Genomic DNA, 226,371 nt, shown 5'->3' on the forward strand with positions numbered 1-226,371 from the left:
CGCCTGCCCGGTGCTGGAACGTTAAGGGGACCTGTTAGCTCTTCGGGGCGAAGCGGAGAACTTAAGCGCCAGTAAACGGCGGTGGTAACTATAACCATCCTAAGGTAGCGAAATTCCTTGTCGGGTAAGTTCCGACCTGCACGAATGGCGTAACGACTTCCCCACTGTCTCAACCACAGGCCCGGCGAAATTGCATTACGAGTAAAGATGCTCGTTACGCGCGGCAGGACGGAAAGACCCCGGGACCTTTACTATAGCTTGACATTGGTATCTGAATTAGCTTGTGTAGGATAGGTGGGAGCCGGTGAAGTCTATACGCCAGTATAGGTGGAGGCAATCTTGAAATACCACTCTGGTTGATTTGGGTATCTAACTTCGGACCGTTATCCGGTTCAGGGACAGTGTCTGGTGGGTAGTTTAACTGGGGCGGTTGCCTCCTAAAGGGTAACGGAGGCGCCCAAAGGTTCCCTCAGCCTGGTTGGCAATCAGGTGTTGAGTGCAAGTGCACAAGGGAGCTTGACTGTGAGACTGACAGGTCGAGCAGGGACGAAAGTCGGGACTAGTGATCCGGCACTGGCATGTGGAAGCGGTGTCGCTCAACGGATAAAAGGTACCCCGGGGATAACAGGCTGATCTTCCCCAAGAGTCCATATCGACGGGATGGTTTGGCACCTCGATGTCGGCTCGTCGCATCCTGGGGCTGTAGCAGGTCCCAAGGGTTGGGCTGTTCGCCCATTAAAGCGGTACGCGAGCTGGGTTTAGAACGTCGTGAGACAGTTCGGTCCCTATCCGCCGTGCGCGTAGGATACTTGAGAAGGGCTGTCCCTAGTACGAGAGGACCGGGACGGACGAACCTCTGGTGTGCCAGTTGTCCCGCCAGGGGCACGGCTGGTTAGCTACGTTCGGAAGGGATAACCGCTGAAAGCATCTAAGCGGGAAGCTCGCTTCAAGATGAGGTATCCCACCCACTTTGTGGGGTAAGGCCCCCAGCTAGACGACTGGGTTGATAGGCCGGAAATGTAAGCCCGGTAACGGGTTCAGTTGACCGGTACTAATAGGCCGAGGACTTGACTACCAAGCTGCTACGCGTCCACTGTGCAACTCTGAACAAACACCACCCGCCAGGGGTTGGTTGACATGTTCATAGAGTTACGGCGGTCATGGCGGAGGGGAAACGCCCGGTAACATTCCGAACCCGGAAGCTAAGCCCTCCAGCGCCGATGGTACTGCACTCGGGAGGGTGTGGGAGAGTAGGACACCGCCGGACAAACCTTCAGTTCAGGGCCACCCCCACGGGGTGGCCCTGAACTGCGTTTCCGGCCGCTCACGAACGGCGCTGGACGCCCTCGCGGATCTCGCGGAACAGTGTCGCCGCCTCGGTGAGCGGGCGTCCCGGGAGCATGCCCATCGCCACACTGCCGTGATCCGCCCAGCCGCACACCGCGAAGTCGCCGCCGTCGCCGGTCGTCGTGCCGCACTTCATCACGCCACCGAGCCGGCCGGCGTCGACCTCGCGCACGCCGGCCACCTTGCCGGTCTCGTCGGCCATCAGGTCGAAGAGCGTGTCCAGGTCCCGTTCCGGCTGCCAGAGCAGGGTGGTCCCGCCGAACAGCAGCACCGACCGTTTCGCGTCCGCCGGGTCCGCGTAGACCGTACCGATGCTGTGGTCCAGCTCGATGTCGGCGGCGAAGCCGTCGCGCAGGTATTCGGCGGTGCTGCGGGCCCGTTCGCTGTCGTCACGGGTGAGTCCGGCCACGGCGTCCGGTTGGGTGAGCTGGGCGTCCTTCTCCTTCAGGACCCCCCAGCCGGCCAGGCCCAGTGCGCCGGCGCCGGCGACGCCGACCGCCAGCGCGGCGGCCAGCACGATCTTCCGGCGCCGGGAGGTGGGTTTGCGTTCGGGCTCCAGCGCGGGGTCGCGGCGGCTCAGCCGGATCGGCTCGTCGGTCAGCTCGACCGGACCGTTACCCCCGTCGACCGGCCGCTCGGTGAGATGCGCGTCGGACATGTCCGCCACCGTACGCGAATCACAGGTGGCGCACGTCGGGTCCCGGAAAGCCCTCCGTAGACTTTCAGGGTGACCGAGAGACTGGACGCCCGACGCCCCGACGCCCCGACCCTTGCCGGCCAGTACCAGCCCGGCGAGGTAGAGCAGCGACGGTACGAGCAGTGGGTAGCCGGCGGGCACTTCCGGGCGTCGGCGGACAGTGACAAGCCGCCGTTCACCATCGTCATCCCGCCGCCCAACGTCACCGGCTCGCTGCACATGGGCCACGCGTTCGAGCACACGCTGATGGACGCGCTCACCAGGCGCAAGCGGATGCAGGGTTACGAGGCCCTCTGGCTGCCCGGCATGGACCACGCCGGCATCGCCACCCAGAACCTGGTCGAGCGGCAGCTCGCCGGCGAGGGGTTGTCCCGGCACGACCTCGGCCGGGAAAAGTTCGTCGAGCGGGTGTGGCAGTGGAAGGCCGAGTCCGGCGGCGCGATCCTCGGCCAGATGCGCCGGCTCGGCGACGCGGTCGACTGGGACCGCGAACGCTTCACCATGGACGAGGGCCTCTCCCGGGCCGTGCAGACCATGTTCAAGAAGCTCTTCGACGACGGCTTGATCTACCGCGCCAACCGGATCATCAACTGGTGTCCGCGCTGCCTCACCGCGCTCTCCGACATCGAGGTGGAGCACACCGACGACGAGGGCGAGCTGGTCTCGATCCGCTACGGCGACGAGGTCGTCGTGGCCACCACCCGGGCCGAGACCATGCTCGGTGACACCGCGGTCGCGGTGCACCCGGACGACGAGCGCTACCGGCACCTGATCGGCACCGAGGTGGCGCTGCCGCTCACCGACCGGCGGATCCCGATCGTCGCGGACGAGCACGTCGACCCGGCCTTCGGCACCGGCATGGTCAAGGTGACGCCGGCGCACGACCCGAACGACTTCGAGATCGGCCAGCGGCACGACCTGCCCGCCCTGACGATCATGGACGAGCGCGGCGTCATCACCGCGCCCGGTCCGTTCCAGGGCCTGGACCGGTACGAGGCCCGCCCGGCGATCGTGGCGGCGCTGCGTGAGCAGGGCCGGATCGTGGCCGAGAAGCGGCCGTACCTGCACGCGGTGGGGCACTGCTCGCGGTGCAAGACGACCGTCGAGCCGCGGCTGTCCCTCCAGTGGTTCGTCAACACCGGCCCGCTGGCGAAGGCGGCCGGCGACGCGGTGCGCGACGGCCGGGTGAAGATCGAGCCGGCGGAGCTGGCCAAGCGCTACTTCGCCTGGGTCGACAACATGCACGACTGGTGCATCTCCCGCCAGTTGTGGTGGGGGCACCGCATCCCGGTCTGGTACGGCCCGGCCGGCGAGATCGTCTGCGTCGGCCCGGACGAGGCGCCGCCGACCGGCGACGGCTGGCGGCAGGACGAGGACGTGCTCGACACCTGGTTCTCCAGCGGCCTGTGGCCGTTCTCCACCCTCGGCTGGCCGGAGCAGACCCCCGACCTGGCGAAGTTCTATCCGACGAGCGTCCTGGTCACCGGCTACGACATCCTGTTCTTCTGGGTCGCCCGGATGATGATGTTCGGCCTGTACGCGATGGACGGCGTCCAGCCGTTCGACGTGGTGGCGCTGCACGGCATGGTGCGCGACGAGCACGGCAAGAAGATGTCGAAGTCGTTCGGCAACGTGGTCGACCCGCTCGACTGGATCGACCGGTTCGGCGCCGACGCCACCCGGTTCACGCTGGCCCGGGGCGCCAACCCGGGCCAGGACGTGCCGGTGAGCGAGGAGTGGTGCCAGGGCTCCCGCAACTTCTGCAACAAGCTCTGGAACGCCACCCGGTTCGCGCTGCTCAACGGCGCGCACACCGAGGGTCCGCTGCCCGTGGCCGGCGACCTGTCGACGGTCGACAGGTGGATCCTGTCCCGGCTGGCGCACGTCACCGCGGAGGTGGACGAGCAGTTCGAGGCGTACGAGTTCGCGAAGGTCTGTGATCTGCTCTACCACTTCGCCTGGGACGACGTCTGCGACTGGTACGTGGAGTTGAGCAAGCCGGTGCTCGCCGAGGGCGGGCCGGCGGCGGACGCCACCCGGCGGGTGCTGGGCCACGTGCTGGACCAGCTCCTGCGGCTGCTGCATCCGGTGATCCCGTTCGTCACCGACGAGCTGTGGACCGCGCTGACCGGCGCGGAGACGCTGCTGCGGACGGACTGGCCGGTGGCCGACCGTACCGGCATCGACGACGCCGCGGAGGTGGAGGTCGCCACGTTGCAGCGGGTGGTGACCGAGGTCCGGCGGTTCCGTTCGGACCAGGGGCTGCGGCCGACGCAGCGGGTCGCCGCCCGGCTCGACGGCCTGGCCGGCGCGGGCATCGCGGCGCACGAGCCGCTGGTCCGGTCGCTGGCCCGGCTCGACGCGCCCGGCGACGACTTCCAGGCCGCCGCCACGCTCGCCATGCCCGGCGAGGTCAGTGTCGCGCTCGACACCCGCGGCGCGATCGACGTGGCCGCCGAGCGGGCCCGGCTCACCAAGGACCGGGCGGCGGCGGAGAAGGAGGCCACCCAGGCGCGGGCGAAGCTGGACAATCCGGCGTTCGTCGGCAAGGCGCCGGAGCCGGTGGTCGCGAAGATCCGTGAGCGGCTGGCGGTGGCCGAGACGGACCTGGTCCGGATCGACGCCGCGTTGCAGGCGTTGCCCTCATGAGCGCGAGGAGTGAGCCGGGGTTGCGAGCCCCGCAGTCGCGAACAAAGGATGGCTCCGCGTGAGTGACCGTAGCGATCACGCCGCGTTCGCCGAGGTGGAGGCCGCGCTCAATGCGCGCGGCTTCACCCGGATGCGGTTCGAGCTGGAGAAGATCGAGAGTCTGCTGGACCTGCTGGGCAGCCCGCAGCGGGCGTACCCGTCGATCCACCTGACCGGCACCAACGGCAAGACCTCGACGGCCCGGATGATCGACTCGCTGTTGCGGGCGTTCGGGCTGCACACCGGGCGTTACACCAGCCCGCACCTGGAGACCGTGCGGGAGCGGATCAGCCTGGACGGCGAGCCGGTGAGCGAGGAACGGTTCGTGGCGACGTACCGCGAGATCGCGCCCTTGGCCGAGCTGGTCGACCAGCGGGTGGCCGAACCGCTGACGTACTTCGACCTGACCACGGCGCTGGCGTTCGCCACGTTCGCCGACGCCCCGGTCGACGTCGCGGTGGTGGAGGTGGGGCTGGGCGGCGCGGAGGACGCGACGAACGTGATCCAGGCCGGCGTCGCCGTGATCACCCCGATCGGCCTGGACCACACCGAGTGGCTGGGCGACACGATCGAGGACATCGCCCTGCACAAGGCGGGCATCATCCACCCCGGCGCCACCGTGATCGCGGCGGCGCAGGAGGACGAGGCGGCCCGGCCGATCCTGGAACGCTGCGCCGAGGTCAACGCCACCGTCGCCCGGGAGGGCGCCGAGTTCGGGGTGCTGCGCCGGGCGGTCGCCGTCGGCGGCCAGGTGTTGAACATCCAGGGCCTGGGCGGGGTGTACGAGGAGGTCTTCCTCCCGTTGCACGGCGCGCACCAGGCCCAGAACGCGGCCGTGGCGCTGGCCGCGGTGGAGGCGTTCCTGGGCGCCGGCGCGCGGCGGCAGCTCGACATCGAGGCGGTCCGGGAGGGCTTCGCCGCGGCCAGCTCCCCGGGCCGGCTGGAGCGGGTACGCAACGCCCCCACGGTGCTGCTCGACGGCGCGCACAACCCGCACGGGATGGCCGCCACGGTCACCGCGTTGCAGGAGGAGTTCGCGTTCAGCAAGCTCGTCGGCGTGCTGGCCGTGCTCGGCGACAAGGACGCCGCAAGCCTGCTCGAACTGCTCGAACCGGTGCTCGACACGGTCGTGGTCGCGGCGAACAGCTCCCCCCGGGCCATGCCCGTCGACGAGCTGGCCGAGCTGGCCCGGGAGGTCTTCGGCCCGGACCGGGTGCAGGTGGCCCGGGACATGCCGGACGCCATCGAGGCGGCCGTGGCCGAGGCCGAGTCCGACGTGCCGGGTGAGCTGGCCGGCGTGGGCGTCCTGATCACCGGTTCGGTGGTGACCGTGGCCGACGCCCGCCGGCTGTTCAAGCGATGACCGGCCCGGAGCCGCGCCCGGACACGCAGCCGGGTCCGGGCGGCGAGGCGGGTCCAGGCGGCGAGGCGGGTCCAGGCGGCGAGCCGGGTCCAGGCGGCGAGGCGGGTCCAGGCGCGGAGCAGCGCCCGGAGCGGCCGGGTGGCGCGGGTCCGGGCGGCGTCCGCCGGTCCGGGCTGCGCAACCCCGACAAGGCGGTACGCGGCCTGGGCGCCGGCACGCTCTCGCTGGAGGCGCTGGTGCTGTTGCTGGCCATCCAGCCGATCCGGGTGGTCGGCGGTGACCTGGGCGGCGCCGCGGTCGGCGCGATCGTCGCGCTGGCGGTGGCCTGCGTGGTGTTGGCCGGGATGATGCGCCGCGGCTGGGCGTGGCACGCCGGCACCGTGGTGCAGGGCCTGCTGCTGCTTTCCGGTCTGCTGCACTGGTCGCTGCTCGTGCTCGGGGTGATCTTCGCGCTGGTGTGGGCGTACGCGTGGCACGTGCGGCGGGTCATCCTCGGCTGAGCGCTGTTTCTCGGTTAAGCGGGGCCCCTTCCTATACCGCAGGCGTTAAGAAGGGGCCCCGCCTTGCATCTCAGGCGTCGGCGAGGGACCGCCACTGGGTGAGCGCGACGCCGTGACCGTCGGGGTCGCGGAAGGCAGCGGCCCACACCTCCAGCTTGGTGCCCCGGTTGACCACGCGCGGGGCGTACGTGAAACGCACGCCGCCCTCGCGCAGCCGCTCGTACGCCGCCTGGATGTCGTCGACCTCCAGGTTGACGTGCACCAGCCGGCGGCTGATCGGGGCGGCCCCGGTGACCCGGCGCAGCACCAGCCGGGTCGGCCCGGAACCGAGCACGGCGTTGCCCTCGCCCCGGTCCAGCTCGTCGAAGCCCAGCTCCCGGTAGAAGTCGAGGGACCGGTCCAGGTCGGTGACGAGCAGGGTGATGCCGACGCCGCTGATCGGGCTGGCCAGCTCGTCCGGCTCGGCGGCGCCGGTCGGGCCGAAGATCGCCTCGTCCAGCTCCCGCGGGGTGGGCGGCGCGTCCGGCTCCGGGGTGTCGAGCGGCACGTCGATCGACTCCACCGGCACGGTGTCCGGGGCCTGCTCCTCGGCCGGCGGACGGGGCGACGGCGCGCGTCGGGGGAGCCGGCCGAGCGGGAGCGGCTCGACCAGTTGCCCCTCCAGCACGACCGGGCCGCCGGGGCGCTGCGGGCGCATCACCACCGGCTCACGTTCCTCGGGCCGGGCCGGGACGTCGGCCGGCAGCGGGTCCGGCGCGGGCGGGTAGTCGTCGCGGAAGTCGTCCTCCGGGGCGCGTCCGGCCCACGGCGGGGCCTCCTGCCCGATGAGCGTCTCGTCGGGCGGGTCCGCCTCGGCGTACTCGGGGGGCAGGTCGGCGGGCGTGCCGACGCTCTCGGCGTGGGTGGGCACCTCGTCCCAGAGCACCCGGACGTGGCGCTGGTCGTCGAGGGCCACCCGCACGGGCAGCGCCTGGCCGAGCGAGGGCCACTTGGCGACCGGCACCCGAGGCTCGATGATCTTCTTGGATCGGGGCGGCAGCCCCGGGGCGTCGATCACCAGTTGCAGCTCGCAGCGGCCGAACGCGTACTGGCTCGGTGGTTCGGAGGCGCTGTGCACGTGCCCCAGGCCGACCACCCAGGTGCGCCCGCCGCCGCGCACCATGGCCAGGGCGACCGCCAGCACCAGCAACGCGACGCCGAGCGCCACGATCGCCCAACTGGTCATGCCGAGCCCGAACAGGGTCACGAAGGTGGCCACGGTGCCCAGCACCGCGCCGATCAGTTTGCGTACCGGCGCGATGGTGCGGTTCCCGCCATTCGCCACAGTGGACCTCCCAGGGGTTCCAGGGCCAGGCTAGGCCGCCACGGCGGGCCAGGGAAGATGCAGCCGCCGCGCCGGAGCCGGGACCGGGTCGCTACGCTGACCGTACCCAGCCCAGCCGGTTTGAGCGCACAGGAGGCAACAGCGTGTCCAGCAGCAGCCCGGACGAGCGGACGCTCGTACTGATCAAGCCCGACGCGGTGCGCCGTGGTCTGGTGGGCGAGATCCTGTCCCGGTTCGAGCGCAAGGGCCTGCGGATCGACGCGCTGGTGAACCGGACCATGGACGGCGACTTCGCCGACCAGCACTACGCCGAGCACGTCGACAAGCCGTTCTACCCGCCGCTGAAGACGTTCATGACCGGCGGCCCGCTGGTGGCGCTGGTGCTCTCCGGCGACCAGGTGATCGACGTGGTCCGCGGGATGATCGGCAGCACCGACGGCCGTAAGGCCGCCGCCGGCACCATCCGCGGCGACCTGTCCCTGTCGAACCGGGAGAACCTGGTGCACGCCTCCGACTCGGTGGACAGCGCCAAGCGCGAGATCGCCCTCTGGTTCCCCGAGCTGGACTGACGTCCTTCCGACGGCCCCGGTCCCCGCACGGGACCGGGGCCGCCGCGTGCGCTCAGCCGCCGATCCGGGTCAGTTTGTCGGGGTTGCCGACCAGGTAGAGGTCGGTGATCCGGCCGTCGGCGGCGGCGACGCCGAGGGTGTACCGGAGGCCGCCCGGCCAGCTCAGCACCAGCGCGGGCGCACCGTTGAGCTCCACCGGCGTGGCCCGCACCCCGGGGCGGCGGCGGCCGTACACGCCGGCGAAGAACCGGGCGATCCGGTCCGCGCCGTACACCGGGTTGCGGGCCGCGCGGATCCGTCCGCCGCCGTCGGACCAGGCGGTGGCGTCGGCCGCGACCAGGCCGGTCAGCCGGGCCAGGTCGCCGTCGCGGGCGGCGGCGAGGAACGCGTCGAGCAGCCGCCGCTGCTCGGCCGGGCCCGCGGTGAAGCGCCGCCGTTCCCCGGCGAGCCGGGACGCCGCGCGGTGGTGCAGCTGGCGGCAGTCCGCCGCCGACCGGTCCAGGATGTCGCCGATCTCCGCGTACGGCATGGCGAACGCGGTGTGCAGCACGTACACCGCCCGTTCCGGCGGGGTGAGTCGCTCCAGCAGGTGCAGCAGGGCGGTGGAGACCGACTCCCGCAGCTCGACGGTCTCCAGCGGCCCGAACGGCGACGGGTCGGTGCGGACCGGTTCGGGCAGCCACGGGCCGACGTACGTCTCCCGGGCGGCCTGGCGGGCGCGGAGCCGGTCCAGCGCCAGCCGGGTCACCACCCGGGACAGGTACCGGCGTGGCTCGGCGACCGTCTCCCGGTCGACGTCGAGCCAGCGCAGGTACGTCTCCTGGAGCACGTCCTCGGCGTCGTGCAGGCTGCCCAGCAACCGGTACGCCAGCCCGAGCAGCATCGGCCGGTGCGCGGTGAGCGCACCGGCCGCCTCCGCCGCGCCGATCGCGGTCACACCTCGCGCGGCGGCTCGGTCCGGCTGCTGATCACGATCCGGTTCCACACGTTGATTGTGGCGATCGCGATGACCAGGTCGGCCAGCTCCCGCTCCGACCAGACCTTCGCGCCGGCGTCCCACACCTCGTCCGGCACGCCGTGCTCACCGAGCCGGGTGACCGCGTCGGTCAGGGCCAGCGCGGTCCGCTCCCGCTCGTCGAAGAACGACGGGGCCTCCCGCCAGGCGGACAGGACGAAGAGCCGCCGGTCGTCCTCCCCGTTGGCAAGCGCCGCCCGGGTGTGCATGTCCACGCAGAACGCGCAGCCGTTGAGCATCGACGCCCGCACCTTCACCAGCTCCAGCACGGTGTGGTCCAGGTTGCCCCGGATGTACGTCTCCAGCCCGCGCACCGCCGCGTACGCCTCCGGCGCCACCGCCGCCACGTTGATCCGGCTCACTGTTGCCTCCCTCGTGTCGTCCGTACGTGGGCACGACGGACTCCGGCCCGGCCGGCGTGACGACCCGGCGGTGTGACGGTCGTCATGGCGAGGTCTGGACAGCCGTCGTTGAGGCGCCGGCCACCTCGGTCGGCGTCTCCGGTCATGTCCGGCCGGTAGACCGGGCTGGCGAGATCGTCGAACCGGGGAGGACCCATGACGCACATCGACCGACGTACGCTGCTCGGCGCCGGCCTGGTCGCCGGCGCGGGAGCCGCCGGCGGCGCGCTTCTCGGCGCGCCCGGCGCGTTCGCCGCCCCCGGATGGCGGCGCAGCGGCCGGCCGCTGCTCACCCACGGCGTGCAGAGCGGCGACGTGACAGCCGACTCGGCGCTGGTCTGGACCCGGGCGGACCGGCCCGGCCGGATGCTGGTCGAGGTGGGTCGCCGGCCCGACCTGCGCGCCGCGCGGCTGGTGCGCGGCCCGGTGGTCGACCCGACCGGTGACTTCACCGGCAGGGTCCGGCTGCGTGGCCTGCCGTCCGGCGAGCGGCTGCACTACCGGGTACGGGTGGAGAGCCTCGACCGGCACGGGGTGGACAGCGCGCCGCTGACCGGTTCGTTCACCACCGCGCCGGTTCGGCACCAGCGGCGGGACGTGCGGTTCGTCTGGACCGGCGACATCGTCGGGCAGGGCTGGGGGATCAGCCCGGACTTCGACGGCCTGGCCATCTTCCGGGCCATGCGCGAGCGCCGCCCGGACTTCTTCCTGTGCAGCGGCGACACCGTGTACGCGGACGGCCCGCTGACCGAGCGGGTCACGCTGCCCGACGGCCGGACCTGGCGCAACCTGGTGACCGCGGAAAAGAGCAAGGTCGCCGAGACGCTTGCCGAGTACCGGGGGCAGTTCGCGTACAACCTGCTCGACGAGCACCTGCGGGCCTTCGCCGCGCGGGTGCCGCAGGTCAACCAGTGGGACGACCACGAGGTGCTGAACAACTGGTACCCGGGGGAGATCCTGGTCGACGACCGCTACACCGAGAAGCGGGTGGACGTGTTGGCGGCCCGGGCCCGGCAGGCGTTCCACGAGTGGCTGCCGGTGCCGGACGGCGGACCGCTGTACCGCCGGCTGTCGTACGGGCCGCTGCTCGACGTCTTCGTGCTCGACATGCGGACCTACAAGGACCCGAACGACGGCAACACGTACGCCGACCCGGCGCGCGGCCTGCTCGGCCGGGCGCAGCGGGATTGGCTGGTCCGGGAGCTGAAGGCGTCCCGGGCCACCTGGAAGGTGATCGCCAACGACCTGCCGATCGGCGTGGTGGTGCCGGACGGCCCGGGCGCCCAGGAGGGCGTGGCGCAGGGCGACTCGGGCGTGCCGGCCGGCCGCGAGCTGGAGTTCGCCGAGGTGCTGCGCTCGGCGCACCGGGCCGGCGTGACAGGCCTGGTCTTCCTCACCGCCGACGTGCACTACACGGCCGCCCACCACTACGACCCGGCGCGCGCCGCGGTGGGGGACTTCAGCCCGTTCTGGGAGTTCGTCTCCGGCCCGGCGCACGCCGGCGCGTTCGGGCCGAACGCGCTCGACGGCACGTTCGGCCCGCGGGCCGTCTTCGTGCACGCGCCGCCGGTCGCGAACACCTCCCCGGCCGAGGGCTTCCAGCACTTCGGCGAGGTGGAGATCGACGCCGAGACGGCGGCTCTCACGGTGCACCTCCGCGACCGCACCGGCGCGTCCCTCTGGACCACCACGCTCCCGGCGCCCACCCGCCGCTGAGGTGTTAAGCGGGGCCCCTTCCTCTACCGAATGCGTTAAGAAGGGGCCCCTCCTTACTCGGAGGCGGAGCGGGTGAGGGAGCGGGTAGGCTTGGGCGCACAGGCGACGACCCGGCCATCACCGGCGAGCCTCCGGAAGAACAGCCGGGCAACCGGCCCAGTAGAACCGGACGGGACGGCCCGTCACAGCCGACCAATGAGCGGGCGGTCGCACCTTGACCGCCAAGCGGGGTGGTACCGCGGGCCAGCCCGGGGGCGTCGCACGGCGTACCCGGAGAGGTTCGTCCTCGCAGACCCACCGACGAGTGAGCTGCGCGAGGAGAGCGACCCCCGATGGCCTATCCGTTGCACGACCCGAGCGGCGCCGGCGTCCCGGCGAGCCCGGACCTCCCCGCGGTCGAGCGCCGGGTGCTGGAGCACTGGACCGCCGACAAGACCTTCGAGGCCAGCGTCGAGGCCCGTCCGGCCGGCGACGACGGCAAGAACGAGTACGTCTTCTACGACGGCCCGCCGTTCGCCAACGGCCTGCCGCACTACGGCCACCTCTTCACCGGGTACGTGAAGGACGTGGTGCCGCGCTACCAGACCATGCGCGGGCGGCACGTGGAGCGCCGGTTCGGCTGGGACTGCCACGGCCTGCCGGCGGAGGTGGTGGCCGAGAAGCAGCTCGGCATCACCACCAAGGCGGAGATCCTCGACCTCGGCGTGGCCCGGTTCAACGACGCCTGCCGGGCCAGCGTGCTGGAGTTCACCCAGGACTGGGAGCGGTACGTCACCCGGCAGGCCCGCTGGGTCGACTTCGACAACGACTACAAGACGCTCGACCTGGACTACATGGAAAGCGTCATGTGGGCCTTCAAGACCCTGCACGACAAGGGTCTGGTCTACGAGGGCTTCCGGGTGCTGGCGTACTGCTGGCGGTGCGAGACCCCGCTGTCGAACACCGAGACCCGGATGGACGACGTCTACCGGGACCGGCACGACCCGACGCTGACCGTGTGGTTCGAGCTGACCCCCGACGAGACCGCGCCGGAGCTCGTCCGGGGCCCGGTGAAGCTGGGCGTCTGGACCACCACGCCGTGGACGCTGCCGTCGAACCTGGCGCTCGCTGTCGGCCCCGACATCCGGTACGCGGTGCTGGAGCGCGACGGGCAGCGCCACCTGGTCGGGGAGTCCCGCCTCGGCGCGTACGCCAAGGAGCTGGAGGGGTACGAGCAGGTCGGCTGGGTGACCGGCAAGGCCCTCGTCGGGCGCCGCTACACGCCGCTCTACGACTTCCTGGTCGAACCGGCCGGGCCGAACGCCTACCAGGTGCTCGGCGCGGAGTTCGTCACCACCGAGGACGGCACCGGGATCGTGCACCTGGCGCCCGCGTTCGGCGAGGACGACCAGAACACCTGCAACGCGGCCGGCATCCCGACCGTGGTCACGGTGGACGACCACACCCGGTTCACCGCGCTCGTCCCGCCGTACCAGGGCGAGCAGGTCTTCGACGTGAACAAGCCGGTGATCCGGGAGCTGAAGGAGCGGGGGGTGGTGCTGCGGCAGGACGTCTACACCCACTCGTACCCGCACTGCTGGCGCTGCGACACCCCGCTCGTCTACAAGGCGGTGTCGTCGTGGTTCGTCGCGGTGACGCGGTTCCGGGACCGGATGGTCGAGCTGAACCAGCAGATCAACTGGACGCCGGGGCACATCAAGGACGGCTCGTTCGGCAAGTGGCTGGCCAACGCCCGGGACTGGTCGATCAGCCGGAACCGGTTCTGGGGCTCGCCGATCCCGGTGTGGCGCTCGGACGACCCGAACCACCCGCGCGTCGACGTGTACGGCTCGCTCGACGAGATCGAGCGGGACTTCGGCGTACGCCTGACCGACCTGCACCGGCCGGCGGTGGACGACCTGGTCCGCCCCAACCCGGACGACCCGACGGGCCAGGCGATGATGCGCCGGGTGCCGGAGGTGCTGGACTGCTGGTTCGAGTCCGGCTCGATGCCGTTCGCCCAGGTGCACTACCCGTTCGAGAACCGCGACTGGTTCGAGCACCACTACCCGGGTGACTTCATCGTCGAGTACATCGGGCAGACCCGCGGCTGGTTCTACACCATGCACGTGCTGGCCACCGCGCTGTTCGACCGGCCGGCGTTCCGCAACTGCCTCAGCCACGGCATCCTGCTCGGCTCGGACGGGCGCAAGATGTCCAAGAGCCTGAAGAACTATCCGGACGTCTACCACGTGTTCGACTCCTACGGGTCGGACGCGATGCGGTGGATGCTGATGTCGTCGCCGGTGTTGCGCGGCGGGGACATGGCGGTCACCGAGACGCTGATCCGGGACGCGGTGCGCCAGGTGCTGCTGCCGCTGTGGAACGTCTGGTACTTCTTCTCGCTGTACGCCAACGCGGACGGCTACCAGGCCCGTCGGCGAACCGACTCGACGAACGTGCTCGACCGGTACGTGCTGGCCAAGACGAACGAGCTGGTGGCGACCGTCGGCGCGCAGATGGACGCGTACGACATCTCCGGCGCGTGCGCGACCGTCCGGTCCTACCTGGACGCGCTGACCAACTGGTACGTGCGTCGCTCGCGGGACCGGTTCTGGGCCGGCGACGCGGACGCGTTCGACACGCTCTGGACCGTGCTGGAGACGCTCTGCCGGGTGGTGGCGCCGCTGGCGCCGCTGACCGTCGAGGAGATCTGGCGCGGCCTGACCGGCGAGCGGTCGGTGCACCTGACCGACTGGCCGTCGGCCGACGAGTTCCCGGCCGACCACGAGCTGGTCTCCGCGATGGACAACGTCCGGGCGGTCGCCTCGGCCGCGCTGTCGCTGCGCAAGGCGAAGGGCCTGCGGGTCCGGCTGCCGCTGGCGACGCTGACCGTGGCGTCGCCGGTCGCCGACCAGCTCCGGCCCTTCGCCGACCTGGTCGCCGACGAGGTCAACGTGAAGGAGGTCGTGCTCACCGGCGAGGTGGCGGCGTACTGCCAGCAGGTGCTGACCGTGGTGCCGCGGGCGCTCGGCCCGCGCGTCGGCAAGAAGGTCCAGCAGGTGATCAAGGCGGTCAAGGCGGGGGAGTGGGAGCTGCGCGACGGCGCCCCGGTCGCCGCCGGGGTCACCCTGGCCGAGGGCGAGTACGAGCTGCGCCTGGTCGCCGCCGACGCGGAGCACTCCGCGCCGCTGCCCGGTGGTGAGGGCGTGGTGGTGCTGGACACCGAGGTCACGCCGGAACTGGCCGCCGAAGGGCTGGCCCGGGACGTGGTCCGGGTGGTCCAGCAGGCCCGCCGCGACGCCGACCTGGACATCTCCGACCGGATCACGGCGACGGTCTCCGCGTCCGAGGAGGTGCGCGCGGCGGTGGCCGCGTTCCGCGACTTCGTGGCGCGGGAGGTGCTGGCCGAGAGCGTCGACGTCGCTTCCGGCTCCGCCGACCTCGACGGCTTCGCTGGCGAGGTCGGCGACGGCGAGCGGGTGGTGGTCACCGTCCGCCGGGTGTAAGGAGGGGCCCCTGCTTAACGCTTTCGGTATAGGAGGGGCCCCCGCTTAACCGGGCGCACCGAGCGGGTGGACTGCGGGCCACCCGCTCGGCCGAGGGTGACGGCGTCGGCTACCGTGACAGCGCCTGTTTCGCGTACGACCGCCGGAGGACCCGTGCCCCTGCTCTACACCATCGGCAAGCTCACCGTGGCGCCCGCGCTCCGGTTGGCCTTCCGGCCGCACGCGGAGGGGTTGGAGCACATCCCGGCGACCGGCGGCGCGATCTTCGCGGGCAACCACCTCTCCGTCGCCGACGAACTGCTGCTCGGCACCGTGGTGCCCCGGCACCTGGCGTTCTGGGCCAAGTCGGAATACTTCAGCGGCACCGGGCTCAAGGGCGGCTTCTCCAAGTTCGTCCTCACCGGGCTGGGCGCGATCCCGGTCGAGCGGGGCGGCGGGCGGGCGGCGCTCTCCGCGTTCGACGCCGCGATCCCGGTGCTCCAGGCCGGTGACCTGGTCGCCGTCTACCCGGAGGGCACCCGCTCCCCGGACGGCCGGCTCTACCGCGGTCGCACCGGCGCGACCCGGCTGGCGGTGGCCGCCGGGGTGCCGATCATCCCGGTCGGCGTGACCGGCACCGACAAGGCCCAGCCGATCGGGACCCGGGTGCCCCGCCCCGGCCGCGCCAAGATCACCATCAAGTTCGGCAAGCCGATCGACTTCACCGGCCGACCCGACGACCGCGCGTCGCTGCGGACCATGACCGACGAGCTGATGGCCGAGATCCAGAAGCTCACCGGCCAGGAGTACGTGCCGCGCTACGCACCGAAGCGCAGCGAGCAGCCGCCGGCCTGACCCGCCCGGTCAGGACTGCTTCGGGACCACCACCTGCTGGCGCAGGTCGTTCAGCAGCCGGCCGCTGTCATCCACGGACAGCCGGGTGAACACACCTGTGGTCAGGCTGCCGTGGTCCACCGAGGTGCACACCACCACCGTGTCCCCGTCCGCCCGGCCGACCGCGCAGCGCTCGTAACGGCCCCGGACACCGGTGTCCACGGTCACCGAGGGTTGCAGCTCGTAGTCGCCGGCCAGGCGCTTCAGCTCGGCCTCGGCGTCGGACTCCGGGCTGAACCGCAGGCCGGTGCTGCCGAAGAGGGTCACCCGCTTGCCGTCGTTCGTGGCGTAGATGCCGGCGAACGTGTCCTCGGCGAGCAGGTGCGCCTGGCGTACCTGGCCCTTCAGCTTCTCGGCGTCGGCCTGGCTGCGTTCGTCCTGACGCAGCCGCATCGAGTCGAGCTGGTCGGGGAGGCTGGCGCTGGCCGGATACTGGCTGGACAGCGGCTGGACCCACCAGAGCGGGACGCCGCAGCAGCACGCCACGGTGAGCAGCAGCACCCAGGGCCAGCGGCGTCGTCGGCGTACCGGCACCGGCACGTACCCCTTGGGGGCCTGCCACCCGGGCGGCGGCGCGGCCGGCGGCGCGGTCTTCCCCCGGCGCTGCTTCGGCGGCCGGGCCGGCTGGGGCGGCCGGGACGGGACGACCGGGCCCGGCGGCGGGGTGTGCGCCGGCGGTGACACCGGCCGGGCGGCCGGCAGACCCGGGTACGGCGGGTGGCGCGCGGGCGGTGCTGCCGGCGGACCCGGGTACGGCGGGGTGTGCGCGGGCGGCGACACCGGGTGGGCCGGATGCGGCGCCGGTGGGGCCGGCACCGGCCAGGGCATGGTGTACGGCGTCGTCGCCGGCAGCTCCGGCAGCTCGGCGGAGGGAAGGTTCCACCCGGTGGTGTCCACCCCGGCCCACGGGTCGACCGGGGTGGCGTGCTCGGGCGAGTCGATCGGCGGCACCGGCGTGGGCTCGGCGGACTCGCCCCAGCCGCGGCGGCGTGCCGGCGGGGGCGGGACCGGGGCGGAGCCGCTCCACCTGGGTACCTGCGGTTCCACGCGGGTGGGCGATGGGCCGTCCTCGACCCGGGTGGGCGGTGGCGCGTCCTCGACGCGGGTGGGGTCGACGACGGGCGGAGCCGGTGCGACGGGGGCGGGCACGCTCGCGGAGCCACGGGCACGACCCGCCCGGCCGGCCGGCTCGGTTCCGGGGCCGTCGGTCGTCGCAGCGCCGGTCGTCGCCGCAGCCGTCTCCGCCGTCGCTGGCTGCCCGGGCTCGTCGGCGTCCTTCGTCGCGGTCGGCGCGCCCTCCGTCGTCGGCGGCGCGTCGGGTGCCGACGGCGCGGCGGTCGCTGGCGGCGCGTCCGTCGTCGACGGCCCGTCGGCTGCCGGCGGCGCGTCGGTCGCTGGCAGCGCGTCGGGTGCCGACGGCGCGGTGGCGTCCTCGGCGTCGGCCGGTGTCGGTACGGCGGTCGGCGGCTCGGTGACGGTCGGCTCCTCAGCCCCGTCGGCCGGCCGGCCCGCCCCCGGCTGCGGCTGCGGCATCGCGGCAATCTCCTCTCGCGCCCGTTGCGAGGTTAGTACCGCCCCGCCACCCAGCACGAATTCCGCCCCGCCCCGGCCTCCTGCTCGGGCGATCAGGAGTTCGGAGCGTCGGACAGCGCGCAACTCCGTGATCAACGCGGCGGACGCGGTCGCGGCCGTGGGCGTGGGCGGGGTGGAGGGCGGGGGCACCGCGTACGCTTGGGCATCATGAGTGCCCTGTCCACGACCCCACGTCCGCCGGCCGCCAACTCGGTGTGGCCCCGCCTGGAGCCGTTGCTGCCGCAGGTGACCAAACCCATCCAGTACGTGGGTGGCGAGCTGGGCGCGGTGGTCAAGGACTGGGACGCGGCGACCGTCCGCTGGGCGCTGATGTATCCGGACGCGTACGAGGTGGGCCTGCCCAACCAGGGTGTGCAGATCCTCTACGAGGTGCTCAACGAGCTGCCCGACGTGCTCGCCGAGCGCACCTACGCGGTCTGGCCGGACCTGGAGGGGCTGATGCGCGCCCACGGCGTGCCGCAGTTCACCGTCGACGCGCACCGCCCGGTGCGTGACTTCGACGTGTTCGGTGTCTCGTTCTCCACCGAGCTGGGCTACACCAACCTGCTCGCCGCGATCGACCTGGCCGGCATCCCGCTGCTCGCCGCCGACCGCACCGACGCCGACCCGGTGATCGTGGCCGGCGGGCACGCCGCGTTCAACCCGGAGCCGATCGCCGACTTCATCGACGCCGCGGTGCTCGGCGACGGCGAGGAGGCGGTGCTGGAGATCACCGCGATCGTCCGGGAGTGGAAGGCCGAGGGCGCGCCCGGCGGCCGGGACGAGCTGCTGCTGCGGCTGGCCCGCACCGAGAGCGTCTACGTGCCGCGTTTCTACGACGTCGACTACCTGCCCGACGGGCGGATCCAGCGGGTCGTGCCGAACCGCCCGGACGTGCCGTTCCGGGTGCACAAGCGCACGACGATGGACCTGGACGCCTGGCCGTACCCGAAGAAGCCCCTGGTCCCGCTCGCCGAGACGGTCCACGAGCGGTACGCGGTGGAGATCTTCCGGGGCTGCACCCGGGGTTGCCGGTTCTGCCAGGCCGGCATGATCACCCGCCCGGTGCGCGAGCGTTCGATCACCACGGTCGGCCAGATGGTGCAGCAGGGGCTGGAGTTCTCCGGTTTCCACGAGGTGGGCCTGCTGTCGCTGTCGTCGGCGGACCACTCCGAGATCGGCGACATGTGCTCCGGCCTGGCCGAGCAGTACGAGGGCACGAACGTCTCGCTCTCGCTGCCGTCGACCCGGGTGGACGCGTTCAACATCGACCTCGCGCAGGAGTTGTCCCGCAACGGGCGGCGGACCGGCCTGACCTTCGCCCCGGAGGGCGGGTCGGAGCGGATCCGCAAGGTCATCAACAAGATGGTGTCGAAGGACGACCTGATCCGCACCGTGGTCACCGCGTACACCAACGGCTGGCGGCAGGTGAAGCTCTACTTCATGTGCGGCCTGCCGACGGAGACCGACGAGGACGTGCTCGAGATCGCCGACATGGCGCACGAGGTGATCCGGGCCGGGCGCGCGGCGACCGGTTCGAAGGACATCCGCTGCACGGTCTCCATCGGTGGCTTCGTGCCGAAGCCGCACACCCCGTTCCAGTGGGCGTCGATGTCGACGCCGGAGGTCATCGACGGTCGGCTCAAGCTGCTCAAGCAGGCGATCAACAGCGACCGTTCGCTGGGTCGGGCGATCGGTTTCCGCTACCACGACGGCGAGCCGTCGCTGATCGAGGGCCTGCTGTCCCGGGGCGACCGCCGGGTCGGTGCGGTGATCCGCCGGGTCTGGGAGAACGGCGGCCGGTTCGACGGCTGGAGCGAGCACTTCTCCTACCGGCGCTGGGTGGACGCCGCGGCCGAGGTGCTGCCGGCGTTCGGCGTCGACCTCGACTGGTACACCACCCGCGAGCGTACGGAGCTGGAGGTCCTGCCCTGGGACCACCTCGACTCCGGCCTGGACAAGGACTGGCTCTGGCAGGACTGGCAGGACTCGCTGTCGGAGTACGAGCAGGACGACTGCCGCTGGACGCCCTGCTTCGACTGCGGCGTCTGCCCGTCCATGGACACCGAGATCCAGATCGGCCCGACCGGCCGGAAGCTGCTGCCGCTGACGCCGGTCGGTGGTCTGCGGCAGCCCGCCGCCGCGGGCTGAGCGCGCCACGTCTGCCGGAGCGCGGACGCCCCGAGGGGCGTCCGCGCTCCGTCGCGTTTCGGGCGGGTCGCCCGCCCGCCGGGGCGGGGCTGCCCGCAGTGGTGGTTCCTCGATACGCTGCGTCCGTATTGGACCGGCCCCGGGCCGGTAGCGGGGAGGACAGCAGCATGGGCATCACGCCACCGGACACCGGCGACCTGCATGTCAGCGTCGAGGACCTGGACGCCGCGGCCGACTACGTCGAGCGCCTCAAGCAGTACGTCGACGACACCATCGGTTACGAGATGGAACGCATCAAGGAGCGGATGAAGGGCGACGGCAGCGCGCAGACGGTGCCGAACGGCACCCCGTTCGGCGGGTACGAGGACGCCCGGATGCAGTGGGCGGCGTTGACCAGGTCCACGGCCAACATGGAGGCCCACCTCAAGGCCATCTCCACCAAGCTGGCCGGTCTGAAGAAGGGCACCGAGGACATCGCGAAGGCGTTCCGCGACGCGGAGGCCCGCAACGCCGCCAACGGCAAGCAGATCGAGCGCCTGCTGGAGTCCGCGGCGCCGCCGCCGGAGGCCGGGCAGCAGCCCACGTACCCGTACACGGCCTGAGGGGGAGACGGTCATGGCTGGAGGCACCTGGGAGCGCGCCGTGCGCGAGGTGACGCTGTCGGCGGACCCGGAGACCGTCGGGTCGGTGGGAGCGGGTTGGAGCAACCTGTCCACGGCGCTCGGCTACCTGCGGGACTCGCTTGTCGGGCGTTCGTTCGTCGGCCCGATCGCGCCCGGCCAGGAACGTCCGCACAGCGGCGGCCTGCCCGGGCTGCTGGCCGGGTGGAAGGGCAGCGGCGGTGACGCCTACCGCGAGCACCTGAGCGGCATCGGCAAGGACATCGAGGAGCTGATCACGCATGCCAGCGGGGTCAGTGGCGCGTTGACGCGGATCGAGGGCGACATCCGCACGGCGGTCGCGAGCATCCCGATCCCGCTGATGGACGACTTCGGGTGGAACGAGTGGAGCCTGCCCGGCGGCACCGAGCTGGACGACGCCCGCGACGGCGAGAGCCAGTCCGGCTTCCTCGCCTCCCTGCGCCAGGACTACGGGGGCAACCCGGCGCTCTACGCCGACGGGGCGTTCCGCGACAAGGCCGACGACCTGGAAGCCACCATGAAGGTCGACGGCAACGCCGAGGACCACAAGCGCGGCGGCTGGTGGGACACCAAGTCGCATCTGGACAACTGGTACCGGGACAACCAGGAGGCGGCCAACAGGGCGATGTCGCCGTTGCCCACCGCGGTGCAGACCGAGCGCCCCAAGCTGACCGTTCCCGAGCCCCAGGGTGCGTACGACGACGGCTACCGCCCGGACACCCGGGTTCCGCCGTCCGGCGTACCCGACACCGGTCTGCCCGGTGGCGGTGGCGGTGGTGGTGGCGGCGGTGGCGGCGGCAAGATGCCCTCGCTCGGCAGCACCGGGATCGGCGGTGGTGGCGGTGGTGGCGGCGGCTCGTTCACGCCCCCGCCGACCATCGGTGGCGCCGACGTCGGCGGCGGCTCCGGCGGCACCGGCTCGTACGTCCCGCCGGTCACCGGCGGCCTGCCCGGCTCCGGCGGCTACCCGGGCGCCGGTGACCACGACTACGGCACCGGCCTGGCCGGCGCGGGCGGCCCGGGCTCGATCACGGCCGGCGGTCCGGGCAGCGGCTTCGGTGGCGGTGGCGGGTTGAGCACGGTCGGCGGTGGCGGTGGCGGTGGCGGCTTCGGTGGCGCCGGCGCCGGTCTCGGCTCCGCCGGTGGCATCGGTGGCGGCGGCCTCGGCGCGGCCGGCGGGATGGGCGTGGGCGCGCTGCCCGGCATGGTGGGCGGCGGTAACGGCAAGGTCCCGCCGCTGACCAGCGCGGCCAACGCGTTGCGCGGTGCCACCGGCGCGGGCGCGGGCGGCCCGCGTGGCGGCCCGGCCGGCGCCGGGATGGTGGGCGGCGGGATGATGGGCGGCCACGGTGGCGCCGGGCACGGCGGCGGCGGGGGCGAGCACTCGTCGTGGTTGACTGAGGATGACGATCCGTGGGGTGCCGGTGACGGTGGGTCCCCGGGCATCCTGCGATGAGGGCGGACCGATGAGGGTTGACATCGGCGCGCTCCGGCCGGTGGGGGCCGGCTTGCTGGCCGGTCTGATGCTGCTGGGGGCCGCCCAACCGGCGATCGCCGCGCCGCGCCGGTCCGAGCAGTGGTACCTGGACGAGTTGCGGATCGACCGGGCGCACCAGATCTCCACCGGTCGGGGTGTCGTGGTCGGCGTGGTGGACACCGGCGTCGACGCCGGTCACCCGGACCTGCGAGGCCGGCTTCTCGCCGGTGGCAGCACCTCCGGCGACGGCGACGGCCGGCGCGACCCGAAGGGTCACGGCACCCACATGGCCGGGATCATCGCGGCCAACGGCACCGGGGTGGTGGGCGTCGCCCCGGACGCCCGCATCCTGCCCATCCGCGTGCCGCCGGCCGAGGTGGGCGCCCCCGGGCCGTCCGCGACCGGGATCCGGATGGCGGTCGACGGTGGCGCCACGGTGCTCAACCTGTCCTACGGTCACGCCGGGCTCTCCGACGACGAGGAGCAGGCCGCGGTCCGGTACGCGCTGGAGCACGACGTGGTCGTCGTCTCCGCGGTGGGCAACGCCCGGCAGTCCGGCCCGGACGTCAGCGCGCCGGCCCGGTACCCCGGGGTGATCGCGGTGACCGGCACGGTCCGGGGTGGTGGCTTCTGGTCCGGCTCGGCCCACGGTCCGGAGGCGGTGATCGCCGCGCCGGGAGACGAGGTCTACAACATCGGCCCGGAGCAGGGTTACGGCTGGGGTGACGGCACCTCCGACTCCAGCGCCATCGTGGCCGGCGTCGCGGCGCTGATCCGGTCGAAGTACCCGAAGCTCTCCGCGCCCGACGTGATCAACCGGATCATCCGTACCGCCCGGGAGGCCGGCCCGCCCGGCCGCGACCCGCGGTTCGGGTTCGGCCGGATCGACCCGGTGGCGGCGCTCACCGCCGACGTGCCGTCGGTCTCGGCGAACCCGCTGCTCGGCCCGACCTCGCCCGCCGCGAGCCCGCCGCCGGCCGCCGCCGCCGAGGACGACGACTTCGACGTGACCAGGTACGGCGACCGGGGCGGCCCGACCGACCAGCAGGTCATGGTGGTCGGCATCGGGATCGCCGTGGCGCTCGTGGTGCTGGTGGCGCTCGTGGTGTTCCTGATCTGGAACCGCCGTCGGCACCGGCGTGAGGTGGCCCGGGCCGGGCAGATCCCGGACGACGTGCTCGACCGGATGAACGCCCCCTGACGGCCCGCGGTGCGGGCCGGTGCCGGGCCGCCGGCGTGCCCGCGGCCCCGGTCGCGGGGTGCGGCGGCGGCTGCGCCAGGATGGGGCGGACACGCAGGCACAGCCGAGGAGTTCACGATCGCCAGAAAGCCTCAACCCGAGGGCGGGCAGGCGCCCGTCGTCCAGCGGGTCCGCATCCGGTACGCCAAGCGTGGACCGCTGCGCTTCACCTCGCACCGGGACTTCGCCCGGGCGTTCGAGCGCGCGCTGCGCCGGGCCGGCGTGCCGATCGCCTTCTCCCAGGGCTTCACCCCGCACCCCAAGATCTCGTACGCCTCGGCGGCGCCGACCGGTGTCGCGAGCGAGGCCGAGTACCTGGAGATCGGCCTGCGTGAGCCGGTCGACCCGGAGCGTCTCCGCGCCGCGCTGGACGCCGCGCTCTCGCCCGGGCTGGACGTGCTCGACGCGGTCCAGGCCACCGGCGGCAGTCTGGCCGACCGGATCGAGGCGTCCCGCTGGCGCATCGAGCTGCCCGAGATCGACCCGGACGTGCTCCGTGCGGCGGTGGCCGCCTTCACCGCCGCCGAGGAGATCCAGGTCGAGCGGATGACCAAGCAGGGCCGGCGCGTCTTCGACGCCCGCAGTGCGGTGATAACCATCGATGCGCTGCCCTCGGGTGAGACGCCTTCCGGAGCGCCGGCCGTACCGTGTGCGATACTCGAACTGGTCGTGCGGCAGGTCACCCCGTCCGTACGACCCGATGACGTCCTTTCCGGCCTCCGCGTGGTGGCCGACCTGGAGCCGCCGGTCACTCCGAAGGTGATCCGGCTGGCGCAGGGCACGCTGACCGCGCAGGGCGAGATCGTCGATCCGTTGGACGCGGATCGCGACGGGGCAGCCATCGGAGAGCACTGACCGTCGGTCAGCGCTCTGGCAGGCAGACTTCGGCGGTCGCGCTTCCGCGCGCCCGGCGGAAACACCTTTGCGGCGACCCTGCGTGGCAGCGCTCACCCGCGCCCGGGGCAGCCAGAACTGGAGAACGTCCATGCTCGAGAACGAGCCCGAGGGCGGCGAGCGGACCGGCGCGGAGCCGGCCGTCACCGACAACACCAGCGGCGCCGGTGGCGCTGCCGACAGCGCCGCCGCCGAGGCGAAGCCACCGGCCCGCAAGCGGGCCAGTCGCCGTAAGGCGGCGCCGCTCAACCAGCCGGAGCAGACCGACGCGCCGGTCGAGGCGTCCGCCGCGGCCAGCGGCAGCGGCGAGTCACCGCAGGCCGAGGTGTTCGCGCCGGTGGCCGGTGAGTTGGAGGCCGCGCCGAAGACCACCCGACGGCGCCGCAAGGCGACCCCGGCGAAGGCGGTCGAGGAGCCGGTGGCCGCCGCCGGGGTGGAGGCCACCTCGGACGAGGTGGTGCCGCCGGTCAAGGTGACCCGGACGCGCCGCCGCAAGGCCACCCCGCCCGCCGCTGAGCCGGCCTTGGTCGCCGAGTCGCCGACCGAGGCCCCCGCCGAGGCCGCCGAGCCGGCGGTGGCGCCGCCCGCAGCGGCCGAACCGCAGGTCGATGCCGTGATCGACGGGCCGGTCTCGGTCCCCGGTGGGGCGGGCGAGATCGCCGAGGGCCGTGCGCCGCTCGACGCCGACGAGGACGCGGACGGCGCGGACGCCGTGGCCGAGCCGACCCCGGCCGAGAGCGCCGTCGCCGAGCAGCCCGCTCCGGCCGAGCCCACCCCGGCCGAGGGCGCCGTGCGGCGTACCCGCCGGGGGCGTGGCGCGGCCGGGACCACGCCGCGCCGCACCGACGAGACCGAGCTGGCGCGGGCCGGCGGGCCGGCCGACGACACCGGCGCGGTGTCGACGGGCGCCGCGGTGCCGGGCGCCGCGGAGGAGCCGGCCGAGGAACGCCCGACCGCTGGCCGCCGGCGGCGGGCCGCGCTGTCCGCGCCGACCGTCCTGTTCATGCCTCCGCAGCCCGAGGAGGCCCCCGCCGTCCAGGTCAGCTACCCGGCCGCCGAGGAGCCCGTGGCGGAGCCGGTCGAGACCGGCCGGCGTCGCCGCCGTGGCCGGCGGGAGGCCGAGCCGGTGGAGGCCGAGGTCGAGGCCGAGCCCGCCGCGGAGGAGCCGGCCGCCGCCGAGGCCGAGGAGGCCGTCGAGGCCGAGGACGACGACGACACGGCCGAGGGCCGGCGCCGGCGTCGTCGCGGCCGTCGCGGCCGTGGGCGCGGCAAGGGCGGCGCCGACGAGGCCGAGGACGAGGAGTCCGGTACGGCGGAGACCGCCGAAGCCGGGGCCGAGGAGACCGACGAGGACGCCGAGGGCGAGGGGATGACCCGTCGTCGTCGCCGTCGTCGCCGCCGGGGCGCGGGGGAGGCGGACAGCGCCACCGAGGACGGTGTGCCCACCGTCGTCAAGATCCGGGAGCCGCGCAAGGCGGTCGACGAGGTGCAGGGCGTCTCCGGGTCGACCCGGCTGGAGGCCAAGCGGCAGCGCCGCCGGGACGGTCGCGAGCAGCGGCGGACCCGGCCGCCGATCCTGAGCGAGTCGGAGTTCCTGGCCCGCCGCGAGGCGGTCGACCGGACGATGGTGGTCCGCCAGCGTGGCGACCGCACTCAGATCGCGGTGCTCGAGGACGGCGTGCTCGTCGAGCACTACGTGACCCGCAACTCCTCCGGCACCATGGCCGGCAACGTCTACCTGGGCAAGGTGCAGAACGTCCTGCCCAGCATGGAGGCGGCCTTCGTCGACATCGGGCGCGGGCGCAACGCCGTGCTCTACGCCGGCGAGGTCAACTGGGACTCCACCGGGCTGGAGGGCCGGGCCCGTTCGATCGAGCAGGCGCTGCGGTCCGGCGACCCGGTGCTGGTGCAGGTCACCAAGGACCCGATCGGGCACAAGGGCGCGCGGCTGACCAGCCACGTCGCGCTCTCCGGCCGGCACCTGGTCTACGTGCCCAACGGCAACGCCTCCGGGATCAGCCGCAAGCTGCCCGACACCGAGCGCAAGCGGCTGCGGGACATCCTCAAGAAGCTGGTGCCGGACGGCGCGGGCGTGATCGTCCGGACCGCGGCCGAGGGCGCCAGCGAGGACGAGCTGGCCCGGGACGTCAAGCGGCTCCAGGCGCAGTGGGAGGAGATCCAGGCCAAGGCGGCCTCCGGTGGCGCGCCGGTGCTGCTCTACGAGGAGCCGGACCTGGTCATCCGGGTGGTCCGGGACCTCTTCAACGAGGACTTCCGCGAGCTGGTCATCGAGGGCGAGTCGGCGTACGACGTGGTCGAGTCGTACCTGTCGCACGTCTCGCCGGACCTGGTGGCGCGGCTGCGCCGGCACGCCGGCGTCGCCGACGTGTTCGCCGAGTACCGGATCGACGAGCAGATCCTCAAGGGGCTGGACCGCAAGGTCTTCCTCCCCTCCGGCGGCTCGCTGGTGATCGACCGGACCGAGGCGATGACAGTCGTCGACGTGAACACCGGCAAGTACACCGGCTCCGGCGGCAACCTGGAGGAGACGGTCACCCGCAACAACCTGGAGGCGGCCGAGGAGATCGTCCGTCAGCTCCGGCTGCGCGACCTCGGCGGCATCGTGGTGATCGACTTCATCGACATGGTGCTGGAGTCGAACCGGGAGCTGGTGCTGCGCCGGCTCACCGAGTGCCTCGGCCGGGACCGCACCAAGCACCAGGTCACCGAGATCACCTCGCTCGGCCTGGTGCAGATGACCCGCAAGCGGATCGGCGCGGGCCTGCTGGAGGCGTTCAGCGAGACCTGCGAGTGCTGCAAGGGCCGGGGTGTGATCATCCACCCGGAGCCGGTGCCGGAGAAGCCGCGTGCCGGCGGTGCGGGGGAGAAGGTCAAGGCGGTCGCCTCGGCGGTCGCGCCGGTCGAGGAGAAGGGCCGACGCCGGGGCCGCAAGGCCGCCGCGGAGAAGCCCGCCGTGGAGGCCGCGCCGGAGCCACCGGCCGTCGCCGAGCCGGAGCGGACCGTCGCCGAGGTGGTCGAGTCCCCGGACGACTACTACGACACCCAGGGCTACGACCTGTCCCGGTTCGAGACCGACACACCGGCCGCGCCGGCGGTGGCGGACAGCCAGGAGGGCGACTCGGCCCGGCTGGCCGCCGCCGACGACCCGGACGCGATCGACGGCGAGAGCGACGACGAGGGCACCCCGCGGCGGCGGTCCCGGCGTGGCGGCGCCCGGCGGCGTACCCGGCCGTGAGCCGCTGACCTGCGTGGCGTTTGACAGGGCCCCGGCTCCGGCAACAGAGTGCCGGGCAGGGGCCCTGCCGTTCCCGTCGACCCCCGGTCGGGTCGGCGCGCCCCGGAGGGAGGAGACATGCGTCGGGTGCTCGCGGTCAGCGTGCTGACCGGACTGCTGCTGGCCGGTGCGGGCTGCGCCGACCGGAACGACGACCCGTTCGCGGTGGGCTTCGCCTCGCCGGCCCCGGCCGCCACGTCGCCCGCGCCGGCTCCGACCGCCACCGGGGACGCGGGCGTCTGCGCCCGGGCGAAGCAGGCCGGCTCCGCCGCCGTGCAGACGTACGTGTTCAAGCTGGCGGAGATGGTGCGGGCCGGCGGCACCGGGGACAGGAGCACCGCGAAGGCCGCCGAACGGGACGCGGAGGCCGCGCTGGCGGGCTGGCGGGACGTGCTGCGGGAGCAGGCCGGGAAGGCCAGCGACCCGCCGCTGCGGACGCTCCTGGCGGACCTGGCCACCGAGGTGGGCGGGCTCGGCACCGACGTGCGGTCGATCGACGAGACGGAGTTCGATCGGCTCCAGCAGCGTCTCGACGAGCTCTGCCCGGCCTGACCGGCGGCCCGGTTTGGGGGGCGGGCCGGGTATGGCGTACTCTTGCCTGCGGCGCACTTTGGTGTGCCTAGTTCCCGCGCGCCCGCGCCGCCGGTGTCACGGCTCCCGGCGAGACGCCGTGGGAACGACCGGCCGGTGACGGTCGGAAAGACGCCAGCAGCCTCAACGACAGGGAGTGCGCCTCCGATGTACGCGATCGTCAAGACCGGCGGCAAGCAGTACAAGGTCGCCGAGGGCGACGTGATCGAGGTCGAGAAGCTCGCCGGTGCTCCCGGCGACGCGGTGAAGCTCACCGCGGTGCTCCTCGTCGACGGTGACGACCTGGTGACCGACGCGGCGAAGCTCGCCGAGGTCGCGGTGTCCGGCGAGATCGCCGCGCACACCAAGGGCCCGAAGATCCGGATCCACAAGTTCAAGAACAAGACCGGCTACCACAAGCGTCAGGGTCACCGGCAGCCGCTGACCCAGATCAAGGTGACCGGCATCTCCAACAGCGGGAAGTAGGTCGTCGGACAATGGCTCACAAAAAGGGTGCGTCCAGCTCGCGTAACGGTCGCGACTCCGCGGCCCAGCGGCTCGGCGTGAAGCGCTTCGGTGGTCAGGTCGTCAGCGCGGGTGAGATCCTCATCCGTCAGCGTGGCACCAAGTTCCACCCCGGTGACCTGGTCGGCCGTGGCGGCGACGACACGCTGTTCGCGCTGTCCGCCGGCTCGGTCCAGTTCGGCACCAAGCGCGGTCGCAAGACCGTCAGCATCGTTCCGCAGCAGTAGTTCGAAGGCGAAGCGGGCCGCGGACCTCGGGTCCCGGCCCGCTTCGCCTTTCCCCGCGCGGGGCGGAACCCCGCTGGAAGGATTGGCGTCGTGACGACGTTCGTTGACCGGGTCGTCCTGCACATGCAGGCCGGCGACGGCGGGCACGGCTGTGTCTCGATCCACCGGGAGAAGTTCAAGCCCTTCGGTGGCCCGGACGGTGGCAACGGGGGCCACGGCGGCAGCGTGTCGCTGGTGGTCGACCCGCAGGTCACCACGCTGCTCGACTTCCACTTCCGGCCGCACCTGAAGGCCGACAACGGCAAGGGCGGCGCCGGCTCGAACCGGGACGGCGCCAACGGCCGCGACCTGGTGATCAAGGTGCCGAACGGCACCGTGGTGCAGAGCCTCGACGGCGAGGTGCTGGCCGACCTGGTGGGCGTCGGCACCACCTTCGAGGCGGCCCGCGGCGGTCGGGGCGGGCGGGGCAACGCCTCGCTGGCGAACGCCCGCCGCAAGGCCCCGGGCTTCGCGGAGCTGGGTGAGCCCGGCGACAAGCTCGACGTGGTGCTGGAGCTCAAGAGCGTCGCCGACGTCGGCCTGGTCGGCTTCCCGTCCGCCGGGAAGTCCTCGCTGATCTCGGTGATCTCCGCGGCCAAGCCGAAGATCGCCGACTACCCGTTCACCACGTTGGTGCCCAACCTGGGCGTGGTCCGGGTGGACAACCACACCTTCACCGTCGCCGACGTGCCCGGCCTGATCCCGGGCGCGGCCACCGGCAAGGGCCTGGGCCTGGAGTTCCTCCGCCACGTCGAGCGGTGCGCCGTGCTGGTGCACGTGGTCGACACCGCGACGCTGGAGCCCGGCCGGGACCCGCTCGCCGACATCGACGCCATCGAGTCGGAGCTCACCCAGTACGGCGGGCTCGCCGACCGGCCCCGGCTGGTCGCGCTCAACAAGGTCGACGTGCCGGACGGGAAGGACCTCGCCGACATCGTCCGCCCCGACCTGGAGGCCCGTGGCTTCCGCGTCTTCGACGTCTCCAGCGCCACCCGGGAGGGCCTGCGCGAGCTGACGTACGCGATGGCCCAGCTGGTCGACGAGGGCCGCCGCGCCGCCCCGCCGGCCGAGCCGACCCGGGTCGTGATCCGCCCGAAGGCGGTCGACGACGCCGGCTTCACCGTCGAGGCCGAGCCGGACGGCTCCTACACGGTGCGCGGCGGCCGGCCGGAGCGCTGGGTGAAGCAGACCAACTTCGACAACGACGAGGCCGTCGGCTTCCTGGCCGACCGGCTGGCCCGCCTCGGCGTCGAGGAGAAGCTGGCGAAGGCCGGCGCGCAGGCCGGCGACCTGGTGCGGATCGGCGAGCGGGAGTTCGACTGGCAGCCGACGCTCTACGCCGGCGTCGACTTCGTCCCCGGCAACCGGGGCACCGACGTGCGGCTGGAGGACAAGTCGACGCGTCCCTCGGCCGCCGACCGGCTGGAGGCCCGCAAGGCCCGCCGGCGGCGCCCGGAGGACGAGATCGAGGGAACGCCGGAGACCGCGGCGGACGACCCGGACGACCTGGACGACGAATAGTTCGGCTCCGTCCGTGTTCGGGACGTTGGCCGGAAACCTCCGCGAAATCCGGTCGACCTACCGTGACCGGATGCTGATCGAATCCCGGCCCGGCACCGATCCGGAGATCGCCACGCTCGTCGTCGCCCAGCAACGTGAGCTGCGGGAGGCCGACGGCGGTCTGGAAGGCCAGGTCACCGTGACGCACACCGACATCCGCTACCTGGCGGCCGTGGTCGGCGGCCGGGCGGTCGGCTGCGGTGGGCTCCAGACGCTCGACCCCGACACCGGCGAGCTGAAGCGGATGTACGTCCGGCCGGCGTACCGGGGTCGGGGCATCGCCCGGCAGTTGCTGCTCGCGCTGGAGGAGTTGGCCTTCCGGCAGGGGCACCGGACGGTGTGCCTGGAGACCGGCGTGTACCTCCCGGCCGCGATCGCGCTCTACCGCTCCGCCGGCTACCAACCCGTCCCGGTGTACGGCGAGTACGTCGACAACCCGCACAGCGTCTGCTTCGCCAAGCACCTGCCGGTGGCGGCCTGAGCTGGCGGGTCGGTCGCGCGTCCGCGCTCAGGGCCGGTCGATCGGGGTGTCCGGCCGACTTCCGGTGCCCACCTCGTTGTTCAGCAGCAGACCCGTGGCCAGCATGCCGAAGCCGAGGAACAGGTGCAGCCAGTTGTCGGCGTCGTTGAGCGGCACGAAGTTCGCCGCGCTCTCCCGGTCGACGGCGAAGCCGTACAGCCACAGCACCAGGTAGAGCGCGCCGCCGCCGGCCAGGAACACCCGCGCGCCGGCCAGCCGTCGGGCCGCCACCAGGCCGACCAGCCCGAAGAGCAGGTGCACCAGGTTGTGCAGCACCGACACCTGGAACAGCCCAAACAGTTTCGCCCCGGAGTGGTGCCCGGCGAATGCCATCCGGCCGTAGTGCGCGGTGATGCCGGGGACGAAGCCGAGCACGCCGATCAGCACGAACACGACGGCCACCGCCAGGGCGACCTTCTGCACGGCCGGTCGGGCCGACGTGCGACCGCGCACGTGGCGTGCCATCGCGGTCACCTCCCGTGGAGCGTCTCGCCGTCCGTGCGGCCGGCATTCCATTGTGTGACCGACGCCTGTCGCTTCCGCAGAGAAATCACGAATCAGGCATGGACCCGGAGACCAGGGGTAGGGCACTTGTCACGCGGAAAGCAATACGCGTGCCCCCCGAACACATACCGCTGCACCACTTGAGCGGAAGGGAAACCATGACTCAGGATCTTTCACCCACGTCCGCCACGTACGAGTCCACCACGTACGAGTCGACGAACGGCGGCGGCGTGCGCGATCAGGCCCGCCAGGTCGGCTCGGACGCCGCAAGCGCCGGCGGAGCGGTCGCCCAGACCGCCAAGGAGCAGGGCCACGAGGTGGTGGGCGAGGCCAAGCGGCAGGCCCGCGACCTGTACGGCGAGGCCCGTACCCAGGTCACCTCCCAGGCCGGTCAGCAGCAGCAGCGTGCCGCCAGCGGCCTGCGCTCGCTGGCCGACGAGATGCGGTCCATGGCGCAGCAGGGTGGCGGCTCCGGCCCGGTCACCGAGCTGGCCCACCAGGCGGCCGAGCGGGTGCACGGCGTGGCCGGCTGGCTGGAGCAGCGTGAGCCGGGCGACCTGCTCAACGAGGTGAAGGGTTACGCCCGCCGTAACCCCGGCACGTTCCTGGTCGGCGCCGCCCTGCTGGGCGTGGTCGCCGGTCGACTCACCCGGAACATCGCCGCCGTGGGCAACGACAGCGGCGCGACCCGGCCGGCCTACGACCCGGACCGGACCGCTCCCATCCCGACCGCGCGTGCGGTGCCGGACCAGGTGCCGTCGGGCGGCTACCTCGACCCGACCCCGGGCACCTACGCCGAGCCGGACCCGGGCTACTCGGCGCCGGGCGTGACCTACCCCGGCGGCGGCGCCCCGAACACCTGGGCCGACCCGGCCGGTGGCACCGGCCAGCCGCTGCCGCCGCCGGAGCGGACCGACCCGTTGCCGGGTGTCCCGTCGACCGGCGCTCCCCGCCCGTGAACCGCCGGACCGGCAGAAGGGAGGCGGCGGCATGACCGTGCCGACGCAGGACCCGGGCTACCAGGCGGCGGGCGCGCCGCAGCATCAGGCCGACGAGGTGCGCGGCAACTCGCTCGGCGAGCTGATGCGCCAGGTCACCGGTGACCTCTCCACGCTGATGCGGCAGGAGGTGGAGCTGGCCAAGGCCGAGATCCGCCAGGAGGGCAAGAAGGCGGGCAAGGCCGCCGGTCTCTTCGGCGGCGCCGGCTTCGGCGGCTACATGGTGGCGCTCTTCGTCTCCATCGCGGTGTGGCAGTTCCTCGACAACGTCATGGACTCCGGGCTGGCCGCGCTGATCGTGGCCGTGATCTGGGCCGCGGTCGCCGCCGTCCTCTACTCGATGGGGAAGAAGAACGCCGAGCGGGTCCGTGGCCTGAAGCAGACCAACGACAGCGTGCAGCGCATCCCCGACGCGCTCAAGCCGCACCCGGAGGGAGTCACCCGATGAGCACCGATCCCGACCAGATCCGCCGGGAGATCGAAGCCACCCGCAACAACCTCAGCTCGGACGTGGACGCCCTGGCGTACAAGGTGAGCCCGGGCCGCATCGTCGACGACCGCAAGCAGCGCGTCCGCAGCGCGCTGACGAACGTGAAGGACAAGGTGATGGGAAGCGCTTCCGATCTCGGCCACAGCACCGGCCACGCGGCCCACTCGGTGGGTGACCACGCCTCCTCGGCGGCCTCCACCGTGGGCGACCGGGCACACTCCGCCGCATCCACGGTCAGCGACGCCGCGCACCGGGCGCCGCGGGTGGTGCGGCAGAAGTCCGAGGGCAACCCGATCGCCGCCGGCGTGATCGCCTTCGGCGTCGGCATGCTGGTCTCCTCGCTGATCCCGGCCACCCGTCGCGAGCAGGAACTCGCCGCGCAGGTCAAGGAGAAGGCGACCGAGCACGGCGGCGTGGTGAAGGAGAAGCTCGGCGAGGTCGCCGGGGAGCTCCGGGACGAGCTGCGCGAGCCGGCCCAGCAGGCCGCCGAGTCGGTGCGGTCCACCGCGCAGGACGCCGCGCACGCCGTACGGGACGACGGCCGCAGCGCCGCGCACGACGTCCGGCACAGCGCCGAGCAGGCGCGTTCCTGACCGTTGCGCTCGCGCGTGAGGAGGGGCCCCTTTTTATCGCCCTGGCGATAGAAAGGGGCCCCTCCTCACCTCTCGGCGTGCACCCAGAGGGTCAACTCGTCGGGGCGGCGTCGGGGCATCCGCCGCCGCAGCGTCCGGGTGGGGTGCGCGGCCACCCGCAGCCGGTGGCCCGCGTAGGGCACCCCGCCGCGCAGCCGCCGGCCCACCGCCAGCCACGCGCACACCCCGCGCTCCAGCAGCCACACCGGGGCGGCGAGCGAGGTGTGCGCGGGGAAGACGCGGGCCCCGCCGGCCCGCCGCCGCCCCAGTTCCGCCACCGCGACCGTGACCAGCCCGGCCCGCAGCAGCAGCCCCGGGCGGCGGGCGGCGAGCGCGACCGCCGCGGCCGGCAGCACCGCCAGCGCGGCCAACAGCCACCCCGGTCGGGCCGTCTCGTCGTACGCCTGGCGGACCCGCTGCCCGAGGAAGTGCGCGGTGGTGGGCGGGAGCCGCCGCACGTACAGCCACGCCGGGGTGGCCGTGCTGCCGCCGTACGCGCGGACGGTCCGGTGCAGCTCCAGGTTCTCGAAGAGCACGTCCGGGTCGTAGCCGCCCATGGCCAGGAAGGTGCTCCGGCGCACCGCGAGTGTGCCCGGCCAGTCTCCGCCGAGCGCCCGGTTCAGCAGCGTCCGGCCGGTGTCCCACCAGGCGTGCCAGGGCAGCGGGTCGAAGTGGTTCTGCGGCCGGACCAGGTCCACCCGGTCGAGCAGCTCGTGCACGGCGCGCAGCGCCGGCAGGTCGTACCGGACGTCGTCGTCGGCGATCACCACGTGCTCGTGGCGGGCCAGCGCGACGCCGGTGAGCACCCCGAGCACCTTGCCGTTGCGTCCCCGCAGCGCCGGGTCCGGCGGCACGTGCCGGACCAGGTCCCGCCAGGCGGTCGCGTGCCTGGCGAACGGGTCCGGCGGCGAGCTGTCGACCACCACCACGTCGACCCACCGGCGCAGGTCGCGCAGGTAGCCGGTCAGCTCGTCGAGGTCACGGTCGTCGGCGGCGCGCAGCGGCAGGACGTACGCCATCGGGAGCCGGACCGGCGCGGACGCCGCGGCGGTCCGGCCGGGGTTCCGCAGCTGGGGGACTGTCGCTCGGGTCACGTCGCCTCCGGTCGGCTCGGGTCACGCGACTTGCCCGGAATGCGGTAGCTGAAACCGTTTCGGCGGTCCGGCGCCGCTACTCGCGCGCGGCCGGTCGGCTCAGGCGGTCCGCCGCACCCCGTCGACGACCAGGCCACTGGGCGGCAACGTCGGCATCATGCCGAGGTCGAGCGCGAGATCCTGCGGCGGCACCCGGTAGCTCATCGCGCCGGTCAGGTTGGCCACCGCCCGCTTCATCAACTCGATCGTGATCCACTCGCCGGCGCACCGGTGGCCCGCCTGGTGGTCGCCGCCGCCCTGCGGGACGAAGCCGAACGGGTCGTCCCGCCAGCCGGCGAAGCGTTCCGGGCGGAACCGCTCCGGCTCCGGCCAGAGCCGCGGGTGGTGGTTCGTGCCGTACAGGTCGAGCAGCACCCGGCGGCCCTGCGGGAACGCGTACCCCTGCCACTCGAACGAGCGGCGCACCCGGGCCGCGGTGACGGCGAAGAACGGGTAGTGGCGGCGTACCTCCTGCACGAACTGTTCGGTCGCGGCGTCGTCGCCGCGTACCCGGTCGTGCCAGTGCGGGTGGTCGTGCAGCGCCAGCGCGGCGAAGACCACGTAACGGTCCACCGCGACCGTGGGGCGGAGCACGTTGAGCAGCTCCACCGCGGCGATCCGGCGGGGCAGCGGCCGGCCCCACTCGTCCCGGTGCCCGGCGACGACCCGCAGCGCGCTGCCCGAGGGCGCGGGCACCGCGCCGGCGCGTACCTCCTCGATCAGCTCGCCGGCCCACCGTTCGGCCCGGCGCCGGGCGACCAGGCCGCGCCAGTGCGTCGGGCCCAGCGCGGCCGGTCCCTCGATCATGGCGTGCATCTCGGCGGTCCGGCGGCGCACGTCAGTCCCGGCCAACGGCACGCCGGCCCAGGCCCAGATCGCCCGGGTCAGCATCCGGCCCACCTCGTCGTAGAGCACGACCGGGCCGTGCTCCGCCCAGGCCGATATCCGCGCCTGCCACTCGTCGTCGAAGAGGTCCCCGAGCCGTCGGACGGCGGCCGGTGTCATGATCGACATGAACATCGCCTTGCGGACGCGGTGCGCCGGCCCGTCGAGGCCCTGCACGCCGCCGACCCCGGTCAGCGTGCGCTGCCCGCGCTTCGGCATGGCGCCACGCCGGACGAACCGTTCCTCGTCGTAGAACAGCTCGGCGGCCTCCCGGCCGCGTAGGCAGATCGTCGGCTCCAGCAGCAGCCGGGCCTGCACGATGTCGGTGCCGAACCGGTCGCAGCGGGTGCCGACGAAGCGGTAGCCCTCCCGGCGGAACGCCAGCGTGCTGTCCGGGCTCCGGTCGCTCGGCATGGTGCTCATCTCGGCTGCTCCTGACCCGGGTCGACGCGCGGTGCGACGTGTGCGCTGCCTACCCGGGGCGACGCGGCCGAATCCTCCATTTCACCAGCTCCACCCGGCCGGGGGAGGGGCCAGCCGGGACGGGCGCTGGCCCCTCCCCGGGCGCGGAAAAGCTGGTTTCCTCGGTGTGCGGATCGGCGGTGACCGGTCCGGCGCTCCGCCGGCGCGACTCCGGCGAGGGCCACCGACGACGGGGAGGGCACGGATGCGTGACGATCGGGCGACACGACGGCGGCACCGCGACGCGGTGGCCGGGCTGCGCGGCGGCGGTCGCGGGGAGCCGCTGATCGCCGCGCCCCGCCGGGCCGCGGTCCGGCCACCGCGGTTCTTCACCGTGCACCTCGGCTTCGCGGCTGCCGACGCCACCGTCGCGCGGGAGCTGGCGGTGTCGTACGCGGAAGCGCTCGGCCTGCTCCGTCCGGAGCTGGCACTCGGCGCGGCGGCGTTGTCCCCGGCCGACGCCTGGCACCGCGCCGAGCGGCTGTTCTGCGGCGCGGTCGGCCCCGACGGCGAGCGGTGCGCCGACGTGGCCGACCATCCCGGTTTCCACCACGCGCCCGGGCCGGGCGGGCTCGGCTGGGGCGACGGTGACTGACCTCCGGCGCTCAGTCCAGGTCGAACTCGCCGTCCTGGGCGCCCGCCACGAACGCGTCCCACTCGGCCTGGGTGAAGACCAGGACGGGTCCGTCCGGCTCGGCCGAGTTGCGCATGCCGATCAGGTCGTCGACGAAGGCCACCTCGACCGCGCCCTCGGACGTGTCGCCCTCCGCCCGCTGCCAGACCGCCCGAGAAAGGTCGAAATCGCCCTTGGGGTGCTGACCCATCGTTGTTCCTCCATCGCCACGCGTCACGGGAAGGTCCGAGCGGACCTCATCGGGCAGGATAAGCGGATGCCGAGCCTGACCCGTGCAGAGGCGACCGCGCGTGGCGCGTCGGTCACGGTCGAGTCCTACCACGTGGACCTCGACCTGACCGGCGACGCCGAGCGGTTCCGCTCCACCACCACCATCCGGTTCCGGGCCACCCCCGGCGCCGAGACCTTCGTCGACGTCAAGCCCGTCCGACTCCTGCGGGCCCGCCTCAACGACCGTGACCTCGACCCGGCCCTGCTGGCGGGCGGTCGGTTGCCGGTCACCGGGCTGGCCGCGACGAACACGCTCACCGTCGAGGCCGAGATGGCCTACTCCAACACCGGCGAGGGGCTGCACCGCTTCGTCGACCCGGCCGACGGCGAGACCTACCTCTACGCGATGTCCTTCCTGGACGACGGTCCGCGCATCTTCGCCGCGTTCGACCAGCCCGACCTGAAGGCCCCGGTGACGCTTGCGGTCACCGCCCCGCCGCAGTGGACGGTGGCGGCCAACGGCCCGCTCGCCGACCGGCCGGCGCCGGGGCGCTGGGAGTTCGCCGCCACCGCGCCGCTTGCCACCTACTTCGTCTCGCTCGTCGCCGGGCCCTGGCACGTGCGGCGCGCCGAGCACGACGGCATCCCGCTCGGCCTCTACTGCCGGCGTTCGCTCGCCGCGCACCTCGACGCCGACGCCGACGAGATCTTCACGATCACCGGGCAGTGCCTCGACCGTTTCCACGAGCTCTTCGCCGAGCGCTACCCGTTCGGCAAGTACGACCAGGCGTTCGTGCCCGAGTTCAACGCCGGCGCGATGGAGAACCCCGGCCTGGTGACGTTGCGCGACGACTTCGTCTTCCGCTCCGCGGTCACCGACACCCAGCGCGAGCAGCGCGCCACCACCATCGCGCACGAGATGGCGCACATGTGGTTCGGTGACCTGGTCACCATGCGCTGGTGGGACGACCTGTGGTTGAACGAGTCGTTCGCGGAATACCTGGGCACCCGGGTCACCGCCGAGGCGACCCGCTTCGACCGCGCGTGGACGACGTTCGCCAGCCGTCGCAAGGGCTGGGGCTACACCGCCGACCAGCGCCCGTCCACCCACCCGGTGGCGCCCGACGCGGTCGCAGACGCCGCGCAGGCCCTGCTCAACTTCGACGGCATCTCGTACGCCAAGGGCGCCAGCGTGCTCCGCCAGCTCGTCGCGTGGCTCGGCGACGACGCCTTCCTCGCCGGGCTGAACGCCCACTTCGCCGCGCACCGGTTCGGCAACGCCACGCTCGCCGACCTGCTGGCGAGCCTCGGCGCGGCCAGCGGTCGTGACCTGGCCGACTGGGCCGAGCGCTGGTTGCGCCGCGCGCAGGTGAACACGCTGCGGATGGAGACCGCGGTGGGCGCCGACGGCCGGTGGACCGACGTCGCCGTGGTGCAGACCGCGCCGGCGAGTCACCCGGTGCTCCGGCCGCACCGCATCGGCGTGGCCCACCACACCGCCGAGGGTCCGGCGCGCCGGTTCGAGGTCGCCCTCGACCCGGACGCCGACGGTGGCCGCACCCGGGTGCCCGAGTTGGTCGGTCAGCCCGCCACCGGCCTGCTGCTGCCGAACGCCGGCGACCTCACGTTCGCCAAGATCCGGCTCGATCCGCGCTCCGCCGACGCGGTGCCGACGCTGCTCGCCGGGCTCGACGACCCGCTGGCCCGGGCGCTGCTCTGGGGCGAGGCGCTGGACGCGGTCACCGACGGGGAACGGCCCGCCGCCGCGCTGGCCGGGCTGATCGCCGCGGCGCTACCGGCCGAGACCGAGGTGACGATCGTCGAGGACGTGCTGCTGCTCAGTCGGCGTCTCATCGACCGCTACCTCGACCCGCTCGCCCGCGACGCCGCGCTGCTGCGGGTGGCGGGCGCCTGCGAGGCGTTGCTCGCCGACCGGGCCGCCGGTGGGTCGTTGCAGCTCGCTGCCGCGCGGGGGCTGATCGCCGCCTCCACCGACACCGGGCTGCTGGCCGGTTGGCTGGCCGGCAAGGACGTGCCGCCGGGGCTCGCCGTCGACACCGACCTGCGCTGGGCGGTGCTCCGCCGGCTCGTGGTGCTCGGCGCGGCCGGCACGGCGGAGATCGACGCCGAGGCCGCCGCCGACCGCAGCGCCACCGGCGCCGAGCGGGCCGCCGGCTGCCGGGCCGCGCTGCCCGACCCGGACGCGAAACGGGCCGCCTGGGAGATCATCACCCGCAACACCGAGCTGTCGAACCGGCTGGTCGAGGCGACCGCCGAGGGCTTCTGGCAGCCCGAGCAGGCGGAGCTGACCGCCGGTTACGTCGCGCGTTACTTCACTGACATGCCGGAGGCGGCGCGGCTGCGTACCGCCTGGGTGGCCGACTCGGTCACGGTCGGGGCATACCCGCGGTTCGCCGTGGCACAACTCACCCGGGAGTTGGCCGCGGCGCTGCTGGCCCGCGACGACCTCACGCCCGGCCTGCGCCGCTGGGTCACCGACCTGGACGACGACATGCGTCGGGCGCTCGTGGCCCGGACGGCGGTGGCCGCCGCGGCGGCCTGATCGGGAGTCTGCCGGGCGGGTCAGGCGTCCGCCCGGCAGACTCCCCGGTGCCTCCGGCCGGCGTGGGCGCGGCCTAGGATCTACGGAGTGGAGGACGACATTCGGCGGATCGGCATCATGGGCGGCACGTTCGACCCGATCCACCACGGCCACCTGGTGGCGGCGAGCGAGGTGGCCGACCGGTTCGGCTTGGACGAGGTGGTCTTCGTGCCGACCGGGCAGCCGTGGCAGAAGGCGGACGAACCGGTCAGTCCGCCCGAGGACCGCTACCTGATGACCGTGATCGCCACCGCCTCCAACCCCCGCTTCCAGGTGAGCCGCGTCGACATCGACCGCGGCGGTCCCACCTACACCGTCGACACGCTGCGCGATCTGCACGCGGAATTCGGCGCGAAGGCGCAGCTCTTCTTCATCACCGGCGCGGACGCGCTGGAGCGGATCCTCTCCTGGAAGGATCTGGGCGAGGCGCTCGAGTTGGCCCACTTCATCGGGGTGACCCGGCCCGGGTTCGAGTTGTCCGACAAGCACCTCCCGGCGGACTCGGTCAGCCTGGTGCAGGTGCCCGCGATGGCCATCTCCTCCACCGACTGCCGCGCCCGCGTCGGTCGGGGCGAGCCGGTGTGGTACCTGGTGCCCGACGGTGTGGTGCAGTACATCGCCAAACGGCGGCTCTACCAGCGCTGATCTCGTCCGTTACGTCCCCGTTCATGCCTGAAACCGACCAGAACTGGCAAGTCGCCGCATCGGATGGTGTGAGAGGCTTGGTGGGTCGCACGGTTGATCGAAGGAGAACGGTGACCACCATTCCGGAACGCGCCCACGAGCTGGCGACGGCCGCTGCCCAGGCCGCGGCCGACAAGAAGGCACAGGACATCGTCATCATCGACGTGGGCGACCAGCTCGCGATCACCGACGCGTTCCTGGTGGCCTCCGCTCCGAACGAGCGGCAGGTCCTCGCCATCGTCGACGCCATCGAGGAGCGCCTGCTGGAGCTGCCGGAGAAGGCCAAGCCGGTCCGCCGCGAGGGCGAGCGGGGCGGCCGTTGGGTGCTGCTCGACTACGTCGACATCGTGGTGCACGTGCAGCACACCGAGGAGCGCGAGTTCTACGCGCTCGACCGGCTCTGGAAGGACTGCCCGCAGATCCCGTTCGTGGACCGCGACCTGGCCGACTCGGCCGCCGGCACCGCCACCGCCGAATGACCCGCCTGATCATCTGGCGGCACGGCAACACCGACTGGAACGCGCAGAGCCGGGTCCAGGGCCAGACCGACGTGCCGCTCAACGATCTCGGCCGCGAGCAGGCCCGCGCCGCCGCGCCGGTGCTGGCCGCGCTGCGCCCCGACGCCATCGTCGCCAGCGACCTGCGCCGGGCCGCCGACACGGCCGCCGCGCTCGCGGCGCTGACCGGACTGCCGGTCCGCTCCGACCCCCGGCTGCGCGAGCGGCACTTCGGCCAGTGGCAGGGATCGGCCCTCACCGAGGTCGCCGAACGGTTCCCCGACGAGTACGCCCGCTGGCGGGCCGGCGACCCCGACCCCGGCGCCGGCGTCGAGAACCTCGACGACCTCGGCAGACGGCTCGGTGCCGCGTTCCGCGACGCGGCCGGCCTGGCCGCCGGCGGCACCGTGGTGGTGACCACCCACGGCGGCGGCGCCCGGCAGGGCATCGGTCAGCTCCTCGGCTGGGATCACACCGTGCTGCGCAGCGTCGGCTCGCTCGCCAACTGCCACTGGACCGAGCTGCGCGAGGACGACGTCCGCGGCTGGCACCTGCGGGCACACAATGTCGGGCTGATCACTCAGCCGGCGCTCACCGACGCGGTCTGAGCCCACCGGCCCCGGCACGCCGCCGCGACATCGGCTAGCGTGCCCGTCATGCCCGTAGCGGTCGTCACCGACTCCACCGCCTACCTGCCCCCCGAACTGGTCCGCGCGCACCGGCTCACCGTCGTCCCGCTCACCGTCGTGCTCAACGGCGCCGAAGGGCTGGAGGGCATCGAAACGTTCCCGGCCGACGCCACCCGCGCGTTGAGCGCCAGGCGCGTCTCGGTGAGCACCTCCCGGCCCGCCCCGGAGCAGTTCGCGCGGGTCTACCGCGCGCTGCTCGCCGACGGCGCCGACGGGGTGGTCTCGGTGCACCTGTCCGCCGAACTCTCCGGCACCGTCGAGGCGGCCCGGCTGGCCGCCGCCGAGGTCGGCGACGACCGGGTCACGGTGGTCGACAGCCGGTCCACAGGCATGGGCCTGGGGTTCCCGGCGCTCGCCGCCGCCTCGGCCGCCGCCGAGGGCGCGGACCTGACCGGGGTACGCGCGGCGGCGCTGGACGCGATCGGGCGGACCACCATCTTCTTCTACGTCGACACGCTTGAGTTCCTGCGTCGGGGCGGCCGGATCAACGCGGCCGAGGCGCTGCTCGGCACCGCCCTCTCGGTCAAGCCGATCATGCACATGCCGGACGGCGCGATCGTGGTGCGGGACAAGGTCCGCACCGCCGGCCGGGGCGTGGCACGCCTGGTCGACCTGGCCGTCGAGACGGCCGGTGACGCCGACGTCGACCTCGCGGTGCACCACCTCGCCGTCCCGCAACGCGCTGACGAACTGTTGACGGCGCTGACCGAGCGGCTGGGTGACCGGCTGCACGACACGTACGTCAGCGAAGCCGGCGCGGTGGTCGCCGCGCACGCCGGCCCCGGACTGGCAAGCGTGGTCGTCCACCGCCGCCCATGAGCAACGCGCCAACGCGGTCGCGCTCGGCTCGATCCACACCGAGCGGCACGCCGCCTACCTCGCCGGACTCGATCCGGCCGGGGTGGAGCACGTCGAGTCGGAGCTGGCCCGGCTGCATCCGGTGGGTCGGATCGGGCGTACCGGAGAAGTGGCCGACGTGGTCGCGTTCCTGCTGTCGGCGGCGGCCTCGTTCGTCACCGGGGTGACGCTGCCGGTCGACGGAGGTCGGGCCGCGCTCGGGCTGGACCCGGAGGCACGCTGACCGGCGCACGTTCGCCGACATCACGAACAGTTCCCGGCTCGCCATCGCCGGCGCACCGCCCACACCTCGGTGAGGCGGACGAAGAGGCGTAGCGGCAGGGAGTTTCCGAGATCGGTCATCTGCATTCCGTGACCCGCCGGAGATCTTGGTACGAAAGTGCCCCTGGAGGGGCCATTTCGTACCAAGATCTCGCTTTGCTTCATAAGCGAGCATGGCGCGGCACTGCCTACGAACTTGATAGCGTAGACGAGTCGCGACCTGAATTTTTCGTAACCGCGCGGGCATCTCGCCCGAGCCGGCGCGGAGCGCATCGATAGCACATCGTCGGCATGATCAGGGCGTTGTCCACAACCGCAGCCTGTCCACAGGCGAGGAGTCGCGGACCGGCGCTGGGCGCTGCTGTCGTCGTAGCGTCCGGAGCCGTGCCAGACGACGAGGAAGCGGCGGTACGGCGGCGGCTCGCCCGGCTGTTCACGCCGGTCGGTCAGACGACTGCCGTCGCGGTGGCTCCGGCTGGCAGTGCGCGGGGTCCCGTCCGGGCCGAGCCGTCACCCACGAACCCTTCCATCGAGCCGTGGGGTCTCCCGGATTCCGAACGCCACCTCGGAGATGGAACCGACCACCTGGGCGGAGTTCCTCGGCTCGGCGAGCTGGACCGCTTCGGGCCGCTACGCGGCCACCCGGAGCGCGACAGCGGGTCGGATCATCCGTTCGGGGCGCACCCGGCGTCCATCGTGGGCGATGCCGATGGACCTGCGGACGATTCGCCGGAGGCGTCCCCGGAGCCCGCGCGGGGGCTGGCGTCCCGACTGCCCGGCCCCGGCGCGTTCGACCCGGGTCGGCGCGGCGTCCGCGCCCTCGCCGCCGTGGCCGCGATCGTCGTCCTGGTGGCCGCCGGGTGGACGTGGCGGTCCCGGCCGAGCCCGGAACCCGTCCGCCCGGCCGCGCCGACCGGCGCGCCGTCGACCGGGGAGGTGTCGGCCGACGCCGCGACCGATGTGGCCGCGCCCGCCGGGTCGTCCGCCCAGGTGGTCGTTGCGGTGGCCGGCAAGGTCCGTCGCCCCGGGCTGGTGCGGCTGCCGGCCGGCGCCCGGCTGGCCGACGCCGTGGAGGCGGCCGGCGGCGCGCTGCCCGGCGTCGACGTGGCGCTGCTCAACCCCGCCCGCAAGGTCACCGACGGCGAGCTGATCCTGGTCGGCGTCACCGCCCCACCGGGGCAGGCCGCACCCGGTCCGGCGGCCGGCGGCGGCGCGCCAGGTGGTCCGGCCGCCGGGCCGGTCAACCTGAACACCGCGACGCTCGCCCAGCTCGACACGTTGCCCGGCGTCGGTCCGGTGCTCGCCCAGCGGATCCTCGACCACCGGGAACAGCATGGCCCGTTCCGGTCCGTCTCCGACCTGCGGCAGGTCGACGGCATCGGCGACGCCCGGTACGAGCAGCTCAAGGAACTGGTGACGGTGTGAGCGCCGACGGTGGGGACGCCGCCGGGCCGGACCTGCGGCTGGCCGGGTTCGCGGTGGCGGCCTGGCTCGCCGCGCTCGCCGGGCTGCATTCCTCGGTCCGCGCGACCGTCTGGCTGGCCGCCGTCGCCGCCGCGCTCGCGCTGGTCGCCGGCCTGCGCCTGCGTCGCGAGCGTCCCGCCGGGTGGGTCCGCCGATACGGCTGGGTCGCCGTCGCCATCCTCCTCGGCGTGCTCTGCGGAGCGGCGACCACCGGGGCCCGGCTCGCGGTCCGCGACGCCGCCCCGATCCGCGCGCTCACCGCCGAGCGCGCGCTGGTCACCGCCGACCTCGTGATCCGGGACGACCCCCGCCGGGTACGCGGCGCGCCCGGCCGCCTGGCCACGCTGCTGGTGCGGGCCGACCTGGTACGCCTCACCGACCCCGGCGGAGGTCAGGTCAGCGGTCCGGTACGCGGGCTGGTGCTCGCCACCGATCCCGGCTGGCAGGGGCTGCTGCCGGGGCAGCGGGTCACCACCCGAGGGCGGCTCTCCCCGCCACGGGGTGGCGACCTGACCGCGGCGGTGCTCTCGACCACCGGCCCGCCCACCCGGCACGGAGCGGCGTCGTGGCCACAGCGGGCGGCCGGCGCGCTGCGGTCCGGCCTGCAACGGGCGTGCGAACCGCTGCCGGACGCGCCGGGCGGGCTGCTGCCCGGCCTGGTGGTGGGGGACACCAGCCGGCTGCTGCCCGAGGTGGAGGAGGACTTCCGGGCCACCGGAATGACCCATCTCAACGCGGTGTCCGGTTCCAACGTGGCGATCATCGTGGGGGCGGTGCTGCTGCTGGCCCGCTGGGCGCGCGCCGGCCCGCGTACCGCCGTGGCGCTCTGCGGTCTCGCCCTGGTCGGCTTCGTCATCCTGGTGCGACCCTCGCCCAGCGTGGTGCGGGCCGCGGCGATGGGCGCGATCGGGCTCGCCGCGCTTGCCACCGGGCGGTCCCGGGCCGCGCTGCCCGCGTTGGCCGCCGCGGTCGCCGGGCTGGTGCTGCTGGACCCGGACCTCGCAGGTGACCCGGGTTTCGCGTTGTCGGTCTGTGCCACCGGCGGGTTGCTGTTGCTCGCGCCGGGGTGGCGAGACGCGTTGCGTCGCCGGGGCGTACCGCCGGGGTTGGCGGAGGCGCTTGCGGTGCCGGCCGCCGCGCAGCTCGCCTGCGGTCCGGTGATCGCCGGGCTGTCCGCGACCGTCAGTCTGGTGGCGGTCCCGGCGAATCTGTTGGTCGTGCCCGCCGTCGCGCCGGCCACCGTGCTGGGCGTGCTCGCCGCGGTGCTGTCGCCGGTGTGGCCGGCCGGGGCGGAGTTCCTCGCCTGGCTGGCGAGTTGGCCGGCGCGCTGGTTGGTGGCGGTGGCGGCCCACGGTGCGGGATTACCGGCCGGCAATCTGCCGTGGCTGGGCGGGGTGGCCGGCGCGCTGCTGCTGGCCGCCGTGAGCGTTGCCCTGCTGCTCGCCGCCCGGCGGCGGCGGGCCCGGCGGCTGGTCGCGGTGGTCGTGGTCGCCGTGGTGCTGGGCGCGCTGCCGATCCGCCTGCTCGCCTCCGGGTGGCCGCCGCGCGACTGGGTGGTGGTGGCGTGCGCGGTGGGGCAGGGAGACGCGGTGGTGCTGCCGGTCGCCGCCGGCCGGGCCGTGGTGGTCGACGCCGGCCCGGACCCGTCCGGCGTGGACGGCTGCCTGCGCCGCCTTCGCGTACGCGAGGTGTCGTTGCTGGTGGTCAGTCACTTCCACGCGGACCACGTGGGTGGGGTGGCCGGGGTGTTCCGGGGCCGGCGGGTCGGCGCGGTGGTGAGCCCGCCCTGGCCCGAGCCGCCCTTCGGGGTCACCCAGGTACGCGAGGCGGCCCACCGGGGCGGCGCCACGTTGACGCCGGCGCCGGCGGGTTGGCGGTGGCGGGCCGGAGCGGTGGAGCTGGCCGCGATCGGGCCGCCGTACCCGCTGCGCGGCAGCCGCTCCGACCCGAACAACAACTCGTTGGTGCTGACCGCCACCGTGGCCGGGGTACGGATCCTGCTGGCCGGGGACGCCGAGACCGAGGAGCAGCGGGCGTTACGGGAGACGATGCCGGCCGGCGCGTTCCGGGCGGACGTGTTGAAGGTGGCGCACCACGGGTCCGCGTACCAGGATCCGGAGTTCCTCGCCGCGGTCCGTCCGGCGGTCGCGCTCGTGTGCGTCGGCGTCGACAACGACTACGGGCACCCCAATGCGGGCTTGCTGGGCCGGTTGACCAGGGGAGGGGCGCGGGTGATGCGTACCGACACCGACGGCGACGTGGCCGCCGTCCGGACCGGTGCCGGCCTGGCGGTGGTGGCGCGTGGCGCAGATCGGGGGCGGTCACGGTGAACGTGCCGGTGGGAGCGCGGATCTTGATGGCAAAGATTGCGGATCGAGGCAAATGTCTGGATTTGCGTTGAGTGCGGGCTGCGCCGTCACAGTCCCCGATGAGCAGGCACGATCCGGTCGTGGGGCGTGCGAGTATGTGCGACGTGAGCCCCGCCAGCCTGCCTCCTATTCTGCTCGTCCTCGGCGACGAGGAACTGCTCGCCACGCGCGCGGTCTCCGAAACCGTGGCCCGGGCCCGCGCGGTGGATCCCGACGTGGACGTGCGGGAATACCAAGCCGGTTCGCTGGCGGTCGGCGAGATCGACGAGATGCTGAGCCCGTCGCTGTTCGGCGGCCGTCGAGTGCTGGTGCTCCGCTCCGCTCAGGACGCCCGCAAGGACCTGTCCGCCGCGCTGCTGGCATACGCGAAGAATCCCGACCCGGACGTGCAACTCGTGGTGCTGCACCTGGGCGGCGCCAAGGGCAAGGCGTTCGCCGACGGGTTGCGGGCGGCGGGCGCCACAGTGGTGCCGGCGGGCAAGCTCAAGGGGCACCGCGACCGGGTCGCGTTCGTGCGGGACGAGATCCGCCGCAGCGGCGGCAGATGCGCCGACGACGCGGCCGAGGCGCTCATCGCGGCGGTCGGCAACGACCTGCGTGAGCTGGCCGCCGCCTGTTCGCAGCTCGTCGCCGACACCGACGGGCGGATCGACGCCGACACCGTCTCCCGCTACTACCGGGGTCGGGTCGAGGTGACCGGCTTCACCGTGGCCGACGCGACGATGGTCGGCGACGTCCCCGGCGCGCTGGAGGCGCTGCGGTGGGCGCTGCACGTCGGGGTGGACCCGGTGCCCATCGCCGACGCGCTCGCCGACGGCGTACGGACCGTGGCGCGGGTGGCCTCGGCCGGACGGGGCAGCGCCTACCAGCTCGCCAGCAGCCTGGGCATGCCGTCGTGGAAGATCGAGCGCGCCCAACGCCAGGGTCGGGGCTGGACGCCGGAGGGCCTGGTCGAGGCGATGCGGGCAGCCGCCGAGTGCAACGCGGCGGTCAAGGGAGGCGCCGACGACCGCGCGTACGCGCTGGAGCGGGCCGTCTTCTCGGTGGCCGCGGCCCGTCAGGGGGGCGCCCGGTGACCCGAGCATGGTCGACCGTGCCGACGGACGAGGAGCGATACCGGCCCCTCTACGCCCGGGTGCTCGGCCTGCGCTTCGTCAACCCGGGCGGGGTGCTCTGCTTCGTCTTCTTCGAGGGCGCGGTGGCGCTGGCCGTGCTGCTCGCGCTCGCCGAGCTGGTGAGCTGGTGGGCGGTGCTCGTGCTGCCCACCGCGGTGGCGGCGATGGTCAAACTCAACGACGTCGTGGCCGAGGTGGTGATCCGCACCGCGGCGCAGGTGCCCGAGCAGGAGCGGGATCGCTTTCGCCGGCAGATGGAGCCGGTCGTCGGCCGGGCGCGGGTGCCGACCACGGCCCGGGCGCTGCCCGGCGGTCTGACCCTGGCCGGTGAGCCACGGCGTGCGGCCGTCTCCTACCACCAGCCGGGGCGTGCCGTGCTGCCCTTCGACCGGCCCGACGAGGGTGGCCGCCGAACCGATCCGGGCATCACCTGGCCCGATTCCATCCGCTGACCGCCGCCCGCTAGACCCCGATCCGCCCGGTTCGCGCCCCTGCGCGCCCCCCGACGAGACCGGGTAATTCGGAATAGGGTGCCCCGAGGGCCACTGCCCTCCAAGATCTCGGACGGGCGACCGCCTGCCGAAAGGCGAGCCTGTGATCATGAGGTTTGCGGTTCGATTCGCCCTTTTCGTTCCCGTCAACCTCATGATCACCCTGGTGTCCGGCGCTCGGGCGGTCGCAGGGGTGCCCTCCTTGGCTGATAAGGGAGGTTTGCGTCGGCGGTGAGGGGTGGGGGGTGGGGGTGGGGGGTGCGACTACGTGAACCCCTTTGATCAACCGCTCAACCCGCCGCTCGGCACTCAGTCCGCCGGTACGTCAGCCTGCCGGCACTCAGCCCGCCAGCACTTCAGGGCAGGAAACGCGGACAGCCGGAAGCCCCGGGGTGGTGCCCCGGGGCTTCCGGTCGGGTCTGCGGTCTCGTCAGGCCGAGAACGAGGCGACGCGCTTGGCGATCGCCGACTTCCGGTTGGCCGCCTGGTTGGCGTGGATGACACCCTTGCTGGCAGCCTTGTCGAGCTTCCGGGTGGCCTCCTGCATGAGGACGGCGGCCTTCTCGGTGTCGCCAGCCTCGGCAGCCTCGTGGAACTTGCGGATGGCGGTCTTCAGCGACGACTTGACCGACTTGTTGCGCAGCCGGCGCTTCTCGTTCTGCCGGTTGCGCTTGATCTGGGACTTGATGTTCGCCACGCGACAGCCTCGTCTTGATAGCTCGGGTTGGTCAGCTTCCGCGCGCGACGAGCATGCGTCATCGCCGCGCGAATGGCCAGGCTACCAGGTTGCCCCCGACCGAGCCAAAACGCCTCCCGAACCCCCGCCTGCTTGTTAGGCGGGGCCCCCGCTTAACAGCTCCGAGTCAAGCGGGGGGCCCGCCTCTACCGGAGGCGTTAAGCGGGGCCCCCTCCTAACAAGCAACAGCGGGAGGAGCAGCGGGTCAGGTCCAGTTCTGTCGGGTGGTCAGCCAGGCCAGCGCCTGCTCGCCGCTCCATCGCTGGTGGGACCGCAGGTGCGGGGAGGAGTTGGACGGTCCGGCGGCGGCAGCGGTGAGGAAGTAGCCGGCGAGTGCGGCGAGGCTCACGTCGAGCGCGTCGGCGGGCGCCGTGGTGGTCGCCGGGTGGCGGGCGAAGGCGGTGTCCGCGTCGAGGCCGCTCGCGTACCCGGTGAGCAGCAGGCCGGCCAGGTCGAACCAGGCCGGCCCGTGGCAGAGCCAGGTCCAGTCGCAGAGCCAGGCGCGGCCTCCGGCGTCGAGCAGGAGGTTGTCCACCCGCAGGTCGCCGTGGGCCAGCCCGGGGGCGGCCTCGGCATACCCGGGGAGGCGGGACTCCAACGCGACCAGGTCCGCCAGCGGGGCGCCGGCCGCCGGCTCGGGCAGCGGTTCGCGGCCGGCGGCCACCTCGCCCCACCACAGGATGTCGTCTCGGGCCAGGTCGGCGAGGCGGGGGAGGCCGAGCGCGACGAGCTGCGCGGGCGGCTCGGCGAGCGCGGCGGCCACCTCGGCGTACGTGGTGAGGGACGCCTCCAGCTCGGCGGGGTCCCAGGGCAGCCGGGGGGTGCGCCCGTCGATCGCGTCGAGGGCGAGCGCGTACCAGCCGGCTTCGGTGAGCGACCAGCGCGGCCGGGGCACCGGCAGGCCGGCGGGGAGCCGGGCCAGGATCGCGGCCTCGTGGGCGTACCAGTCGACCAGGTGCCGCTGCCCGTCCAGCGGGGCCGCCTTGACGAACACCCGCGCGCCGGTCGGGCCGGTCAGCACGGCGGTGAAGCCGCGGGTGAAGCCGCCGCCGGCCACCTCGACCGCCGCCGGTGGGCCGCCGAGCCGGGCCGCCACCGCCGCGCGCAGCCCGTCCGGCAGGTCGCCCCAGCCGGGCCGCACGGCCGTCGACCCGTACGGCACAGGCGGTAGCGAGACCTGACGCACGACACCATGCTGCCGCACCGCCGTCATGGCCGCACTGCCCGTGCGTCGGCGTGCCGCTGCGTCGGCGGGCGTCGGTGGGTGCCGGCGGGCGTCGGTGGGCGTCGGTGGGCTCTGCGAGACTGCCGGCCATGAGGACCGAGGACTTCTGGCAATTGATCGACCAGGCCCGGGCCGGGGCCGGGGAAGAGGCCGACGCGGTCGCCGCCCGGGCGGTCGCGCTGTTGGCCGAGCGCGACCCCGAGGAGATCATCGGGTACGCCGAGCACCAGCGGCGGGTGATCGCCGCCTCCTACCGGGTGGACCTGTGGGGTGCGGCGTACCTGATCAACGGGGGTGCCTCGGATGACGGTTTCGAGTATTTCCGGGGTTGGCTGATGACGCAGGGGCGGGCGGTGTTCGCCCGGGCGGTGGCTGATCCCGACTCCCTCGCCGAGCTGCCCCGGGTCCGGGCCGCCGCGCTCAGCGGCGAGGAGTTCGAGTGCGAGGACATGCTGGCGGCGCCGTGGGACGCGTACCGGAAGGCGACCGCGGCCGAGCTGCCGGCGGGCCGTGAGCGGGCACCCGAGCCGGACCTGAACGACTTCTGGGACTTCGACGACGAGGACGAGGCGCGGCGGCGCCTGCCGAAGCTGGCCGCGCTCTTCGTCGAGCCGCCAGAGGAGTGACACCGGCAGTGACGCCCGCGGCAGTGACGCCCGCGGCGGTGACGCCGGCAGGAGCGACGCCGCAGGCGCCGCGGGAGTGACGGGGGGAGCGAGGCCGCGGGAGTGACGGGGGAGCCCGGGCGCGCCCCGGCCGGCGTGGGAGCATAGAGGGGGCCGGCGCCGCGCCGGCCCGCTCACGTCAGCCGACCAGAACGGACCGCTGTGCCACCGACGCTCGATCCCGGCGCGAACGCTCCTGGTGCCACCGACCCGGCGCGCATCCGGAACTTCTGCATCATCGCCCACATCGACCACGGGAAGTCGACCCTGGCCGACCGGATGTTGCAGCTCACCGGCGTGGTCGACCCCCGGCAGATGCGCGCGCAGTATCTGGACCGGATGGACATCGAGCGCGAGCGCGGCATCACCATCAAGAGCCAGGCCGTCCGGATGCCGTGGACGATCCGGGAGGGTGACCGGTCCGGCGAGACCGCCGTGCTGAACATGATCGACACCCCGGGCCACGTCGACTTCACCTACGAGGTGTCCCGCTCGCTGGCGGCCTGCGAGGGTGCGATCCTGCTTGTGGACGCCGCGCAGGGCATCGAGGCGCAGACGCTTGCGAACCTTTACCTGGCGCTCGAGAACGACCTGCACATCATCCCGGTGCTCAACAAGATCGACCTGCCGGCCGCCCAGCCGGAGAAGTACGCCGAGGAGTTGGCGCACCTGATCGGCGGCGACCCGGCGGACTGCATCCGGGTCTCGGGCAAGACCGGCGAGGGCGTGCCCTACCTGCTCGACGAGATCGTCCGGCAGTTCGTGCCGCCGGTGGGCGCGGCCGACGACCCGGCCCGCGCGATGATCTTCGACTCGGTGTACGACGTCTACCGGGGCGTGGTCACGTACGTGCGGGTGATCGACGGCCGGATCTCGGCCCGGGACCGGATCAAGATGATGTCCACCGGCGCGGTCCACGAGCTGCTGGAGATCGGCGTCATCTCGCCCGAGATGGTGAAGGCCGACGCGCTCGGCGTCGGTGAGGTGGGCTACCTGATCACCGGTGTGAAGGACGTGCGTCAGTCCCGGGTCGGCGACACCGTCACCATCAACGGCAACCAGGCCAAGGAGGCGCTCGGCGGCTACAAGGACCCGAAGCCGATGGTCTACTCGGGCCTCTATCCGATCGACGGCTCGGACTACCCGAACCTGCGCGAGGCGCTCGACAAGCTCAAGCTCAACGACGCGGCGCTCACCTACGAGCCGGAGACCTCCGGCGCGTTGGGCTTCGGCTTCCGCTGCGGCTTCCTCGGCCTGCTGCACCTGGAGATCATCCGGGAGCGGCTGGAGCGGGAGTTCAACCTCGACCTGATCTCGACCGCGCCGAACGTGGTCTACCGCGCGATCACGGAGGACGGCGAGGAGATCGTGGTGACCAACCCGAGCGAGTACCCGTCCGGCAAGATCGCCGAGGTGTACGAGCCGACGGTGCGGGCCACGGTGCTCACCCCGAACGACTACGTCGGCGCGGTGATGGAGCTGTGCCAGGGCCGCCGGGGCAGCCTGCTGGGCATGGACTACCTCTCCGCCGACCGGGTGGAGTTGCGCTACACACTGCCGCTGGCCGAGATCATCTTCGACTTCTTCGACCAGCTCAAGAGCCGCACCAAGGGTTACGCCTCGCTTGACTACGAGCCCTCCGGCGAGCAGGCGTCCGACCTGGTGAAGGTCGACATCCTGCTGCACGGCGAGCCGGTGGACGCGTTCAGCGCCATCGTGCACAAGGACAAGGCCTACACGTACGGCACGACGATCGCGGCGAAGCTGCGCTCGCTGATCCCGCGCCAGCAGTTCGAGGTGCCGATCCAGGCGGCCATCGGCTCCCGGGTGATCGCCCGGGAGACGATCCGCGCGATCCGTAAGGACGTGCTCGCCAAGTGCTACGGCGGTGACATCAGCCGTAAGCGCAAGCTGCTGGAGAAGCAGAAGGAGGGCAAGAAGCGGATGAAGATGGTGGGCCGGGTGGAGGTCCCCCAGGAGGCGTTCATCGCCGCGCTCTCCTCCGACTCCGACGGCAAGTCCACGGGCAAGAAGTAGCCGCAGGCCCTTCCGGCCGGCCGGTCCCTCCTCGGCGGAGGGGCCGGCCGGTTCGCGTACCCAGGAATTTTTCAGCTTCCCGCAGCGCCCTCACCTGCGGATTCGGGCGGTCGAGGCGGTCGGGGCCGGTCCGCGGCGGATCTGGCCGGTTTCGATTTTTGGCGAGTCGGGAACTTACCGGTCACGACAGCAACCGCACAGAACGTGCGAAACCGCTCATAGGAGGACGACCGTGGAGTTCACCGTCTGGGGCATCATCACCGCCCTGATCGTCGGTCTGATCGTCGGCGCGCTGGGCCGTCTGGTCGTGCCGGGCCGGCAGAACATGCCGATCTGGCTGCACATGCTGATCGGTGTCGGCGCCGCGCTGCTGGGCACGATCGTCGCTCGGGCCTCCGGCTTCGCCGAGACCGCCGGCATCGACTGGCGTGAGCTGATGCTGCAGGTGCTGTTCGCCGCCATCGGGGTGGCCCTGGTGGCCGGTGTGGGCCGTCGCCGCGGCGTCACCCACCACTGACCGCGCACCACACGCGCCTCGACGGGCGCCCGGCCACTCGGCCGGGCGCCCGTCGGCGTTTCCGCATTGAAGCCGGTCGGTCCGCTGCCGGGCCGGGCATCGGCATCCCGCACGGAAGTTTTGACGAGAAACCCCAGCTCACCACCGGTCTGAACAAATCGTCACCGAAGTCGGTTTGGATTTTTGGCCGGTCGGGAATTCAGCTGTCACGACAGTTTGCACACGAAATCGTGTGACCCGATCCGAAGGAGGAGGGCGACCATGGAGTTCACCGTCTGGGGAATCATCACCGCGCTGGTCGTTGGTCTGATCGTCGGCGCGCTGGGCCGTCTGGTCGTGCCGGGCCGGCAGAACATGCCGATGTGGCTGCACATGCTGATCGGTGTCGGCGCCGCGCTGCTGGGCACGATCGTCGCTCGGGCCTCCGGCTTCGCCGAGACGGCCGGCATCGACTGGCGTGAGCTGATGCTGCAGGTGCTGTTCGCCGCCATCGGTGTGGCCCTGGTGGCCGGCGTCGGCGGTCGCCGCGGCGTCTCGCGCTACTGACCTCCGCACCACAGCCTCGACGGGCGCCCGGCCAATGGCCGGGCGCCCGTCCGCGTACCCCCGCTTTGACCTGCCCGGACGGTGCCTCTGCCGGCCGGGCTTCCGGCTGCGATACCGTCGCCTCGGCCGGCCGCCGCGACCGCCCCCTGTTGTAAAGGAAATTTTCCTACTAAGGTGCGGCGCAGAAGGTTAGTGCCAAACGGCCCTGAGGGAGATATGGCGTGAACAGGTGGAAGCGGCTGGCCCCGGTCACCGCCATCGTGGCGTCGGCCGCGCTGGCGCTGACCGGATGCGGTGGCTCCGGCGACGACGACGAGGCCGGCGACACCAGCAAGCTGACGGTCTGGATGATGGGCGAGGGCGGCGACGCCCAGACCGCGTTCCTCGACACGGTCGAGACGGAGTTCAAGAAGAAGCACCCCGAGACCGACGTCGTGGTGCAGTACATTCCCTGGCTCGAGGCGCCGAAGAAGTTCCAGGCCGCGCTCGCCGGGGGAGAAGGCCCCGACGTCACCGAACTGGGCAACACCGAGACCCAGGGCTGGGCGGCACAGGAAGCCCTCGCCGACGTCACCGACAAGCTCGACGGCTGGTCCGAGGGCAAGGACATCCTGCCCGACCTGGTCAAGAACGCCCAGCTCGACGGCAAGCAGTACGGGGTGCCGTGGTACGCCGGCGTGCGCGCCGTCTACTACCGCACCGACTGGTTCGCCGAGGCCGGCGTGAAGCCGCCGACGAACTGGGACGAGATGGTCGCCGCCGCGAAGGCCGTCCAGGCCAAGAAGCCCGGCACCTACGGCATCGCCCTGCCCGGCAACTCCGAGCTGCCGTTCTACTCCTTCCTCTGGGGCGCCGGCGGTGAGATCGCCACCAGGGACGGTGACACCTGGAAGTCCGGCTACACCACGCCCGAGGCACAGCGGGCGGTGAAGTTCTGGACCGACCTGGTGACCGTGCACAAGGTCGCCCCGCCGGCCGCCGCCGGCTGGAACGAGGTCGACGCCCGTACCCAGTTCGCCACCGGCAAGGCCGCCATGGCGTTCGCCGGCAGCTGGCAGGGCGGCGCGATGAAGGAGGCCAACCCGGACATCGAGAAGGTCTGGGGCACCTTCCCGATCCCCGGCCCGGACGGCCGGGCCGCCCCGGCGTTCGCCGGCGGCTCCGACATCGCCATCTGGAAGGACAGCGAGCGGCAGTCCCTGGCGTGGGACTACATGACCGTGCTGCTGGCCAAGCAGAAGGACAAGGAGTTCGCCGACAGCCTGGGCTTCTTCCCGGTCTACCAGGACCTGCTCAACGGCGGCAGCTACGCCGACGACAAGGTCATGGCCGCGTTCGCCACCGCCATGCAGAACACCAAGCTGACCCCGCTCACCCCGAAGTGGGTCGAGGTCAGCCGGACCAAGACGGTGACCCAGGCGATGAACAGCTCGGTCATGAAGGGCCAGAAGACGGTCGAGAAGGCAACCGCCGACGCGGCCACCGAGATGGAAAGCATCTTGAACAGCAAGTGAGCTTACTGACGAAGAGCACCGACGAGGCCGCCGCGCGGGACACCCCCGCGCGGCGGCGCCGCCGGCCGGACAAACTCCCGTACCTGCTGCTCCTGCCCTGCCTGGCGATCATCGCCGTGCTCCTGCTCTGGCCGCTCGGCCAGGTCGTGGCGATGTCCTTCTTCAAACTGGACAACGTCCGCCAGCTCCGCGGGGACCGCGAGTGGCCGTGGGTCGGCCTGGCCAACTACGCGCAGATCCTCGGCGACCCGTTCTTCCGTACGGTGCTGCGCAACACCGTGCTCTTCGCGGTCGCCAACGTGGCGCTCACCATGGTCCTCGGCACGCTCGTCGGTCTGCTGCTCAACCGGCTGGGCCGGAAGATGGCCACGTTCGTGGCGAGCTGCGTGATGCTCGCCTGGGCCACCCCGGCGCTCACCGGCACCATCGTCTGGAAGTGGATCTTCGACGATACGAGCGGCCTGGTCACCTGGCTGTTCAACAAGCTCCCGGACGGGCTCTCCACGACGGTGTTCGGGCGCAGCGACTGGACCGGGTACGGCTGGTTCAACGACCCGCTGCTCTTCTTCGGCATCCTGACGCTCGTGGTGGTCTGGCACTCGTTCCCGTTCATCGCGGTGAGCGTGCTGGCCGGGCTCAAGAGCGTGCCGAGCGAGTTGCAGGAGGCGGCCCGCGTCGACGGCGCCGGGCCGTGGCGGGTCTTCTGGTCCGTCACCTTCCCGATCCTGCGGCCCGTCTTCGGCATCCTCGTGGTGCTCTCCACGATCTGGGACTTCAAGGTCTTCACCCAGCAGTTCGTGCTGGCCGGCGGCACCCAGGACCGGTCGACGTTCATGCTGTCGATCTACTCGTACGCGGAAGCGTTCTCGCCGCCGCCCAAGTACGGCCTCGGCTCCGCGATCGCCGTTATCCTCACCGTCATCCTGCTCGTGGTGACCTCCCTGTACGTCCGCATGGTGCTCCGGCAGGAGGACGAGTCGTGAAGAAGCTCGCGCTCAACGGGGCCGGCCTGCTGGTCGCCCTGTTCGCCGCGTTCCCCGTCTACTGGATGATCGCGACCTCGCTCAAGCCCAACCGGGAGATCTTCTCCGCCACGCCCCGCCCGGTGCCGGCGAAGCCCACCCTGGAGCACTACCGGGAGATCCTCGGCGGCAACCTGATCCCCGGCGTGACGTTCCTCGACTTCTTCCTCAACAGCGTCCTCGTCGCGGTGGCCACCGTGCTGCTGAGCGGGCTGGTCGCGCTGCTCGCCGCCACCGCGGTCGCCCGGTTCCGGTTCACACTGCGCACCAGCTTCCTGATCCTGCTGCTGGTGGTGCAGATGATCCCGCTGGAGGCGCTGGTCATCCCGCTGTTCCTGATGATCCAGCGGCTCGGCCTCTACAACACGCTGCCCAGCCTCATCCTCACGTACCTCGGCTTCTCGCTGCCGTTCGCGGTCTGGATGCTGCGCGGCTTCGTCGCGGCGGTGCCGAAGGAACTGGAGGAGGCGGCGGCGATCGACGGCGCCAGCCGGGCGCAGACCTTCCGCAAGGTGCTCTTCCCGCTCGTCGCGCCCGGTCTGGTGGCCACCAGCATCTTCTCCTTCATCACCGCCTGGAACGAGTTGATCTTCGCGTTGACCTTCATCAACGACCAGCAGAAGTACACGCTGCCGGTGGCGATGACGTTCTTCTTCGGCCGGGACGACACCGCCTGGGGCTCGGTGATGGCCGCGTCCACCCTGTTCACCCTGCCGGTCATCGTCTTCTTCCTGCTGGTCCAGCGCCGGATGGTCTCCGGGCTGGTCGCCGGCGCGGTGAAGGGCTGAGTGCACCTAGGGTGGTCGCCATGACGGGCAGGGTGGTGGCGGTGAACCTCGGCGAGATCACCGAGGCGGCGTGGGCCGGCGACGCGAGCGGTCGCAGCGGCATCGACAAGCGGCCCGCCGGTGGCCGGGTGGAGATCCGGCCCGGCGGGGTGACAGGCGACTTCATCGGCGAGCGGGCCCACCACGGCGGCCCCGACCAGGCGGTCTACGCGTACGCCGAGGAGGACGCCGACTGGTGGGCCGGCGAGCTCGGTCGGCAGCTGCGGCCCGGCGTCTTCGGCGAGAACCTCACCACCTCGGCGGTCGACGTGACCGGCGCGGTGGTCGGCGAGCGCTGGGCAGTCGGCTCCGCGCTGCTCCAGGTGACCAAGCCGCGCACCCCGTGCCGCACCTTCGCCGGCTTCTGGGGCGTACCCGATCTGATCAAGCGCTTCACCGCGCGCGGCGCGCCGGGGGCCTACCTGCGGGTGCTGCGTCCCGGCGACGTCGGCACCGGCGACCCGGTCGAGGTGGTCGACCGGCCGGCCCACGGGGTGACCGTCGGCGAGGTGTTCCGGGCCGTCACGCTGGAGCCGGCGCTGCTGCCCCGGCTGCTCGACGTGCCGGAGCTGCCCGGGTCGCTGCGGGAGAAGGCCCGCCGCCGCCTCGGCTGACGGGTTGCGGTCTCGGCTGGCGGCCCGGTCAGGGCGCGGCGAAGACCTCGGCCAACACCTGCGTCGCCGGGTCGCCCTTCACCCGGGTCCAGGTGCCCTGCTCGGCCGTCCACTCCAGGTTGGCGAAGCGGACCCGTTTCACGCCCCGGTCGTCGGCGTGCGAGACCAGCCAGTGCGCGTACCGCCAGCCGTTGCGATTGTCGCTGGCCGGCACCGTGAGCCCGGTCAGGTCGGACCCGGCGGTCAACCCGGGCAGCCCCCAGTCGAGGGCCAGGCCCTCCAGCACCGCGCTGGCCGCGGCCGGTCCGCGCATCGTCGGCGTCGGCCCGACCGTGCAGGCCACCGCGCCGGTCGCCGGGCCGAGCAACGCGCGGGTGAGGACCTCCGACTCGTCCGCCCACTTCTGGTACGCCTCGGGGTAGGCCGACCGCTGCACCCGCTGGGCGGCCTCGGTGATCCGCATCCGTTCCCAACCCTTGATCTTCTTCAGCGCGGCATAGAACTTCTTCGCCGCGTAGCGCGGGTCCTGGATCTCCTCCGGCGTGCCCCAGCCCTGGCTCGGGCGCTGCTGGAACAGGCCGAGCGAGTCCCGGTCGCCGTGCGCGATGTTGCGCAGGTGTGACTCCTGGTAGGCGGTGGCGAGCGCCACCACGACCGCCCGCTCGGGCATCCGACGCTGCACGCCGATGGCGGCGATGGTGGCCGCGTTGGCCATCTGGTCCGCGCCGAGCACCACCTCGCCGTCGGCCTGCACGGTGCAGGTCCGGCTGGCGGTCGGCAGTCGCAGGTGATGACCGAACTGCTTGGTCACGAACCAGACCGCGAGCAGGGCCAGCACGCACACGGCCACCCCGGCTGCCATGATCGGCACTCGCGTCCGCACCCGCACCCCCTGCCCTTCCGGCCCCGCCCAGCGTACGTCGAGATCGCCGCCGGCCCGGCGTGGCCGTTAAGCGGGGGCCCCGCCTATACCGGAGACGTTAAGCGGGGGCCCCTCCTTACACCACCCAGGCGGCGGGGCGCTTCTCGCGGAGTGCCTGCACGCCCTCGCGGCCCTCGGGGGAGAGGAAGTAGCCGGTGGAGAGCGCCGACAACTCGGCGATCTCCACCCGCAGGTCGGTGGCGGAAGGGCGGCGCAGCAGCTCCTTCGCGCCGGCCAGCGCCCCCGGCGCGCCCCGCACCAGCGACGCGCGGTAGCGCTCGACGGCGGCGTCCAGCCCGTCCGCCGGCACCGCGGCGGTGACCAGGCCGATCTCGGCGGCCCGCCGGCCGTCGAACGTGTCGCCGGTCAGGTAGAGCTCGGCGGCGGCCCGGGGGCTCAGCCGGGGCAGCACGGTCGCCGAGATGACCGCCGGGATCACCCCGATCCGCACCTCGGTGAACGCGAACGTGGCCTCCTCGGCGCAGACCGCCAGGTCGGCGGCGGCGATCAGGCCCAGCCCACCGGCCCGCGCCGCCCCGGCCACCTTCGCCAGCACCGGCTTCGGGCACTCCCGCACGGCGACCAGCACGTCGCCGAGCATCCCGGCCGGCACGGTCCCGCTGGCGTACGCCGCGGCGGTCTCCTTCAGGTCGGCGCCGGAGCAGAAGACCGGACCGGTGTGGTCGAGCACGACCGCCCGGACCGCGTCGTCGGCGACCGCCGCGGCCAGCCCGGCCAGCAGCTCTGTCATCAGCGGGGTGGAGAGCGCGTTGCGGTTGTGCGGGCTGTCCAGGGTGAGCGTGGTCACGCCACGGGCCGTGGCGACCCGCACGAGAGCGTCCGGAGAGGTCATGCCGGGCACACTAGTGGCCATGCCCGGCGTCCTTCCAGAAGGCGAACCCGTCCCGCGCGACGGGTCGCTGCCCGCCGCCGCCCGCCGCGCCGTCGGCGCCCGCGGTTTCGGCGTGTACGTGCACGTCCCGTTCTGCGCCAGCCGGTGCGGTTACTGCGACTTCAACACGTACACCGCCGCCGAGCTGGGCGGCGGGGCGAGCCGGGAAACGTACGCCGACAGCGTGCTGGCCGAGCTGGCGCTCGCCGCCCGGGTGCTTGGTGACGCCCCGCCGCCGCGGGTGGACACCGTCTTCGTCGGCGGCGGCACCCCCACTCTGCTGCCCGCCGACGACCTGGCCCGGATCCTCGACGGCATCGACCGCACCTGGGGGCTGGCCGCCGACGCCGAGGTGACCACCGAGGCCAACCCCGAGTCGGTCACCCCGGAGTCGCTGAAGACGCTGCGGGCGGCCGGCTACACCCGGATCTCGCTCGGCATGCAGTCCGCCGCGCCGGGCGTGCTGGCGGTGCTCGACCGGCGGCACAGCGCGGGCCGGGCCACCGCCGCCGCGGCGGAGGCACGCGACGCCGGGTTCGACCACGTGAACCTGGACCTGATCTACGGCACGCCGGGGGAGACGGCGGACGACTTCGCCGCCTCGCTGGCCCGGGTGGTGGAGGCGGGGGTGGACCACGTCAGCGCGTACGCCCTGATCGTGGAGGACGGCACCCGGCTGGCCGCGCGGATGCGTCGCGGCGAGCTGCCGTACCCCTCCGACGACGTGGCGGCGGACCGTTACCTGGCGGCGGAGACGGCGCTGCGCGCGGCCGGCTTCTCCTGGTACGAGGTGTCCAACTGGGCCCGCTCGGCGGCCGGGGCGTGCCGGCACAACCTGCTCTACTGGACCGGCGCCGACTGGTGGGGCCTGGGCCCGGGGGCGCACAGCCACGTCGGCGGGGTGCGCTGGTGGAACGTCAAGCACCCGAGCGCGTACGCGGCGCGGCTGGCCGACGGCGTGTCGCCGGCGCTGGCCCGGGAGCGGCTCACCGCCGAGGAGCAGCACATGGAGGACGTGATGCTGCGGCTGCGGCTCGCCTCGGGGCTGCCGCTCGACGTGCTGGACGAGACCGGCCGGGCGGGCGCGGAGCGGGCCCGGGCCGGCGGGTTGCTCGACGCCGAGGCGTACGCCGGGGGCCGGGCCGTGCTCACCCTGCGGGGCCGGCTGCTCGCCGACGCGGTCGTCCGCGACCTGCTGCCCTGACCGGAGCCGGCCGGTCCCGCCGCGCGGGACCGGCCGGAGCGGGTCACTTGATCAGGCTGGCCGACATCGGATAGCGGTAGAGCTGGCCCTCGTTGGCCTTCACCCCGGCCAGGATGCCGAAGATGATGCCGACGATCATGGCGCCGAAGCCGATCACCAGGCCGATCAGGATGCAGGTGAGGATCCAGCCGACGAGCGCGATGACCGACCAGATGAGCTGGAAGTTGAGCGCGGCGACCGCGTGCGCCCGGACGGTCGGGGACTGGTTGCCCCGTGCCAGCAGGGCCACCAGCGGCGCGACCCAGCCCAGTACGCCGCCGCCGATCAGCATCCCGGCCGCGCCACCGAAGTGCGCCACCAGGGCCCAGGTCTTGTCGTCGTTGTTGGCGTAGCCGGCCGGCGGCCCGTACGCGCCGCCGCCGGGGTAACCGGCGCCGGGCGGGCCGTAACCGGGCGCGCCGCCACCCGGCGGGGGATAGCCACCCGGCGGCGGGTAACCCCCGGGCGGCGGATAGCCACCCGGCGGGGGATAGCCGCCGGCCGGAGGTTGGCCGCCCGGGGGCGGATAGTCACCGGGCGGGGGATAGCCGCCCCCGCCCGGTGCCCCGGACAGTGGTGCGGTGGGGGGCTCGTCGGCCGGCGACGAGCCGTAGGGCGCCGACGGCGGGGTCGGGTCGGGCTGGGGGCCGGGGTCCCCCGCTCCGGGCGGGCGAGGAGGTTCAGTCATGCACGTCACCGTAGGTCCCACGGGCAAGCGACACCAGTGCTGCCCGGACCCGTGGCGGCGGAATGTGCGGCAGGCCGCACCCGAGGTCCGTCGGGCGATCATCGCGTCGGTGGGACTGCCGACGTAGACTGGCACTCGCTACAGTCGAGTGCCAGCCGCCCGGCGGATGCCGCGCGTGGTCCGGCCGAGGTGCGTCAGGAGGTGGGGAGATGGGTCTCGACGACCGCAAGCTCGCCGTGCTGCGCGCCATCGTCGAGGACTACGTCCACACGCAGGAGCCGGTGGGCAGCAAGGCCCTGGTCGAACGGCACCAGCTCGGCGTCTCGCCGGCGACCGTGCGCAACGACATGGCGGTGCTCGAGGAGGAGGGCTACATCCGGCAGCCGCACACGAGTGCCGGCCGGGTGCCCACCGACCGCGGCTACCGACTCTTCGTCGACCGGCTCTCCCGGGTCAAGCCGCTCAGCCCGGCCGAGCGCCGGGCGATCGAGCGGTTCCTGGTCGGCGCGGTCGACCTCGACGACGTGGTGCACCGCACGGTCCGGCTGCTGGCCCAGCTCACCCGGCAGGTCGCCGTGGTGCAATATCCCAGCCTGGCCCGGTCCAAGGTGCGCCACCTGGAGCTGGTGCCGATCTCCACCACCCGGCTGATGGTCGTCATGATCGCCGACACCGGGCGGGTCGAGCAGCGGCTGGTCGAGTTGCCCGCCCCGATCCCCGCCGAGGACGTCACCGACCTGCGCCGGCTGGTCAACGAGAAGCTCGTCGGCAGCCAACTCGCCGAGACGCCGCCGCTGGTGCAGGCGCTCGTCGAGGAGTCCCCGCCGAAGCTGCGCCCGGCCATGACCACGCTCTCCACCGTGCTGCTGGAGACACTCGTCGAGCGGCACGAGGAGCGCATCGCGCTTGCCGGCACCGCCAACCTCACCCGGGGTGGCCTGCTCGACTTCCAGGGCTCGCTGCGCCCCATCCTGGAGGCGCTCGAGGAGGAGGTCGTGCTGCTCAAGCTGATCGGCGAGACCGAACCGAGCACCACCCGGGTGCTCATCGGCGACGAGAACGAGGTCGACAACCTGCGGGCCGCCTCCGTGGTCAGCACCGGCTACGGCCCGGGTGCGACCATCGTCGGTGGGCTCGGCGTGCTCGGGCCGACCCGGATGGACTACCCCGGCAATATCGCCATGGTGAGGGCCGTGGCACGCTACGTGGGCGAACTGCTGGCCCAGAACTGACCAGTCAGGGCCGACGGCCGGCTGCGGCCGACGACCGGCGAACGCGAGACGAACATGAGGACACCGAACGCAGTGGCCAGGGACTACTACGGCATTCTCGGCGTGAGCCGGGACGCCTCCGACGACGACATCAAGCGTGCCTACCGCAAGCTGGCGCGGCAGTACCACCCGGACGTCAATCCGGACCCGGAGGCACAGGAGAAGTTCAAGGACATCAACGCCGCGTACGAGGTCCTCTCGGACGACCGGAAGCGGCAGATCGTCGACCTGGGCGGCGACCCGCTCGCCCCGGGCGGCGGTGGCGCCGGCGGTCCGGGCGGTCCGGGCGGCGCCGGCCCGTTCGTCGGCTTCCAGGACATCATGGACGCGTTCTTCGGCGGCGCGGCGGGCGGCAGCCGGGGGCCCCGGCCGCGCACCCGGCCCGGCGCCGACGCGATCCTGCGGCTGGAACTCGACCTCAACGAGACCGCGTTCGGCGTCGAGGCGCCGATCACCGTCGACACCGCGGTGCTCTGCACCACCTGCTCCGGCGCCGGCACCGCCGCCGGCACCCACCTGGCCACCTGCGAGGCGTGCGGCGGTCGGGGCGAGGTGCAGTCCGTGCAGCGGACGTTCCTCGGTCAGGTGGTCTCCGCCCGGCCGTGCACCGTCTGCCAGGGCTACGGCACCACGATTCCGCACCCCTGCCCGACCTGCGCCGGTGACGGCCGGGTGCGGACCCGCCGTTCGCTGACCGTCAAGATCCCCGCCGGGGTCGAGGACGGCATGCGGATCCGGCTGGCCCAGCAGGGCGAGGTCGGCCCGGGCGGCGGCACCGCCGGCGACCTCTACGTCGAGATCCACGAGCGGACCCACGACGTCTACTCCCGCAAGGGCGACGACCTGCACTGCCGGGTGACCGTGCCGATGACGGCCGCCGCGCTCGGCACCCGGCTGACCATCAAGACGCTCGACAGCGAGGAGGTCGTCGACGTCAAGCCGGGCACCCAGCCCGGCAGCACGCTGCGGCTGCGCGCCCGCGGCGTGCCGCACCTGCGCGGCACCGGCCGGGGTGACCTCTACGTCCACCTGGACGTGCGGACGCCGACCAAGCTCGACGCCGACCAGGAGCGGATGCTGCGCGACTTCGCCAAGACCCGCGGCGAGGAGGTCGCCGAGCTGACCAAGCAGGGCGGCTTCTTCTCCCGGATGCGCGACGCCTTCAACGGGCACGCCTGAGGTGTCGGCGCCGCTGTTCCTGGTCGAGGCGCTGCCCACCGGCGACACGGTGACGCTCGACGGCCCGGAGGGCCACCACGCGGCCACCGTGCAGCGGCTGCGCGTCGGCGAGGAGCTGCTGCTCGCCGACGGCCGGGGCGGCACCGCCGCCGCGCTCGTCACCGCCGTCGGCCGGGGCACGCTCGACGCGCGGATCACCTCCCGGGGGTACGCCGACGCGAGCGTCCCCCGGGTGGTCGTGGCGCAGGGGATCGCCAAGGGCGACCGGGGTGAGCTGGCCGTGCAGGCGATGACCGAGGTCGGGGTGGACGAGATCGTGCCCTGGGCGGCGTCCCGGTCGGTGGTCCAGTGGCGCGGCGACCGGGGCGTACGGGCCCGGGAGAAGTGGGCGGCCACCGCCCGGGAGGCCGCCAAGCAGGCCCGCCGCCCCTGGCTGCCGGTGGTGGCCGGCGCCCCGGACGAGTCCACCGCCACGGTGGCCCGGCGCATCGCCGGCGCCGGTGCCGCCTTCGTGCTGCACGAGGAGGCCGACGAGCGGCTGAGCACGGTCGAGCTGCCGGCGACCGGTGAGATCGTGCTCGTGGTCGGCCCCGAGGGCGGCATCGCCCCGGCCGAGCTGACCGCGTTCGCCGGGGCCGGCGCGCGTACCGTCCGCCTCGGCCCGTCGGTGCTGCGTACCTCCACCGCCGGGGTGGCCGCGCTCAGCGTGCTCGCCGCCCGCCTGGGCCGCTGGTAGGTCAGGGGCGCGGGAAGATCGGCACCGGCTGCTCCTCGGGGCCCAGGTCCAGCCCCGCCGGGCCGATGATCAGCGGGTCGGGCGTGCCGACCACATCGACGTCCTTGCCGTCGTAGTCGAACCGGTGCAGCACGTGGCGCATCGCCTCCAGCCGGGCCCGCTTCTTGTCGTTGCTCTTCACCACCGTCCACGGCGCGTCCGCGGTGTCGGTCCAGAAGAACATCGCCTCCTTGGCCTCGGTGTACTCGCCCCAGCGGTCGAGCGACGCCAGGTCCATCGGGGAGAGCTTCCACTGCCGGACCGGGTCGACCTTGCGCACCACGAACCGGGTCCGCTGCTCGTTGCGGGACACCGAGAACCAGAACTTCACCAGCCGGATGCCGGACCGGACCAGCATCCGTTCCAGGTCCGGGGCCTGCCGCAGGAACTCCAGGTATTCGGTGCGGGAACAGAAGCCCATCACCCGCTCCACGCCGGCCCGGTTGTACCAGGACCGGTCGAAGAGCACGATCTCGCCGGCGGTCGGCAGGTGCCCCAGCCACCGCTGGAAGTACCACTGCCCGGCCTCCCGCTCGTCCGGCTTGACCAGCGCGACCACGCTCGCGCCCCGCGGGTTGAGGTGCTCCATGAAACGCTTGATGGTGCCGCCCTTGCCGGCGGCGTCCCGCCCCTCGAAGAGGATCACCAGGCGCTCGCCGCTCTCCTTCACCCAGTCCTGGAGCTTGAGCAACTCGATCTGGAGCAGACGCTTCTGGTGGTCGTACTCCTCCCGGTCGAGGCGCTGCTCGTAGGGGTAGTCGTCACGCCAGGTCTCGACCGGGCTGCCGTCGGGCCGCAGCAGCACGGGATCGTCGTCGTGCCCGTCTACCACCCGATAGTCGGCGGTGAGGTCAAGCAACTCGGTGTCGGCCATACCGCACGTACCTACCCCGTCACGTGGGGTTCGACGCGCCGGACGGGCAGGTCAGCTCCGCAGGTAGGAGGCGCCGTTCAGGTCGACGATCGTGCCGGACGCCCACTCCGCCTCGGGACTGGCCAACCAGTGCACCGCCGCGGCGATCTCCTCCGGACGGGCCACCCGGTGGAACGGCGACTGCGCCCGCATCGCCTCGCCCCGCTCGTTCTTGAGGTGTTCGTTCGTCATGTCGGTCTCGACGAAGCCGGGCGCCACACAGGCCACCCCGATGCGGTACGGGGCCAGGGCCACCGCCAGCGACTGCGCCATCGCGTTCATCCCCGCCTTGCTGGCCCCGTACGCGGGATTGGCCGGCTCGCCCCGGAACGCGCCCCGGGAGGAGACGTTGACGATGCGCCCACCCCGCTCCCGCATGTGCTGGGCGGCGCACCAGGCGGCGTTCGCGGCGCCCACCAGGTTGGTGTCCAGCACCTCGCGCCAGCGTGACCGCCACTGCTCGTAGCTGCTGTCGAAGACCGGGTGCGGCGGGTCGGCCGGCCCGAACACGCCGGCGTTGTTGACGAGCACGTCCAGGCCGCCGAGCAGCCGGGCCGCCTCGTCCACCACCGCGCGCACGGCGTCCGGGTCGGCCAGGTCGGCGCGGACCACCACGTGCCCGTCGCCCGGCAGTTCGGCGCGCAGCGCCTCGGCCAGCTCGGCCGAGTCCCGGTGGTGCACCGCCACCCGGTCCCCGCCGGCCGCGAACGCGCGGGCCACCGCCCGTCCGATGCCCCGCGAGGCACCCGTCACCAGCACCGCCCGTCCCGCCATGCCGGCCATCCTGCCGCACCGACGCCGGATGTTAAGCGGGGCCCCTTCCTCTACCGGAGGCGTTAACCGGGGCCCCTTCCTTACACTGCTGCGATGGACTGCCTGTTCTGCCGGATCGTCGCCGGGGAGATCCCGGCCACCATCGTCCGCGAGACCGCCACCACCCTCGCCTTCCGCGACATCGACCCGAAGGCGCCCACCCACGTCCTGGTGATCCCGAAGGAGCACTACGCGGACGTGGTCACGCTGGCGCAGGGCGATTCCGCGCTCGCCGGTGAGCTGCTCAACACCGCCGCCGTGGTGGCCGAGGAGGAGGGCCTGACGGTGGACGGGTTCCGACTCATGTTCAACACCGGCCCGTACGGCGGCCAGGAGGTCTTCCACGTGCACGCCCACCTGCTCGGTGGCGCGCCGCTCGGCCCGATGCTCTGCCGGTGACCGCGATCTCCGACCGGCTCGACCGGATGGTGCGGCAGGCCCAGGCGACCGGGCGGGTCCCGGCGGTGTCGGCGGCCCTGCACCGGGCCGACCGGCCGCTCTGGACGTGCACGGTGGGCGGGACCGGCAACGACACCCCGCTCGACCCGGACACGGTCCTGCGGATCGGCTCGGTCACCAAGACCTTCACCGCGGTGCTCGTCATGCAGTGCCGCGACGACGGGCTGCTCGACCTGGACGACCCGGTCGGGCGGCACCTCGACCTGCCCGCGCACGGCGAGCTGACCGTGCGCCGGCTGCTGTCGCACACCGCCGGCCTGCAACGCGAGCCGCACGGCGACGTGTGGGACACCCTCCGCGTCCCGGGCGTCGACGAGCTGCTCGCCGACCTGGCCCGGGCGGAGCGGGTGCTGCCCACCGGCCGCCGCTTCCACTACTCCAACCTCGGCCTGTCGCTGCTCGGCGAGGTGGTCGCCCGGCGGCGCGGCGGCACCTGGGCCGAGGTGCTCGCCGACCGGGTGCTCGGCCCGCTCGGGCTGAACGCCACCGGGCCCGAGCCGGGGGAGCGGGCGGCCACCGGCCACCTCGTCGACGCGTACTCCGACGAGGCGCACCCGGAGCCGCCCACCGACTTCGGCGCGGTGGCGCCGGCCGCCCAGCTCTGGAGCACCGCGCCGGACATGGCCCGCTGGGCGGCGTTCCTGGCCGACCCGGCCGCGCTCGACCCGGACGGCGCGGTGCTCGCCGCGGCCACCGTCGAGGAGATGCGCTGGCCGCACACCACCACCGACGAGTCGCTCTGGGCGGCCGGCTTCGGCCTCGGGCTGATCCTGGTGCCACGGCCGGACCGGGTGACCCACGTCGGGCACGACGGCGCGATGCCCGGCTTCCTGGCCGCCGTCTACGGCCGGCGCGGCGGTGACGGCACCGCCGGCGCCATGGGCTGCGCGGTGCTCGGCTCGTCCGGCACCGGCGTGGCGGTGCTCGACCTGCCCCACGCGCTGCTCGCCGCCGCCGCCGAGCACGACCCGGCGGAGGTCGAGCCGTGGCGTCCCGGCCCGCCCGCCCCCGCGCACCTGCGCGGGATGCTGGGCCGCTGGTGGGGCGAGGGGTTCGAGTCGGTCTTCTCCTGGCACGACGGGGCGCTGCGGGCCCGGGGCGCGGACGACCCGGCCGGCAAGCCGCCGTCGGTGTTCGCGCCGCTGCCGGACCGGCCGGACGAGTTCCGCACGGTCGCCGGCCGGGAGGCCGGCGAGCTGCTCCGGCTCACCCGCGACGAGCGGGGCGTGGTGGTCCGGATGCACTGGGCGACCTACCGGTTCACCCGCCGGCAGGAGACCTTCGACGGGTACGACTTCCGGGCCGGCGGCTGACCGTCGAGCACCGGAAATGGGCACGGTGCGTGCGGTGCCGACCCGATACGATGGAGGGCAACCGTACGCCGCGCCAGCAGGGCCCGGCGCCGAGATCGGAGAGCAGGTGGCGCAGGGCCCGACGGCCCGACCTATGACCGGCACCCCACCTCCCGGCCCGCCCCGGGTGCAGACCAGGATCACGGTCCCCGACCAGAAGATCATGGTGAACCTGCTCGGCGCGGGCGACGAGATCCTGCGTCTCGTCGAACGCTCGGTCAGCAGCGACGTCCACGTGCGCGGCAACGAGATCACCATCACCGGTGCGCCCGCCGACAACGCCCTCGCCGAGCGTCTCTTCAGTGAGCTCCTCGAACTGATCGAGAAAGGCGAGACCCTGACCACAGACGCCGTCCGGCGTACCGTCGGCATGCTCGAGCAGGGCGGCGCCGAGCGGCCCGCCGAGGTCCTGACGCTCAACATCCTCTCCCGGCGCGGGCGCACCATCCGCCCCAAGACGCTCGGGCAGAAGCGGTACGTCGACGCGATCGACTCGCACACCATCGTCTTCGGGATCGGCCCGGCCGGCACCGGCAAGACCTACCTGGCCATGGCGAAGGCCGTCCAGGCGCTCCAGGCCAAGCAGGTCAACCGGATCATCCTGACCCGGCCGGCGGTCGAGGCGGGCGAGCGGCTGGGCTTCCTGCCCGGCACCCTGAACGAGAAGATCGACCCCTACCTGCGCCCGCTCTACGACGCGCTGCACGACATGCTCGACCCGGAGTCCATCCCCAAGCTGATGGCCGCCGGCACGATCGAGGTCGCGCCCCTGGCATATATGCGGGGCCGCACGTTGAATGACGCTTTCATCATCCTGGACGAGGCGCAGAACACCACGCCCGAGCAGATGAAGATGTTCCTGACCCGGCTCGGCTTCAACTCCAAGATCGTGGTCACCGGCGACGTCACCCAGGTGGACCTTCCCGGCGGGACGACAAGCGGCCTGCGGCTGGTCCGGGAGATCCTGGGCAACGTCGAGGATGTGCACTTCGCCCAGCTCTCCAGCTCGGACGTGGTTCGCCACAAGCTGGTGGGCGAGATCGTCGACGCGTACGCCCGCTGGGACGCCGAGCGGGAGAACCAGCAGGCGCAGAGCGTGCACGCCGTGCCGGGGCGCACCGCCCAGGGCGGCCGGGCCGGCCGGCGCCGCTAACCCACCAGAGGAAGACAGTTGTCCATCGAGATCGCCAACGAGTCCGGTGTCGAGGTCGACACCGACGCCGTGCTCGCCGTCGCCCGGCACGCCCTCGACGAGATGGGGGTCAACCCCCTCGCCGAGTTGTCCGTGCTGCTCGTCGACATCGAATACATGTCGGAGCTGAACCACCGCTGGATGGGCGGTGACGGCCCGACCGACGTGCTCGCCTTCCCCATGGACGAGGGCAGCGTCGACCACGGGCCGGGGGAGAGCGCCCCGGCCGGCGGCGAGCCGGCCCTGCTCGGCGACATCGTGCTCTGCCCGGAGGTGGCGGCCAAGCAGGCGGCCACCGCCGGGCACTCGTCCGGCGACGAGTTGCACCTGCTCACCGTGCACGGCGTGCTGCACCTGCTCGGCTACGACCACGCCGAGCCCGAGGAGGAGCGGGAGATGTTCGGTCTCCAGGCCCGGCTGCTGGCCAGCTGGCGGTCGACCCGGTCGCGGTGATGACGTCCCTCGCGGCGGCCGGCGCCGCGGCCGGCCTGCCCGATTTTCAGCTCCTGTTCTTCGGGGCCGGGCTGGTGGTGCTCGCCGGCCTGATCGCGATGACCGAGGCGGCGCTGGCCGCGGTCTCCCCGGCGCGCGCCGCCGAGCTGGCCCGCGAGGGCGCGCGCGGCGCGCGGGCGCTCCAGGCGGTCGCCGCTGACGTGGTCCGTCACCTCAACCTGCTGCTCCTGCTCCGCCTGCTTGCCGAACTGACCGCGACCACGCTCGTCGCGCTGGTGGCGGTCGACACGTTCGGCGCCGGCTGGCGGGCGGCCCTGGTCACCGCCGGGGCGATGACCGTGGTGAGTTTCGTGGTGGTCGGGGTCGCCCCGCGCACGCTGGGTCGGCAGCACGCCTACGCGGTCGGCCGGGCGGTCGCGCCGCTGGTGCGGTGGCTGGGCCGGGCGCTCAACCCGCTGGCGTCGCTGCTGATCCTGATCGGCAACGCGGTCACCCCGGGCAAGGGGTTCCGGGAGGGGCCGTTCGCCACCCAGGTGGAGCTGCGTGAGCTGGTCGACCTGGCCGAGCAACGCGGGGTGGTGGAGCACGGCGAGCGCCAGATGATCCACTCGGTGTTCGCGCTCGGTGACACCATCGCCCGCGAGGTGATGGTGCCGCGCACCGAGATGGTGTGGATAGAGGAACGCAAGACGCTGGCGCAGGCGCTGGCGCTGTTCCTGCGGTCCGGGTTCTCCCGCATCCCGGTGATCGGTGAGAACGTCGACGACGTGCTCGGCGTGCTCTACCTCAAGGACCTGATCCGGCGTACCCAGGGCGACCGGGAGGCACGGGAGATGCCGGTGGCGGAGCTGATGCGTCAGGCGACGTTCGTGCCGGAGTCCAAGCCGGTGGACGATCTGCTCTCCGAGATGCAGGCGGCCCGCAACCACCTGGTCATCGTGGTCGACGAGTACGGCGGCACCGGCGGGTTGGTCACCATCGAGGACATCCTGGAGGAGATCGTCGGTGAGATCACCGACGAGTACGATGTCGAGCGCCCGCCGGTGGAGCACCTGCCGGACGGGGCCGTGCGGGTGACCGCCCGGCTGCCGGTGGAGAATCTGGGCGAGCTGTTCGACACCGAGTTGCCCACCGACGAGGTGGAGACGGTCGGCGGGCTGCTGGCGCAGGCCCTCGGCCGGGTGCCCATCCCGGGCGCGGAGGCCGAGGTGGCCGGCCTGCGGCTGATCGCCGAGGGCACCACCGGCCGGCGCAACCGGATCGACACCGTCCTGGTGAGCCGGGTCGATCCGGGGTCCGCTCCGGAGGGCACGGGCCGGGGCGAGCCGGTCGAATCCCGTGGCAACCACAACCGTTCCGAGGAGAGGCAACCCGCCGATGCCTGAGTCACCCGCCGTGCCGGCCGCACTGCCCACCCCCGCCGATCCGGCCGAGCTGAGCGCCGAGGACGGCAAGCTCGTCGTGCTGGCCCGGGGCGCGCGGGGCCGGGTGGCCGCCGTGGAGGGCGCGGCCGTCCGCGACCAGGACGGCCGGACGTACGCGGCGGCAAGCGTGGCGCTGCCGTCGCTGACGTTGACCGCGCTCCAGTTGGCGGTCGCCTCGGCGGTGGCGGCGGGGGCGAGCCGGCTGGAGGCGGCGGCGGTGGTGACCGAGGCGTCGACGCTTGACGGCGCCGGGCACGCCGCGGTCCGGGATCTCTCCGCCGACGCGCCGATCCACGTGGCCGCGCCGGACGGCGCCGTCCTCGGCACGGTGGTCGAGTGACCACGCCCGAGGAGCGTCCCTACCGGGCCGGTTTCGCCTGTTTCGTCGGCCGGCCCAACGCCGGCAAGTCGACGCTCACCAACGCGATCGTCGGCACCAAGATCGCGATTACGTCGAGCAAGCCGCAGACCACCCGGCACATCATCCGAGCGGTGCTGCACCGGCCGGAGTCGCAGCTCGTGCTCGTGGACACGCCCGGCCTGCACCGTCCGCGTACGCTGCTCGGCGAACGCCTCAACGACCTGGTGCGGGAGACCTGGAGCGAGGTCGACGTGATCGGGCTCTGCGTCCCGGCGAACGAGCCGGTCGGGCGGGGCGACCGGTTCATCACCGGCGAGCTGTCCAGCCTGAAGGCCACCGTGCTGGCCGTGGTCACCAAGACCGACCTGGTCGACAAGAAGCGGCTGGCCGAGCAGTTGGTCGCGGTGAGCGAGCTGGCCGAGTTCGCGGCCGTGGTGCCGGTGAGCGCGGTCTCCGGTCATCAGGTGGACACGCTCGTCGACGTGATGACCGGCTACCTGCCGGAGTCGCCGCAGCTCTACCCGGACGACATGCTCACCGACGACCCGGAGCAGGTGCTCGTCGCCGAGCTGGTTCGGGAGGCCGCGCTGGAGGGGGTGCGGGACGAGCTGCCGCACTCCATCGCCGTGGTGGTCGAGGAAATGATTCCGGAGGGCAACCTCACGAAGATCTACGCCGATCTCTACGTGGAACGGTCGAGCCAGAAGGCGATCGTGATCGGTCACCGGGGCAGCCGGCTCAAGCATGTGGGGACCACCGCGCGCCGGCAGATCGAGGAGCTGCTGGGCACCCGGGTCTATCTCGATCTGCACGTGCGCGTGGCGAAGGACTGGCAGCGGGATCCGAAGCAGCTGCGCAAGCTCGGCTTCTGAGGCGTCGCGCCGGCACGCGGCCGGCATCCGCTGGGCAGGATCAGTCAGACCTATGGGACATCTCACGTTCAGTGGCTGTCTTTACCCGTTTCACAGGTTGCCCGAGCAGGGTAGGGACCGTCGTCACTATCCCCGGACCCTGCCGCGAGCTGATGCGAAACCGCTACCTCGACCTGCTTCGCTTCCTGGCCATCCTGCGCGTCGTCACCTACCACGTCACCGGCTACGCCACGCTCACGCTGGTGTTCCCCGCGATGGCGGTGATGTTCGCGCTCGCCGGGTCGCTGATGGCTGCGTCGCTGGGCCGTAGCGGCGTCCCCGCCGTGGCGCGCCGGCTGCGGCGGCTGCTGCCCTCGCTCTGGGTGCTCGCCGCGGTCTTCGTGCCGGCGATGCTGCTCACCGGGCTGCCGTTCAGCCCGCGGGTGCTGCTCTGGCTGTTCCCGATCGCCGATCCGCCGGCCAACTACTGGGGCGGGCTGGCCCTCAGCCCGATCTGGTACCTGCGGGACTACCTGTGGTTCGTGCTCGCCTCACCGCTGGCGCTCTGGCTGTTCCGCCGGGCGCCCCTGCCCACGCTTGCCGTCCCGTACGCCCTGCTCGCCGCGATCGAGTTCGGCATCCTGCTGAACCCACCGGCCGTGCTGCGCGAGTTCGGTCTCTACTTCGGCGCCTGGCTGCTCGGTTTCGCCCACCACGACGGCCTGCTGCGACGGATGCGCAACCGGGTGCTGCTGCCGATCGCCGCGGTCGTCGGCGCGGCCGGGCTGGCCTGGATCTTCACCCATCCCGGCGCGCGTGGTTACGACATCAACGACATCCCGCTCGGCAACGCGCTCTGGGCGACGGCGTTCATCCTGGTGGCGATCGGGCGGGCGCCGACCGGCGTGGCCTGGGTCGACCGCGTTCCGGTGCTGGGTCGCGCGGTGACCGTGGTCAACCGGCGTGCGCTGACCATCTATCTCTGGCACATGCCGTTCGTGGTGGCGCTCACCCCGCTCGTGAGCCTGGTGGGCTGGTCGCCGCGCGACCCGGTCGGACTGTGGCTGCGCGTGGGGCTGGTCTTCGTGCTCGTCGGGGTGGTGACGTTGCTTGTCGGCTGGGTCGAGGACGTGGCCGCCCGGCGTACCCCCGAACTGGTGCCCGGCAAACGGCGCACCGCGTCCGAACGGGCGGCGGTCGCCCCGGCGAGCCCGGCCTCGGCCGGCGGTGCTTGGGCCGGCGGTGGCCCGGCCGGCGCTGGCCCGGTGAGCCCGGCCTCGGCCGGCGCGGCGGGCGCGCTTGTCGGCGCCGCGACGCGGGTGCCGGCGCCGCGCCGTAGCGCCGAGCGGTCCGCCGACCACACCGTCCAGCCGAACGACACCGTCCAGCCGGACCGCGTCGCCGACTGAGCGCGAGCCGGATCAGCCGGGGCGACGGCCGGGCTGGGTGGGTGCCGGTCGGGCTGGCTGCGTCCCGGTCGGGCCGGGTGGGCGGTGGTCGCTCAGCGGCTGGACACGCTGACGTTGCCGCTGGTCGCCGAGACGTCGAGCAGCAGGGACGCGGCCGGGTCGTTCGTCACCTGCAGGGAGACGTCGCCGGACTTCGCGTCGGCCCGTACCCGGTAACGGCCCTCCGGCACGGCCAGGTCGACGTCGCCGCTCGTGGCGTGCAACCGGGCCGGGGCCGGCTGGTCCAGCTCGATGGTGAGGTTGCCGGAGGTGGCCTCCGCGTCCACCGCGGAGGTGAGCCGCCGCGCCTCGATGTCACCGGAGCGGGCCCGCAGCCGGACCGGGCCGGCGGCCTCGCTCAGGTGGATGTTGCCCGAGGTGGTCGACGCGCGGACCTCACCGCTCGCCCCGCTGACCGTGAAGTCGCCCGAGCTGAGCGTGAAGTCCACCGCGCCGACCTCGCTGAGGTCGACGTTGCCCGACCCGGTGCCGCCGCGAACCGCCACGCCCGGTGGCGCGGTCACCTCCCAGGAGATGCTGCACCGGTTGCCGCAGTCGGTGGGCAGCACCAGCTCGTCGCCCTTGATCTCGTACCGGCTGTCCGGCTCGCCGCCTTCGTAGCGGACCACCCGTTTGATGCGTACCTGGTCGGCCGGACCGTTGGCCCGGACCACGACGTCGCCCGAGCCGTCGCCGTCCACGTTGATCCGGGTGATCCTGGTGCGCTCGGTCTGGTCGTAGTCGAGGCGACGGAACGAGAGGGTGTCACACCCGGCGAGGACGATGAGCGTGGCGGTCGCGGTCGCGGCCACCACCACGCGGGGCCGGACGGCCGTTCGGAGCGAAGCCATGGCCAGAACCCTAGGGCCGGCCGGACGGCCGGCACATCGGGGATGGTCCGCCGGTCCACCCCGAACCAACCCTGAGATCGCACCCCGAGGAGAATGGGCCGGTGGCCGGCTACCGTCGACAGCTCTACCGCGACGACGCGGTGGTGCTGCGTGTGCAGAAGCTGGGCGAGTCCGACCGGATCATCACCCTGTTCACCCGCCGGCACGGCCGGCTGCGCGCGGTGGCCCGGGGCGTCCGACGCACCACCAGCAGGTTCGGCGCCCGGCTGGAGCCGTTCGGGCACGTCGACCTCCAGCTCGCCGGTGACCCCAAGGGCAACCAGGGCAGCTCGCTGCACACCGTCAGCCAGGTCGAGGCGATCGAGCTGTACGGCAAGCGGTTCCTCGGCGACTACCCCCGCTACACGGCGGCCAGCGCGATCGCCGAGACCGCCGAGCGGCTGACCCCGGTCGAGCGGGAGCCGTCGCTGCGGCTGTTCCAGCTCACCCTCGGCGCGATGAAGTCCCTGGCCCGCGGCGACCACGCCACCACCCTCGTGCTCGACGCCTACCTGCTGCGCGGCATGTCGTTCGCCGGCTGGGCGCCGGCGCTGTCCGCCTGCGCGGTCTGCGGCGAGCCGGGCCGGCACCGCGCGTTCTCGGTGCCGGCCGGCGGCGCCGTCTGCCCGGACTGCCGCCCCCCGGGCGCCGCCCACCCCGCGCCGGCCACGCTCCTGCTGATGTCCGCGCTGACCAGCGGCGACTGGGCGCACGCCGACGCCACCGACACCGGCGTACGCCGGGAGTGCAGCGGCCTGGTCGCGGCGCACCTCCAGTGGCATCTGGAGCGCGCGCTACGCTCGCTGCCGCTGGTCGACCGGGGTGCCCCGGCGGCCGGCACGGTCCCGCCGCCCGGCGGCGCGAGGCCGGGTGTGGTCCCGCCGCGCACCGGCGCCGGACCCGCCGCCGCTGGTGTGAACAGGGAGATGACCGAGTGATCCGTTCGACGAGGGCGACCCGCCGCGAGCCGACCCCGCCGACCCCGCACCCGTCCGGCGCCCGGCCGCCGGCGCTGCCGGCCGCCGCGCTGCCCCGGCACATCGCCATCGTGATGGACGGCAACGGCCGCTGGGCCAAGGAACGCGGCCTGCCCCGCACCAAGGGGCACGAGCAGGGTGAGCACAGCCTCTTCGACACCATCGAGGGCGCGATCGAGCTGGGCGTGCCCTACCTGTCGGCGTACGCGTTCTCCACCGAGAACTGGCGTCGCTCGCCGGACGAGGTCCGCTTCCTGATGGGCTTCAACCGCGACGTCATCCGCCGCCGCCGTGACCAGCTCGTCGACCTGGGCGTACGGGTGGTCTGGTCGGGCCGGGCCGGGCGGCTCTGGAAGAGCGTGATCTCCGAGTTGCAGACCGCCGAGGAGATGTCCCGCGGCAACTCGACGCTGACGCTCCAGTTCTGCGTCAACTACGGCGGTCAGGCCGAGATCGCCGACGCCGCCGCCGCGATCGCCCGGGACGTCGCCGCCGGCAAGCTCGACCCGGGCAAGGTCACCGAGAAGACGGTGGCGCGTTACCTCTACCACCCCGAGGTGCCCGAGGTCGACCTGTTCCTGCGCCCCTCCGGCGAGCAGCGCATCTCCAACTTCATGCTGTGGCAGACCGCGTACGCGGAACTGGTCTACCTGGACACGCTCTGGCCCGACTTCGACCGCCGTCACCTCTGGTACGCCTGCGAGCTGTACGCGCAGCGGGACCGCCGCTTCGGCGGGGCGCTGCCCAACCCGGTGGCCCCGGGAGGCTGAGCTCACGCTTACCGACGCGACACGCTGGGTATCGAACAGGAATACCAGCAAACGCGGAGGTGAACCACATGATTCAGAAGCGGATCGGGCAGTGGGCGATCATGGCGGTCGCCGTGCCGCTGGCGGCGGCCGGTGCCCGCCGGCTCAGCCACACGCTTGAGGCCCGCCGTGGCCCGACCGGAGTGAGCCGCCTGCTGACCAAGGGCGCCGACCTGATCCGGCCGCAGAAGGCCAAGCGACGTCGGTTCTTCTGACCCCCTCGACGGCCGGGCAACTCCGGCCGTCGAGCCGAACGCCCCGCGCCCCGGCCTCTCCGGCCGGACCGCGGGGCGTTCCACTGTCAGCGCTCCCGGGCGTCAGCCCTCCACCTCGGAGCGGTCGCCCGCCCACAGGGTGTGGAACGAGCCGTCCCGGTCCACCCGGCGGTAGGTGTGCGCGCCGAAGTTGTCCCGCAGACCCTGGATCAACGCGGCCGGCAGCCGCTCGGCGCGCAGCGCGTCGAAGTAGGCGAGCGACGACGAGAAGGCCGGCGTCGGCACACCCGCCCGGGCCGCGTCGGCCACCACCCGCCGCCAGCCCGGGACGCCGGCGCTGACCCGGTCGGCGAACCAGGGCGCGACGAGCAGCGTCGCCAGGTCCGGCTCGCCGTCGTACGCCTCCTTGATCCGGTCCAGGAAGCGGGCCCGGATGATGCAACCACCCCGCCAGATGGTGGCCGTGCCGCCCAGGTCGATGTCCCAGTCGTACTCCCGGCTGCCGGCGCGGATGTGGTCGAAGCCCTGCGCGTACGCGACGATCTTGCTGGCCAGCAGCGCGCGGCGCACGTCCTCGACGAACGTGTCCCGGTCCTCCACCTGCCACTTCTCGCCGGCGTCGGGGAACACCCGGCGGGCCGCCTCGCGCTGGTCGGCGTGGCCGGACAGCGACCTGGCGAACGTGGCCTCGGCGATGCCGGTGATCGGGATGCCCAGGTCCAGCGCGCTCTGCACGGTCCAGCGGCCGGTGCCCTTCTGCTCGGCCTGGTCGAGCACCACGTCCACGAACGCCTTGCCGGTCGCCGGGTCGGTGTGGCCGAGCACGTCGGCGGTGATCTCGATGAGGAACGACTCCAACTCGCCGCCGTTCCACTCCCGGAAGATCTCCGCGATCTCCGCCGGGCTCGCCGACAGACCGGCCCGCAACAGGTCGTACGCCTCGGCGATGAGCTGCATGTCGGCGTACTCGATGCCGTTGTGCACCATCTTCACGAAGTGGCCCGCGCCGTCCGGCCCGACGTGCCGGCAGCACGACTCGCCCTCGACCTGCGCGGCGATCTTCTCGAAGATCGGCCCGAGCTTCTGGTAGGACTCCGCCGAGCCGCCCGGCATGATGCTCGGGCCGAGCAGCGCGCCCTCCTCGCCACCGGAGACGCCGGTGCCGACGAAGTGCAGCCCGTGCTCGCGCAGCGCCTCCTCCCGGCGGCGGGTGTCGGCGAAGTGCGCGTTGCCGCAGTCGACGACGATGTCCCCCTCCTCCAGCAGCGGGATCAGCTCGTCGATCACGGCGTCGGTCGGCGCGCCGGCCTTCACCATCACGATCACCGCACGCGGCCGCTCCAGCGAGCCGACGAAGTCGGCAAGCGACTCGGACGGCACGAAGGTGCCCTCGTCGCCGTGCTCGGCGACCAGGCTGCGGGTGCGTTCCGGCGACCGGTTGTGCACCGCCACGGAGAAGCCGTTGCGGGCCAGGTTCCGGGCCAGGTTGCGACCCATCACCGCCAGACCGGTGACCCCGATCTGCGCCGTCGCCTGTTCTGCCATGCGTACCGCCCCTCTCGTCCGCGCCGCGTACCGCGACCGTCCTCGCTGCCGTCATGCGACCGTATCGCGGTCACCGGGTGAGCGGATCACACCTCGACGGTGGGTGAGGAGCCGGTGGCGGCTCGTCTCACCCCTCGGCGAGCCGCGCCTCCACGTGTGCCACCTTCGCGGTCAACGCCTCGGTCACGCCGGGGCGTAGGTCGGCCTTGAGCACCAGGCTGACCCGGGGCGCCTGGGCCGCGACGGTGTCGACGGCCCGCTTCACCACCGCCATCACCTCGTCCCACTCACCCTCCACCGTGGTGAACATGGCGTCGGTCCGGTTCGGCAGGCCGGACTCACGTACCACCCGGACGGCGTCGGCGACCAGGTCGCCCACGGACTCACCCACGCCGAGCGGGGTGATCGAGAACGCGATCAGCATGTCGCCGATGGTGCCAGTAATTCGGGTGCGGGTGGGGCGGGCGCGGGCTAGCGTGTCGGTATGCGTAAGTGACGCCCTTCCTCCGAGCACCGGTCCACCGCCACACGTGCCGTGGACCCGTCCCGCTCCGGGCGTCCGCATCCTGTTTCCCGCCGCCGTTGTTCGCGGTGACTGTCGTGGTCGGATCGCACCGGGGCACCCGCTCGGCGCGTCCCTGGTCGGCGCGCCCCGGCGCGTCCAGGTCGGCGCGCCCGACAGACAGGAGGCCCGCGGATGCCCGCGAAGCGCACCCCGAAGAAGTCCCGTAAGCCGTCCCCGCTGGGGTTGCCCCCGACCGATGCCGACGCGCTCGCCGTGTCCCCGTCGACACCGGTGACCCTGCCCGCGGCTGGTTCCATCGGTCCGGCTGTGCCGGCGTTACCCGGTTCACCCGGTCCGGCTGTGCCGGCGTTGCCCGGTTCACCCGGTCCGGCTGTGCCGGCGTTGCCCGGTTCAGTCGGTCCGGTTGTGTCGGCGTCGGCTGGTCCGGGGTTGGCCGGTTCGGTATCGGCCGGTTCGGGGTTGGCTGGTTCGGGGTTAGCTGGTTCGGGGTTGGCTGGTTCGGGGTTGGCTGGTTCGGAGTCGGCTCGCCCAGCGCCGCCGAAGGCCGGCCCGCCCGCCGGCCGCGATGCTCGGCTGTCCGGCCACAGCCAGCGGTCAGGCCAAAACCGTTTCTACGCCTTCCGGCGTAGCTGACCGCCGACCGTCCCCGGCTCCCGTGCGTCCCGTATGCGCCACAGATCTTGGAAGCTCCCGGCCCCTCCAGGGGCCCTCCCCTTCCAAGATCTTCAATCCACCCCGTTGATCATGAAGTTGGCGGCGACAAAAGGGATGGAGAGGGGCCGCCAACTTCATGATCACCGCCGAACCGGCGCTCGGGCGGTCGCCGGGGCGTTCTCCCGGCCGTGATCAAGGATTTTGCGTCGGATTTCCGCCTTCACGACCACGCGAACTCCTTGATCAATCACCCGCCCCGGCCAGCACCGTGGACCCCGACGCGCCATCCACAGATGGCTCTCGCCCTTCTGTGGCTGTCTCTCGATCTTGGACTTGGGGTGCCAATAAGTGTCACTTTTGTTCTGATATTGGAGGTGCCACAAGTCGAAGATCGACGCCAGCACGCGGGACCTCGGCGGGGGAGAGGGGACCTGGAGGGGCATATGGAGGTGTTGCGGCTTTCGGTGTGTGTCGGAGGGCTTGTTCGCCGTGCGGGAGCGCGGCGGGTGGCTCCACTCGGCGATCACGAGCCGGACCGGGCTGGGCTGGACCAAGCCGGGTTGAGGGGGTGGTCGGGTCAGCCGATCAGGGGGCGGAAGGTGCCGAGCAGCACGCTTACCGTCAGGGCCGCGCCGGCCAGCAGCGCCGCCCCGGCGATCAACAGCCCGTCGGCCCGGGTGAAGAGCTGTCGGCGGGCGACCGTACGCGGGGTGCCGGCGTCGAAGCCCCGCGCGTCCATCGCCACCGCCAGCCGGGTGCCCCGCCGGATCGCGCCGACCAACAGCGTGAACGCGGTGGACGCGAAGAGCCGCAGCTTGGCCACCGGGTTGCGGCCGGCGTCCACGCCCCGCGCCCGACGAGCCATGCTGATCATGCGCCACTCCTGTTCGAGCAGCGGCACCAGCCGGAACGCGGCAAGCGCGCCGATGGCGAACCGGGCCGGGGCCTTGGCGTTCTGGATCAGCGCGTCGGCCAGGTCGGTCGGGTCGGTGGTGGCGAACACGATGATCCCGGGCAGCGCCACCGCGAGCATCCGCAGCACCAGCCCGAGCGCGGTGACCAGCACGCCCTCGGTGACCAGCACCGGGCCGGCCTCGACGAGCACCCGACCGGACCGGTCGGCGGCGAAGAGCACAAGTGTGACCAGGATGCCGGCGGCGGCGGCCAGCAGCGGCCACGCCCGCCGGGCCAGCACCCGGTAGCGGACGCCGAACAGCGGCAGCGCGGCCAGCTCGACGGCGATGGCGATGGCCGGCGCGACCGGATCCAGGGTCGCCACCAGCACGATGGTGAACACCATCGCGGCGGCCAGCTTCGCCACCGGGTTGCGCCGGGCCAGCGGGGCGCCCGGCGTCGCCACCGGTTCCAGGCTGATCACGGCGCATCCGCCCCTCGGTTCGGCGGTGACGGCGGCAGCCCCGGCCCGGGACTGCTCGGCTGGGCGGATCCGGCCGGGTGGCTCGGCTGGGCGGATCCGGCCGGGTGGCTCGGCTGGGCGGATCCGGCCGGGTGGCTCGGCTGGGCGGACCCGGAAGGGTGGCTCGGCTGGGCGGATCCGGCCGGGTGGCTCGGCTGGGCGGATCCGGGAGGGTGTCCCGGCTGGGCGGTCCTGGAAGGATGAATCGGCTGGGTGGCCCCGGAAGGGTGGCTCGGCGCGGGGGACACGGTCGGGTGGTCCAGGGTGAGCGTCCGGTCGGCCAGCGCGGCCACGAAGTCCGCGTCGTGGGTCACCGTGACGATGCCGTGGCCGGCGTCGCGCAGCTCGGCCAGCAGGTCGACCAGCTCCAGCCACGTCCGCCGGTCCTGGCCGAACGTGGGCTCGTCACAGATCAGCAGGCGGGGCGCGGTGGCCAGGGCGGTCGCCACGCTCAGCCGCCGCGCCTCGCCGCCGGAGAGGGTGTACGGGTTGGCGCCGGCGAGCCGGTCCAGCCGCAGCCGGTGCAGCAGCGCGTCCACGGTGGCGGTGACCTCCGCATCGGTCCGGCCGGTCCGGCGCGGCCCGAGGGCCAGTTCGTCGCGGACGGTGCCGGTGACGAACTGGTGCTCGGGGTCCTGGAAGACCGAGCCGATCCGCCCGGCCAGCGCGGGTGCCCGCCACCGGTGCGGGGAAGTACGCGCGTCCCGGCCGGCAAGTGCGGCGGAGGCGGTGACCGTGCCGGCGCCGGGGCGGGTCAGGCCGCCGAGGAGCAGCGCCAGCGTGGACTTGCCGACGCCGTTGGGGCCGAGCACGGCGAGCGCCTCGCCGGCGCGTACCCGAAGGTCGGTGGGGGCCAGCCGGGGCGGCAGGCCGAGCCGGTCGGCGGTGAGCAGCACGTCCCCGGGTGGTGTGGTGGCGTGTCGCGGCGGCGTGGTGTGCCCGGGGACCCAGACCCCGGCGGCGGCCAGCGCCTCGCCGTGCGCGGCGAACACCGCCTCGGGTGGGCCGTCGGCCCGCACCCCGCCACCGGGTTCCAGCACCACCACCCGGTCGATCAGCGGCAGCGCCTCGGTGACCCGGTGCTCGACCAGGATCAGTGTGGTGTCCGGGTCGACGGCGTCGGCGACGGCGCGGCGGATCAGCGCGGCGCCGGCCGGGTCGAGGTTGGCGGTGGGTTCGTCGAGCAGCAGCAGCCCGGGCCGCAGCGCGAGCGCCCCGGCGAGGGCGAGCCGTTGCTGTTCGCCGCCGCTGAGCGCGGCGGTGGGGCGGTCCCGGTGGTAGGGGAAGCCGACCCGGCGCAGCGCCTCGTCGACCCGGGGCCAGATCTCCTCGGCGGGCACGCCCCGGTTCTCCAGCCCGAACGCGACGTCGTCGCCGGAGCGGGCCATCACGAGCTGGGTCTCCGGGTCCTGGAAGAGCACGCCGACGCGCTCGCGGGCCTTGCGCGGGTCCAGCCCGTCGATCTCGACGGTGCCATCCTGCTCGCCGGAGTCCTCGGGCAGCAGCCCGGCCAGCGCCGCCAGCAGCGTGCTCTTGCCGGCCCCGGAGGCACCGAGCAGCAGCACCCGCTCCCCGCTCTCGACGCGCAGGTCCACCCCGCGCAGAGCCCAGCGTCTGCGCCCCCCGTGCCGCCACCCGAACCCCCGCAGCACCACCCCACTCACCGCTCCACCCCCTCTGCCTCGTCGATCATGAAGTTGACGGCATCACAACGCGCTGAAATCACCGTCAACTTCATGATCGACAGCGGGATACCCGTCAGATCAGGGCTCGGTCGCGGCCGGCGGGGAAGCGGTCCAGGACGCCGGTGTTGGCCAGGGCGCGGGTCAGGACGTGGGCGCCGACGCCCGCGATGATCGTGGCGCTGGCGATGGTGATCAGGGCGTAGGGGATGCGGTAGTTGGTCAGGTCGTATGCCTTGTTCCAGTAGACGAAGTCGAAGATGGCCGCGCCGAGACCGGTGAGCGCGCCGGCAAGCGTCGCCACCGGCAGCTTGAACGAGCGGTAGCGGAACGCGGCGAACGCCAGCTCGGCGCCGATGCCCTGCATCAGGCCCTGGAGGATCACGATGCCGGCCCACTGGCTGCCCAGCAGCGCGGAGACGATCGCGGCCACCGTCTCGCAGTAGAGCGCCGCGCCCGGCTTGCGAATGATCAGGCCGGCGAGCACCGCCGGGATCAGCCACACGCCGTAGAGCACCGCCTGCGCCGGCGGGAAGAACGCGAACGCCGCGTCGGTGGCGCTCCAGAGCAGGCCCCAGGCCCAGAAGACGACGCCGAAGGCGACGGCGATCACCGAGGCGACGACGATGTCGACGGTACGCCAGCGGTTGCTGTCGGTGTGGTTCATGCGGACTCCCAGTTCGTGGTGCGGAACCAGGAGAAGACGCACGCCGCGCCCGGAATGTGCCCGGACGTCGACGCGGCTGGAGGTCGACCGAACTCCCTGCGCTGGCATTACCCAGATCAGGTTCGAGGGTCTGCGGGCACCGGCCCGCACTCTCAGCGCTGTGCGCTCCCCTGTCGGATGTGAAGTTGTCTCAACGGCAGACGCTAGCACCGATGTCGGGGCCAGGCCCAGCAGGGCGCGGGTCGGTATGGTGGCGATCATGCGGGTCGAGGCGCGGGATCTGACATTCGAGGTACGCACCGGCGGCCCCGAGGGCGGCGATCCGGTCCTGCTGCTGCACGGCTTCCCGCAGCACGCCGGCGAGTGGGATGCGGTGACGCCCGCGCTGCACGCCGCCGGGCTGCGCACGTACGCCCTCGACCAGCGCGGATACTCGCCCGGCGCACGGCCGGACGCCGTCGAGGCGTACCGCATCCCGGAGCTGGTGGCCGACGCGGCGGCCGTGCTGGACGCGCTCGGGGTGACCACCGCGCACCTGGTCGGCCACGACTGGGGCGCGATCGTGGCCTGGGGCCTGGCCGCGGCGCACCCGGAGCGGGTGCGGACGCTTACCGCGGTGTCGGTGCCGCACCCGGCCGCGATGGGGCATGCGCTCGCCACCGATCCGCGGCAGAAGGCGAAGTCCGCCTACATGGCGTTGTTCCGGATGCCGGGCAAGGCCGAGACGGTGCTGCTGGCGTTGCGCGGGGCCGCGCTGCGCCGGCTGCTGCGCGGGGTCGGCGACGCGGACGCGGTGGCCCGCTACGCCGAGCCGATGCGCGAGCCGGGCGCGCTCACCGTCGCGCTGAACTGGTACCGGGCGATGAGCGGGTCGGACATGAAGGCGGTCGGCCCGGTGGCGGCGCCGACCACGTACGTCTGGAGCGAGAAGGACGTGGCGATCGGCCGGACCGCCGCCGAGGCGTGCGCGGCGCACGTCACCGGCGACTACCGCTTCGTGACGCTTCCCGGCGTCAGCCACTGGATCCCCGACGAGGCCCCCGGCCCGCTGGCCGAGGCGATCCTGGCCCGGGTGCGAGGAACGGAGCAGACATGACGGTGAGCGCCCAGGCGTACCTGGCCACGGTGACCGAGATGATGGGCCGGGTGGCCGCCGAGCAGCGGGAGAACGTGGCCGCGGCGGCCGACCTGATCGCCGCGGCGGTACGCGCCGACGGGGTGGTGCACGCCTTCGGCACCGGGCACTCGGAGGCGCTCGCCATGGAGATCGCCGGCCGCGCCGGCGGACTGGTGCCCACCAACCGGATCGCGCTGCGTGACCTGGTGCTCGTCGGGGGTGAGCCGGCCGACGTGCTCGGCCCGAAGCTGGAACGCGAGCCGGCTGTGGCGCACCGCCTCTACGAGCTGGCCCCGGTCCGGCCGCCGGACGTGTTCGTGCTGGCCTCCAACTCGGGCGTGAACGGGGCGATGGTCGAGTTCGCGTCCGTGGTGAAGGAACACGGGCACGGTCTGGTGGCGGTCACCTCGGCCCGGCACTCGGCCCGGATGACCTCGCGGCATCCGTCCGGCCGCAAGCTCGCCGACTTCGCCGACGTGGTGCTGGACAACGGCGCCCCGTACGGCGACGCCACGCTGCCGCTGCCCGACGGTGGCGCGGTCGGCGCGGTCTCCTCGATCACCGCCGCGCTGCTGGCCCAGCAGATCACCGTCGAGGTGGTGGCCCGGCTGGTGGCTGCGGGGGAGCGTCCGCCGGTCTACCTGTCGGCGAACATCGCCGGCGGGGACGAGCACAACGCCGAGTGGGAGGCCCGGTACGCGGGCCGGATCCGCCGGGGTTCCTGAGTCGGTTTCGTGATCATCTGAACCGGGCACAGGCGCTGCTGCCGGCGGGCGTTCACCCGCCGGCCGTGCCGTCTTCACCGGAGGTTCACGAGTGTCCAAGGAATCCGAGAAGCAGCGTTGGCAGCGCAACTTCGCCGACCTGCTCCAGGAGCTGCGCGTGGCGCAGACCGGTGTGCAGATCCTTTTCGCCTTCCTGCTGACCATGCCGTTCAGCAACGCGTTCAACCGAACCACCGACTTCCAGCGCGACGTCTACGTCGTGGCGCTGCTGGCCGCCGCCGCTGCCGCCGCGATGATCATCTCGCCGGTGGCGTTCCACCGGGCGCTGTTCCGCCAGGGGCGCAAGCCGGAGTTGGTGCGCTTCGCCCACCGGATGGCTACCGGCGGCCTGTTCTTCATGCTGATCGCGATGGTCAGCGCGGTCCTGCTGGTCACCGACTTCGTGCTGGACCGGCCGATCGCGTTCCTGCTCAGCGCGCTCACCGGGATCTGGTTCCTGCTCTTCTGGGCGATCCTGCCGTTCAGCCGCCGCAACTGGGGCGACGACGACATCGACGATGACGACGACGACCCGGCGACGTTGACCGCCGGCTGACGGTCCGCCAAATCGGACGTGCACGCGACGCTACCCCTGGGTAACACCCGGGGGTAGCGTCGATTTCGTCGCATCCGGACCGACCATCCAGGAGGCAGCCGTGACCACGACACAGAACAACGCCGACGGGGCGGGGCCGCTGCCCGGCGAGGCCGGCCAGGTCTCGGAGAAGGAGGCCCGTCAGGTCGCCGAGGCGGCCCGCGAGGCGGCCTGGGACCGCCCCAGCTTCGGCAAGGAGCTCTTCCTCGGCCGGTTCCGGCTCGACCTGATCAACCCGTGGCCCCGGTCCGACCCGGACGACGTGGCCCGCGCCGACGAGTTCCTCGGCGCGTTCGGGGCCTACCTGGGCAGCGAGGTGGACGGCGCGGCGATCGAGCGCGACGCGCGCATCCCGGACGAGGTGTTCCACGGGATGGCCCGGCTCGGCGCCTTCGGCATGAAGATCGACCGCAGGTACGGCGGCCTCGGGCTGAGCAACCTGCACTACTGCCGGGCGCTGATGCTCGCCGGCTCGGTGAACCCGGCGATCGGCGCGCTGCTCTCCGCGCACCAGTCGATCGGCGTGCCGCAGCCGCTGAAGATGTTCGGCACGGCCGAGCAGAAGCAGCGTTTCCTGCCCCGGCTGGCCGCCGGCGAGGTGTCCGCGTTCCTGCTCACCGAGCCGGATGTCGGCTCCGACCCGGCCCGGCTCGCCACCACCGCCGAGCCGACCGCCGACGGCGCCGGCTACCGCCTCAACGGGGTGAAGCTCTGGGCCACCAACGGCACCGTGGCCACGCTGCTCGTGGTGATGGCCCGGGTGCCGGCCGCGGAGGGCCGTCGCGGCGGGATCACCGCCTTCGTGGTGGAGGGCGACAGCGACGGCATCACGGTGGAGCGGCGCAACTCCTTCGTCGGGCTGCGCGGCCTGGAGAACAGCCTCACCCGGTTCCACGACGTGTTCGTGCCGGCCGAGAACGTGATCGGTGGGGAGGGCAAGGGCCTGAAGATCGCGTTGACCACGCTCAACACCGGCCGGCTGTCGCTGCCGGCGATGTGCGTGGGCGCCGGCAAGTGGGCGCTCAACGTGGCCCGGGAGTGGGCCGCCGACCGGGTCCAGTGGGGCCGGCCGGTCGGCGAGCACGAGGCGGTGGCGAAGAAGCTGGCGTTCATCGCCGCCACCACCTACGCCATGGAGTCCATGCTGGACCTGTCCTGCCTGCTCGCCGACGACGACCGCAACGACATCCGGATCGAGGCGGCGCTCGTCAAGCTCTACGCCAGCGAGATGGCCTGGCGGATCGCCGACGAGCTGATCCAGATCCGGGGTGGACGCGGCTACGAGACGGCCGAGTCGCTCGAAGCCCGGGGCGAACGCCCGGCCGCCGTCGAGCAACTCCTGCGCGACCTGCGGATCAACCGGATCTTCGAGGGCTCCACCGAGATCATGCACCTGCTGATCGCCCGCGAGGCGGTCGACGCGCACCTGTCGGTGGCCGGCGACATCATCGACCCGGACGCCGGGCTGGGCCGCAAGGCGGCAGCCGGCGCGCGGGCCGGCGCGTTCTACGCCAAGTGGCTGCCCACGCTCGCCGTCGGCAAGGGGCAGGCGCCGGGTACCTACCAGGAGTTCGGGCCGCTGGCCGGGCACCTGCGGCACGTCGAGCGGACCTCGCGCAAGCTGGCCCGCTCGACGTTCTACGCGATGTCCCGCTGGCAGGGAAAGATGGAGCGCAAGCAGGCGTTCCTCGGCCGGGTGGTGGACATCGGCGCGGAGCTGTTCGCGATGTCCGCGGTCTGCGTCCGGGCCTACGCCGAGCGGTCCGAGCACCCGGAGAACGTCGAGCTGGCCGACCTGTTCTGCCGGCAGGCGCGACTGCGCGTCGACGAGCTGTTCACCGGCCTGTGGTCGAACACCGACGCGGTGGACGTGGCCGCCGCGAAGCGGATCGTCGCCGGCCGCTACGCCTCGGTGGAGGCCGGCGTGTTCACGCCCCCCACCGACCTGCCCTGGGTGGCCCGCTGGCAGCCCGGCCCCTCCACCGCCGACGACGTCCGCCGCCGGCTGTGAAAGGAGGGGCCCCCGCTTAACGCTTTCGGTATAGGCGGGGGCCCCTTTTAACACCGCTCAGCGGCGGGCGACCGCCCAGGCGATCACCGCGACGAGGATCAGACCGTTGAGCGCGGCCAGCACGAGGTACGCGGCCGGCGGAATCCTGCGGCCCTTGCGGACGAAGCTCACCAGCACGCCCGCGTAGACGAGCAGCAGCACGGCGACGACGATCAGGAAGTACAGCACCGGCACACCCTACCGGCCGGTGCGCAGCCCCAGCCCGCGCAACTCCAGCGCGGCGAGCGCGTCCACGGTCGCGTCGTCGCCGCGCCGCCACGCCTCGGCCACGTCCGGCGCGATCCGGTTGAGCTTCGACAGCGGCTGGCCGGCGAGCGCCCGCAACGCCAGCAGGTCCCGGCCGCCCGGCGCGGCGGACATGGCCTTCGCCGCGCCGGCCCGGCGCATCCACCGCACCCGCAGCGGCAGCCAGCCGACGAGCACCAGCCCGAGGGGGAACACCAGCACCGCCACGGTCAGCGCCACCGCGAGCTGGCCGACCAGCTCCTGCTGGTCGCGGCCGGCGTCGGCCATCGCGCGGGCGGCGTCGGCGGCCCGGGTGAAGGGCGCGGTCAGCTCGTCGCCGACAAGCGGCACCCGGCCCACCTTGCCGCCGGCCTCGGCCAGGTTGTCGGCGAGTCCGCCGCCGGCCCCCTCCAGCTTCTGCCCGGGTACGGCGAGCTTCTCCACCAGGTCGTGCACCCAGAACCCGAAGCGGATCGCCGCGTACACCCAGACGACCACGAGCAGATCGGTGAGGAGCTGGCGGAGGGCGGTCGGAAAGCGGTCGGCGTAGATCTTCACGCCGCACAGCCTGCCACGGCGTGGCCGCGGCGGCACCGGTCGGTTTTACCGGCCGGCGCAGGCCGGACAGGTGCCGAAGATCTCCAGGGTGTGGCTGACCTCGGTGAAGCCGTGCTCGGCGGAGATCCGGTCCGCCCACTTCTCCACCGCCGGGCCGGCCACCTCGACGGTACGACCGCAGCCCCGGCACACCAGATGGTGGTGGTGGCCGCCGCTGCACCGCCGGTAGAGGTGCTCGCCGCCCGGCGGGCGCATCACGTCGATCTCGTCGGCGTCGGCGAGCGCCTGCAACGTCCGGTAGACCGTGGTCAACCCGATCCGGTCGCCGCGCCGGCGCAGCATGGCGTGCAGGTCCTGGGCGCTGTGGAAGCCCTCGACCTCGTCCAGCAGGGCGCTCACCGCGCTGCGCTGCCGGGTGGTGCGTGGGGTGCCGGTGGTCATGCCGGTCCCTCCCCGGCGTGGCTGACCGCGTCCGCCACGATGTGCGCGACGTGCTCGTCGACCAGGGCGTACGCGATCTCCCGACCGCGCCGGGAGCCGCGCACCACGCCGGCCCCGCGCAGCACCCGCAGGTGCTGGGAGACGAGTGGCTGGGGCGCGCCGAGCTTCTCGACCAGCTCGTGCACGCAGCGCTCGCCCTCGGCCAGCTCGCTCACGATGGCGAGCCGGATCGGGGCGGAGAGGGCGCGCAGCAGATCCCCCGCGCCCTCGAAGACGTCGTACCCGTTGGAGCCGGTCACCCCGTAACGATAACCAGTGTCGGCTGTGCCGGCCTCATCCGAGCACCACCTCGTGCTCGGCCGGCTCGACCGCCGCCTGCGTCGCCGTCGGCCGGACGCGCCGCCGCACCGCCCGCCCGCCGGCCGCCAGCAGCGCCACCACCAGGAACGAGCCGATCGCCACCAGCACCACCGAGGCGCCCGGCGCGGTGTCCGCGGTGGCGGCCACCCAGATCCCGGCCCCGGCGGCGAACAGGCCCAGCGCCATGGCCGCCGTCATGGTCGACCGGAAACCGCGCGTCACCTGCTGGGCGGTGGCCACCGGCACCACCATCAGCGCGCTGATCAGCAGCACCCCGACCGCCCGCATGGCGATGGTCACCGTGATCGCGGTACCCACCGCGATCAGCAGGTTCAGCGCCCGCACCGGCAGGCCGGAGACCCGCGCGTACTCCTCGTCGTGGCAGACCGCGAACAGCGCCGGACGCAGCACCAGCATGGTCACCAGCAGCACCGCGCCGAGCACGCCGATGGTGACCAGGTCGGCCGGCGACGTCGTGGTCAGCGACCCGAAGAGGTACGCGTTGAGCGACCCGCTGCTGGCGTCGGAGAGCCCGACGAGCATCACGCCGCCGGCGATGCCGCCGTAGAACAACAGCGCCAGCGCGAGGTCGCCGGAGGTGCGCCCGTACGCGCGGACCAGCTCGATGACGACCGCGCCGAGCGTGGCGGCGAGCACCGCCACCAGCACGGGGGAGCGGTTGAGCAGCAGCCCGGCGCCGACGCCGGTGAGCGCCACGTGACCGATGCCGTCACCGATCAACGCCAGCCGGCGCTGCACCAGATAGATGCCGAGCGCCGGGGCGGCCAGCCCGATGACGAGCGCGCCGACGAGCGCGCGGAGCATGAAGTCGTACTGGAAGAGGTCCATCTCAGATGCCTGTCCAGAGCCCGGCGGGCTCCTCGTCGCAGTGCGGGTGCACGTGCTCGTGGTCCGGGTCGGCGTGGTGACCGGCCGGCTCGGGCACCGCGCCGTCATGGGCGATCCCGCCCCGGTGCACCACCACCGCCCGGCTGATCAGCGGGCGCAGCGGCCCCAACTCGTGGGCGACGAGCAGCACCGTGCCGCCACCGTCGCGGAACATCCGCAGGGCACCGGCGAACGCCTCCTGACTGGCCGCGTCCACCCCGGCGGTCGGCTCGTCGAGCACCAGCAGCTCCGGCCCGCCGGCCAGCGCCCGGGCGATCAGGACGCGCTGCTGCTGACCGCCGGAGAGGGTGGCCACCGGATCACCGGCCCGGTCGGCGAGCCCGACCGCGCGCAGCGCCTCCGCCACCGCCTCCCGGTCGGCCCGCCGAGCCGGCCGGAGCACCCCCCGGCGGGCCAGCCGCCCGGACGCCACCACCTCGGCCACCGTGGCGGGTACGCCGCCGCCCGCGCCCAGCCGCTGCGGGACGTACCCCACGCGGTGCCACTGCCGGAAACGGCGCTGGGGGGTGCCGAACAGGGTGACCGACCCGGCGCCCAGCGGCACCAGGCCGAGCGCGGCGCGGACGAGCGTCGACTTGCCGGAGCCGTTGGCGCCGAGCACGGCGACCACCTCGCCGGCGGCCAGCGCCAGCGAGACGTCGCGCAGCACCGGCCGGCCGTCGTAGCCGACGGTGGCGTGGGTGATCTCGAGTACGGGTGCGGTCATGAGCAGTCCAGGGCGGTTCGCAGGGTCTGGAGGTTGGCGCGCATCGCGGAGAGGTAGTCGCCCTCGGCCGGCGGGCCCTCGATCGGGTCCAGGACCGCGGTGCGCGCACCGACCTCGCGGGCGATCGTCTCGGCGACCTTCGGGCTGACGAGCGTCTCGAAGAAGATCGTGCCGGCCCGGTGCTCCCGGGCCTCCTCCGCCACCTCGGCGAGCCGCTGCGGGGACGGCTCGGACTCGGGGGTGAGGCCGGTGAGACCGATCTGCTCCAGCCGGTAGCGCTCGGCCAGGTAGCCGAAGGCGGTGTGACTGGTCACGATCTCCCGGCGCTGGCAGGTGCGCAGGCCCTCGGCGTACTCGGTGTCGAGTGTCGTCAGCTCGCCCCGCAGTGCGCCGGCGCGGGCGGTGTAGTCGGCGGCGTGGTCCGGGTCGACCGCGCCGAGACGCTCGGCGAGCCGGTCGCCGACGGTGGCCAGCCGGGTCGGGTCGAGCCAGAGGTGCGGGTCCTTGCCGCCGCCCTCCTCGTGCCCGGCCTCCTCCTGGTGCCCGCCCTCGCCCTCGTGCTCGTGGCCGCCGGCGGCGGCGTCGCGCAGCGGCGCCACGCCCGCCACGTCGAAGGCGCGGTCGCCGCCGTTCTGCTCGACCGCCTCGTCCACGGCCGGCTGGAAACCGGTCAGGTAGACGATCAGCTCGGCGTCGACCACCTGGCCGACCTGGCGGGGGTTCAACTCCAGGTCGTGCGGCTCCGCGCCGGGCTTGGTCAGGTTGCCGACCACCACCCGGTCGCCGCCGATCCGCTCCGCGAGGAACTGGAGCGGGTAGAACGCGGCCACCACGTCGACCCGGTCCGGGTCGCTTCCCCCGCCCCCGCCGTCCGAGCAGGCGGCCAGACCACCGAGCGTGAGCAGGGCGGCGGTGGCGGCGGCGAGGACGCGGGGCGTGGCACGAGCGGTCATGGGACCAACTGTCCGCGATAACGAAAATTATTGTCAAAAACGCATGATTGCATGTCTGCGCAGGTCAACCGGCGCTACTCAGCCGACCAGCAGCTTGGCCAGCGCCACCGCGATCAACAGGGCGAGCATCAGCAGCCGGAGCATCCGCGTCGCCGGCGCCTGCACCGGCCAGGTGACCGACATCAACCAGACCAACCCGGCGGCCAACGCCAGCAGCAGGACGCCGCCGGCCGGGCCGGGCGCGAAGAGGCCCACAAGCACCAGCACCAGCGCGGCGAGGAACACCGCCGTCGGGTTGAGCCGGGCCAGGCGGGACAGCACGGGACTCTGCGTACGCTGCATGCCACAGACTCTACGAGGAGGAACGCCGTGCTGGTCACCAACCGGTTCGTGGTGGAAGCCGAAACGGTGGACGAGTTCACCCGGGAGGCGCACGCGGCGCTGGCCGCGCTCGCCGCCCGACCCGGCTACCTGCGCGGCGAACTGCTGCGGGCGCTCGACGACCCGGCCCACTGGTGTCTCATCACCGAGTGGGAGTCCGTCGGGGCGTACCGGCGTGGGCTCGGCGGGTTCGACGTCAAGATCACCGCCGTGCCGCTGCTCGCCCGATCGGTGGACGAGCCGTCGGCGTACGAGACGCTCGCCAGCGCCGCCCCGCAGGGCGAGATCGTCGTCGCCGCAAGCGATCGTGCCGCAGGTCCTTACCGCTGACTCCCGGGGCACTACCCTGGCGCGTATGACCGCTCCCGGACCGGCCGCGCCGCCCCCGCCACCCGTGCCGCCCGGCGCACCGCCGGTGGACCCGGGCGTGCCCGCGCCGCCGCCCGGTCCCGGCGTCGCCCCGCCGTTCGCCGCCCCGCCGACCGAGGGGCGGCGAGCCCGGCTCTGGCTCGCCCTCGGCGTCGGCGCACTGGCCGTGCTGCTCTGCTGCGGCGGGGGCGGCGCCGCGGTGATCGGCCTGGGCGTGAGCAACGTGCAGGCCGTCGGGGAGCAGGGCCGGGCCGTCACCGACGACTACTACCAGGCGCTCGTCGCCCGGGAGTGGACCAAGGCGTACGCCCAGCTCTGCGACGACGCCCGGCGGCGCGAGTCCCGGCCCGAGTTCGTGCAGCGGGTCGCCACCGAGCCGCAGATCTCCGGCTACCGGGTGGGCAAGGTCGACACCACCACGCTCACCGTGCCGGTGGACGTCACGCTCGCCGGTGGCCGCCGGGAGGCGCAGACCGTGACGCTGGCCCCCGACCGGCAGACCGGCGGCATGGAGGTCTGCGGGGTGAGCTGACCGGGCCCCGGTATTCTGCTGGGCTCGGGACCGAGGCGGTCGTACCGTGGTCCCATTCCATCCGACTCGACCGCGCCGACCGCCAGCCGGCGTAGGAGGAAACATGCCAGCCGACCGAATTGACGCCGTCGTCAGCCTCGCCAAGCGCCGAGGCTTCGTCTTCCCCTCCAGCGAGATCTACGGGGGCACCCGGTCGGCTTGGGACTACGGCCCGCTCGGCGTCGAGCTGAAGGAGAACGTCCGCCGCCAGTGGTGGAAGACCATGGTCCAGCAGCGCGACGACGTCGTCGGCCTAGACTCCGCGGTCATCCTGGCCCGCAAGGTCTGGGAGGCGAGCGGCCACATCGCCGAGTTCGTCGACCCGCTCACCGAGTGCCAGTCCTGCCATCGGCGGTTCCGCGCCGACCACCTGGAAGAGGCGTACGAGGCCAAGCACGGCAAGCCGCTGACCTCGCTCACCGAGCTGAACTGCCCCAACTGCGGCAACAAGGGCACCTTCACCGAGCCGAAGATGTTCAACGGCCTGATGAAGACCTACCTGGGCCCGGTGGAGAGCGACGAGGGCCTGCACTACCTGCGCCCGGAGACCGCCCAGGGCATCTTCGTCAACTACAAGAACGTGGAGACGGTCGCCCGCAAGAAGCCGCCGTTCGGCATCGCGCAGACCGGCAAGTCGTTCCGCAATGAGATCACCCCGGGCAACTTCATCTTCCGGACCCGCGAGTTCGAGCAGATGGAGATGGAGTTCTTCGTCGAGCCGGGCACCGACGAGCAGTGGCACGAATACTGGCTTCAGGAGCGCTGGAACTGGTATCTCGACCTGGGCCTGTCCGAGGAGAACCTGCGCTTCTACGAGCACCCGAAGGAGAAGCTCTCCCACTACTCGAAGCGCACCGTCGACATCGAGTACAAGTTCCGGTTCGGCGGCAGCGAGTTCGCCGAGCTGGAGGGCATCGCCAACCGCACCGACTTCGACCTGTCCACGCACAGCAAGCACTCCGGCGTCGACCTGTCGTACTTCGACCAGGGCAAGGGCGAGCGCTGGATGCCGTACGTGATCGAGCCGGCCGCCGGCCTGACCCGCGCGGTGCTGGCGTTCCTGCTCGAGGCGTACGACGAGGACGAGGCGCCGAACACCAAGGGCGGCGTGGACAAGCGCACCGTCATGCGGTTCGACCCGCGGCTGGCCCCGGTCAAGGTGGCGGTGCTGCCGCTGTCCCGCAACGAGGCGCTCTCGCCGAAGGCCAAGCAGCTCGCCGCCGACCTGCGCAAGCGGTGGGTGGTCGAGTTCGACGACTCGCAGGCGATCGGTCGCCGCTACCGCCGGCAGGACGAGATCGGCACCCCGTTCTGCGTCACGGTCGACTTCGACACGCTCGACGACGACGCGGTGACCGTCCGCAACCGGGACACCATGGCCCAGGAGCGCGTGGCGCTCACCCAGGTCGAGCGCTACCTGATCGAGCGCCTCCCCGGCTGCTGACGTGTGTAAGGCGGGGGCCCCTCTTAACGCATTTGGTAGAGGAAGGGCCCCCGCTTAACACCCCGCCGCCGGGGCGGCCTGGACCGCGACGGCGGCGGCGAGACCGGGGCGGGAAGCGTGCGCCTGCTCCACCGTCCGGCGTACCCGCCGGGGCTCGCGGCGGATCTGCGCCGGGGTGAAGTGCAGGGTCATCACCCCGAGCCGGCTCAGCTCGTTGTGGCGGTCGAGCGTGCGCGCCCAACCGTCCGGGCTCAGGTGGTATTCCCGCGAGTCGACCTCCAGCGCCAGCGCCGACTCGGCAAGATAGCCGTCGGGTGTCGGGAGGGTGCACCCGTCACCTGTCGTCAGTCGTGGGTTCCACAGGATCTCCGGGAGCAGCCGGCTCCCGGCGAGACAGTCCCGCAACTCGGCCTCCGGAGCGGAGCGGGCGCCGGCGGTCACCTCGTGGAACGCCTTCCGGATCAGCGCCGTACGGCTGCGCCGGGCCCGGATGATCTCCTCGTCCAGGGCGGCCAGGTCGGTGAAGCTCCGTTGGACGGCCTCGGCCACGATCGCCCGTACCGTCCGCAGGTCGCGCAGGTCACGGGCGGCGTCGACGACGGACCGCGCGGGCGAGCAGACCGGGTAGTGGGCGGTCGCCCGCGCGTTCGGATCGAGCGACAGGGCCCGGGACACCAGCACGTGACCTGTCGACTTGCGGCTCGTCGAATGCGGAACGAGCAGGTGTACGTCGGTGGTCCGCGGGCTGTATCGGAAGCCGTACCAGGAGAGCGCGGACAGCCCGGTCAGTTGGGCGCCCCGGCCGGCGTACAGGGCGGCGGAGATCCGCCGCTGCTCGTCGGTGAGCACGCCGGTGACCAGGGCATAGGTCGCCGGCAGCACGCGCTGCCAGCGGCCCCGGCGGGTTTGTCGGTAGATGAACATGTCGTCGTAGCCGGCTTGCAGCAGTTGGACGCGCGTGACCAGGTCCTGCTGGCGGTGCGCGATGTCCGCCAGCCGGGGCGGGTGATCGACCATGCGGCAAGCGTGGGCGACGGGCGGGTGTTCGTGCTGCCCGTCGCCCACGTCCTGTGGATACCGGCCCGCTTGTGGAAACCCCGCACCTCCCACCGGCGCTGTGATATGCGCCGGTGTTAAGCGGGGCCCCCGCCTATGCAGAAAGCGTTAAGCGGGGGCCCCTCCTTACACTTGGGCGGTGGATGAGCTGAAGATCGGGCCGTATGCGGTGTGGCCGCCGGTGGTGCTCGCGCCGATGGCCGGGATCACCAACGTCGGCTTCCGGCGGCTCTGCCGGGAGCAGGGCGGCGGCATCTACGTCTGCGAGATGATCACGACGCGGGCGCTCGTCGAGCGGAACCCGAAGACGCTGCGCATGATCGCCTTCGGCGCCGAGGAGAAGCCCCGCAGCCTCCAGCTCTACGGCACCGACCCGGAGATCACCGCCGCCGCCGTGCGGATCGTGGTCGAGCGGGACCTCGCCGACCACATCGACCTGAACTTCGGCTGCCCGGTCCCGAAGGTGACCCGGCGGGGCGGCGGCTCGGCCCTGCCGTGGCGACGCCGGCTGTTCGCCCGGCTGGTCCGGGCCGCGGTGGACGCCGCGTCACCCGCCGGGGTGCCGGTCACGGTCAAGATGCGCAAGGGCATCGACGACGACCACCTGACGTACGTCGAGGCCGGGCTGGCCGCCCAGGACGCGGGCGTCGCCGCGGTGGCCCTGCACGGGCGTACGGCCGCGCAGCGCTACTCGGGGACCGCCGACTGGGACGCCATCGCCACGCTCAAGGCGGCGCTCGACGTGCCGGTGCTCGGCAACGGCGACATCTGGGAGGGCGAGGACGCGCTCCGGATGGTCGCCCACACCGGGGTCGACGGCGTGGTGGTGGGGCGTGGCTGCCTGGGCCGGCCGTGGCTCTTCGCCGACCTGGAGGCCGCGTTCGACGGCCGGGTCGACCGGCGGTTGCCCACCCTCGGCGAGGTGGCGGTGACCATGCGCCGGCACGCCGAGCTGCTGGTGGAGCAGTTCGTGGCCGGGGCGCGCAACCCGGCCCGGGGTGAGCGGGACGGCTGCACCGACTTCCGCAAGCACGTGGCCTGGTATCTGAAGGGCTTCCCGATCGGCGGCGAACTGCGTCGCTCACTCGCCATGATCGAAAGCCTGGCGCAGCTCGACGACCTGCTCGGCAAGCTCGACCCGGCCGTACCCTTCCCGGTCGAGACGCTCGGCCAGCCACGAGGCCGCACCAACTCCCCGGGGAAGGTCTTCCTGCCCGACGGCTGGCTGGCCAGCCGCGACGACGACACCCCGCCGGAGGGCGCGGAGCTGGACGACTCCGGCGGCTGACGCCGAAGGGCCCGACCCCCGTTCGGGGTCGGGCCCTCCGCTGTCGGTCGGTCAGTCGGTCAGGAGGTCGAGTAGCCGCGGGTGGCGATCCAGTCGGCCAGGTTGTCCACGCTCATCCGGTAGGAGGCCATGTTCGGGTTGGCGCTGTCGGCGATGGTCACGACCTTGCCGTCGTCGCGGTAGCCGATGACGCTGATGTAGTGGCCGCCCTCGAAGGAGTGGGTGTTGCCGTCGGTGTCGGTGGCGGTGCCGACGATGTTGGCCACGACCGCCCGACCGTTGTCCACGGTCTTGACGATGTCGGCGCGCAGCGTCTCGGTCTGCTTCTCGTCCGCCTTCGAGCTGCGGATCTCCACCGAGCGGTAGGCGTCCTTGGCGCCGGTCTCCTTGTTCAGCACCGGGGTGATGTCGTTGATGCTGTTGGTGCCGCTCTCGGTGGTGCCCATCTCGCGGGCCATGGCGTCTACGTCGATGTTCTTGCCCTGCACGGACAGGGCGTTGCGGGCGGCGGCGGGGCCGCAGAAGTAGAAGTTGGGCTGCGCCTCGTAGCGCACGTCCAGCTCCCGCTCGCCGTGGCCGCCCTTGCGGTCGGCGACGACGACGGCGGCCTTCTCGGCCGGAGCGGCGTGGGCGGCGATGGCGGGGCCGGCGATGCCTCCGGCGGTGGCGGCGATACCGGCAGCGGTCAGAACGGTCTTGCGCAGCAGAGTGGTAGCCATGATCGGTTGCCTCCCTGGTCGGGGGTACGCGGCGGGGTGCGCCGCATGGGGGAAAGAGTGCGGTGGGGCATCGGCTCGGGGGTGTAACGACCGGCGGCCCGGGGTCATTCCCCGCCGGCTCCGGCCGGGCACGGGGTGGCTGGCGAGCGGGTGCGGCGCGGTCAGCCATGTACAACACGCCGACCCCGACAGCGATTCCGCCGCCACGGTGACGCCCACCACCCGCCCACCCGCCCACGCTGCGACGAATGTCCCCAGCGTCCGTTTCAAGCCCGCCCCGCCTCAGCCCCACCCCAACGCGGATTCACGGAAAGAGGGGCTGTCCGAGCTCGTTTAGCCCCTCTTTCCGTGAAACAGGCCGTCGGGGCGGGTGGTGGGGTGGGGGCGGTCAGGGGGTGGTGGGCGCGCTGTCGCGGGTGGGCTGGGTGGGGACGGCGGCGTGCGGCCAGGGGATCTCCGGGGCGGGGTGGAAGGTGATTCCGGCCGTGGCCCAGCGCGGGCCCTGGCCGGCGAGCCGTTCCCGGAAGCCGGCCCAGGCGTGTGTCGAGCGGGGTGACCAGCCCAGCTCGGCGATGGCGGGCAGGCGCGGGAAGAGCATGAATTCGACCTCGGCGCGGTTGGTGACCGACTCGGTCCACAACGGCGCCTCCACACCCAGCACGGCCTCGGCCGGTACGCCGTGGACGTGACTGCCGGGATCCCAGTCGTACGCCCGGCGCACGTCGATGAGGCCGGCCCAGTCGTGTCCGATCGGTGTGTCCGGGGCGTATTTCATGTCCAGATATGCGTGGTTGGCCGGGGAGAGGATCAGTCGAGCGCCCCGGCGTACCGCGTCGGCCGTTTCCGGGTCGTCGCCGTTCGTGCCCCACCACTGGAGGACGCGCCCGTCGGCGTGCCCGGCCGGGGCGAGCTGGTGCCAGCCGACGACGGTCTTGCCGGTGGCCGCGACCAGGGCCTGGGCCCGCTCGACGAAGGCCCGGTAGCTCTCCGCCGGCACCTTGAACGCCTCGTCGCCGCCGAGGTGCAGCCACGGACCGGGGGTCAGCGCGGCCACCTCCCCGAACACGTCGGCGACGAAGGCGTACGTCCGCTCGTCGGCCGGGTCGACGTAGCTGAAGCCGACCTCGGTGTCCGTGTACGGCGGCGGCGCGATCTTGCTGGGGGCCAGCTCGGGGTAGGCGACGAGCGCCGCGTTGGTGTGCCCCGGCAGGTCGATCTCGGGTACCACGGTCACGTGGTGGCGGGCGGCGTACGCGACGATGCGCCGGTAGTCGTCCCGGTTGTACCAGCCTCCAGGGCCGCCGCCGACCGCGGTGGCGCCACCGACCTCGGCGAGCCGGGGCCACGAGTCGACGGCGATCCGCCAGCCCTGGTCGTCGGTGAGGTGCAGGTGCAGGTGGTTGAGCTTGTACCGGGACAGGTGGTCGATCACCCGCAGCACGTCCGCCACCTCGAAGAAGTGCCGGGCGACGTCGAGCATGACGCCCCGGTAGGCGAAGCGCGGCCGGTCGACGATCGTGCCGCCGGGGACCGTCCAGCGCTCTCCGGTCGGGGTGGCGCTCTCGATCGCCGCGGGCAGGAGCTGCCGCAGCGTCTGCGCGCCGTGGAGCAGGCCGGCCGCCGTGTCGGCCGTGATCCGGACGCCGCCGGCCGTGACGTCGAGGCGGTAGCCCTCGTCACCGAGCCCAGCACCGTCGACCGACCCTGCGCCGAGCCCTTGGCCCGCCTCGCCGTCCGCCCCTGCGCCGAGCCCTGCGCCGGGCCCGCCACCGTCCGCCGACCCGCCGCCGTCCGGCCATGCGCCTAGCCCTTCGCCCGGCCCGCCGGCGTTCGACGCGAGGGTGAGCGTCAGCGGGCCGTCCGCGTCGGGATCCGTGGTGTCGGTCACCGGGAGCGGGTAGCCGGTGGCCGGGCGCAGCCAGCCGGCGAGCTGCTCGGCCACGTCCCGGCCGGCGGGGCCCACCCGCAGCACCGCGCCGGCGCGCAGGGTGAAGTCGCCGGCCGGGTCGGGCCGGACGTGCTCGGGGGCGGGCACCACGTCGTGGAGGCGGACCGGCGCGGGCGGGGCGAGCAGGTCGGCGGCCCGGTCACTGGCGACGCCGGCCAGCCCGGCGGCGTCCGTGGGCACACCGGGCAGGCGGTGGACAGGGGTCGGACCAGCCGACGTCGGGCCGGTCTCGGGGCTGGTGGGGCTGGTCGGCACGGCAGCGCTCCGAGGGGGTATTCGTGCGGGATATGGCAAAGGTGAGGTTCGGCGATATCCAGTGCCGTCAAGGGTACGAGGTGAATCGGAATTGCGTGTTCCTGCTCGTGGAAGCGTTCCCAAAAACCGGTACGGACGCGGGCAGGGGTGACTGTTGTGCCAATAGTCACCGAACGGTCCCAGGTCCCGCGAAGGTCGCTTAACCTTCGCCCACCGATCGCTGACGAGCCGGGATTACCGGTGGTAGCTCCCGGGGTAGGTCCGAACTGAACCTTCGTTAAGTGTCAATGGCGCGCGTGGGAGGCTCTGGTGGCATCGCAAGAAACGGTCGAGCACAAGTACGTCTACGACTTCGCCGAGGGCAACAAGGACCTCAAGGACCTGCTCGGTGGCAAGGGGGCCAACCTGGCCGAAATGACCAACCTCGGGCTGCCCGTCCCGCCCGGCTTCACCATCACCACCGAGGCATGCCAGGCGTACCTGACGACCGGGCACGAGCCGGACGGGCTGGCCGGGCAGATCGAGGCGCACCTGGAGGCGCTGGAACGCGAGATGGGCCGCCGCCTCGGTGACCCGGACGACCCGCTGCTGGTCTCCGTACGCTCGGGCGCCAAGTTCTCCATGCCCGGCATGATGGAGACCGTCCTCAACGTCGGCCTCAACGACCGCAGCGTCATCGGCCTGAGCAAGCAGGCCGGGCAGAACGACAGGTTCGCCTGGGACTCCTACCGGCGGCTGATCCAGATGTTCGGCAAGACCGTCTGCGAGGTGCCGGGCGAGGAGTTCGAGCACGCGCTCGACGAGGCCAAACGCGCCAAGGGTACGCACAACGACCTCGACCTGGACGCCGACGACCTGCGCGGGCTCGTGGACCGATACAAGAAGATCTTCGCCAAGCACACCGGGCGGGAGTTCCCGCAGGAGCCCCGGGAGCAGCTCGACCTGGCCATCCGCGCGGTCTTCGACTCGTGGAACGCGGAGCGGGCCATCCTCTACCGCCGGCAGGAGCGCATCCCGGCCGACCTCGGCACCGCGGTCAACGTGGTCTCCATGGTCTTCGGCAACCTCGGGCCGGACTCCGGCACCGGCGTCGCGTTCACCCGCGACCCGGGCAGCGGCGCGCAGGGCATCTACGGCGACTACCTGGCCAACGCGCAGGGCGAGGACGTGGTCGCCGGCATCCGCAACACCGTGCCGTTGCAGGAGTTGGAGCAGCTCGACAAGACCTCCTACGACGAGCTGCTCGGCATCATGGCCCGGCTGGAGGAGCACTACAAGGATCTCTGCGACATCGAGTTCACCATCGAGCGCGGCAAGCTCTGGATGCTCCAGACCCGGGTCGGCAAGCGCACCGCCGCCGCCGCGTTCGTCATCGCCGGGCAGCTCGTCGACGAGGGCCTGATCGACCTGGACGAGGCGCTGCACCGGGTCAACGGCGCGCAGCTCGCCCAGCTGATGTTCCCGCGCTTCCAGCTCGACCACGACTTCGAGCCGGTGGCCACGGGCATCGGCGCGTCGCCGGGAGCCGCGTCCGGCAGGGTGGTCTTCACCTCGGCCCGCGCCGTCGAGCTGGCCGCCGAGGGTGAGTCGGTGATCCTGGTCCGCCGGGAGACCAACCCGGACGACCTCACCGGCATGATCGCCGCGAAGGGCATCCTCACCTCGCGCGGCGGCAAGACCAGCCACGCCGCCGTGGTGGCCCGGGGCATGGGCAAGACCTGCGTCTCCGGCGCCGACGCGCTGGAGGTGAACGTCCCGGCGAAGAAGTTCACCGTCGGCGGGCACACCGTCGGCGAGGGGGACGTGGTCTCGATCGACGGCACCACCGGCAAGGTCTACCTCGGTGAGGTGCCGGTCACGCCGTCCGAGGTGGTGCAGTACTTCGAGGGCGAACTCGACCCGGAGACCACTGACGATCCGCTGGTCCGCGCCGTACACCGGGTCATGACGCACGCCGACTCGGCGCGGCGGCTGCGGGTCCGGACGAACGCCGACACCGGCGCGGACGCGGCGCGGGCCCGGCGCTTCGGCGCCGAGGGCATCGGCCTGTGCCGCACCGAGCACATGTTCCTCGGCGACCGCCGGGAGCTGGTCGAGCGGCTCATCCTCGCCGGCGGCGGCCGGGAACGGGAGGACGCGCTGGCCGCGCTGCTGCCGTTGCAGCGCGACGACTTCGTGGAGATCTTCCGGGAGATGGACGGCCTGCCGGTCACGGTGCGGCTGATCGACCCGCCGCTGCACGAGTTCCTGCCGCCGCTGGAGCAGCTCGCGGTGAACGTCGCGGTCGCACAGGAACGCGGTGAGGACGTGGCGAAGGAGGAGGCGCTGCTGTCCGCCGTCCGGCGGATGCACGAGGAGAACCCGATGCTGGGCCTGCGCGGGGTCCGGCTCGGCCTGGTCATCCCGGGCCTGTTCGCGATGCAGGTCCGCGCCATCGCCGAGGCCGCCGTCGCGGTGACCCGCGACGGCGGGTCGGCCCGTCCGGAGATCATGGTGCCGCTGGTCGGGGCCGTGCAGGAGCTGGAGACGGTACGCGCCGAGGCCGAGCGGATCATCGCCGAGGTGGTCGGGGACAGCGGCGTCGAGGTGCTGATCGGCACGATGATCGAGGTGCCCCGGGCGGCGCTCACCGCCGGGCAGATCGCCGAGGCGGCCGAGTTCTTCTCCTTCGGCACCAACGACCTGACCCAGATGGGCTGGGGCTTCTCCCGCGACGACGTGGAGGGCGCGTTCTTCTGGCGCTACCTGGAGCTGGGCATCTTCGGCATCTCGCCGTTCGAGTCGATCGACGCGGACGGGGTCGGCCGGCTGGTCCGGATCGCCGCCGAGGAGGGCCGGGCGGCCCGGCCCGGGCTGAAGCTCGGCGTCTGCGGCGAGCACGGCGGCGACCCGGACTCGGTGCACTTCTTCCACTCGGTCGGGCTGGACTACGTCTCCTGCTCGCCGTTCCGGGTGCCGGTGGCCCGGTTGGAGGCCGGGCGGGCGGCCGTCAGCACGACCGGTTCCGACTCACGCTGAGCACGCCCGCGCGGGCCGTCGGTGACCACCGGCGGCCCGCTGGCGCGCCGATCCGGGCACTCCGGCGTAACCTGAGCTTCCGCCACGTGTCGATCAGGAGGGGTGGCCGCATGACCGCCGTCTGGGAGAACCTGACCGTCGATGCCCAGGACCCGTCCCGGCTCGCCCGCTGGTGGGCGGAGGCGCTCGGCTACCAGGTGGTCACCGACAAGCCGGACGAGGTGGAGATCCGCCGGACTCCGGACACGCTCCCCGGCCTCGTCTTCGTCCCGGTGTCCGGGACGAAGCAGGGAAAGAACCGGCTGCACATCGACCTGCGCCCGACCGACCTGGAGGCCGAGGTGGAACGGCTCGTCGACATGGGCGCGCGGCACGTCGACCTCGGGCAGGGCGACGTGGAGTGGACCGTGTTGTCCGACCCGGAGGGCAACGAGTTCTGCGTTCTCCGGGAGCGCGAGGAGTGAGCCGGTGTTGCGAGCCCCGCAGTCGTGACCTTCGGGCCCTGCGCCAGCGAAACCCCGTTGCACGCTGACGACGCGGCCCGGCTGGTCGCCGAGACGCCCAAGGACACCGGGTACGGTCGGTCGCCGTTCGAGCGGGACCGGGCCCGGGTGCTGCACTCGGCGGCGTTCCGCCGGCTCGCCGCGAAGACCCAGGTGCACGCCGCCGGCACCGACGACTTCCTGCGTACCCGGCTGACCCACTCGCTGGAGGTGGCGCAGGTCGCCCGCGAGATGGGCGCCCGCCTCGGCTGCGACCCCGACGTGGTGGACACCGCCGGGCTGGCGCACGACCTGGGCCACCCGCCGTTCGGCCACAACGGCGAGTACGCCCTGGACGAGCTGGCCGCCGCGTGCGGCGGCTTCGAGGGCAACGCGCAGACGCTGCGGGTGCTCACCCGGTTGGAGGCCAAGGTGCTCACCCCGGACGGGCGGTCCGCCGGGCTCAACCTCACCCGGGCGACGCTCGACGCGGTCGGCAAATACCCGTGGCCGCGCCGGCCGGGAGAACGCAAGTTCGGCGTGTACGCCGACGACCGTCCGGTCTTCGACTGGCTGCGCGCCGGGGCCCCGCCCGGTGGCCGGCGCTGCCTGGAGGCCCAGGTGATGGACTGGGCCGACGACGTGGCGTACTCGGTGCACGACGTCGAGGACGGCATCCACGGCGGGTACGTCGACCTGCGCCCGCTGCTGGCCGAGGAGGACGAGCGGCGGGCGCTCTGCGCCGACGTGGCGTCCGCCTACTCCGGGGAGGCGCCGGAGGACCTCGGCGAGGTGCTGGCCGAGCTGCTCGCCGACCCGGCGCTCGCCCCGCTCGCCGCGTACGACGGCAGCCATCGGGCGATGGCCGCGCTGAAGGCCACCACGAGCGTGCTCACCGGCCGGTTCGTCTCGACCGTGGTGGCCGCCACCGAGACCCGCCACGGCGCCGGGCCGCACCGCCGCTACGCCGCCGACCTGGTGGTGCCGCGCCGGATCCGGGCGCAGTGCGCGCTGCTCAAGGGCATCGCCCTGCGCTACGTGATGCGCCGCCCGGGCTCCCGGGGCCGCTACGACAGGCAGCGGGCGATCCTGGCCGAGTTGGTCGCCGCGCTGCTCGACCGGGCCCCGGACGCGCTCGACCCGGTCTTCGCCCCGCTCTGGCGCGACGCCGCGGACGACGCCACGCGGCTGCGCGTGGTGATCGACCAGGTGGCCTCGCTCACCGACCCGGCGGCGCTGGCCTGGCACGCCCGGCTGGTGTCGCCGAGCTGACCGCCCGGCCGGCGGGACCGGCCGGCTGGTGAGGGTAGCCTAACCGGCATGACGGAACGCCCGAAGTCGCTCACCGCCGCCACGGTCGTCCGGACCGCTCGGCCCACCCCGCACCTGATCCGCCTCGTGCTGGGCGGCACCGAGCTGACCGGCCTGCCGGTGGGTGCGTACACCGACCACTACGTGAAGTTCGTCTTCCCGCCGGACGGCGTCACCTATCCGCACCCGACCGACCTCGCGACCATCAAGCGGGAGTTCCCGGCGCAGCAGTGGCCGCGGCTGCGCGCGTACACGGTGCGGGCCTGGGACGCGACGGCCGGTGAGCTGACCGTGGAGGTGGTCCACCACGGCGACGAGGGGCTGGCCGGCCCGTGGGCGGCGGCGTTGCGTCCCGGCGACCGGGTGTTGTTCACCGGGCCCGGCGGCGCGTACGCGCCGGACCCGACGGCCGACTGGCACCTGCTGGCCGGCGACGAGAGCGCGCTGCCGGCGATCGCCGCCGCCCTGGAACGGCTGCCGGCCGGCGCGCCGGCCCGGGTCTTCGTCGAGGTGGCGGGTCCCGCCGACGAGCTGCCGCTGGCCGGCGCCGGCGCGGTCGAGCTGCGCTGGCTGCACCGGGCCGGGCGTCCGGCCGGCGCGGCGCTGGTCGAGGCGGTCCGGGCGCTGGAGTTCCCGCCCGGTCGGGTGCACGCGTTCGTGCACGGCGAGGCCGGCGCGGTCAAGGAGCTGCGCCGCCTGCTGCGGGTGGAGCGCGGCGTGCCCCGGGCCGACCTGTCCATCTCCGGCTACTGGCGGCGCGGCCTGGACGACGAGGGCTGGCGCTCCACGAAGCAAACGTGGAACGCCGAGGTGGAGGCCGAGGAGTCCGCCGCCGTCGCGGCCTGAGCTGGGCTTCCTGATCCGTTCCGCCCCGCCGTGGCCCCCGGTCCGCCGAGGATGGGGCCATGGCGGAACAGGTACGGGACCGGCCCGCGACGCAGCCGGCCGACCGGGTGGTGCTCGGGCTCGGTGTGGCCGGGGTGCTGGCCGTGGTGGCCTGGGGGGTGTTCGCGCGCGGTTCCCTGGCGTCGTTCGGCACGGCCGGGCTGGACTGGACGATCACCACGTTCGGCTGGTTCTTCGTGGTCGCCGCCGACGCCTTCCTGGTGCTGGCGGTGGTGCTCGCCGCGTCCCGGTTCGGTCGGATCCGGCTGGGCGCCGACGACGACGAGCCGGAGTTCAACGGGCTGGCCTGGATCGCCATGATGTTCAGCGCCGGCATGGGCATCGGCCTGGTCTTCTTCGCCGTCGCCGAGCCGATCGAGCACTACGCCGCGCCCCCGCCCGCCTCCGGCGTCCAGCCGCAGACCGGCGGCGCCGCCGCGGCGGCCATGCAGTACACCCTCTTCCACTGGACGCTGCACCCGTGGGGCATCTACGCGATCGCGGCGTTGGCGCTCGCCTACTCGACGTTCCGCAAGGGGCGGGGCAATCGGATCTCGTCCGCGTTCGCGCCGCTGCTCGGCACGCGCACGGACGGTCCGATCGGCCGCGCGATCGACCTGTTGGCCGTCTTCGCCACCGTGTTCGGCTCGGCGACCAGCCTCGGGCTCGGCGCGCTCCAGGTGGCGGCGGGTCTGGACCTGGTAGCCGGCGTGCCGGACAGCCGGACCGTCGAGCTGGTGATCATCGGAGCGCTCACCCTGGCCTTCGTGTTCTCGGCCTTCTCCGGCCTGCACCGCGGGGTCAAGTGGCTGTCCACCACCAACGTGCTGATCGCCGTCGTGCTGATGCTGTTCGTGTTCGTGGTCGGTCCCACCGTCTACACGCTGGAGGTGCTGCCGGCGGCCGTCGGCGACTACCTGAGCGGGCTGGTACGGATGTCGACCCGGACCGGGGCGTTCTCCGACCCGGCCTGGCTGGGCTCCTGGACGATCTTCTACTGGGCGTGGTGGATCTCCTGGGCGCCGTTCGTCGGCACGTTCATCGCCCGCATCTCCCGGGGGCGTACGGTGCGGGAGTTCCTCGTCGGGGTGCTGCTGGTGCCCAGCGGCGCCAGCGCGGTCTGGTTCGCGGTGATGGGCGGCACCGCGCTGCGGACCCAGGCCACCGGCACCCGGGATCTGGTGGCCGACGTGGGCGCCGGTTCGGAGCAGGCGCTGTTCGGCCTGCTGGACGCGCTGCCGCTGGGCACGGTGACGAGCGTGCTCGCCATGGTGCTGATCGCGCTCTACTTCGTCACCAGCGCCGACTCGGCGTCCCTGGTGCTCGGCTCGCTGAGTTCGCGTGGGGCGTTGCGGCCGCACCGCGCGGTGGTGGTGCTCTGGGGCGTACTCATCGGCGCGGTCGCGGCGGCGCTGCTGCTGGTCGGCGGCCTGGACGCGTTGCAGCAGGCCACCATCATCGTCGCGTTGCCGTTCGTGGTGGTGATGCTGGGCCTGGCGGTGTCCCTGGTCCGGGAGATGGCCGCCGACCCGAGCCTGCGTGCCGGGGCCCGGCCGCGCCGGTCGGGCCTGGCTGCCGCGGTGCGTGCGGCCCGGTCGTACGAGGAGGAGGAACCACCGCCGGTCACCCGCTGGCTGCATCACCCCCGGCGCTGAGCTCGATCGAGCCGTTCCCACGGATCGGCGACGCCCCGGCCGTCCGCTCGGCCTGAGCCGGCGGGGGTGGGCGTCGTGGGCCACCCGCCCGTGCCCCCGGCCGCCGGATCGTCGGTCCGGCAGGGCAGGATGTACGCCGAGGGGGTGGCGGTCATGGCGGGGCGGATCCGGGACGAGGACATCGCGCTGGTCCGCGAGCGCACCGCCATCGCGGACGTCATCTCCGAGGTGGTGACGCTCAGGTCGGCCGGTGGCGGCAACCTCAAGGGGCTCTGCCCGTTCCACGACGAGAAGAGCCCGTCGTTCAACGTCTCGCCCGCCCGCAACGTGTTCTACTGCTTCGGCTGCGGGGTCGGCGGCGACGCGATCAAGTTCCTGATGGACGCCGAGCACCTCGGGTTCGTCGAGTCGGTCGAGAGCCTCGCCGCCCGGGCCGGCATCCAACTGCGCTACGTCGAGGACGACAGGTCCACGCCGCGTGCCCGCCCGCAGCAGGGGCAGCGGCAGCGCCTGGTGGCCGCGCACGCCGCCGCCGTCGAGTTCTACGCTGCCCAGCTCGGCGCCGCCGGCGCCCGGCCGGCCCGGGAGTTCCTCGCCAACCGCGGCTTCGACCGGGCCGCCGCCGAGCGCTACGGCTGCGGGTTCGCCCCCGACGGGTGGGACCTGCTCACCAAGCACCTGCGCCAGCGGGGCTTCACCCACGACGAGCTGGTCACCGCCGGCCTGTCCCGTCCGGCCCGGTCGGGCTCGCTGATCGACCGGTTCCGGCGCCGCCTGATGTGGCCGATCCGGGACATCACCGGCGACGTGATCGGCTTCGGCGCTCGCAAGCTGTTCGACGACGACGACGGCCCGAAATACCTCAACACCCCCGAGACGCCGATCTACAAGAAGTCCCACGTCCTCTACGGCATCGACCAGGCCAAGCGGGAGATCGCCAAGCAGGGCAAGGTGGTGGTGGTGGAGGGCTACACCGACGTGATGGCCTGCCACCTCGCCGACGTCCCGACCGCGGTGGCGACCTGCGGCACCGCGTTCGGCTCGGACCACATCTCGGTGCTGCGCCGGGTGCTCTTCGACAGCGACGAACGGGCCGGCGAGATCATCTTCACGTTCGACGGGGACGCCGCCGGCCAGAAGGCCGCGCTGCGCGCCTTCGAGGACGACCAGCGCTTCGTCGGGCGCACCTTCATCGCGGTCAGCCCGGACAACATGGACCCGTGCGACCTGCGGCTGGCAAAGGGCGACCTGGCCGTCCGCGACCTGGTGGCCCGCCGCGAGCCGCTCGTGGACTTCGCCCTCCGGCACGTGATCACCCGGTTCGACCTCGACACCGTCGACGGCCGGGTCGAGGCGATGCGCCGGGCCGCGCCGCTGGTCGCGAAGATCAAGGACCTGGAGAAACGCCCGGAGTACGTCCGCAAGCTCGCCGGCGACCTCGGCATGGAGATCGAGCCGGTGCAGCGCGCCGTGCTCACCGCCGCGCACGGTGAGCCGGCCGGTGGCCGTCCCGCGCCGTCCCGCCCGGGGCCCGCCACACCGGCCGTGGACAGCCCGCGGTCGATGGTGGAGCGGGAGGCGCTGAAGCTGGCGCTCCAGGAGCCGGTGCTGGCCGGCCCGATGTTCGACGCCGTCGAGGTCACCGACTACCAGCACCCGGTGCACGCCGCGGTCCGCGCCGCCGTCGCCGAGGCCGGCGGGGCGGCCGGCGCCACCGGCGGCGCGGTCTGGATCGAGCGGGTCCGCGACGCCTGCGCCGACCTGGCCGCGCAGGCCCTGGTGGGCGAGCTGGCGGTGGAGCCGCTGCGCATCGACGGCGAGGTCGACCCGAGGTACGTCTCGGTCACCATGGCCCGGTTGCAGTGGAGTTCGGTCACCGGCCGGATCCGGGACCTCAAGTCGAAGATCCAGCGGATCAACCCGGTGAGCAACAAGGACGAATACTTCGCCCTCTTCGGCGAGCTGCTCTCGCTGGAGCAGCACGCGCGGGCGCTACGCGAGCAGGCCGCGGGAGGACTGTGATGGGCCTCTTCCGCCGCCGCCCGAAGCTGCCGCCGGCCGACCGGCCGCCGCTCGCCGCCGACGAGCGGGTGCTCGCCTGGGCCGCCGCCGGCAACGGCGAGGGCGACGGCGTGCTGGTCGCCACCAACCGCGGGCTGTGGCTGCCCGGTCGCGGTGAGCGCCTCGGGTGGCACGACATCCTCAAGGCGATCTGGTCCGGCCGCGAGCTGACCGTCACCCCGGCCGAGCCGGCCGGCGAGCGGGACGGCTACCTCGTGGTCGCCGACGCCCCGGCCGAGTCATACCTGCTACTCGACCCGGGCGACCTGCCGCACCAGGTGCGGGCCCGGGTGACCGGCTCGGTGGCGTACACCGCGCACCACCCGGTGCCCGGCGGCGCCGGCCGGATCGCCGCCCGGCGGGTGTCCGGGGTCGACGGTCTGACCTGGACGGTGCGCTACGACCCGGGCACGCCGGCCGACGACGAGGCGGTGGCCGCCGAGACGGGCCGGCTGGTCGCCGAGGCCCGCGCCGCCACCACGCCTGCCGACGTCTGAGCGTGACCGGCGCGGGTTCGGGTGGATGGCCTCGGCCCTCGCGCGGACCTCAGGCGTGGGCTGAAACGTCCGATCACACCTTGAGGACGTCCACGTCGTACAGCGCTATCGACGTGTCGCGGGAGGCGAGGGTCAGCCCTTCGCAGATTGCCTGTGCCACAAGCATGCGGTCGAAGGGATCGCGGTGGTGCGATGGCAGGCGGCCGGCGGCGATGACGTGGGCGTGGGTCACCGGGAGTTCCCGGAAGCCCATGTCTCTTACCCGCTCGGCGAGGTCAGGGGGGCCGGCGAATTTCCCGGTGCTCTGTTTGATGGTGATCTCCCACAGGGTGACCGGGGAGAGGAAGATGTCCGGCTCGTGGCGCAGTCGGTCGAGCAGTTCGGTGCCGAGGGTCGGGTCGCCGGTGATGGCCCAGAGCGCGACGTGCGTGTCCAGCAGCAGGTTCATGCGCCGATGCCGAAGTCGTCGGCGATCTCGGCGTTGGTCTGTGGTGAGTCCCAGTCACCGGAGAGGTCCAGTTGGCCGGCGAGGGAGCCGACCGCGGTGCGGTTGACCCGCCGGACCAGCGGCACGACCTTCGCCACCGGGGTGCCTGCCCGGTCGATGATGATCTCCTCGCCGTGTTCCACCCGTTCGATGATGCGTGACAGGTGGGTCTTGGCATCATGCATGTTGTAGTGCACGGCCTCAGCCGACATGGCGCAGACCCCCTCGCTTAGCTAAGGGGTTAGTCTAGCCTGCTCGGCCGCGTGGTCACCGTATTCTTCAATGGCAGCGGCACGGCGCGGGGTGGCCCGGGCGGGCAGGTCCAGCTCGACGCCTCCGTGCGTGGCGAACCGGTCGGTGAGCGCGCTGAACAGGTCGGCTCCCGGTGCGCCGTCGGCAACGGCTGCGGCAGGAGGGAGCCGTCACTCTCTGCCACTCTCAACATATATCGCACCCCGGGTCTTGCGGCAAGACCCGGGTGGTGCCGCAGACTCTCCGTTCGACGCCGTGACCTGGCGAAACCGAACGGGGGAGTCCATGATCGACGTGATCATCGTGGGTGGCGGGCCGACCGGCCTGATGCTGGCCGCCGAGCTGCGGCTGCACGACGTGGGCGTGGTCGTGCTGGAGCGGGAGCCGGAGCCGACCACGGTGGTCCGCTCACTCGGCCTGCACGTGCGCAGCATCGAGGTGCTGGCACAGCGCGGCCTGCTGGAGCGGTTCCTCGCGGCCGGGAAGACGTTCCAACTCGGCGGCTACTTCGCCGGCATCGCCAAGGCGTGGCCGCCACGGATGGACACCGCGCACGGCTACATCCTCGGCATTCCGCAACCCGTCACCGAGCGGCTGCTGGCCGGGCACGCCATCGAGGCCGGCGCCGAGATCCGGCGGGGGAGCGACCTCGTCGGGCTGGGCCAGGACGAGGGCGGGGTGACCGCCGAACTGGCCGACGGCACCCGGTTGCGTTCACGCTATCTCGTCGGCTGCGACGGCGGTCGCAGCACGGTGCGCAAGCTGCTGGGCGTCGGCTTTCCGGGTGAGCCCACCCGGCACGAGACGCTGCTGGGCGTGATGGAGCTGACCGCGCCGCGGGACGAGGTGGTCGCCGTGATGACGGAGGTACGCAGGACGCAGTTGCGGTTCGGCGCCGGGCCGGTCGGGGACGGGGAGGGGCTGTACCGCGTGGTCGTGCCCGCCGCCGGCGTGGCGGAGGACCGCACCGCTCCGCCGAGCTTCGAGGAGTTCCGGCAGCAGTTGCGGGCGACCGCCGGCACCGACTTCGGGGTGCACTCGCCACGCTGGCTGTCCCGCTTCGGTGACGCCACCCGCCTCGCCGATCGCTACCGGGTCGGCCGGGTGCTGCTGGCCGGCGACGCGGCGCACGTCCACCCGCCACTTGGCGGACAGGGGCTCAACCTCGGTCTCCAGGATGCGTTCAACCTGGGCTGGAAGCTGGCCGCGGAGGTCGGCGGGTGGGCGCCGGCGGGACTGCTGGACACGTACGAGTCCGAGCGGCGGCCGGTGGCCGCGGACGTGCTCGACAACACCCGCGCGCAGACGGAGCTGATGTCCCTGGACCCGGGCCCGCAAGCGGTGCGGCGGCTGCTGACGGAGCTGATGGACGTCGAGGAGGTCAACCGCCACCTGATCGAGAAGATCACCGCGATCTCGGTCTGGTACGACCTCGGCGAGGGCCACGAACTGCTCGGCCGCCGGCTGCGGGACGTGCGGCTCAAGCGGGGCAGCCTGTACGGGCTGATGCACGCCGGCCGTGGGCTGCTGCTGGACCAGACGGGCCGGCTCTCGGTGGCCGGCTGGGCGGATCGGGTCGACCACGTCGTCGACGTCAGCGAGGAGCTGGACGTGCCCGCCGTGCTGCTACGGCCGGACGGGCACGTGGCCTGGGTCGGTGACGACCAGCGGGAGCTGCTCGACCGGCTGCCGCAGTGGTTCGGGGCCGCGGACGGCTGATCCGCCGCTCAGACCTCCGCCGCCAGCACGTTGGGCAGGTCTCCGAAGCGGGCCTTCGCGTCTCGGCTCAGGATGACTCGTCCGGTCTCGGCCGCGTGGGCGGCGATGATCAGGTCGTGGGCGCCGCGTGGTGCCCCGGCGCGGCGTACGTGCGCGATGAGTCGGGCGTGGTGGGCGGCGGTCGCCTCGGTGTAGTCGAGGACGTCGACCGCGCTGACGATCGCCGCCAGGGCTCGCGCCCGGTCGGCCGCGCGAGCGACGGTGTCGGCCAGTTCGATGCCGACCCGGTATTCGGCGACGGTGACGGCGGCGATCGCCAGCTCGTCCTCGTCGAGCGAGGCGCGGTCGAGTGTGCCGCGTTCGTAGGCGATGAGGACGTTTGTGTCGAGGATCAGGCGTCGGCCCACGGATCCGTCCGTTCGCTCGTGACGTAGCCGAGGGCGTCGGCGATATCCCGTTCGAAGTGATCATCGGGTGACGGGACGTCGGTCAGTGCGGCTCGAAGGTCGCGACCGGTGCGACGATGCGCTGGATGGATCTCCGCGATCGGGCGGTTCCCGCGCGTGACGACGACGCTCTCGCCGCGCTCGATCGCATCGAGGAGATCGGAGAATCTCCGCGAGGCTTCGGTGGCCGAGATGGTACGCATGACCGGAGTATATCTGATAATCAGACCACTCGACCGCCGCCGCGGCTCACGACGCCGTCGCGACGCGCACCGGCACCTGCATCTCGGTCACCCACCTGTCGAACTCGTCCGGCGGGCAGTCCAGGTAGACCTCCCGGGCGAAACCCGGTTCGACCGCCCGGTGACCGTGGTCGTCGATCCAGTTGGCGATCTTCTGCCCGGTCCGGAACGCCTCCGACATCGGGCCGTGGTGCAGCGCTGTCGCCGCGTACCCGATGGGGGGAAGCGTGACCACCTCGAAGCCGGCGGCCGGAGGCTCGTCGGCCGTGCCGATCGGGAACGCCGCGTGCACCCGGATCGTCTCGTCGCCGGGCTCGGACGGCGCCGGCTCGTACCAGGCGATCGGCGCGCCGGTGATGGCGATCCCGTGCCGCTCCAGCGACTCCATCAGCCGGGGATAGAGCGGCGTGAGGTTCTCGGTGATCGACGTCGGGTGGTCGTAGCCGGCGGCGGTGCCGGACAGTTGCGCCACCCGGATCGCCGGGATGTTCTTCAGGACGACGTCTCCGGTGTCCATGTGCCCCTCGCTCTCGATCATGCGGAGTCGCGCGTCGACCTGGGCCAGGCGGGCGGTGTCCTGCCGCATCCGCGCGGCCAGTTCGGCCCGGCGCAGGCGCAGCATGCCGCGCAGCTCGGCGGGATCCACCTCCTCGTCGATGAGCGTCTGCACCTGCTGGAGGCTGAAGCCCAGATCCTTCAGGGCGGTCACCCGGTTGAGCAGGCGCAGTTGCACGGCGGTGTAGAAGCGGTAGCCGCTGTGCGGGTCGACGTGGGCGGGACGCAACAGGCCGATGGCGTCGTAGTGGCGCAGCATGCGCACCGACACCCGGCCCAGGCCGGCGAACTCTCCGATACTGAACATGGTCCGCTCAGCATCGGCCCTGACATCGTGTGAGGGTCAAGCGCGTCAGCGGTTGCCGCCGCTGCGGTAGAACCGCCGCGCGCCCGGGTGCAGCGGGATCGGATCGGTCAGCGCCGCGCTCGACCGGGTGAAGTTCGCCGCCTCCGGGTGCACCTGGGCCAGCTCGCTCTGCCAGGTGAAGAGCACCCGGGTCAGGTCGTACGCGAGCTGGTCCGGCATGTCCGCGGCCACCAGGATCACGTTCGCCACCGTGATGGTCGGTGTCGGCTCCGGCGTGCCGTAGACCTCCTTGGGCAGGATCGCGGTGGTGTAGACCGGGCCGAAGCGGGCGCCCAGCGGCTCGATCAGGTCGCTCAGCGGCAGCAGCCGGAACCTCCCGGGCGTGGCGGAGAGCAGGTCCTTGACGCCCGGGGTGGGTAGCCCGCCGGAGAAGAACATGGCGTCCAGAGCGTTGGCCCGCATCCGCTTGACGGTCTCCGGCAGCGACAGGTTGACCCGCTGGATGTCCCGGTCGGGGTCGATGCCGGCGGCGGTGAGCAGGCGCCCGGCGACGATGTCGGTGCCGGACTTCGGCGAGCCGGTGGAGATCCGCTTGCCGCGCAGGTCGGCGAAGCTGCCGATCTTGCCGTCGGCGCGGACGATCACGTGGGTGTAGTTGCTGTAGACCCGGGCCAGCGCCCGCACCGGCTGCGGCTGCTTGTCGAAGACGCCCCGCCCGCTGACCGCGTCGGCGGCGGTGTCGGCCAGGCTGAACGCGATCTCCATGTCGCCGCTCGCCAGCCGGGTGATGTTCTCCACCGACGCGCCGGTCGGCTCCGCCCGCGCCTCGTAGCCCGGCAGGTGCCGGCTGATCAGGTCGGCGTACCCGCCGCCGAGCTGGTAGTAGACGCCTGTGGTGTTGCCGGTGGCCAGGAAGATCCGCCCGCCGTGCCAGGCCGGAGCGGCGGTGTCCCCGCCGCCGCAGCCGGCCACCAGCACGGCCGACAGCAGCGCGGCCACCAGCCGCAGCGGGCGGCGGGTCACTGCCGGACCGCCGGTTCCAACGCCTCCGCCACCCGCTGCACCAGCGTCGCCGTCTCGTAGCCGATCTGGCCCAGGTCGCACCCGGGCGCGGCGAGCACGCCGAGCAACGCCCGCTCGCCGACCGCCATCACCAGCATCACCCCGCCGTCCATGTCCACGATCTGCTGGCGTACCCGCCCGGCCGACATCAGCCGGGCCGCGCCCACGGTCAGGCTGGCCAGGCCGCTGATCACGGCGGCGAGCTGGTCGACCTGGTCGGCGGAGAGGTCCGGGGAGGAGGCCAGGCGCAGCCCGTCCTCGGAGACCGCGAGCGCGTGCGAGACGTCCGGCACCTGCTCGGCGAAGTTCGCCAGCAGCCAGTCGAGTCCGGCGGTAACGGGTGTGGTCATGGCGTTCTCCCGGTGGGTGTGGTGGTGGTGTTCGAGGTACGGCGGGTCGCGCTGGCCACCCCCGCGGCGAGCGCGGACAGCCGGGCGCGTACGACCTCGGGGTCGAGCAGGTCCGCCGCCGGCGGCGGCGTGGTGGCGCTGGGCATCGGCGCGGGCAGGCTCCCGCCCCGGGTCCGGCGGGGCAGGCCCGCGCCGGTGGTCGACACCGGCGCCGGCGGGGCGCTCACCGGCCGGAGCCGCGCCTCGACCGGCACCGGCAGGGCGCCGCCCGGTGGGCGTACCGCGGCGACGCCGCGCGCGCCGGGCGATCGGGCGGCCGGCGGCGCGGCGGTGACCAGGTCGCCGACCGCGGCGGCCGGCACCGCCGTGCTCCCCGGCTTGAACCAGGGCGCGGTGGGCCCGTGCGGGGCCCGGCGGTCGGCGGCCGGCCGTCGGGTCACCGCCTCGACCCGGGTCAGCGCCGACTCGGGCACCTCCACCTGCGCCACCGTTCCGCTGTCGACGTGGTGCAACTGCACCCGGATGCCGTGCCGGGCGGCCAGGTGGGCCACCACGTGCAGGCCCATGCTCCCGGCGGCGGCGCTCGACAGCGTGGCCGGCGCGGCGAGCCGTTCGTTGATCTCGGCCAACCGGCTGTCGCTGATGCCGATGCCCTGGTCGTGGACGCGCAGCACCAGCCCGTCCACGGTCCGCCGCCCGTCGACGAGCACCCGGGACGCCGGCGGCGAGTAGACCGTGGCGTTCTCCAGCAGCTCGGCCAGCAGGTGCACCAGGTTGCCGGCCGCCGCGCCGTGCACCGCGGCGGCCGGCACGTCGATCTCCACCCGCGGGTAGTCCTCGATCTCGGACGCCGCCGCCCGCACCACGTCGTCCAGGAGCAACGCGCCCTCGTGCCCCCGGCCGGGCTCGCCGCCGGCGAGGACCAGCAGGTTCTCGCCGTTGCGGCGCAACCGGGCGGCCAGGTGGTCGAGCGCGAAGAGCCGGGCCAGCGCGTCCGGGTCGGTCTCCTCGCGTTCGAAGTCGTCGAGCAGCCGGAGCTGCCGGGTGATCAGCGTACGGATCCGGCGGGCCAGCGCCTCGGCCATCCGGGTGACGTCCAGCCGCAGCTCGGCCTGCTGACCGGCGAGCCGCAGCGCGGCCCGGTTGACGGTGTCGAACGCCTCGGCGACCTGCGCCACCTCGTCCCGCCCGCGGCGGATCCCGTCGGTCATCCGGGTGGCCGGACCGTCCTCGGGCGCGCCCTCGCCCGCCGCGATCGAGGTGATCCGTTCCGGCAGCTCCCGGTTCGCCATGGTGAGCGCCGCGACCCGCAGCCGGCGCAGCCGGCGGCTGGTGCGTACCGCCAGCAGCACGGCGGTGACGAGCGAGCCGAGCGCGACGGCGCTCGTCGCGGCGGCGGTCAGCAGCGCGCGCAGCCGGGCGTCGCCGGCCAGCTCGGCGGCGTCACGGTCCAGGTCGTCGGAGAGTTCCCGGCCGAGCAGGTTGTACCGGCGGATGGCGCCGCTCTGCGCCACGTACCAGGCGTCGCCGTCGGTCCGCAGCGTCTCCGGCGTACCGTCGGTGTCCAGCACCGCGTCGCGCATCCGCCGGGCCGCCGTCACGTCCGTGCCGTCGACCACCCGGTACCAGGCGGCGTTCGACGGTCCGGAGGCGATCCGGAGGAATTCGGCCTGCCGCTGCTCCCGGGCACCCCGCAGCCGGCCCAGCCGGGCCAGCTCGCCCCGCTCCAACGCGCCGCGGACGAACACCGTGCGCAGCAGGTCGCGTTCCAGCGCGGCGAGGTGCTCCTGGGCGGCCACCGAGGCGACCTCGCGTGCCTCGTTGGCCAGGCCGGCGTCGCGGAGCTGGCTGGGCAGCGCGTCCGCGACCGCGAGCAGCGACTCCACCAGGGACCCGTACGCCGGGTCGCCGCGTTCCCCGGTCACCGCCAGCGCACGGGCCGGGTCGAGCTGGTCGAGGTGGCCGTCGGCGTTGTCGAGCACCCGGGCCAGGTCCGGGGCGGCCCGCCGGGCGTCGCCGCCGGCCGAGCGGTACCTGTCGACCGCGGCGTCCACCCGGCGTCGCTGGGCGTCGACGAGGGGCCGCCCGGCGTTGCCGCCGCGCTGGCGCAGCGCGGCCGTCTCGGCCAGCTCGCGTTCCAGCTCGTGCACCAGCCGGACGGTCGCGGTCGCGGTGCCGGCCAGCACGCGCGCCCGGCCGGCGTCCGCGGAGGCGTCCAGCGCGGCGCCGGACTGCGCCGCGCCGAGCACCACCAGACCGGCCGTGGCCACCAGGATCGGCGCGAGCAGTTGGACGCGCACCGACCGGAAACGCCCGGCACGGTCCGCGGAACGGTGGTGCCGGCGTACGCGGGTGGGGTGGGGCTGCGGCACGGGGGTCTCCGGGTCGGGTGTGGGTCGGCCGGGCCCGGACGCGGGGTCCGGGCCCGGCCGGTCGGGTCAGCTCGCGCCGAGGTCGGTGAGCGCCCGCTCCGCGCCCCGGTGCAGCGGCACCGGGTCCGTCTTGCGGGCGTTGCCCAGCTCGATGCCCTTGGCGGCCGGGTTCGCCTGGGCCAGCGCGTCCCTGCGGTCGAAGACCGTCCGGGTGATCGCGCAGGCGACGTCCGCGTCGAGGTTGTCTCGCACCAGCAGCACGTTCGGCACCACGATGGTGGGCACGTCGGCCGGCGTCCGGTAGATGTCCTTGCCGATGGTGCCGGCCTGGTACGCCGGGTTCAGCTCGGCCATCTTCGGCAGCAGCGGGCTGAGGTCGAGGAACGTCATCTTGTCGCCGGCGGTGGTGAACAGGTCGGTGACCCCGCCGGTCGGCACGCCGCCGGACCAGAAGAACCCGTCGATGCTGCCGTCCTTCATGCCGTCGACGGTCTTGGTGAGGTCGAGCCGCTGCGCCTGGACGTCCTTGGCCGGGTCCAACCCGGCGGCGGTGAGCAGCCGGTTGGCGATGACCTCGGTGCCGGACTTGGGCGAGCCGGTGGAGATCTTCCGGCCCTTCATGCCGGCGACCGAGGTGATCCCCGAGTCGGCCCGCACGACCACCTGCGTGTAGTTGTCGTAGATTCGGGCCAGCGCCCTGACCGGCTGCGGCGCGTCGAAGCTCTCCTTGCCCTGCACCGCGTTGACCGCGGTGTCGAACAGCGAGAACGCCACGTCGTACTGGCCGGCGACGAGTTGCTCGACGTTCTGCACCGACGCGCCGGTCTCGGCGGCCGTCCCGGTGAGCTTGCCGTCGGTCGTCTTGGTGAGTTCACCGGCGAGCGCGTTGCCGACCACGTAGTAGACGCCGGTGGCGTTGCCGGTGGCGATGCCGACCCGGGTGTCCTTGGTGACCTTGCAGGTGACGTCGCGAGCGGCGTCGTCGGTCGCCGCGTTGTCCTGCCGGCCTCCGCACCCGCCGGCGGCGACCAGGGCCAGCGCCCCGACGCCCGCGGCTATTCGCCTGTCGATCCGTTTCACGTGCTCTCCTCCCCAGGGGATTCCTCTGTCGACGGGCGGGCGGCGCCACGTCGGGCGTACACGCCCGCGACGGCCGACGCGGCGAGCACCGCGCCGATCGCCATGGGCAGCGGTTCCAGCCAGAGCAGCACCAGCCCGGCGACCGCGCCGAGGAGCCGCTCCGGCGGGCCGGCCGGGCCGACGCCGGGTAGCCACCCGCCGGCCGCCACGGCCAGCACTGTGACGCCGAGCGCGGAGACCAGGCCGGCCAGCGCGATCCGTCCGGCCCCGCCGATGCCGAGCAGCCCGAGGCCGGTCGGCGTGATCACGAAGGCGAGCGGGATGAGGTACGCCGGCAGCGCGTACCGCAGGGTCTGCCACATGGTCGGCACCAGCCGGCCGCCGGTGATCGCGGCGGCGGCGACCGCGGCCAGCGCGGTCGGCGGCGAGACCTCGGACAGCACCGCGAAGTAGAAGACGAACATGGCCGCGGCGGGGGCGGCGACGCCCAGGTGCAGCAGCGCCGGGCCGATGATGACCCAGCCGATCACGAAGGACGCGGTGACCGGCACGGCGAGGCCGAGCAGGCTGAGCGCGACCGCGGCGAGCACGGCGGTGAGCGCCAGCACCACCGCCGGTTCGGAGCTGACCGACTGCGCGCCGCCGATCAGCAGCGCCGCCGCCTGCGGGCCGAGGCCGGTCTTGGTGGTGGTGGCGGTGATGATGCCGGCCGCGGCGCACACCGCGCTCACCGCGAGCACCCCGCGTACGCCGTCGCGTAGCGCCGCCACCAGCCGGGCCGGGGTGAGCCGGTGCCGCCGGTCCAGGAAGGACAGCGCGGCGGCCAGCCCGGTGGCGATCACCACCGCCCGCATCGCGGAGGCGCCGAGCGCCAGCACCACGATGATCACGAGGAGCGAGAGGAAGTGGTAGCCGAAGCGGGCCAGCAGCCGCCACGCCGAGCCGGTGTCGAGGACCACCGGGCGTACGTCCGAGCGCCGGGCGTCGATCTCGACGGAGAGCAGGATGCCCAGGTAGTAGAGGACGGTCGGCACGGTGGCCCAGCCGAGCACCTGGAGGTAGGACACGCCGAGGTATTCGGCGATGATGAAGGCCGCCGCGCCGAGCGTGGGCGGGGAGAGGATCGCGCCGACCCCGGCTGCGGCGAGCATGCCGCCGGCCCGTTCGGGCGGGTAGCCGGCGCGGCGCAGGATCGGCCAGGTGACCGCCCCGATGCTGACCGTGGTGGCGGCGCCGGAACCGGAGACGGTGCCGAGCAGGAAGCCGGAGGCGACCGCGGTCCGGCCGGCGGCGGTGCGGGAGCGGCGGAACGCGGCGGCGGAGAGTTCCACGAAGAACCGGCCGGCGCCGGAGAGGTCGAGCACCGCGCCGTAGATGGTGAACAGCACGATGTAGGAGGCGGCCACGTCGAGCGGGGTGCCGTAGAAGCCGGTGTCGGAGTTGTAGAACGCGTCGACGAGCTGCCCGAAGTCCAGGCCGGCGTGCGCCACCGGCCACGACTGCGGGAGCAGCCCGCCGTAGTAGCCGTAGCCGAGGAACAGCACGCACACGGCGGGGAGGATCCATCCGGTGGTGCGGCGGCACGCCTCCAGCAGCAGGAGCAGCAGGCCGGTGCCGAACGCCACGTCCAGCGGGTTCAGCAGGCCCTGCCGGTCGAGGAAGGCGTCGTAGCCGCCGCCGCCGGCCGCGCCGAGCGCGACCGGCAGCACCGGGTAGAGGCAGACCCCGAACGCGGCGGCGGCCAGCAGCCAGTCGACAGCCGTCGGCCGCGTCGTGTGCCGGGCCCGGGCGGGGTACGCGAGGAAAACCATCGGCAGTACGCCGGCGAGAAAGATGATGAGGTAGTACTTGCTGCCCTGTGCCAGCGGAAAGAACACCTGCCGGAGGGTCAGCAGCGCGACCGCGACGGTGACGCCGGTGAAGAGCATCCCGACCGGTCCGGAGAGCACCCGGCCCGGTTTCTCCTCCTCGAAACGCGCGGCCAGTTCGCGGGTGTCGGGGTGCGCCGGGTCCCGCGTGTGGTGGTGGCTCGCGCCCGGTCCGTCGTCCGCCCACGCGGGGTCGGTGACGTCCCCCTCGTCCGGCGGGAGCGGCACCTCGGCGGCGTCCACTTCGGACCCACCCGACTCGCCGGCGGGCGGCCGGGGTGGCGGGGGAGTGGCGTCGGAGGGGCGAACGGGTGGCACGAGGGGGGACGATACGCGAATGGCGGACACGTTGGGAACATTGCCGATCGTGATTGCATTGAGTGACGGATCGCGGCTCCGATCACTCACCGCACATTCATTCTGAATCCCTTTCGCAATTGTCTGGCGCCAGGTGGGAGCGCTGTTCGGCAGTCGCGTCGCTATGGTGAGTCGGGCCCGCTACTAACGATGAAATGAACTGGTCACTCACCGTAGGCGTGATGACCGAGCGTGTCTGCTTCCGCGGTGCAAGCCGGACCTGTTTCCGGTCGGATTTCGGACAGGGCGGGGCGGGCGGCGGGTTCTGGTCAGATCTCGGTCGGGCGGGGTGTGCGGGCCCATGCGACGAAGCGCTGTGCCAGGTCCTGGGGAGCGGTGCCGTCACGCACGGTGGCGAGGTCGGTCGTCGCCTCGCACAGGAGCGTGCCGAGGTACACCAGTAGCGCGATCCGATCCTCGCGGTACTCACCGAGCAGGGCGAGCCGGGCGGGCGAGCACGGCCACGCCGCACCGCAGATCCGGCAGCGCCAGGACGGGCGCGCCGCGACGTGTGGGCGGTGACGCGGCATCAGCGTGTCCCCTCCCCGTCGGGTGTGCTCGGCGCGTGCGGGGCCTGCGGGGCGTGCGGGGCATGCGGTGCCGCGCGCCGGCGGCGCCAGAACCTGATGCGCATGGTGAGCCTCCCGTCGTGACTGGAATGGGGGCGTCGGCGGACCTCGTCGTGCGCCGACGCCCCCGGCCTGGTTCCGCCCGCCGTCCGATCCCGTGAGCGGTTCCGCTGCGTGACAGTCTGGTGACGGTGCGACTACGGTGGGGGATCCGGCACGGTGACGACAAGCGCGTCCGGCGGCCGGCTCCCGGGTGTGTCGAGGATGTACGGAGGCGGTCCGTGGAACTGTCGTCCATGCTGGAGCACTTCGCCGAGGAGCTGCGGCTCGCCCGCGCAGCCAACGGCATGTCCCAGACGTCGTTGGCCGAGGCGTTGACCTACTCCGGCGCGCTGGTGGCCAAGGTGGAGACCTGCGAGCGCCGCCCGAGCCTGGATTTCGCGCGCCGCTGCGACACGGTGCTCGGCACGGATGGGCGCTTCGAGCGGATCCAGCGGCGGATCGGCCGGGAGAGCGTGGTGCCGTGGTTCCGCGACTGGCCCGGCATCGAGGCGGACGCGACCGCGCTGCGCTCGTTCGAGCCGCTCTGCGTGCCGGGCCTGCTCCAGACCGAGGGCTACGCCCGCGCGTTGCTCTCCGGCGGCGGCCTGTTCGCGCCCGACGAGGTGGAGCAGCAGGTGACGACGCGGCTGGATCGTCAGGCGTTGCTGACCCGGGAGCGGCCACCGCTGTTCACCTTCGTCGTCGACGAGCACGTGCTGCGCCGGCGGATCGGCGGGCCGGAGGTGATGCGCGAGCAGGTGCGCCACCTGGTGAAGGTCGGCTCGGGGCTGCCCCGGGTGCGCATCCACGTCGTGCCGCTCACGGCCGGGGCCTACCCTGGCGTCAACGGCCCGTTCGTGATCGCCACCCCACCGCACGGCGAGGACGTCGTCTACCAGGAGGGCCAGCTCCACGCCCAGGTGATCGACCGCGCCGAGCACGTGCGGCAGATGGTCGAGGTGTGGGAGTCGGTCCGCGGTGAGGCACTATCGCACCAGCAGTCCCTCGAATTCCTGACGGAGATGGCGGAGACATGGACCTGAGCAACGCCCGGTGGCGCACGAGCAGCCGCAGCAACGGCCAGGGCGGCAACTGCGTGGAGGTGGCGGACGGACTGCCGGGCGTGGTCGCGGTGCGCGACTCGAAGGACCCGGCCGGTCCGATCCTGGCCTTCGGCCCCGACGCCTGGCGCGCGTTCGTCGACCGGCTCCCCGCCCGCTGACCGACGCCGGCCCGTCTCCCACTGACCGGCTCGTCTCCCGCTGACCGGCTCCGGCTCGGCGGGGCGGCGGTGGTCCCGACACCTCCCCCGGCGTCCGGATCGGGTCGTGCGAGCCCGGGCCCGCCCCGGGTGGCGGTGAACGGGTGCGCTGGCCTTCCTCGGTCGTTCACCCGGTTACCACGCCCCACCCCCGCGACCATTCCGCCGTCAGAGTGCCACCCACCCCGGCACATGGCGACCGGATTCCGCACGCCGTCAACACACCCAGGCCCACGACTGGAACGCTATGGACGCCTCAGCGCGCCCGAGACGGCCATAGCGTTCCACCCGCGCTCCGCCTGGGGGGTATCAGGGGGTCGGAGACAGCCAAGGGGCGACAAAGGTGGCGTGGCCCTCCTGAGAAACGCCTGGTTATCCGTCCCCGCCTCGGGGCAAGTCGTGGGTGACGACACGACGACGAGGGAGGTGCGATGGCAGGCGACGAGTCTCCCGCCCGTGACGGGCGCGACCGCACCGGGCCGGCGGGGCCGGACGACCGCACCGGGCCGGCGGGGCCGGACGACCGCACCGGGCCGGTGGGACCGGACGACCGCACCGGGCCGGTGGGACCGGACGACCGCACCGGACCCGTGGGACCGGACGACCGCACCCGGCCGGTGGAGCCGGACGACCGCACCCGGCCGGTGGGGCCGGACGACGGGCCGGACAGCCCGACCGACCTGTCGGGCACGGGTTGGGTGGCGACGCTCAAGCGGACTGCCCGGGAGTTCCAGGACGACAGCCTGACCGACTGGGCCGCCGCGCTCACCTACTACGGCGTGCTCTCCATCTTCCCGGGCCTGCTGGTGTTGATCTCCCTGCTCGGCCTGCTCGGTGACCGGGCCACGAACGGGGTGCGGGACACGGTCGGCCAGGCGGTGCCGGAGGAGAACATCCGGAAGATCATCGAGAGCGCGATCGACCAGGCCGGGCAGTCCGGCGGGCTGGCGAGCGTCGCGGCGGTGATCGGTCTGGTCGGCGCGTTCTGGTCGGCGTCCGGCTACGTCGCCGCCTTCATGCGCGCCTCGAACAGCATCTACGACGTGCCGGAGGGCCGGCCGATCTGGAAGACGCTGCCGATCCGGCTCGGCGTGACCGCGGTGATCGGCGTGATGTTGCTGATCAGCGCCGTGATCGTGGTGTTCACCGGTGGGCTGGCCGAGCAGGCGGGCAGCGCGATCGGGCTCGGCTCGACCGCGGTCACGGTGTGGAACATCGCCAAGTGGCCGGTGCTGCTGCTCCTGGTCAGCCTGATGTTCGCGATCCTCTACTGGGCCTCGCCGAACGCCAAGCACGGCGGTTTCCGCTGGGTCAGCCCCGGCGGCGTGCTCGCCGTGGTGCTCTGGCTGCTGGTGTCCGGTCTGTTCGCGTTCTACGTCAGCAACTTCGGCTCCTACAACAAGACGTACGGCGCGGTCGCCGGCGTGATCATCTTCCTGGTGTGGCTCTGGCTGAGCAACGTCGCGATTCTGCTCGGCGCGGAGTTCGACGCCGAGTTGGAGCGCAGCCGCGCCATCGCCGCCGGGCTCCCCGAGGACAAGGAGCCCTACGTCGAGCTGCGCGACGACCGCAAGCTGCGCAAAAAGCGCAACACCCCCACCGCGCGCTGACTCACCCCCCACCCCCCACACGCCCGCAGATTCACGGAAAGAGTGGCTATCCGCGCCCGGATGGCCACTCTTTCCGTGAAACAGGGCGCGGGGGGCGGGGTGGGGCGGGGTGCGGGGTGGGGCGCGACGGGGGTTTTCATGATCCGCGACGCTCTTTTGTTCGGATAGACAAAAGTTTCCGTCAGATGAGCCGAAGCTATGGACACGTGACCCGGAACGCTCCTACTGTGTCGGACACAACACATCGCCGCTGCGTCGATGTGACCGAATCCGATGCGGAGGTGACTGCCGGTGCGGACGGTCGACCCCCTGCACGTGCGGCTCCTGCGGGTGCTCCGGGACGAGGGCCCGGTCTCCCGCGCCGAGCTGGGCGACCGGCTCCAGATGCCCCGCCCACGGCTGCTCGCCGAGCTGCAACGGCTGGTCGCCCTCGGCTACGTGGCCGAGGCCGGACTGGCCGCCTCCCGGGGCGGTCGCCGCTCCACGCTTGTCGAACTGAGCCCGCGCCTCCGGTTCGCCGCCGTCGACCTCGGCGCCAGCTCGATCGACGTCGAGGTGGTCAACGGCCGGCTGGAGCCGGTCACCGCGTACGCCGAACCGGCCGACATCCGCTCCGGCCCCAAGGTGACCCTGCACCGGGTCAACGACCTGCTGCACAAGGCCAGGGCGGACGGCGCGTACGAGCGGCTCGACGCGATCGGCATCGGCGTGCCGGGGCCGGTGAGCTTCCGTGACGGCGTGCCGGTCTCCCCGCCGATCATGCCGGGCTGGGACCGCTTCCCGGTCCGCGAGGTGCTCACCCGCGAGCACGGCTGCCCGGCCGTGGTGGACAACGACGTCAACATCATGGCCATCGGCGAGCGGCACGGCGGTGTCGCCCACCCGATTGACGACTTCCTCTTCATCAAGATCGGCACGGGCATCGGCTGCGGCATCTACCTGCACGGCGAGGTCTACCGGGGCACCGACGGCTGTGCCGGCGACATCGGCCACATCCAGGTCGACCCGAACGGACCGATGTGCTCCTGCGGAAACGTCGGCTGCCTGGAGGCAGTGTTCAGCGGCGCGGCGCTGGCCCGGGAGGCGACCGCCGCGGCCCGCGCCGAGGCGTCGCCGGCCCTGGTCGAGCGCCTCGCCGCCCGGGGCTCGCTGACCGCGCTCGACGTGGCGCAGGGGGCGACCGAGGGAGACGTCACCTGCATCCAGCTCATCCGCGACGGTGGCCGGCGGGTCGGCAGCGTGCTGGCCGGGCTGGTCAGCTTCACCAACCCGTCGATGATCGTGATCGGCGGCGGGCTCGCCCAGCTCGGCCACATTCTGCTCGCCGAGATCCGCAGCGTGGTCTACCGCCGCTCGCTGCCGCTGGCCACCGGCAACCTGCCGGTCGTCCTCTCCGAGCTGGGCCCGCGCGCCGGCGTCGCCGGCGCGGCCGTGCTCGCCAGCGACGTCGCGTTCGGCGAACCGGCATGAGCGAACGCACCGAGCGGAGCGAGGGCCGTGAGGGCATGCCCGGCCAGTCCCACATGAGCCCGTCCGAGGAGGTCCAGGTGAGCGCGAAGGACGACGCCGTCGCGGGCGAGGTGGTGCTGCGGCTCACCGACGTGGTGAAGACGTTCCCCGGCGTACGCGCGCTCGACGGCGTGCAGCTTGAGGTGCGGGCCGGCGAGGTGCACTGCCTGCTGGGGCAGAACGGCGCCGGCAAGTCCACCCTGATCAAGGTGCTCGCCGGGGTGCACCGGCCGGACTCCGGCGAGGTGGTGTGGCGGGGCGGGCCGGCCACGTTCACCAACCCGCAGGCCGCCATGCGCGCCGGCATCGCCACCATCTACCAGGAACTCGACCTGGTCGACGACCTGTCGGTGGCGGAGAACGCGTTCCTCGGTCACGAGCCGCGCCGACTCGGTTTCGTCCGGCGCGGGCACATGGCCCGGCGTACCCGGGAGATCCTGGCCCGGCTCGGTCACCCGGAGATCCCGCCCGGTCGGTTGGTCCGGCACCTGCCGGCGGCCGGGAAGCAGATCGTCAGCATGGCCCGGGCGCTGTCGCACGAGGCCCGCCTGATCATCATGGACGAGCCGAGCGCGGTGCTGGCCCACGACGAGGTGGGCAACCTGTTCCGGATCATCCGGGAACTCACCGCGCAGGGCATCGCGGTCATCTACATCTCGCACCGGCTGGAGGAGATCCGCGAGATCGGCGACCGGGTCACCGTACTCAAGGACGGCCGGACCACGGCGGCGAGCCTGCCGGCGCGCGACACCCCGACCCGCGACCTGGTCGCCCGAATGACCGGGCGGACCATCGAGTACGTCTTCCCGCGGCGCCCGCCCGACGACGGGGGCGGCGCGGAACTGCTGCGGGTGGACGGGCTGACCCGGCACGGCGAGTTCGCCGACGTGTCGCTCGGCGTCCGGGCCGGGGAGATCGTCGGCATCGCCGGGCTGGTCGGGTCCGGCCGCTCGGAGCTGCTGGAGACGATCTTCGGGGCCCGCCGGGCGCACGCCGGGACGGTCCGGCTGGCCGGGAAGGCGCTGCGCCCCGGCAGCGTGGGCGCGGCGGTGCGGGCCGGCATGGGCATGGCGCCGGAGGAGCGAAAGAGTCAGGCGTTGCTGCTCGGCGAGCCGATCTACCGCAACGTCACGCTCGCCACCTTCGGCCGGTACGCCCGTCTCGGCTTCACCGACGCCGGGCGGGAACGGGCCGAGGCGGACCGGATCGCCGCCTCGCTGGAGTTGCGGCCCCGGGACGTACGCCGGCCGGTGCGCACGCTGTCCGGCGGCAACCAGCAGAAGGTGGTGGTCGGGCGGTGGCTGCTCGGGGACACCCGGCTGCTGCTGCTCGACGAGCCGACCCGGGGCGTGGACGTGGGCGCGCGGGCCGAGCTGTACCAGGTCATCCGCGACCTGGCCGCCCGGGGCGTCGGGGTGCTGCTGGTCTCCAGCGAGGTGCCCGAGGTGCTCGGCCTGGCCGACCGGGTGCTGGTGATGCGGGAGGGCCGGGTGGTCCGGGTGGCCCCGGCCGGCGAACTCGACGAGAACACCGTGCTCGACCTCGTCATGGCGGGGTCCCTCATGGAAGGCGCACCGGCATGAGCGATACCGACACCACGCTCCCCGCGCAGTCGCCACCTGTGGACCGGGCGGAGACCGCGAAGGCCGACGCGGCGGCCCGGCTCTCCTGGTGGCGCGGCGACGGCGGGGAGGGCGTCAAGCGCAACCTCGGGCTGCTGGCCACGCTCGTGGTGCTCGTGGTCATCGGCATCCTGACCCGCCCCGACCTCTACGGCGACCCGACCTGGGTGTGGGGCAACACGCTCACCATCCTCAAGCTCGCCTCGGTGGTCGGCGTGGTCACCGTCGGCATGACCTTCGTGATCATCGGCGGTGGCATCGACCTGTCGGTCGGCGCGATCGTGGCGCTGGCCGGGGTCTGGTGCACCACTGTCGCCACCCAGAGCTACGGCGCCGGCGGCATGATCTTCACCGCGCTCACCGTCGGGCTGGCCGTCGGCGTGGTCAACGGGCTGCTCATCTCGTACGGGCGGCTGGTGCCGTTCATCGCCACGCTCGCCATGCTGGTGGCCGCCCGGGGACTGGCCGCGGAGATCTCCGACAAGCAGACCCAGGTCTCCACCAGCTCGTTCATCAACGGCATCGCCACCGCGAAGGTGCTCGGCATCCCGCTGCTCGTCTACATCCTGGTCGCCGTGGTGGCGGCCGGCTGGGTGCTGCTCAACCGGACCACGTTCGGCCGCCGCACGGTGGCGGTCGGCGGCAACCCGGAGGCGGCCCGGCTCGCCGGCATCGACGTCCGCCGGCACACCGTGCTGCTCTACGCGCTCTCCGGCCTGTGCTGCGGCATCGCCGCGGTCATGCTGACCGCGCAGGCCACCTCCGCCCAGGCGGCGATGGCCAACCTCTACGAGCTGGACGCGATCGCCGCCGCGATCATCGGCGGCACGCTGCTCAGCGGCGGGCGGGGCACCATCATCGGCTCCCTGCTCGGGGTGATCATCTTCTCCACGATCACCAATCTCTTCGCCATCAACAACCTCTCCGCCGAGGCCCAGAACATGGTCAAGGGCGGCATCATCGTCGCCGCCGTCCTGGTCCAGCAGGTGCAGTTCCGCAGCCTGACCCAGTTCCTCGCCCGCAACCGGGCCACCACCACCTGACCCCACCGCGCCGCCAGGCCGCCGTCCCCCGACGGTGGCCCGGCCCGCCACACCCGAAAACCACCCCCACCACCTTCATCCAGGAGGTCGTCATGACTAGTGACCTGTCACGCCGCCGGCTGCTCTTCGGCGGGGCCGCAGTCTCCGCCGGGGTGCTGCTCGCCGGCTGTACGAGCAACGAGCAGTCCCCGACCGAGGCGCAGACCAAGGCCGCCGCGAACGACGGCAACGCCGAGCCCGGCAAGAAGGTGACGATCGGCTTCTCCGCCCCGGCCGCCGACCACGGCTGGATCGCCGCCATCACCAACAACGCCAAGGCACAGGCCGGGGCGTACGACGACGTGGAGTTGAAGTCGGTGGAGGCCGGCGCGGACGCGGCGGCCCAGCGGGCGGCGCTGTCCACGCTGATCTCCCAGAAGCCGGACGTGATCGTGCTGCTGCCGCACGACGGCAAGGAACTCAACGCGTTCGGCCTGGAGGCGATGAAGGCCGGCATCCCGGTGGTCAACCTGGACCGGGCGTTCCCGGACGCGCGGGCCTACCGGTTGCAGATCAAGGGCGACAACTACGGCATGGGGGTGGCCGCCGCCACGTACATCGCCGAGCAGCTCAAGGCCAAGGGCGTGAGCAACCCGGTGATCGGCGAGATCCCCGGCATCGAGTCGCTGGAGCTGACCCAGGAACGGTCCAAGGGCTTCTCCGACACGCTCGCGTCGTACGGGCTGAAGGTGGCCAACCGGCGTCCGGCCGAGTTCACCGTGGACTCCGGTCAGCAGGCCGCGACCGGGCTGTTCCAGGCCCTGCCGAAGATCGACGCGGTCTGGAACCACGACGACGACCAGGGCATCGGCGTACTGGCCGCGGTCAACCAGGCCAACCGCAAGGAGTTCTTCATGGTCGGCGGCGCCGGCTCGAAGAAGGCCATGGAGGACATCGCGGCGGACAACACGGTGCTCAAGGCGACAGTCACCTACAGCCCGTCGATGGCCTCCTCGGCCATCACCCTGGCCCGCCTGATCGGGCAGGGAAAGGGCATGTCCGACCTGGTGGAACTCCAGGTACCGAAGGAAATCGTGCTCGCCTCCGAGACGATCACCAAGCAGAACTCGGGCGACTACCTCAAGCTCGGGTTCTAACACAAGGGGGGAGACCGGGTTGTCCAGTCATGACAGGATCCTGCGGGTCGGCATGGTCGGCTACGCGTTCATGGGCGCCGCGCACTCGCAGGCGTGGCGCACCGTGAACCGGGTGTTCGACCTGCCGGCGCGGGTGCGGATGTCGCTCGTCTGCGGCCGGGACGAGCCGAAGGTGGCCGAGGCCGCCGATCGGCTCGGCTGGGACGGGTACACCACGGACTGGCGGCGGCTCGTCGAGTCCGACGAGATCGACGTGGTCGACATCTGCACGCCGGGGGACAGTCACGGTGAGATCGCCCTCGCCGCGTTGGCCGCGGGCAAGCACGTGCTGTGCGAGAAGCCGCTGGCGAACACCGTCGCGGAGGCGCGGGAGATGACCGCCGCCGCCGCGCGGGCCCGCGAGTCCGGGGTACGCGCGATGTGCGGCTTCAACTACCGGCGGGTGCCCGCGGTCGCCCTGATGCGGCAGTTCGTCGCCGACGGGCGGCTCGGCGAGATCCGGCACGTCCGGGCGACCTACCTCCAGGACTGGATCGTCGACCCGCAGTTCCCGCTGGTGTGGCGGCTCCAGCAGGAGCGGGCCGGCTCCGGCGCGCTCGGTGACATCGGCGCGCACATCATCGACCTGACCCAGTACGTCACCGGGCAGCAGATCACCGGGGTCAGCGCGCTCACCGAGACGTTCGTCAAGCAGCGGCCGTTGCCGTCGGAGTCGAGCGGCCTGGCCGCGCAGTCCGGCGGCAACGGGCAGGGCACGGGACCGGTCACCGTGGACGACGCCGCGGTCTTCGTGGCCCGGCTCGACAGCGGTGGACTCGCCACGTACGAGGCGACCCGGTTCGCCACCGGCCGCAAGAACGCCCTGCGGGTCGAGATCAACGGCTCGCGCGGCAGCGTCGCGTTCGACCTGGAACGCCTCAACGAACTGGAGTTCCTGGACGCCACCCGGCCCGCCGCCGAGCAGGGCTTCAGCCGCATCCTGGTGACCGAGCCGGAGCACCCGTACCTGGCGGCGTGGTGGCCGCCCGGCCACATCATCGGCTACGAGCACTCCTTCACCCACCAGATGCGCGACTTCGTCGAGGCGGTCGCCACCGGCGCCGACCCGACGCCGTCCTTCGCCGACGCGTTGCAGGTGCAGCAGGTGCTGGACGCGGTTTCGCGGTCCGCCGCCGCCTCCGCCTGGGCCGAGGTCGAGAAGGAGGGGGCCCCGCTTAACGCCTCCGGTATAGGAAGGGGCCCCGCTTAACGTCGGGCACCGGCGCTCACCCGCAAAACGGAACCCCCATCACACGACTTGGGAGAAGGACAATGGCGCGACCCATCACGCTCTTCACCGGCCAGTGGGCCGATCTTCCGTTCGACGAGGTCTGCCGGCTCGCCGCCGAGTGGGGGTACGACGGCCTGGAGATCGCCTGCTGGGGTGACCACTTCGAGGTCGACCGGGCGCTCGCCGACGACTCGTACGTCGAACGCAGGCGGGAGACGCTCGCCAAGCACAACCTCCAGGTCTTCACCATCTCCAACCACCTGGTCGGGCAGGCGGTCTGCGACCACCCGATCGACGAGCGGCACCAGGACATCCTGCCGGCGCGGATCTGGGGCGACGGCGAGCCGGAGGGGGTACGCCGCCGCGCCGCCGAGGAGATGAAGGACACCGCGCGGGCCGCCGCGAAGCTCGGCGTACGGACCGTGGTCGGCTTCACCGGCTCGTCCATCTGGCACACGCTGGCGATGTTCCCGCCGGTGCCGCCGGCGATGATCGAACGCGGTTACCAGGACTTCGCCGACAGGTGGAACCCGATCCTGGACGTCTTCGACGCCGAGGGCGTGCGCTTCGCGCACGAGGTGCACCCCAGCGAGATCGCGTACGACTACTGGACCACCAAGCGGACCCTGGAGGCGATCGGACACCGGCCGGCGTTCGGGCTGAACTGGGATCCGTCGCACTTCGTCTGGCAGGAACTGGACCCGGTCAACTTCATCCTCGACTTCGCCGACCGGATCTACCACGTGGACTGCAAGGACGCGAAGGTCCGCACCGGCGACGGTCGGCGTGGCCGGCTCTCCTCCCACCTGCCCTGGGCCGACCTGCGACGTGGTTGGGACTTCGTCTCCACCGGCCACGGCGACGTGCCGTGGGAGGACTGCTTCCGGGCGTTGAACGCGATCGGCTACGACGGCCCGATCTCGATCGAGTGGGAGGACGCCGGCATGGACCGCCTGGTCGGCGCGCCGGAGGCGCTCCAGTTCGTCCGCCGCCTGGCCTTCGACGCCCCGACCGCCGCGTTCGACGCCGCCTTCAGCACCACCCGCGACTGACGTAGACAGTCTCCCGGCCCGTCGCCGTCGTCCCCGGTGCCGGTGTGCGGGCCGGGCCGCAGCTCGGCGCTGTGCAGCTCGGCCAGCATCGCCGGGTCGGGCTCGACCGCGGTGACGGGCCGTCCCCGTCGGCGTCCCGCTGGCATGTCTCAGGTCTGCCGCTGTCGTCGGTAGGTCCGCTGTCGTCGGTCGGTCGGCTGGTCGTTGGTCGGTCCGCCCCAGTTCGGTCGGTCGTGGTCAGGAACCCACCCGACCATCAGCCTCGGCCGGGGAATCACTTCTCCGCGCCTACAAACTTGATGACGTGAACGAGTCGCCACCCGGAGCGGTGTGGCATCACGTAACCGGCCGGCCCGGGCCTTTCCGTCGGCCCCGCCACCGACATATGCCCGATGCTTCCCCGACGAGCGCGAGGGGAGGGGCGGACCCGGCCCGGGAGATCGCGGTGGCTCGGTTGCCGTCCGCGAGGCGGGGTGGAATGTCGAGGTCGGCGAGCCACGCCTGCACCGCCATGGGTGTCGAAGGAGCCGTGTGACCCATGGCCTCGCACCGGCGGCCTGGCCGCTGCGGCACAGCCGGCCGGCGACCTGCCCGATCCATTCGCGTCATCAAGTTTGTAGGAACCCCGGACCGAACTATGCCCGGGGCCGCACTGCGCCGCGGAGACCGTCGCGCCGCGGAGACCGTCGCGCCGGAGATGGGCCGCACGTGCATACGGAAGCGGGCCGGTCACCCGAAGGTGATCGGCCCGCTGTCCGCTGATGTCAGAGGGTGCTGCTCGTGCCGTTGGGCTTGGTGCTCGTGCCGGTCGTGGTCGAGCCGGTCGCGCCGGTCGATCCCGTACCGCTGGTGCCGGCCTTGCTGCCGACGGCGGCCGGCGTGCCGGCGAACGGCTTGTCGGCCTCGGTCAGCCCCGACTTGCTGCCGTTGCCGGTGGAGATCTTCTCGCCGATCTTGCTCTGCCCGAGCTTGTCCTTGCCCTCGGAGTAGAGCCGGGTCGCCTGTGCCTGCGCGACGCCGGCCGCCTCCTGGACGGTCGGGTGGTCGAGCACCTTGCGCCCGCGCACCACCAGCTCTTCGTACTTCTCTCGGCCGGCACGGGCGCCCAGGACGAATCCCGCAGCCAGCCCGCCAAGAAACATGATCTTTCCGCGCATGGCGGCTCCTTCCGTACCTGACTCTGTTGACCGCTAACTACCCATCCTGCTCTCCGCTCATACCTGCCTGCGCCCAGATGACGATTTGTCCCGATTCTGAGGGCCCGACAACCCACTGGCGCGCCACCCCCCGATGTCCTGTATTCTTTTCTCCGTCGCACGGCGCGGAGAGATCGTCGCCCGGGCGGTGCACGGTCCCCTGTAGCTCAATTGGCAGAGCAGCCGGCTGTTAACCGGCAGGTTATTGGTTCGAGTCCAATCGGGGGAGCTTCGCTCCACACCACGCCCGTCGGCCACGCCGACGGGCGTTTCTCGTTGCCGGTACGCGTACGGCCGCCCGGTTTCCGCCCGTGAACGCCGCTTCGACCGGCAGGATGGTCCACGTCGACTTAGACTCCCGCTGCGTCGATCCACGCGTCGATTCGAGGGTGGTGAGGATGGCCGCAGGACGCACCCGTTCGACCGCGACACTGATCGCGGTGGCAGTGGTGCTCGGCTGGCTCGTCGTCGGCGGGATCGCCGGTCCCTACGCCGGCAAACTCGGTGATGTCGCCACCAACGACAACGCCTCCTTCCTCCCGGCCGACGCCGAGGCCACCCGCGCCCAGGACCTCTCCGCCGGCTTCGTCGACCGGGAGACCACCCCGGCCCTCGTGGTCTACGAACGCGCCGGCGGCATCACCCCGGCCGACCAGCAGCGCATCCAGGGCGACGCCGCCCGCTTCGCCCAGGTGCCCGGCGTGGTCGCCCCACTGCCGCCACCCGTGGTCAGCCAGGACAAACAGGCCGCCCAGGTGATCGTGCCGATCGACAGCGCCGAGGGCGAACAGATCCGCGCCGTCGTCGACGAACTGCGGACCATCGCCGGCCCCGACCGCGACGGGCTCACCGTCGACGTGGCCGGCCCGGCCGGACTGCTCGGCGACCTGATCGAGGTGTTCTCCGCGATCGACGGACCGCTGCTGCTGGTCACCCTGGTCGTGGTGCTGATCATCCTGCTGATCGTCTACCGCAGCCCGGTGCTCTGGGTCTTCCCGCTGCTGGCCGCCGGGATGTCCTACTCGCTTGCCGCCGTCTTCGTCTACCAACTCGCGAAGCACGACGTGGTCAAGCTCAACGGGCAGGCGCAGGGCATCCTCACCGTGCTCGTGTTCGGCGCCGGCACCGACTACGCCCTGCTGCTCATCGCCCGCTACCGGGAGGAACTGCACCGACACGAACGCCCCTGGGACGCGATGAAGGCCGCCTGGAAGGGCGCCGCCCCGGCGATCTTCGCGTCCGGCGCCACGGTCATCGTCAGCCTGCTCTGCCTGCTGCTGTCCAGCCTCAACTCCAACCGGGCGCTCGGCCCGATCAGCGCTGTCGGCATCGCCGCCACGCTGCTGGTGATGCTGACCTTCCTGCCCGCCCTGCTGGTGCTCGGCGGCCGGTGGGCGTTCTGGCCCCGGCGACCCCGGCACGACGACGCCGACCCGCGCACCGAGCACGGCATCTGGGGGCGCATCGCCGGCTTCGTGGCGCGCCGCGCGCGTACCGTCTGGATCGTCACCGCGGTGGTCCTGGCCGCGCTCGCGATCGGGGTGACCCAACTCGGCGCCACCACCCTCGGCCAGTCCCAACTGTTCACCCAGCGCACCGACTCGGTGGCCGGCCAGGAGGTCATCGACAGGCACTTCCCGGCCGGCACCGGCAGCCCGGCCACCATCTTCACCGCGCAGGCCACCGCGCAGCGCGTCGCCCAGGTGGCGCAGGGTGTCAAGGGCGTCGACTCGGTGGCGCCGCTCGGCCAGCGGGGCGAACTGGCGCCACCCGACCCGAACGCGCCGCCGAAGGTCGTCGACGGCCGGGTGCAACTCAACGTCACGCTCGCCGACCCACCCGACAGCAACGGCGCCGAACAGGCCATCCGCGACCTGCGCGAGGCGGTGCACGCGGTGCCCGGCGCGAACGCCGTGGTCGGCGGCTTCACCGCCATCAACGTGGACACCGCCGACGCGTCCGTCCGCGACCGCAACGTCATCATCCCGGTGGTGCTGCTGGTCATCGCGGTCATCCTGGCGCTGCTGCTGCGCGCCCTGGTCGCCCCGGTGCTGCTGATCGCCACCGTGGTGCTGTCGTTCCTGGCCACGCTCGGCCTCTGCGCGCTGCTGTTCAAGTACGTCTTCGACTTCCCCGGCGTCGACCAGTCCTTCCCGCTGTTCGCGTTCGTGTTCCTGGTCGCGCTCGGCATCGACTACAACATCTTCCTGATGAGCCGGGTCCGCGAGGAATCGGTGCGACGCGGCACCCGGGCCGGGGTGCTCGCCGGCCTGGCCGTCACCGGCGGCGTCATCACCTCCGCCGGCATCGTGCTCGCCGCCACGTTCTCCGCGCTCGCCGTACTGCCGCTCGTGGTGCTCGTCGAGTTGGGCGTGGCGGTCGCCGCCGGGGTGCTGCTCGACACCATCGTGGTCCGCTCGCTGCTGGTGCCCGCGCTCGCGTACGACATCGGGCCGAAGGTCTGGTGGCCGGGCCGGTTGTCGCGGTCCCACCGCGAGGGCGACCGCGCCGGGGCGGGGGTGGACCGTGCCTGACAGCGACGTGGTCATCGTCGGCGGCGGCCTGGCCGGCCTCGCCGCCGCGCGGCGGCTGCACCGCGCCGGCGTGCCGTGGCGGCTGCTGGAAGCCGGCGACCGGCTCGGTGGCCGGGTCGCCACCGACGAGGTCGACGGCTTCCTGCTGGACCGCGGCTTCCAGGTCCTCAACACCGCCTACCCCCGACTCGGCGGGCTGCTCGACCTCGATACCCTCGGCCTCGGCTGGTTCACCTCCGGCGTGCTGGTGCGCCGCGGCGACCGGCTGGCACGCCTGGTCAACCCGCTGCGCGAACCCACCGGCGCGCCCGGCACGCTCACCGCGGGCGTCGGCTCGCTGCGCGACCGGCTGCGCCTGGCCGCGCTCGCCGGCGGCTGCGCCACCCTGCCCGCCGGTCGGCTGCTCACCGCGCCCGAGACCAGCACCGAGACGGCGCTACGCCGGGCCGGGCTCTCCGACGCGATCATCGAGGAACTGCTCCGGCCGTTCCTGGCCGGTGTGTTGCTCGACCGCGAGCTGGCCACCTCCAGCCACGTGTTCGCGATGATCATGCGCTCCTTCGCCCGGGGCCGGATCGGCCTGCCCGCACAGGGCATGGGCGCGCTGCCCCGGGCCGTCGCCGCGCCGCTGCCCACCGAACTGATCGCCCTGCACACGCCGGTCACCCAGGTCGCGCCCGGCCGGGTCCGCACCGCGACCGGCGAGATCACCTGCCGCGCCGTCGTGGTCGCCGCGGACCCGCCCGCGGCGGCCACGCTGCTGCCCACGATCGAGCGGGTACGCATGCACGCGTACACCACCTACTACCACCGCACCGAGTCCGCGCCCCTCGACGAGCCGATCCTGCTGCTCGACGGCGACCGGCGGGAACTGGTCACCAACACGGTGGTGCTCAGCCAGGCCGCGCCCACGTACGCGCCGGCCGGCCAACACCTGGTGGCCACCTCCGTGGTCGGCCCGCAGGCACCGCCCGAACCGGTGATCCGACGCGAGCTGGACCGCCTCTACGGCCGTCCCACCGCCGATTGGACCCACCTCACCACCGTCACGGTGCCGGAGGCGCTGCCGGCCGCCCCGCCGCCGCAGGGCCGGCTGCGCAAGCCGGTCGCGCTCGGCGACGGCCTGTTCGTGGCCGGCGACCACCGGGACAGCCCGTCCATCCAGGGCGCGTTGGCGAGCGGCTGGCGTACCGCCGGCGCGGTGCTCGACGAACTGCGGGGCTGAACCGGCGCGTCACTGTGCGCTGTTATTCTCGCGTTGCCCATCGTGCTGTCGTGGCGGCGTACGTCGCCGGGTCGGTGGTGGCCGGTGATCGATCGGCAGGTTACGATCCGGCGCGGTAACGGGGCGGTAGCTCAGCGGGTTAGAGCAGGGGACTCATAATCCCTCGGTCGCGGGTTCGAACCCCGCCCGCCCCACCCGAAACGCGCACCCAAGCGGGCCTGGCCAGGCAGCGTTCGGTCAGTTCCGCGGTCATGCCGTGCCGTTGCGAGGGCTTGGCCCAAGTCGGCGAAGGCGCTTGCACTTTTTTCACTTCGCGGGATGATGGTGGTCGGTGCTGACGGACGGGAGGGGTCATGTCCACGGAAGCGATCATGCCGGCTGATGGGGAACATCCCTCGTTGACCGAGCTGGCCAACTTGCTGCATGACGGTGCGGGGGAGTTGGCAGTGCGCCGCGGCGGGGAGCAGGTGGCGGTTCCTATGTCGATGCGGGATGTGTTGACCAGGATCGCCGATGTGCTTGCCTCTGGCCGTGGCGTGGCGGTCGTGCCGGTCGACCGGGAGTTGACGACGACCGAGGCGGCCGGGTTGCTCGGGGTGTCCCGACCGACGTTGATCAAGTTGCTGGAGGCTGGTGAGATCGGTTACTCGCGGCCGAACTCCTCGCGCCGGATCCCGCTGGAGCAGGTGCTGGCCTACCGGGACCGGCGTGGTCAAGCTCGGCGGGCGATCCTCGACGAGTTGACCGCCGACGCAGTCGAGATGGGCATGTACGGGCAGTCCGCACCGGTCGAGACGGATGACGCGGCCTGAGGCGTGACGACGATCGCGGTCCTGGACGCCAACGTTCTGATCCCCAACGCACTGTGCGACCTCCTGCTGCGGCTGGCCGAGGAGGAGTTGTGCCAGCCGCGCTGGTCACCGGCCATTCTTGAAGAGGTTCGACGGCACGTGCCGGTGTCACCGGCGGCGATCGAACGACGGTTCGCGTTCATGAACGCCGCGTTCGAGGACGCGATGGTTACCGGGTATGAGGCGCTGATCGACCAGATGGACAACGATCCGAAGGACCGACATGTGCTGGCCGCGGCGGTAGCCGCCGGAGCAGACTCGATCATCACCTGCAACCTCCGAGACTTCCCGCTTGCCGCCTGCGAACCGCACGGGGTGGTCGCCGAACATCCCGACGTCGTACTGCTGGACATGTGGGCCCGCGAGCCGCGCATCTTGCTGCGGGTCCTTGGCGAGCAGGCGGCCAGTACCGGCCGTCACGGTACGCGGCTGAACGTCCACCAGATCCTCGACTACCTGGCCACCGCCGGAGCGCGCAGGTTCGCCGCAGCGGCTCGGAGTGCGTCGCCTCCGGACGGCGTCCCACCGTTGCCGTGCCCCACGCCCCGGTTACCTCGATCGCGGGATTGCCCGCAGGCGCCGTGGTCCGGCAGCGTGCAAGGGTGAACCGGGTGAAGCACGGTGCCGACGCGCCCGGCCCGACGAAGCGTCGAGCCGGGCGCGTCGATCGAGCTAGGCCACGAAGCGGGACCGGCGCCGGCGTCCGATCACGAAGCCCGCGCCGCCGAGGAGCAGGAGCACCCCGCCGATGCCGGCCACGGTCGCGGTGTCGGTGCCGGTCACGGGCAGCCCGCCGCCCTCGCCGCCGTCGGGCGCACCCGGGGTCACGGCGGGGGCGGCGGTCGGCACGACTGTCGTCGTGGCGCTCGGCCTCGGCGTGGGCTGAGACGTCGTCGGCGTCGGCGTGGGCGTGGACGCGCAGTCAAGCTCCCGTGCGATGTACAGGCCGTAGTTCAGGTACACCAGGTAGGCATCGATGCTCGGGTCGTCGAGCACCTTCTGCGTGGCCTCCCGAACGTTGGGGCCAGCGTCGGTCAGCGTCCGCACCACCGTGACCCGCAGCGCCACCGACCAGGCGCTCTGCACGCCCGTCTTGAGGAACGTGCGCAGCTCGTCCTCGGAGCCTTTCAGCGCCTTCTGGATGGCGTCCGGCAGAACCGGCAGCGACTCGGCGTTCGCCTCGGTCAGGATCTGGGCGGTCAACACACGCAACTCGGTGTTGGTGGCAGCGTCCAAGTCGATGGTGATGAGGTCCCGGATGTCCTTGTAGACCTTGCGCTCGACCGTCTGGCAGGCCGCGTCGAGCCCGGGATGGCCGGTCTGCGCCAGAGCCGGTGCCGCCGGAATCAGCAAGGCCAGCGCCATGAGGACGCCGGCCGGAATCTTCCATCGCATGTGAATCTTCCTCCCCGTTGGACAAACACGGAGATGCTACCGACAGCGGCCGGCGAGCACATTCCCATCGTCAAAATTCGATGCAAGGTTGCCCATGCGATGGCGGCCTACCTCGGGCCTCTTGCTCGGTCGCCCCGCTGCTTCGGATCTCCGGCGGACGGCAGCGGCACCACGCGCTCGTCGTGCACCCTGATCTCTGCGCGGAAGCGGTGGGCGGCCGGATGCCAGATCTCCTCGAACGGCCCCATGACGTTGTCGCCGATGCCGCGGCGACGGACCCGGGCCGCCAGCCACGCGAGGAAAACCAAGACGGTCGTCAGGCAGCCGGCGACCAGCGCGATCGCCAGAAGCTCATCCACCGTTCCAGCCTAGGCCTCGCGGCCTCACGCGTGACGGGGCCGCGCAACCGGGCGTGCGTACGGCATGCTGTTCGCCATGGCGATCCTCGACCCGAAGGCGGACCTGCTCGACTATCTGCGCGGGGCACGTGAAGCGGTGGTGTGGAAGCTCGACGGGCTGAGCGAATACGACGCCCGCCGTCCGCTGACGCCCACCGGGACGAACCTGCTGGGCCTGGTCAAGCACCTGGCCCGCGGCGAGTTCGGATACTTCGGTGAGACCTTCGGACGCCCGAGTGACGCCGTACCGCGATGGCCCGAGGGGGAGGAGTCGTGGGAGGCGTGGGCACTGCCGACGGAGTCGCGCGAATCCATCGTCGATCTCTACCGACGGGCCTGGGCACACGCGGACGCGACGATCGAGGCGTTGACCCTGGACGCGGTCGGACGGGTGCCGTGGTGGGGCGACGGCGGCGATGTGACGCTGCATCAGATGCTGGTCCATATGACCGCCGAGACCCAACGCCACGCCGGGCATGCCGACATCGTCAGGGAGTTGATCGACGGCACGGTCGGTCTTCTTCCCACGACCACCAACGTGCCGTTATCCGACGCCGCGACGTGGACCGCGCATCGGGACATGGTGGAGCGGAACGCGCGGGAGGCCGCCAGCCGATGAGGCTCCCCGGCTGCGTCATCGGCTGGGGACGTCCCTCTTCCGGCGGGCGGAGACAACCCGTTCAGCCACCGATACAAGAAGCATGGCGATCGCACCTACCACGGCGAGCGTCCACCAGGGCCAGTCGCGGAGGAAGAACCCGGATGCTGCCAGGACGGCGATGGTCGACAGATACACGAGGTTCATCGGCCTGCGCATGCCGCTCAGTCTAGATGGGCGGGGCACTCGCGTCGGCTCAGGAAAGTCACCACCGGCCGGTCGGCGTTGCTCACCCTGGCGCACGTCGCGACGAACCGCCACCCAGGATCAAGATGGCTCCGCCGTCGCGCTAGCTGGCATCGATGAACAGGTCGGCGTAACGGTGCAGGTACAGCGGCCAGCCCTCGTCGTCAGCGACGCCGTCACGAACCGACTCCCAACCCGGACCGTGCCGGTCCAGGTTGCGGTGCTCCAACTCGATCCGGGTCCGCTGCGGTGTCTCGGCGACGAACCGGACCTCGACCTCGCTGGCGTTTTCCGGGTCCTGTTCGACCTGCCACGTCGGGCTGATGTCCCAGCTGAACAGGACGCGGTCCGGCGGCTCGAAGGCGAGGATCCGGGCCCAGGCGCACTCGCTGCCGTCCTCGGCGCGGTCGTAGATGTGTCCACCGACTTTCGGCTCGAACACCGTCTCCACGATCGGTGACTCCAGCAGGTTGTGCTCCTTCGGCTTGAAGTCGCCGAACCGGGCCGTGAACACCGCGAACGCCCGTTCGACCGGCGCGTCGACCACGATCTGCCGCCGTACCACCGTGTTCGTGCCACTCATGATTCCTCCTCGTCGGGACGCTCGGTGGCGTCCTTGAAGCCGTCCAGGGCCCGACTCCAGTAGGTGTCGAGTTGATCTCTCAACGCGGCCACGCCGGCGGGATTGAGCCGGTAGACACGCCGCGTACCCGCGGTGCGGTCCGTCACCAGGCCGGCGTCCTTCAGCACGCGCAGATGCTGCGATACGGCCGGCCGGCTGACCGGCAGCATCCCGGCCAACTCGCCGACGGCCCTCGGCCGCTCCGCGAGACACGCGATGATCGCCCGCCGCGTCGGGTCGCCCAGGGCGTCCCACCCATCCTCGATTCGGTAAGTGGCCACGAACGGTAAGCTACGACTTACCACGGGCTTCGTCAAGCTCTGGCATTGTCGTCGGCATGGCCACCGAGAATCGCGACGTGGGCCTCGGTCGCCGGCTGTCGCATGTGCGCTGGCTCGCGGGTGGCACCGGAACGGGCAAGAGCACCCTCGCCCGGGCGCTTGCCGAGCGCCACGACGTGCTGATCTACGACGGTGACCACGCGGAGCGCGGCTACGTCAGTCGGTGCACCGCCGCGGAGCAGCCCTACCTGTGGGCGTTACTGCACGCCTCGGGGGCGCAGCGGTGGAACGGCCGCAGCGCGCAGGAGGTCTTCGCGTCGATGCCGAGCCTGCACGGGGAGACGTTCGGCTTCGTGGTGGACGACCTGCTGGCGCTGCCCGCGGACCGGCCCGTCCTGGTCGACGACTTCCGCACGCTGCCCCGCGACGTCGCTCCGCTGCTGACATGGCCGGAGCAGGCGGCGTTCCTGCTGCCCACGCCGACGTTCCGGCACGGGGCGCTACGCGCGCGGTTCGCCGACCCGGTCCGGGCCCGGGCGAACTGGGGCGAGAGCGACCACGGTGAGGCGCTCGCCCTGCGGCTGGCTCGCGACGAACTGTGGGACGCCGAAGTCCGCCGCCAGGCCGCGCGGTCAGGGCTGCCGGTGGTCACCGTCGACGGCGCGCGGGACGTGTTCGACCTGGCCGACGACCTCGCCGCCCGGTTTCGGCTGGGCCGATGAACCGCCGGGTCCGGCGGTTGCCCGTCATTGCCACAGCCGGTCCGGTCACGTAGCGTCAGCGCTCGTGAACACCGGACCGGCTCGACGCCATGCACGGATTGGCGATCCGGTGGAGGGCTGACCGCACGGCGGGTGCGCGATCAGCACCTTTCCGGCTCGGCACGTGGACCTCCGCGCGGCCTGCGCAGCGAAGGTTTCCATTCGTGTCGAGCACCGCGAGGTCAACCACATGCCAGTCACGTTCAACCACACGATCATCGCCACCCGGGACCGCGACGCCTCGGCCCGGTTCTTCCGGGAACTGCTGGAACTGCCGGCGGCCCCGTCCTGGGGCCCGTTCACAAACGTCCAGCTCACCGACGGCGTGCTGCTCCAGTTCGCCGAGCCGCCGGTGGAGATCCAGATGCAGCACTATGCGTTCCTGGTCGACGACGACCTCTTCGACCGCGCGTATCGGCGGCTGTGCGACCAGGGCGTCGAGCACTGGGCCGACCCGCAGATGCGACGCCCCGGCGAGATCAACAACGAGCACGGCGGCCGGGGTGTCTACTTCAAGGACCCTGCCGGCCATGCCATCGAGCTGATCACCCGCCCGTACCTGTAGGTGTCGCGCTCCGCCGGCCGGGCGCCGAACGCGGCGCCCGGCCGGCGCACCGCCGTGCACGGCGTTCCCGGGGCAGCCGCGTTGTGGGGCCTGTCCGCGCTCCGGCGCGACGCCTGACCCACAGGCGTGGCGGCCGGCGGGCGGCGCGCCCCGGTCACGCCTGCGCGATGCTGGCGGTGCCACGATGGCGGCGAGGTGCGTCGATCTCGTCGAGCAACGCGATCGCGAAGTCCGCGTAGCTGATCCTGCTGGCCGGATCGCCGTGCTCGGCCAGCCGGTAACGCCCGGTGCGGGTGCCGTCGCGGTCGAAGTCGCCGGCCGGCGCCACGTACGCCCAGTCGAGGTCGCACGTCCGCAGCTCCGCCAGGCCCGCCGCGTGACCCAGGTAGAAGGGGCGGTATTCCTGCGGGAAGCCGGGTTCGTCCATCAGGGCGCCGCCCGACGCGCCGGGAAGCACCGGTGCGAGGCCGACGACCACCAGACGGCGTACGTCCGCCTTCGCCAGCCCGGCGGCCAGGGCGCGGGAGGACGCGGTGAAGAAGTCGAGCGGCGGCACGGTCAGGTCCACCGCCGCGCTGATCGCCGCGTCGTGTCCGGTGGCCACCCGTGCGACGTCGGCCGCGTCGGTGACGTCGCCTGCCACCACCCGGGCGTCGGCCATGTCGCGGTGGCGCGCCGGGTCGCGTACCACGGCGGTGACCTGGTGGCCACGTCGCCGCGCCTCGGCGACGGCCTGCCGCCCGGCGCGCCCGCCGGCCCCGAAGACCACGATGTCCATGTGGATACGCCTCTCGCCATCGCCGGAACCCCTACGCCCGGCCGGTGCCGCCGACGCTATCGAGCGTCGCGGTTACCTCGGGGATACCGGCTATCGTCGGCGCCATGAGGCAACCGCTGCCCGCCGACATGTTCGACGAGCTGTGCCCGTCCTCGCTCAACCCGATCCGGTTCGGCGACAAGTGGGCGGCGCTCATCATCCGGTGCCTGGAGGGTGGGCCGCGCCGGTTCTCCGAGCTTCGCGTGCCGCTGCGCCGGGTCACCCCGAAAGTGCTCACCCGGTCGCTGCGCGCCCTCGAACGCGACGGTCTGGTCACGCGCGCGGTCCGCGCCGGGCGTGCTTCGCACGTCGAGTACGAGTTGACGCCGCTCGGTCGCAGCATGCTCGGACCGATCGAGGCGGCGTGCACCTGGACCGCGAGGCACTGGGACGAACTGCTCGACGCCCGGGAGTCGTACGACAGCCGCCAGGACCGGTGACGTCCCGAGCCGCCCTACGGCGTTTCGGGAAGGGCCGCGGTCACGTCCAGCTCGACCAGTTGCCCGGGAAAGCCCAACTGGGCGACGCCGAGCAGGGTGCTCGCGGTGGTGAACGCGGGTGCCAACGGCGAGGCCAGGAAACGCTGCCACACCTGGGCGAGCACGGCCCGGTCGGCGCTCACCACATAGATCACGGTACGCACGACGTGCTCCGGGCCCGCGCCGACCGACCGGAGCGCGGCGAGCACGTTCGCGGCGATCTGGTCGACCTGGGCGTCGACGTCGTCCGTCCCGACCAGCGCGCCGGCCCCGTCCAGCGGGCACTGGCCGGCGAGATGGGCGGTACGCCCGGCGGGAACGACGGTGACGTGGTGGTATCCCGGGGTGGAGTGCACGCCCTCCGGGTTGGCGCGAACGATGGTCATGGTCCGCAGCATCGCTGACCCACCCATCGGTGTCACCACATTTCCCCGGCGTGGTGAAGGATCAGCGGATGAGGTTTCCACTGTCGACACCACCGACGATCACCGCCGGCACCATCGCCGCCGGGCCTCAGCCGACGATCCCCGCCGGGGCCGGCGTCGTCCTGCGGCCCTGGGAGGCCGCCGACGCGCCGACGGTCTTCGCCGCCTACCAGGATCCGGAGATCCAGCGCTGGCACACCCGTCGGCCCGTCTCCGAGGAGCAGGTCCGGGAATGGTTCGCGCACTACCGCCGGGCCTGGGCGCGGGAGACGGGGGCGAGCTGGGCGGTGACCCGGGGCGGCGGCGAGGTGTTGGGACGGATGGCCGTGGGCGGCTGGGACTTCGCCGACGGGGTGGCCGGCTGCGCGTACTGGGTGGTCCCGGCCGCCCGGGGAGCGGGCGTGGCCCCGCGGGCGTTGCGGGCGGTCAGCGCCTGGGCCCTCGCCGAGGGTCGCTTCCACCGTCTGTACCTGGACCACTCGACCCGCAACCACGCCTCCTGCCGGGTCGCGGTAAAGGCCGGGTTCCGCCTGGAGGGCACCAAGCGCAGCGACGCCGTCCACGCCGACGGCCGGCACGACATGCGTCTGCACGCCCGCGTCCGAGGCGACGATTGACCGCGGCGAGCTGCGGCGGGGCCCTGTCGGTGCCCTCCCTTGCACTAGCGTGGGAACGGTGGGAAAGCATGCTGCGAGCTACGAGCCGCTGACCGTGGCGCGCCTGGGGGCTCTGCTCACCGGGGCGGACGACAGCCGGCGGTGGCGGTTGGTGGCGGAGTTCCTGGAGGAATACCGCTGGGAACCCCGTGAAGACCGCGGGACGCTGTTGGAAGGGGAACCCGCATACACGGGAGACGAGCACTGGGACGTGTTCCTCGCTGCCCTGGCCGAGCATCTGAGCGCGAAGGATGGGCGCGGTGCGCCGCCGTGGGTCGAGACGCGGTCGTTGCGCAGGTTCTGGTTCCCGTTCAACACGAGCGCCGCCCGGGTGGATGCGGTCGTCCACGCGCCGGCCGCCTTCCGCCGCCGTGGTGTCTACGTGTCGGCGCACGAGTTGGATGTGGCATGAACTCTGATGATCCGCTCCTGGACCGTGTCGCGACCGAGGATGCCTTCCGCAGGCTCGGTGACCGCCTGGCGAAGCGCGGCGTGGTCGCGGACCTTTACGTTTTCGGCGGGGCGGCGATGGCCTTGGCCTACGACGCACGACGAGCGACACGAGACATCGACGCCGTGTTCCAGCGCCCGCGTCCACGGGGACGAGTGACCGCCTACGCCCACGGCGGCGGGTAGCGGCGGACGTAGTCGCGCGCCCGGGGGAGGGGGTCCTGCCAGTATTGGTGCGGCATGCGTGAGAGGTGCGCCCGGCAGAACGCAGCCAGGTCGTCACCGATCGCCACCCGGTCCAATGGGCGGCGTTCGAAGTCCTGGTTGGACGCGAGCAGATCCGGCTCAGGGTTCCAACCGGAGTGGTCGAACGCCCACCCCGCCCAGAACGCGTACACGTGGAAGACCTGCGGATCGTCGGAGTAACGTACCCCGGCCATCTCGATCGCCCGGTCCGGGTAGGTGTCCCGGCACACCCAGGCCAGGATGTGGCACGCCCCGGCGGCGAAGAACGCCTGGTCCGTCCGTCGCCAGGAGACGCGCTGGTCCGACCGTTCGAGCGGCGTCCGGCGAAAGCGTCCCGCCGCCACCGCTGCCATGCCCGTACGCTAGCGGTTCCTGGCCCTCCGCTCGACCGCCCGACGCCGTTCACAGATGCTGACCGTGTCCACCTGTGGCACCCTCGCGTCATGGGCGGGCAGCGTGCGGCGTGGTATCGCCTCACCAGGAAGCAGCGCGGCGTGGTGGTCGCGGCCATGGGGCTGGCCCTCGTCGGGCTGGTGCTGGCGCTGACGGTCAACCCGGCCCTCGGAGCCATGGTCATCGCGGTGGCCGCGCTGGTCATCATCTTCACGCAGATCGTCGCCCCACCGGACTGAACCCCAATTCCACCGCCGGCCCGCATGGGCGGCGACAACCGCCCCCACCCACCCACAACGGTCCAGCCGGGTGGAAGTCGGCGGCTGATCAAGGGGTTCGCGTCGCCGCGGAGATCGACTCTGACGCAACCCCTTGATCATGCCCCCGAAGGGCCCAGCTGAGCGGACAAGGAGAGGGTGATCATGAGGTTGGCGGCATCAACGGAGATCAACACCGCCGTCAACCTCATGATCGCGGCGTCGGAGGCGAGGGGTTGCGGACCCTTCCCGTCGTGGAGGGGGGTGTGGCGAGGTGCGGTCAGGCGGCGGGGGAGGACCGGACGGGCGGATGTGAAGGCGAGCTGTGGTCGCCTCGGGTGGCCGGGGGCGCCGCTGATGTCAGAGGCGCTCACCCGTGTGGATGTGGAACGAAGTCCGCGGCGATTCCGGCGGCGTCCCCGTCACCGGACAGATCGGCCTGCCCGGAGAGGGAACCGATCCCGGTGCGGTTGGTCCCGACCGCGCGGGCTGCCTCGTCGCCTTCGACCTGGCCCGTCATGCCCGACGGCTGGAGAAAGCACGCGGGTGAGAGAGTGACAGCGTGCGGGTGGGGATACTCGGGCCGTTGGAGGTCCGCGACGGCGGGCAGGCGGTCGACGTCGCCGGGGCGCGGCTGCGGGCGCTGCTGATCCGTCTCGCCCTGGACCCGGGCCGCCCGGTGAGCGTGCCGGCGTTGGCCGAGGCGCTCTGGGCGGACGCGCCGCCCGCCGACACCGCGAACGCGGTGCAGACGCTCGTGTCCCGGTTGCGTCGGGCCGTGCCCGGCCTGGGAGTACGCAGCGGTCCGGCCGGCTACCGGCTCGACCTGGACCCCGACGACGTGGACGCCGAGCGGTTCGCGCGGCTGGCCCGCGCGGGCCGGGAGGCGTTGCGCGCCGGGGACGCCGACACCGCCCTCGCCATGTTGCGGGACGCGCTGGCGCTGTGGCGGGGTCCGGCGCTGGCCGAGGTGGCCGACGCGCCCTACGCGACCGCCGCCGGGGTGCGGCTGGCCGAGTTGCGGCTCACCGCGCAGGAGGACCGGATCGAGGCGGAGCTGGCCACCGGCCGGCCGGAGCTGCTCGTCGCCGAGCTGGACGAGCTGACCGCCGCGCATCCGCTGCGGGAGCGGCTGGCCGCGCTGCACCTGCGGACGCTCGCCGCCGCCGGGCGACCCGCCGAGGCGCTCGGCGCGTACGAGCGGATCCGCGAGCGGCTCGCCGACGAGCTGGGGGTGGACCCCTCGCCGGAGTTGCGGGCCGCGCACCTGGCGGTGCTGCGGGGCGAGGCGGGCCCGTCGCCGGCGCCCGTCGCGCCGCGGGGGAACCTGCGCACCGCGCTCACCACGTTCGTCGGGCGGGACGAGGACCTGCGCCGGCTCACCGGGCTGCTCGCCGGCAACCGGCTGGTCACGCTGATCGGGCCGGGCGGGGCCGGCAAGACCCGGCTGGCCGGGGTCGCGGCGGCCCGGCTGGCCGGTGGTGTGCCGGGTGGCGCCTGGCTGGTCGAGCTGGCCCCGATCACCGACCCGGCCGACGTGCCGCGGGCGGTGCTCGACACGCTCGGCCGGCGGGACCTGCCGCGGGAACCCGCCCGACCCACGTTCCGCGACACGCTCGGGCGGCTTGTCGACGCCATCGCCGGCGCGGAGACGCTGATCGTGTTGGACAACTGCGAGCATGTCGTCGAGGCCGCCGCCCGGCTCGCCGAGGAGCTGCTCGGCCGCTGCCCGGGGCTGCGGATACTGGCCACGTCCCGGGAGCCGCTGGGCATCGTCGGTGAGGCGCTGGAGCCCGTACCGCCGTTGCGCCTGCCGCCGGCCGACGTCACCGCGGCCGACGCGGTCGCGTACCCCTCGGTGCAGTTGCTGCGCGACCGGGCCGTGGCCGTGCGCGCCGGCTTCGCGGTGACCGGCGACAACGTCGCGGACGTGGTGGAGATCTGCCGCCGCCTGGACGGCCTGCCGCTCGCCATCGAGCTGGCCGCGGCGCGGCTGCGGACGCTCTCGCCGCGGCAGGTCGCGGCCGGTCTGGACGACCGGTTCCGGCTGCTGACCGGCGGCAGCCGGACCGCGCTGCCCCGGCACCGGACGCTGCGGGCGGTGGTGGACTGGAGTTGGGGGCTGCTCACCGACGACGAGCGCCGGCTGGCCGAGCGGCTCGCCGTGTTTCCCGCCTCGGTCACCGCCGACTCGGCGGCCGGCGTCGCCGGCCCGGCCGCCGCCGCGCTGCTGGACGCGCTCGTCGACAAGTCGCTGCTCCAGGTGGTCGGCGACGGGCGGTTCCGGATGCTGGAGACCATCCGGGAGTACGGGCTGGAGCGGCTCGCCGCCGCCGGGGCGGCCGTCGAGGCGCGCGCCGCGCACGCGGCGTACTTCCGGGACCTGGTCCGGACCGCCGAGCCGCACCTGCGTACCGCCGGGCAGTTGCCCTGGCTGCGGCTGCTGACGGTGGAGCGGGAGAACATCGTCGGCGCGCTGCACTTCGCCTGCGACGCCGGTGACGCCGACACCGCGCTGCGGATCGGCGCGGCGCTGGCGCTGCCGCTGATCATCTGGGGCGACGACGGCGGCATCGGCGGTGACGTGCTGGCCCGGGCGCTCGCGCTGTCCGGGCCGGCGCCGGCGGCGGAGCGGGCCGTGGTGCTCGCCATCCGGGTGATCACGGAGATGTTCCACAACGCCGCCGAGCCGACCGACGAGCAGGTCGCGGAACTGACCGCAGCCGTGCGGGCGGCGGAGGGCACGGACCATCCGATCGTGGCGCTGCTCGAACCGGCGCTGTCGATCTTCACGGATGACACGGCCGCCGGGATCGCCGCGGTGGACCGGGCGCGCGGGCACCCCGACCCGTGGACCGACGGGACGCTGCTGGCGATGCGCAGCCAGATCCGGGAGAACGACGGCGACGGCGAGGGCATGCTGCGCGACTCGATCCGCGCCGTCGACGAACTGCGCGCGGTCGGCGAGCGGTGGAGCCTGTCGATGGTGCTGAGCAACTACGCCGACGCGCTGACCAAGCGCGGAGACTTCGCGGCGGCCACCGCCGCGCTGGAGGAGTCGGCCCGGCTGGTCCGCGAACTCACCCCGGGCGCCGAGCCGGGCTTCCAGTTGATCTGGCTGGCGGCCATCCGGGCCCGCTCCGGTGACGCGGCCGGGGCCAAGGCCGAGCTGCGCCGGTTCGTCGCCGACCGGGTGGCCGACCGGGACGGCCGGGACGCCGCGTTCGGGCTGATGACGCTCGGCGACATCGCCCGGCTGGAGGGCTCGCTCGACGAGGCGCAGGAGTGCTTCGCCGACGCGATGCGCCGCCAGGAGGCCGCGCCGTTGGTCGCGCCGCAGTTCCGCGGGCTGCTGCTGGCCGCGATGAGTCACCTCGCGCTCGCCCGCGGCGACGTGCCGGGCGCACGCCGGTGCCTGGCCGAGGCCACCGTCCGTGGCCTCGCCGCCCGGGACATGCCGGTGATCGCGGTCATGGCGGTCGGCTGGGTGGCGATTGCCGAGGCGGAGGGTCGGTACGAGCGGGCCGCCGAGATGCTCGGCACGTCCGACTCGCTGCGCGGCTGGCCGGACCGGTCCAACCCGGACGCGCAGCGGCTCGCCGAGCGGCTGCGGGCCGAGCTGGGCGACGACCGCTACGCCGCCGCGTACGCCCGGGGGCACGGCCTGAGCCGGGCCGACGCCCTCGCGTTCGTGGGCGGCGACCCGGCTCGGTGAGACAGGTCAGGCGCGGCGTCGGTACGCGCGGACGGCGAGCGGCGCGCAGACCGCGATGATCGCCACGGTCCAGAGCAGCGACCGGGTCACCGGCCCGGCGACCGGACCGCCGATCATCAGGCCCCGGGCCGCCTCCATCACGTCGGCCACCGGGTTCACCCCGACCCACCACTGCAACCAGCCGGGCAGCGTGTCGGTCGGCACCATCATGTTGGTGCCGAAGGTCAGCGGGAACAACACCAGGAACGCGGTGCCCTGCACGGCGCCGGGGCTGCGCATCACCATGCCGAGCAGCACGCCGATCCAGGTGACCGCGAACGCGAACGCGATGGTCAGCAGGCAGGCCGCAAGCGTGGACAGCGGATCGGTGCCGATCCGGAAGCCGATCGCGTAGCCGAACGCGAGCAGCACGGAGATCGAGACCACGAACCGGACCAGGTCGCCGACCACGGAGCCGACGAGCGGCGCGGACCTGGCGATCGGCAGGCTGCGGAACCTGTCGAAGACGCCCTTCTCGATGTCGGTGTTGAGGCTGACGCCTGTCGCGATGGACGCGAACAGCACGGTCTGCACCATGATCGCCGGCAGGAGGAACTGGAGGTAGGCGTGCTGCGAGCCGGAGATCGCGCCGCCCAGCAGGTAGACGAAGATCAGCACGAAGACGATCGGCTGGAGCGTCACGTCGAGCAGTTGCTCGGGCGTGCGCAGCGTCTTGATCAGACTGCGTCTGGCGAGCGCGAGGCTGTGCCGGGCCAGCCCGAACGGGCGGGAGCCGGCCCGGGGCGCGCTGGTGCGGGGCGGCGTGGCCGCCGTGCGGGTGATCGTGGTCATGCGGCCACCTCCATGGGTTCCCCGGCGCCGTGGCCGGTCAACGTGAAGAACACCTCGTCGAGACTGGGGAGGCGCAACGCCAGCTCCACCACGCCGATGCCGGCGTCGTCGAGCCGGCGGACCACCGCGGTGAACGTGGCGTCGTCGTCCACCGGCACGGTGAGCAGGCCGGGTCGGGGCAGTTCCGGATCGGTCCCGGTGCTGGCCCGCAGGATGTCGGCGACGTCGCCGATCCGGTCCGGCTCGGTCGGCCGGACCACGATGGTCTGGGTGCCGGCGATCCGCTTCAACTCGCCCGGGGTGCCGTGCGCGATCACCCGGCCGTGGTCGATCACCGAGATCTCGTCGGCGAGCGCGTCGGCCTCGTCCAGGTACTGCGTGGTCAGCAGCACCGTGGAGCCGTCGTCGACGAGCGAGCGGACCACGCCCCACATCTCCTCGCGCTTGGCCGGGTCCAGGCCGGTCGTCGGCTCGTCCAGATAGATCACGTCCGGCCGGCCGACCAGGCTCGCGGCCAGGTCCAGCCGGCGGCGCATGCCACCGGAGTACGTCTTGGCCGGGCGTCCGGCCGCCTCGGTCAGGTCGAACCAGGCGAGCAACTCGGCCGCCCGGGCCCGGGCGTCGCGTCCGCTCAGGTCGAGCAGCCGGCCGATCAGCACCAGGTTCTGGGTGCCGGTCAGATCCTCGTCGACCGAGGCGTACTGCCCGGTCAGCCCGATCATCCGGCGTACCTTCCCGGCGTCGGCGACCACGTCGTGGCCGCCGACCGTGGCCCGGCCCCCGTCCGGGCGCAGCAGGGTGGCGAGGATCCGCACCGCAGTGGTCTTGCCGGCGCCGTTCGGCCCCAGCACCCCCAGCACGGTCCCCCGTCGTGCGGCGAGGTCGATCCCGGCCAGCGCGGTCGTCGTACCGAACCGCTTGACCAGGCCCTCCGCCTCGAATGCGTATGTCATGGCACCGACCATGGCCGGCGCCGCTGGCAGCGCACGCACACGCCGCTGGCAGCGGCGCTGTTCCTATTCGCCGACGAGCAGGGGGCGGTGCGCGGTCCAGAGCCAGCGCAGGTGGTCGCGCAGCCGCTGCGGGCTCGCGACCCAGCCCTCGTCGGCGTAGCGCAGCAGCCGCCCGACCTCGCCGGCCACCAGGTCGTAGCCGGCCGCGCCGGTCTCCGGGACCGGCTCGTGCGGAGCGACCGCGACCGGCAGTGGGACCATCGGAAGCCGCAGCCCGGCGGCGTCCGCGGCCCGCAGCACCGTCAGATAGACCCGGACCAGGTGGTACGGGGAGACGACGAGCGCCACGCTGCCGATGCCCAGGGCCCGGACCCGGTCGACGATCCAGGCGGCCTGCCGGCCGGTGTCGGTGGCCGGCTCGGCCTGGAGCACGACGCCGTCGACCCGGCGCAGGCCGAGATCGCGCAGGCGGTCGAGTGTCAGCGGCCGGTGGGTCCGCTCGGCCGGGTTCGTGCCGGCCACCAGCAGGTGACGCAGCGCCGGGCCGGCCTCCCAGGCGCGGATCGCGTCGGTGAGCCGCCAGTCCTCGCCCTGCCCGGTGGGCACGACAAGCGCGTCGACCCGCTCGGCGGCCCGACCGGGGATGGTGAGGATCATGGTGACCGCCTCCAGCAGCGCCAGGAGCCGGTCCGGCGGGACGTCCGCGAACGCCTCCGGCCGCACGATCCGGGGCAGCGCGCCGTACCTGCGGGACACACTCGTCACGCACGCGATCTTGCCACCTCCGCAGCGCCGGTGGGCGTGTCCGAGCCGGTCTCTCACCTAGGATGGCGGCATGAGCGCTGAGGCCGTCGGCATGCACATGCCCGCCGTCGTGATGCTCGACGACGTGGCGACGATGAACGCCGCCGACCCGAACGGTCACCGCTACGAGACCAGCCCCGACGGGGTCCTGTCGGTCATGCCGCCGCCCGACTCCGAGCACGCGATCATCGCGAGTCGCCTCTTCGCCTGGCTGATCAGGGCGGGCTGGCCGCCCGAGCAGGTGCTCCAGGCGGTCGGCGTCCGGGTGCCCGGGCGCAGCGGCGACGGCGGGCGGATCCCCGACCTGAGCGTGTGGCGCAAGCCGCCCGGGCGCGGAGTCTGGTCCACCGTGACCGATCTGGTGCTGGCTGTCGAGATCGTCTCACCCGGTTCGGAGGCGATGGACTCGGTGACCAAGGTCCGGGAGTACGCCTCGGCCGGCATTCCGCGTTACTGGGTGGTGGATCGCGACGGTCCGCAGACCGTGACGCTGCACGAGCTCACCGGCGACGGCCGGTACGCCGAACACGCTCGGATGCCGCTGGCCTGGCTCTTGCAGACCGCGCCGGCCGACCACCTCGACGGGTGAACGCCGAGGGGCCCCGCCGAAATCGGCGGGGCCCCGGTCGTGCGCGGGATCGCTCAGGCGAGCGTCTTCAGGTAGTCGGGGTTGGCCTTCAGCCACTCCTCGACCGCCTTCTCCTCGTCGCCCTTGTGCACGTTGAACATCAGGTCCTCCAGCGAGGCGAGCTGGTCACCGTCCATCTTGAACTTCTTCAGCATGTCGGTGACCTCGGGGAAGTCCTCGCCGAAGCCCAGCCGGGCGAACGTGTTGATCTGCTCGGCCTGGCCGAGGGTGCCCTTCGGGTCGGCCAGGTCCTTCAGCTCGTACTTGGCGTAGGCCCAGTGCGGGTGCCAGAGCGTGACGACGATCGGCTTCTTGTCCTTGATGGCGCCGTCGAGCGCGGCCAGCATGGCCGGGGTGGACGACGTCTTCAGCTTCATCGCGCCGTCCAGGCCGTACTGCGGGATCACCTGCTCCTGGGTGGCCTTGGTGAGGCCGGCGCCCGGCTCGATACCGATCATCTCGCCGCCGAACGTGCCGGCCTTGCCGGCCAGGTCCGCAAGCGAGTCGACGCCCTCGACGTACGTGGGCACCGCGATGCTGAGGCTGGCGTCGTCGTGCCAGACGCCCAGCTTCTCCAGCTTGTCGCCGTACTTCTCCATGTAGGAGGCGTGGGTCAGCGGGAGCCAGCCGTCCAGGAACAGGTCGATGTCGCCGTTGGCGAGACCGCCGTAGACCAGACCGGCCTCCAGGTTCTTGAGCTGGACCTCGTAGCCCTTCTCCTTGAGGATGTTCTCCCACAGGTGGGAGGCGGCGATCGCCTCGTCCCAGGCCATGTAACCGATGGTGATCTTCTTGTCGCCGCCGGACCCGGACGCGCCGTCGGACTCGTCGCCGCAGGCGGTCGCGCCACCGAGGGCCAGAGCGGCGGTCACCGCCAGCGCGAGAACGCGCTTCATCGTCGTAAACACAGAACTTCCTTTCCTTGCGGGGTTGCCGGTGGTTTCGCGTGGGCGGAACCGGGGGTGCCGGCGAGGAGGGCTACCGGTCAGGCCGCCTCGCGCGCCAGGCGCTGGGCCCGGGCGGAGGGGAACCGGTCGCCCGCGGAGTCGGTGAGCCGGTCGAGCACGACGGCGAGGACCACGACGGCGATCCCGCCTTCGAACCCGGCACCCACCTCGACCTGGGACAACGCGAAAATGATCACGTCGCCGAGGCCGCCGGCGCCGACCATGCCGGCGATGACCACCATGGACAGGGACAGCATGATCACCTGGTTGACGCCGGTCATGATGGTCGGCAGCGCCAGCGGCACCTTCGTGCGCAGCAGCACCATCCACGGCGGCGCGCCGAAGGACTCGGCGGCCTGCACGATCTCCTTGTCGACCTGGCGCAGGCCCAGCTCGGTCAGGCGGACGCCGGGCGGCATGCTGAACACCACCGTGGCCAGCACGCCCGGCACGGTGCCGATGCCGAAGAAGAACAGCGCCGGGAGCAGGTAGACGAACGCGGGCATGGTCTGCATGAAGTCCAGCACCGGCCGGGCCACCGCGGACGCCCGCTTGTTCTCGGCCACGAAGATGCCCAACGGGATCGCCAGCAGCAGGGCGAGCAGGCTGGCCACGAGCACCTGCGCGAGCGTGCTCATGGTCTCCTCCCAGTACGGCATGCCGGCCACCAACAGGAGGCCGACGGCCGCGCCGAGGGCGAACTTCCAACCGCGCAGCCACCAGCCGAGCCCGGCCAGCACCGCCACGACCGCCACCGCGGGCACGCCGTTGAGCAGCTGTTCGAGCGGGCCCACAAGTCCCTCGACCACGGCCGTGACGGCGTCGAAGAGCGGGCCCAGGGTACGGGTGGCCCAGTCCACGCCCGTCTCGATCCACTCGCCGAGCGGCACCCGGGGCAGCGCGGCGTCGAGCGGGAATTCGCGCAGGCTCATGCCGGGATCTCCTCTTCGACTGTCGGCTCCTCGGGCGTGCCGCTGGCCAGGGCGCTGAGCAGCGTGATCCGGGGGATCACCCCGGCCAGCCGGCCCCGTTCGTCGAGGACGGCCACCGGGTGCTGGCTCTCCGCGCAGTCGGCGAAGAGGTCGGCGACCGAGGTGTCCTCGGTGACGGTGCGGACCCGCTCAGTCGAGACGTACCCGTCGAGGGTGGTCCGGTTCTCGCGCAGCGCGCGCAGCACCTCGTCCTCGGTCACCGTGCCGAGGAAACGCTTGCCCGGGCCGGTCACGTAGACCACCGAGGTCTGGGTGTCCCGCAGCGCCTTGGCGGCGACCCGCGGGCCGGCGCTGATGTCGAGAACGTGGTGCGGCTTCTCCATCACCGAGGCGGCGGTGAGGATGCGGGTGCGGTCCACGTCGGCCACGAACTGCGCCACGTACCCGTTGGCCGGGTCGGTGAGGATCTCCTCCGCCGTGCCGATCTGGACGATCCGGCCGTCCCGCATGACCGCGATCCGGTCGCCGAGGCGCATCGCCTCGTTCAGGTCGTGGGTGATGAAGATGATCGTCTTGCCCAGCTCGGCCTGCAGCTCCAGGAGCTGGTCCTGGATCTCCCGCCGGATGAGCGGGTCGAGCGCCGAGAACGCCTCGTCCATGAGCAGGATGTCGGTGCCGGCCGCGAGCGCGCGGGCCAGGCCGACCCGCTGCCGCATGCCGCCGGAGAGGTCGTGCGGGAGGTGGTCCGCCCACTCGGTCAGGCCCACCATGCGCAGCGCGTCCATCGCGCGCTCGCGCCGTTCGGCCTTGGGTCGGCCGGCGACCTCGAGCGCGTATCCGGCGTTCTCCGCCACCGTGCGGTGCGGCATGAGCGCGAAGTGCTGGAAGACCATGCTGATCTTGTCTCGGCGCAGCTTGCGCAGGGCGGCGGGCTTGAGCGAGGTCAGGTCGACGTCGTCCACCCGCACGGTGCCCGCGGTGGGCCGGAGGAGGCCGTTCAGCATCCGGATGAGGGTCGACTTCCCGGAGCCGGACAGGCCCATCACGACGAAGATCTCGCCGGGGCGTACGTCGAAGGTCGCGTCGATGACGGCGGCCGTGGCCGACAGGCCGGCCAGGGCCTCGGCGCGTGGCGCGCCGTCCGCCAGGCGTCTTACCGCTTCGTCAGCTCGGTTCCCGAATATTTTGTAGAGCGACTGCACTGCGAGCGCGGACACGATCCCCTCTCCGACGCCGGCCGTCGGCGGGGTGTGCCGGCGGCGGCGGTCTTCGGTCTCGTCCGTGATATCAACTTCGGTCACGTGCGGGCCATGAGGGCCGGCAAGGAAACCTACCGACGCCATCGCGATTAATCCAACCGGCACTGCGGGGAATGTGGACCACCACACAAAAACCGGCGGTCGAATTCGGTCGTCGAGGGCATCCGGTATGCGCGCGCCACGCTTCTCCGGACGACGTTTCCGCTGGTAGGAGCGTTGTTTCCGGTTATCGACGCAGACTGTTGCATATGAAGAAACTGATAACCAATCGTCACGCGATTGTCATATCCGACCGACCGTGTCGCGGATTACGGTCGGCTCCGCCGTTCCATTCCGTAATGGGGCGGCGACGATTCCCGTCGAGTGCGGCCCCCGCCGGCCGGCGGGTCAGCCGGTGCGGCCGGGCGCCTCGTCGGGGCCCAGTTGCCGGGCGACGATCCGCAGCGCACGGGTCAGCTCCTGCGCCGAGGGCGCGGCGTCCGGGTCCACCAGGCACTGGGCGGCCACGCCGCCGAGCAGCGCCTGGTGGAACGCGCCGAGGGTGAGCGCGGTGCCCTCGTCCGTGCCCGGGCCGAACCGGTGGAACACCTCGGCCAGGCCGAGGCGGGCCCGGCGGTTGGCGGCGGCGAACGCCTCGCGTAGCTCGGGGGCGCGGTCCATCCGGGCGATCAGCTCGAACTGGACCGCCCAGAGCGGGCGCAGCCGGACGATCGACTCGATGATCCGCTCCCAGGCCAGCTCGAACCGCTGCTCCGGGTCGGCGTCCGGGTCGGCGTCGTGGGCCAGTGCGCGGTCCAGCTCCTCGCCCCACTCCGCCATCGCCTCGAACAGCGCCTCGTCGAGCAGCGCCCGGGTGGTGCGGAAGTGGTAGCCGATGGCGGCGAGGCTGGTGCCGGCCGCGGCGGCGACGTCGCGGGCGGTGGTGGCGGCGTAGCCCTTCGCCATCAGGCAGCGCTTCGCGCCGGCGAGGAGATCTTCCCGATTTCCCATGGAGAGCAGCGTACCGAGAATCTTGAACATCTGTCTTGCACAAACGTCTGACACACCCGTACCGTCGCTGTCATGACCGATGTCCTGATCTCCGGCGGCGGTGTCGCCGGCTCCGCGCTCGCCTGGTGGCTGCGCCGCCACGGCCTCCGGCCGACAGTCGTGGAACGGGCCCCCGCGCCCCGCGACGGCGGCTACAAGGTCGACGTCCGGGGCGCGGCCCTGACCGTGCTGGACCGGATGGGCCTGACCGGGCAGGTGCGCGCCCACGACACCGGGATGCGGCTGGCCCGCTTCCTCGACGGGCGCGGCCGGCAGCTCGCCACCATGGACGCCGCCCTGTTCGGCGGCCGATCGGACGACGACGTCGAGATCATGCGCGGCGACCTGACCCGGATCCTGCGGGCCGCCGCCGGCGACGTGGAACACCGCTTCGACGACTCGGTCACCGCGCTGCGCGCCGACGCCGACGGAGTCGACGTGACCTTCGCGCGGGGCCCGCGCCGTCGCTTCGACCTGGTCATCGGCGCCGACGGGCTGCACTCGACGGTACGGCGGCTCGCGTTCGGCCCGGCGTCGCGCCACCTGCGCCCGCTCGGGCACCACATCGCCATCTGCACCGTGCCGGCCGGATTCGGCGAGGAACGGGTCGAGCTGCTGCACCCGGCACCCGGGCGGAGCGTGGGCGTCTACCGGACCGCGGGCGCGCCCGACGCCCGGGCGCTGTTCCTCTTCCGCTCGCCCGGCGACGCGGGAGACCACGGCGACGCCGGCGACCGCGGTGACGTGGCCGCCCAGCGAGCGCTGCTGGGCCGGGCCTTCGCCGGGGCCGGCTGGCGGGTGCCCGAGCTGCTCGCCGCGTTGCCCGACGCGCCCGACCTCTACCTCGACGAGATGAGCCAGGTGCGGATGGTGAGCTGGTCGGCCGGCCGGGTCGGGCTGGTCGGCGACGCCGCCTACGCCGCCTCACCGGCGTCCGGCCAGGGCACCAGCCTCGGGCTGGTCGGGGCGTACGTGCTGGCCGCCGCGCTGGCCGAGGCGGGCGGGAACCCGGCGGCCGGATTCGCCGCGTACGAGCGTCGGATGCGGCCGTTCGTCGCGGCGAACCAGGCGCTTGCCGAGCGCAACTTGAAGGGCATGGTGCTCGGCTCGGCCGGGCAGATCCGGTTCCAGACGCTGATGCTGCGCCTCCTGCCGCGCCTGCCCGGCCGGGAGCGGATGATCAGCCGGGTGGCCGAGCCGATCCGCCGGGCGGCCACCGCGATCACGCTGCCGGACCTGCCGACCCGCGCGACCTGAGATCAGGGACCCGGCGGCCCTATGCTCGGGGGATGGAACTTCGGATCTTCACCGAGCCTCAGCAGGGGGCCAGCTACGACCAGCTGCTCGCCGTGGCGCGCCGGGCGGAGGAGACGGGCTTCGCCGCGTTCTTCCGCTCCGACCACTACCTGAAGATGGGCTCGGTGAGCGGTGACCCCGGCCCCACCGACGCCTGGACCACGCTCGCCGGCCTGGCCCGCGACACCACCCGGATCCGGCTCGGCACGCTGATGAGCGCCGCCACGTTCCGGCTGCCCGGCCCGCTGGCCATCACCGTGGCGCAGGTCGACCAGATGAGCGGCGGCCGGGTCGAGCTGGGCATCGGCGCCGGCTGGTACGCCGAGGAGCACACCGCGTACGGCATCCCGTTCCCGTCTGTGGGCGAGCGGTTCGACCGGCTGGAGGAGCAGCTCGCGGTCATCACCGGGCTCTGGTCCACGCCGGCCGGATCCACGTTCGACTTCCCCGGCAAGCACTACCCGGTCAGCGACTCACCGGCGCTGCCCAAGCCGGTGCAGCGGCCCCGCCCGCCGATCCTGCTCGGCGGCATGGGTCCGAAGCGCACCCCCCGCCTGGCCGCCCGCTACGCCGACGAGTTCAACCTGCCGTTCGTCTCCGTCGAGGACACCACGGCGCAGTTCCAGCGGGTGCGGGACGCCTGTGCCGAGATCGACCGGGACCCGTCCACGATGGTCTGGTCCAACGCGCTGGTGCTCTGCTGCGGCCGGAACGACGCCGAGGTGGCCCGCCGCGCCGAGGCCATCGGCCGGGACGCCGCCGAGCTGCGCGCCCACGGCGCCGCCGGCACGCCCGCCGAAGTGGTGGACACGCTCGGCCGGTACGCCGAGGCGGGCAGCGCCCGGGCCTACCTCCAGGTGCTCGACCTGGCCGACCTGGACCACCTGGAGCTGGTCGCCGCCGAGGTGATGCCGCAGCTCTGAGCGGGCCTACGCCCGCCGGACGGTGTCGAGCCGGCCGTCCCGGTCGCTGTCCAGGTACATCACGTCCGGGACGCCGTCGCCGTCGATGTCGACCTGCACCACGTCGGCCACCCCGTCGCCGTCCAGGTCGGTCACCACCTCGACGGAGCCGTCCAGGTGCCGGGTCACGATCGACCGGCTCCGCCCGTCGCGCGGCGGCGGCCCCGGGTGCGGCGTCGGGGCCGGCTCGGGCTCCGGCGTCGGCACCGGCGCGGTCCGCTCCGGTCCGGCCTCGGCGCTGGTCCTGGTCCCGGCACTGTTCCCGGTCCTGGCCCCGGGCCGGTCCGGTCCGGCCTCCGTCTCGTCCGGGTCGACGCCGGTCGGGTCGATCTCCTCCTCCGACGGGTACACGTCACCGTGGAGGCTCGGGTCGCGGTAGCTGCTCATCCGCCCAGGATTCCCGCTTCGACCCCGGAGCAACCCTGCCCGCCCGCGATGGCGGATGATGCAGCGCATGACCGACACCAACTGGGCCGGCAACGTCCGCTGGTCGGCCCGGACCCGGCACCGGCCCACCACCCTGGACGAGCTGCGCCGGCTGGTCGCCGACGCGGACCGGGTCCGGGCCGTCGGCACCGGCCACTCGTTCAACCGGCTCGGCGACACCACGGGCGCGCAGATCGCGCTCGACGGGCTGCCGCCCACCGTCGCGCTCGACCCGGACCGCGGCACCGTCACCGTCGCCGCCGGACTCCGCTACGGCGACCTGGCCACCGCGCTCCAGGCAAAGGGGTACGCGCTGGCGAACCTCGCCTCGCTGCCGCACATCTCGGTGGCCGGCTCGGTCGCCACCGCCACCCACGGCTCCGGCGTCGCCAACCGCAACCTGGCCGCCGCCGTGGCCGCCCTGGAACTTGTCACCGCCGACGGTGACCTGCGCACCGTCGACCGGACCGACCCGACCTTCGCCGGGCTGGTGGTCAACCTCGGCGCGCTCGGCGTGGTCACCCGGGTCACGCTCGACGTGGTCCCCACCTACGCGGTGCGCCAGTACGTCCGGCTCGGCCTGCCCCGGGCGGCGCTGGACGAGGCGCTCGGCGCCGCGTACAGCGTCAGCGTCTTCACCGACTGGCGGTCCGAGCGCTTCGACCAGGTGTGGATCAAGCAGTACGCCGACCAGGCGCCGCCCCCCGCCGACTGGCTGGACACCGTCGCCGCCGAGACGCCGCAGCACCCGGTGCCCGGCATGTCGCCGGAGCACTGCACCGCCCAGTTCGGCGAGCCCGGTCCCTGGCACGAGCGGCTGCCGCACTTCCGGCTCGGCTTCACCCCGAGCAGCGGCGACGAGTTGCAGTCCGAGTGGCACGTGACCCGCGCCGACGCGGCGGCGGCGCTCGCCGCGCTCGACCCGGTCGCCGAACGGATCGCCGCCGTGCTCCAGATCTGCGAGCTGCGGACGGTGGCCGCCGACGAGCTGTGGCTGAGCCCGAACTTCCGCCGGGACACGCTGGCGCTGCACTTCACCTGGGTCGGCGACCCGGTGGCGGTGGCCCCGGTGCTGGCCGAGGTGGAGCAGCGGCTCGCCCCGTTCGCGCCGCGCCCGCACTGGGGCAAGCTGTTCGACCGCGACCCGGCCGCCGCGTACCCCCGGCACGCCGACTTCGCCGCGCTGCTGCTCTCCTACGATCCGACCGGGAAGTTCCGTACCGACGAGATGGACCGCTACTTCCCCCGAGACTGACGTCCGGCCCGTCGCGTTGCGGCGCGGCCGGGGTCAGCGGCCGGCGGGCGTCGGCGCGCGCATGCTGCCGCGCTGCACCGCGCGGCTGATGTCGCTCGGTGAGACGATCCCGACCAGCCGGTCATCCACCACCACGAGCGCCCGGCCGTCGGTGCACTCGTTGAGCCGGGGGAGCAGGTCGGTGAGCTGCTCGTCCGGCCGGGCCAACACCAGCTCGTCGGCCCGGCAGGACACCTCGGCCAGCGTGGTCGACGCTCGGCGGTCCGCCGCGACGCCGCGTACCCGGTCCAGCGTGACCAGGCCGACCGGCCGGTCGTTCTCGGTCAGCGGCAACGCCGAGTGCCGGTACGCGAAGAGGTAGTGGTCGACGAAGTCGGCCACGGTCAGGTCGCCGGACGCGGTCTGCGGCTGCGGCGTCATCACGTCCCCGACGCGGATGCCGCGCAGCGCGTCACCCATCCGCGCCTGCCGCTCCTCCATGCCGGCCGCGCCGATCAGGAACCAGCCGATCAGCGCCAGCCAGAGCCCGCCGAAGCCGGCGCCGGACAGGAACCGCCACAACCCGAGGCCGATCAGCACGATGCCCAGCACCCGACCGGCGCCGGCGGCCACCACCGACGCCCGGGTCCGGTCACCGGTGGCCTTCCACACCGCCGCGCGCAACAGCCGCCCGCCGTCGAGCGGCGCGGCCGGCAGCACGTTGAAGAGCGCCAGCAGCACGTTGATGCCGGCCAGCCAGGACAGCGCGCCGAGCAGCAGCCCGTGCCCGCCGGCCACCGCGACCGCCACCGCGATCGCGCCGAACACCACGCCGATGACCAGGCTGACGAGCGGCCCGACGCCGGCGATCCGTAGCTCCGCACCCGGGTCCTTCGCCTCACCCTTCAACTCGGCGACGCCGCCGAAGAGCCAGAGCGTGATCCCCTCGACCTCGATGCCGTTGCGCTTGGCCACCACCGCGTGCGACACCTCGTGGGCGAGCAGGCCGAGGAAGAAGACCACCGCGGCGGCCAGGCCGGCGGCGACGTAGGCGACCACGGAGTGGCCGGGGTACGAGCGCGGGAACAGGCTTGCCGACAGCGTCCAGGCGATCAGCACGAAGATGACCAGGACACTCCAGTTGACGCCGACGGGTACGCCCGCGACCTTCCCGAGCCGGAAACTCGCCCTCATCGCTCCGTGATACCCGCCCCACCCACCAACACACCAGCCCCGGCAGCCGTGTGAATGGCGTGAGATCTGCGTGCACTCGTACGTTTCGTACGGCCTGTACAATCAGAGCATGAGTGAGCCCGCTGCCGAACTTCCGATCTCCGATGCCCGCGACAGCCTCGCGGATGTGGTGTCCCGTGCTCACTACGCCGGCCGGATCACCTACGTCACCCGTCGTGGGCAGCGCTTGGCCGCCATCGTCCCCGCCGATTTGGCCGAAGCGATCGAACGGGCAGAGGACGCTGCCGACGTCTCGGCGGCCCGCGACGCCCTCGCTCGGATCGATGCCGGCGATACCCCTGTCCCGCTCAGTGAACTGCGTGACGAGCTGGGCCTGTGACCGTGCCGTCCGAGCAGGTCTTTACCGTGCAGATCGATCGAGCCGCGGCCAAGCTGCTGCGCAAGCTCGACAAGCCCGTACAGGCCCGCCTCGTCGCCGCTCTCGCCGGGCTGGCTATCGAGCCCCGCCCGGCTGGTGTCAAGGCGCTCACCGGTCACCCCGGCCTGCTACGGATCCGGGTCGGTGACTACCGCATCATCTACACCGTCCGCGACGGTGAGCTGGTCGTCCTCGTGATCCACTTGGGCCACCGTGGCGACGTCTACGACACGCTCTGATCGTGATATCGGCCAGATGTTGGGTCGGGGGCGGCGACGTTGTTCATCCAGTGGCACGCCGGGGCGACTCGCTGACCACGGTGGGGGAGAACTCGTTGGCGGCCTCGACCGCCCACTCCAGCGCGAAGTCGGCCTCCTCCTCCCAGCCCGGCTCGCCGCCGACGAAGTGCGACCGGCCGGGGAACTCCCGGTAGCTGGTGATCGCGGTCGAGCCGCGGTAGAGGTTGGCCAGGCTGGTGGCGAGCGACGGCGGGATCACGTGGTCCTCGCCGCCGGCGGTGATCAGCAGCGGGGCACGGTCGTCGCGCCTGCGGTCGATCTCGGTGGCCGAGTCCGGGTCCAGGTTGGCGAACGAGCCCTCGAAGAGCACGTGGCCGGCGCCGGGGACGGCGTACCGCTCCCAGGCGGCGTCCGACTCCGCCTGGGTGAGCGTGTTGCCGAAGGCGTACCGGAAGTCCTCGGCGGTGAACGGCACCGCGCGGTGGCGGTTGGCCGGGTTGTGCAGGATGGAGAACCCGGAGCGCAGCGTGCTGAGCGGCAGCTTGAGCACGCCCTTGACCGGCGCGGGGTGCACGCCGACGACTGCCGCGCCGAGCCTGCGGTCGAGCAGCAACTGGGCGATCAGGCCGCCGAACGAGTGGCCCATGACGATCGGCGGGCGGGGCAGCTCCCGGATGATCGCCGCATAGTGGTCGACGATCGTGGGGATCCGCTGGCCGGCGATCGGCGTGGGGTCGGCCCGCAGCTCCGCCGGCTCGCGGTCCATGCCCGGCCAGGCCGGGGTGAGCACCCGGAAGCCCCGGGCCGCGTAGCGGTCGGCCCAGTGCTCCCAGCTCCGCGAGGTCATCCAGAGACCGTGGATGAGCACGATCGTGTCGACACGTCCGGTCGGTACGCCCATGGCGCGGGTTACCCGGCCCGGCGGCCCTCACTCCCGGCCGGCGCGTTCGCGGCCAGGCCGTCGATCAGCAGGTCCAGGCCGAAGCCGAAGCGCTCGTCGCCAGCGCCGGCCATCAGCTCGTCCAGGTGGCCCAGGACCTGCGGGTAGGTCGACGCCGGTAGGCCCTCGTAGTAGGCCCGGAGCTGTCGGTGCAGGTTGGCCCACCATGTCGCCGGTTCCTGCCCGGCGGCGCGGGCCTTCTCCGCGTACAGCGCGCCCTCGTAGGCGTCGCCGGCGATGTAGAGGAAGAGCCGGTCGAGGAACCAGGCCGCCCGCTGGGGCGGTACGCCGCCGGCGAGCAGGATCTCCAGCATCCCTTCGGTGACGCGCAGCGCGTTCGGGCCGGTGGGGATGGTGGCGAGCGAGGCGAGCGCCAGGTTGGTGTGGGTGGCGTAGACGCGGTATGCCGCCCAGGCCACCTCGCGGATCTGCGCGGCCCACCGGGTCGGGTCCGGCGCCGGGACCACGATGTCGGCGCTGGCCCGGTCGACGAGCAGTTCGAGCAACTCCTCCTTGCCGGAGACGTGGGCGTAGAGCGACGCCGGCCCGGTGCCCAGCTCCTGGGCCACCCGCCGCATGCTCAGCGCCCCCAGACCCTCCCGGCTGATCAGGGCGAGCGCGGCGTCCACCACGGCCTGCTGGCTGAGCGGCTGGCCGGGGGCCGGCCGGCTGCGGGCGCGGGTGCGCCAGGGCGGGGCGGGTTGGTCGCTCACGGACACCTCCGACGGTCGGGACTCGAACATCGTACTTGCCGCGAACGCTGTTCGTTGCTAGAACAGTGTTCGACAACGAACGCCGTTCGACCGATCGGGGGAGCCCATGACCATCGAAACCGTGACGCCGGAGCGGGCGGGAACACCTGGCACCGGTCACCGCTGGCGCTGGATCGCGCTCGCGGTGATCCTCAGCGCCGAGGTGATGGACCTGCTGGACGTGCTCGTCACCAACCTCGCCGGCCCGGCCATCCGGGCCGACCTCGGCGGGTCGCCCGCCCTCATCCAGTGGCTCGGCGCCGGCTACACGCTGGCCATGGCCGTCGGCCTGGTCACCGGCGGCCGACTCGGTGACCTGTACGGCCGTCGCCGCATGTTCCTGGTGGGGGTGATCGGCTTCACCGCCGCCTCGGCCCTGTGCGCGCTCGCCGCCGGCCCGGGCACGCTGATCACCGCCCGCGTCGTGCAGGGCCTCTTCGGCGCTCTGCTCCTCCCGCAGGGGCTCGGCCTGATCAAGGAAATGTTCTCGGGCGACGAACTGGCCGCCGCGTTCGGCGCGTTCGGCCCGGTGATGGGCCTCTCCGCCGTCGGTGGCCCGATCCTCGCCGGCTGGCTCGTCGACGCCGACCTGGCCGGCACCGGCTGGCGGGCCATCTTCCTGATCAACGTGCCGCTCGGCCTGCTCGCCGCGCTCGGCGCGCTCTGCCTCCTGCCCGAGTCCCGGGCGTCCCGGGCCACCCGGCTCGACCTGCCCGGCGTCCTGCTCGTCTCGCTCGGCGCGGTGCTGCTTCTCTACCCGCTGGTCCAGGGCCGCGAACTGGGCTGGCCCGGCTGGACGCTCGCCATGCCGGTCGGCGCGGCGCTGGTCTTCGCGGTCTTCGTCCGCTACGAGAGGGCCCGGCAGCGCGCGGGCCGGGACCCGTTGGTCGTGCCGACGCTGTTCCGCCGTCGTGCCTTCACCGGCGGCCTGGTCGCCGGCCTGGCGTTCTTCACCGCGCTCACCGGCTTCTCGCTGGTCTTCAGCCTCTATCTCCAGCTCGGCCTGGGCTGGTCACCGCTGCGCACCGGCCTGGCCTCGGTGCCGCAGGCGCTCGGCATGGTGCTCGCGTTCGCGCTGGCCGGCATGGGCCTCGCCCGGCGTCTCGGCCGGCGACTGATCCACCTCGGCCTCGTGGTGGTGCTGGCCGGCGTCGCCGGGATGCTGCTCACCCTGCGCCTGATCGGCGACGACGTCACCCCGTGGCGGCTGGTGCCCGCGCTGCTGGCGGTCGGCCTCGGGATGGGACTGGTGATGGCGCCCTTCTTCGACATCGTGCTCTCCGGCGTGGAGGAGGAGGAGACCGGCTCGGCCTCCGGCACGCTCACCGCCGTCCAGCAGCTCGGCGGCGCGCTCGGGGTGGCGCTGCTGGGCACCGTCTTCTTCGACGCCGCGTCGGGCGGTGTCGGGCACGCGGTGCGGGTCACGCTCGTCGCGGAGCTGGGCCTGGTGCTGATCACCGTCGCCGGCGCGTTCCTCCTGCCCCGCAACGCCCGCGAGGAGATGTAAGGAAGGGGCCCTTGTTAACGGATTCGGTAGAGGAAGGGCCCCCGCTTAACTGGCCCGGTGCGCACCGAGCGAGAACTAACCAAGGGTTGTGCCGGGCGGCCGTTCTGACGCGGTGGGGGAGACATCAGTGAGGTCCGGGAGGCCGCCGCTCTTGAGCCATGCGGCGAACTCGCGGCGCATCTCCAAGGCGCTCGCGGCCCGGACCGCGCTGGCGGAGGCGTCCTGCCCGGCTGCCTGAGTTGGCCGGGTGTGTGGCTCGCCGTTCGAGTCGAAATCGGTGGAAGTCATGCGCTGCCCCTCTCTCACCACGCCGCGCCGGCGCGTGTCAGTCGACAGCGTGTTCCTGCTGGAAACCGCGAAGGAAGCTCTGCCACGCCTGCCCGTCGAAGAGGAGGACTGGGCCGCTCGCGTCCTTGCTGTCCCGCACGCCGACATGGCCGGAGAGGTTGTCTGCGACCTCGACACAGTTGCCGGAGCCGTTGCTGCGGGTGCTCTTCCGCCAGGTCACCGCGTCCTGGTTAGTCTCGTCCACCCCGGTCGTCCCCTCAGAGCTGGTTGATCGCCTCCCGGATCAGGTCGCGTGACTCGCGGGCGCCGGCTGCTGTGGCGACCAGATGCTCGAAGACTCGCGTGTATTCCCTGACCTGTTGGCCCTGCAGGTAGAGGCTACCCGCGCGGGTCTCGACGTAGACGACGCCCGGATCGGCCGGCTCCGGGAAGGCGAGCAGGCTGAAGGCGCTACCCATCGAGCCGTACTCACCGGCCGTGAACGTCAGGATCTGTACGGTGTTGCCGGGGCGATCGGCTTCCTCGGCCAGCCGTTCCAACTGCGCCTTGAACGTTGCCGCGCCGCCGACCGGCCGTCGCAGGACGGCTTCGTCCAGCACCACCCACAGGTTCGGCGGCGACTCGTTGGACTGGCGGCGCATCCGCAGCTCGACGCGACGCTCAATCTCGTTGTCGGGCGCGTCCGGATGCTCGGCCCGGACGACCGCGCGGGCGTAGTCGGCGGTCTGGAGCAGGCCCGGGATGAGCTGAGGCTGGAATGCCCGGATCTCTGACGCCTCGGCCTCCAGTCCGACGTAGACCTCGAACCAGTCCGGCAGGACGTCGTCGTATGCCTGCCACCAGCCGCGCTTGCGGGCGTCCCGCGCCACCTGCACGAGCGCATCGATCTCGTCGCCCTCCACGCCGTAGAGGTCGAGAAGGCCCCGCGCGACGGGCGGCATCACGGAGACCTGGGCGTTCTCGATGCGGCTCAGGGCGGACTCAGGTCATGACTGAACGATGGGTGATCCACCTGCCGGTCGTCGTGAACGACCTGCTGACCGCCCAACGGCTGGCCCGGGTGATCGCACACTGGACGCACGTGCTGCCGCAGACCGAGCCCGGCGGAACCACGGTGTCCCCGGAGGACGACCAGAACGTACGTCACTGGGTCTTCTGCGACCGGCGGGTGGGGGACGGGCAGCGCTGCCGACTCCGGCCCGACCACGACGGTGCGTGCACACGGCGGTTCCGGGTGCGCTGACCGCCGTCGGTGCGCCACGCCGGGACACCTGACAAATGTCACGGGCGGAAGGTGACGGCCGCGCCAGGGTCCAGGGTGCCCCAGGCCGGAGCATCGTTGGCATGACCGACACCGCACCGGCCGTCGAACTGGCCGGACTCACCAAGACCTTCGGCCCGGTGACCGCCGTCGACGGGCTCAGCCTGCGGATCACCCCCGGTGAGGTGGTCGCCTTCCTCGGCCCCAACGGCGCCGGCAAGACCACCACCGTCGACATGCTGCTCGGGCTGGCCCGCCCGGACGCCGGCACGGTCCGGGTCTTCGGCGGCAGCCCGACCGACGCCGTCCGGCTCGGCCGGGTCGCCGCCGTGATGCAGACCGGCGGCCTGCTCAAGGATCTCACCGTCGCCGAGACGGTACGGATGACCGCGCACTTCTACGGCCACACCCGCCCGGTGACCGAGGTGCTGGAACGCGCCGGCATCGCCGGCATCGCCGACCGGGCGGTGGGCAAGTGCTCCGGCGGCCAGCAGCAGCGGCTGCGGTTCGCGCTGGCGTTGCTGCCCGACCCGGACCTGATGGTGCTGGACGAGCCGACCACAGGTATGGACGTCGAGGGCCGCCGCGACTTCTGGCAGGCGATCCGGGCCGACGCCCGTTCCGGCCGGACCGTGCTGTTCGCCACCCACTACCTGGACGAGGCCGACGCGTACGCGGACCGGATCGTGCTGGTGCGGGCCGGCCGGGTGGTCGCCGACGGCACCACCGCCGAGATCAAGAACCTGGCCGCCGGCCGGATCGTGCGGGCCACCCTGCCCGGTGCCGACCAGGCCGCGCTCGCCGCGCTGCCGGGCGTCCGGTCGGTCGAGGTACGCGGCGACGCGATCCTCGTGCACAGCGAGGACTCCGACGTCGTCGCCCGGCACCTGCTGACCCGGACCGACGCCCGGGACCTGGAGATCACCTCACGCAACCTCGAGGACGCGTTCCTCGCCCTGACCGCCGCCGCCTGACCGGGAGCCCTCGCCATGACCACCACGTCGCCCACGTCCACCTCGCCCACGCCGGTCCGGGCCGACCGCCGGCCACCCGCCCTCGGCGGCTTCTCCGCCGCCGTACTCGGCATCGAGATCCGCCGGGTCCTGCGCAACCGCCGCACGCTGATGTTCATCCTGGTCATGCCCGCGGTCTTCTTCCTCCTGTTCGGCCTGCCCTCGCGCGGCGAGAAGCTCGACAACGGCCTGCCGGTCACCGGCTGGATCATGATCAGCCTCGCCGTGTACGCGGCCATGGTGGCCACCACGAGCGCCGGCGCCGCCGTGGCCACCGAGCGGGCGTTGGGGTGGAGCCGGCAGTTGCGGTTGACCCCGCTGCGCCCCGCCGCTTACGTGGCGACGAAGGTGGCCACCGCGATGGTGCTCGGCCTGGCCGGCGTACTCGTGGAGTTCGTGGTCGGCGCCGCCTCCGGCGTCCGGCTGCCGGCGCACGTCTGGGTGGAGTCCGGCCTGACCGCCTGGATCGGCTCGCTCGTCTTCGCCGCGTTCGGCCTGTTCGTCGGCTACCTCGCCCCGGCCGAGAACGTCATGCAGTTCATGGGCCCGGCGCTGGCCATCCTGGCCATGCTCGGCGGCCTGTTCGTCCCGCTCGATCTGCTGCCCGACGTGATGCGGCAGATCGCCAAGTTCACCCCGGTGTACGGGGTCGGTCAGCTCGCCCGCGCGCCGCTGACCGGCACCGGGGTGGACTGGGCGGCGGTCGGCAACGTCGCCGCGTGGACCGCCTTCTTCGGTCTGGGCGCGGCCCGCCTGTTCCGCCGCGACACCACCCGGGTCTGACCGGACGCGGCGGGCACTAGCGTGGTGGGCGTGACGTCGCCGAACGCCCCGGCCCGGCCGGTGAACCGCCGCCACTGGCGGTTCACCGGCTGGCTGCTGGCGGCGGTCTGGCTCTTCTTCCTCAACATCCCGTTCCTCACCGCGCTGCACCAACCGGAGCTGTGGCGGCGGCTGCTCGGGCTCGGCTCCGTGATCGCCTTCGGCGTGACGTACGTGCTGGTCTTCGAATGGTCGAGGGCCCGCCGGCAGCGGCACCTCCCGACCCCGGTCGGCCGGGCCCGGTCGCTGATCGCGCTGCTGCTCGCCCTCGGCCTGGTGGGCATCCCCGGCACCGGCGGGGACTGGCTGACCACGCTCGTGTTCGTGGCCGCCGCCGCGGTGTTCCTGCTGCCGCCGGTGGAGTCCCTGGTCGTGGTGGTGCTGGCCGCGGCGACCCCGCCCGTCACCTCACACCTGGTGCCCGGCTGGGAGTCGGAGAGCACAGTCGTCTTCGCGGTGCTGCTCGCCTCGTTCGCCATGTTCGGGGTGAGTCGGCTGGCCCAACGCAACGGCGAACTCCAGGCCGCGCAGCAGGAGATCCACCGGCTCGCGGTGGCCGAGGAACGCGCCCGTACCGCCCGGGACCTGCACGACATCCTCGGCCACTCGCTGACCGTGGTGGCGGTGAAGGCCGAGCTTGCCGGCCGGCTGCTGGAGTTGGACCCGGCCCGGGCGGCCACCGAGATCGCCGACGTGGAGCGGCTCGCCCGGGAGGCGCTCGCCGACGTGCGGGGCACCGTCGGGGCGTACCGCGGGGTGGATCTGGCGTCCGAGTTGGCCGGCGCCCGGTCGGCGCTGGCCGCCGCCGGCGTCGCCGCGGAGCTGCCGGAGACGGTGCCGGCGCTGCCGGCGGACCTGGACGAACTGTTCGGCTGGGCGGTCCGCGAGGGGGTGACGAACGTGGTGCGGCACAGCGGCGCGCGGCGGTGCGTCATCGGGGTGGAGCCGGCGGCGGTGGAGGTACGCGACGACGGCCGGGGGCCGGCCGGCGAGGGGCCGACGACCGGGCACGGGCTGGTCGGGCTGCGTGAGCGGGCGGACCGCCTCGACGCCACGGTGACCGTCGCCCGGCCGTCCGGTGGGGCCGGATTCCTGCTCCGGGTGACGGCGCCGGAGACGAACGGGAGGGTACGCGGGTGACCGAGCCGATCCGGCTGCTGCTCGCCGACGACCAGGCGCTGGTCCGGGGCGCGCTGGCCGCGCTGCTGTCGCTGGAGCCGGACCTCACCGTGGTGGCCGAGGTGAGCCGCGGCGACGAGGTGGTGCCGGAGGCGCTGCGTACCTCGCCCGACGTGGCGCTGCTCGACGTGGAGATGCCCGGGCTGGACGGGGTGGCGGCGACGGCCGCGCTCCGGGCCGCGCTGCCCGGCTGCCGGGTGCTCGTGGTGACCACCTTCGGCCGGCCCGGCTACCTGCGCCGGGCGATGGAGGCGGGCGCGAACGGGTTCGTGGTCAAGGACACCCCGGCCCGGCAGCTCGCCGACGCGGTCCGCCGGGTGCACGCCGGCCTGCGGGTGGTCGACCCGACGCTCGCCGCCGAGACGCTGGCGACCGGGGCGAGCCCGCTCACCGAGCGGGAGACGGAGGTGCTGCGGACGGCCCGGGGCGGCGGCACGGTGGCCGAGTTGGCGGCGACGCTGCACCTGTCCGAGGGCACGGTCCGTAACCATCTGTCGGCGGCCATCGGCAAGACCGGCGCCCGCAACCGCGCCGACGCGGTCCGGTTGGCGGAGGCCAACGGTTGGTTGCTGGGGTGAAAGGCGGGGGCCCCGCTTAACGCATTCGGTAGAGGCGGGGGCCCCGCTTAACCGGCGCCGGTTAAGCGGGGCCCCCGCCTAACCCGGGCGGGGCGGGGTGGTCAGGGGAGGCGGTCGACGACGACGAAGCTGGTGCCGGGGGCCAGTTCGGCGAGGAGTTGGCGCTGGGCGCTGCGGGTCAGCCGGATGCAGCCGTTCGTGACGTTCTCGCCGAGCGTGTCGTCGTTGTACCAGGTGTGCAGTCCGATGTGGGCGCCGCGCAGCCCGGTGGGCACCGCGTCCGGGTCGTCGGGGATCGCGCCGAGCGCGAAGATGTCGACCCCGCCGTAGACGTCCTCCGGAGGTGGCGTGCGGCCCAGCACGAAGGTGCGGCCGAGCGGGGTGAGCTGGCCGGACATGCCGAGGCTCACCGGCCAGGTGTGTACCGCCCGACCGTCCCGGCGCCAGGTGAGCCGGTGGGTGCGGCGTTCCACCACGATCTGGTCGCGCAGCACCACTGTGGTCCAGCCGCCGGCGGGCAGCCAGGCGATGGTGCGGTTGGCCGAGGGGAGCAGAACAGCGGTCCAGCCGGCCCGGCGCTCGACGATCGGCATGGTCAGCCGGACGTCGCTGATGGTCGGCGCGAGGAACGCCAGCGGCCGGCCGCCCGGCGCGTCGTACGCGGCGATCTTCCGGTTCGGGCGCGCTCCCTCGGGCAGCGGCCCGGTGTCGGCGGTGGCCGGGTCGGCGGGGAAGCCGCGGGGCGCCGGATCGTAGGTGACCACCGGCAGGTCGGCCGGCGCGGGCGCGGCGGGCGGCACGGACTCCGCGGGTGTCGGGCTGGCGGGCGCCGGGGTGGTCGGGCCGGCGACGACGGGTGCGGGCGGCGGGGCACCGGTCAGCGCGTGGCCGACCAGCAGTGCGGTGGCCAGCAGCAGCGGTACGCCGAGCGCGGCGAACAGCCAGCCGGGCAGCCGCCGCCCGGTTATCCGGTCATAATGCACGAAAACGACTGTAACCGACCTGAGGCCCCCGCGCCGCGAACCGCGGTACGGGGGCCTCCGAGCCGGGTCAGCTCAGCTTCGCCCCGACGTGGATGGCGATCGCGTCGTGCGCGTTCACGGTCGCGGCGAACCAGCCGGCGGAGTCCACGGTGACCACCGGCCCGCTGCACGATCCGTTGCGGAACGTGCCGTGGACGACGTCGCAGTAGCGGCCGGCCGGCAGCCCGGTGTAGTACGACCGGCCGGTCACCGCCGAGTCCTCGTCGTTGAGCGTCAGGTAGCCCTTGCCGGCCCGGCTGAACGCGATGTGCTGGTAGCCGTTGTCGTACCAGTTGGCGACCGCGGCGCCCTCGGTGGCGTTGCGGAAGCCGACCATGTTGGCGATCACCGGCCAGCGGTGCTCGCACTCCCAGCCGGAGTAGCAGGTGGTGTTGGTGATCCGGTTGCTGCCGTCCGAGGGCGGGCCCTGGTCCTTGTTGCCGAACGTGAAGCTCGACATCACCGCCGGAGTGCCGTACGGCCAGGCCAGCATGAACGCGTTGGCCAGGGCGTACTCGCCGCGGTCGCGGTAGGTGAGCACGCCGCCGTCGCGCTGGGTGTCGTGGTTGTCGGTGAAGACCACCGCGGATCCGCTCGGCAGGTAGCCCCAGGACTGGCCGAAGTTCTTCAGGTACGCCAGGCGTTCGCTGTGGAACATCCGGGCCAGGTCCTTGCCGTAGCGGAACTCGTGCACGTCGCCGTTGCCGGTGTACTCGGTCGGCTGCACCGGCTCACCCGCGCCGTAGATGACCTCCTGCACCAGGTAGGCCGAGCGGGACAGCTTGGCCTTGACCGCCGCGATGTCGGCGGCCGGCATGTGCTTGCTGCCGTCCAGCCGGAAGCCGTCCACGCCGAGCGAGAGCAGGTCGTTGAGGTACGCGGCGAGTCGGCCACGGACGTAGTCCGACTCGGTCTTCAGGTCGGCGAGGTTCACCAACTCGCAGTTCTGCACCTCGTACCGGTCGTTGTAGTTGGCGATGTCGTTGGTGCCGTTGCGCCCGCAGTAGTGGAAGTCGGCCGAGGAGTAGGTGCCCGGGTAGCTGTAGTGCCCGTACGACGTGCCGGCCCACCCGGTCCCGCCGTTGTCCTGGCCGGACATGTGGTTGACCACCGCGTCGACGATCACCTTGACGCCGGCGTTGTGGCAGGTGTTCACCATCGACTGGAACTGGGCGCGGGTGCCCTTGCGGGATTCGATCCGGTAGCTGACCGGCTGGTAGGACACCCACCACGGGCTGCCGTTGACGTGCTCCTGCGGTGGGGACACCTGGACGTAGCCGTAGCCGGCGGGGCCGAGCGTGCTCGTGCACTCGCTGGCCACCGAGGTCCAGTTCCACTCGAAGAGCTGGACGATGACCTTCTTGCTACCGGCGGGGGCGGCGGCGGCCGGGGGTGCCGCCACGGTGATCGGGACGAGCAGGCTCGCGGCCACGCCCAGGGCGAGCGCCGTGGCGCGGCATCGGCGTCGATGCATCAGGACTCCTACGGGGGTACGGGGGAGTGGGAGTGGAGCCTGGGGAGGGCGTCGGTGCCGACTTCTTGCAGCCGGCACTAAAATTTCCCGCAAGGTTACGAGCGTGTTGCAAGAAATGTCAATGCATGGGCATCTGTCGTTGCGTACGGCGCTACACGCGCGTCCGGTCGGGACGGTTCGAGGAAGAGGTCGAGAAATTCGCCACCGGAGGTGATCCGTCCGGGCCGTCGCTCCGTACCTGAGTGGGGAGCAGGGTCGGCCGGTGGGGGCGCCGCCGCGAGACGATCGAGGAGCAGATGGGCCGGGCACAGCAGAACGAGAAGTCGACGACCGTCCGGACCACCACCAGCAGCCGTGGTGTCCGGACCATGTCGAAGTCCGCGATGGTGGCACTCGGCGCCTCCGCATTCGGCCTCCTGTGGGCGGGTGTGGAGCTGGCCGGCGCCGGCGGCGTCATGTACTCGTACGGATTCTTCTTCACCGAGTTCTTCGCCGGGGTGGTCGCCCTGGTCTCGCTCAGCCTCACCGTGATGCTGGGGCTGCTCGCCACGGACCGGCTGGTGCTGCTCATCCGGCACCGGGTGCTGCTCCAGTCGGCGCACCGCGCCACCGGCGTGCTCGGCGTGGCGGGGCTGGTGTTCCACGTCATCACCAAGATCGCGATCGGCCGGGCCGGTCCGACCGACGCCGTGGTGCCGTTCGTCGGCGGCAACGGCCTCTACGTCGGGCTGGGCACCGTCGCCGCGCTGCTGATGGTCGGCGTGCTCTGGACCGGCCTGATCCGGGTCCGGTTCGCCGGCGTCGGTCCGAAGTGGTTCTGGCGCTCACTGCACTCGATGGCGTACGTGTCCTGGCCGTTCGCGCTCTTCCACGGGCTCAACGCCGGCCGGGCCGCGAAGAGCTGGGTGGTGCTCAGCTACCTCGTGTGCGTGCTGCTCGTGCTGGTGGCGCTGCTGGTGCGCCTCTCCGTCCACCTCGGCAAGCGCAGCCGCGAACAGCACCAGGCCGCCGCGCTGAACAAGGCGATGGCCGGCAAGGGCGAGGAGCGTACCGGCGTGTTCGCGGCGCTGACCCGCAAGAAGGCCGCCGGCAAGGAGGAGAGCGGCGCGAACAAGGGCCGCTGGGCCGAGGCCACCGCCACCTGGACCGCGCCGGCCGGCACCGCCCGGCAGCGCGACCCCGAGCGCTTCGCCGTGCCCGTGGTGCCGGAGCCCGGGTCGCTGCGCGAGCCGGTCCGCGCCGCCGCCGCCCGGCGACGCAGCGAGGAGCCGGCCGAGCCGGCCCGCCGCGCCCGGACCCAGGAGGCCCCGGCCGCGCGGCGCACCTCCCGCCGCCGCGACGACGAACGAGTGCCCACCACCCGGGTACGCGACGACGAGCGCGAGCCGGCGCGCCGGAGCCGGGACTCCGAGCGGGTGTCCGCCGTCCGGCGGAACACCGAGGAGCTGGAACCGGTCGGCCGGCGGGACGAGGAACGGTCCCGCCGTCGCCGCCGCGACACCGAGGAGCGGGTCAGCCGCCGGTCCCGGGCCGACGAGGACATGGCCGCGCAGTACTCCGCGCCGCCGGAGAGTGGTGGCCGGCACTCCGCCCCGCCGGACACCGGTGGCCGCCACTCCGCGCCGCCGGACAGCAGCCGGTACGCCACCGCTGCCGAGGTGGCCCGCTACTCCGCGCCGCCGCGCCCGAGCGGAGAGGCGGAGGAGCCGTGGGACAGCCCGCGCCGCTGGGCGAGCGAGCCGATCTCGGCCGGTCCCGTCTCGGCCGGTCCGATCTCCGGCACCCCGATCTCGGCCGAGCCGCGCAGCGGCACCGGCCGGCGCTACCGGGACGAGGAGGACGTGCCGGAGGAGCCGGACTACTGGCGTCCGCCGGCCCGCTACGCCGCCGACGACGACGCGTTCGTCGACGACACTCCCACGCTCGTCGACCTCGCCTCCCGCCGGGCCATGCGCGCCACCAAGGAGACCCGCTCCGGCCGCCGCAAGAAGGCCGACGCGGACGCCGTCGACGGTGCGTACTGGGCCGGGCTGCGGGGTGAGGCCCGGTGATGCGGACGACCGTCCCGCCGGTCGCCTGCGTCGGGGAGCCCCGGCTCACCGCCGGGTTCTCCGAGTTCGGCCGGCTCGACCTGCTCGCGCACGAGGAGGTGCACGGCCCGATCGGTCCGATGGAGCCGGCCGCGTTGCTCCGGCTCGCCGAGGCCATCGACCTCAAGGGCAAGGGCGGGGCGGGCTTCCCGTTCGCCCGCAAGCTGCGCGCGGTGCTCGAGTCCTGCGAGCGGCAGGATCTCGCCGCCGTGGTGGTGGTCAACGCCACCGAGGGCGAGCCGGCCAGCTGGAAGGACAAGGTGCTGCTCACCCGGGCCCCGCACCTCATCCTGGACGGCGCCGCGCTCGCCGCGTTCGCGCTCGACGCCGAGGAGATCGTGATCGGGGTGGCCGACGACGACGTGGGCCGGCCCTCGCTGACCGAGGCGTTGCAGGAACGGCGGATGCCGGTGCCGACCACCATCGTCACCGTGCCGCACCGGTTCATCTCCGGCGAGGGCGGCGCGCTCGTCAACGGCATCAACGGGTTGCCGCACATCCCGCCCGGCACCAAGAAGCGGTCAAGCGACTCCGGCGTCAACGGGCTGCCCACCCTGCTCTCCAACGCCGAGACGTACTCCCAGCTCGCCATCGCCGCCCGGATCGGCCCGTACGAGTACGCGGCGCTCGGCACCGACGACGAGCCGGGCACCGTGCTGCTCACCGTCACCGGATCGGCGAAACGGCCGGCCGTGGTGGAGTGCGCCGCCGGCACCCCGCTGCGCGAGATCCTCGACCTGTGCGAGGTGCCGCCCGGGCCGGGCATCCTGATGGGCGGCTACCACGGCAAGTGGATCACCGCCGAGGCGGCCGACCGGGCCGAGGTCTCCCGCAAGGGCCTCACCGCGGTCGGCGGCACGCTCGGCGCCGGCATCATCGTGCCGCTCGGCGCCGACACCTGCCCGCTCGGCGAGGCCGCCCAGGTGGTCCGCTACCTGGCCGGCGAGTCCGCCGGGCAGTGCGGCCCGTGCAAGATGGGCCTGCCCGACCTGGCCCGCTCCGTCGACCTCGCGGTCTCCGGCAGCGCGCCGATCGAGCTGGTCCGGGCCGCGGCCGGCGACGTCAAGGGCCGCGGCGCGTGCAGCCACCCGGACGGCACCGCCCGGTTCGCGTTGTCCGCCATGGAGGTGTTCGCCGACGACCTGCGGCTGCACGCCACCGGCGAGGGCTGCGGCAAGCGGGTCAAGGGCGTGATGGGTCTGCCCGGCTCGCCCGACGGCAACCCGCAGAAACTCACCCTGGACTGGTCCCGCTGCGACGGCCACGGGCTCTGCGCGCACGTGGTGCCGGACTTCATCCGGCTCGACGGCAACGGCTACCCGGCCTTCCCACCCACCCCGGTGCCGACGTGGCTGCGCGAGGGCGCGCTCAAGGCGGTCAAGGTCTGTCCCGAACTCGCGCTCCGGCTGGTCAAGTCCGACTAGCCGGCCACTCCAGGAGCCGCCGATGCCACCCCGTACCGTCCGACACCTCGGCGCCGCCACCGTGCTGGCCGCCACGCTCGCCGGCACGGCGGCCTGCGCGGTCGGCCCGGCCCGGACCGCCACGCCGGTGGACGCGGTGGCCGCCGCGCCCTCCGCCGCCCCGACCACCACCGCGTCGCCGACCGCGCCGGTGGTGCCGGCCGCGGTGCCGAAGACGTTGTCGTTCGGCGGAAAGACCCTCGACGGTACGGCGTTCTCCGCCGCCGCCCTCGCCGGACGGCCGGTCGTGCTCTGGTTCTGGGCGCCCTGGTGCGCCACCTGCGCCAGCCAGGCATGGACCGTCGCCGAGATCGCCCCGAAGTACCGGGACACCGTGCCGATCGTCGGCGTCGCCGGGTTGGGCGAGCAGAAGGCGATGAAGGAGTTCGTCACCGAGTTCGACCTGGCCGGAACCCCGCAACTCGACGACCGGGCCGGCGCGGTGTGGCGCCGGTTCAAGGTGGTCGAGCAGAGCACGTTCGTGGTCCTCGACCGGGACGGCAAAGTGGTCCACCAGGGCTTCCTGGACGGCGACGCGCTGACCCGGCAGGTCGAGACGCTGGCCCGGGGATGACCGGCGCGCTGCTGCTCGCGCTGACCGCCGGCATGCTCGGCGCGGTCAACCCGTGCGGCTTCGCGATGCTGCCCGCGTACCTGTCGCTGCTTGTCGCCGGCCCCGGCGACGGACGCGGCGCGGTCGGCCGGGCGCTCACCGCGACGGCCGGCCTGACCCTCGGGTACGCGCTCGTCTTCGGCGCGTTCGGGCTGGCCGTGGCGCCGGCCGCCGACTGGCTGCGCCCCCGGCTGCCCTGGCTGACCGTCACCCTCGGCGTGCTGCTGGCGCTGGCCGGCGTCTGGCTGCTCGCCGGCCGGCGGCTGCCCGCGCCGCGACCGTTCACCACCGCGCCCCGGCTCACCCGCACCTGGCCGTCCATGACGCTGTTCGGCGCCGCGTACGCGCTCACGTCGCTCACCTGCGCGATCGCGCCGTTCCTGGCGATCGTGGTGACAAGCCTGCGGGCCGGTTCACCGCTGCGCGGGCTGGCGCTGTTCGGCGCGTACGCCCTCGGGATGGCCCTGGTGGTCGGCGTGGCCGCGCTCGCGGTGGCGTTGCTGCGCGGCCGGGTGGTGGCCCGGCTGCGCGGCGCCGGCGCGTGGGTGCCGCGCCTGAGCGGGCTGGTGCTGCTGGTCGCCGGCGGCTACGTCGCCTGGTACGGCTGGTACGAGGTGCGGCTGGCCCTGGGCCGGCACGACGCCTTCGGCGACCCGGTGGTGGTGGCCGCCGCCGCCGTCCAGCAGACGCTGGTACGCACGCTCGACTCCGCCGGCCCCGCCCTGCTGGCCGCGCTCGCGCTCGCGCTGCTCGCGCTGGGCGTGGTGGTAAGGAGGGGCCCCCGCTTAACGCATTCGGTAGAGGCGGGGGCCCCGCTTAACAGCGAGGCCCCCGCGAGTAGCGCGGCTTCCGCGAGCGGCGCGGCTCCGGCGCGTGCGGTGATCAGCGGGTCGGAGTGAGGCGGTCGGTGCCGAGCTTGTCGCGCAGCACCTCCGGCACCACCACCGAGCCGTCAGGCTGCTGGCACTGCTCCAGAATCGCCGGGAACAGGCGACTGGTGGCCAGCGCCGACCCGTTGAGGGTGTGCACGAACCGCGTCTGCTTGCCGCCCGGCTCCCGGTAGCGGATGGCCGCCCGGCGGGCCTGGTAGTCGCCGGCCCAGGAGACCGACGACACCTCCTTGTATTTCCCGGTGCTCGGCATCCAGACCTCGACGTCGAGCGTCTTCTTCATCGAGGCGCTGGCGTCGTCGGCCGCCAGCAGGCTGGTCTGGAAGTGCAGGCCGAGCGCGTCGACCAAGCCCTCGACGTGGCCCACCATCGCCTCCAGCGCGGCGTCCGCCTGCTCCGGCAGCGTGAACTGGAAGATCTCCACCTTGTTGAACTGGTGGCCGCGCACCGTGCCCCGCTCGTCGGAGTGCGAACCGGCCGCCTCACGCCGGTAGCAGGGCGTGTAGGCGAACGCCTTCAACGGCAGCTTCGACGTCTCCAGGATCTCGTCCTGGTAGGCGCCGAGGATCGCCGTCTCCGCCGTGGGCAGCAGGAACTGGCCGCGCGGGGCGGACTGCCGGTCCAGGTGGTAGACGTCGTCGTAGAACTTCGGGAACTGCCCGGCGGCGAAACCGGCGGTGTCCAGCAGCAGGTGCGGCGGGAGCAGGAATTCGTACCCGGCGTGGACGTTCCGCTCGATCAGCCAGTTGACGAGCGCCCACTCCAGGCGGGCGCCCAGGCCGGTGTACATCCAGAAGCCGGAGCCGCCGAGCTTCACGCCCCGCTCGTGGTCGACCAGGCCGAGCGCGCGGCTCAACTCCACGTGGTCGCGGACCTTCTCGATGGCCGGCGCCGCGCCGAACGTCCGTACCACCCGGTTGGCCTCCTTGCCGCCGGCGACGACGTCGTCGGCGGGCAGGTTGGGCAGCTCGCTCATCGCCGAGCGCAGCCGGGACTGCACCTCGTCGAGCTGGGACTCCAGCTCCGCGAGCTGCTTGCGCTCGGCCTCCGGGGCGACCGGCTGTGGCGTGGCGCCGGACCGTTTCGCCTCCGCGTACGCGCGCGCCTCGGCCTTGCGGCGCTGCCGCTCGGCGTCGATCTCCGTGATCAGGGCGCGTCGCTCCTGGTCGAGCCGCTGGACGTCGTCAAGCGCCCGGGTGACCTCGGCGGGATCCAGACGCTTCGCCAGCGCGGTCGCCACCGCCTCGCGATCCTTCCGGATCAACTCCATGTCGAGCATGCTGCTCGTACGCCTCCGTCCAGGCAGTCAGGTGGGACCCCAAGATGCTACCGTCGCCGCCCCGCCGACCCGGGCCGGGCTCTCCACCGCTCGCCTGGTTGGTCGCCTTCCGGTCACTGCGCGTCATGGGGCGCCGATGACGGCCCGATGTTGCTCTGTGTGATGGACGTTCGTCTGCGTTTTCGTTTGTGCAAGTCGACGCGTGCCCCTTGAGCTGGTCAACCTCAAGGATCCGCCATCCGTCCGGCATGCCCCCGTTCTGCCTTTGCTCTGCAGCCATCCAGGCAGCGGTAACTATCCGTCGCCTGGTGCGCGGGTGGCTGCAGAGCAAAGGGAACCGCAGGTGGTCGGTGGGCGACGAGCCGACGTAACGGACGGTGATCGACCGTCGGCCCTGGTGCCCGCGGCGTTCAGAGGCGCACCGGCATGAGGACGGAGAACGCGCGCGCGTCGTCGGCCCGGCGCACCGCCAGCGGCGTGATCGGCCCGTCCAGCTCCAGCACGAGCTGGCTGCCACCGGCGTCGAGCGCGTCGAGCAGGTACTCCCGGTTCAGCCCGACCCGCAGCCCACCGCCCGCGCCACCGCCCGCGCCACCGCCCGCGCCGCCCGCGCCACCGTCGGGGGCGGCGGGGTCGACCAGCCGCAGCTCACCCCGGCCGTCCAGGCCGAGCGCGACCACCTCGTGCGCGACGCCGTCGTGCGTGCGGTGACACACCCGAACGCCGTCGGCGAGGAGCGCCGTACGCAACGCCGCGCCGTCCACCGGGATGCGGTACGCGGGGGCGTCGCCGAGCTGTGCGCGCAGCAGCCGGCGGTAGTCCGGGAAGTCGTACGGCAGCGGGGCGGCGGTCAGCGTACGGTCGGCGACGGAGAACGTCACCCGGTCCGCGACGACGGCTTCCACGGTGGCCGCATCGGTGTCCAGCAACGCGCGCAGCTCGTCCACGGCGGCCACCGGCAGCAACGCGCCCACCGGCGGGCCGTCGACCGTGGCGTCGACCCGGGCCACCGCCAGCCGGTGCCGGTCGGTGGCGATCAGGTGTACGCCGTCCGGCTCGACCGTCAGCAGCACGCCGCTCAGGGCCGGCAGCTCCGGGTCGGCGCCGACGGCGAAGCGTACGGCGGCGACGGCGGCGGTCAGGTCGGTGCGGGACAGCACGAGGCGGGTGGTCACGACGGTCTCCTCCGGGTCGATCAGGCTACGGATCCGGGAGAGTTCGCGGCGCGCGTCGGTGAGGCCGTCCTCCAGCCGGCGCAGGTGCGCGTCCAGCAGGCGGTGCACCTCGGCCGGACGGTGCCGGTGCCGCAGCGCCTCCGCGATGCCGGCCAGCGGCATGCCGACCCGGCGCAGCCCGGCCACCAGGCGGGCCGGAGCCACCTGGTCCCCGGTGTACCAGCGGTAGCCGGTCACCGGGTCCACCCGGGCCGGCGGCAGCACGCCGCAGCGGTCGTAGAACCGCAGCGCGCTCACCGTCAACCCGCTGGCCCGGGCCAGCTCACCGATGCTGCGAAGCTCGCTCTCCACGGCGGTCATCCTGTGCCCTCCACCAGGTCGAGGGTCAACGTCCCGAGGTGTTAAGCGGGGGCCCCGCCTCTACCAAATGCGTTAAGCGGGGGCCCCGCCTTACCCCTCCAGGGTGCGGAAGGTGATGCCGGCGCGCACCAGGCGGTCCAGCAGCGCGTCGCCCATCGCGGCCACCGGGGTGAGCTGGCCGGCGGTCTCCGGCAGGTCGTCGAAGGCCAGGCAGAGCGCCGACTCGGCGAGCATCTTGGCGGTCTCGTCGTAGCCGGGGTCGCCGCCGGCCACCTCGGTCACCACCCGCCGACCACCGCCGGTGCCCACGAACCGCACCCGGAACCAGGACTTCGCCCGCTGCTCGGCGCTCGGCCCCTGCCCGGAGGCGAGCCGGCCGAGCAGCCAACGCCGGGTCGGCGGCAGCTTCACCAGCCCCATCACCCCGGCCAGCCCGGCCCCGGCGACGAGCACCGTGGGCAGTCGCTTCAGCGCCGCGAAGTGCCGGTACCGGAAGTCCGGGCCGTACTCCGGGCGGGCTGCCGCCGATCGGCGGACGACCTGCGGGTCGATGGTGGGCAGCGGCACCGCCCACTGGCCGAACTCGCGTACCCGCCCGACCTTGCCCGGCACCGCGCGCACCCGCCGCCCGTCCGGTCGCGGCTCGACCGCCCGGCGGGCCTTCGCCGCCCGGCTCGCCTCGCCGGTCCGGGAGAACGCGGTGAGCGCCGAGTGGTAGGTCCCGGCGGAGAACCGGCCGCCGGCCCGGACGTAGCCGTCCACGGCGACCGGGCGGTCCGTGGGGAGCTGCTTGACCGTGTACCAGACGCCCAGGTCGTGCGGGATCGAGTCGAAGCCGCAGGCGTGCACCAGGCGGGCCCCGGTGCGCGCCGCCTCGGCGTGGTGCCGCACGTACATCAGGTCGACGAACTCCGGCTCGCCGGTGATGTCGAGGTAGTCGGTGCCGGCGGCGGCGCAGGCGGCGACCAGCGGCTCGCCGTGGTGCACGAACGGGCCGACCGTGGTGGCGACCACCCGGGCGCTCTCCGCGACCGCCCGCAGCGACGCCGGGTCGGTCACGTCCGCGGTGCACAGCGGCAGCTCGGCCAGCCCAGGGTCGATCGCGGCCAGCCGGTCCCGTACGGCGGCCAGCCTGGCCGGGTTGCGCCCGGCGAGCGCCCAGCGCAGCCGGTCCGGCGCGTGCCGGGCCAGGTACTCGGCGGTGAGCCCGCCGGTGAAGCCGGTGGCGCCGAACAGGACCAGGTCGTACGGGCGGTCGGTGGGCATCCGCCGAGTGTGCCATCCGAACCGGCCGGGATCACGGGCTGAACACCGTCCGGACGCATCCGTCGGCCCGGTCGCGGAACAGCGCGTACCCGAGTGCGCCCCGGTCCAGCGGCAGCCGGTGGGTGGCGAGGTGCTCGGTGACCAGCTCGCCCCGGGCCATCCGGTCCAGCAGCGCGGGGATGGCGTCCGGCCCGGCCCGGCTGCCGCCGCGTACGGTCAGGCCCTTGTCCGTCACCGCGCCGAGCGGGAACCGGTCCACGAACGGCGTCCCGCCGCCGAGCACCACCACCGTGCCGCCCTTGCGGCAGGCGTGCACCGCCTCGCGGAGCGCCACCCCGCCGTCCGGCCCGGCCGTCGGCCACCGCGCCGGGGCCGACGGTGGGCCGGCCGCGTCCACGCACACGTCCGGCCCCCGGCCGCCGCTGCGTTCCCGCAGCTCGGCGAGGACGTCCACGGACCGGTGGTGGAGCGGCTCGGCGCCGGTGTGCCGGGCGACCATGTCCAGCCGGTCGTCGTGTTCGTCGACCACGATCACCCGGGCCGCGCCGCGGGCCACGGCCGCCCCGGCGGTGAGCTGGCCGACCGCGCCCGCGCCCCAGACCGCCACCACGTCGCCCGGCGCGACGCCGCCCAGCTCCACCCCGTGCCAGCCGGCCGGCGCGGCGTCCGCGGCGAAGACCGCCCGGTCATCGTCGACCTCCTCCGGGACGGGGTACGCGCCGACGTCGGCGTAGGGCACCCGGACGTACTCGGCGTGGCCACCGGCGAAGCCGCCGAGGCGGGTCGGCCGGCCGTAGCACCCGGCGGCGGGCGGTCCCCACTCCGGCTCGGCCGCCGCGCCGCCGGTTCCGTTGTCGCAGCAGGCCAGCAGCCCTTGCCGGCAGAACCAGCACGCTCCGCAGGCGACCGCCGCGCCGACCACCACCCGGTCGGCGAGCCGGTGCCGGCGTACGCCGGGCCCGACCTCGACCACCTCGCCGAGGAACTCGTGCCCGAGCACCTCACCGGCCGCCGCCTCGGGCACCCGCCCGGCCAGCAACGGCAGGTCGCCGCCGCAGGTCATGCTGCGGCGCACCCGGACGATCATGTCGTGGGCGTTGCGCAGCTCCGGGTCGGGGACCTCGCGTACGGCGAGCGCGCCGGCGCCCTCCCAGCACAGCGCCCTCACCCCGTCGCCCCTGGGCGGTCGAGCGGCGAGCGGTCGGCCCGCAGCACCTCGCCGGTCTCCAGGAGCTGCCGGGTCTCGCGGAGCACCTGCCGCAGGAACCGGCCCGGGTCGTCGCCGACCAGGTGCGCGGCGAGCCCGGGCAGCGCCGGTGTCCTGCCCAGCGGGCGTACCGCCAGCTCGGTGCCGCGTCCGCCGGGGGCCGGGCGGGCCCACACCTCGACCGCGCCGTCGAGCCGGCGCAGCGGCTCGGGCCACCGGCCGGCCGGGAGCACCTCCTCGGGCCGCCCGGTCACGGTCACCACCTGCCAGCGCGCCGGCCGCGGATCGGTGGCGGCCCGCCGGCGTACGAGGGCACGCGCGCCGCCGGCCACCACGGCGAGTACGCCGACGCCGAGTCGTCCGGTCCGAGCCACGGGCCCTCCCGAGGTCGCGGTCACTGCGGCGGCCGGCGGTGCGCGGCCGGCCACCCGTGTTTCTCCACGGTCGCGGCGGCCCGGGTGACCCGGGTTCGCCCCGAAGGGGTGAACCGGCGCGGGCCGGGTAACCGCCCCGCGCACCGACGGGGGGAGGGACGCATGCCGCAGGAGGCAGACCGGGCCCGGTTCGCCGCCGTGCCGCCTGGGGCCGCCGCGCCCATCGGGACCGCCGCGCCAACCGGGACCGCCGCGCCAAGTAGGGCCGCCGTGCCAAGCGGGGCCGCCGGGCCGCCGCTGTTGGCCTCCCGGTTGGCGCCGCCACCGCCGCCGGAACCGGCGCTGCTGCGCCCCCGGCTCGTGGACCGGCTGGAGCGGGGCGTGGCGGGACCGGTCACCCTGCTCCGCGCGCCGGCCGGCTGGGGCAAGACGACCCTGCTGTCCGGTTGGGCGCGGGCGCGGTCCGGTCCGGCGCCGGTCTGGGTGAGCGTGGCCGACGGCGACACCGCCGGGCGGCTCTGGGCGTACCTGGCCGCGGCGCTGCGCACCGCCGTCGCCGGGAACCCGGACGACGGACCGCCCCCGCCGGTGCCGGACGGTCCGCCCCGGCCGGAGCAGCTGGAGGCGCTTGCCGCCGCGCTCGCCGAGCGGGAGCACCAGGTGCTGCTGGTCCTGGACGACCTGCACCGGGTGACCGACCCGGCGGCGCTGGCCGGGCTGGAGTTCCTGCTCCGCCACGGCGACGGGCGGCTGCGGCTGGTGGCCGCCGCGCGGCGGGAACCGCAGTTGTCGCTGCACCGGTGGCGGTTGGCCGGTGAGCTGACCGTGCTCGGTCCGGACGAGCTGTCGTTCACCGCCGACGAGGCGGCCGACCTGCTGGTCGCGCACGGCGTACCGGTGCCGGCCGAGGCGGTGGCCCGGCTCACCTCGCGGACCGCGGGGTGGCCGGCCGGGCTGCGGTTCGCCGCGCTGACGCTCGGCGCCGGCGTCGACCCGGCGCGCGCGGTGGACCACTTCACCGGCGACCAGCCGGACGTGGCCGCGTACCTGCGTGGCGAGGTGCTCGCGCCGCTGGAGCCGGCGGCCCGCGACGTGCTGCGCCTCGGCGCGGTGACGGTCGCGCTCCACGCCGACCTGGCGGTCGCGGTGACCGGGCGGGCCGACGCCGGTCGTCTGCTGGCCGAGGCGGCCCGGGAGGGTGGCTTCGTGCAGTCCGACGGTGGCAGCCCGCCCTGGTACCGGCCGCACCCGCTCCTGGCCGACCTCCTCCGCGACGAGTTGGGCCGGCTGCCCGCCGACGAGCTGCGCGAGCTGCACCGGCGGGCGGCCAGCTGGTTCGCCGCGCACGACCGGCCGGCCGAGGCGCTGCGGCACGCGCTCGCCGCCGGCGAGTGGGCCGACGCCACCGACCTGCTGATCACCCGTTGGCCGGAGCTGGCGCCGGGTGAGCCGGACCGGGCTGCCGCGCCGGCCCCGCCGGAGCCGCCGGCCGAGGCGGTCCGCCGGGATCCCGAGCTGGCGCTGGCGGCAGCCGCCGAGCGGGCGTACGCCGGGGACCCGGCCGCCGCCGACGGGCAGTTGCGCCGGGCGGTGGCCCACGCCGCCGGCCTCCCGGCGCCGCGCCGCGACCGGTTCCGCCGGCTGGCCACCGCAGTCGAGGTGAGCCTGGCCCGGCTGGCCGGCGACCACCAGGGGGTACGCCGGGCCGCCGACCGCCTGCTCGCCACCGCGCCCACCGTCTCCGGCGGACCCGCCACGCCCACCGCGCCCGGCGCGCCCACTGCGCCCACCGCGCCCACCGCGCCTGGCGGGCCTGGCGGTCCCGGGGTCGACCCGCGGGCCGGGAGCGTCGATGCGGACGATGTACGGGCGGTCGCGGGCGCCGCGCTGGGGCTGGTGGCGTTGGCCGAGGGGGACCTGTCGGCGGCGGGCGGATGGTTCGGCACGGCGCTCGCGGCGGCGCGGCGGGCCGGACGGCCGCGTACCGAGCTGCTCTGCGCCAGCCGGTCGGCGGTGCTGGAAGCGGCCCGGGGCGCGCTGCGGACCGCCGAGGAACACGCCCGGGCGGCCCTGTCGATGCCGCCCTGCCAGGGCTGGTCGTCGCGGGCGGACTGCGGCTACGCGTACCTGGCGCTGGCGTTCGCGGCCTGGCACCGGGACCGGCCGGCGGAGGCCGCGGCCCACCTGGCGCTCGCCGGGCCGGCCGGCGCGGAGCCGGGCGGGGCGGCGTTGGCGGCGCTCTGCCGGGCCGGGCTGCTCGCTGACGGCGGCGAACCGGCGGCGGCGTCGCGCACGCTCACCGCGGCCCGGACGGTGGCGCCCGGCGGCGAGCTGGCGGCCTGGCTCACCGCCGGTGAGGCCCAGCTCCGCGCCGCGGCCGGTGACCTGGGCGGGGCCCGCGCGTTGCTGGACGCGAGCGGCGGCGAGCCGACCGATCCGGCGCTGGCGCTGGCGTCCGCCCGGCTGTGGTTGCGGTCCGGTGACTCCCGCGCGGCCGAGCGGGCGCTGCCCGACTGGACCGATCCGGCCGCGACCGGCTGGCCGTTGCCGGTCCGGCTGGGGGCCGGACTGCTCGACGCGGCGCTGGCCGGGGCGGCGGGGGACGGGCGGCGGGCCGGGCGGCTGCTGGAGGAGGTGCTGGCACTGGCCGAGCCGGAGGGATGCCGGCGCGTCTTCACCCGGGCCGAGCCGGGGGTACGCGACCTGCTGGCCACCCACCGGGACACCGGCACGGCGTACTGGGCGACCGTGGACGACCTGGTACGCGACGTGGACGCGCGACGCGCGGACGGGACGCCGGAGGTGCCGGCGCGGGGGTTGGACGAGCCGCTCACCGAGCGGGAGGTGACCGTCCTGCGCTACCTACAGAGCATCCTGACCAACGTGGAGATCGCCGCCGAGCTGTCGTTGTCGGTCAACACGGTGAAGACCCACGTGCGCAACATCTACCGCAAGCTCGACGCGACCCGCCGCCGGGAGGCGGTCCGGCGGGCCCGCGAGCTGCGGTTGATCTGACCCGAGCCGCTCAGGCGCCGGCGGCGGCGTCCACCACGGCCAGGAGTTCGGCCAGTTCGTAGCCGCCGTCGTGGCGGACGTCGTTGACGAACAGCGACGGGGTGCCGGTGACGCCGCTGCGAATTCCGCCCACGAAGTCCTGCCGGACCCGGTCGGCGTGGGCCTGCCGGGCCACCTCCGCGTTGACCTCGTCGAGCGGCAGGCCGACCTGCTCGACGCCGAGCGACAGGTGCACCGGGTCGAGCTGGTCCTGGTGCTCGTAGAGCCAGTCGTGCATCTCCCAGAACCGGCCCCGGGCGCCGGCGGCCTCGGCGGTCTCGGCCGCGTTCTCCGCGTGCGGGTGGACGTTCGTGATCGGGAAGTGGCGGTACGCCAGCCGCACCGTGTCGGCCCGTTGGCGCAGCACCTCGGCCAGGTTCGGGTAGGCGGCGCCGCAGTACCGGCACTGGAAGTCGCCGTACTCGACGATCGTCACCGGGGCGTCGGCCGGCCCGCGGACGTGGTCCCGTTCGGTGACCGGGACGCGCAGCCGCGCGGTGGTGACCTGCAACGGTGTGCTCATCGGGCGCTCACCTGCCGCCCGGGTGCGATCAGCCCGTTCGGATCACTCATGGCTCCCATCCTGGTCCGCGCCCGGGTGAGCCGTCCTCACCCGGAAAGGATGACCGTGGGAGCGCTTCCAAAGATCGATCGGACGGCGTACGCTGAGGGTCCCTCGGCTGCGGGAGCCAGCAAGCCGACGGGGAGCCCGGGCAGCTCCCCGACGAGGCGTCACCCCCTGCTCCCGTCCCCCCATCAGGGCAACCGAGAGGACCGCCCCCCATGCGCACACGTCTCGCCGGCCTGGCCGCCGTCGCGCTCGCCGCCACGGTCGCAGCCGTCGTCGTGCCGCTCGCCAGCACCGGCATCTCCCCGGCCGCCGCCGCCGCGGCCGAGCCGTACACCTGGAAGAACGTCCGGATCGACGGCGGCGGCTTCGTCCCCGGCATCGTCTTCAACCCCACCGAGAAGAACCTGATCTACGCCCGGACCGACATCGGCGGGGCGTACCGCTGGGAGCAGACCACCAAGTCGTGGACGCCGCTGCTGGACTGGGTCGGCGCGGACCGGTGGGGCTGGAACGGCGTGGTCAGCCTCGCCACCGACCCGGTGCAGACCAACCGGGTGTACGCGGCGGTCGGCATGTACACCAACGACTGGGACCCGAACCACGGGGCGATCCTGCGCTCGACCGACAAGGGCGCCACCTGGCAGGCCACCGAGCTGCCGTTCAAGAACGGCGGCAACATGCCCGGCCGGGGCATGGGGGAGCGGCTGGCGGTCGACCCGAACCGCAACAGCGTCCTCTACTACGGCGCCGAGGGCGGCAACGGCCTGTGGCGCAGCACCGACTACGGGGCGACCTGGGCCAAGGTCACCGCGTTCCCGAACGTGGGCAACTACCGGGCCGACCCGAACGACAGCACCGGCTACCAGAGCCAGAACCAGGGCCTGACCTGGGTCAGCTTCGACAAGAGCACGGGTACGGCCGGCACCGCCACGAAGACCATCTACGTCGGGGTGGCGGACAAGCAGAACCCGGTCTACCGCAGCACCGACGCCGGCGTGACCTGGGAGCGGATCCCCGGTCAGCCCACCGGCTACCTGGCGCACAAGGGCGTGGTGGACCCGGTCGGCGGCTACCTCTACATCGCCACCAGCGACACCGGCGGCCCGTACGACGGCGGCAAGGGCGACGTGTGGAAGTTCAACCGGGCCACCGGCGCCTGGACGCAGATCAGCCCGGTCCCGGCGTCGAGCGGTGACGCCTACTTCGGCTACTCCGGGCTGACCATCGACCGCCAGCACCCGAACACGCTGATGGTCGCCACCCAGATCTCCTGGTGGCCGGACGCGATCTTCTGGCGCAGCACCGACGGCGGCGCGACCTGGACCCGGATCTGGGACTTCACCAGCTATCCGAACCGCAGCAAGAAGTACGCCATGGACGTCAGCTCGGTGCCGTGGCTGACGTTCGGCGCCAACCCGGCGCCGCCGGAGGAGACCCCGAAACTGGGTTGGATGAACGAGTCGCTGGAGATCGACCCGTTCGACAGCGACCGGATGATGTACGGCACCGGCGCGACGATCTACGGCACCACCGGCCTGACCAAGTGGGACACCGGCGGCACCTTCACCATCACGCCGATGGTCAAGGGGCTGGAGGAGACCGCCGCGCTCGACCTGATCAGCCCGCCCACCGGGGCGCCCCTGATCAGCGGGCTCGGCGACATCGGCGGCTTCCGCCACACCGACCTGGGCGCGGTGCCGTCGATGATGTTCACCCAGCCGGTCTTCACCAGCACCACGAGCCTCGACTACGCCGAGACCAAGCCGGCGATCATGGTCCGGGCCGGCAACTTCACCGACTCCGACCGACCCAACGACAGCCACGTGGCGTTCTCCACCGACGGTGGCGCGAACTGGTTCCAGGGCACCGAGCCGGGTGGGATCAACAACGGCGGCACGGTGGCCGCGTCCGCCGACGGCAGTCAGTTCGTCTGGTCGCCGGGCGACGCCGGCCAGCAGGTCGTCCGCTCGGTCGGCTTCGGCAACTCGTGGACCGCCGCCACCGGCATCCCGGCCAACGCCACGGTCGAGTCGGACCGGGTCAACCCGAACAAGTTCTACGGGTTCAGCGGCGGGAAGTTCTACGTCAGCACCAACGGCGGGGCGGCCTTCACCGCCACCGCGGCGACCGGCCTGCCCACCACCGGGGTCAAGTTCAAGGCGCTGCCCGGGGTCGAGGGCGACATCTGGCTGGCCGGCGAGGGTGGTCTCTGGCACTCCACCAACTCCGGCGCGAGTTTCACGAAGACGTCCGCCGTGTCCACGGCGGTGAACGTCGGCTTCGGGAAGGCAGCCCCGGGGAAGACGTACCCGGCGTTGTTCACCATCGGCACGGTCGACGGCACGCACGGCGTGTACCGCTCCGACGACGCGGGCGCGACCTGGGTGCGGATCAACGACGACCAGCACCAGTACGGCAACGCGGGCGAGGCGCTCACCGGCGACCCGCGCGTCTACGGGCGGGTCTACCTGGGCACCAACGGCCGGGGCGTGCTGGTGGCGGACCGGCTCGGCGGCACGCCCTCGCCGACGCCGACCTCGGCCAGCCCGACGCCGACCCCGACGTCGCCGAGTCCGACCCCGACGCCCACGTCGCCGAGTCCCACGCCCACGCCGACCTCGGCCAGCCCGACGCCGACCCCCACGTCGACCGGGCGCGGCTGCGCGGCCACCTACACGATGACGAACACCTGGCCGGGTGGTTTCCAGGGGGAGGTGGCGGTGCGCAACTCCGGCACCACGCCGATCGCCGGGTGGACGCTCACCTGGACCTTCCCGGACGGCCAGCGGATCAGCCAGCTCTGGGGCGGGTCGCACACCCAGACCGGCTCGGCGGTGACGGTGACCGACGCCGGCTGGAACGGCAACCTCGCCGTCGGCGGATCGACCACGGTCGGCTTCACCGGCACCGTCACCGGCGGCAACCGGGCGCCGACGGTGTCCTGCGCGGCCCGCTGACCGCGACTGCCGATCACACAGGTGGCCGCCCCCGGAGTACCGGGGGCGGCCATCGCTTTCGTGACCGGAGCCGTGACCGAGGACGGCTGCCGCGTGCGGGACGAGGTGCGGTCAGCCGTCCAGGCCGGCCGGGGAGTTCGGCCGGTCGACGTCCACGAACTCGATCTCGTCGGCGTCGCGTCCCCGGCTGCCGGCCGCCCGGGCGGCCGTGCCGGCGGCCCAGCCGATGGCGGCGCCGGTCAGGGCCGCCGCGATCAGCAACGTCCACGGCAGCGCGGGCCGGCGTCCGGCGAGCGCGTCGAAGGCGAGGCCGGCCCGGCGGCGTGCCTCGTCGGCGGCGGAGCCGACCAGGTCGGTGGCGTCGTCGGCCAGGCCGGAGGAGTTGCGGCGGGCGGAGAGGGCGGCGTCCCGCACGCTGTCACCGGCGGCGCCGACGGCAGTGAGCAGGTGCTGCCACGCCTGGTCGGCGACCCGCTCGGGCTTGCTGCGGCGGTCCATCAGGCTGGATCCGAACATCGTTCTACCTCCTCGGGTGCCGAAGCCCGACGGCCACTTCGGACTCCGGCGTTCATCCGGCGCGTCACGGTTCACTCCCACGCGCAGTGCCCCGGGAAGCCCTCCGCCAAACCCCACGCGGCTGGATCTTGGTATTAAGCCGCCCCCGGAGGGGCGATTCCGTACCAAGATCTCCGGGCTCCCGAGATGCGGACGGCGGGTACCGGGAGGTGGGAAGCGGGGGCGGAACGGGACGAAGCGGGTGAACGCGCCGAGCGGGCGGGTGTTGGTCGCGACGTGCCTGCGCCCGCTACCCTGGGTCAGCGGATCGGCCGACTCGGACCTGTCGTTCGGCCGATCGCGGTCCGCGTCGAAGGGGAAATCGGAACCCGTAAGTCCGGATTGGGTTCGCCCAGGTGTGCCCAGTCCGCAAATTGCTCATCCCCGGGGGTGGCGACCGGGGCCGTTGGAGGAATACTCTCGGTCGCGGCCCGCGTACTGATGAGGCGCCCGAAGGGGCGAGTGGAGGTGCTCGCGTGAGCCTGTCGATCGTGAAGTCGATGCGTCCGGGTGGGGTTGTCCAGATCGCGCCCCGTGGGGAGATCGATGTCGACACCGCATACGAGGTGCGGGAGTCGATCGCCGAGGTGCTGGCCAAGGGCCGCCCCGCACGGATCGAGCTCAACATGCGGCTCGTCACGTTCATCGACTCCGTCGGCATCAGCGCCATGGTCGCCGGCTTCCAGACGTGCGAGGTCAGCGGCGTCAAGCTCGTGGTCACCGAGCCGAGCCGGTTCGTGCACCGGCAGCTCTGGGTGACCGGCCTGCTGGGCCTCTTCGGCGCGCCCGAGCCCTGGTTCGCCGACGAGGCGCCCGAGGTGCTCCCCGGCGCCTGACCGTCACCGGCCCACCCCACGTCGGCGCGTCGCGTTGACTCCACTCGGCCCTCGCCGGTCGGGGACCTTCGACCCGTTGCCAGCCCGGCCCCGGTACGGGACGATCGTCCGGACCCATGACGGCGAGGGGGGCGGGTTGCAGAGCAGCGACAGCTTCAGCTACACCGTGCAGGCCCGGTGCAGCCGGGCGGACGCGGTGGCCCTGCTCGGCGACCTGAGCCGGCAGGGCGAGCTGCATCCGTTGATCGTCCGGGTCCGGCAGTTGCCGCCCCGGCCGGGCGCGCTGGCGAGCTACGCGATCACCGACCGGTTGGAGCTCGGCCCGCTGCACTTCCCGGTGACCTACCAGGCGGACGTGTTGATCGCCAACGAGGACGAGGTGGTCACCGTGGCCCGGCAACAGCCGGCGACGACGGTGCGCAACCACACCCGGATGCGCGACGAGACCGACGGCGTGGTGCGGATCGACGTGGAGATCACCCTCACCGCACCGGCACCGCTGTTCGGCTACGCGTTCCGGCAGGCCCGGGCCGCCCACCTGGGTCTCGCCGCCCGTCTCGGCGCGACCCTGGAGGGTCGACCGGCCTGACGTGGCGACTCAGCCGCTGCGGCGCAGCCGACCCCACGGCTTGTACGTGGACAGCACGGTGGCGACCAGGAGCAGCGTGGTCGAGACGGCCGGCGGCACCACCAGATCCACCCGCAGGTGGGTGTCGGCGGCCCCGGCGAGCGCGCCGAGGTGCCGGATCCGGGGAGTGAGCAGGAGCAGCACCAGGCCGAGCATCACGGTGGTGAGCGCGAACTTCACCAGCACCCAGCGCCAGCGCAGCAGACCCCACGGGGTGAGCAGCGCGCTGGCGGTGCCGACCAACCAGACCGCCACGCTCAGCGGCGCGAACAGCCAGGTGGCGAGCAGTGCCGCCGCCGGGTACACCACCTCCGGGTCGGCGCCGCGCAGCCCGGCCACGCCGAGCGCGAGCAGCCCCAGGTCGGTGCCGAGCCAGCCCAGCGAGGTGACCAGGTGCGCGGTGAGCAGCGCCTTACGGCCGGCGGGGGAGAGTCGTCCCATGCGTCGATCGTCGACCGCCGCGTGGCCCACGTCGTGGGCCACGCGGCGACACCCGGTGTACGTCGGGGAGCGTAGTGCTCAGTAGACCGACAGGTGCACGTGGTTGGTGTGGTCGCTGGACGGGTCGCCGTTGCCCCCGCTGTAGGACTTCCAGCCGCTGCTGGGCAGCCAGATCTCCTTGAACCAGATCACGTAGAGCACGGCGAGCCGGTCGGCGTTGCGGATGAAGTACGCGGACAGGTTGTTGCCGTACGTCTTGTCGCCGCCGCTGGCGACGCCGCCGAAGCCGTTCTTCTGGGCCGCGAAGTCGCAGGCCCGCCCCTTCGGGTGTTCACCCGAGCCGCTGGGTCGGTGGCAGGAGACGTACCTGGTGAAGCCGGCCGCCTTGGCCTGTTGCAGCGCGTGCAGCGTGCGCGGGGTGATGCAGCCGCTGGCCGGCGTCGGGTCGTTGACGCTGCACGACTCCGCCGGCCACGAGCCGTCGGAGTTGCGCTTGGCCGGCTTCGCGTTGGCCGAGGACGAGCCTCGGGCGCTGCTGCCGCCGCCACTGCTGCCGGCGCTCGCCGGCGGCTTGCGGTTGGCCACCTCCAACGCCCGTTCGGCCTGCTCCTTGCGCTTGGCCATCACCGCGACCTGCTTGCGCTGCTCGCTGATCTCGACGGTGAGCGCGGCGCGGGTGCGGACCGCCTCGTCCCGGGTGGCGATCAGCTCGCGCAGGGTCCGGTCCTCGTGCGCGGCGACGGTCTCCAGGGCCGCGGCCCGGTCCATGAAACCTTCCGGGCTGTTGCTGGCGAGCAGCGCCGCGGCGGTGCCCATCCGGCCGGTGCGGTACGCCACCCCGGCGATCTCGCCGACCTTGGCGTCGCGTTCGGTCAGTTCCGCGCCGATCGTGGTGAGCCGGTCGTTGAGCTGTTTCTGCCGGTTGACCGAGTTGTTCAGCGCGGCCTTGGCCTCCAGCCAGCCCTTGCTCGCGGCGTCGAGCTGGGCGCGCAGGGTCGGTGTGCCGCCCTCGTCGTCGTCGCCGGGTGCGGCGGCGAGCCGGCCGGTCGGCGCCGCCGTGGCGGGGGAGACCGGCACGGTCGCGACGCCGAGGGCCAGCGTCGCGACGAGCAGGGCCGCCAACCGGGCGGCCGTCCGTCGTACAGGTGCCACTGTGGGCATTCACGTGTCCTTCCGTCAACCGCCGACCGGGTTAGCTGACGGGTTCGGGACGGAAGATCCCTACCGCTGACGCGGATGCACCCCACGTACGTGGTTCCCCGGCTCGCCCCACGGGCGATTAGGCGATGGCCGCTCCACCGGCGCCGGAGTGACGCCCGTGGGTTGGCCGCGATCGAGCCTACCGGCGCGGCCCGGACCCGGCTCCACCAGCCGGAGCCGAATACCGGGCAAAACCGGCAATTGTCAACAATAGCCACCCAGATTTAAGTTTGTTCTAATTACCACTCGGTCGGGCCGCAGCCGCCGGCGGACGCTCCGGGTTCGATCTGCAACGTGGCGTGATCGATCGAGAAGTCCTCGTGCAGCGCGGCCCGGGCGGCGGCGAGCACGGTGGCGACCTCGGCGCGCGGGTCGGTGGTCAGGTGCGCCGAGGCGACGTCCATCCCCGAGGTGAGTGTCCACACGTGCAGGTCGTGCACCTCCGCCACGCCGGGCACGGCGGCCAGCCGGTCGTGCACCGCGGTCACCTGGAGGTGCTCCGGCGCGGCCTGCACCAGGATGCGTACCGCGGCCCGGCCGAGCCGCCAGGTGCGCGGCAGGATGAACAGGCCGATCGCCACCGCGACCACCGGGTCGGCCCACCACCAGTCGGTGAACGCGATGACGATCGCCGCGCCGATCACCCCGAGCGAGCCCAGCAGGTCGCCCAGCACCTCCAGGTATGCCCCGCGCAGGTTGATGCTCTCCTGTGCGCCGGCTCGCAGCAGCGCGAAGGCGGCGATGTTGGCCAGCAGCCCGAGCACGGCCACCACGAGCATCGGCCCGGCGAGCACCTCGGGCGGCTCGCCGAACCGGCGTACCGCCTCGACCAGGACGTAGACCGCGACGGCGCCGAGCAGCACCGCGTTCGCGAGCGCGGCGAGCACCTCGAGCCGGTAGAGCCCGAATGTGCGCTGCGGGTCGGTCCGGGCACGCCGGGTGGCGGTGATCGCGGCGAGCGCCATGCCGATGCCGAGCACGTCGGTGAACATGTGCCCGGCGTCGGAGAGCAGCGCGAGCGAGCCGGTCGTGAAGGCGGCCACCGCCTCGACCAGCATCAGCACGGTGAGCAGCGCGAACGCCGCCCAGAGCCGGCCGGCGTGGCGCTGCGCCGCGTTGGTCACCGCGCCGCTGTGGTCATGACCTGCACCCACGCGCACACCCTCCGCCCCATAGCTCGGCCGGAACCAATCTATGCTCACATCGCTATGTGTGCAAGTGAGGTGGGTCAGCCCACCGGGTCGAGCGTGGTCAGCCGCTGGGTGGCCCGGGAGAGCGCGACATAGAGCGTGCGTACCCCCGAACCGGGGTCGGCCCGGATCTCGCCCGGCGCGACGAGCACCACCCCGTCGTACTCCATGCCCTTGGCCTGGAGGCTGGTCACCACCTGGAGCCGGCCGGCGCCGAGCTGGCCCAGCCAGCCGGCCACCTCGTCCCGGCGCGGCACCGGCGTGATCACGCCGACCGTGCCCTCGACCTCGGCCAGCAGCGCCTCGGCCGCCTCGACCGTGGCCGCGGGCAGCTCGGCCGCGGCCACGGCGCGCTGGACCGGCGGCACACCCGTCGAGCGCACCGCGTCGGGAAGCGTCAGGTCCGGGTACAGCCGGCGGATCTCCGCCGCCGCCACCGCGAAGATCTCCGCCGAGTTGCGGTAGTTGGTGGTCAGCTCGTAGCGGTGCCGGCGCCGCCGCCCCAACGCCTGGTCCCGGGCCCGGTCCAGCTCCTGCGGGTCACCCGTCCAGGCGGTCTGCGCCGGGTCGCCGACCACCGTCCAGGACGCCAGCCGGCCGCGCCGCCCCACCATCCGCCACTGCATCGGTGAGACGTCCTGCGACTCGTCCACCACCACGTGGGCGTACTCGCGGTAGTCCGCCGGGCGCTCCCGGGCCGCCGCGCGGGCGGCGCGCTGCCGATCGGCGTACGTGCTCAGCTCGCGCACGCCGCCGGCGAGCTGGTACGGGTCGCGCTTCGGCCGGGCCCGCTGCACCGGCTTGCCCAGCAGCGCGTCCAACTCGTCGAGCAGGGCGACGTCGGCGACCGTCGGGCCCTCGTCGGCGAGCGTCAGGTAGGCGTCGGTGAGCAGCCGGATCTCGGCCGAGGAGAGGATCCCGCCGGCGTACCGGCGCAGCCGCTCGGGCCGGGCCAGCCAACCCAGCACGTGGCGCGGGTGCAGCCGGGGCCACCAGGCCCGCAGGAAGTCGCGGAACTCCGGCCGTTCGATGATCTCGTCCTCGAACGCGGGCTGCTCCGGCAGCCGGCCCACCCGCAGCGTGCGGGCCTGCGCGTAGAGCGCGGCGAGCACCGCGTCGAACGCCGCCCGGCGCACCTCGTTGCGGCGCGCGCCCCGGGTCAGCGTCCGGTCCCGCACCGCATCCAACGCCTGCCGCTCCAACCGCAGCAACTCACCGCGGTAGAGCAGGCGCAGCTCGGCCGGGGAGTCCGGCACCGCGTCCCGGGCCGCCCGTTCCAGCACCCGGCGCATCCGCAGCGACCCCTTCACGGCCGCCACCTCCGGCGGGTCGGTCCGCGTCGCCGACAGCCCCGGGAACAGCGAACCGAGCGAGTGCAGGGTGGCGGTCTCCTCGCCGAGCGAGGGCAGCACCGAGGCGATGTACTCGACGAACACACCCGACGGGCCGACCACCAGGATGCCGCCGCCGGCATAGCGGGCACGATCGGAATAGAGCAGGTACGCGGCCCGGTGCAGCGCCACCGCCGTCTTGCCGGTCCCCGGGCCGCCGGAGACGATCGTGACACCGTTGCCGGGGGAGCGGATCGCCTCGTCCTGCTCCCGCTGGATGGTGGCGACGATGTCCCGCATGCCCCGGCCGGTGGCCCGGGACAGCGTGGCCAGCAGCGCGCCGTCCCCGACCACCGCCATGTCCGCCGGGGCGGCCTCCGGATCCAGCAGGTCGTCCTCGATCCGGGTCACCTTCTCGGCCGCCGACTGGATCGTGCGCCGGCGCACCACACCACGCGGCTCGGCCGGGGTGGCCTGGTAGAACGCGGCGGCGGCGGGGGCCCGCCAGTCCACCACGAGCGTCTCGGCGTCGTCGGCGCGTACGCCGAGCCGCCCCACGTGCAGCACCTGCCCGGTGCGCAGGTCCAGCCGGCCGAAGACCAGCCCCTCGTGCTCGGCGTCGAGCACGTGCCGGCGCTGCGCGGCGTGGAAGACCATCGCGTCCCGCTCGACAAGCGCGCCGAAGGTGCCGACCCGCGCCATCCGGTAGCCCTCCCGCTCGGCGTCGGCCGCGGACCGGCGCAGTTCGGCCAGCCGGGCGTACACCCGGTCGAGGTGCCGCTGCTCGGCGGCGATCTCCCGGTCCAGCGTGGTCTGGTCGGTCAACGCGGTGCTCCTGTGGTCGGACGGCGCAACGGGCTGAATGAGGGTACGGGCCGCCGGCAAGCCGGACGTCGGGGCCATGCCGCTGACCGGCACACGCCGGTGCCGGTTGCCCGTTATCCGGCTGTTCCCACCCGTTTCCCGGCCGCCCGTACGCCGGTCAGGCGGTTACCTGTTCCCGGCCGCGGGTCAGGCCGCCACCCGGCGACCGGCCGCCCGGCGTCGCCGACGGGCTACGGCCGGCGCGGCCGACCGGGCGCCCGGCGCGGCCGGGCCGGCGAGCACCCGGCGCAGCACGCTAGCGACGGCGGCGTTCACCTCGTCCGGGCGCTCCATCATCAGCATGTGACCGGCGCCGGGGCAGACGGTCAACTCCGCGGTGGGCAGCGCCGCCGCGATGGACTCGGCGCAGGGCGGCGGGGTGAGCCGGTCCCGGTCACCGACCAGCGCGGCGGCCGGCAGTCCGCCGAGCGCGGCGAGCGTGTCCAGTCGGTGCTGGGCGCCGATCGAGGCGCGGAACCCGCCGATCGAGCGCAGCGTGGCGCGCGCCACCGCGGAGGTGACCAGCCGGATGTCCGCCGGGTCGCAGCGGTCGCCGAAGAGCATCCAGCGGATGCTGGGGCGCAACGCGCGCAGCAACGCGTGCGGCGGTCGCCAGCCGCCGCAGCGGGCCAGCACGCCGGCGCCGGTGGTCTCGGCGAGCCGGATCAGCCGCGCGATCCGGGGCGAGAGCCCGTAGACGGTGTGCGTGTGCCCCTCGGCGGTGGTCGCGACGAAGACCAGGCCGGCGGTGCGGGCGGCGAACCGGTCGGGGTGGCGGTGCGCGTACTCCATCACGGTCATCCCGCCCATCGAGTGCCCCACCAGCACCACCGGGCCGGACGGGGCGAACTCGTCGACCACCGCGGCCAGGTCGTCGCCGAGCTGGGCCAGGGTGGCGTCGCGCAGCGTCAGGCAGCTCGACCGGCCGTGCCCGCGCGCGTCGTAGGCGATCACCCGCACCCGGTCACCGAAGCGTTCCCGCAGGTCGGCGACCTGGCGGTGCCAGCTCCGCCCGTCGAGCGTCCAGCCGTGCAGCAGGACCACGGTGACCTCGGCGTCGACCGGCCCGGTCGCCGTGACGTGCAGGCGTACGTCGTCGGGAAGTCGCAGTTCCATGGTCCACCTCCCGGGCCGTCGGGTGCGTCACCGGGGCGACCCGGCGGTAACATCGGCGTTACCCGCCATCACACCACGGCAATCGGGGCGGGAGAAGATTCACCGTCCGCCCGCGCCGGGTCGGACCGGTGACCAGGCTGGGGGCATGCCGTCCACCCCCGCCGCCCGCAGCCCCCGCGCCGCCCTGGCTGAGCTGCTCACCGGCAACCGCCGCTTCGTCAGCGGCCAGCCCCTGCACGGGCACGACGTCAGCGCCGCCGCCGCGGTGGCCTCCGGCGACCAGCAGCCGTACGCGGTGGTGCTGGGCTGTATCGACTCCCGGGTGCCGCTGGAGGCGATCTTCGACCAGACATTCGGCTCGATCTGCGTGATCCGCACCGGCGCGCACGTGCTGGACCGGGCGGTGTGCGGCTCGATCGAGTACGTGGTGGGGCAGCTCGGCGTACGGCTGGTGATGGTGCTCGGCCACGAGCGCTGCGGCGCGGTCGGTTCGGCGGTCGACGCGGTGCGCACCGGGCGGCGCCCCGGTGGCGCGCTGGCCTACGTGGTGGACCGGATCGCTCCGGCGGTGGTCGAGGTCGGCGTCGACGACCCGGCCGTCCACCCGCTGGCGATCCGCCGGCACGTGCGGCGGACGGTGGCCGCGCTGCGCGCCGACGACCGGCTCGCCGGCCCGGTGGCGGCCGGGGACGTGGCCGTGGTGGGCGCGCTCTACGACCTGGCCACCGGTGCGGTCACGGTGCTGCCGGAGGAGGAGACGCGCGACCGCCCGCCGGGGTGATCCCCGACGGGCGGTCGTGATGGTGCGGGTGAGGGGGCTCAGCCCTCGAAGACGCCGGCCTCGACGAGACGCTTCTCGGTGGCGTCCCAGCCGTGGTCCGGGTGGGCCGCGGCCAAGCCGTTCAGCTCGGCACGGATCTTGGCGGCGTGGCCGGCGGCGGCCAGCACCCGGATCTCCTCGACGAAGGCGTCGGAGTCGGTGCGCAGGTGCGCGGTCTTGCCGTTGGTCAGGTTGCGCACGTAGGCGTGCTTGCCGCCGTTGAGCGGGATCAGGTACTTGAACTCGCCCAGCACGCTGAGGGCGCCACCCTGGCCAGCCTGGCCGGCCCGGACTGACGCGCGCGCGGTCTTAGAGGTGTTGCTCGCCACGGAGGTACTCCTTGCAGACGTACGGTGGGGACGGCAAGGCCGTCCGGGGGCTGTGCGAGTGACGCCCGGGGTGAGCGCCGGCCCGCGAAGACGTGCGGCGGCACAGAACCGCCCAGAGAACTGTACACGAACGCGACACCCGGCTGGTGGTCGCGCCGTTCACCGGACACAACCGGGTCGGCCGCCCGGCTATTTCCCGCCGCCCGACCCCGGCGAATTTTCCGATTCGCTGGCGCACCACCTGCCACAGCGGTCATCATGTGTGCCAGAGACCACTCGGGTGACGAGGTCGTAGGGGAAGACGCACCTCGGCTCACCGGGAGGTCACCGTGCCAACGCGTGGCGTCGTATACGTCCACTCGACCCCGCTCGCCGTGTGCTCGCACGTCGAGTGGGCGATCGCGCGCGTCCTTGCCGCGCCGGTCAACCTGCACTGGACGGGTCAACCCGTCGACCCCGGCGCCCGCCGCGCCGAGTGCGGCTGGACCGGCAGCCCGGGGACGGGCGCCGAGCTGGCTGCTGCCCTCCGGCAGTGGCCCATGATCCGTTTCGAGGTGACCGAGGAGCCCAGTCCCGGCGTCGACGGCGAACGCTTCATGTACGTCCCGGGCCGGGGCCTGTTCCGGGCCACCGTCGGCGCGGCCGGCGACATCCAGCTCGGCGAGGACCGGCTGCGCAGCCTGATGGCCGCCGCCCGGGCCCCGGAGGCGCTCGCGCACGCCCTGGACAAGGCGCTCGGCACCGCCTGGGACGCCGAGTTGGAGCCCTACCGGTACGCCGGCGACGGCGCGCCGGTGACGCTGCTCACGCGGGTGGGATGACGGTGGAGCGAGTTGCCCCGATACGGTGGGGCCCGTGTCGATATCCCCGCGTCGCTCCGCCGTCGCGCTCGCCGCACTGACCGCGCTGCTCGCCTCCGGATGCTCGGACGGGCCGGACCGGCCCCGACCGGCCCCGTCGACCCCGGCGTCGTCGTCGAGCACACCGGCCCCGACCGATCCGGCCCCCGCCGACCCGGCCGCCCGGGCCGCCGCCCTGGTCGCCACGCTCGCCGACGAGGACCTGGTCGGGCAGGTGTTGATGCCGTACGCCTACGGCAGCTCGGCCACCGAGGTCTCGGCCGGCTCGGCCGCCGGGAACCGCGCCTTGGCCGGCGTCGACACACCCGCCGAGATGGTGGCGAAATATCGCCTCGGCGGGGTGATCCTGGTCGGCTTCAGCGCCGACGACCCCACCTCGGGCAACCAGGAGACCACGAACGTCGACAACCCGAAGCAGGTCCGCGGGCTCACCGACGGGCTGCGCGCCGCCGCCGGCAAGCTGCCCGCCGGCGCCGCGCCGTTCCTGATCGGCACCGACCAGGAGTACGGCGTGGTCACCCGGATCACCGACGGGGTGACCCAACTGCCCAGCCCGCTCGCCGCCGGCGCGGCCGGCGACCCGGCGCTGACCGAGGCCGCCTGGCGGGCCGCCGGATCCGAACTGGCGGCGATGGGGATCAACCTGGACTTCGCCCCGGTCGCCGACGTGCTTGTCACCCGCAGCACGGTGATCGGCTCCCGCTCCTTCGGCGCCACCCCGGCGACCGCCTCCCCCCAGGTGGCCGGCGCGGTCCGCGGGCTCCAGGCCGAGGGCGTCGGCGCCGCGGTCAAACACTTCCCCGGCCACGGCCTCACCGCCGCCGACTCGCACTCCGAGCTGCCGGTGGTCGGGCAGTCCCGGGCCGTGCTGGACCGCACCGCGTTCCCGCCCTTCCGCGCCGGGATCGACGCCGGCGCCATGGCGGTGATGTCGGCCCACCTGGACGTCAAGGCGATCGACCCGGGCACCCCGGCCACGTTCTCCCACAAGGTGCTCACCGACGTGCTCCGCGGCCAGCTCGGCTTCCAGGGCGTGGTGATCACCGACGGGATGAACATGGCGCCGGCGAAGAAGTGGTCACCGGGCGAGGCGGCGGTCCGCGCGCTCAAGGCCGGCAACGACCTCATCCTGATGACCCCGAACGTGAGCCAGGCGTACGACGGGCTGCGCGCCGCGCTGACGGACGGCTCGCTGCCGCGCGCCCGCCTGGTCGAGGCGGTCACCCGGGTGCTGACCATGAAGTTCAAGCTGGCCGGGCGCCCGCAGCCGGCCCTGTCCACGCTTGCCGGCGCCGACCACCGCAAGGCCGCCACCGACCTGGCCGCCGCCGCGGTGACCGTGCTGCGCGGCAAGTGCGGGGGCGCGGTGAAGGGCCCGATCCGGGTCACCTCCTCCGGTGGCCGGGACCGCACCCGGGCCGCGCTGACCGAGGCGCTCACCGCCGCCGGGGTGAAGGTGGTGTCTTCCGGCGGGACCGTGGTGCACCTGGTCGGGTACGGCGACGGCGCGAAGGACCTGCGCGCCGACGCGGCCGTGACGGTGGCGATGGACACCCCGTACGTGCTGTCCGGGGCGAAGTCACCGACGGTGCTGGCCACCTACTCGTCCACCCGGGCGTCGATGGACGCGCTGGCCGCGGTGCTCGCCGGCAAGGCCCGCCCGACGGGCCACGCCCCGGTGCCCGTCCCCAACCTCCCCGCCACCACCTGCGAGGGTTGATGTAAGGAGGGGGCCCCGCTTAACGCCTGCGGTATAGGCGGGGCCCCTTCTTAACACCTTCGGCGCGCGCCGAAACCGGATGCGGCGCGGGGCGCCCGGGTGGCAGGGTGCGCCCATGGGAGAGGCGCCGCAGGGTTTCCGTTACGTCGAACGCGCCGACGGCGCCGTGGTGATCACGCATCACGGGCGGGTCGCCGGCATGCTCCGTGGCGGTCGGGCCGCGCAGTTCCTGGCCGAGGTGCAGGACGACCCGCAGCTGGTGATGGCGCGATGGACCGGCAACTACCGGCGCGGCAACGAGCGGACCGCCCGCCAGCACCCCCGCAACCGGAGGTGAGGAGGGGCCCCTTCTTAACACACGTGTGTTAAAAAGGGGCCCCTCCTTACACGTCTCAAGGGCGGGTGAAGACCAGCGCCACGTTGTGGCCGCCGAAACCGAACGCGTTGTTCAGCGCGGCGGGGATCTCCAGGTGCCGGGCCTTGTGCGCGGCCACGTCCAGGTTCAACCCGTCGTCCGGGTCGTCCAGGTTGATCGTGGGCGGCACCACGCCGTCCCGGATGGACAGGATGGTGGCGATCGACTCCAGCGCGCCGGCCGCGCCGAGCAGGTGCCCGGTCATCGACTTGGTGGCGGTGAGCAGCACGTGGTCGCCGACCGCCTGGCGCAGCGCGCCGATCTCCAGCATGTCGCCGACCGGGGTGGAGGTGGCGTGCGCGTTGACGTGCACGATGTCCCGGCCGGGCAGGTCCGCGTCGGCGAGCGCCCGGGCGATGGCCCGCACCGCGCCCTCACCCTCGGCGTGCGGCTGCACGATGTCGTACGCGTCCGAGGTGATCCCGGCGCCGGCCAGGCGCGCGTAGATCCGGGCGCCGCGGGCGGCGGCGTGGTCGGCCCGCTCCAGGACCACCACGCCCGCGCCCTCACCGAGCACGAATCCGTCCCGACCCTTGTCCCACGGCCGGGAGGCCCGCTCCGGGTCGTCGTTGCGGGTCGACATGGCCCGCATCGAGGCGAATCCGGCGATCGGCAGCGGGTGGATGACCGCCTCGGTGCCGCCGGCCACCACCACGTCGGCCCGGCCGGCGCGGATGAGGTCCAGCCCCAGCGAGATCGCCTCCGCGCCGGTCGCGCAGGCGCTGGCGACCGCGTGCACCCCGGCCTTGGCGCCGAGCTCCAGCCCGACCCAGGCGGCGGGACCGTTCGGCATCAGCATCGGCACCGTGTGCGGTGAGACACGCCGCGGGCCGGACGCCTCCAGGATGTCGTCCTGGGCGAGCAGGGTGGTGGCGCCGCCGATGCCCGAGCCGACGCTGACCGCGAGCCGTTCCGGGTCCGGCCCGGCGTCGGCCAGCCCGGCGTCCGCCCACGCCTGCCGTGCGGCGATGAGGGCGATCGCCTCGGACCGGTCCAGCCGGCGCAGCTTCACCCGGTCGAGCACCTCGGACGGATCCACCGCCAGTTGGGCGGCGATCCGGACGGGCAGCTGCCCGGCCCACTCCTGGGTGAGCGGACCCACCCCGGAGCGGCCGGCGAGCATGGCGTCCCAGGTCGACGCGACGTCCCCGCCGAGCGGGGTCGTCGCGCCGAGCCCGGTGACGACGACGTCGGGGCGACTCATGATCAGGACTGCGCCTCGATGTAGCTGACCGCGTCCCCGACGGTCTTGAGGTTCTGCACCTCGTTGTCCGGGATCTTGACGCCGAACTTCTCCTCGGCCGCCACCACGACCTCCACCATCGAGAGCGAGTCGACGTCGAGGTCGTCGGTGAAGGACTTCCCCTCGGCCACGTCGTCCGGGTTCACGCCGGCAACCTCTTCGAGGATCTCGGCGAGGCCGGCGGTGATCTCGTCACGGGTCATTGCGGTTGGTTCCTCTCATCGGGTTTTCCGGTGGCCGGCGACGCCGACCACCGCGCCTGGAGCGCGTTCGCGCCCGAGGGGGTCTTCAGGGGCAGCGGACGACCTGACCGGCGTAGGTCAGGCCGCCACCGAAACCGAACAGCAGCACCGGGGCGCCCGAGGGCACCTCACGCCGCTCGATCAGCTTCGACAGGGCCAGCGGGATGCTCGCCGCCGACGTGTTGCCGGACTCGACGATGTCCTTGGCGATGATCGCGTCCGGGATGTTCAGCCGCTTGGCGATGCCGTCGATGATCCGGCCGTTCGCCTGGTGCGGCACGAACGCGGCCAGCTCCGACGGGTCCACTCCGGCCCGCTCGCAGGCCTGGAGCGCGAGCGGGGCCAGCGCGGTGGTGGCCCAGCGGAAGACCGACTGGCCCTCCTGCGCGACGTACGGCTGCCAGCCCTCGATCCGGACCGCGTCGCTCTTCTCCGGCGCCGAACCCCACACCACCGGGCCGATGCCGGCCGGCTCGTCGTCGGCGGTCGCGGTGACCACGGCCGCACCGGCGCCGTCGCCGAAGATGATGCACGTCGACCGGTCGGTCCAGTCGGTGAAGTCGGAGAGCTTCTCCGCGCCGACGACGATCGCGTTGCGCGCCGCGCCGGCCCGGACCGCGTGGTCCGCCGTGCCCAACGCGTACGCGAAACCGGAGCAGGCGGTGTTGATGTCGTACGCCGCGGGGGCGTTGATGCCGAGCTTGGCCGCGACCCGGCAGGCCACGTTCGGGCTGCGGTCGACGGACGTGCAGGTCGCCACCACGACGAGGTCGATGTCGGCGGCGGTGAGGCCCGAGTTGGCGAGCGCCTTGCCGGCCGCGGCGGTGGCCATGTCGGCCACCGTCTCGTCACCGGCGATCCGGCGGGAGACGATGCCGACCCGGTCCCGGATCCACTCGTCGTTGGTGTCGACCATCTGCGCGAGTTCGTCGTTGGTGACTACGCGGGAGGGCTGGTAGTGCCCCATCGCGGCGATCCGGCTGCCGGCCATTTAGTGCGATCCTCCGATGCGGACGAGGGGCTGGCCCGGTGCGACCGGGTCGTCGTGGTGCGCGAGCCATGCGGTGAGCGGCCCGGTGTGGTGGGCGGTCACCTCGACCGGCCCCTGCCGGCCGGTGACGTGGCCGACGACCTGGCCGGCGCCCAACTCGGCGCCCTCGGCCAGGTCGGCCGCCGGCGTGAAGACGCCGGCGGCGGGGGAGACCACCACCCGGAAGCGGGACGCCGGCGGGCGGACGGCGGGACCGCCGTGTCGGGCGATGAGGTTCCGTGCGGCGGGCAGGTCGTCGGGGGTGTTCAGGGTGACGATCTCCGGTGCGCCCTCGCCCTTGAGCTCCCGCTTGACCAGGCCGGCCAGGGTGCCGGCCGGCGGCAGCTCGATCACGCCGGTGACGCCCAGGTCGGCCAGGGCGCGCATGCACAGGTCCCAGCGGACCGGGGCGGTGACCTGGCGGACCAGCCGCTGGACCGTCTCCCGGCCGTGCCCGACCGGGGTGCCGTCGAGGTTGGACAGGAGGATGCGGGTCGGGTCGGCCACGGTGACCCCGGCGGCCACGCCGGCCAGGGCGGCCTCGGCCGGCGCCATGTAGGGGGTGTGGAACGCGCCGGCCACCTGGAGCCGGATGATCCGGACCCGGCCCGGCGGCTCGGCGGCGAGCTTTTCCAGCCCGGCGACCGCTCCGGCGGCGACGATCTGGCCGGCGCCGTTGCGGTTGGCCGGGTGCAGCCCGTACGTGTCGAGCGCGGCGAGCACCTCGTCCGGGTCGCCGCCGAGCACGGCGGCCATCCCGGTCGGCTCCAGCGCGCAGGCGGCGGCCATCTCCCGGCCGCGTACCCCGGCGAGCGTCACGGCCGCTTCGGCGGGCAGCACTCCGGCCAGCGCGGCGGCGGCCAGCTCACCCACGCTGTGCCCGGCGACCAGCGCGACGTCGTGCATCGGCAGGTGCTCGGCGGCGAGCAGCGCGGCGGCGACCAGCAGCGGCTGGGTGCGGGCGGTGTCCTTGATCTCGTCCGCGTCCGCCCGGGTGCCGAGGTGGACCAGGTCGGCCCCGGCCAGCGCCGACCACCAGCGCAGGCGCGCCTCGACGCCGGCGAGGTCGAGCCAGGGGTTCAGGAAACCGGGCTTCTGTGAACCCTGTCCGGGGGAGAGTACGGCGAGCACGTGTACGACTCTGACGGATATTCGCGGGTCGCGCTGTAACGCACGGCACGAAACCGCACTAGAAGCTTTAGAGGAATCCTACAAAGATCGGCGGCGATCATCGCCGCTTCGGGTGGCTTTGCGCCCCGACGCGCTCGCTGTCTGGTTCGGGACGGGTGTGACCACGGGTGACACCGGGTCCAGCCGGCCGACCGTCAGCGCGAGCTGGAGCGCGAAGGCGTCCCGCGGGGCGAGCGGCGAGAAGCCGGTCACCTCGGCGATCCGCTTCAGCCGGTAGCGCACCGTGTTCGGGTGCACGAACAGCGCCCGCGCGGCGCTCTCCAGCGTGCCGCCGGCGGCGAAGAACGCGTCGAGCGTCTCCAGCAGTTCGCCGCCGGCGCGGGCCAGCGCCGCGTACACGTCGTGGCGCAGCCGGCGACGGGCCTCGGCGTCGCCGGCGAGCGCCCGTTCGGGCAGCAGCTCGGCGGCGGCGACCGGGCACGGCGCGGTCGGCCAGGCCGGCGCGGCCCGGAAGCCGGCGAGCGCGGCCCGCGCGGACTCGGTCGCCTCGTCCAGGCTGGGCACGGCGGGACCGACCACCACCGGCCCGTCGCCGAACGCCGGTCGCAGCTTGTCGGCGGCGGCCAGCGGATCGGCCGCCCCACCGAGCACTATCACCAGGCGGTCGCCGTGCACCCCGCCGATCACCTCGACGCCGATCCGCCGGGCCTGCCGGTAGACGGTGTGCAGCACGGCCGCCACCTCGCCGCCGGGCGAGCGGCCCACCGCCACCGCCACCGGCGGCGCGTCCGACCAACCAAGCGCCGCGGCCCGGCTGGCGAGCACGTCCGGCGAGTCGCCGCGCAGCAGCGCGTCGACGAGCAACGCCTGCAACCGGGCGTCCCAGGAGCCGCGGGTCTCGGCGGCCCGGGCGTAGACCCGGGCGGCGGCGAACGCGATCTCCCGGGAGAAGCGCAGCACCGCCTCCCGCAGCGACTGCTCCTCGCCCGGCACGGCCAGCTCCGACACCTGCTCCTCGACCACCTCGATGGTCACCTTGATCAGCGCCACGGTCTGTTGGAGGCTGATCGAGCGGGCGAGGGCCTGCGGCGCGGCGTCGAAAACCTCGTCCGACACCTCCTGGGTGCGGTCGGTCGCGCCGCCGCCCTGACGCAGCCACTGCACGAGCGACCGCACGCCGGCCTGTGCGACGAGCATCACCCAGGAACGCTGGTCGGCCGGCAGCTCCCGGAACCACGGCAGGCTCTCGTCCATCCGGGCCACGCTTGCGGTGGCCAGGGTGCCCGCCGCCCGCTCGATCCGGCGCAGCGTCGCCGACGTCTCCGTTCCGCCCGGTTCGCTCACCGCATCAGCCTGGCACGCCCTGACCAGCGGATCCACTCCGATCCCACGGCGTCGCCGCGGACGGACGATCTCCACCGGTACGCGCTGACGATCTCGTCGGGTCGGGCCAGTACGGTGTCAGGGCGCGTCGGGGAGTTCCGCCCGACGGGCGAAGGCGAAGGTGAGGAGACCGGGATGGCGCACGGGGAGGCCGAGCACGGCTGCGCCCAGGACGAGCCGTGCCGGATGGGCCACGACCAGCCGCGCCGGGTGGGCCTGACCCACCCGGGCGAGCCGGCCGCCGGGTGGACGCCCGAGCGTGCCGACGAGGACGCGGCGGTGCCGCGCCAGCGGTCCGGCGAGCCGGCGCACCCGGCCGTCGAGCCGGCGTCGGACCGGAGCTGCCTGAGCGACCAGGGCGGCTGGGCGGGCGGTCACCAGCACGGCGCGGTGCGCCCGCGGAACCGCACCGTCCGCCGGGAGCGTCCGCCGCGCCGCTGGTGCTGACCACGCGCCTGGCGGGTGCGGGCGGCGCTGACGGCCGGCCCTGAGCCGAGGCTCAGCGGGTGCGGCGGCGCACCAGGAGCGCGATGCCGGCCAGCCCGACGGTGATGACAAGCACCACCCCGACGTTGAGCAGCAGCAGCCGCTGCAGGTCGCCGAGCGCGGTGTCCAGGTTGCCCACCGGATCGAGCGCGTCCTCCGGCAGCACGCGCTCGCCGCCGCCGATGCCGCCGGAGATGGTGTCGAACCGGGGCGCCAGCGGCACCCCGACGGAGCGCAGCGTCTCGGACATGTTGAGACGCCCGAAGAACCAACCCGCCCGGGGGTGGCTCAGGTCGGGCTGCTTCGCCGGCCGGTAGACCCGGGGGCCGCCCTTGGCCAGCGGGAACAAGTCGTAGGTGTGCTGCGGGCTGCCGGCGCTGAGCACCACCACCGTGTACTTCGGACCGAGATCCTTGGCCGCGGGGCCGCGCAGCTGCCCGGTCGTACCCAGCCACTTGACCTGGTCGATGACCAGGCTGACGTCGGCCGGGCGGGTGTCGGCCCGGAGCTGCAGCGGCTGGTCGAGCTGGTCGCCGGTGATGTCCACCCCGGTCGGGGCGAGCTTGGGCTTCGGCGCGGCCTGGGCCGCCGTGGCGCCGGTGAGGGCCAGCGAGCACGTGAGTGCCAACGCCGCTCCGGCCACGACCGCCGTCAGCCGTCTCACCTTACGGACCATCGCCGCCTCCTCGCCCCGTTCGATGGCTGGCTTCCGCTGCCGGTCACACTGGACCTGCTCCACCTCAAAGACTCCGCAGAACGTCGCGTGGTTGCAGCTGGTGGAAGAGTATTTGGAACTATCTGCGAGCTGAGACCGACAAACGAGTGGCCGATGATCAGTGGCCGGATCTTACCCGGACGGAGGAGTTCATGGGGGGCAGGGTCGCCCGTAGGGCACGTACCTGGCTTGCGGTGCTCGGGGTGGCGGCGGTGGTGCCGCTGTTGCTGCCGGCTGCGCCGGCCGCCGCGCACAACTCGCTGACCGGCAGCGATCCGCGGAACGCGGCCCGGGTGGCCACCGCGCCGAAGCGGATCGAGCTGCGGTTCCTCGCCACGCCGAAGGAGGCCACGACGAAGGTCACCGTTACCGGGCCGGACGACGTGTCCGCCGCGGGTGGCGCGCCGACGTTCTCCGGCAAGCGGGTGAGCGTGCCGTTCACCCCGGGTGCGGCCGGGCTCTACACCGTGGCCTACCAGCTCGGCTCCGACGACGGACACCCGATCAAGGGGGAGATCCGGTTCACCCTGACCACCCCGGCGGAGGCGCCGTCGCCGAGCACGGCGTCCAGCAGCGCCGCGCCCACCAGCGCCCCTCCCACCAGCACCGCCGCGTCGCCGTCGCCGGTGAGCCCGACGCCCGCCGCGGCGGCGGACGACGACGGGGGTACGGGCTGGCTGTGGGTGGCCGCCCCGGTGGTGGTGCTCGCCGCGCTTGCCGCTGGAGCGCTGCTGCTGCGCCGCCGCGCCGCCCGCCGCTGACCGCCCGCCCGTCGCACACGGGGACCCGTACCCGGATCTTGGTACGCAGCCGCCCTCCCGAGGGCGAACCCGTACCAAGATCCGCGGTGTGCCCGTGTGCGGCGGGGCGACCGAGGTCGCGGGTGGTGCGGCGGGGGTCAGACCAGGCGGATCCGGGCGGCGCGCAGGCGGGTGAGCGTGCGGTCGCGGCCGAGCACCTCGAGCGACTCGAACAGCGGCAACCCGACGGTGCGCCCGGTGACCGCGACCCGCACCGGCGCCTGCGCCTTGCCGAGCTTCAGCCCGCGCTCCGCGCCGACCGCCTCCAGCGTCGCCTTCAACGACTCGGCGTCCCAGCGCTCCAACGCCTCGAACGCGGTGATCGCCGCGTCCAGCAGCTCGGCCGCGCCCTCCTTCATCGCCTTCGCCCAGGCCGCCTCGTCGATCAGCGGGTCGGCCAGGAAGAGGAAGTCGACGTTCGGCACGATCTCGCTGAGCACCGCGATCCGGGTCTGCGCCAGCGGGGCCACCGCCGCGAACGCGGCCGGGTCGAACTCGTCCGGCTGCCACGGCGGCGGGACGATGGTGTCGGTGCCGGTGAGCCACGGCTGGCAGGCGGCGACGAACTCGTCGACCGGCAGCGCCCGGATGTACTCCCCGTTGAAGGCGCGCAGCTTCTTCTCGTCGAAGAAGGCCGGGGACGGGTTGACCTCGTCGAGCCGGAACTCGTCCTCGATCACCGACCAGGGCACGATCTCCCGGTCGCCCGACGGCGCCCAGCCGAGCAGCATCAGATAGTTGCGCATCGCGTCGGCGAGGTAGCCCTCGTCCCGGTACGCCTCCAGGGCGACCTTGTCCCGCCGCTTGGACAGCTTCTGCCGCTTCTCGTTGACCACCACCGGCACGTGCGCCCAGATCGGCGGTTTGACCCCGAGCGCGTCCCACAGCAGCTGCTGCTTCGGGGTGTTGGGCAGGTGCTCCTCGGCCCGGATCACGTGGGTGATCCCCATGGTCATGTCGTCGACCACGTTCGCCAGCAGGAACACCGGGGAGCCGTCGCCGCGGGCGATGACGAAGTCCTCGATCAGCTTGTTCTCGAACGTCGGCTCGCCGCGGATCAGGTCGACCACCACGGTCTCGCCCTCGTCCGGGGTGCGGAAGCGCAGCGCCCGGCCCTCGCCGGCCGACAGGCCCCGGTCGCGGCAGAAGCCGTCGTAGCCGCGGTGCTGAGAGCCGGTACGCGCCTGCACGGCCTCTCGGGTGCAGTCGCAGTAGTACGCCCGGCCGCCCTCGTACAGCCGCTGCGCGGCGGCGCGGTGCTCGCCCGCGTACGCGGACTGGAAGTAGGGGCCCTCGTAGCTGCCGCGCGCGATGCCGATCCAGTCGAGCGCGGAGAGGATGCCCTCGGTCCACTCGGGCCGGTTGCGGGCCGCGTCGGTGTCCTCGACGCGCAGCACGAACACCCCGCCCTGCTGCTTGGCGAAGATCCAGTTCTGCAGGGCCGAGCGGGCGCCGCCGACGTGGAACATTCCGGTCGGGGAGGGGGCGAAGCGTACACGTACCGTCACGTTCCCCAGCCTACGTCCGCCGGCCAGCGGTTAAGGAGGGGGCCCTTCTTAACGCATTCGGATGTGGCGGGGCCCCCGCCTAACACGCGGCGAAGGACGCGGCGCTCACGGTACGGAGCGGATCTTCACGACCAGCGCGCTGCCGAGCAGCGTGACGGCCGCGGTGACCGCGTACAGGGTCGGGTATCCGCCCAGGTGGACCACGATCGGGGCGGAGAGCGCCGGCCCCAGCACCTGCGGCGCGGAGTTCGCGATGTTGATCACCCCGAGATCCTTGGCCCGGTCGGTGGCGGCGGGCAGCACCTGCGTGATCAACGCGGCGTCCACCGCCAGGTAGACCCCGTAGCCGGCGCCGAGCAGCAGCGCGGCGACGATCGCCATCGACCAGACCGGCGCCACCGCGAGCAGCGTCGCCGCCACCGCCATGATCAGCCCGGAGACGATCACGAAGACCTTGCGTCGTCCGGACCGGTCGGAGATCCGTCCGGCGACCACGGCGGTGAGCATCATGCCGAGCGTGTAGAGCAGGATCAGCACCAGCAACGATCCCTCGGGATCGGCCACCCGCACCCCGTCGGTGAGGAAATAGAGCAGGTAGAGCGTGCCGAGCGCGTTGCCGGTCTGCACCAGGAACCGGGTGAACCAGGCCCAGGCGAAGTCGGGGTGGCGACGCGGGCTGATCCACATCGAGGCGAGCAGGGCGCGCCCCCGCAGCGGCGACCGGTGCTCCCGGGGCAGCGGGTCGTCCTGGGTGAGCAGCGCGAACGGCAGCGACAGCAGCAGCACGGCGAGCGCGATCGCCGCGTACCCGGCGGCGTTGCCGGTGACCACGGCGGTGACCAGCACCGCGCCGACGACCAGGCCGAGCGCCTGCGGGATGCCCACCCAGCCGGAGACGCCGCCGCGCTGGGCCACCGGGACCCGGTCCGGGATCGCGGCGGTGAGGCTGGCCAGCATGGCGTTGAAGCAGACCTGCGCGGCCACCCAGGCGACCGCAACCCCGGCGATGCTGTCCTGCCGGGCCAGCAGCACCAGGGCGAGCGCGCCGACCACCGCGCCGGTCGCGGTCCAGACGTGCCGGCGGCCGAAGTGCCGGTTGGCCAACCGCAGGGAGGTACGGTCCGACAGCGCGCCGGCGAGCGGGTTGGCCAGCACCGCGGCGAGCGCGCCGAGGCCGGTCACCACCGCCAGCATGGCCTCCTTGTCGGCCGGTGCGATGCGTTCCACCTGCTGCGGCAGCAGCACCTGGATCGGGGTGAAGAACGCCATCCAGACGCCCAGGTTCGCCGCGAAGATCAGCGCGATCCAGCTCCGCCGCACCGGCACGGTCGGTTCGGCGAGCGCCGCCGGCAGCGAGGCCGGCGTCGGGCTGACCGTGGTCATCGCCGGACCAGGTCCCGGAACCAGGCGTACGACGACTTGGGGGTACGCCGCTGCGTCGGGTAGTCGACGTGCACCAGGCCGAACCGCTTGGTGAACCCCTCCGCCCACTCCCAGTTGTCCAGCAGGGACCAGACGAAGTACCCGGTCACCGGCACGCCCTCGGCCATCGCCTCGCGCATCGCGCGCACGTGCCCGTCCAGGTAGGCGATCCGCTCCGGGTCGTCCACCCGGCCCTGCGCGTCCGGCGCGTCGTCGTACGCGCAGCCGCTCTCGGTGACCTGGACGGGCGGCAGCGCGTCGCCGTACCGGTGGTGGAGTTGGCGCAGCAGCTCGCGCAGCCCGTCCGGGGCGACCGGCCAGTCGAAGGCGGTACGCGGGTAACCGTCGAGCGGCACCATCTCGAACGGTAGTGGCGAACCCTCCTCGGGCGCCCGGACGCCGGTCGGGTTGTAGTAGTTCACCCCGAGCACGTCGATCGGCGCGGCCAGCACGTCCAGGTCGCCGTCGCGGATCACGGCCGGGTCGAGGCCCGGCGCGTCGGGGTAGCCGCGGCCGAGTAGCGGATCGGTGAAGAGCCGATTGTGCAGCGCGTCGTACGCCTGCGCGGCGGCCCGGTCCGCGTCGGTGTCCCCGACCTGCCGCACCGGCGAGTAGTTGTTGGCGATCGCGACCGGGCTCGCGGTGCGGGCGCGCAGCGCGGCGACCGCGAGACCGTGCCCGAGGAGTTGGTGGTGTGCGGCCGGGAAGGCGTCGAAGAGCAGCGCCCGGCCGGGCGCGTGGGTGCCGATGCCGTAGCCCAGGGTCATGTGGATGAACGGCTCGTTGAGTGTGATCCAGAGCTTGACCCGGTCGCCGAGGCGGGTCGCGGTCAGGTCGGCGTACTCGGCGAAGCGGGCGGCGGTGTCCCGGTGGAGCCAGCCGCCGGCGTCCTCAAGGGGTTGCGGCAGGTCCCAGTGGAAGAGCGTGGCGACCGGGTCGATGCCGGCGGCGAGCAGGCCGTCCACCAACCGGTCGTAGAAGTCCAGCCCGGCGGTGTTCGCCGGGCCGGTGCCGGTGGGCTGCACGCGCGGCCAGGCGATCGAGAACCGGTACGCGGACACGCCCAGCCCGGCCAGCAGCGCGGTGTCCTCGGCGTGCCGGTGGTAGTGGTCGCACGCCTGGTCACCGGTGCTGCCGTCGACGATCCGGCCGGCCTCGTGGGCGAACGTGTCCCAGATGGAGGGCCCGCGGCCGTCGACTGTGGTCGCCCCCTCGATCTGGTACGCGGAGGTGGACACCCCCCAGCGGAAGCCGGCGGGGAAGTCGGGCATCGGCACGGTCGTCAATTCGCCCTCCCGAGACGTGAAGTGTATTCGCGACTCTAGGGCTCCGGTGAGCGACGCGCTATAGGCCGGGAAGGCGGCCCGACGCAAGGGGGTTCGGCGTGTCTTCTCCAATCCCGTCCGCTTAAGTCCGATTTACACATAGAGTGCCAAATATCGCGGATGTGATTTAAGTGGGGGAAAGACACTAATGATCCTCGTGGAACGTAGCGCACACGTGGTGGCGCCTGTGGAAGAGGTCTGGGACGTCGTGCAGCGGGCCGAGCAGCTGCCGGCCTGGCTGGCGGGGGTCCGCGCGGCCGAGGTTCTGTCCGGGGAGGGGTTCGGCCGACGGCAGTTGGTCCAGGCCGGACGCGGCGCCGCCCACGAGGCCGAGGTGATCGCCTATCAGGAGCCGACCCTGATCGGCTGGCGCGAGCGGGCCAAGGGCGCCGGTGCCCGGGCCGAGGCGCGTACCGAGATCTACGTCCAGCTGACCTCGGACGAGGAGGTCGGCGGCACCGTGGTCCGGTTGATCGTCGTGCGGTGGCCCGCGGGGCCGGTCAAGGCCGCCATGCTGCGGCTCGGCCTGCGCCGGGTCGGCGCCGACCTGGAGGACTCGCTGGCCCGGCTGACCGACCTGGCCGCCGTCGGCTGATCGGGTCGCAGTCCCGGCGTCGCCCGCAACGACGATGGTCCGGCATCCCCACCAGGGATCGCCGGACCATCGTCGTCGCCTGTGAGAAGGGGCCCCTTCTCTACCGGAGGCGTTAAGAAGGGGCCCCTCCTTACATCTAGCTGTCGCCGCCGGTCTCGCCCACCGGGGCGGCCGTCACGTCGTCGAGCGCGTACTTGCGGGCGGCGTCGGCCGGCACGTGGGCCGGGACGGCGCCGCGCAGCGCGAGCTGCCGCAGCGTGGCGACCGCGATCGACTCGGCGTCGACGTGGAAGTGGCGGCGCAGCGCGTGCCGGGTGTCCGACATGCCGAAGCCGTCGGTGCCGAGCGAGGTGTAGTCGCCCGGAACCCAGCGTGCGATCAGGTCCGGCACCGCGCGCATCCAGTCGCTCACCGCGATCTTCGGCCCGTCGGCGTCGGCCAGCTTCCGCTGGATGTACGGCACCCGCTGCTCCTCGCCGAGGTTGAGCAGGTTGTGCTCCTCGCACTCCACCGCGTCGCGGCGCAACTCGGTCCAGGACGTCACCGACCACACGTCGGCGGCCACGCCCCAGTCCTCGGCGAGGAGTTGCTGCGCCTTGAGCGCCCACTGCATGCCGGTGCCGGAGGCGAGGATGTTCGCCTTCGGTGCGTCGTCGCCGACCTGCGGCGCCGGCGAGTAGCGGTAGATGCCCTTGACGATGCCCTCGGCGTCCACACCCTCCGGCTCGGCCGGCTGGAAGATCGGCTCGTTGTAGACGGTGAGGTAGTAGAAGACGTTCTCCTGCGCCTCGCCGTACATCCGGTGCAGGCCGTTCTCCAGGATGTGCGCCAGCTCGAAGGCGAACGCCGCGTCGTACGCGACCACCGCCGGGTTGGTGGCGGCGAGCAGCAGCGAGTGGCCGTCCTCGTGCTGGAGCCCCTCGCCGTTGAGCGTGGTCCGGCCGGCGGTGGCACCGAGCACGAAGCCCCGCGCCATCTGGTCGGCCGCCGCCCAGAACCCGTCGCCGGTGCGCTGGAACCCGAACATCGAGTAGAAGATGTACATCGGGATCATCGGCTCGCCGTGCGTGGCGTACGACGTGCCGGCGGCGGTGAACGAGGCGACCGAACCGGCCTCGTTGATCCCCTCGTGCAGGATCTGCCCGGTCGTCGACTCCTTGTACGACAGGAACAGCTCCCGGTCGACCGAGGTGTAGCGCTGGCCGTGCGGCGAGTAGATCTTCTGGGTCGGGAAGAGCGAGTCCATGCCGAAGGTGCGGGCCTCGTCCGGGATGATCGGCACCCAGCGCCTGCCGAACTCCTTGTCCTTCATCACGTCCTTGAGCAGGCGGACGAAGGCCATCGTGGTGGCCACCTTCTGCTTGCCCGACCCGCGCTTGACGTCGGCGAACCGTTCGCTGCCCGGGATGGCGAGCGTCTTGGGCGCGGTGGTGCGCGACGGGAGGTAGCCGCCGAGCTGGCGACGCCGCTCCCGCAGGTATTCCATCTCGTCCGACTTCTCGTCCGGCGTGAAGTACGGCGGGAGGTAGGGGTTCTCCTCCAACTGCTTGTCCGGGATGTCGAGGTAGAGCCGGTCGCGGAACAGCTTCAAGTCGTCCAGCGTCAGCTTCTTCATCTGGTGCGTGGCGTTGCGGCCCTCGAAGTGCGAGCCGAGCGTCCAGCCCTTGATGGTCTTGGCGAGGATCACCGTCGGCTGGCCGGTGTGCTCCGTCGCCGCCTTGTAGGCCGCATAGAGCTTGCGGTAGTCGTGGCCACCCCGCTTGAGGTTCCAGATCTCGTCGTCGGAGAGGTGCTCGACCATCTTGCGGGTCCGCGCGTCCCGACCGAAGAAGTGCTCCCGGACGTACGCCCCGGACTCCGCCTTGTAGGTCTGGTAGTCACCGTCGGGCGTGGTGTTCATCAGGTTGACCAGCGCGCCGTCGGTGTCCGCCGCGAGCAGCGGGTCCCACTCCCGGCCCCAGACCACCTTGATGACGTTCCAGCCGGCGCCCCGGAAGAACGCCTCCAGCTCCTGCATGACCTTGCCGTTGCCGCGGACCGGGCCGTCCAGCCGCTGGAGGTTGCAGTTGATCACGAAGGTGAGGTTGTCCAGCTCCTCGCGCGCGGCCACGCCGATCGCGCCGAGCGACTCGACCTCGTCCATCTCGCCGTCGCCGAGGAACGCCCAGACGTGCTGCTGGGAGGTGTCCTTGATGCCGCGGTGGTGCAGGTAGCGGTTGAACCGGGCCTGGTAGATCGCGTTCAGCGGGCCGAGGCCCATGGACACGGTGGGGAACTCCCAGAAGTCCGGCATCAGCCGCGGGTGCGGATACGACGGCAGCGCGCCCCCGGGGTGCGACAGCTCCTGCCGGAAGCCGTCGAGCTGCTCGGAGCTGAGCCGGCCCTCCAGGAACGCCCGCGCGTACATGCCGGGGGAGGCGTGACCCTGGTAGTAGATGTGGTCGCCGCCGCCGGGGTGGTCCTTGCCCCGGAAGAAATGGTTGAAGCCCACCTCGTAGAGGGACGCGGAGCTGGCGTACGTGGAGATGTGGCCGCCCACGCCGATCTCCGGGCGCTGCGCCCGGTGCACGAGCATGGCGGCGTTCCACCTGATGTAGGCCCGCAGCCGCCGCTCGATGTGCTCGTCACCGGGGAACCACGGCTCGCTCTCCGGCGGGATAGTGTTGATGTAGTCGGTGGTGGTCAGGGAGGGCACCCCGACCTGGCGCTCGCGGGCCCGCTCCAGCAGGCTCAACATGACGTACCGGGCGCGTTTGGTTCCGCGCTCGTCGATGACACCGTCGAGCGACTCGACCCATTCGCTTGTCTCTTCAGGGTCGATGTCCGGAAGCTGGCTCGGCAGACCAGCGGTGATCACCGGGCGCTTGCGTTCCGTAGCCACAGGCGTTCCCTCGGTTCTGAGTGGGATAGGTCTCTAGCGCCATCCTGCCCCCTCGTGGCGCTCGTCGTCACGTCTGGCTCCCCCAGACGCGACGCTGAACACAGATACCCGCCGGTAACTTTGTGCGACCGGCGGGTACGCCGACCGCACCGGCGGGGGACCGGGCCGCTGCGGCAGAATGCGCCCTATGCGCAGTGAGGTGATCAACGTCCGGACCGGTTCCCGGCCCACGGTCCGGGACATCACGGCCGAGGCGGAACGCTTCGTCGCCGGGGCCGGCGACGGGCTGCTGCACGTCTTCGTCCCGCACGCCACGGCCGGGCTGGCGATCATCGAGACCGGCGCCGGGTCGGACGACGACCTGCTCCGCGCGCTCGACGACCTGCTTCCCACCGACGACAGGTGGCGGCACCGGCACGGCTCACCCGGGCACGGCCGGGACCACGTGCTGCCGGCGTTCGTGCCGCCGTACGCGACGCTTCCGGTGCTCGGCGGCCGGATCCAGCTCGGCACCTGGCAGTCGATCTGCCTGGTCGACCCGAACGGCGACAACCCCGACCGCCAGGTCCGCCTCTCCTTCCTCCCCGCCTGATCCCCCGGGGGCGGTGCCCCTCGCCGAACACGTGGCCTGCGGAGGAGTGCGGGCTACGTCAGCCGAGCAGCCGGCGAAGCTCACCCGGGGTGTGGCCGAGGTGGGCGCGGACCGTGCGGGTCAGGTGCGCCTGGTCGGCGAAGCCCAGCTCACCGGCCAGCTCGGCCAGGCGCACCTGACCCTGCTCGATCCGGTCCAGCAGCCGCGCCACGCGCAGGCCGTTACGGTAGCGGGTCAGCGGCACCCCCACCCGGGCCTGGAACTCGCGGCTGAGCCGGTAGGGCGAGACGCCGAGCGCCCGGGCCAGCGGCAGCAGCCCGGCGGCCTCCGGGGCGTCGTCGTGCAGCGCGGCCCGGGCCCGTTCCACCAGCCGGCGACCCGGCCCGCCGCCGCTCGTCACCGGTGCGGCGGCGCGGCCGACCAGACGGACCAACCGCTCGGCCGCCGCGTGGTCGGGGTCGGCGACGTCGCGCAGCAGCAGCCGGTGGGCGAGATCCACGTGGCCGTCCACGTGCACCGTGCCCGGCACCGGCCGGTCGTCGAACAGCTCCCGCCACAGCCGCTGCGACAGGTGCACGGAGGTGCACTCGTCGCCGCCCGCCGGATGGGCGAACCGTTCCTCCTCGCCCGGCACACTGAGGTAGGCGACCGTCGGCCCGACCCACGTCTCGCCGCCGCGCCCGGCCCGCCGGAACGCGCCGCGCCGGGTGAGCACCAGACCGTACGCGCCGGCCGGCTCGGGCGCGGACCAGCCGGTGTGGTCGTCGCGGCAGCGCACCACGCTGACCCGGAAGTCCGGGTGGGCCAGCAGTCGACTCGCGGTGCGCACGCGGATCAGCGTAGGCGGCCCGGCCGACACGCGGCGGCCCGCAAGGATCGACAAGACCCGGGCGGCGCGCGGCCGGCAGGGTGGCCGGCGTGACCGCATCGCCCCCACGTCCCGCCGCACTGCTCGTCGTCCTGCTCACCGGCCAGGCGATGGCCTCGATGGACACCTCGATCGCGGCCGTCGCCGCCCCCGCGATCCGCGCCGACCTGGGCGGCCCGGCCGCCGTCCAGCAACTCGTGCTCGCCGGCTACACGCTCACCTTCGCCGTGCTCGTGGTGGTCGGCGCGCGGCTCGGCGCCCGACACGGCGGCCCCCGGGTCTTCCTGCTCGGCCTGGCCGGCTTCACACTCGCCTCGGCCGCCTGCGGACTCGCTCCGACACCTGTCGCGCTGGTGTTCGCCCGGGTGGCCCAGGGCGCGGCCGGCGCGCTCATGGTGCCGCAGGTGCTGGCGCTGATCCGCAGCGCGCTGCCGGACGCGACCCGCGCGCGGGCGATCGGGGCGTACTCGATGGTTCTCGCCCTCGGCGTGGCCGCCGGCCAGATCCTCGGCGGGCTGTTGGTGACGCTCGACCTCGGCGGGCTCACCTGGCGGTTGGCGTTCCTGGTCAATGTGCCGGTCGGGGTGGTCCTGCACCTCGTCGGCCGGCGGGTCCTGGCCGACCCGCCGGCCGTACCGCTCCGGCGGGAGCCACTCGACCTGCCCGGCGCCGCGCTGCTGGCAGCGGCGATGCTCACGCTCGTGCTGCCGCTGGTCCTCGACGCCGCCACGTGGATCCGCGTGGTCGCGGTCGCCACCGGCGCCGTCGGGCTACGGCTGTTCCTCCGGTACGAGCAGCGGCGGGCCCGGCGGGACCAGGCGCCCCTGCTGGACGTGACGGTGCTGCGCCATCCTGTCGTGCCGGCCGGACTGTTCGCCTGCTGCGTGGTGATGGGCTGTTACGCCGGCTTCCTGTTCGTGTTCACCCTGCGGGCGCAGGACGTGCTGGGACTCAGCGCGCTCGCCGCCGGGCTGGCCTTCCTCCCGTACGCCACCGGTTTCGCCCTGTGCGGCCTGGCGGTGGCCCGACTTCCCGGACCGGTCCGGGTGATCCTGCCGGTGGCCGGGCCGTTGGTGCTGGCCGCGGCGACGGTGGCCGTCGCCGGACTGTCGGCGCGGGGCTGGCCGTGGGCGGCCGGCAGCGCGTTGCTGCTGCTCGGTGGGGCGGCGCACGCGGCGGCGTTCAGCCCGCTCGTCACCCGGCTCGCCGACGTCGTCCCGGCGAGCGCGGCGGCTGCTCTCTCCGCGTTCGTCTCCACCGGCACGCTGCTCGCCGCCGTGCTCGGCGTGACCGTGGTGGGCGGCCTGCACCTGGGCCTGACGGCCGCCGGGGCGGACGGGAGCGCGCTCGCGCTGCCACCGGCGCTCGCCACCGCCGCGCTGCTGCTGGCCGGCGCGTTCGCCGCCCGCCGGGCGGTCCGGCCGGCAGTGGTCGGCGCGGACGTCGGTGCCCGGACCGCATAGTAGATCAGCTCAATTGTTGATGAATCACGTATGCTGGCCTGATGGCGCCACCCACCGTGCCCACCGACGGCGAACGGGCCGGCCTGGCCGGAGACACCGTGCGTCGGCTCCTGCACGTCGCCGCCGCCATGCGGCACCACCAGGACGAGGGGATCGCCGCGCTGGGACTCACCCCGGCCGCCGCCCGGGCGCTGTACGCGCTGGACCCGGATCATCCGCTGCCGGCCCGTGAACTCGCCGAGCAACTGGGCTGTGACCGGTCCAACGTCACCGGCCTGGCCGACAAGCTGGAGCAGGCCGGTCTGGTGCAGCGGCGTACCGACCCGACCGACCGGCGGCAGAAGGCGCTCGTGGTCACCGCCCGGGGCCGGCAGGTGCGCGAGCAGGTCGGGCGGGTGATGTCGGACTCCCGACTGCTCGACGGCTTGAGCGTCACCGAGCTGACCACGCTGCGCGAGCTGGTCTGGAAGGTGTCCGACGGTGGGTGCCCGGCGGAGTGCGGCGAGAACTGAGCCACGCCGCGTGGAACGTGTCCGACTGGGCGAGGTGGGCATCAGTCGGTAATGCTGTCCGACGTGACCACCCCGCACGATCTCGACGACCAGCTCCGCGCCGACCTGGCCGCGCTCGGCGCGCCGGACCAGCGGCGCGACCTCGACGAGCCGCTGCCGCGCGACGGTGAGTCGCTGCCGCGCGACCGCAATCCGTCCCGTGACGGTGAGCCGCCGCGTTCTGGTGGACTGCCGAGTGATGGCGGGCTGGCGCGGGACGGTGCGGCGCGGCCCGATGGTCGGGGGCTGACCGGGGCGCAGGCACTGGCGCTGTTCGACGCGCAGGTCACCAGCCGGCTGCTCGACCTGGCCGGGCGCTGGCTGCGCGGCTTCGGTGAGGGCTACTACACGATCGGGTCGGCCGGCCACGAGGGCAACGCCGGGGTGGCCGCCGCGCTCCGCCCCACCGATCCGGCGTTGTTGCACTACCGCTCCGGCGCCTTCTACTGCCTCCGCGCCGCCCAGGCCGCCGGTGCCTTCCCAGCCAGCGCGCCACCGGCGCCCGCCCCACTCGACTCGCCGGCGCTCGCCCCACTCGACTCGCCGGCGCCCGCTCCACCCGCGCCCGCTTCGCCCGACTCGCCGGTACCCGCTTCGCCCGACTCGCCGACGCCCGGCCCGGGCGCCCGCACCGATCCCGCTTTCCGAGATGGATCTTCTGAAGTGCGGGATGCGAGTAGATCTTGGAAGGAAAGTGCCCCTATGGGGGCCATTTCGTACCAAGATCTCGAACCTGTGCCTGGCTCTGCGGCGGCTAGCGCTCGGGTTGGGCGGCTGGAAACGGATGAAGCCGCCATCTCGGGCGGGGTTACCGGCTCGGGTGGAGATGCCGCCTCCAGTGGGGCCGATTCGGGTGAGGTCGCCGCTTCGGGCGAGGACAGTGCCGAGGCGGGTCGCCTCGCGGCGGGAACGGACGCCGAGGCGGGCGGCCTCGCGGCGGGAACGGACGCCGGTGCGGGTCGCCTCGCGGCGGGTGCCGGCGCGGGCGGGACGGCTGCCGGTGCGGGTGCGGAAGCGGGTCGCCCTGCGGCCGGGGCGGAGGTGGAGGCGGCCAGCCTGCCGGCGGGAGCGGGCGTCGCCGTGGACGCGGACGGCGACGCCACTGTCGGCGTACCCGGATTGCCGCCGCCGGCCCTCGACGACGCCTACGCGTCGGCGGCGCGTGACGTGCTGCGGGGCATGGTCGCCTCGGCGGCGGAGCCGCTCGCCGGCGGCCGGCACAAGGTCTTCGGCCGGGCGGACCTCGCGGTCGTGCCGACCACCTCGACCATCGGCTCGCACCTGCCCCGGGCCGTCGGCCTGGGCCTGGCCCTGGAGCGGCTGCGCCGGGACGGGCGGCGCGTCGACGGCGACCCGGAGGTCGTGTCCTGGCCGCCGGACGCGGTGGTGGTCTGCTCGTTCGGCGACGCCTCGGTCAACCATGCCACGGCCACCGCCGCGCTCAACACCGCCGGGTGGTACGACCACACCGGCCTGCGCATCCCGGTGCTGTTCGTCTGCGAGGACAACGGGTTCGGGATCAGTGTGCGCTCACCGCAGGGGTGGGTGGCCGCCACGCTGCGGTCGCGGCCCGGCCTCCGCTATTTTGCCGCCGACGGCACGGACGTGGTGGAGACCCACCGGGTGGCGGCGGAGGCGGCGGCCTGGGTACGCCGGCACCGCCGGCCCGCCGTGCTGCACCTGAGCACGGTACGACTGATGGGGCACGCCGGCGCGGACGCGGAGTCGGCGTACCGGAGTCCGGCGGAGATCGCCGCGGACGTGGCGCGGGATCCGCTGCTGGTCACCGCCCGCCGGCTGGTCGCGGCCGGCTTCGCGAGCGGCGAGGAACTGCTGGCCCGGTACGACGAGCGGGGCTGGCAGCTACGCCGGATCGCCGAAGAGGTGCTGGACGAGCCGAAGCTGACGTCCCCGGTCGAGGTGGTGGCGGAGCTGGCGCCGCGCCGCCCGGCGCGGGTGTCCCGGGCGATCGCCGGGTCGGCGGCGTACGCGGCGGGGCCGGGCGCGGGCGCGCGGGCGGAGGCGTTCGGCGGCAAGCCGCCGGAGTTGACCGGGCCGCTGACGCTGGCGCAGAGCATCAACGCGGCGCTCGCCGACGGCATGCTCGACCATCCCCGGATGGCCGTGTTCGGTGAGGACGTGGCCGCCAAGGGCGGGGTGTACGGGGTGACGAAGGGGCTGCGGGACCGGTTCGGGGCGGCGCGGGTGTTCGACACGCTGCTGGACGAGACGTCGATCCTCGGGCTCGGGCTCGGCGCCGGGCTGGCCGGCATGCTGCCGGTGCCGGAGATCCAGTATCTGGCGTACCTGCACAACGCCGAGGACCAGTTGCGGGGCGAGGCGGCCACCATGCGGTTCTTCTCCCGGGGCGCGTTCCGCAACCCGATGGTGGTACGGGTGGCCGGGCTGGCGTACCAGGAGGGCTTCGGCGGGCACTTCCACAACGACAACTCGGTGGCGGTGCTGCGTGACGTGCCGGGGCTGGTGATCGCGGTGCCGGCCCGGCCGGACGACGCCGCACCGATGCTGCGTACCTGCCTGGCCTCGGCCCGGGTGGACGGCGCCGTCTGTGTGTTCCTGGAGCCGATCGCGCTCTACCACGCCCGCGACCTCTACGCCGACGGTGACGGCGAGTGGCTGGCCGAGTATGCCGAGCCGGGCGCCTGGGCGGACCGGCACGTGCCGGTCGGCCGGGCCCGGGTGTACGGGATCGGCTCGGCCGAGGACCTCACCATCATCACCTTCGGTAACGGGGTGCGGATGTCGTTGCGGGCGGCGGCGACGCTCGCCGACGAGGGCGTCGGCAGTCGGGTGGTGGATCTGCGCTGGCTCGCCCCGCTGCCGGTGGCGGACATCATCCGGGAGGCGTCGGCGACCGGCCGGGTGCTGGTGGTGGACGAGACGCGGCGCTCCGGCGGGGTGGGCGAGGGGGTGCTGGCCGCGCTCGTCGACACCGGCTACGTGGGCGCGGCGCGACGAGTGGCCGCACTTGACTCGTTTGTACCATTAGGTCCGGCTGCTCACCAGGTGCTCGTCTCCGAGGAAGCCATCACCCAGGGTGCCCGTACGCTGCTGGCACGGTAAATTCCCTTCCAACCGGTGCGCCACTTGCGCAGCGAGCCGCAACTGTGTGGACTGGGCCGGACGGTGTCACGGGGCACCACGAGCAGGGACGAGATGAGGAGGCACGCGACAGTGAGCGCGACCGCTGGTCAGGCCGCCGACGGGGTACGCAGCCTGGCGGACCGGTTCGGCATCGAACCGGGCATGGTCGTCATGGAGATGGGCTACGACGACGACGTCGATTCCGATCTCCGGGACGCCCTGACCGACCGCTGTGGAGAACTTGTCGATGAGGACACCGACGAGGTGGTCGACGCGGTACTGGTCTGGCACCGGGACGGCGACGGTGACCTCTTCGAGCTCCTCGTCGACGCCCTCGGGCCGCTGGCGGACAACGGCGTGGTCTGGCTCCTGACGCCCAAGGCCGGCCGGGACGGCCACGTCGAGCCGAGTGAGGTCGCCGAGAGCGCGCAGAGCGCCGGCCTCCAGCAGACCTCCACCATCAACGCCGGCCGCGACTGGAACGGCGCCCGCCTGGTGCTGCGGCGCGGCTCCAAGAGCAAGAAGTAGGAGCACGCATGCCCATCGAGGTTGGCGCCGAGGCACCCGACTTCCTGCTCAAGGACCAGAACAACCAGGAGGTCCGGCTCTCGGACCTCCGGGGGCGCAAGACCGTGCTGCTGGTCTTCTACCCGCTGGCCTTCACCGGCATCTGCCAGGGCGAGCTGTGCGAGGTGCGGGACAACCTCGACGACTACGCCAACGACGACGTCCAGGTGCTGACCGTCAGCGTCGACTCGGTCTACGCCCACAAGATCTGGGCCGACCGGGAGGGCTACCAGTTCCCGATGCTCGCCGACTTCTGGCCGCACGGCGCGGTGGCCCAGGCGTACGGCGTCTTCAACGACGTCGCCGGCATCGCCAACCGGGGCACCTTCGTCATCGACAAGGCCGGCGTGGTCCGCTTCGCCGAGATGAACATGCCCGGCGAGGCACGCGACCAGCAGGGCTGGCGCAAGGCGCTGGCGGAGGCCGTCGCCGCCTGATCCCACCCCCAGACACGTTCGACCGGGCCGGAGGCCGGCAGGTAAGCTTGCCGCTCCGGCCCGCCGTACGGGCGTACCGGGCGCGTAGCTCAGCGGGAGAGCACTCGCCTTACAAGCGAGGGGTCGCAGGTTCGAAACCTGCCGCGCCCACCACCCACCAGCACAGTTCAGGGCGTGTAGCCCGGGTCGGCGACGGTCTCGGCGATGCGGGTGAGCCAGTGCGTGTCGTTCGCCCGGGACTCCGCACTGGCACCGGGGTCGAGGATGCCGGCGAGGAACGCGGCGACGTCGTCGAGGTGCCGCTCGGCGCGGTAGTAGCTCAGCAACGTCGGCTCCGGCTCCGCCGGCCCGTACCCCTGGCGGAAGAGCGCGGCGCGGCGCGCGTCGATCGGGTGGTCGCCGAAGTCCCGGCTGTGCACGAACATCAGGTCCCGCTCGCGCGGCGCGCGGATCGGCGCGTCCCAGTCCACCACGTGCAGCGGGC

217 protein-coding genes, 3 tRNA genes, 2 rRNA genes, 1 pseudogene and 2 riboswitches (2 of these 225 only partly in view) are annotated in these 226,371 nt (G+C 73.1%); of the genes and pseudogenes, 130 read left to right on the forward strand and 93 right to left on the reverse strand.

The features are described from left to right. Both O7602_RS05195 and rrf read left to right on the forward strand, forming a co-directional pair. Positions 1-1,075: ribosomal RNA gene (locus O7602_RS05195) — 23S ribosomal RNA — on the forward strand (it extends 2,033 nt beyond the left edge of the window). A 75-nt stretch (positions 1,076-1,150) separates the two neighbouring features. After that, positions 1,151-1,267 (forward strand): 5S ribosomal RNA (rrf, locus tag O7602_RS05200). Between the two features lie 57 nt (positions 1,268-1,324). Here rrf and O7602_RS05205 read toward each other — a convergent pair. Then, positions 1,325-2,005, reverse strand: coding sequence for a hypothetical protein (locus tag O7602_RS05205; protein WP_281587078.1), 681 nt, complete (start codon positions 2,003-2,005; stop codon positions 1,325-1,327). Between the two features lie 69 nt (positions 2,006-2,074). Between O7602_RS05205 and O7602_RS05210 the strand changes: the two genes are divergently transcribed. The 3 genes from O7602_RS05210 (at position 2,075) to O7602_RS05220 (ending at position 6,595) form a co-directional block, all read left to right on the forward strand. After that, positions 2,075-4,693: a valine--tRNA ligase gene (locus O7602_RS05210; RefSeq protein WP_281587079.1), complete on the forward strand. Its 2,619-nt coding sequence runs from the start codon at positions 2,075-2,077 to the stop codon at positions 4,691-4,693. 130 nt (positions 4,694-4,823) lie between these two features. After that, on the forward strand, positions 4,824-6,095 hold the full coding sequence (locus O7602_RS05215; protein WP_281590125.1) for a folylpolyglutamate synthase/dihydrofolate synthase family protein: 1,272 nt from the start codon (positions 4,824-4,826) through the stop codon (positions 6,093-6,095). After that, positions 6,092-6,595, forward strand: coding sequence for a DUF4233 domain-containing protein (locus O7602_RS05220; RefSeq protein ID WP_281587080.1), 504 nt, complete (start codon positions 6,092-6,094; stop codon positions 6,593-6,595). The genes O7602_RS05215 and O7602_RS05220 overlap by 4 nt, the downstream gene beginning before the upstream one ends. A gap of 70 nt (positions 6,596-6,665) precedes the next feature. Here the strand turns inward: O7602_RS05220 and O7602_RS05225 are convergent, their stop codons facing one another. Further along, on the reverse strand, positions 6,666-7,919 hold the full coding sequence (locus O7602_RS05225) for a VOC family protein (protein ID WP_281587081.1): 1,254 nt from the start codon (positions 7,917-7,919) through the stop codon (positions 6,666-6,668). A 143-nt stretch (positions 7,920-8,062) separates the two neighbouring features. On the opposite strand from O7602_RS05225, the gene ndk reads away from it, so the two are divergent. Next, on the forward strand, positions 8,063-8,488 hold the full coding sequence (ndk, locus tag O7602_RS05230; RefSeq protein ID WP_281587082.1) for a nucleoside-diphosphate kinase: 426 nt from the start codon (positions 8,063-8,065) through the stop codon (positions 8,486-8,488). Positions 8,489-8,540: 52 nt separating this feature from the next. Here ndk and sigJ read toward each other — a convergent pair whose 3' ends face one another. Together sigJ and O7602_RS05240 are read right to left on the reverse strand one after the other, a co-directional pair. Then, a complete protein-coding gene (gene sigJ, locus O7602_RS05235) occupies positions 8,541-9,473 on the reverse strand; it encodes an RNA polymerase sigma factor SigJ (RefSeq protein ID WP_281587083.1) in 933 nt (310 codons plus the stop codon). Further along, on the reverse strand, positions 9,422-9,865 hold the full coding sequence (locus O7602_RS05240; RefSeq protein WP_281587084.1) for a carboxymuconolactone decarboxylase family protein: 444 nt from the start codon (positions 9,863-9,865) through the stop codon (positions 9,422-9,424). The genes sigJ and O7602_RS05240 overlap by 52 nt, the downstream gene beginning before the upstream one ends. A gap of 195 nt (positions 9,866-10,060) precedes the next feature. On the opposite strand from O7602_RS05240, the gene O7602_RS05245 reads away from it, so the two are divergent. The 3 genes from O7602_RS05245 to O7602_RS05255 all read left to right on the forward strand — a co-directional run bounded on the left by O7602_RS05245 (position 10,061) and on the right by O7602_RS05255 (position 15,942). Continuing rightward, positions 10,061-11,620, forward strand: a complete 1,560-nt coding sequence (locus O7602_RS05245) for an alkaline phosphatase D family protein (protein ID WP_281587085.1) — start codon at positions 10,061-10,063, stop codon at positions 11,618-11,620. 332 nt (positions 11,621-11,952) lie between these two features. Continuing rightward, positions 11,953-15,108, forward strand: coding sequence for an isoleucine--tRNA ligase (ileS, locus tag O7602_RS05250; RefSeq protein ID WP_281587086.1), 3,156 nt, complete (start codon positions 11,953-11,955; stop codon positions 15,106-15,108). 153 nt (positions 15,109-15,261) lie between these two features. Beyond that, positions 15,262-15,942, forward strand: coding sequence for a lysophospholipid acyltransferase family protein (locus O7602_RS05255; protein WP_281587087.1), 681 nt, complete (start codon positions 15,262-15,264; stop codon positions 15,940-15,942). 9 nt (positions 15,943-15,951) lie between these two features. Here the strand turns inward: O7602_RS05255 and O7602_RS05260 are convergent, their stop codons facing one another. Further along, complete coding sequence (locus O7602_RS05260; protein WP_281587088.1) at positions 15,952-17,514, reverse strand: hypothetical protein; 1,563 nt, start codon at positions 17,512-17,514, stop codon at positions 15,952-15,954. 207 nt (positions 17,515-17,721) lie between these two features. On the opposite strand from O7602_RS05260, the gene O7602_RS05265 reads away from it, so the two are divergent. From O7602_RS05265 to O7602_RS05315, 11 genes are all read left to right on the forward strand, one after another. Then, positions 17,722-19,704, forward strand: coding sequence for a TIGR03960 family B12-binding radical SAM protein (locus O7602_RS05265; protein ID WP_281587089.1), 1,983 nt, complete (start codon positions 17,722-17,724; stop codon positions 19,702-19,704). Between the two features lie 167 nt (positions 19,705-19,871). Further along, a complete protein-coding gene (locus O7602_RS05270; protein WP_281587090.1) occupies positions 19,872-20,306 on the forward strand; it encodes a hypothetical protein in 435 nt (144 codons plus the stop codon). A gap of 13 nt (positions 20,307-20,319) precedes the next feature. Continuing rightward, positions 20,320-21,801, forward strand: coding sequence for a hypothetical protein (locus O7602_RS05275; protein WP_281587091.1), 1,482 nt, complete (start codon positions 20,320-20,322; stop codon positions 21,799-21,801). Positions 21,802-21,811: 10 nt separating this feature from the next. Next, positions 21,812-23,023 (forward strand): type VII secretion-associated serine protease mycosin, encoded by a 1,212-nt coding sequence (gene mycP, locus O7602_RS05280; protein ID WP_281587092.1) that lies wholly within the window; start codon positions 21,812-21,814, stop codon positions 23,021-23,023. 198 nt (positions 23,024-23,221) lie between these two features. Then, positions 23,222-23,917 (forward strand): TIGR03936 family radical SAM-associated protein, encoded by a 696-nt coding sequence (locus tag O7602_RS05285; RefSeq protein ID WP_281590126.1) that lies wholly within the window; start codon positions 23,222-23,224, stop codon positions 23,915-23,917. A 130-nt stretch (positions 23,918-24,047) separates the two neighbouring features. Further along, positions 24,048-27,212 carry an Rne/Rng family ribonuclease gene (locus O7602_RS05290; protein WP_281587093.1) on the forward strand — a complete coding sequence of 1,055 codons (3,165 nt, stop codon included), beginning with the start codon at positions 24,048-24,050 and terminating at the stop codon, positions 27,210-27,212. Positions 27,213-27,329: 117 nt separating this feature from the next. Next, the gene (locus O7602_RS05295) at positions 27,330-27,803 is read left to right on the forward strand and encodes a hypothetical protein (RefSeq protein WP_281587094.1); all 474 of its coding nucleotides are present in this window, start codon (positions 27,330-27,332) and stop codon (positions 27,801-27,803) included. 186 nt (positions 27,804-27,989) lie between these two features. Further along, positions 27,990-28,307 (forward strand): 50S ribosomal protein L21, encoded by a 318-nt coding sequence (gene rplU, locus O7602_RS05300; protein ID WP_281587095.1) that lies wholly within the window; start codon positions 27,990-27,992, stop codon positions 28,305-28,307. Positions 28,308-28,318: 11 nt separating this feature from the next. Continuing rightward, positions 28,319-28,573 carry a 50S ribosomal protein L27 gene (rpmA, locus tag O7602_RS05305; RefSeq protein WP_091072397.1) on the forward strand — a complete coding sequence of 85 codons (255 nt, stop codon included), beginning with the start codon at positions 28,319-28,321 and terminating at the stop codon, positions 28,571-28,573. Between the two features lie 90 nt (positions 28,574-28,663). Next, a complete protein-coding gene (gene obgE / locus O7602_RS05310; protein ID WP_281587096.1) occupies positions 28,664-30,133 on the forward strand; it encodes a GTPase ObgE in 1,470 nt (489 codons plus the stop codon). Positions 30,134-30,203: 70 nt separating this feature from the next. Then, positions 30,204-30,653 carry a GNAT family N-acetyltransferase gene (locus O7602_RS05315; protein ID WP_281587097.1) on the forward strand — a complete coding sequence of 150 codons (450 nt, stop codon included), beginning with the start codon at positions 30,204-30,206 and terminating at the stop codon, positions 30,651-30,653. Between the two features lie 27 nt (positions 30,654-30,680). Here the strand turns inward: O7602_RS05315 and O7602_RS05320 are convergent, their stop codons facing one another. Next, a complete protein-coding gene (locus O7602_RS05320; RefSeq protein WP_281587098.1) occupies positions 30,681-31,157 on the reverse strand; it encodes a DUF4383 domain-containing protein in 477 nt (158 codons plus the stop codon). A gap of 197 nt (positions 31,158-31,354) precedes the next feature. Here O7602_RS05320 and O7602_RS05325 point away from each other — a divergent pair, with 197 nt between their 5' ends. From O7602_RS05325 to O7602_RS05335, 3 genes are read left to right on the forward strand one after another with little or no spacing between them, the layout of a single operon-like run. Further along, positions 31,355-32,155, forward strand: a complete 801-nt coding sequence (locus O7602_RS05325) for a hypothetical protein (protein WP_281587099.1) — start codon at positions 31,355-31,357, stop codon at positions 32,153-32,155. Positions 32,156-32,186: 31 nt separating this feature from the next. Then, positions 32,187-32,642 (forward strand): phage holin family protein, encoded by a 456-nt coding sequence (locus O7602_RS05330; protein WP_281587100.1) that lies wholly within the window; start codon positions 32,187-32,189, stop codon positions 32,640-32,642. Further along, complete coding sequence (locus O7602_RS05335; RefSeq protein ID WP_281587101.1) at positions 32,639-33,277, forward strand: DUF3618 domain-containing protein; 639 nt, start codon at positions 32,639-32,641, stop codon at positions 33,275-33,277. Before O7602_RS05330 ends, O7602_RS05335 begins: the two co-directional genes overlap by 4 nt. Positions 33,278-33,342: 65 nt before the next feature. Here O7602_RS05335 and O7602_RS05340 read toward each other — a convergent pair whose 3' ends face one another. Together O7602_RS05340 and O7602_RS05345 are read right to left on the reverse strand one after the other, a co-directional pair. Beyond that, the gene (locus O7602_RS05340) at positions 33,343-34,410 is read right to left on the reverse strand and encodes a glycosyltransferase family 2 protein (protein ID WP_281587102.1); all 1,068 of its coding nucleotides are present in this window, start codon (positions 34,408-34,410) and stop codon (positions 33,343-33,345) included. 99 nt (positions 34,411-34,509) lie between these two features. Continuing rightward, the gene (locus tag O7602_RS05345; RefSeq protein ID WP_281587103.1) at positions 34,510-35,757 is read right to left on the reverse strand and encodes a cytochrome P450; all 1,248 of its coding nucleotides are present in this window, start codon (positions 35,755-35,757) and stop codon (positions 34,510-34,512) included. 244 nt (positions 35,758-36,001) lie between these two features. On the opposite strand from O7602_RS05345, the gene O7602_RS05350 reads away from it, so the two are divergent. Next, positions 36,002-36,391, forward strand: a complete 390-nt coding sequence (locus tag O7602_RS05350) for a hypothetical protein (RefSeq protein ID WP_281587104.1) — start codon at positions 36,002-36,004, stop codon at positions 36,389-36,391. Positions 36,392-36,401: 10 nt separating this feature from the next. Here O7602_RS05350 and O7602_RS05355 read toward each other — a convergent pair whose 3' ends face one another. Beyond that, on the reverse strand, positions 36,402-36,620 hold the full coding sequence (locus O7602_RS05355) for a DUF397 domain-containing protein (protein WP_013287999.1): 219 nt from the start codon (positions 36,618-36,620) through the stop codon (positions 36,402-36,404). 66 nt (positions 36,621-36,686) lie between these two features. Between O7602_RS05355 and pepN the strand changes: the two genes are divergently transcribed. From pepN to O7602_RS05405, 10 genes are all read left to right on the forward strand, one after another. Continuing rightward, a complete protein-coding gene (pepN, locus tag O7602_RS05360) occupies positions 36,687-39,203 on the forward strand; it encodes an aminopeptidase N (protein WP_281587105.1) in 2,517 nt (838 codons plus the stop codon). Positions 39,204-39,290: 87 nt separating this feature from the next. Continuing rightward, positions 39,291-39,887 (forward strand): nicotinate-nucleotide adenylyltransferase, encoded by a 597-nt coding sequence (gene nadD, locus O7602_RS05365; protein WP_281587106.1) that lies wholly within the window; start codon positions 39,291-39,293, stop codon positions 39,885-39,887. A 110-nt stretch (positions 39,888-39,997) separates the two neighbouring features. Beyond that, on the forward strand, positions 39,998-40,405 hold the full coding sequence (gene rsfS, locus O7602_RS05370) for a ribosome silencing factor (RefSeq protein WP_281587107.1): 408 nt from the start codon (positions 39,998-40,000) through the stop codon (positions 40,403-40,405). Then, positions 40,402-41,031: a histidine phosphatase family protein gene (locus tag O7602_RS05375; protein WP_281587108.1), complete on the forward strand. Its 630-nt coding sequence runs from the start codon at positions 40,402-40,404 to the stop codon at positions 41,029-41,031. The genes rsfS and O7602_RS05375 overlap by 4 nt, the downstream gene beginning before the upstream one ends. Positions 41,032-41,079: 48 nt before the next feature. After that, the gene (locus O7602_RS05380; RefSeq protein ID WP_281587109.1) at positions 41,080-41,931 is read left to right on the forward strand and encodes a DegV family protein; all 852 of its coding nucleotides are present in this window, start codon (positions 41,080-41,082) and stop codon (positions 41,929-41,931) included. After that, positions 41,831-42,193 carry an SDR family oxidoreductase gene (locus O7602_RS05385; RefSeq protein WP_281587110.1) on the forward strand — a complete coding sequence of 121 codons (363 nt, stop codon included), beginning with the start codon at positions 41,831-41,833 and terminating at the stop codon, positions 42,191-42,193. Before O7602_RS05380 ends, O7602_RS05385 begins: the two co-directional genes overlap by 101 nt. 422 nt (positions 42,194-42,615) lie before the next feature. Then, a complete protein-coding gene (locus O7602_RS05390) occupies positions 42,616-43,656 on the forward strand; it encodes a ComEA family DNA-binding protein (RefSeq protein WP_348651310.1) in 1,041 nt (346 codons plus the stop codon). Then, on the forward strand, positions 43,653-46,025 hold the full coding sequence (locus O7602_RS05395; RefSeq protein ID WP_281587111.1) for a ComEC/Rec2 family competence protein: 2,373 nt from the start codon (positions 43,653-43,655) through the stop codon (positions 46,023-46,025). The genes O7602_RS05390 and O7602_RS05395 overlap by 4 nt, the downstream gene beginning before the upstream one ends. A gap of 134 nt (positions 46,026-46,159) precedes the next feature. Then, positions 46,160-47,140 (forward strand): DNA polymerase III subunit delta, encoded by a 981-nt coding sequence (holA, locus tag O7602_RS05400; RefSeq protein WP_281590130.1) that lies wholly within the window; start codon positions 46,160-46,162, stop codon positions 47,138-47,140. Continuing rightward, on the forward strand, positions 47,137-47,631 hold the full coding sequence (locus tag O7602_RS05405) for a hypothetical protein (protein ID WP_281587112.1): 495 nt from the start codon (positions 47,137-47,139) through the stop codon (positions 47,629-47,631). The genes holA and O7602_RS05405 overlap by 4 nt, the downstream gene beginning before the upstream one ends. 469 nt (positions 47,632-48,100) lie before the next feature. Here the strand turns inward: O7602_RS05405 and rpsT are convergent, their stop codons facing one another. Beyond that, positions 48,101-48,367, reverse strand: a complete 267-nt coding sequence (gene rpsT, locus O7602_RS05410; RefSeq protein WP_089158054.1) for a 30S ribosomal protein S20 — start codon at positions 48,365-48,367, stop codon at positions 48,101-48,103. 244 nt (positions 48,368-48,611) lie between these two features. Next, positions 48,612-49,619 carry an aminoglycoside phosphotransferase family protein gene (locus O7602_RS05415; RefSeq protein ID WP_281587113.1) on the reverse strand — a complete coding sequence of 336 codons (1,008 nt, stop codon included), beginning with the start codon at positions 49,617-49,619 and terminating at the stop codon, positions 48,612-48,614. A 101-nt stretch (positions 49,620-49,720) separates the two neighbouring features. Here O7602_RS05415 and O7602_RS05420 point away from each other — a divergent pair, with 101 nt between their 5' ends. The 8 genes from O7602_RS05420 (at position 49,721) to O7602_RS05455 (ending at position 57,373) form a co-directional block, all read left to right on the forward strand. Further along, complete coding sequence (locus O7602_RS05420) at positions 49,721-50,257, forward strand: DUF4240 domain-containing protein (RefSeq protein ID WP_281587114.1); 537 nt, start codon at positions 49,721-49,723, stop codon at positions 50,255-50,257. A gap of 201 nt (positions 50,258-50,458) precedes the next feature. Then, positions 50,459-52,333, forward strand: a complete 1,875-nt coding sequence (gene lepA / locus O7602_RS05425) for a translation elongation factor 4 (protein WP_281587115.1) — start codon at positions 50,459-50,461, stop codon at positions 52,331-52,333. A 232-nt stretch (positions 52,334-52,565) separates the two neighbouring features. Next, on the forward strand, positions 52,566-52,850 hold the full coding sequence (locus O7602_RS05430; RefSeq protein ID WP_281587116.1) for a GlsB/YeaQ/YmgE family stress response membrane protein: 285 nt from the start codon (positions 52,566-52,568) through the stop codon (positions 52,848-52,850). 261 nt (positions 52,851-53,111) lie between these two features. Then, complete coding sequence (locus O7602_RS05435) at positions 53,112-53,396, forward strand: GlsB/YeaQ/YmgE family stress response membrane protein (protein WP_281587117.1); 285 nt, start codon at positions 53,112-53,114, stop codon at positions 53,394-53,396. A 221-nt stretch (positions 53,397-53,617) separates the two neighbouring features. After that, the gene (locus O7602_RS05440) at positions 53,618-54,910 is read left to right on the forward strand and encodes a sugar ABC transporter substrate-binding protein (RefSeq protein ID WP_281587118.1); all 1,293 of its coding nucleotides are present in this window, start codon (positions 53,618-53,620) and stop codon (positions 54,908-54,910) included. Further along, positions 54,907-55,893 carry a sugar ABC transporter permease gene (locus tag O7602_RS05445; RefSeq protein ID WP_281587119.1) on the forward strand — a complete coding sequence of 329 codons (987 nt, stop codon included), beginning with the start codon at positions 54,907-54,909 and terminating at the stop codon, positions 55,891-55,893. The genes O7602_RS05440 and O7602_RS05445 overlap by 4 nt, the downstream gene beginning before the upstream one ends. Beyond that, positions 55,890-56,720 carry a carbohydrate ABC transporter permease gene (locus tag O7602_RS05450; protein WP_281587120.1) on the forward strand — a complete coding sequence of 277 codons (831 nt, stop codon included), beginning with the start codon at positions 55,890-55,892 and terminating at the stop codon, positions 56,718-56,720. The genes O7602_RS05445 and O7602_RS05450 overlap by 4 nt, the downstream gene beginning before the upstream one ends. Before the next feature lie 20 nt (positions 56,721-56,740). Next, positions 56,741-57,373, forward strand: a complete 633-nt coding sequence (locus tag O7602_RS05455; RefSeq protein ID WP_281587121.1) for an MOSC domain-containing protein — start codon at positions 56,741-56,743, stop codon at positions 57,371-57,373. A 28-nt stretch (positions 57,374-57,401) separates the two neighbouring features. Here O7602_RS05455 and O7602_RS05460 read toward each other — a convergent pair whose 3' ends face one another. Then, entirely contained in the window at positions 57,402-58,262 is an 861-nt protein-coding gene (locus tag O7602_RS05460; RefSeq protein WP_281587122.1) for a hypothetical protein, read from the reverse strand. 109 nt (positions 58,263-58,371) lie between these two features. Further along, positions 58,372-59,148: an enoyl-CoA hydratase-related protein gene (locus O7602_RS05465; protein ID WP_281587123.1), complete on the reverse strand. Its 777-nt coding sequence runs from the start codon at positions 59,146-59,148 to the stop codon at positions 58,372-58,374. A gap of 19 nt (positions 59,149-59,167) precedes the next feature. Here O7602_RS05465 and hemW point away from each other — a divergent pair, with 19 nt between their 5' ends. Next, a complete protein-coding gene (gene hemW, locus O7602_RS05470; protein WP_281587124.1) occupies positions 59,168-60,391 on the forward strand; it encodes a radical SAM family heme chaperone HemW in 1,224 nt (407 codons plus the stop codon). Between the two features lie 43 nt (positions 60,392-60,434). Here hemW and O7602_RS05475 read toward each other — a convergent pair whose 3' ends face one another. Further along, positions 60,435-61,118, reverse strand: coding sequence for a DUF4870 domain-containing protein (locus O7602_RS05475; protein WP_281587125.1), 684 nt, complete (start codon positions 61,116-61,118; stop codon positions 60,435-60,437). 209 nt (positions 61,119-61,327) lie between these two features. Between O7602_RS05475 and hrcA the strand changes: the two genes are divergently transcribed. The 3 genes from hrcA (at position 61,328) to O7602_RS05490 (ending at position 64,304) form a co-directional block, all read left to right on the forward strand. Beyond that, complete coding sequence (gene hrcA, locus O7602_RS05480; protein WP_281587126.1) at positions 61,328-62,350, forward strand: heat-inducible transcriptional repressor HrcA; 1,023 nt, start codon at positions 61,328-61,330, stop codon at positions 62,348-62,350. Between the two features lie 72 nt (positions 62,351-62,422). Next, positions 62,423-63,568: a molecular chaperone DnaJ gene (gene dnaJ, locus O7602_RS05485; RefSeq protein WP_281590132.1), complete on the forward strand. Its 1,146-nt coding sequence runs from the start codon at positions 62,423-62,425 to the stop codon at positions 63,566-63,568. Position 63,569: 1 nt separating this feature from the next. Next, a complete protein-coding gene (locus tag O7602_RS05490; RefSeq protein WP_281587127.1) occupies positions 63,570-64,304 on the forward strand; it encodes a 16S rRNA (uracil(1498)-N(3))-methyltransferase in 735 nt (244 codons plus the stop codon). A gap of 1 nt (position 64,305) precedes the next feature. On the opposite strand, the gene ppk2 is transcribed toward O7602_RS05490, so the two are convergent. Together ppk2 and O7602_RS05500 are read right to left on the reverse strand one after the other, a co-directional pair. Continuing rightward, the gene (gene ppk2 / locus O7602_RS05495; RefSeq protein WP_281587128.1) at positions 64,306-65,217 is read right to left on the reverse strand and encodes a polyphosphate kinase 2; all 912 of its coding nucleotides are present in this window, start codon (positions 65,215-65,217) and stop codon (positions 64,306-64,308) included. A gap of 51 nt (positions 65,218-65,268) precedes the next feature. Next, positions 65,269-66,030, reverse strand: a complete 762-nt coding sequence (locus tag O7602_RS05500) for an SDR family oxidoreductase (RefSeq protein WP_281587129.1) — start codon at positions 66,028-66,030, stop codon at positions 65,269-65,271. A gap of 93 nt (positions 66,031-66,123) precedes the next feature. On the opposite strand from O7602_RS05500, the gene O7602_RS05505 reads away from it, so the two are divergent. The 8 genes from O7602_RS05505 (at position 66,124) to O7602_RS05540 (ending at position 73,570) form a co-directional block, all read left to right on the forward strand. Then, positions 66,124-66,468, forward strand: a complete 345-nt coding sequence (locus O7602_RS05505; protein ID WP_281587130.1) for a histidine triad nucleotide-binding protein — start codon at positions 66,124-66,126, stop codon at positions 66,466-66,468. Further along, the gene (locus tag O7602_RS05510) at positions 66,465-67,841 is read left to right on the forward strand and encodes a serine hydrolase domain-containing protein (RefSeq protein ID WP_281587131.1); all 1,377 of its coding nucleotides are present in this window, start codon (positions 66,465-66,467) and stop codon (positions 67,839-67,841) included. The genes O7602_RS05505 and O7602_RS05510 overlap by 4 nt, the downstream gene beginning before the upstream one ends. A 133-nt stretch (positions 67,842-67,974) precedes the next feature. After that, a complete protein-coding gene (locus tag O7602_RS05515) occupies positions 67,975-69,033 on the forward strand; it encodes a PhoH family protein (RefSeq protein WP_281587132.1) in 1,059 nt (352 codons plus the stop codon). Between the two features lie 18 nt (positions 69,034-69,051). Then, on the forward strand, positions 69,052-69,525 hold the full coding sequence (ybeY, locus tag O7602_RS05520) for an rRNA maturation RNase YbeY (RefSeq protein ID WP_281587133.1): 474 nt from the start codon (positions 69,052-69,054) through the stop codon (positions 69,523-69,525). Beyond that, a complete protein-coding gene (locus O7602_RS05525; RefSeq protein ID WP_281590134.1) occupies positions 69,501-70,910 on the forward strand; it encodes a hemolysin family protein in 1,410 nt (469 codons plus the stop codon). The genes ybeY and O7602_RS05525 overlap by 25 nt, the downstream gene beginning before the upstream one ends. Next, positions 70,903-71,289: a cytidine deaminase gene (locus tag O7602_RS05530; protein WP_281587134.1), complete on the forward strand. Its 387-nt coding sequence runs from the start codon at positions 70,903-70,905 to the stop codon at positions 71,287-71,289. The genes O7602_RS05525 and O7602_RS05530 overlap by 8 nt, the downstream gene beginning before the upstream one ends. Continuing rightward, the gene (gene era / locus O7602_RS05535) at positions 71,286-72,182 is read left to right on the forward strand and encodes a GTPase Era (protein WP_281587135.1); all 897 of its coding nucleotides are present in this window, start codon (positions 71,286-71,288) and stop codon (positions 72,180-72,182) included. Before O7602_RS05530 ends, era begins: the two co-directional genes overlap by 4 nt. A gap of 152 nt (positions 72,183-72,334) precedes the next feature. After that, the gene (locus O7602_RS05540; RefSeq protein ID WP_281587136.1) at positions 72,335-73,570 is read left to right on the forward strand and encodes an acyltransferase; all 1,236 of its coding nucleotides are present in this window, start codon (positions 72,335-72,337) and stop codon (positions 73,568-73,570) included. 92 nt (positions 73,571-73,662) lie between these two features. On the opposite strand, the gene O7602_RS05545 is transcribed toward O7602_RS05540, so the two are convergent. Beyond that, a complete protein-coding gene (locus O7602_RS05545; protein ID WP_281587137.1) occupies positions 73,663-74,460 on the reverse strand; it encodes a DUF4097 family beta strand repeat-containing protein in 798 nt (265 codons plus the stop codon). 101 nt (positions 74,461-74,561) lie between these two features. On the opposite strand from O7602_RS05545, the gene recO reads away from it, so the two are divergent. The 3 genes from recO to O7602_RS05560 all read left to right on the forward strand — a co-directional run bounded on the left by recO (position 74,562) and on the right by O7602_RS05560 (position 76,500). Beyond that, on the forward strand, positions 74,562-75,437 hold the full coding sequence (gene recO / locus O7602_RS05550) for a DNA repair protein RecO (protein WP_281587138.1): 876 nt from the start codon (positions 74,562-74,564) through the stop codon (positions 75,435-75,437). Further along, positions 75,434-76,246, forward strand: coding sequence for an isoprenyl transferase (locus O7602_RS05555; protein ID WP_281587139.1), 813 nt, complete (start codon positions 75,434-75,436; stop codon positions 76,244-76,246). The genes recO and O7602_RS05555 overlap by 4 nt, the downstream gene beginning before the upstream one ends. Positions 76,247-76,314: 68 nt before the next feature. After that, positions 76,315-76,500 carry a hypothetical protein gene (locus O7602_RS05560; protein WP_281587140.1) on the forward strand — a complete coding sequence of 62 codons (186 nt, stop codon included), beginning with the start codon at positions 76,315-76,317 and terminating at the stop codon, positions 76,498-76,500. A 102-nt stretch (positions 76,501-76,602) separates the two neighbouring features. On the opposite strand, the gene gndA is transcribed toward O7602_RS05560, so the two are convergent. From gndA to O7602_RS05585, 5 genes and pseudogenes are all read right to left on the reverse strand, one after another. Next, entirely contained in the window at positions 76,603-78,045 is a 1,443-nt protein-coding gene (gene gndA / locus O7602_RS05565; RefSeq protein WP_281587141.1) for an NADP-dependent phosphogluconate dehydrogenase, read from the reverse strand. 127 nt (positions 78,046-78,172) lie between these two features. Next, positions 78,173-78,469, reverse strand: coding sequence for an MTH1187 family thiamine-binding protein (locus tag O7602_RS05570; protein WP_281587142.1), 297 nt, complete (start codon positions 78,467-78,469; stop codon positions 78,173-78,175). Positions 78,470-79,802: 1,333 nt separating this feature from the next. After that, the gene (locus tag O7602_RS05575; protein WP_281587143.1) at positions 79,803-80,603 is read right to left on the reverse strand and encodes an energy-coupling factor transporter transmembrane component T; all 801 of its coding nucleotides are present in this window, start codon (positions 80,601-80,603) and stop codon (positions 79,803-79,805) included. Between the two features lie 278 nt (positions 80,604-80,881). Continuing rightward, positions 80,882-82,306: pseudogene (locus O7602_RS05580) on the reverse strand (ABC transporter ATP-binding protein); the annotation flags it as partial. A gap of 94 nt (positions 82,307-82,400) precedes the next feature. Continuing rightward, entirely contained in the window at positions 82,401-82,991 is a 591-nt protein-coding gene (locus O7602_RS05585; RefSeq protein ID WP_281587144.1) for an ECF transporter S component, read from the reverse strand. Positions 82,992-83,066: 75 nt separating this feature from the next. Further along, positions 83,067-83,173, reverse strand: a riboswitch (TPP riboswitch). Between the two features lie 77 nt (positions 83,174-83,250). Between O7602_RS05585 and O7602_RS05590 the strand changes: the two genes are divergently transcribed. From O7602_RS05590 to O7602_RS05605, 4 genes are all read left to right on the forward strand, one after another. After that, the gene (locus O7602_RS05590; RefSeq protein ID WP_281587145.1) at positions 83,251-84,087 is read left to right on the forward strand and encodes an alpha/beta hydrolase; all 837 of its coding nucleotides are present in this window, start codon (positions 83,251-83,253) and stop codon (positions 84,085-84,087) included. Further along, the gene (locus O7602_RS05595) at positions 84,084-84,833 is read left to right on the forward strand and encodes an SIS domain-containing protein (RefSeq protein ID WP_281587146.1); all 750 of its coding nucleotides are present in this window, start codon (positions 84,084-84,086) and stop codon (positions 84,831-84,833) included. The genes O7602_RS05590 and O7602_RS05595 overlap by 4 nt, the downstream gene beginning before the upstream one ends. A 91-nt stretch (positions 84,834-84,924) precedes the next feature. Continuing rightward, complete coding sequence (locus O7602_RS05600; RefSeq protein WP_281587147.1) at positions 84,925-85,428, forward strand: DUF6328 family protein; 504 nt, start codon at positions 84,925-84,927, stop codon at positions 85,426-85,428. Between the two features lie 100 nt (positions 85,429-85,528). Further along, positions 85,529-87,478: an acyl-CoA dehydrogenase family protein gene (locus O7602_RS05605; RefSeq protein WP_281587148.1), complete on the forward strand. Its 1,950-nt coding sequence runs from the start codon at positions 85,529-85,531 to the stop codon at positions 87,476-87,478. A gap of 57 nt (positions 87,479-87,535) precedes the next feature. Here the strand turns inward: O7602_RS05605 and O7602_RS05610 are convergent, their stop codons facing one another. The 8 genes from O7602_RS05610 to O7602_RS05645 all read right to left on the reverse strand — a co-directional run bounded on the left by O7602_RS05610 (position 87,536) and on the right by O7602_RS05645 (position 92,032). Then, positions 87,536-87,706, reverse strand: a complete 171-nt coding sequence (locus O7602_RS05610) for a hypothetical protein (RefSeq protein WP_281587149.1) — start codon at positions 87,704-87,706, stop codon at positions 87,536-87,538. A 9-nt stretch (positions 87,707-87,715) separates the two neighbouring features. Beyond that, positions 87,716-88,321 (reverse strand): hypothetical protein, encoded by a 606-nt coding sequence (locus O7602_RS05615; RefSeq protein ID WP_281587150.1) that lies wholly within the window; start codon positions 88,319-88,321, stop codon positions 87,716-87,718. A gap of 45 nt (positions 88,322-88,366) precedes the next feature. After that, positions 88,367-88,762: a transcriptional repressor gene (locus O7602_RS05620; protein WP_281587151.1), complete on the reverse strand. Its 396-nt coding sequence runs from the start codon at positions 88,760-88,762 to the stop codon at positions 88,367-88,369. Then, positions 88,759-89,061, reverse strand: coding sequence for a metalloregulator ArsR/SmtB family transcription factor (locus O7602_RS05625; RefSeq protein ID WP_281587152.1), 303 nt, complete (start codon positions 89,059-89,061; stop codon positions 88,759-88,761). The genes O7602_RS05620 and O7602_RS05625 overlap by 4 nt, the downstream gene beginning before the upstream one ends. Positions 89,062-89,095: 34 nt before the next feature. Beyond that, positions 89,096-89,971, reverse strand: a complete 876-nt coding sequence (locus O7602_RS05630) for a metal ABC transporter permease (protein WP_281587153.1) — start codon at positions 89,969-89,971, stop codon at positions 89,096-89,098. A 1-nt stretch (position 89,972) separates the two neighbouring features. Continuing rightward, positions 89,973-90,737 carry an ABC transporter ATP-binding protein gene (locus O7602_RS05635; RefSeq protein ID WP_281587154.1) on the reverse strand — a complete coding sequence of 255 codons (765 nt, stop codon included), beginning with the start codon at positions 90,735-90,737 and terminating at the stop codon, positions 89,973-89,975. Then, complete coding sequence (locus O7602_RS05640) at positions 90,734-91,690, reverse strand: metal ABC transporter substrate-binding protein (protein ID WP_281587155.1); 957 nt, start codon at positions 91,688-91,690, stop codon at positions 90,734-90,736. The genes O7602_RS05635 and O7602_RS05640 overlap by 4 nt, the downstream gene beginning before the upstream one ends. Before the next feature lie 78 nt (positions 91,691-91,768). Continuing rightward, on the reverse strand, positions 91,769-92,032 hold the full coding sequence (locus O7602_RS05645; RefSeq protein WP_281587156.1) for a DUF6703 family protein: 264 nt from the start codon (positions 92,030-92,032) through the stop codon (positions 91,769-91,771). Positions 92,033-92,059: 27 nt separating this feature from the next. Between O7602_RS05645 and O7602_RS05650 the strand changes: the two genes are divergently transcribed. The 3 genes from O7602_RS05650 (at position 92,060) to O7602_RS05660 (ending at position 94,455) form a co-directional block, all read left to right on the forward strand. Then, positions 92,060-92,401, forward strand: coding sequence for an antibiotic biosynthesis monooxygenase family protein (locus tag O7602_RS05650; RefSeq protein ID WP_281587157.1), 342 nt, complete (start codon positions 92,060-92,062; stop codon positions 92,399-92,401). A 97-nt stretch (positions 92,402-92,498) separates the two neighbouring features. Then, the gene (locus tag O7602_RS05655) at positions 92,499-92,972 is read left to right on the forward strand and encodes a hypothetical protein (protein WP_281590136.1); all 474 of its coding nucleotides are present in this window, start codon (positions 92,499-92,501) and stop codon (positions 92,970-92,972) included. Between the two features lie 103 nt (positions 92,973-93,075). Further along, on the forward strand, positions 93,076-94,455 hold the full coding sequence (locus tag O7602_RS05660; RefSeq protein ID WP_281587158.1) for a glycine--tRNA ligase: 1,380 nt from the start codon (positions 93,076-93,078) through the stop codon (positions 94,453-94,455). A gap of 54 nt (positions 94,456-94,509) precedes the next feature. Here the strand turns inward: O7602_RS05660 and O7602_RS05665 are convergent, their stop codons facing one another. Continuing rightward, a complete protein-coding gene (locus tag O7602_RS05665) occupies positions 94,510-95,472 on the reverse strand; it encodes a type IV toxin-antitoxin system AbiEi family antitoxin domain-containing protein (RefSeq protein WP_281587159.1) in 963 nt (320 codons plus the stop codon). Between the two features lie 235 nt (positions 95,473-95,707). Here O7602_RS05665 and dusB point away from each other — a divergent pair, with 235 nt between their 5' ends. Continuing rightward, positions 95,708-96,799 (forward strand): tRNA dihydrouridine synthase DusB, encoded by a 1,092-nt coding sequence (dusB, locus tag O7602_RS05670; RefSeq protein ID WP_281590138.1) that lies wholly within the window; start codon positions 95,708-95,710, stop codon positions 96,797-96,799. Positions 96,800-96,858: 59 nt separating this feature from the next. On the opposite strand, the gene O7602_RS05675 is transcribed toward dusB, so the two are convergent. Together O7602_RS05675 and O7602_RS05680 are read right to left on the reverse strand one after the other, a co-directional pair. Further along, complete coding sequence (locus O7602_RS05675; RefSeq protein ID WP_281587160.1) at positions 96,859-97,518, reverse strand: C39 family peptidase; 660 nt, start codon at positions 97,516-97,518, stop codon at positions 96,859-96,861. Between the two features lie 388 nt (positions 97,519-97,906). Then, on the reverse strand, positions 97,907-99,646 hold the full coding sequence (locus O7602_RS05680; protein WP_281587161.1) for a family 20 glycosylhydrolase: 1,740 nt from the start codon (positions 99,644-99,646) through the stop codon (positions 97,907-97,909). A gap of 384 nt (positions 99,647-100,030) precedes the next feature. On the opposite strand from O7602_RS05680, the gene ppdK reads away from it, so the two are divergent. From ppdK to O7602_RS05715, 7 genes are all read left to right on the forward strand, one after another. Continuing rightward, positions 100,031-102,739, forward strand: coding sequence for a pyruvate, phosphate dikinase (gene ppdK / locus O7602_RS05685; RefSeq protein WP_281587162.1), 2,709 nt, complete (start codon positions 100,031-100,033; stop codon positions 102,737-102,739). A 110-nt stretch (positions 102,740-102,849) separates the two neighbouring features. Then, positions 102,850-103,203, forward strand: coding sequence for a VOC family protein (locus tag O7602_RS05690; protein WP_281587163.1), 354 nt, complete (start codon positions 102,850-102,852; stop codon positions 103,201-103,203). 57 nt (positions 103,204-103,260) lie between these two features. Beyond that, complete coding sequence (locus O7602_RS05695; protein ID WP_281587164.1) at positions 103,261-104,493, forward strand: deoxyguanosinetriphosphate triphosphohydrolase; 1,233 nt, start codon at positions 103,261-103,263, stop codon at positions 104,491-104,493. 48 nt (positions 104,494-104,541) lie between these two features. After that, positions 104,542-105,378, forward strand: a complete 837-nt coding sequence (locus O7602_RS05700; RefSeq protein ID WP_281587165.1) for a siderophore-interacting protein — start codon at positions 104,542-104,544, stop codon at positions 105,376-105,378. Between the two features lie 59 nt (positions 105,379-105,437). After that, on the forward strand, positions 105,438-107,072 hold the full coding sequence (locus O7602_RS05705) for a BCCT family transporter (protein WP_281587166.1): 1,635 nt from the start codon (positions 105,438-105,440) through the stop codon (positions 107,070-107,072). 129 nt (positions 107,073-107,201) lie between these two features. Then, the gene (gene dnaG / locus O7602_RS05710) at positions 107,202-109,094 is read left to right on the forward strand and encodes a DNA primase (RefSeq protein ID WP_281590140.1); all 1,893 of its coding nucleotides are present in this window, start codon (positions 107,202-107,204) and stop codon (positions 109,092-109,094) included. Beyond that, on the forward strand, positions 109,094-109,630 hold the full coding sequence (locus O7602_RS05715; protein WP_281587167.1) for a hypothetical protein: 537 nt from the start codon (positions 109,094-109,096) through the stop codon (positions 109,628-109,630). The genes dnaG and O7602_RS05715 overlap by 1 nt, the downstream gene beginning before the upstream one ends. Positions 109,631-109,703: 73 nt before the next feature. Here O7602_RS05715 and O7602_RS05720 read toward each other — a convergent pair whose 3' ends face one another. Further along, positions 109,704-110,078 carry a type II toxin-antitoxin system VapC family toxin gene (locus O7602_RS05720; protein WP_281587168.1) on the reverse strand — a complete coding sequence of 125 codons (375 nt, stop codon included), beginning with the start codon at positions 110,076-110,078 and terminating at the stop codon, positions 109,704-109,706. Beyond that, positions 110,075-110,329 carry a type II toxin-antitoxin system prevent-host-death family antitoxin gene (locus tag O7602_RS05725; RefSeq protein ID WP_281587169.1) on the reverse strand — a complete coding sequence of 85 codons (255 nt, stop codon included), beginning with the start codon at positions 110,327-110,329 and terminating at the stop codon, positions 110,075-110,077. The genes O7602_RS05720 and O7602_RS05725 overlap by 4 nt, the downstream gene beginning before the upstream one ends. 325 nt (positions 110,330-110,654) lie before the next feature. Here O7602_RS05725 and rox point away from each other — a divergent pair, with 325 nt between their 5' ends. Beyond that, the gene (gene rox / locus O7602_RS05730; RefSeq protein WP_281587170.1) at positions 110,655-112,088 is read left to right on the forward strand and encodes a rifampin monooxygenase; all 1,434 of its coding nucleotides are present in this window, start codon (positions 110,655-110,657) and stop codon (positions 112,086-112,088) included. An 8-nt stretch (positions 112,089-112,096) separates the two neighbouring features. Here rox and O7602_RS05735 read toward each other — a convergent pair whose 3' ends face one another. From O7602_RS05735 to O7602_RS05775, 9 genes are all read right to left on the reverse strand, one after another. Then, a complete protein-coding gene (locus O7602_RS05735) occupies positions 112,097-112,495 on the reverse strand; it encodes a PIN domain-containing protein (protein ID WP_281587171.1) in 399 nt (132 codons plus the stop codon). Further along, positions 112,480-112,737, reverse strand: a complete 258-nt coding sequence (locus O7602_RS05740; RefSeq protein ID WP_281587172.1) for a type II toxin-antitoxin system prevent-host-death family antitoxin — start codon at positions 112,735-112,737, stop codon at positions 112,480-112,482. The genes O7602_RS05735 and O7602_RS05740 overlap by 16 nt, the downstream gene beginning before the upstream one ends. 46 nt (positions 112,738-112,783) lie before the next feature. Then, on the reverse strand, positions 112,784-113,638 hold the full coding sequence (locus O7602_RS05745) for a MerR family transcriptional regulator (RefSeq protein ID WP_281587173.1): 855 nt from the start codon (positions 113,636-113,638) through the stop codon (positions 112,784-112,786). A 45-nt stretch (positions 113,639-113,683) separates the two neighbouring features. Beyond that, positions 113,684-114,661, reverse strand: a complete 978-nt coding sequence (locus tag O7602_RS05750) for a TAXI family TRAP transporter solute-binding subunit (protein ID WP_281587174.1) — start codon at positions 114,659-114,661, stop codon at positions 113,684-113,686. After that, positions 114,658-115,050 carry a roadblock/LC7 domain-containing protein gene (locus tag O7602_RS05755; protein WP_091071202.1) on the reverse strand — a complete coding sequence of 131 codons (393 nt, stop codon included), beginning with the start codon at positions 115,048-115,050 and terminating at the stop codon, positions 114,658-114,660. Before O7602_RS05755 ends, O7602_RS05750 begins: the two co-directional genes overlap by 4 nt. Then, entirely contained in the window at positions 115,047-117,422 is a 2,376-nt protein-coding gene (locus O7602_RS05760; protein ID WP_281587175.1) for a nitrate- and nitrite sensing domain-containing protein, read from the reverse strand. Before O7602_RS05760 ends, O7602_RS05755 begins: the two co-directional genes overlap by 4 nt. Before the next feature lie 66 nt (positions 117,423-117,488). Then, complete coding sequence (locus O7602_RS05765; protein WP_281587176.1) at positions 117,489-118,502, reverse strand: TAXI family TRAP transporter solute-binding subunit; 1,014 nt, start codon at positions 118,500-118,502, stop codon at positions 117,489-117,491. Continuing rightward, on the reverse strand, positions 118,499-120,613 hold the full coding sequence (locus tag O7602_RS05770; protein ID WP_281587177.1) for a TRAP transporter fused permease subunit: 2,115 nt from the start codon (positions 120,611-120,613) through the stop codon (positions 118,499-118,501). Before O7602_RS05770 ends, O7602_RS05765 begins: the two co-directional genes overlap by 4 nt. Before the next feature lie 383 nt (positions 120,614-120,996). Then, the gene (locus O7602_RS05775; RefSeq protein ID WP_281587178.1) at positions 120,997-121,257 is read right to left on the reverse strand and encodes a flavin reductase; all 261 of its coding nucleotides are present in this window, start codon (positions 121,255-121,257) and stop codon (positions 120,997-120,999) included. Positions 121,258-121,577: 320 nt separating this feature from the next. Between O7602_RS05775 and O7602_RS05780 the strand changes: the two genes are divergently transcribed. The 9 genes from O7602_RS05780 (at position 121,578) to O7602_RS05820 (ending at position 131,841) form a co-directional block, all read left to right on the forward strand. After that, positions 121,578-122,381: a helix-turn-helix transcriptional regulator gene (locus tag O7602_RS05780; protein WP_281587179.1), complete on the forward strand. Its 804-nt coding sequence runs from the start codon at positions 121,578-121,580 to the stop codon at positions 122,379-122,381. Beyond that, positions 122,372-122,560, forward strand: a complete 189-nt coding sequence (locus O7602_RS05785; RefSeq protein WP_281587180.1) for a DUF397 domain-containing protein — start codon at positions 122,372-122,374, stop codon at positions 122,558-122,560. Before O7602_RS05780 ends, O7602_RS05785 begins: the two co-directional genes overlap by 10 nt. A gap of 470 nt (positions 122,561-123,030) precedes the next feature. Then, positions 123,031-124,209 (forward strand): YhjD/YihY/BrkB family envelope integrity protein, encoded by a 1,179-nt coding sequence (locus O7602_RS05790; RefSeq protein ID WP_281587181.1) that lies wholly within the window; start codon positions 123,031-123,033, stop codon positions 124,207-124,209. A 291-nt stretch (positions 124,210-124,500) separates the two neighbouring features. Then, positions 124,501-125,679, forward strand: a complete 1,179-nt coding sequence (locus tag O7602_RS05795; protein ID WP_281587182.1) for an ROK family transcriptional regulator — start codon at positions 124,501-124,503, stop codon at positions 125,677-125,679. Positions 125,680-125,732: 53 nt separating this feature from the next. After that, complete coding sequence (locus O7602_RS05800) at positions 125,733-127,301, forward strand: sugar ABC transporter ATP-binding protein (protein WP_281590142.1); 1,569 nt, start codon at positions 125,733-125,735, stop codon at positions 127,299-127,301. Continuing rightward, positions 127,298-128,383 (forward strand): ABC transporter permease, encoded by a 1,086-nt coding sequence (locus tag O7602_RS05805; protein WP_281587183.1) that lies wholly within the window; start codon positions 127,298-127,300, stop codon positions 128,381-128,383. Before O7602_RS05800 ends, O7602_RS05805 begins: the two co-directional genes overlap by 4 nt. A gap of 92 nt (positions 128,384-128,475) precedes the next feature. Next, positions 128,476-129,519: a substrate-binding domain-containing protein gene (locus O7602_RS05810; protein ID WP_281587184.1), complete on the forward strand. Its 1,044-nt coding sequence runs from the start codon at positions 128,476-128,478 to the stop codon at positions 129,517-129,519. 19 nt (positions 129,520-129,538) lie between these two features. Beyond that, on the forward strand, positions 129,539-130,768 hold the full coding sequence (locus O7602_RS05815) for a Gfo/Idh/MocA family oxidoreductase (RefSeq protein WP_281587185.1): 1,230 nt from the start codon (positions 129,539-129,541) through the stop codon (positions 130,766-130,768). Between the two features lie 62 nt (positions 130,769-130,830). Continuing rightward, the gene (locus O7602_RS05820) at positions 130,831-131,841 is read left to right on the forward strand and encodes a sugar phosphate isomerase/epimerase family protein (RefSeq protein WP_281587186.1); all 1,011 of its coding nucleotides are present in this window, start codon (positions 130,831-130,833) and stop codon (positions 131,839-131,841) included. Between the two features lie 764 nt (positions 131,842-132,605). Here the strand turns inward: O7602_RS05820 and O7602_RS05825 are convergent. Then, positions 132,606-132,998: a hypothetical protein gene (locus O7602_RS05825; protein WP_281587187.1), complete on the reverse strand. Its 393-nt coding sequence runs from the start codon at positions 132,996-132,998 to the stop codon at positions 132,606-132,608. Positions 132,999-133,193: 195 nt separating this feature from the next. Between O7602_RS05825 and O7602_RS05830 the strand changes: the two genes are divergently transcribed. From O7602_RS05830 to O7602_RS05855, 6 genes are all read left to right on the forward strand, one after another. Further along, positions 133,194-133,266: transfer RNA gene (locus O7602_RS05830), tRNA-Asn, on the forward strand. Positions 133,267-133,435: 169 nt separating this feature from the next. Further along, the gene (locus O7602_RS05835) at positions 133,436-135,571 is read left to right on the forward strand and encodes an MMPL family transporter (RefSeq protein WP_281587188.1); all 2,136 of its coding nucleotides are present in this window, start codon (positions 133,436-133,438) and stop codon (positions 135,569-135,571) included. Further along, on the forward strand, positions 135,564-136,796 hold the full coding sequence (locus tag O7602_RS05840) for an FAD-dependent oxidoreductase (RefSeq protein WP_281587189.1): 1,233 nt from the start codon (positions 135,564-135,566) through the stop codon (positions 136,794-136,796). Before O7602_RS05835 ends, O7602_RS05840 begins: the two co-directional genes overlap by 8 nt. Before the next feature lie 120 nt (positions 136,797-136,916). Further along, positions 136,917-136,990 (forward strand) — tRNA-Ile (locus O7602_RS05845). A 159-nt stretch (positions 136,991-137,149) separates the two neighbouring features. Next, a complete protein-coding gene (locus tag O7602_RS05850; protein WP_281587190.1) occupies positions 137,150-137,608 on the forward strand; it encodes a helix-turn-helix domain-containing protein in 459 nt (152 codons plus the stop codon). Between the two features lie 3 nt (positions 137,609-137,611). Further along, positions 137,612-138,253 carry a PIN domain-containing protein gene (locus tag O7602_RS05855; protein ID WP_281587191.1) on the forward strand — a complete coding sequence of 214 codons (642 nt, stop codon included), beginning with the start codon at positions 137,612-137,614 and terminating at the stop codon, positions 138,251-138,253. A 66-nt stretch (positions 138,254-138,319) separates the two neighbouring features. Here O7602_RS05855 and O7602_RS05860 read toward each other — a convergent pair whose 3' ends face one another. Then, positions 138,320-139,042: an LPXTG cell wall anchor domain-containing protein gene (locus O7602_RS05860; protein ID WP_281587192.1), complete on the reverse strand. Its 723-nt coding sequence runs from the start codon at positions 139,040-139,042 to the stop codon at positions 138,320-138,322. A gap of 107 nt (positions 139,043-139,149) precedes the next feature. Further along, positions 139,150-139,401 carry a hypothetical protein gene (locus O7602_RS05865; protein WP_281587193.1) on the reverse strand — a complete coding sequence of 84 codons (252 nt, stop codon included), beginning with the start codon at positions 139,399-139,401 and terminating at the stop codon, positions 139,150-139,152. A gap of 76 nt (positions 139,402-139,477) precedes the next feature. On the opposite strand from O7602_RS05865, the gene O7602_RS05870 reads away from it, so the two are divergent. Next, on the forward strand, positions 139,478-140,059 hold the full coding sequence (locus tag O7602_RS05870) for a DinB family protein (RefSeq protein ID WP_281587194.1): 582 nt from the start codon (positions 139,478-139,480) through the stop codon (positions 140,057-140,059). 15 nt (positions 140,060-140,074) lie between these two features. Here the strand turns inward: O7602_RS05870 and O7602_RS05875 are convergent, their stop codons facing one another. From O7602_RS05875 to O7602_RS05885, 3 genes are all read right to left on the reverse strand, one after another. Beyond that, on the reverse strand, positions 140,075-140,257 hold the full coding sequence (locus O7602_RS05875) for a hypothetical protein (protein WP_281587195.1): 183 nt from the start codon (positions 140,255-140,257) through the stop codon (positions 140,075-140,077). 130 nt (positions 140,258-140,387) lie between these two features. Beyond that, positions 140,388-140,867 (reverse strand): SRPBCC family protein, encoded by a 480-nt coding sequence (locus tag O7602_RS05880; RefSeq protein ID WP_281587196.1) that lies wholly within the window; start codon positions 140,865-140,867, stop codon positions 140,388-140,390. Beyond that, positions 140,864-141,211 carry a metalloregulator ArsR/SmtB family transcription factor gene (locus O7602_RS05885; protein ID WP_348651326.1) on the reverse strand — a complete coding sequence of 116 codons (348 nt, stop codon included), beginning with the start codon at positions 141,209-141,211 and terminating at the stop codon, positions 140,864-140,866. The genes O7602_RS05880 and O7602_RS05885 overlap by 4 nt, the downstream gene beginning before the upstream one ends. A 32-nt stretch (positions 141,212-141,243) precedes the next feature. Between O7602_RS05885 and O7602_RS05890 the strand changes: the two genes are divergently transcribed. Together O7602_RS05890 and O7602_RS05895 are read left to right on the forward strand one after the other, a co-directional pair. Further along, positions 141,244-141,909, forward strand: a complete 666-nt coding sequence (locus O7602_RS05890) for a hypothetical protein (RefSeq protein WP_281587198.1) — start codon at positions 141,244-141,246, stop codon at positions 141,907-141,909. A 229-nt stretch (positions 141,910-142,138) separates the two neighbouring features. Then, positions 142,139-142,513: a VOC family protein gene (locus O7602_RS05895; RefSeq protein ID WP_281587199.1), complete on the forward strand. Its 375-nt coding sequence runs from the start codon at positions 142,139-142,141 to the stop codon at positions 142,511-142,513. A 154-nt stretch (positions 142,514-142,667) separates the two neighbouring features. On the opposite strand, the gene O7602_RS05900 is transcribed toward O7602_RS05895, so the two are convergent. Continuing rightward, positions 142,668-143,291, reverse strand: coding sequence for an NAD(P)H-binding protein (locus O7602_RS05900; protein ID WP_281587200.1), 624 nt, complete (start codon positions 143,289-143,291; stop codon positions 142,668-142,670). Positions 143,292-143,395: 104 nt separating this feature from the next. Between O7602_RS05900 and O7602_RS05905 the strand changes: the two genes are divergently transcribed. Then, entirely contained in the window at positions 143,396-143,770 is a 375-nt protein-coding gene (locus O7602_RS05905) for a helix-turn-helix domain-containing protein (protein WP_281587201.1), read from the forward strand. Between the two features lie 14 nt (positions 143,771-143,784). Here O7602_RS05905 and O7602_RS05910 read toward each other — a convergent pair whose 3' ends face one another. After that, positions 143,785-144,195 (reverse strand): RidA family protein, encoded by a 411-nt coding sequence (locus O7602_RS05910; protein WP_281587202.1) that lies wholly within the window; start codon positions 144,193-144,195, stop codon positions 143,785-143,787. 68 nt (positions 144,196-144,263) lie between these two features. Between O7602_RS05910 and O7602_RS05915 the strand changes: the two genes are divergently transcribed. Beyond that, positions 144,264-144,851: a GNAT family N-acetyltransferase gene (locus O7602_RS05915; RefSeq protein ID WP_281587203.1), complete on the forward strand. Its 588-nt coding sequence runs from the start codon at positions 144,264-144,266 to the stop codon at positions 144,849-144,851. Positions 144,852-144,909: 58 nt separating this feature from the next. Next, on the forward strand, positions 144,910-145,302 hold the full coding sequence (locus O7602_RS05920; protein ID WP_281587204.1) for a hypothetical protein: 393 nt from the start codon (positions 144,910-144,912) through the stop codon (positions 145,300-145,302). Between the two features lie 202 nt (positions 145,303-145,504). Here the strand turns inward: O7602_RS05920 and O7602_RS05925 are convergent, their stop codons facing one another. After that, the gene (locus tag O7602_RS05925; RefSeq protein WP_281587205.1) at positions 145,505-145,939 is read right to left on the reverse strand and encodes a hypothetical protein; all 435 of its coding nucleotides are present in this window, start codon (positions 145,937-145,939) and stop codon (positions 145,505-145,507) included. Positions 145,940-146,029: 90 nt separating this feature from the next. Between O7602_RS05925 and O7602_RS05930 the strand changes: the two genes are divergently transcribed. Further along, complete coding sequence (locus O7602_RS05930; RefSeq protein ID WP_281587206.1) at positions 146,030-146,218, forward strand: hypothetical protein; 189 nt, start codon at positions 146,030-146,032, stop codon at positions 146,216-146,218. A gap of 580 nt (positions 146,219-146,798) precedes the next feature. Further along, positions 146,799-149,951, forward strand: a complete 3,153-nt coding sequence (locus O7602_RS05935; protein ID WP_281587207.1) for a BTAD domain-containing putative transcriptional regulator — start codon at positions 146,799-146,801, stop codon at positions 149,949-149,951. A 6-nt stretch (positions 149,952-149,957) separates the two neighbouring features. Here O7602_RS05935 and O7602_RS05940 read toward each other — a convergent pair whose 3' ends face one another. The 3 genes from O7602_RS05940 to O7602_RS05950 all read right to left on the reverse strand — a co-directional run bounded on the left by O7602_RS05940 (position 149,958) and on the right by O7602_RS05950 (position 152,500). Next, positions 149,958-150,782 (reverse strand): ABC transporter permease, encoded by an 825-nt coding sequence (locus O7602_RS05940; protein WP_281587208.1) that lies wholly within the window; start codon positions 150,780-150,782, stop codon positions 149,958-149,960. After that, a complete protein-coding gene (locus O7602_RS05945) occupies positions 150,779-151,735 on the reverse strand; it encodes an ATP-binding cassette domain-containing protein (RefSeq protein WP_281587209.1) in 957 nt (318 codons plus the stop codon). The genes O7602_RS05940 and O7602_RS05945 overlap by 4 nt, the downstream gene beginning before the upstream one ends. 63 nt (positions 151,736-151,798) lie before the next feature. Then, positions 151,799-152,500: an ElyC/SanA/YdcF family protein gene (locus O7602_RS05950; RefSeq protein WP_281587210.1), complete on the reverse strand. Its 702-nt coding sequence runs from the start codon at positions 152,498-152,500 to the stop codon at positions 151,799-151,801. A 70-nt stretch (positions 152,501-152,570) separates the two neighbouring features. On the opposite strand from O7602_RS05950, the gene O7602_RS05955 reads away from it, so the two are divergent. After that, positions 152,571-153,128: a Uma2 family endonuclease gene (locus O7602_RS05955; protein WP_281587211.1), complete on the forward strand. Its 558-nt coding sequence runs from the start codon at positions 152,571-152,573 to the stop codon at positions 153,126-153,128. A gap of 53 nt (positions 153,129-153,181) precedes the next feature. On the opposite strand, the gene O7602_RS05960 is transcribed toward O7602_RS05955, so the two are convergent. The 4 genes from O7602_RS05960 to O7602_RS05975 form a co-directional block, all read right to left on the reverse strand. Beyond that, on the reverse strand, positions 153,182-154,063 hold the full coding sequence (locus O7602_RS05960; RefSeq protein ID WP_281587212.1) for a glycine betaine ABC transporter substrate-binding protein: 882 nt from the start codon (positions 154,061-154,063) through the stop codon (positions 153,182-153,184). A gap of 89 nt (positions 154,064-154,152) precedes the next feature. Beyond that, complete coding sequence (locus O7602_RS05965) at positions 154,153-155,046, reverse strand: ABC transporter permease subunit (protein WP_281587213.1); 894 nt, start codon at positions 155,044-155,046, stop codon at positions 154,153-154,155. After that, complete coding sequence (locus tag O7602_RS05970; RefSeq protein ID WP_281587214.1) at positions 155,043-156,263, reverse strand: glycine betaine/L-proline ABC transporter ATP-binding protein; 1,221 nt, start codon at positions 156,261-156,263, stop codon at positions 155,043-155,045. Before O7602_RS05970 ends, O7602_RS05965 begins: the two co-directional genes overlap by 4 nt. A 429-nt stretch (positions 156,264-156,692) precedes the next feature. Continuing rightward, the gene (locus tag O7602_RS05975) at positions 156,693-157,295 is read right to left on the reverse strand and encodes a TetR family transcriptional regulator (protein ID WP_281587215.1); all 603 of its coding nucleotides are present in this window, start codon (positions 157,293-157,295) and stop codon (positions 156,693-156,695) included. A gap of 72 nt (positions 157,296-157,367) precedes the next feature. On the opposite strand from O7602_RS05975, the gene O7602_RS05980 reads away from it, so the two are divergent. Continuing rightward, positions 157,368-158,591, forward strand: a complete 1,224-nt coding sequence (locus O7602_RS05980) for an FAD-dependent monooxygenase (protein ID WP_281587216.1) — start codon at positions 157,368-157,370, stop codon at positions 158,589-158,591. Positions 158,592-158,623: 32 nt separating this feature from the next. Next, positions 158,624-159,553 carry an LLM class F420-dependent oxidoreductase gene (locus O7602_RS05985; protein ID WP_281587217.1) on the forward strand — a complete coding sequence of 310 codons (930 nt, stop codon included), beginning with the start codon at positions 158,624-158,626 and terminating at the stop codon, positions 159,551-159,553. A gap of 6 nt (positions 159,554-159,559) precedes the next feature. Here O7602_RS05985 and O7602_RS05990 read toward each other — a convergent pair whose 3' ends face one another. After that, positions 159,560-159,979: a hypothetical protein gene (locus O7602_RS05990; RefSeq protein WP_281587218.1), complete on the reverse strand. Its 420-nt coding sequence runs from the start codon at positions 159,977-159,979 to the stop codon at positions 159,560-159,562. 67 nt (positions 159,980-160,046) lie between these two features. On the opposite strand from O7602_RS05990, the gene O7602_RS05995 reads away from it, so the two are divergent. Then, entirely contained in the window at positions 160,047-161,273 is a 1,227-nt protein-coding gene (locus O7602_RS05995) for an FAD-binding protein (protein WP_281587219.1), read from the forward strand. A gap of 33 nt (positions 161,274-161,306) precedes the next feature. Here the strand turns inward: O7602_RS05995 and O7602_RS06000 are convergent, their stop codons facing one another. Continuing rightward, on the reverse strand, positions 161,307-162,446 hold the full coding sequence (locus O7602_RS06000; RefSeq protein ID WP_281587220.1) for a site-2 protease family protein: 1,140 nt from the start codon (positions 162,444-162,446) through the stop codon (positions 161,307-161,309). A 109-nt stretch (positions 162,447-162,555) separates the two neighbouring features. Between O7602_RS06000 and O7602_RS06005 the strand changes: the two genes are divergently transcribed. Next, positions 162,556-162,825, forward strand: a complete 270-nt coding sequence (locus tag O7602_RS06005) for a type II toxin-antitoxin system prevent-host-death family antitoxin (protein ID WP_281587221.1) — start codon at positions 162,556-162,558, stop codon at positions 162,823-162,825. Continuing rightward, complete coding sequence (locus tag O7602_RS06010; RefSeq protein ID WP_281587222.1) at positions 162,822-163,103, forward strand: type II toxin-antitoxin system RelE/ParE family toxin; 282 nt, start codon at positions 162,822-162,824, stop codon at positions 163,101-163,103. Before O7602_RS06005 ends, O7602_RS06010 begins: the two co-directional genes overlap by 4 nt. Before the next feature lie 43 nt (positions 163,104-163,146). On the opposite strand, the gene O7602_RS06015 is transcribed toward O7602_RS06010, so the two are convergent. Beyond that, positions 163,147-163,950 (reverse strand): alpha/beta fold hydrolase, encoded by an 804-nt coding sequence (locus O7602_RS06015; protein ID WP_281587223.1) that lies wholly within the window; start codon positions 163,948-163,950, stop codon positions 163,147-163,149. Between the two features lie 62 nt (positions 163,951-164,012). Further along, positions 164,013-164,756 carry a TetR/AcrR family transcriptional regulator C-terminal domain-containing protein gene (locus O7602_RS06020; RefSeq protein WP_281587224.1) on the reverse strand — a complete coding sequence of 248 codons (744 nt, stop codon included), beginning with the start codon at positions 164,754-164,756 and terminating at the stop codon, positions 164,013-164,015. A 106-nt stretch (positions 164,757-164,862) separates the two neighbouring features. Between O7602_RS06020 and O7602_RS06025 the strand changes: the two genes are divergently transcribed. After that, on the forward strand, positions 164,863-166,302 hold the full coding sequence (locus tag O7602_RS06025) for an MFS transporter (RefSeq protein ID WP_281587225.1): 1,440 nt from the start codon (positions 164,863-164,865) through the stop codon (positions 166,300-166,302). A gap of 325 nt (positions 166,303-166,627) precedes the next feature. Here the strand turns inward: O7602_RS06025 and O7602_RS06030 are convergent, their stop codons facing one another. Together O7602_RS06030 and O7602_RS06035 are read right to left on the reverse strand one after the other, a co-directional pair. Then, on the reverse strand, positions 166,628-166,834 hold the full coding sequence (locus O7602_RS06030) for a DUF397 domain-containing protein (RefSeq protein ID WP_281587226.1): 207 nt from the start codon (positions 166,832-166,834) through the stop codon (positions 166,628-166,630). 13 nt (positions 166,835-166,847) lie between these two features. Continuing rightward, positions 166,848-167,564, reverse strand: coding sequence for a DUF5753 domain-containing protein (locus O7602_RS06035; RefSeq protein ID WP_281590144.1), 717 nt, complete (start codon positions 167,562-167,564; stop codon positions 166,848-166,850). Positions 167,565-167,578: 14 nt separating this feature from the next. Here O7602_RS06035 and O7602_RS06040 point away from each other — a divergent pair, with 14 nt between their 5' ends. The 5 genes from O7602_RS06040 to O7602_RS06060 all read left to right on the forward strand — a co-directional run bounded on the left by O7602_RS06040 (position 167,579) and on the right by O7602_RS06060 (position 171,443). Next, positions 167,579-167,833 carry a hypothetical protein gene (locus O7602_RS06040; RefSeq protein WP_281587227.1) on the forward strand — a complete coding sequence of 85 codons (255 nt, stop codon included), beginning with the start codon at positions 167,579-167,581 and terminating at the stop codon, positions 167,831-167,833. A gap of 101 nt (positions 167,834-167,934) precedes the next feature. Continuing rightward, entirely contained in the window at positions 167,935-168,825 is an 891-nt protein-coding gene (locus O7602_RS06045) for an ABC transporter ATP-binding protein (RefSeq protein ID WP_281587228.1), read from the forward strand. A gap of 15 nt (positions 168,826-168,840) precedes the next feature. Next, positions 168,841-169,647, forward strand: coding sequence for an ABC transporter permease (locus O7602_RS06050; RefSeq protein ID WP_281587229.1), 807 nt, complete (start codon positions 168,841-168,843; stop codon positions 169,645-169,647). 30 nt (positions 169,648-169,677) lie between these two features. Further along, positions 169,678-170,826 carry a sensor histidine kinase gene (locus tag O7602_RS06055; RefSeq protein WP_281587230.1) on the forward strand — a complete coding sequence of 383 codons (1,149 nt, stop codon included), beginning with the start codon at positions 169,678-169,680 and terminating at the stop codon, positions 170,824-170,826. Beyond that, on the forward strand, positions 170,823-171,443 hold the full coding sequence (locus O7602_RS06060; RefSeq protein ID WP_281587231.1) for a response regulator transcription factor: 621 nt from the start codon (positions 170,823-170,825) through the stop codon (positions 171,441-171,443). Before O7602_RS06055 ends, O7602_RS06060 begins: the two co-directional genes overlap by 4 nt. A gap of 101 nt (positions 171,444-171,544) precedes the next feature. Here O7602_RS06060 and O7602_RS06065 read toward each other — a convergent pair whose 3' ends face one another. Together O7602_RS06065 and O7602_RS06070 are read right to left on the reverse strand one after the other, a co-directional pair. Further along, positions 171,545-172,426 carry a L,D-transpeptidase gene (locus O7602_RS06065; RefSeq protein WP_281587232.1) on the reverse strand — a complete coding sequence of 294 codons (882 nt, stop codon included), beginning with the start codon at positions 172,424-172,426 and terminating at the stop codon, positions 171,545-171,547. 67 nt (positions 172,427-172,493) lie between these two features. Further along, positions 172,494-173,939: an alpha-amylase family protein gene (locus O7602_RS06070; RefSeq protein WP_281587233.1), complete on the reverse strand. Its 1,446-nt coding sequence runs from the start codon at positions 173,937-173,939 to the stop codon at positions 172,494-172,496. A gap of 242 nt (positions 173,940-174,181) precedes the next feature. On the opposite strand from O7602_RS06070, the gene O7602_RS06075 reads away from it, so the two are divergent. Genes O7602_RS06075 through O7602_RS06090 form a run of 4 tightly spaced genes read left to right on the forward strand, consistent with a single transcriptional unit; the run spans position 174,182 to position 179,004 of the window. Then, positions 174,182-175,990 (forward strand): hypothetical protein, encoded by a 1,809-nt coding sequence (locus tag O7602_RS06075; protein ID WP_281587234.1) that lies wholly within the window; start codon positions 174,182-174,184, stop codon positions 175,988-175,990. Further along, entirely contained in the window at positions 175,987-177,453 is a 1,467-nt protein-coding gene (locus O7602_RS06080; RefSeq protein WP_281587235.1) for an NADH-quinone oxidoreductase subunit NuoF family protein, read from the forward strand. Before O7602_RS06075 ends, O7602_RS06080 begins: the two co-directional genes overlap by 4 nt. Positions 177,454-177,475: 22 nt before the next feature. After that, positions 177,476-178,066, forward strand: a complete 591-nt coding sequence (locus O7602_RS06085) for a redoxin domain-containing protein (protein WP_281587236.1) — start codon at positions 177,476-177,478, stop codon at positions 178,064-178,066. Continuing rightward, positions 178,063-179,004, forward strand: coding sequence for a cytochrome c biogenesis CcdA family protein (locus tag O7602_RS06090; RefSeq protein WP_281587237.1), 942 nt, complete (start codon positions 178,063-178,065; stop codon positions 179,002-179,004). Before O7602_RS06085 ends, O7602_RS06090 begins: the two co-directional genes overlap by 4 nt. Here the strand turns inward: O7602_RS06090 and serS are convergent. The 5 genes from serS to O7602_RS06115 form a co-directional block, all read right to left on the reverse strand. Beyond that, entirely contained in the window at positions 178,988-180,274 is a 1,287-nt protein-coding gene (gene serS / locus O7602_RS06095) for a serine--tRNA ligase (protein WP_281587238.1), read from the reverse strand. The genes O7602_RS06090 and serS overlap by 17 nt on opposite strands. A gap of 410 nt (positions 180,275-180,684) precedes the next feature. Then, positions 180,685-181,809, reverse strand: coding sequence for a MerR family transcriptional regulator (locus O7602_RS06100; protein ID WP_281587239.1), 1,125 nt, complete (start codon positions 181,807-181,809; stop codon positions 180,685-180,687). A gap of 90 nt (positions 181,810-181,899) precedes the next feature. Then, the gene (locus O7602_RS06105) at positions 181,900-183,075 is read right to left on the reverse strand and encodes a saccharopine dehydrogenase NADP-binding domain-containing protein (RefSeq protein ID WP_281587240.1); all 1,176 of its coding nucleotides are present in this window, start codon (positions 183,073-183,075) and stop codon (positions 181,900-181,902) included. A 31-nt stretch (positions 183,076-183,106) separates the two neighbouring features. Further along, entirely contained in the window at positions 183,107-184,243 is a 1,137-nt protein-coding gene (locus O7602_RS06110; RefSeq protein ID WP_281587241.1) for an alcohol dehydrogenase catalytic domain-containing protein, read from the reverse strand. Continuing rightward, positions 184,240-184,656: a hypothetical protein gene (locus O7602_RS06115; protein WP_281587242.1), complete on the reverse strand. Its 417-nt coding sequence runs from the start codon at positions 184,654-184,656 to the stop codon at positions 184,240-184,242. Before O7602_RS06115 ends, O7602_RS06110 begins: the two co-directional genes overlap by 4 nt. An 84-nt stretch (positions 184,657-184,740) precedes the next feature. On the opposite strand from O7602_RS06115, the gene O7602_RS06120 reads away from it, so the two are divergent. After that, on the forward strand, positions 184,741-187,671 hold the full coding sequence (locus O7602_RS06120; protein WP_281587243.1) for a LuxR C-terminal-related transcriptional regulator: 2,931 nt from the start codon (positions 184,741-184,743) through the stop codon (positions 187,669-187,671). Positions 187,672-187,681: 10 nt separating this feature from the next. Here the strand turns inward: O7602_RS06120 and O7602_RS06125 are convergent, their stop codons facing one another. Further along, complete coding sequence (locus O7602_RS06125) at positions 187,682-188,233, reverse strand: DsbA family protein (protein WP_281587244.1); 552 nt, start codon at positions 188,231-188,233, stop codon at positions 187,682-187,684. Positions 188,234-188,493: 260 nt separating this feature from the next. Here O7602_RS06125 and O7602_RS06130 point away from each other — a divergent pair, with 260 nt between their 5' ends. After that, the gene (locus O7602_RS06130) at positions 188,494-191,238 is read left to right on the forward strand and encodes a cellulose binding domain-containing protein (protein WP_281587245.1); all 2,745 of its coding nucleotides are present in this window, start codon (positions 188,494-188,496) and stop codon (positions 191,236-191,238) included. 111 nt (positions 191,239-191,349) lie between these two features. Here the strand turns inward: O7602_RS06130 and O7602_RS06135 are convergent, their stop codons facing one another. Continuing rightward, positions 191,350-191,754 carry a hypothetical protein gene (locus tag O7602_RS06135; protein WP_281587246.1) on the reverse strand — a complete coding sequence of 135 codons (405 nt, stop codon included), beginning with the start codon at positions 191,752-191,754 and terminating at the stop codon, positions 191,350-191,352. A 515-nt stretch (positions 191,755-192,269) separates the two neighbouring features. Between O7602_RS06135 and O7602_RS06140 the strand changes: the two genes are divergently transcribed. After that, positions 192,270-192,629, forward strand: coding sequence for an STAS domain-containing protein (locus tag O7602_RS06140; RefSeq protein WP_281587247.1), 360 nt, complete (start codon positions 192,270-192,272; stop codon positions 192,627-192,629). Positions 192,630-192,765: 136 nt separating this feature from the next. Further along, positions 192,766-193,218 carry an SRPBCC family protein gene (locus O7602_RS06145; RefSeq protein ID WP_281587248.1) on the forward strand — a complete coding sequence of 151 codons (453 nt, stop codon included), beginning with the start codon at positions 192,766-192,768 and terminating at the stop codon, positions 193,216-193,218. 9 nt (positions 193,219-193,227) lie between these two features. Here O7602_RS06145 and O7602_RS06150 read toward each other — a convergent pair whose 3' ends face one another. The 5 genes from O7602_RS06150 to O7602_RS06170 all read right to left on the reverse strand — a co-directional run bounded on the left by O7602_RS06150 (position 193,228) and on the right by O7602_RS06170 (position 199,399). Then, complete coding sequence (locus O7602_RS06150) at positions 193,228-193,698, reverse strand: hypothetical protein (RefSeq protein WP_281587249.1); 471 nt, start codon at positions 193,696-193,698, stop codon at positions 193,228-193,230. A gap of 78 nt (positions 193,699-193,776) precedes the next feature. Further along, positions 193,777-194,859, reverse strand: a complete 1,083-nt coding sequence (locus O7602_RS06155; RefSeq protein WP_281587250.1) for a hypothetical protein — start codon at positions 194,857-194,859, stop codon at positions 193,777-193,779. 4 nt (positions 194,860-194,863) lie between these two features. Beyond that, positions 194,864-194,994: riboswitch (cyclic di-AMP (ydaO/yuaA leader) on the reverse strand. 143 nt (positions 194,995-195,137) lie between these two features. Beyond that, positions 195,138-196,052, reverse strand: coding sequence for a cation diffusion facilitator family transporter (locus O7602_RS06160; protein ID WP_281587251.1), 915 nt, complete (start codon positions 196,050-196,052; stop codon positions 195,138-195,140). Between the two features lie 74 nt (positions 196,053-196,126). Next, positions 196,127-198,244 (reverse strand): AAA family ATPase, encoded by a 2,118-nt coding sequence (locus tag O7602_RS06165; RefSeq protein ID WP_281587252.1) that lies wholly within the window; start codon positions 198,242-198,244, stop codon positions 196,127-196,129. Positions 198,245-198,430: 186 nt separating this feature from the next. Beyond that, positions 198,431-199,399, reverse strand: coding sequence for an alpha/beta hydrolase (locus O7602_RS06170; protein WP_281587253.1), 969 nt, complete (start codon positions 199,397-199,399; stop codon positions 198,431-198,433). 145 nt (positions 199,400-199,544) lie between these two features. Here O7602_RS06170 and O7602_RS06175 point away from each other — a divergent pair, with 145 nt between their 5' ends. Next, the gene (locus tag O7602_RS06175) at positions 199,545-200,180 is read left to right on the forward strand and encodes a carbonic anhydrase (RefSeq protein WP_281587254.1); all 636 of its coding nucleotides are present in this window, start codon (positions 199,545-199,547) and stop codon (positions 200,178-200,180) included. A gap of 38 nt (positions 200,181-200,218) precedes the next feature. Here the strand turns inward: O7602_RS06175 and O7602_RS06180 are convergent, their stop codons facing one another. Continuing rightward, positions 200,219-200,548 carry a hypothetical protein gene (locus O7602_RS06180; RefSeq protein ID WP_281587255.1) on the reverse strand — a complete coding sequence of 110 codons (330 nt, stop codon included), beginning with the start codon at positions 200,546-200,548 and terminating at the stop codon, positions 200,219-200,221. A gap of 329 nt (positions 200,549-200,877) precedes the next feature. Here O7602_RS06180 and O7602_RS06185 point away from each other — a divergent pair, with 329 nt between their 5' ends. From O7602_RS06185 to O7602_RS06195, 3 genes are all read left to right on the forward strand, one after another. After that, entirely contained in the window at positions 200,878-201,369 is a 492-nt protein-coding gene (locus O7602_RS06185; RefSeq protein ID WP_281587256.1) for a DUF3145 domain-containing protein, read from the forward strand. 34 nt (positions 201,370-201,403) lie between these two features. Continuing rightward, positions 201,404-203,128: a glycoside hydrolase family 3 protein gene (locus O7602_RS06190; RefSeq protein ID WP_281587257.1), complete on the forward strand. Its 1,725-nt coding sequence runs from the start codon at positions 201,404-201,406 to the stop codon at positions 203,126-203,128. 115 nt (positions 203,129-203,243) lie between these two features. Further along, positions 203,244-203,465 (forward strand): hypothetical protein, encoded by a 222-nt coding sequence (locus O7602_RS06195; RefSeq protein ID WP_281587258.1) that lies wholly within the window; start codon positions 203,244-203,246, stop codon positions 203,463-203,465. Positions 203,466-203,520: 55 nt separating this feature from the next. On the opposite strand, the gene fabF is transcribed toward O7602_RS06195, so the two are convergent. The 5 genes from fabF to O7602_RS06220 all read right to left on the reverse strand — a co-directional run bounded on the left by fabF (position 203,521) and on the right by O7602_RS06220 (position 208,569). Beyond that, a complete protein-coding gene (gene fabF / locus O7602_RS06200) occupies positions 203,521-204,747 on the reverse strand; it encodes a beta-ketoacyl-ACP synthase II (protein ID WP_281587259.1) in 1,227 nt (408 codons plus the stop codon). Positions 204,748-204,749: 2 nt separating this feature from the next. Next, the gene (locus tag O7602_RS06205; protein ID WP_007072348.1) at positions 204,750-204,989 is read right to left on the reverse strand and encodes an acyl carrier protein; all 240 of its coding nucleotides are present in this window, start codon (positions 204,987-204,989) and stop codon (positions 204,750-204,752) included. Between the two features lie 85 nt (positions 204,990-205,074). Continuing rightward, entirely contained in the window at positions 205,075-206,019 is a 945-nt protein-coding gene (locus tag O7602_RS06210) for a beta-ketoacyl-ACP synthase III (RefSeq protein ID WP_281587260.1), read from the reverse strand. Continuing rightward, positions 206,020-207,189 carry an acyltransferase domain-containing protein gene (locus O7602_RS06215; protein ID WP_281587261.1) on the reverse strand — a complete coding sequence of 390 codons (1,170 nt, stop codon included), beginning with the start codon at positions 207,187-207,189 and terminating at the stop codon, positions 206,020-206,022. A gap of 78 nt (positions 207,190-207,267) precedes the next feature. Next, complete coding sequence (locus O7602_RS06220) at positions 207,268-208,569, reverse strand: helix-turn-helix domain-containing protein (protein WP_281587262.1); 1,302 nt, start codon at positions 208,567-208,569, stop codon at positions 207,268-207,270. Between the two features lie 138 nt (positions 208,570-208,707). Between O7602_RS06220 and O7602_RS06225 the strand changes: the two genes are divergently transcribed. Beyond that, positions 208,708-209,019 carry a hypothetical protein gene (locus O7602_RS06225; protein WP_281587263.1) on the forward strand — a complete coding sequence of 104 codons (312 nt, stop codon included), beginning with the start codon at positions 208,708-208,710 and terminating at the stop codon, positions 209,017-209,019. A 52-nt stretch (positions 209,020-209,071) separates the two neighbouring features. Here the strand turns inward: O7602_RS06225 and O7602_RS06230 are convergent, their stop codons facing one another. Then, positions 209,072-209,734: a hypothetical protein gene (locus tag O7602_RS06230; protein ID WP_281587264.1), complete on the reverse strand. Its 663-nt coding sequence runs from the start codon at positions 209,732-209,734 to the stop codon at positions 209,072-209,074. Positions 209,735-209,925: 191 nt separating this feature from the next. Between O7602_RS06230 and O7602_RS06235 the strand changes: the two genes are divergently transcribed. After that, complete coding sequence (locus O7602_RS06235; protein ID WP_281587265.1) at positions 209,926-210,534, forward strand: copper resistance CopC family protein; 609 nt, start codon at positions 209,926-209,928, stop codon at positions 210,532-210,534. Between the two features lie 137 nt (positions 210,535-210,671). Here the strand turns inward: O7602_RS06235 and gltX are convergent, their stop codons facing one another. The 3 genes from gltX to O7602_RS06250 all read right to left on the reverse strand — a co-directional run bounded on the left by gltX (position 210,672) and on the right by O7602_RS06250 (position 214,774). Then, complete coding sequence (gene gltX / locus O7602_RS06240; RefSeq protein WP_281590145.1) at positions 210,672-212,042, reverse strand: glutamate--tRNA ligase; 1,371 nt, start codon at positions 212,040-212,042, stop codon at positions 210,672-210,674. A 144-nt stretch (positions 212,043-212,186) separates the two neighbouring features. After that, complete coding sequence (locus O7602_RS06245; protein WP_281587266.1) at positions 212,187-213,464, reverse strand: MFS transporter; 1,278 nt, start codon at positions 213,462-213,464, stop codon at positions 212,187-212,189. Beyond that, the gene (locus tag O7602_RS06250) at positions 213,461-214,774 is read right to left on the reverse strand and encodes a GH1 family beta-glucosidase (RefSeq protein WP_281590146.1); all 1,314 of its coding nucleotides are present in this window, start codon (positions 214,772-214,774) and stop codon (positions 213,461-213,463) included. The genes O7602_RS06245 and O7602_RS06250 overlap by 4 nt, the downstream gene beginning before the upstream one ends. A gap of 202 nt (positions 214,775-214,976) precedes the next feature. On the opposite strand from O7602_RS06250, the gene O7602_RS06255 reads away from it, so the two are divergent. Beyond that, the gene (locus O7602_RS06255) at positions 214,977-215,423 is read left to right on the forward strand and encodes an SRPBCC family protein (RefSeq protein WP_281587267.1); all 447 of its coding nucleotides are present in this window, start codon (positions 214,977-214,979) and stop codon (positions 215,421-215,423) included. Between the two features lie 136 nt (positions 215,424-215,559). Here the strand turns inward: O7602_RS06255 and aceE are convergent, their stop codons facing one another. Then, positions 215,560-218,304, reverse strand: a complete 2,745-nt coding sequence (gene aceE / locus O7602_RS06260) for a pyruvate dehydrogenase (acetyl-transferring), homodimeric type (protein WP_348651311.1) — start codon at positions 218,302-218,304, stop codon at positions 215,560-215,562. A 187-nt stretch (positions 218,305-218,491) separates the two neighbouring features. Between aceE and O7602_RS06265 the strand changes: the two genes are divergently transcribed. Continuing rightward, complete coding sequence (locus O7602_RS06265; protein WP_281587268.1) at positions 218,492-218,896, forward strand: YjbQ family protein; 405 nt, start codon at positions 218,492-218,494, stop codon at positions 218,894-218,896. A 58-nt stretch (positions 218,897-218,954) separates the two neighbouring features. On the opposite strand, the gene O7602_RS06270 is transcribed toward O7602_RS06265, so the two are convergent. After that, a complete protein-coding gene (locus O7602_RS06270; protein WP_281587269.1) occupies positions 218,955-219,725 on the reverse strand; it encodes an AraC family transcriptional regulator in 771 nt (256 codons plus the stop codon). 89 nt (positions 219,726-219,814) lie between these two features. Here O7602_RS06270 and O7602_RS06275 point away from each other — a divergent pair, with 89 nt between their 5' ends. The 6 genes from O7602_RS06275 (at position 219,815) to O7602_RS06300 (ending at position 226,040) form a co-directional block, all read left to right on the forward strand. Next, on the forward strand, positions 219,815-221,227 hold the full coding sequence (locus O7602_RS06275) for an MFS transporter (RefSeq protein WP_281587270.1): 1,413 nt from the start codon (positions 219,815-219,817) through the stop codon (positions 221,225-221,227). 41 nt (positions 221,228-221,268) lie between these two features. Continuing rightward, positions 221,269-221,739, forward strand: a complete 471-nt coding sequence (locus O7602_RS06280) for a MarR family transcriptional regulator (RefSeq protein WP_281587271.1) — start codon at positions 221,269-221,271, stop codon at positions 221,737-221,739. A gap of 63 nt (positions 221,740-221,802) precedes the next feature. After that, positions 221,803-224,862 (forward strand): thiamine pyrophosphate-dependent enzyme, encoded by a 3,060-nt coding sequence (locus tag O7602_RS06285; RefSeq protein WP_348651312.1) that lies wholly within the window; start codon positions 221,803-221,805, stop codon positions 224,860-224,862. Between the two features lie 111 nt (positions 224,863-224,973). Then, positions 224,974-225,411, forward strand: coding sequence for a DUF3052 domain-containing protein (locus O7602_RS06290; RefSeq protein WP_281587272.1), 438 nt, complete (start codon positions 224,974-224,976; stop codon positions 225,409-225,411). 8 nt (positions 225,412-225,419) lie between these two features. Further along, a complete protein-coding gene (locus O7602_RS06295; protein WP_281587273.1) occupies positions 225,420-225,887 on the forward strand; it encodes a peroxiredoxin in 468 nt (155 codons plus the stop codon). Positions 225,888-225,965: 78 nt separating this feature from the next. After that, positions 225,966-226,040, forward strand: a tRNA-Val gene (locus tag O7602_RS06300). A gap of 14 nt (positions 226,041-226,054) precedes the next feature. Here O7602_RS06300 and O7602_RS06305 read toward each other — a convergent pair. Beyond that, positions 226,055-226,371 carry the 3' end of an aminoglycoside phosphotransferase family protein gene (locus O7602_RS06305; RefSeq protein ID WP_281587274.1) on the reverse strand. Its footprint extends 649 nt past the window's final position, so the window shows 317 of its 966 coding nt (coding positions 650-966); its start codon lies off the right edge, out of view; the stop codon is at positions 226,055-226,057.

The organism is Micromonospora sp. WMMD1128 (genome assembly GCF_027497235.1).
Taxonomy (GTDB): Bacteria; Actinomycetota; Actinomycetes; order Mycobacteriales; family Micromonosporaceae; genus Micromonospora.

Excerpts from the sequence above, each read along its gene's own strand:
- O7602_RS05205 (WP_281587078.1), bottom strand. The coding sequence starts at position 2,005 with ATGTCCGACGCGCATCTCACCGAGCGGCCGGTCGACGGGGGTAACGGT.
- O7602_RS05215 (WP_281590125.1), top strand. The coding sequence starts at position 4,824 with ATGCGGTTCGAGCTGGAGAAGATCGAGAGTCTGCTGGACCTGCTGGGC.
- O7602_RS05220 (WP_281587080.1), top strand. The coding sequence starts at position 6,092 with ATGACCGGCCCGGAGCCGCGCCCGGACACGCAGCCGGGTCCGGGCGGC.
- O7602_RS05245 (WP_281587085.1), top strand. The coding sequence starts at position 10,061 with ATGACGCACATCGACCGACGTACGCTGCTCGGCGCCGGCCTGGTCGCC.
- ileS (WP_281587086.1), top strand. The coding sequence starts at position 11,953 with ATGGCCTATCCGTTGCACGACCCGAGCGGCGCCGGCGTCCCGGCGAGC.
- O7602_RS05260 (WP_281587088.1), bottom strand. The coding sequence starts at position 17,514 with ATGCCGCAGCCGCAGCCGGGGGCGGGCCGGCCGGCCGACGGGGCTGAG.
- O7602_RS05265 (WP_281587089.1), top strand. The coding sequence starts at position 17,722 with ATGAGTGCCCTGTCCACGACCCCACGTCCGCCGGCCGCCAACTCGGTG.
- O7602_RS05270 (WP_281587090.1), top strand. The coding sequence starts at position 19,872 with ATGGGCATCACGCCACCGGACACCGGCGACCTGCATGTCAGCGTCGAG.
- O7602_RS05275 (WP_281587091.1), top strand. The coding sequence starts at position 20,320 with ATGGCTGGAGGCACCTGGGAGCGCGCCGTGCGCGAGGTGACGCTGTCG.
- mycP (WP_281587092.1), top strand. The coding sequence starts at position 21,812 with ATGAGGGTTGACATCGGCGCGCTCCGGCCGGTGGGGGCCGGCTTGCTG.
- O7602_RS05290 (WP_281587093.1), top strand. The coding sequence starts at position 24,048 with ATGCTCGAGAACGAGCCCGAGGGCGGCGAGCGGACCGGCGCGGAGCCG.
- O7602_RS05295 (WP_281587094.1), top strand. The coding sequence starts at position 27,330 with ATGCGTCGGGTGCTCGCGGTCAGCGTGCTGACCGGACTGCTGCTGGCC.
- rplU (WP_281587095.1), top strand. The coding sequence starts at position 27,990 with ATGTACGCGATCGTCAAGACCGGCGGCAAGCAGTACAAGGTCGCCGAG.
- rpmA (WP_091072397.1), top strand. The coding sequence starts at position 28,319 with ATGGCTCACAAAAAGGGTGCGTCCAGCTCGCGTAACGGTCGCGACTCC.
- O7602_RS05315 (WP_281587097.1), top strand. The coding sequence starts at position 30,204 with ATGCTGATCGAATCCCGGCCCGGCACCGATCCGGAGATCGCCACGCTC.
- O7602_RS05320 (WP_281587098.1), bottom strand. The coding sequence starts at position 31,157 with ATGGCACGCCACGTGCGCGGTCGCACGTCGGCCCGACCGGCCGTGCAG.
- O7602_RS05325 (WP_281587099.1), top strand. The coding sequence starts at position 31,355 with ATGACTCAGGATCTTTCACCCACGTCCGCCACGTACGAGTCCACCACG.
- O7602_RS05330 (WP_281587100.1), top strand. The coding sequence starts at position 32,187 with ATGACCGTGCCGACGCAGGACCCGGGCTACCAGGCGGCGGGCGCGCCG.
- O7602_RS05335 (WP_281587101.1), top strand. The coding sequence starts at position 32,639 with ATGAGCACCGATCCCGACCAGATCCGCCGGGAGATCGAAGCCACCCGC.
- O7602_RS05345 (WP_281587103.1), bottom strand. The coding sequence starts at position 35,757 with ATGAGCACCATGCCGAGCGACCGGAGCCCGGACAGCACGCTGGCGTTC.
- O7602_RS05350 (WP_281587104.1), top strand. The coding sequence starts at position 36,002 with ATGCGTGACGATCGGGCGACACGACGGCGGCACCGCGACGCGGTGGCC.
- O7602_RS05355 (WP_013287999.1), bottom strand. The coding sequence starts at position 36,620 with ATGGGTCAGCACCCCAAGGGCGATTTCGACCTTTCTCGGGCGGTCTGG.
- pepN (WP_281587105.1), top strand. The coding sequence starts at position 36,687 with ATGCCGAGCCTGACCCGTGCAGAGGCGACCGCGCGTGGCGCGTCGGTC.
- O7602_RS05375 (WP_281587108.1), top strand. The coding sequence starts at position 40,402 with ATGACCCGCCTGATCATCTGGCGGCACGGCAACACCGACTGGAACGCG.
- O7602_RS05380 (WP_281587109.1), top strand. The coding sequence starts at position 41,080 with ATGCCCGTAGCGGTCGTCACCGACTCCACCGCCTACCTGCCCCCCGAA.
- holA (WP_281590130.1), top strand. The coding sequence starts at position 46,160 with ATGTGCGACGTGAGCCCCGCCAGCCTGCCTCCTATTCTGCTCGTCCTC.
- O7602_RS05415 (WP_281587113.1), bottom strand. The coding sequence starts at position 49,619 with ATGACGGCGGTGCGGCAGCATGGTGTCGTGCGTCAGGTCTCGCTACCG.
- O7602_RS05420 (WP_281587114.1), top strand. The coding sequence starts at position 49,721 with ATGAGGACCGAGGACTTCTGGCAATTGATCGACCAGGCCCGGGCCGGG.
- O7602_RS05435 (WP_281587117.1), top strand. The coding sequence starts at position 53,112 with ATGGAGTTCACCGTCTGGGGAATCATCACCGCGCTGGTCGTTGGTCTG.
- O7602_RS05455 (WP_281587121.1), top strand. The coding sequence starts at position 56,741 with ATGACGGGCAGGGTGGTGGCGGTGAACCTCGGCGAGATCACCGAGGCG.
- O7602_RS05465 (WP_281587123.1), bottom strand. The coding sequence starts at position 59,148 with ATGACCTCTCCGGACGCTCTCGTGCGGGTCGCCACGGCCCGTGGCGTG.
- hemW (WP_281587124.1), top strand. The coding sequence starts at position 59,168 with ATGCCCGGCGTCCTTCCAGAAGGCGAACCCGTCCCGCGCGACGGGTCG.
- O7602_RS05475 (WP_281587125.1), bottom strand. The coding sequence starts at position 61,118 with ATGACTGAACCTCCTCGCCCGCCCGGAGCGGGGGACCCCGGCCCCCAG.
- hrcA (WP_281587126.1), top strand. The coding sequence starts at position 61,328 with ATGGGTCTCGACGACCGCAAGCTCGCCGTGCTGCGCGCCATCGTCGAG.
- ppk2 (WP_281587128.1), bottom strand. The coding sequence starts at position 65,217 with ATGGCCGACACCGAGTTGCTTGACCTCACCGCCGACTATCGGGTGGTA.
- O7602_RS05500 (WP_281587129.1), bottom strand. The coding sequence starts at position 66,030 with ATGGCGGGACGGGCGGTGCTGGTGACGGGTGCCTCGCGGGGCATCGGA.
- O7602_RS05505 (WP_281587130.1), top strand. The coding sequence starts at position 66,124 with ATGGACTGCCTGTTCTGCCGGATCGTCGCCGGGGAGATCCCGGCCACC.
- O7602_RS05515 (WP_281587132.1), top strand. The coding sequence starts at position 67,975 with ATGACCGGCACCCCACCTCCCGGCCCGCCCCGGGTGCAGACCAGGATC.
- O7602_RS05530 (WP_281587134.1), top strand. The coding sequence starts at position 70,903 with ATGCCTGAGTCACCCGCCGTGCCGGCCGCACTGCCCACCCCCGCCGAT.
- O7602_RS05540 (WP_281587136.1), top strand. The coding sequence starts at position 72,335 with ATGCGAAACCGCTACCTCGACCTGCTTCGCTTCCTGGCCATCCTGCGC.
- O7602_RS05545 (WP_281587137.1), bottom strand. The coding sequence starts at position 74,460 with ATGGCTTCGCTCCGAACGGCCGTCCGGCCCCGCGTGGTGGTGGCCGCG.
- O7602_RS05560 (WP_281587140.1), top strand. The coding sequence starts at position 76,315 with ATGATTCAGAAGCGGATCGGGCAGTGGGCGATCATGGCGGTCGCCGTG.
- gndA (WP_281587141.1), bottom strand. The coding sequence starts at position 78,045 with ATGGCAGAACAGGCGACGGCGCAGATCGGGGTCACCGGTCTGGCGGTG.
- O7602_RS05570 (WP_281587142.1), bottom strand. The coding sequence starts at position 78,469 with ATGCTGATCGCGTTCTCGATCACCCCGCTCGGCGTGGGTGAGTCCGTG.
- O7602_RS05585 (WP_281587144.1), bottom strand. The coding sequence starts at position 82,991 with ATGAACCACACCGACAGCAACCGCTGGCGTACCGTCGACATCGTCGTC.
- O7602_RS05590 (WP_281587145.1), top strand. The coding sequence starts at position 83,251 with ATGCGGGTCGAGGCGCGGGATCTGACATTCGAGGTACGCACCGGCGGC.
- O7602_RS05595 (WP_281587146.1), top strand. The coding sequence starts at position 84,084 with ATGACGGTGAGCGCCCAGGCGTACCTGGCCACGGTGACCGAGATGATG.
- O7602_RS05620 (WP_281587151.1), bottom strand. The coding sequence starts at position 88,762 with ATGACCACCGGCACCCCACGCACCACCCGGCAGCGCAGCGCGGTGAGC.
- O7602_RS05630 (WP_281587153.1), bottom strand. The coding sequence starts at position 89,971 with ATGGACCTCTTCCAGTACGACTTCATGCTCCGCGCGCTCGTCGGCGCG.
- O7602_RS05635 (WP_281587154.1), bottom strand. The coding sequence starts at position 90,737 with ATGACCGCACCCGTACTCGAGATCACCCACGCCACCGTCGGCTACGAC.
- O7602_RS05640 (WP_281587155.1), bottom strand. The coding sequence starts at position 91,690 with ATGACCGCTCGTGCCACGCCCCGCGTCCTCGCCGCCGCCACCGCCGCC.
- O7602_RS05645 (WP_281587156.1), bottom strand. The coding sequence starts at position 92,032 with ATGCAGCGTACGCAGAGTCCCGTGCTGTCCCGCCTGGCCCGGCTCAAC.
- O7602_RS05660 (WP_281587158.1), top strand. The coding sequence starts at position 93,076 with ATGCCAGCCGACCGAATTGACGCCGTCGTCAGCCTCGCCAAGCGCCGA.
- O7602_RS05665 (WP_281587159.1), bottom strand. The coding sequence starts at position 95,472 with ATGGTCGATCACCCGCCCCGGCTGGCGGACATCGCGCACCGCCAGCAG.
- dusB (WP_281590138.1), top strand. The coding sequence starts at position 95,708 with ATGGCCGGGATCACCAACGTCGGCTTCCGGCGGCTCTGCCGGGAGCAG.
- O7602_RS05675 (WP_281587160.1), bottom strand. The coding sequence starts at position 97,518 with ATGGCTACCACTCTGCTGCGCAAGACCGTTCTGACCGCTGCCGGTATC.
- O7602_RS05690 (WP_281587163.1), top strand. The coding sequence starts at position 102,850 with ATGACCGCCGTCTGGGAGAACCTGACCGTCGATGCCCAGGACCCGTCC.
- O7602_RS05700 (WP_281587165.1), top strand. The coding sequence starts at position 104,542 with ATGACGGAACGCCCGAAGTCGCTCACCGCCGCCACGGTCGTCCGGACC.
- O7602_RS05705 (WP_281587166.1), top strand. The coding sequence starts at position 105,438 with ATGGCGGAACAGGTACGGGACCGGCCCGCGACGCAGCCGGCCGACCGG.
- dnaG (WP_281590140.1), top strand. The coding sequence starts at position 107,202 with ATGTACGCCGAGGGGGTGGCGGTCATGGCGGGGCGGATCCGGGACGAG.
- O7602_RS05715 (WP_281587167.1), top strand. The coding sequence starts at position 109,094 with ATGGGCCTCTTCCGCCGCCGCCCGAAGCTGCCGCCGGCCGACCGGCCG.
- O7602_RS05720 (WP_281587168.1), bottom strand. The coding sequence starts at position 110,078 with ATGAACCTGCTGCTGGACACGCACGTCGCGCTCTGGGCCATCACCGGC.
- O7602_RS05725 (WP_281587169.1), bottom strand. The coding sequence starts at position 110,329 with ATGTCGGCTGAGGCCGTGCACTACAACATGCATGATGCCAAGACCCAC.
- rox (WP_281587170.1), top strand. The coding sequence starts at position 110,655 with ATGATCGACGTGATCATCGTGGGTGGCGGGCCGACCGGCCTGATGCTG.
- O7602_RS05740 (WP_281587172.1), bottom strand. The coding sequence starts at position 112,737 with ATGCGTACCATCTCGGCCACCGAAGCCTCGCGGAGATTCTCCGATCTC.
- O7602_RS05745 (WP_281587173.1), bottom strand. The coding sequence starts at position 113,638 with ATGTTCAGTATCGGAGAGTTCGCCGGCCTGGGCCGGGTGTCGGTGCGC.
- O7602_RS05755 (WP_091071202.1), bottom strand. The coding sequence starts at position 115,050 with ATGACCACACCCGTTACCGCCGGACTCGACTGGCTGCTGGCGAACTTC.
- O7602_RS05775 (WP_281587178.1), bottom strand. The coding sequence starts at position 121,257 with ATGCCGCGTCACCGCCCACACGTCGCGGCGCGCCCGTCCTGGCGCTGC.
- O7602_RS05785 (WP_281587180.1), top strand. The coding sequence starts at position 122,372 with ATGGACCTGAGCAACGCCCGGTGGCGCACGAGCAGCCGCAGCAACGGC.
- O7602_RS05790 (WP_281587181.1), top strand. The coding sequence starts at position 123,031 with ATGGCAGGCGACGAGTCTCCCGCCCGTGACGGGCGCGACCGCACCGGG.
- O7602_RS05800 (WP_281590142.1), top strand. The coding sequence starts at position 125,733 with ATGAGCCCGTCCGAGGAGGTCCAGGTGAGCGCGAAGGACGACGCCGTC.
- O7602_RS05805 (WP_281587183.1), top strand. The coding sequence starts at position 127,298 with ATGAGCGATACCGACACCACGCTCCCCGCGCAGTCGCCACCTGTGGAC.
- O7602_RS05810 (WP_281587184.1), top strand. The coding sequence starts at position 128,476 with ATGACTAGTGACCTGTCACGCCGCCGGCTGCTCTTCGGCGGGGCCGCA.
- O7602_RS05820 (WP_281587186.1), top strand. The coding sequence starts at position 130,831 with ATGGCGCGACCCATCACGCTCTTCACCGGCCAGTGGGCCGATCTTCCG.
- O7602_RS05825 (WP_281587187.1), bottom strand. The coding sequence starts at position 132,998 with ATGCGCGGAAAGATCATGTTTCTTGGCGGGCTGGCTGCGGGATTCGTC.
- O7602_RS05835 (WP_281587188.1), top strand. The coding sequence starts at position 133,436 with ATGGCCGCAGGACGCACCCGTTCGACCGCGACACTGATCGCGGTGGCA.
- O7602_RS05850 (WP_281587190.1), top strand. The coding sequence starts at position 137,150 with ATGTCCACGGAAGCGATCATGCCGGCTGATGGGGAACATCCCTCGTTG.
- O7602_RS05860 (WP_281587192.1), bottom strand. The coding sequence starts at position 139,042 with ATGCGATGGAAGATTCCGGCCGGCGTCCTCATGGCGCTGGCCTTGCTG.
- O7602_RS05870 (WP_281587194.1), top strand. The coding sequence starts at position 139,478 with ATGGCGATCCTCGACCCGAAGGCGGACCTGCTCGACTATCTGCGCGGG.
- O7602_RS05875 (WP_281587195.1), bottom strand. The coding sequence starts at position 140,257 with ATGCGCAGGCCGATGAACCTCGTGTATCTGTCGACCATCGCCGTCCTG.
- O7602_RS05880 (WP_281587196.1), bottom strand. The coding sequence starts at position 140,867 with ATGAGTGGCACGAACACGGTGGTACGGCGGCAGATCGTGGTCGACGCG.
- O7602_RS05890 (WP_281587198.1), top strand. The coding sequence starts at position 141,244 with ATGGCCACCGAGAATCGCGACGTGGGCCTCGGTCGCCGGCTGTCGCAT.
- O7602_RS05895 (WP_281587199.1), top strand. The coding sequence starts at position 142,139 with ATGCCAGTCACGTTCAACCACACGATCATCGCCACCCGGGACCGCGAC.
- O7602_RS05900 (WP_281587200.1), bottom strand. The coding sequence starts at position 143,291 with ATGGACATCGTGGTCTTCGGGGCCGGCGGGCGCGCCGGGCGGCAGGCC.
- O7602_RS05905 (WP_281587201.1), top strand. The coding sequence starts at position 143,396 with ATGAGGCAACCGCTGCCCGCCGACATGTTCGACGAGCTGTGCCCGTCC.
- O7602_RS05910 (WP_281587202.1), bottom strand. The coding sequence starts at position 144,195 with ATGACCATCGTTCGCGCCAACCCGGAGGGCGTGCACTCCACCCCGGGA.
- O7602_RS05915 (WP_281587203.1), top strand. The coding sequence starts at position 144,264 with ATGAGGTTTCCACTGTCGACACCACCGACGATCACCGCCGGCACCATC.
- O7602_RS05925 (WP_281587205.1), bottom strand. The coding sequence starts at position 145,939 with ATGGCAGCGGTGGCGGCGGGACGCTTTCGCCGGACGCCGCTCGAACGG.
- O7602_RS05930 (WP_281587206.1), top strand. The coding sequence starts at position 146,030 with ATGGGCGGGCAGCGTGCGGCGTGGTATCGCCTCACCAGGAAGCAGCGC.
- O7602_RS05940 (WP_281587208.1), bottom strand. The coding sequence starts at position 150,782 with ATGACCACGATCACCCGCACGGCGGCCACGCCGCCCCGCACCAGCGCG.
- O7602_RS05945 (WP_281587209.1), bottom strand. The coding sequence starts at position 151,735 with ATGACATACGCATTCGAGGCGGAGGGCCTGGTCAAGCGGTTCGGTACG.
- O7602_RS05955 (WP_281587211.1), top strand. The coding sequence starts at position 152,571 with ATGAGCGCTGAGGCCGTCGGCATGCACATGCCCGCCGTCGTGATGCTC.
- O7602_RS05960 (WP_281587212.1), bottom strand. The coding sequence starts at position 154,063 with ATGAAGCGCGTTCTCGCGCTGGCGGTGACCGCCGCTCTGGCCCTCGGT.
- O7602_RS05965 (WP_281587213.1), bottom strand. The coding sequence starts at position 155,046 with ATGAGCCTGCGCGAATTCCCGCTCGACGCCGCGCTGCCCCGGGTGCCG.
- O7602_RS05975 (WP_281587215.1), bottom strand. The coding sequence starts at position 157,295 with ATGGGAAATCGGGAAGATCTCCTCGCCGGCGCGAAGCGCTGCCTGATG.
- O7602_RS05980 (WP_281587216.1), top strand. The coding sequence starts at position 157,368 with ATGACCGATGTCCTGATCTCCGGCGGCGGTGTCGCCGGCTCCGCGCTC.
- O7602_RS05985 (WP_281587217.1), top strand. The coding sequence starts at position 158,624 with ATGGAACTTCGGATCTTCACCGAGCCTCAGCAGGGGGCCAGCTACGAC.
- O7602_RS05990 (WP_281587218.1), bottom strand. The coding sequence starts at position 159,979 with ATGAGCAGCTACCGCGACCCGAGCCTCCACGGTGACGTGTACCCGTCG.
- O7602_RS05995 (WP_281587219.1), top strand. The coding sequence starts at position 160,047 with ATGACCGACACCAACTGGGCCGGCAACGTCCGCTGGTCGGCCCGGACC.
- O7602_RS06000 (WP_281587220.1), bottom strand. The coding sequence starts at position 162,446 with ATGAGGGCGAGTTTCCGGCTCGGGAAGGTCGCGGGCGTACCCGTCGGC.
- O7602_RS06005 (WP_281587221.1), top strand. The coding sequence starts at position 162,556 with ATGAGTGAGCCCGCTGCCGAACTTCCGATCTCCGATGCCCGCGACAGC.
- O7602_RS06015 (WP_281587223.1), bottom strand. The coding sequence starts at position 163,950 with ATGACCTCGCGGAGCTGGGAGCACTGGGCCGACCGCTACGCGGCCCGG.
- O7602_RS06025 (WP_281587225.1), top strand. The coding sequence starts at position 164,863 with ATGACCATCGAAACCGTGACGCCGGAGCGGGCGGGAACACCTGGCACC.
- O7602_RS06040 (WP_281587227.1), top strand. The coding sequence starts at position 167,579 with ATGACTGAACGATGGGTGATCCACCTGCCGGTCGTCGTGAACGACCTG.
- O7602_RS06045 (WP_281587228.1), top strand. The coding sequence starts at position 167,935 with ATGACCGACACCGCACCGGCCGTCGAACTGGCCGGACTCACCAAGACC.
- O7602_RS06050 (WP_281587229.1), top strand. The coding sequence starts at position 168,841 with ATGACCACCACGTCGCCCACGTCCACCTCGCCCACGCCGGTCCGGGCC.
- O7602_RS06070 (WP_281587233.1), bottom strand. The coding sequence starts at position 173,939 with ATGCATCGACGCCGATGCCGCGCCACGGCGCTCGCCCTGGGCGTGGCC.
- O7602_RS06085 (WP_281587236.1), top strand. The coding sequence starts at position 177,476 with ATGCCACCCCGTACCGTCCGACACCTCGGCGCCGCCACCGTGCTGGCC.
- O7602_RS06090 (WP_281587237.1), top strand. The coding sequence starts at position 178,063 with ATGACCGGCGCGCTGCTGCTCGCGCTGACCGCCGGCATGCTCGGCGCG.
- serS (WP_281587238.1), bottom strand. The coding sequence starts at position 180,274 with ATGCTCGACATGGAGTTGATCCGGAAGGATCGCGAGGCGGTGGCGACC.
- O7602_RS06100 (WP_281587239.1), bottom strand. The coding sequence starts at position 181,809 with ATGACCGCCGTGGAGAGCGAGCTTCGCAGCATCGGTGAGCTGGCCCGG.
- O7602_RS06105 (WP_281587240.1), bottom strand. The coding sequence starts at position 183,075 with ATGCCCACCGACCGCCCGTACGACCTGGTCCTGTTCGGCGCCACCGGC.
- O7602_RS06125 (WP_281587244.1), bottom strand. The coding sequence starts at position 188,233 with ATGAGCACACCGTTGCAGGTCACCACCGCGCGGCTGCGCGTCCCGGTC.
- O7602_RS06130 (WP_281587245.1), top strand. The coding sequence starts at position 188,494 with ATGCGCACACGTCTCGCCGGCCTGGCCGCCGTCGCGCTCGCCGCCACG.
- O7602_RS06135 (WP_281587246.1), bottom strand. The coding sequence starts at position 191,754 with ATGTTCGGATCCAGCCTGATGGACCGCCGCAGCAAGCCCGAGCGGGTC.
- O7602_RS06150 (WP_281587249.1), bottom strand. The coding sequence starts at position 193,698 with ATGGGACGACTCTCCCCCGCCGGCCGTAAGGCGCTGCTCACCGCGCAC.
- O7602_RS06155 (WP_281587250.1), bottom strand. The coding sequence starts at position 194,859 with ATGCCCACAGTGGCACCTGTACGACGGACGGCCGCCCGGTTGGCGGCC.
- O7602_RS06170 (WP_281587253.1), bottom strand. The coding sequence starts at position 199,399 with ATGGAACTGCGACTTCCCGACGACGTACGCCTGCACGTCACGGCGACC.
- O7602_RS06175 (WP_281587254.1), top strand. The coding sequence starts at position 199,545 with ATGCCGTCCACCCCCGCCGCCCGCAGCCCCCGCGCCGCCCTGGCTGAG.
- O7602_RS06195 (WP_281587258.1), top strand. The coding sequence starts at position 203,244 with ATGGGAGAGGCGCCGCAGGGTTTCCGTTACGTCGAACGCGCCGACGGC.
- fabF (WP_281587259.1), bottom strand. The coding sequence starts at position 204,747 with ATGAGTCGCCCCGACGTCGTCGTCACCGGGCTCGGCGCGACGACCCCG.
- O7602_RS06205 (WP_007072348.1), bottom strand. The coding sequence starts at position 204,989 with ATGACCCGTGACGAGATCACCGCCGGCCTCGCCGAGATCCTCGAAGAG.
- O7602_RS06210 (WP_281587260.1), bottom strand. The coding sequence starts at position 206,019 with ATGGCCGGCAGCCGGATCGCCGCGATGGGGCACTACCAGCCCTCCCGC.
- O7602_RS06225 (WP_281587263.1), top strand. The coding sequence starts at position 208,708 with ATGGCGCACGGGGAGGCCGAGCACGGCTGCGCCCAGGACGAGCCGTGC.
- O7602_RS06230 (WP_281587264.1), bottom strand. The coding sequence starts at position 209,734 with ATGGTCCGTAAGGTGAGACGGCTGACGGCGGTCGTGGCCGGAGCGGCG.
- O7602_RS06235 (WP_281587265.1), top strand. The coding sequence starts at position 209,926 with ATGGGGGGCAGGGTCGCCCGTAGGGCACGTACCTGGCTTGCGGTGCTC.
- gltX (WP_281590145.1), bottom strand. The coding sequence starts at position 212,042 with ATGTTCCACGTCGGCGGCGCCCGCTCGGCCCTGCAGAACTGGATCTTC.
- O7602_RS06245 (WP_281587266.1), bottom strand. The coding sequence starts at position 213,464 with ATGACCACGGTCAGCCCGACGCCGGCCTCGCTGCCGGCGGCGCTCGCC.
- O7602_RS06250 (WP_281590146.1), bottom strand. The coding sequence starts at position 214,774 with ATGCCCGACTTCCCCGCCGGCTTCCGCTGGGGGGTGTCCACCTCCGCG.
- O7602_RS06255 (WP_281587267.1), top strand. The coding sequence starts at position 214,977 with ATGATCCTCGTGGAACGTAGCGCACACGTGGTGGCGCCTGTGGAAGAG.
- O7602_RS06265 (WP_281587268.1), top strand. The coding sequence starts at position 218,492 with ATGCGCAGTGAGGTGATCAACGTCCGGACCGGTTCCCGGCCCACGGTC.
- O7602_RS06280 (WP_281587271.1), top strand. The coding sequence starts at position 221,269 with ATGGCGCCACCCACCGTGCCCACCGACGGCGAACGGGCCGGCCTGGCC.
- O7602_RS06295 (WP_281587273.1), top strand. The coding sequence starts at position 225,420 with ATGCCCATCGAGGTTGGCGCCGAGGCACCCGACTTCCTGCTCAAGGAC.